Below are 230,686 nucleotides of genomic sequence, written 5' to 3' on the forward strand. Positions count from 1 at the left end.
TAGTAACATCAATAGTAGGCGTTAAGGTTAAGCCGCTATTATTTTGAGCTGATACGGTAGTATCCCACGCATTAACGGTATATTCATTTTTATTCGGTGTTTGATCAACTTTCGTATTTTTGCCACTTTTTACTGCCGTAGTCGCAAATTGAATGGCTTCGTGAATAGTATTTTTACCTGTTCCACCAATATTAGTGAATGTAATGTTACCGTCTTGATTCATTTTAGCATTGCCGCCAAAATTAGTTACAACAGAATTTCCAACATTACCTAATGCGTGTTGGGTAAGATATAACTGCGAACCATTAATTGCATCTGTACTGTCTTTAGCTATTCGACCTGCCGCCACATTAATAATTTTACGCTCTTTGTCTTTTGAACCTACACTTACCGTTGCTAATGGATTGTTACCAGCAAAGTCTGAATAAGTAATACCATTTACTGTTGCAGGTATAGCAGCAAGTGGGGCTTCTGTAGTGGAATATGAACCCAATGCTAGAGCCTCTTTGTGCATAGCTTGTGAATATGCCCCAATCGCCACTGCATTTTCTGTTTCAGATGCTGAAGCTGCTTGCGTATATTTCTCTTTCAGAACTGCTAATTCTGCTGCTAAGGTAGTTGATTTCGCTTTAAGATCATTATAGGTGCTTGCTGAAGGTGAAGTATGAGCTAATACGCGTTCATTGCTATAATATTCATCTAGCTTAGTGAAATAATCTAGTGTCGCTTCCTCTAACTCTAGGCTACTTCCTACAAAAGCATCATGCCCTAATGCTAATGCTCCTTCAGCCATTGTTAAAGCATTAGAACCCATTGCCATAGAATAAGCTGAAATCGCACGGCTATTCGCTCCCACAGCAATAGACTGATCATCATCTGCTTTTGCATCACTACCCATTGCCATACTTAAGTTACCATAAGCACCAGCTTTAGCCCCAGTTGCAATTGAAGATAATCCACTTGCTACGCTATAAGAACCTGTTGCTATCGCATCTTTTTTACCTGCATACGAATGTAATCCTGTACCAATAGTGCCATACGCCACCGCATTAGAAAGCGTACCTAAAGCAGTAGAATATGCACCTGATGCCACTGATGATGTACCAACAGCAGTACCAAAAGCACCATTTGCGTGAGCATTATTCCCTAATGCTGATGAATTTGTACCCACTGCTTTAGCAATAGTCCCTAATGCTGTCGCTCCCCAATTGGTTGCTTTTGCTTGATTACCGATAGCATTCGCAGATTCTACAGTTGTTTCTGCTTGATAACCTATTGCAACCGTACGCCAACCATCACTTTTAGCCTCTAAACCGACTGCAACAGATTCGCTGCCTACCGCATTACTTTTCTTACCAATAGCAATAGAAGATAGTTTCTCTGCGGTTGAATCTAAACCTATTGCGATAGCATTTTCCCCTTTCGCTTTAGCATTCACACCTGCTGCTAACGCATTTTTTGCACTTGCCCCACCTTTTGCATCAACTGTTCCTTTATTTGTTGTTGCATCACCTGCTGATTGAGTGGCATCGCCTGTATTAACGTGGAAGTAATTCTCTGGTTGAACAACGGCATCATTACTATTAATAACTTCGAGTTTTCCTTCTTTATTAATCTGAATAGTTTTATTATCTGTATTGATAGACAATGCATAAGCACGAGTCATATTGGTATCATCAATAGCAGGCGTTAAGGTTAAACCACCATTATTTTGAGCTGATACAGTAGTATCCCACGCATTAACAGTATATTCATTTTTATTCGGTGTTTGATCAACTTTCGTATTTTTGCCACTTTTTACTGCCGTAGTTGCAAATTGAATAGCTTCGTGAATAGTGTCTTTACCTGTTCCACCAATATTAGTAAATGTAATGTTACCGTCTTGATTCATTTTAGCATTGCCGCCCAAATTAGTTACAACAGAATTTCCAACATTACCTAATGCGTTTTGAGTAAAATATAACTGCGAACCATTAATTGCATCTGTTGATTTTTCTGCAATTAAACCTGCTGCTACATTTTGAATACGGCGTTCTTTGCCAACATTTCCTACTGATAAAACTGAAATAGGTTTAGCACCTGCAAAACTTTTATAAGTAATATTTGAAACTTGTCCTGATGCATAAGAGGTTGTTCCTGCAGAGGCTTGGGTTAGCGTATCTGTTGTAACTGAATTCGTACCAAGTGCAACCGAACTTCCAATCGTAGCATTAGCATTTGTGCCAAAAGCTAACGCATCATTTGCACTTGCATTTGCACCAACACCAATGGCAACTGCCTGACTTTCTGATGCTTTTGTGTTATACCCCAAAGCAACTGACCTAGTTCCATTTGCATTAGCACTCGTGCTTAGAGCTAAAGCACTGTCTGCACTAGCATTGGTATTTGTGCCTAAAGCTAACGCATTGCTCGCACTAGCATTGGCATTTGTTCCTACCGCAAGTGAGCTGCCTGCCAAGGATTTTGTATTAACGCCAATAGCATAACTGTTATAAGCTAAAGCATTAGCACCACTCCCTAAAGCAACTGAATGCTGCCCACTTGCATTAGCGTTAGAACTAAGTGCAACACTTGAAGAACCCATTGCTTTTGCAAAATAACCTTGAGCAATTGAGCCATCCCCGCTCGCTTCACTAGCATATCCTAATGCCATTGCAGCAGAACCTCCCGATTTGCTGTCTCTACCAATGGCAATAGCACCCTTATTTGTTGCCTTAGAGAGTACCCCTAATGCAAGGGAGTTCATGCTATTTGAAAGAGCATCCCACCCCATAGCAATAGAATAATGGTCTTCAGCTTTAGCCGCTTTACCTACTGCCACAGAATGAGTACCTGATGCGTTTGCCTCTAATCCAACTGCTACTGCATAATATCCAGCATTGGATTTTGCCCCTATCGCTTGTCCATTCAAACTTGTGGCTTTTGTGCCAATTGCCATAGTGTAAACACCTGTCGTATTAGCATCTACACCAATAGCTACAGCAGAATCACCGTGGCTATAAGCACCATCACCAATAGCAATTGCACCCGAAACTCTAGTTAATGCACCTTTACCAATTGCAACAGCCCCACGAGCCATACCGCCAGAATTAAGATTATGGGCTTCGGCATTTGGACCAATTGCAATCGACTTTTCTACTGCTGAAGCAGGATTAGCCTTAGAACTGCCAATTGCAACACTAGTTGAGTTATTATTAGTAGTACCATCATCATTTATCTTATAAGCCATTGCATTATTTAGGCTAAATAGCCCTAATAGCAATGCAGATAAAGTAAATACTTTGCTTTTATCCGAATATGCTGCTATTTTTTTACGCTTAGGTTTAGATGAAGAAGATATAGAGAAGTGTGTTTTAGCCAATTCAGAACAAACAATAAAAGTTTGAAGATAACTATTCCATTTTACTTTGAATATTCTATTCATTATTAAGCCTCAAATTTTGATAATCCAACAACATTATATCCTTACTCCTATTCGCTTAAAATTAATTATGCGTAAATATATGTAAGAAATGTTGTTTATTTATTTATTTATTTATTTATTTATTTATTTATTTATTTATTTATTTATTTATTTATTTATTTATTTATTTATTTATTTGTTAATGATATGTTAAAAATATAATAATACTAGATTTTCTTATATGCCAAACAAATAAAAATAAACCAACATATTGCAATAAATACCAAACTACCGCCTAAAAATCCGATATAGGACAAACCTAATTGATTTATTACAACACTTCCTATTAATGCTCCAGTTCCAATTCCCATATTGTAAGTTCCTGAAAATATAGCAGTCGCAACATCAGTAGCATCAGGTGCGAGTTCGATCACTTTCATTTGTAACGCAATACTCATACCTGTAATACCGATACCCCATATAAATACTAGGGCAAACATTGAAATAGTAGAATGACTTAATGGCAATAAACAAAGCTGACTTAGCATAATAATGCTAATGCCACTTAAAATAAATTTATTCGGGGCTTTACCGTATAGTTTACCAAATAAGAAACTGGCTGTAATACCGGCTACACCAAACACTAATAAAATCAATGTGGTCGTTTTCGGGCTGATTGCACTGATTTGAACCATAAATGGCTCAATATAGCTATAAGCCGTAAAATGCCCGGAAACAATCAGTATAACTAGCAAGAAAATGCCAACCAGAAATGGACGTTTAAATAAAATCGGCAAACTTTTTATTGAGCCTGCATTTTTACTTGGTAAATAAGGCAACAATCGCCAGAGCATTATTACCACAATAAAAGCAATAACCCCAATGATGCTAAAAGTCGCCCGCCAACCTAAGGCTTGCCCGATCATTCGTCCAAGTGGTAATCCTAAAATCATTGCAAGTGAACTGCCTAGAGCTAACATAGCCAAAGCTTGTCTTTTCTTATCTTTTGGAGCAACTCGAACAACCAATGAGGCGGTAATCGACCAAAAAATCGCGTGAGACACCGCAATAATAATACGTGAAATTAATAACACCCAGAAATTCCACGCAACAACCGACAAAATATGGCTAAGAATAAAGAGGCTAAAAAGCAGGATAAGTAATTTTTTTCTTTCCATTTTTGCTGTCAGCAACATCAATGGCAAAGATAATCCAAATACCACCCAAGCATATACCGTAATCATAATACCTGTACTAGAGGTTTCCATTTGAAAACTCGCAGCGATATCTGACAGCAAGGCAATAGGGATAAATTCTGTTGTAATAACAATAAATGCCGCAAAGGCGAGGGTAAATACTCTTAGGAAAGATAATTTCCGTTGAGCTTTTCGAGCAAGTTTCATATACAAAAATCCGAGAAAAGTAAAAACCCAAAAGCTGAAAGAGCTTTTGGGTGTATGAAAAATAAGAATCGCTTTCTAAGTTTTACTTAGCGAAACCTTTTAAGCCCACTACGTGAACATACTCTTGGTTATTAGCGATCTTACGCACCAATTTATAAGTTGTACCACGTTCAGGGCTGATGTTTTCAGGTGCGGCAATTAATAACTGCATATCCAAACGCTCACACAATTCAAAGAGTGTGTTGATGGAAGTTGCATCTAAACGAGCGGCCTCATCTAAGAAGAGCAAGCGAGCCGGCAGAATATCTTTCGCACGCATACGGCGAGCTTCTTCTTCCCAGCTTTGCACCACCATTAAGAGAATCGACATACCTGTACCGATTGCCTCACCGGTAGATAACGCACTACTTTCAGCACGCATCCAGCCGTCTGCACCACGGAAAGTTTCCACTTCTAAATCGAGGTAGTTGCGGTAATCCAACAACTCTTCGCCAATAGTTTGCGGTGTACGCTGCCCCATTTCGATATGCGGATTCACACGTTTATAAAGCATTGCCAGCGCCTCTGAGAAGCTGAGTTTTTGGCTGTCAAACAAGTCTTTATGCTCTTCACGATTATTAGATAACGCATTAAGTAAAATAGCGTACGTATCACGAATATTCACTACCAAACGTACCCCCTTCACCTGACCGAAAGCGATATTTTGTAGCCCTTGGTTCAGTTGAAGAATCCGATTTTGCTCACGTTGAATCGTTTTGCGTAAAATATTCGCCACTGATTCCGCACTGATCGCTAATTTTTTCTCACGACCGGTTAGCTCATTCGTTAAGCGAGAAAGCTCGATTTCCATCTGCTCAATTGCATCAATCGGATCATCTGTTTTGATAATATCCTGACGAATACGCTCACGCAGATGTTGGTAAACCGCAATAAAGAACGCCACTTTATTTTCCGGCTTACGGCTATCTTCCGAAGCTCGCAAGCTATCACGCAAGTATTCATTATCCGCCACCGCTGTACGCAATGCACCTAAGGCTTTATCGGAAATAGAACGTAACTCTTCCGCTGATTGATAAGCTAATTCACGGCGATTGAGGCGTTTTTCCACATCACTGTTGCGAGATAAACGCTGAACAATACACCAACTCGCTTTTGCCTGTACCACTAATTCACGTTGTGCTTTATAGTCACGCTCGGCTTTGCGTAATGTGCGGTTGAGGTTGTCCATTTCAGCCTCAATCACTGCGATTTGTTTATCCAAATAGCCTTTGCGGGAACGTTGTTGGCTTAGGCGTTGTTGCAATTCATCACGGCGAGATCTTGCACGCTCTTCCGCCCCGCTGTCGCCACGCACACCTAAATCATCAATTTCACGAATTAACTCTTGTAGCATTTGGTTTTTCGCATCATACGAGCTACGCAAGCCGGTAAGAACTTGGTTGTATTGCGATAACTGAGCTTGAGCTTGGCGTAGCTGATCACGAGCCTGTTCACGTTCACGTTGAGCATTTTCCAAACGTTGGCGAAGTTGCTCAGTTAATGCAGAGCCTTCTGTGCCAACCGTTTCTTCATAGCTAAAGTGTAAACGGCGATTTATCACATCCGCTAAGCTAAACACTTTTTGTTGTAACACTTTTTGCTCTGCTATCGAACGGCTGTAATCTGCCTCAAGTTGCTCAAATAGAGCCGGGTCGCTCTTAAGGGCTGCGGCAATTGGCTCTAATTGGGTTAAGGCTGAACCGAATTGGCGAATAAAGATCTCTTCTTCTTCTGCCGTTTCTAACTGTTCACGACAAGCTTCCGCTCTTTCAGTTAAGGTTTCGTCCGCTAACAGTGATGCAAGCGGTAGAATTTTATTTAAAATTTGCAACTGAGCTTTTACGCTCTCTAGCTGATGGCGAAGTTGCTGTTCGTTCCCGCTGGATTGTGCCAATTCACGCTCAATTTCCGCACGTTCAGCAGTAATCTCTTGCATTACCGTTTCTGGGTTGTCTTGGAACGCTAAATTCAAATGTGTGCCAACAAATTGGCTTAAATGTTGATGTAAACGCTGACATTTTTGTACATCAAAAGCACGCTCAGCGTGTTTTTCGGCAATCGCATCACGCTCAGTTTTTAAGGTTTCTAAATGTTTTTCACGAGCGGCACGACCAAATAACGGTACTTCAGGGAATTTCGAGTAACGCCATTGACGCTCTGAAACTTTAACCACCACTCCTTCGCTTAACTCTTCGGCACTGAATACCGCATCGTCAAAGGCAGATGGGTCGCCTTCAATTAAATAGAGATCGCTCGGGCAATCATCTAATTTATCTAATTGAGCTTTTACCACCTCTAAATCACGTACCACAATAGCGTGGCGAGCCTCGCCATATAAGGCGGAGAAATAAGGTGCATCTTCAATCGACACATCATCATATAATTCAGACAGCAACACACCGCCAAAACGCTCAGCTAATTGGTTTAAGCGGGCATCTTCCGAGCCATCCGGTTGGCTTAAACGGGTAATTTTTGCCTCTAAACGCTGCTCTTTACGGGCTAATTCATCACGCTCAAGGGTTGCCTCACGCTCTTTGCTCAGCATATTTTGCATAAACTGCATTACGGCTTGGCTGGCTTCAAATTTCTCACCACACTGTTCTTCCAAACGAGCCAATGCCGATTGTGCCGTGTGCCACGCCGGGGCATTTTTCGCTAATTGCTGATATTGTTGGTTCAGTTGTTCACGCTGTTGGCGTTGGGTTGAACGTTGCTCAACGAAATCAGATAATTCCGCCTCTAAATCTTCTAAACGTGCTTGTTGCTCTTCAAAATATTGCTCAAGCTCTTCGCCTGAATTTAAAGAAAGTTGAGCTTTTTGGTTAAATTCCGCCAACAAACGTTCGGCATTTTGTTGTTGATGTAAGCGATGCTCTAATTCATTGAGTTTTTGGCGTAATGCCACCGCTTGTTGAGCTTGCATTTTTTGCTCAGGGAAAGCGGAAAGCAGCGAACGAGCCTCTTCCCACGCTTGCGAGCGGTCAATTTCCCCTGAAATTTTGCAAACTAATTCAAAGGCTTTCTCAAACTGGGTTTTCGCCATATCCGATACGGCTAAACGCTGTTCAAGATCGAATACTTTATCGGTCAGATCCTCTGCTTGAGCTTCAAATTCGGCGTGATAATCTTCAATGTTATTTAAGTCCAAATTTGCCAAGCCGGTTAATTGTTTCGCTTTTTCTAACGCATTAATCGCTTGTTGATATTGCAACGCTCGGGTTTGTTGAGCATCTAAGGCTTGTTGGTAATCCGCCATTTGCGAACGAAGTTCTTCAACGTGCTCGTCAGCCTGATCAGCTCTCGCCTGAGCGTTTTCCGCCAAATCAGCAATTTCTTCCAATGCCTCTTGTTGTTCTTCCAGCTTGATATTCAGCTCTTCCACTTCATCTTGATAGCGTTCGATTTTTTCTTGATGGCGTAGTGCGTTCATCACTAAATTAAGATGATCGTTCGCACTATTATATTCCGCCTCTAACGCATTTTCGGTTTCAGAGATGTCTGCGGTTTCACGGCTAAATTCCACAAAGCGTTGCTGCTCAAGCAAAATTTTTGATTTTGCTGCATACCACTCTTTACGTTGCTCTAACGCTTGTAACACATTACCACGGCGTTCGTTGGCATTACGCATATAATCTGCCGATACATAATTGGTCGATTCGGTAATCAAGCGTTTGAACATATCACGATCAGATTGGGTCACTTTGATCGCCTCTAACGTCATACGGTTTTCACGCAAAGCCGATTCCATATCTTGGAACGCTTGGCGAACGCCTGTATTTTCCGGCAATAAGTAATCACGCAGCGATTTGGTAATCACGCTGGAAATACCGCCGTAAAGTGATGCCTCAATTAATTTATAGAATTTACTGCGATCAGCCGCTGAACGTAAACGTTTTGGAATCACGCCTAAGTCGAACATAAAGCTGTGGTAATCGGTAATGGAGTGATATTGCTTAAATTGAACCTCTGTGCCTTCAAATTTATCTTTTAATTCATTTAACGGCAGCACACGGGCTTTTTCACCTAGTTGTTCGGTTAAAAGGCTGATAATGCTTTGATCTGCAGGAATGTTTTGCACCGAGAACGAGCGGATATCCACTTTTTTATCACGCCCCACAATTTGCTGTAAACGCACGCCGGTAATAATTCGCTGACCACGAGAGTTCAGTGATTCCAACACTGCATAACAGACACCGGCTTTTAATTTACCATATAAACCTTTATCACGAGAGCCTGAGGTTGAGCCGGCTTCAGTGGTATTACGGAAGTTAAGTAAGGTTAAATCCGGAATCAATGCGGTAACAAAACCCGCCATTGTAGTGGATTTACCCGCACCGTTACCGCCCGAAAGCGTAGTAACTAATTCGTCTAAATCAAAAGTACGGGCAAAAAAACCGTTCCAGTTAATTAAAGTTAAAGACTGGAATTTACCGCGTTTTACACCTTCGTGGCGAGGCATAACAGGTGCAAGAGTAGCTGCTTGTTCCATTGGGTTTTCGTCTAATAATTCAATGTTTTCCATTCTTGATTATTCCTCATCAGCCACGTCTGTATCATCTAAATCATTTGCAAGATTTTCATCTAATTCAACCGCTTGTTCGGCAAGTAATGCTGGCGTGGTTGCCTCACCATCACGAATTAAGCGTAATTGTGCCTCGCGTGGATCATCGCCGGTACGCACATCGGCACCAAAGCGGAACACTGCTTCTGCAATCACAAATTTTTTGCTGTTTTGCTCGCCAATGCGGGTAATAATGCCGATTCGAGATAAGCGGCGTAAAGCACCACCCACTTTTTCCATTAATTTGGCACGGTCTAAATCTGAGCCTGTCGAACGTGGGTTCACCGCTTTTAATAATTTGCTCTCGTCTGCCAAATTCAGCAATTCTTCATACACATCGTCGTAGCTGAAAATACCTTGCTGAGCCAAGCGTTCAGGGCTTAAATAGAGATAACACAACACTTTACCGACCAACATTTCCATTTCAGACATTGCCGCACGGTTAATGAGCGTTGATGCCTTCGGACGTAAATAGAAAAAGCCTTCCGGCGCACGAATTAATTCCACATGGTAACGGCGGTAAAACTCTTCCAGCTCCGTTTGGAAATCCATCAAAAAGGCATATTCATCAAGGGATTCTGTGTTGATGTGACGACCGGCACGCAGTTGGCTGTCAAGCTGTGGGAAAATGGGGTTGGCAATCGCTACCGCCAATTTCGGGGAAATAACATCTTGGATATTGTCTGTCATTTTGTGTTCTCTTTGCTAAATTTTCTCTAAAAACGACCGCTTGTTACTGATTGTATTGGGCTATTTGTTATATTGATCGATCACATTTGCCTGTACTTCGGCACCACGATCATTAATGGCTTGCCACTGCGGATAAACGGCTTGGTTGTCTTGGCTTGCCATACCGAGTTTTACCGCCTGATCCACAATAATTCTTGCTACATCAAAATGGCGGGATTCTGGGAACATTGCGAGCTGATCACGCAAAATTGCCCCTAAATCAATCGGCTTGCCTTCCGCACGATAAGGCGCAAGATGAGCTTGCATCGTAGCAATAATTTGTTCTTGCACATCAGACAGCGATTCATATTCCAATTCACTTGGCAATTCGCCAACTGATTCTGCCTCATTGAGCATCGCTTCATCATCACGCAGATCTAATAAAGGCTCTGCTTTTGCGGTATAAAGCAACCAAGGAGAATTATAGTAATCTTGAATAGATTGGCGTAAACGCTGACCGAATACACGGTTTTTATCCATATCTATGGCGGTACGGATAAATTTATGAACGTGGCGGTCGTAGCCAATCCAAAGATCTATCGCCTGTTGTCCCCAACTGATAATGCGGTCTAATTTATTCTGTAAATTGACAATAAGCTGGTCGATAAAATCCAAATCATCACGGGCAATTAAACAGCTTTGAATACGTAATAATTGGGCTTGTAATTTATCGCCGGCAGCATTTAACGTATCTTGCAATTCACGCAAATTGCCTGAGGTTTCATCTAACAACTGCTCACAGCTCATAATCGCCTCGTGCCAGTTTTGGCGTAACAATTCCGCAATTCGCTCACGAATTTGGTGCTGGTTTTCATCCATAATACGTTGGGAAAGATCGATGCTGTCAAAAATTTCCGCCACCGAATATTTCAACGGTGCAAACACATTATTCCGCCAAAAACGTTCATCTTTAGCTTCTGCCGTCCCCTCTTCCGCAGCAACCGAGGCTCGTTGGATTTCATCGGCGACAATTGAAAGTTGAATGGAAAGACGTAAATTGGAAAATTCACGCTGACGAACGTAATAATCAGAAATCCCCACTCCAAGCGGTGTGACACGATAAATCGCCAATCCTTCGGTAAATTCGCTGGTAAAACGGTTTAATAAACGCTGCCTTACTAAGTCGTTAATCGCATTATTGGCACGTTGGGTAAAGGTGGAATCCGACTGCTCAAACGCATTAGACACATAACGAAAAAGATCGATAAGATCACTTTCTAATAATTCACCATCGGTCTGTTCTTGATTGTAAATAGAAATCGCAAGTAAGAAAGCGAGGCGGTCGGAAGAGAGTGAAAGAGAAAATTCACGATCCTTCGTCCACGAAATGAGTTCTGGAATAGTCTGTGCCAATTCGTTCTGCATACGGCTTAATCTGTTATTTGTTTATAAAAATGGTGACTATTGTAACTGAATGGAGGCAAAATGGGAATGTGTAAAATACAAGCCTTGGTTTTAGCTAGTTTTTTATAAACTACTGACTAACTGATGAATTTTAAACATTCTCTTATTTACTAATTATTATAGAATATTCAATTTTCTTTTATTACAGCGTAAAATTATCTATCGCTATTTTAAAGTATTTTAACCTCAAAACTATGTACAAAAACCTCTCTCTACTTTCGCCAAATACCTCCTTTGACTTTGAGCTAGCTGTCGGATTGACTCAATGCGAAAAAGGAAATTATCTTGATTCTGTTGTCAATAAACAAGGTATGAATGGCTATATGTTACAGCTGACAACTTTTGGTAGTGGCACAATTTTTGACGGAAAAAATACGTTTAATGTGAATCGAGGACAACTTCTTCTCTTTTCTCCAAATGTGATTCAAAATTACCAACGTCATTCTGAGTCCCTATATTGGCACTATAAATGGATCTATTTTTTACCAAATCCTAAATGGAATAAATGGTTAAATTGGTCTAATAAAGAAGCAGGAATTGGTCGGATAAAAATTAATGACAATCGATATTTCCAAGAAATCAGCCAGCTTTTTTCTAAAATTGAGCTTGAATTAAAATCTAGCCACTTTTTTAAAGAAGATGTGGCGACAACTCTATTGGAGTATTTATTGATGAAGTGTATTTCCGCAGAGAAAATTGAGGTTATACCAGCCATTGATCAACGTATTCTTAATGTTTGTAATTTAATCTTGTCTAATTTATCCCGGAATGACAGTGTAGAATACATAGCAGAAAAGGTATTTTTATCTCCCTCTCGACTATCTCACTTATTTAAAGCATCTCTAGGCATTAATTTAGTTCAATGGAGAGAACTACAGCGTATTGCAGAATCAAAAAAACTATTATATTTCTCTAACGTTTCAATATTAAATATCGCTAAATCATTGGGCTATGAAGACCCGTTGTATTTTTCTAAAATCTTCAAAAAGCACACCGGATTATCCCCTTCTGAATTTAGAACTATCGAAAGACGTAAAGATAACGAAGTGTGATCTAGATCTCACTTCGCTTTTCGTAGCAGAATTTTCCATATCAATAACAAAAATTTACCTGTTCTCTCCTCCACTTAAAGCATAAGATTAAGACAGCTTTAATAGTGCTGTTTCTATTAAAGTAAAGATAACCTGCTATTGGAGCAGGTGTACAACGTAATGACTTCTTAATTTATGAGGGAAGAACAATGAAAAAACCAACATTAAAACACGCATTATTTTCCGGAATCTTAGCATTAAGCTGCTATAGTTCAGCTCTGGCGAATGATATGGTCAATATTTCTAAAATTGATGGTATGCCTTGGTTTAACCGTATGGCTGAAGGCGTCGTTCAAGCAGGTAAAGACAATAACATTAACGCCTACCAAGTTGGTCCGTCAAATACGGATGCTCCACAGCAAGTGAAATTAATTGAAGACTTAATTGCCAAAAAAGTGAGTGCAATCTCTATCGTTCCAAATGATGCAAATGCCTTAGAACCGGTGCTGAAAAAAGCAAAACAAAATGGCATTGTCGTTTTAACAAATGAATCTGTAGGTCAACCAAGTGCAGATTGGGATATTGAAATTATTGATAATGCTCAGTTTGCGGCAGATTATGTTGAAGAAGTTGCCAAAGCAATGGGCGGTAAAGGCGGATATGTGATTTATGTAGGTGGTTTAACCGTACCTCAACATAATTTATGGGCAGATTTATTTGTGAAATACCAAAAAGAACATTATCCAGATATGTTTGAAGTTACCAGTAGAATGCCGGTTGCAGAAAATATCAATGATGCTCGCCGTACAACGATTGACTTAGTAAAAGCTCACTCTGATTTAAAAGCAGTAGTATCTTTCGGTTCTCAAGGTCCTATTGGTGCAGGTTTAGCTGTCAAAGAAAAACGCTTGAAAAATAAATTGAATGTTTTCGGTATGATGATCCCATCTCAAGCTGCTAATTTAATTAAAAGTGGTGATATTACAATGGGAATCACTTATGACCCAGCTAATGCAGGTTATGCCCTTGCCGCTATTGCAGCAAAAGTGTTAAAAGGTGAAAAAATTGAAGACGGCTTAGAAATCCCTAATGTTGGTAAAGCTAAAGTGGATGCAGAGAAAAAATTACTCCAATTCCACAATGTACTTAAAGTGACTAAAGATAATATCGACAACTTATATTAATCTACGATAAATATGGGTTCTTTATGAACCCATATTTCTCTGAGGAGGCATTATGGCATTTATTTCCATGCAGAATATCAGTAAGACATTCCACGGTATAAAGGCATTAAATCAAGTAAACCTCTCTTTAGACTATGGAGAAGCTCTCTGCCTTGCCGGTCAAAACGGTTGTGGAAAATCCACGCTAATCAAAATCCTATCAGGTGTTTATCAACCTGATAAAGGAGCTAAAATCCAAATCGGTGCGACCACATATTCTAAATTAACTCCCCAAGAATCTATTGAAAAAGGGATTCAAGTTATCTATCAAGATCTGGCTCTATTTCCTAATTTAACAGTCGCAGAAAATATAGCGATAAATTTACACCGCAAGTTTAGCTGGGTAAGTCAGGAAGAGATTCAAAAGGTCGCTTTAAATGCGGTTCAGAGTATTAATGCTGATTTAGATCTTAATGCAGTTTTAGAAGATTTACCCATTGCACAGCAACAATTAGTTGCTATATGTCGTGCATTGGCACAAAACGCTCGCCTATTGATTATGGATGAGCCAACAGCATCTCTTACGGCGAAAGAAGTACAAGATCTGCTAAAAGTTGTACTAAAGTTAAAAAGTAAAGGCATTAGTATTATTTTTGTCAGTCATAAATTACAAGAAGTAATGAGTGTCTCTGATACCGTTTTAGTACTTAAAAATGGCAATATAGTTGGTCAATATCCTATCAGTGAAATGGATGAGAAACGTTTAGGATTCTTAATGACCGGATTAGAAATCGAATACAAGCGGTTAGATTTGCCCGATTTTTCGCAAAGAAAAACAGTACTAGAAGTACGTAACTTAACATTACCTCGTCAATATGAAAATATAAATTTTGCATTACGAGAAGGGGAAATTATTGCTTTAACCGGTTTACTGGGTTCAGGACGTACGGAATTATGCCTTAGCTTATTCGGGATTACTCAGCCTAAATCCGGCGAAATATTATTAAATGGAAAAAAAGTCATTTTTAAAACAAATCGTGATGCTATCAAAAATGGGATTGCTTATGTGTCAGAAGATAGAATGACAACCGGATTAATTATGGCAGAGTCCATTCATCACAATATCATATCTACTATTTTTCATAAGATCTGTGGTGGACTTAATATTATTAAATCTTCAACGGCGTATCAACATAGTCAAGAGCTCATTGACTCACTAAAAATTAAAGTAGCTGATTCAGATTTGCCAGTAAATACCCTTTCAGGGGGTAATGCTCAACGGGTTTCCATTGCTAAATGGTTAGCGATTGATCCTAAAATTATTATTTTAGATGCCCCAACTATTGGCGTAGATATTGCTAATAAAGAAGGTATATTCAATATCATTAAATCATTAGCACAGAAAGGTATTGCAGTTATTTTTGTTACCGATGAAGTAGAAGAGGCATATTACAACAGTCATAGGGTTCTTGTAATGAAAAAAGGCAAGATATTGGACAAAATTCTACCTATTAATGCAACAGAAAAATTGATTGCGGAGGTCATCTATGAAAATCACTAATAATTATATCCTTTCTGCAACTATATTCGCTTTAGTCGTTTTGCTTACACTTTTTACCAATGACTTTGCGACCATAGAAAACATCTATGATGTGGTCAATAATTACTCAATGCTAATGATTTTAGCTTGTGGGTTATTTGTTGTCCTTATTTCAGGAGGTATTGATATTTCTTTTCCTGCCATAACTATTATTTCGCAATATGTTATGGTAACAATAATAGGAAAATATGATATTGGCTTTTTAGGTGTGTTCGCTATCTCATCTTTCATTGGGATTCTGTTAGGTTTTGTTAATGCCCTGTTTGTTAATAAGCTGAGTGTACCTTCCATTATTATTACAATTTCAACATTGAATATCTTTTATGGGGGGCTACTCTATTTCACGAAAGGAGTATGGTTATACGACTATCCTGAATGGTTTATACAAGAACGCCTATTTTTCAAACAAACCTCTCAAGATGGATTTGAGTTCGGTATCTCATTCCAAGCAATTATGGCTATTTCATCTGTATTATTGACGTGGTTAATTACCCGTAAATTAACTATCGGTAGAAAAATTTATGCACTTGGTGGGAATCAAGATGCTACATCTCGAATTGGGTTTAATATTCTATCTCTGCATTTATTTGCTTATGGTTATATGGGGTTTATGGCTGGAATAGCAGGAGTTGTACAATCTTATACCGTACAATCCGTTGCTCCTGATTCGCTACTCGGTTATGAGTTAACCGTACTTGCAGCTGTCGTTTTAGGTGGAGCTAGCTTATCTGGAGGTAAAGGAACATTATTAGGAACAGTTATGGGAGTAATGCTGCTAGCAATCATTCAAAATGGCTTAAATTTAATGAATGTTTCTTCTTATTGGCAAACAATCATTACCGGTATCATTATTATATTAAGTATTAGTGCTACTGCATTAGGGCAATTTAAAAAACAAGGAGTATAACGATGAAAAGAAAAATTGATCATACTATTTTTTATCTATTGGCTCTTTTTGCTATTGCTGTGATTGCTTTTAGTCTTTTAATTCCGGATATCTTTTGGTCTATCAGTAATTTTCAGTCAATGGCATCTCAAATTCCCGTCTTAGGAATTTTAACGCTTGCAATGGCATTACCGATGCTAACAGGTGGAATAAATCTTTCTATTATTGCCAGTATGAATGCTTGCTCACTCATTATCGCTTATTTTATTACTCAGTACACCGGTATTTCTTGGCTATTTATGTCGATTATATTGAGCCTCTTCTGTGCATTAGTGATCGGTTTGCTCAATGGAACACTTATCGCCATTATTCGAGTTTCTCCGATTCTCGCTACATTAGGGACAATGACATTAATCAATGGTATTAATATATTAGTAACAAATGGATCTACAATTGCAAACTTCTCTGACAGTATTTTAAATATTAGTGCATCTACATTTTTATGGATTCCTACTCCTATTTTAATATTCTTATCGCTTGCAGGGGGGATATGGTTCTTCCTAGAAAAAACATCTATTGGCAAGGCAATCTATTTCATTGGTAATAATGAAAAAGCGACCTATTACTCAGGTATTAATACGAAAAAAGTACTCATTTGGGTCTATATAATCTCATCTGTACTTTGTGTATTCGCTGCTATTTTAATGATGTCAAAACTTAATTCAGCCAAAGCCTCTTACGGCGATTCTTACTTACTAATCTCTATTCTTGCTACTGTACTAGGCGGAATAAATCCAGATGGTGGTAAAGGGAAATTAATAGGTATTATGTTAGCTCTTGTCTTACTTCAAGTCATTGAAAGTGGCTTAAATATGCTTGGTATTAGTAGTTACATCACAATGATCTTGTGGGGCAGTTTATTGTTACTATTTATCTTCTTACAAAAAAATCATATTTTCCTATTAAAACGTTAACAGGAGTAAATTATGCAAAATGAGAAACAACTAATTGAACAAGGCAATATAGTCATTGGTATTGAATTAGGCTCAACCCGTATAAAAGCGGTATTAATTAGTACCGAAGGAACAATACTCGCTACCGGAGGAGCCGACTGGGAAAACAGACTGATTGATGGCATTTGGACATATCATCAAGATGAAGTTTGGGAGAAACTCCAAGCAGCATATAGTGATTTAGCTAAAACCGTAAAAGAAAAATACCATGCAATTATTCGTTCAGCGAAAGGGTTAGGCATTAGTGCAATGATGCATGGTTATTTGCCTTTTGATAAACAAGGAAAACAGCTCGTTCCATTTAGAACTTGGCGAAATAATATTACCTTAGAAGCATCTGAAAAATTAACAGAGCTTTTCCAATATCCGATTTCCCAGCGTTGGAGTATTGCTCATTTGTATCAAGCCCTATTAAACAATGAACCACATTTAAAGGAGGTTGATCATATCACGACATTATCTGGTTATGTTCACTGGCAACTCACTGGAGAAAAAGTCTTGGGAATTGGCGATGCTTCAGGAATGTTTCCGATTGATACAGATTCTCACTCCTACAACAAAAAGATGCTTGCCCAATTTGCACAATACATTTCTCAATTTAATATGCCTTGGCAGCTGAATACAATCTTACCAAAAGTGTTGGTTGCCGGTGAATCAGCAGGCAGATTAACTGAACAAGGTGCAAAATTACTTGATCCAAGTGGTAATTTACAAGCAGGAATCCCGCTATGTCCTCCTGAGGGAGATGCGGGTACAGGTATGATTGCAACTAATTGTATTAAAGAAAAAACGGGAAATATTTCAGCAGGAACGTCTGCATTTGCAATGATTGTGCTAGAAAAAATGCTGTCAAAAGTTTATCCAGAATTAGATATCGTGACTACACCAGCAGGAAAATTAGTCGCAATGGCACACGCCAATAACTGTACATCTGATATTAATGCTTGGGTTAATTTATTCGGGGAGTGTTTGGATACATTTGGAATCCATGTGTGTACAGAAGAATTATATGAAATACTGTTCTTACATTCGCTACAAGGTGATGCCGATTGCGGTGGGCTACTTTCCTATGGTTTTCACTCTGGGGAACATAATGTCGGTTTATCTGAAGGTTGCCCTATGTTCCTACACCCAACGAAAGCCAATTTTAACTTAGCTAATTTTATGAGAGCCCACCTTTACACTGCTTTTGGGGCGATGAAATTGGGGATGGATATTCTCATTAACCAAGAAAAAGTAGAAATTTCCCGTATATTAGGACACGGTGGTATTTTTAAAACAGAGGGAGTTGCACAGAAAATTCTAGCTTCAGCACTCAATATACCACTTGCAACAGCCAGCACAGCATCAAACGGAGGAGCTTGGGGGATTGCATTGTTGGCTAATTTCTTAACATACTCTGACAAACAAACATTAGAGCAATATTTGGATAAGTGTATATTCAATACCACTCAACTCAATCTCATTCAACCTGATAAAACGATGAGCGAAGGATATGAACAGTTTATGCAACGATATAAAAGAGGGATTTCTGTAGTGGAGAAAGCACTCTATCTAAATATACCTTAGTATTTACCCCAAATATAAAAACCGTTTGAATAAACTATCCAAACGGTTTTTTATTTATACAAGCTATTGCAAATTTTCTCAAAAAAACAACCGCTTGTTGCTTAATCGACAATTTCCACAGTGGAATTTGTGCTTAAACCTCGCACTAATTGCGATCCTTTTCTTGCACGTTCACCGCGGTAGTTGTCGATATCGCTTGGTTTGAGCGTAATTTTGCGTTTGCCGGAAACAAACACGAGAGATTGTGTAGGCTTGATAACCAATAAACGAGCCAAATATTCATCACCTGATTTTGCCGCTGCTGCGGAAATATTGATGATTTTATTGCCTTTACCTTTCGATAATTCAGGTAATTCGCTAACAGGGAACACCAACATTCTGCCGACATTACTCATCGCTACAAGCGATAAATTTTCATCGTTTTCCAATAATTGCGGCGGCAGCACTTTTGCATTTTCTGTTAAAGAAATGACCGCTTTCCCTGCTTTGTTGCGAGAAACCAGATCTTCAAAAGTACAGATAAAGCCGTAGCCCGAATCCGATGCCATTAGCACTTTGGTGTCTGAATTTGCCATTAGCACTTGCTGAATGGTTGCCCCTTCAGGTAAGGTGATTTTGCCTGTCAGTGGTTCACCCTGTGAACGTGCCGATGGTAATGAAGTCGGATCTAACGCATAAGCTCGCCCTGTGCTGTCTAAAAAAACCACCGGTTGATTACTTCTGCCTCGAGCGTGGGCGAGATAACCATCTCCTGCACGGTAGCTTAAGCCTTCCACCTCAATATCGTGTCCTTTGGCACAACGTACCCAGCCTTTTTCCGAGAGGATCACCGTTACATCTTCAGTTGGGGTTAAATCACTTTCGGCAATTGCTTTCGATTCCGCACGCTCCACTAATGGCGAACGACGAGGGCTGGCGAAGGTTTTCGCATCTGCCTGAATCTCTTTTTTGATTAAGCTGTTTAAACGGCGTTCCGAGCCTAAAATCAGTTGCAGTTCATCACGCTCTTTTTCAAGCTCTGATTTTTCCGCTTGTAATTGGTGTTCTTCCAATTTTGCCAAATGGCGTAAGCGGAGGTTTAAAATCGCTTCGGCTTGAATATCGGTTAAATTAAAGCGTGCCATTAATTCCGCTTTCGGTTCATCTTCGTTACGGATAATCTCAATCACCTCATCAATATTCAAAAAAGCGATCATCAAACCGTCTAAAATATGCAAACGGCTTAAAATTTTATCCAAACGATAATTTAAGCGACGAGTTACCGTTGTGCGGCGGAATGTGAGCCATTCGGTTAAAATCGTCAGTAAATTTTTTACTGCCGGTTTGCCGTCTAAGCCAATCATATTCATATTGACTCGATAACTTTTTTCCAAATCGGTCGTCGCAAAAAGATGACCCATTAAGGAATCAAAATCAATGCGATTTGAGCGTGGCACAATTACCAAACGGATTGGGTTTTCGTGATCAGATTCATCACGAATATCGTCCACCATCGGCAGTTTTTTATTTCGCATTTGGGTGGCAATTTGCTCAATAATCTTTGATGGCGAGGCTTGGTGTGGTAAAGCGGAAATCACAATTTCGCCCTCTTCTTTTTTCCACACTGCACGCATTTTAATCGAACCACGACCTTGCTCATACATTTTCGCAATTTCTGCTTTTGGCGTGATAATTTCCGCCTCAGTCGGGTAATCCGGTCCTTGTACCACAGTCAGAATGTCGTCTAATGTGGCTTTCGGATTATCCAATAGCATTACGCTTGCATCAGCAAGTTCGTTGATATTATGTGGCGGAATATCCGTTGCCATTCCCACCGCAATCCCCATCGTGCCGTTGAGCAAAATATGTGGCAAACGGGCGGGTAAATACTTTGGCTCTTCAATCGAACCATCAAAATTCGGCTGATAATCAACTGTTCCTTGCCCCAATTCGCCTAACAATACTTCAGCAATTTTTGAGAGCTTAGATTCGGTATAACGCATTGCGGCGAAGGATTTTGGGTCATCCGGTGCCCCCCAGTTCCCTTGTCCATCAACCAATGGATAGCGGTAAGAGAACGGCTGAGCCATTAACACCATTGCTTCATAACAAGCACTGTCGCCGTGTGGGTGGAATTTACCTAACACATCCCCCACCGTTCTAGCGGATTTTTTATATTTTGCCGAGGCGTTTAAGCCTAATTCCGACATTGCATAGATGATACGGCGTTGCACAGGTTTTAAGCCATCACCGATAAACGGCAATGCCCTGTCCATAATTACATACATTGAATAATTGAGGTAAGCATCTTCGGTAAAACGCTTAATCGGCATCTGTTCAATGCCTTCGTAATTGATTTCAGTCGTCATTTCTGATTTATTCTTATTGGAAAAATGAGCGTTATTTTCTACGATTTAACGATTTTAGTCTAGCTTGAAACGCAAGCGGTCATTTTTGTTTATCATTTTGCAAAAAATCATCAAAAAATAACCGCTTGCATAAGCAAAAAATAGGCGATTTTTTATGAAAACTTCTGTACAATAGACAAGTTTTATTTTTTATATTGAGAGGCGGCTATCAAAAATTCTTTTGGTGTTTGAGAGTTTTTTTGCTAGTCGCAATTTAGAAAAATAAAACGAAAATAATAGTAAATTCTTAAAAAGGAAAACAGAATGACTCCAATTGTTAAACAATTTAAATACGGTCAGCATACCGTAACATTAGAAACAGGTGCTATCGCACGTCAAGCAACCGCAGCCGTAATGGCAAGTATGGACGACACTACAGTATTCGTGACTGTAGTGGCTAAAAAAGATGTGAAAGAAGGTCAAGATTTCTTCCCATTAACAGTGGATTACCAAGAGCGTACTTACGCGGCAGGTCGCATCCCGGGTGGTTTCTTCAAACGTGAAGGTCGTCCATCTGAAGGCGAAACTTTAGTTGCTCGTTTAATCGACCGCCCTGTTCGTCCACTATTCCCAGAAGGTTTCTTCAATGAAATCCAAGTGATTGCAACTGTGGTTTCGGTAAACCCACAAATCAGCCCGGACTTAGTGGCAATGATTGGTGCATCAGCAGCATTATCATTATCAGGAGTGCCGTTCAACGGTCCTATCGGTGCAGCTCGTGTCGGTTTCATTAACGATCAATTCGTGTTAAACCCAACCACATCAGAACAAAAAATCAGCCGTTTAGATTTAGTGGTTGCAGGTACAGATAAAGCCGTATTAATGGTGGAATCTGAAGCGGACATTTTAACTGAAGAGCAAATGCTTTCAGCGGTAGTATTCGGTCATCAGCAACAACAAGTAGTGATTGAGAACATCAAAGAATTCGTAAAAGAAGCTGGCAAACCACGTTGGGATTGGGTTGCTCCACAACCAAATACTGATTTAATCAATAAAGTGAAAGCCTTAGCAGAAAGCCGCATTGGCGATGCTTATCGCATTACTGAAAAACAAGCACGTTACGAGCAAATTGATGCAATTAAAGCGGAAGTAATAGCTCAATTAACGGCTGAGGATGAAACAGTGAGCGAAGGTGCTATCGTTGATATTATTACTTCATTAGAAAGTTCTGTAGTGCGTAGCCGTATTATTGCAGGCGAACCACGTATTGATGGTCGTACGGTAGATACTGTGCGTGCGTTAGATATTTGTACAGGCGTATTACCTCGTACTCACGGTTCTGCAATCTTCACTCGTGGCGAAACTCAAGCATTAGCGGTTGCAACGCTTGGTACAGAACGCGATGCTCAAATCATCGATGAATTAACGGGTGAAAAATCAGACCGTTTCTTATTCCACTACAACTTCCCTCCATTCTCTGTGGGTGAAACAGGTCGTATCGGTTCACCAAAACGCCGTGAAATCGGGCACGGTCGTTTAGCAAAACGTGGTGTGTTAGCGGTAATGCCAACCGCTGAAGAGTTCCCGTATGTAGTACGTGTAGTTTCTGAAATCACTGAATCAAACGGTTCATCTTCAATGGCATCTGTTTGTGGTGCATCTCTTGCGTTAATGGATGCTGGCGTGCCAATTAAAGCAGCTGTTGCAGGTATCGCAATGGGCTTAGTGAAAGAAGATGATAAATTCGTGGTTCTTTCAGATATCTTAGGTGATGAAGACCACTTAGGCGATATGGACTTCAAAGTAGCCGGTACTCGCAATGGTGTTACGGCACTACAAATGGATATTAAAATTGAAGGTATCACACCGGAAATTATGCAAATTGCGTTAAACCAAGCAAAAGGTGCTCGTATGCACATTTTAAGCGTAATGGAACAAGCAATTCCTGCTCCACGCTCAGATATTTCTGACTACGCTCCACGTATTCACACGATGAAGATCGATCCGAAGAAAATCAAAGATGTAATTGGTAAAGGTGGTGCAACTATCCGTGCATTAACTGAAGAAACCAATACTTCAATTGATATTGATGATGACGGTACAGTGAAAATTGCCGCAACTGACGGCAACGCAGCGAAAGCAGTAATGGCTCGTATCGAAGAAATTGTAGCAGAAGTGGAAGTAAACCAAATCTACAACGGTAAAGTAACCCGTGTTGTTGATTTCGGTGCATTTGTGTCAATTTTAGGCGGTAAAGAGGGCTTAGTTCACATTTCACAAATTACTAACGAGCGTGTAGAGCGTGTAGCGGATTACCTGCAAGTTGGTCAAGAAGTACAAGTGAAGGTGGTAGAGATCGACCGTCAAGGTCGCATCCGCTTAACAATGAAAGATCTTAACAGCACAAATTCAGAAGTGAATGCAGAAGAAACTGTATCTGAAGAGGTTGTAGCAACAGAACAAGAAAATATCTAGTTCTGGATTATAAAGGCGAATAACGGATACAATACTATCCGTTATTCAGTTTTTTAGTGTTCCTTAATAAGGATAGGCAGTGATGGTACAACTGTTTAAGTTGTTTCGAATCCGTTTCTTTTTACTTAATTTAGTTTCTGTTCTCGTGCTAACAGGTTGCACTGGTCGTTATTCTGATTTAGTCTCAATAAAGAACTTAGCATTAGCAGAACTTAATCCCCAACTTCGTTTTGAACAAGAAGCAATGATGGTAAGGCTCAGCCAAGTATTGGAAGAAGCTCCATTAACGCCCTCTGAACAAGCAGACCTCTATTTTGAAAGAGGGGTTATTTACGATAGTTTGGGATTGTGGTCTCTAGCCCGTTATGATTTTGCTCAAGCGATTTCGATTAATCAACGAATGGCAGCAGCTTATAACTATATGGGATTATACCTTCTACTTGAAGGCGATTACGACAGCTCAATTGATGCCTTTAATGCCGTATTAGAGTTAGATAACGAATATAGTTATACTTATCTAAATCGTGGTTTGGCATTCTATTATAGTGGTCGTTATTCTGAAGCTCAGCGTGATTTATTACGTTTTTACGAAGAAGATAAAAAAGACCCTTATCGCGTGTTATGGCTCTATTTTAATGAGCTGGAACTTACGCCAACAGAGGCTAAAAATAATTTACAAAAAAGAGCTAATGCCCTTTCTCCCGATTATTGGGGAACAAATATTGTAAATTATTTTTTAGGCAAGCTAAATTTAGCTCAACTTCGTGCTATAATGGATAGTGAAGCTAAAGAAAATAGCTCGCAATATGCGGAAATACTAACAGAAACGTATTTCTATTTAGCAAAACAACAACTCAAATTAGATCATAAAGATGAGGCAATCAGCCTTTTCCGCCTTGCTTTAGCAAATCAAGTGTTTAACTTCGTTGAGTATCGTTTTGCCCTGTTTGAACTATCACAAATTCGTGGTATGACTCAAACATCTCCCATTGTTGAATAGGGAAATAGGACAGACAAGCGGTTAATTTTGCAAAAAAACTTACAAAAATAACCGCTTATACTCAGGGGATTTTTAGAGCATTACGCTTTGTTATTTCGTTTCTTCCTAATCTCAACAATATAATTTTTTTATTGAATGCGGCAACAGGAAATAGCCTTTATTTTCTGTTCTCTGCCATTCCCAACTAAATGGTTTTTTATGACAACTGAATCTTTAACCTTTGCCGACTTAGGCTTACCTCAATCTATTCTTGATGCTGTGAACGATATGGGCTTTGTAAACCCTTCACCAATCCAACAAGAATGTATCCCTCATTTATTAGCCGGTCGAGATGTGCTTGGAATGGCACAAACCGGAAGTGGAAAAACAGCAGCGTTCTCTTTACCTCTATTAGCTCAAATCGATCCAACACAACGCCATCCACAAATGTTAGTGATGGCACCTACTCGTGAATTGGCAATCCAAGTGGCTGATGCCTGTGAACAATTTGCGAAAAATCTCAAAGGTACTCGTGTAGTTACTATTTATGGTGGACAACGTTACGACATTCAACTTCGAGCATTAAAACAAGGCTCACAAGTCGTTGTAGGAACGCCAGGGCGTATTCTTGATCATATTCGTCGTGGCACATTGGATTTATCTGAATTGAAATTTATCGTATTAGACGAAGCGGATGAAATGCTCCGTATGGGCTTTATTGACGATGTTGAAACCATAATGGCTGAATTACCGGAAGATCATCAAACTGCCCTATTCTCAGCTACAATGCCGGAACCGATTCGTCGTATTACCCGCCGCTTTATGAAAGATCCGCAAGAGGTCAAAATTAAAGCGACTGAACGCTCTGCTCCGGATATCGAGCAAAGTTACTGGTTAGTAAACGGTTTCCGCAAAAATGATGCGTTATTACGTTTCTTAGAAGTGGAAGAGTTTGATGCGGCAATTATCTTTACCCGTACCAAAACAGGCACTATCGACATTACCGAATTATGTGAACGTAACGGCTACCGTACCGCTGCCTTAAACGGCGATATGACTCAACAAGCCCGTGAGCAAACTTTAGAAAAACTTCGTTCAGGTCGTTTAGACATTTTAGTTGCAACTGATGTTGCTGCTCGTGGTATTGATATTGAACGCATTAGTTTAGTTATCAACTACGATATTCCACTTGAAGAAGAATCTTACGTTCACCGTATCGGTCGTACCGGTCGTGCCGGTCGTTCAGGTCGTGCATTATTATTTGTTGAGCCTCGTGAACGTCGTTTATTACGCAACATTGAAAACCTAATCAAAAAACCGATTAATGAAGTGGCAATTCCAAACCACGAAGTATTAATGGAAAAACGCCGTGAGAAATTCAAAGCCCGTATTTCTAAACAATTAGAACATCACGATTTAGAAAAATATCGTGAGTTACTGGAAGATTTATTCACAGCAGACCAAGATCACGAAGAACTAGCAGCAGCAATGATGATGTTATTGCAAGAAAAACAAAAACTCATTCTTCCACCGGACCCTGTCGTTCGTGCCGCTCGCTCAGAACGTGGACGTGATCGTAATGACAGAAACGACCGTAGAACTGGTCGTGAGGAACGTCAAGGTAGCGGTATGGCAATGGATTTATATCGTATCGAACTTGGTCGTGAAGATGGAGTGGAAGTACGCCATATCGTAGGTGCGATTGCAAATGAAGGCGATATCAGCAGCCGTTATATCGGGCATATCAAGTTACACGATACCTACTCGACTATTGAATTACCACAAGGTATGCCAAAAAATTTAGTGCAACACTTTGCTAGTAAAGCTCGTGTGTTAAGTAAACCAATGCAAATGAGCTTATTAGGACCGGCAAACAGTGCAAGCAATGCTAGCCCGTTTGATGGTGGTCGTGGCAAAGGTGAGCGTCGTGATCGCAATGATAGAGGCGGTCGCCGTGATGGCGGTTTTAGTAAAGACCGTAAAGGTGGCTTTAAAGAAAAACGCTTTAGCGAAAAGCGTGGTCGCCGTGATTAATTAACAAAATGCCCTAGTCAATAGGGCATTTTTCATATTACACTATTTTACAAGCGGTCTTTTTTCTATATTTTTTGCAACTATGTTTATAAAACCTAATCAAATTTCTTGTTCAACAGAAATTTCCGAACAAGATATTGCCTTTATGCAATACGCTTTAGATTTAGCTGATTTAGCTGAAGCAAAAGGCGAAATACCAGTAGGGGCGGTATTAGTCGATAAAAATCAAAATATCATTGGAAAAGGTTGGAATCAAACGATTCAATTATCTGATCCCTCCGCTCACGCTGAAATGCAAGCTATCCGCCAAGCAGGGCAAATGATTGGTAATTATCGACTATTGGATTGTACGCTCTATGTAACACTTGAACCCTGTCCAATGTGTGCAGGAGCGATTTTACATAGCAGAATTGGTCGGTTGGTGTTTGGTGCAAGTGATTATAAAACAGGTGCAGTAGGCTCACGTTATCATCTATTTGAAGATTATAAAATGAACCATTTTTTAGAAATACAAGGCAACGTGCTAGGGAAGGAATGTAGCCAAAAGATAAGCGATTTTTTTAAGAGAAGGCGAGAAGAAAAAAAGCATAATCATAAGTAAAAAGGCATAGTAAAAAATGTGCTATGCCCTCTAAATGTACTATTGACCAACTGATGCTAAAATTCTATCTGCAAATTTACCGATACTAATACCAAAATTATTCGATTTGTTCCAATCCATTAAGGTACGGAAATTACTAGACACCAAAAATGCTCTGCCTGCCTCTTTATCCGGGCGGATTAACCAGACTTTTTTACCATTTAAGCGAGCCATTTTTGCCACTTCTTGATCATTAGGGTACGCAAGATACACACCTAATGACTGCCATTCAGCTAAGGTTCTTGCCTTATTGGCTTCAATGCCTGAAAAACTTAAATCCATTGGAGCAGATAAATTCACTTCCACTCCCCAAGGTAATTGGTCATCCCAGCCAACAGTTGAAAGATAATTTGCAATAGAAGCAAAAGCATCGGCTTCATTCTCCCAAATATCTTTTTTGCCATCATTGTTGCCATCAGCCGCATAGGTTAAATAGGAAGTTGGCATAAATTGGGTTTGTCCCATTGCACCAGCCCAAGATCCAAGCAATTCGTAGCGTTTAATCGTACCATCATTAAGCATTTTCATTGCATTTACAAACTCTTGTGTGAAGAGCTTTTCACGGCGACCTTCAAAAGCAAGAGTAGCTAATACCGAAAGCACATCAAAATCGCCTTGATTACGCCCGAAGCTGCTCTCCATTCCCCAAAGTGCCAGAATATACTCTTTTTGTACACCATATTTTTGGCTTGCACGAGTTAAATCTGCATTATATTCATACCAACGTTCAATCGCTTGATTTACTTTGGTTTGATTTAATACTTTATTCAAGTAATTCGTTACGCCATTTGGATTTGGAGGTGGGGGCGGTAAATTTGGATCACGTTTACGAGCCGCTTGCTGCTGGTCTAACTGAACTGCTCTCGCATTATAATTAATAAATTTCTGCTCATTTAATGTTTTTGCAGAAACGCCTGCACCTGCTGCTTTCTGCTTTAAGAAATGCACATAGTCATTAAAATTGCTGACTGAACGTGATTTCGTGTATTTTTCATCTAAGTCTAAACGTGAATACTGCTTGGAATTATCACTTGAGCACCCAGCAAGGGCTAAGGTAATAATTGCTAAGGGTAAAGTAAAAAGTGTCGATTTCATCTGCTATTCTGTTAAGTTAATCATTCGGTTAGGACGAATTACATTATCACAAGTAACCTCTGCCACACCTAAAAATTGTGCATTATCGGAATATAGACGCACCAAACCATAAATTTGATTAGGATTGTCAAACCTAACTCTTTGACCAAAACCAACAGCTTTAGTTTGTTGTTCAGTTAAATTTATTTTAATGAGGTTTGATACCGCTGTATCCATTGGTAATAAATGGCAATCCAACTCTGCAAGCGGTTGATTTTCCGCTAACTTTTGCAAATCTGCATAGCTTATCATTTTATCAATCGGATAATTCGCTACAGAGGTTCGACGTAGCATAGTAACGTGAGCCCCACAACCAAGCACTTCGCCTAGATCATCAATAAGGGTACGAATGTAAGTGCCTTTTGAGCAGTGCACTTCTAACGTTAAAAACGGTGCATTGTACTCAATAAAATTCAGCTCAAAAATCGTAATCGGGCGTGCTTCACGCTCAATAGTAATCCCTGCTCTTGCATATTCATAAAGCGGTTTCCCGTTATGTTTTAAGGCAGAAAACATTGTCGGCACTTGCAGAATATCGCCTCTAAATTGCCCTAAAGTTGCTAAAATATCCGATTTTGTTACATTTACTTCTCTGGTTTCAACGATTTCCCCTTCTGCATCGGAAGTATCTGCTCTTTCGCCTAATTTAGCGGTAACAAGATAACGTTTATCAGAGTCTAATAAAAACTGAGAAAACTTAGTTGCTTCGCCTAAACAAATCGGCAGCATACCTGTTGCCAAAGGATCTAACGCCCCGGTATGCCCCGCTTTGTTGGCTTGGAAAATCCGTTTTACCTTTTGCAGAACATCGTTTGACGACATTCCCTGCGGTTTATCTAATAAAAAAACGCCGTGAATATCACGACCACGCTTACGAGGTCTAGACACAATTAGTCCTCTTTATGCTTTTCTTCATCATTTTTGATCACATTAGACACAAGGTTAGACATACGCATACCTTCTACTAATGATTCATCATAGATAAAACGTAATTCAGGCACGATACGCAAACGCATTGCTTTCCCTAATAGCGTGCGAATATAAGGGCTGGCTTTTTCTAAGCCCTTCATTCCTTGTACAATCGCTTCACGATCATTATCAAATAAGAAGGTAACAAAGATTTTTGCATAAGCTAAATCTCTGGACACTTCTACATCTGAAACTGTTACCATACCGATACGAGGGTCTTTCACTTCGCGTTGTAAAATAACTGCAACCTCTTTTTGTAACTCTTGGGCTACGCGGTCGCTACGTTTAAATTCTCTGGACATTTTCTATTTCCTATAATAGCGGAAAGGCACCCGTGCCAACACGCGTGCCGTTATTATGTAAGCGGTCAATTTTTACAAATTTTTTGCAAAATCAGACCGCTTGTTGATGATTAGATCGAACGCTTAATCTCAACGATTTCAAATACTTCGATTTGGTCGCCGACTTTTACATCGTTGTAGTTTTTCACGCCGATACCACATTCCATACCGTTACGGACTTCACTTACGTCATCTTTGAAACGACGGAGAGATTCTAGCTCACCTTCAAAGATTACTACGTTATCACGTAAAACACGGATTGGGTTGTTACGTTTAACCACACCTTCCGTTACCATACAACCTGCGATAGCACCAAATTTCGGGTGGCGGAACACATCACGCACTTCTGCCAAGCCGATGATTTCTTGTTTGAACTCAGGCTGTAACATACCGCTCATTGCCGCTTTCACATCATTTAATAATTCATAAATAATTGAGTAGTAACGTAAGTCGATGTTTTCCGATTCAATCACACGACGAGCTGAAGCATCTGCACGAACGTTAAAGCCGACCATAATCGCATTTGAGGCTGCGGCTAAAGTTGCATCCGTTTCGGTAATACCACCCACGCCTGAACCGACAATTTTCACTTTCACCTCTGCGGTTGAAAGATCCATTAACGACTGGCTAATAGCTTCTACCGAGCCTTGAACGTCTGCTTTTACGATAATGTTCAATTCTGCCACATCGCCTGCGGTCATATTGCTGAACATATTTTCTAATTTCGCTTTTTGCTGACGAGCTAATTTCACATCACGGAATTTACCTTGACGGTAAAGTGCAACTTCACGGGCTTTTTTCTCATCACGCACAACTGTCGCTTCATCACCTGCTGCAGGTACGCCTGAAAGACCTAATACCTCAACCGGAATTGATGGACCGGCACTTTCAATGTCTTTACCGTTTTCATCACGCATTGCACGAACACGACCGTATTCAAAGCCACAAAGTACGATATCGCCTTTGTTTAATGTACCTGATTGAACTAAAATGGTTGCAACCGGACCACGACCTTTATCTAAGTATGACTCGATTACTACACCACTTGCCATACCTTCTTTCACAGCGGTCAATTCTAACACTTCAGATTGAAGTAAGATTGCTTCTAAAAGCTCATCAATCCCCATTCCTTTCTTCGCAGAAACAGGCACGAATTGTACATCACCACCAAATTTTTCAGAGATCACTTCGTGTTGTAATAATTCTTGCTCAACACGATCCGGGTTTGCTTCCGGTTTATCAATTTTGTTTACAGCAACTACAATCGGTGCACCCGCTGCTTTAGCGTGCTGGATAGCTTCGATAGTTTGAGGCATCACACCGTCATCAGCCGCAACTACAAGCACTACGATATCGGTCGCTTTTGCACCACGTGCACGCATTGAGGTAAATGCTGCGTGTCCCGGGGTATCTAAGAAGGTGATCATTTTACCGTCATCAGTTTCAACGTGATAAGCACCGATGTGCTGGGTAATACCACCCGCTTCGCCTGCGGCAACTTTTGCTTTACGAATATAGTCAAGTAATGAGGTTTTACCGTGGTCAACGTGTCCCATAATGGTTACAACAGGTGCACGAGTTACTTTTTCTGCGTTAGTATCACGATCTTCTAAAACCGCTTCTTCTAACTCATTTTCTTTACGCAGAATTACTTTATGCCCCAGTTCTTCCGCCACTAATTGAGCGGTTTCTTGGTCAATAACTTGGTTAATTGTAACCATTTCTCCCATTTTCATCATCATTTTGATGATTTCCGTCGCTTTTACTGCCATTTTATTAGCAAGTTCCGCAACAGTAATGGTTTCACCAATCACAACATCCGCTTTTACAACCTGCACAGGCTTGGTAAAGGCTTGCTGTAATGCTGCACCTTTCTTACCGTGTTTACCTTTGCCTTTCACTTCTTTTTGGTTACGGCGATCTGCACTGCGTTCGTTTTTATCATCTTCACGACCGCCTTTTTTCGCTTTTGCCACACTCGCTTTACCACGCCCACGGCTGGCTTCGCTACGACGGTCGTTATCACGATCTGCTTCACGTGCGTAAGAAGAAGTAAAACGATCATCATCAAAGTCTTCATTGCTACTATTGTCGTTTGATTCTTCGAGTTCAATTTCTGCTAAACGACGAGCATTTTCCGCAGCACGTTTCGCTTCCATTTCTGCTTTTTGCTGAGCTAACTCTTCTTGCTTACGGCGTAATTCTGCTTCTTCTTTACGCTTCGCTTCTTTTTCCGGATCGACGGCTTTTTCTTGCTTAACTTGAGTTTGTGCTTTTGGTTTTTCTTCTTTTGCTTTGCTATTTGGCATTACAGGAGCAGAAGGTGTTTTACTAGCGGTCGATTCTGCTGATTTTTTTGCAGCCTCTTCTTTAGCTGCTTTTTCTTTTGCCTCAGCTTCTGCTTTTTCACGAGCTAACTTTTCAGCGGCTTCTTTTTCAGCTTTTGCCTTTGCAGCAGCTGCTTCTTTTGCGGCTTTCTCTTGTAATGCTTTCGCATCAATTTTTGGTTTTTTCTCTTTTACTTCAACCGCTTTTACTTTACCGCTTGTAGTTGTAGCATTCACTTTACTCGCTTTGCGGGCACCGCCAAGCGAAAGTGTTTTTTTCTCTTCAGTCATCTTTTTTATCCTCTTTGCTTAGCTTAGTTGAACCAACAAATTTGACGAGCTGCCATAATTAACTCGCCTGCTTTCTCTTCTGAGAGCTCTTCAATATCAGCTAAATCATCAACACCTTGCTCTGCAAGTTCTTCAAGCGTTGTAATTTGTTTTTCCGCTAATTTGAATGCAATATGACGATCCATACCTTCGAGCGTTAATAATTTATCTTCAATTTGAGCTGATTTTAATAATTGCTCTTCTTCTAACGCTTTTTTGGTAATCGCATTTTTAGCTCGAGATTGAAGCTCTTCGACTAAATCTTCGTCTTCTAAGCCATCAATTGCCATTAAGGTATCAACCGGTACATACGCGATTGCTTCTAATGAAGTAAAACCTTCTTCAATTAATACTTGAGCAAATTCTTCATCAATTTCCAATGCTGAAGTTAATAAATCAATTACTTTACCGTCTTCTTCTGCACTCTTTTGCGTTAATTCTTCGTTTGTCATTACATTTAACGCCCAGCCTGTTAATTGGGTTGCTAAGCGTACGTTTTGACCATTACGACCAATTGCTTGAGCTAAATTTTTTGATTCAACTGCAATATCCATTGAGTGAGCTTCATCGTTAATTACAATAGAACTTACATCAGCCGGTGCCATTGCATTAATCACGAACTGGGCTGGGTTTTCATCCCAAAGCACGATATCAACACGCTCGCCACCGAGTTCATTACTAATAGCTTGAACGCGAGCACCACGCATACCTACGCAAGCACCTACCGGGTCAATACGTTTATCGTGTGTTTTCACTGCAATTTTTGCACGAGAACCTGCATCACGAGCTGAACCTTTGATCTCAATCACACCTTCCCCAATTTCAGGCACTTCAAGCTTAAATAACTCTTCAAGCATCACAGGTTTTGCACGGGTAACAAACAGTTGAGGACCTTTTGACTCAGGTTTGATCTCATATAATACACCACGCACACGGTCGCCCGGACGGAAGTTTTCACGAGGGAGCATATCTTCACGTACAATCACCGCTTCGCCTTTAATGTCTTCCGTTTTACCGGCTAATTCAAGGAAAATATTATCACGAGTTACTTTTTTCACGGTTGCAATAATAATTTTGCCTAAATCTGAGCGGAATTCGTCAATAATTTTAGTTTTTTCAGCTTCACGGATTTTCGTTTTCACTACTTGACCGAAAGTTTGAATTGCTACACGACCAAATTCGATCGATTCCACTTCATCTTCAATAAAATCGCCTAGTTGTACATTTGGATCTTCAAATTGTGCAGCTTCTAAGCTGATTTCACGCGTCATATTACTCACGTTTTCCACAACTGCCCAACGGCGGAAAGTTTGGAAATCGCCGGTTTTGCGATCAACGACTACACGCACATCAATGTCTAAATCACGGCTTTTCTTCGTTGCAATGGTTAAAGCCGTTTCTAATGCTTCAAAAATCGCTTCTTTTGGTAATTGCTTTTCGTTTGATACTGCTTCTGCAGCTAATAAAATCTCTTTACTCATTTTGTCAGTTTGCCTTCATCTTAAAAATTAAAAACGGGAACTAAATTTGCTTTTTGAATGTTGCCAAATGCGAATTGACGGTCTTCGTTATCTACGGTTAGGGTAATAAAATCGCCTTCAACTGCTTTGATTTGACCTTGCCATTTACGGCGGTCGAACATTGGAATACGCAAATGAATAACTACATCACGCCCAATGAAACGTTCATAATGAGCAATCGTGAATAGCGGTCTATCTAAACCCGGCGAAGAAACTTCTAAGTTATATTTATCTGCAATCGGGTCTTCCACATCAAAAATCGCACTGACTTGACGGCTCACATCGCTACAATCATCAATGGTTACACCGCCCTCTTTATCAATATATAAGCGAACTGTTAAAAAACGTCCCGCACGTTGGCATTCAATGCCGACTAATTCAAAGCCTAATGCTTCAATAGAATCCAGCACAAGCTCTTCTAATTTTTGTTCTAAGGTTGCCAAATCAATCTCCAAATATAAAAAAAGCCGGATAAACCAGCTTTGATACGTTAATTTCTGTACCAATTTCCGTAAAAAAACCCCAGACGGGAAACCGTGGGGCTTTAAGCGGTTTGTTTTTTTATGATGCAGCGACAACAAGCGGTCTTTTTTTGCTAATTTTTTGCAAAATTAATTAAAACACCATATAAAACAAAACTCACAACTTTAACCAAAGCTGTGAGCTTAAAACTGGTTGCGGGGGCTGGATTTGAACCAACGACCTTCGGGTTATGAGCCCGACGAGCTACCAAGCTGCTCCACCCCGCGTCTGATGGGGCTTATTATAGGCTTTTAATGTAAAAATGCAAGCATTTTTTAATATTTTCGCCCTAATTCCTCTTGATAGAACATTTTTAGCTCATTTTTTGATTTTTCACCCACATTACCATACAACATCTGGTAATAGTAGTCATAAGCCAACACATTCTGCACATAGCCTCTCGTTTCATAAAATGGAATACTGGCAATGAATTCATCCATTTCTAAAGTGCCGTTACTGCGTTTGAGCCACTGCTCTACCCGCCCTGCTCCTGCATTATACGCCGATGAAATCAAAATACGGTTATTTGGATATTTTTCATTAAGCTCCATTAAATGCGTTGTGCCAAGCATAATGTTGTTGAATGGTCTAAAAAGATCTCGCTCTCCCCTAAACTGCAAACCATTATCTTTCGCTGTTTTTTCCGCTGTTGTTGGCAGCATCTGCATTATCCCTCTTGCATTGGTGTGTGATTGAGCTTGTGGATTCCAAGCACTCTCTTGGCGTGCAATAGCTTGTGCAAATGATTTACTGATTTTCTTATCTTGTAAATTCAGCTCAAACCAATCGGAATACGCATTCGGCAGACGTAAATCGATATTATCAAAGGCTTTTATCTGGATTGTACCTTCCACCGCTAAATCATACCAATTTTGCTCTTTTGCATATTGAATAATAGCAAGTTGAGTTTTAACAGGCGAACTCTCTCCCGTTTCAGTTTTCACATTATTGATTAAATTAATCCAAACACGCTTAGCCTGATCAATTTGCCCAAGCTCACGCAATTCCTGAATACGCTCAAATTGCTTTTCATACAATTCACGTTGTGCCTGCGTTAAATCCGCCACTTCAATAATAGGGAATTGGTAAGCCATACCTAATTGTTGTGCCGCCAGCATTGGGTAAAAGCCACGCTCTTTGGCAAGTTCTTCAAATATCGTTTTACGCTTAGCTTCATTCTTTTCAATTTTAGCCGACCAGTAACGCCACTCTGCCTTATTTTTAGCTTCACTTGAAAGAGAAGCTAACCATTCATTTAAATCTGAGCGTTGCCAAATTGCCATACGCAATCTGCGTTCTAACAGATTATCAGCTCCTAAGCCTTTAATCTGCTCATCACGCCAGAATTGGAACGTTGGTTCTTCATTATCGAAATGTCGGCTAATAAAAGCGGTTTTTAACGCTTTAAATTCATCTTCACTAAATTGATATTTCTCAGCCCATACTTGATATTGCTCGAATGTCGGATTATCTAGTTTCTCTGGCTGATTGCGGATATATTTCGGCAATAACTCAATAATAATAGCTTTATTTTCTGATTTAAATGCAGAATCAAGCGGTTGATTTTCAATAAAATTTTGCAAATCTTTCGGATTAGCCGATACTTTCTCAACTGAACTTAACCACGTTTTCAGATTTTCATCAGTTGCATTAAGTGCTAGATTAGCAATTTCCGCATTTGCATTTTGTTTGACTAATTCGACCACTTTCAAACGTACTTTTTCATCTGTTTTTAAGCCTTGATCTCGCCAAAAACTTTCTAAATTCGCACAGTCAGACGTTAATTTAGGATTAGCCAGCCAGAAATCATCAAATTCTTTCACTAATGCCGATAATTCTGCATTTTCTACTTTTTGCTCAACCATTGGATTGATTTGGGCTTTACTCGCCGCTATTTCATAATGAGCAGAAAACACACGGCATTGTTCCGCTAATTGTGTTGGCTTCACACTCTTTGCGTACTCTACTAATTCTTCAAATTTCTGCTCACGATAGAGCTGCTCAAACAGAAAATTCTGCAACTGCCGTTGATATAAAGATTCTGGATATTTTGCTACAAAGGCTTTAACTTCTTGCTCTGTTGCTTGCTTCAATGTCATTTTAGCATTCAGCAGCTTCCATTCGGCTTCCATTTCTAACGGATAGCCCGATAAAGTCGCCAATAAACGTTGGATAACTTGCTCTGTTGCAGGCGATAAATTTTTCTGACTGACTGCCACATCGACCAAATAGTTAATTTGCTGGAAATTTTCTCTCTGCTTTAAACGTAAATTTTCTGCGTGCTGTAACTCTTTCTGATAAATAACCAACCAATCATTTTTTAATTGTTTTAATTCTGTTTCAGTGTAACTTTTTAATGGCTCTTTCTCGGCACCTGCCGCAAATGTATATTGGCTTGCTAAAAATACAGCAAGCAATGTTTTCTTCCACATAGTTTTCTCCTTAGTCGTTAGCTTTTGGCAGAAAAAGGGCAATAAAGTTCAACTGGATTATTCTAAGAAAATATTGAATTAAAGTAAAAATGATGAGTTTCAATGGAGGCGTGTCCCGGAGTCGAACCGAGCTACATGGATTTGCAATCCAGTGCATAACCGCTTTGCTAACACGCCGTAAGATTTGAAAATTGGAGCGGGAAACGAGGCTCGAACTCGCGACCCCGACCTTGGCAAGGTCGTGCTCTACCAACTGAGCTATTCCCGCACTTGAGGTTTCACAACACTGCGTTGTGGAATGAGGTGCATTTTACGGATTTATGATTTTATGTCAATGACAAAATGAAACTTCTACTGCTGAATGCTGAAAAAAACTTCACTCGACTTGATTAGAGCCTTAAAAATAATCAAGCGGTTGATTTTTGCAAAAAATTTACAAAAATCAACCGCTTGCTAGTGGTTATAAATTAGCGTTTTTTCGCTTTTGCGTTTGGTAAGTCTGTGATAGAACCTTCAAACACTTCTGCCGCTAATCCAACAGATTCGTGCAAGGTTGGGTGAGCGTGAATGGTTAATGCAATATCTTCTGCATCACAGCCCATTTCAATTGCCAAGCCGATTTCGCCTAATAATTCGCCACCATTACTACCTACAATCGCACCACCTAATAAGCGGTGAGTGTCTTTATCGAAAATTAACTTTGTCATACCTTCTGAACATTCAGAAGCAATCGCACGACCTGAAGCAGCCCAAGGGAATTTAGCAACTTCGTAGTTTAAGCCTTCTTGTTTACACTCTTTCTCAGTTTTACCAACCCAAGCAACTTCCGGCTCAGTGTAAGCGATTGATGGAATCACTTTCGGATCGAAGTAGTGTTTTTGTCCGGCAATTACTTCTGCTGCAACGTGTCCTTCGTGAACACCTTTATGAGCTAACATCGGCTGACCAACAATATCACCGATTGCGAAGATATGTGGAACGTTAGTACGAAGTTGTTTATCTACAGGAATAAAGCCTCGTTCATCAACATGTACGCCTGCTTTGCCTGCATCAATTAATTTGCCGTTTGGCACACGACCGATAGCAACTAGTACAGCATCGTAACGTTTAGTGTCGTTACACGCTTTGCCTTCCATTGAAACATAGATACCGTCATCTTTTGCTTCAACCGCAGTTACTTTAGTTTCAAGCATTAGCTTGAATTTTTTCTCGATCTGTTTGGTATAGATTGCCACAATGTCTTTGTCCGCTGCTGGAATCACTTGGTCGAACATTTCAACCACTTCCACTTCTGAACCTAAAGCATTGTAAACCGTCCCCATCTCTAAACCGATGATACCACCACCCATAATTAAAAGTTTTTTAGGAACTTCTTTTAATTTTAGGGCATCTGTTGAATCCCAAACACGCGGATCTTCGTGTGGAATAAATGGTAATTGAATTGGGCGTGAACCTGCTGCGATAATTGCATTATCAAAGGTAACAGTTGTTGGATTACCATCACGATCACGAGCTACTAATGTGTTCGGACCTGTAAATGTCGCTTCGCCTTCAACCACTTGTACTTTACGAGCTTTCGCCATACCGGCTAGTCCACCCGTTAATTTTGATACAACAGCTTCTTTACCTGCACGAACTTGGTCTAAATCAATAGTCGGCTCACCAAATGTTACACCATTATGCACTGCGTGTTTGGCTTCTTCGATTACTTTTGCAACGTGTAGTAATGCTTTAGACGGAATACAGCCTACGTTTAAACATACACCACCTAAAGTTGAATAACGTTCAACGATTACCGTTTCTAAACCTAAGTCTGCACAGCGGAATGCTGCTGAATAACCCGCCGGACCTGCACCAAGTACCACGACTTGTGTTTTAATTTCTTTGCTCATATTTGCCTCAATTTGTTATACAAGCGGTCGATTTCGCAAAATTTTTTACAAAAACAACCGCTTGTTAAAATTACATTACTAAACGACGAATATCTGCTAATACGCCATTGATATAGCTTAAGAATCTTGCACCATCAGCACCATCAATTACACGGTGGTCAAATGATAATGACAATGGAAGCATTAAACGTGGCTCAAATTCTTTGCCGTTCCAAATCGGTTGCATTTCAGATTTAGACACGCCTAAAATTGCCACTTCCGGTGCATTCACGATCGGGGTGAAGTGTGTAGTACCGATACCACCTAAACTTGAAATAGTAAAACAACCGCCTTGCATATCTGACGCAGTTAATTTACCTTCGCGTGCTTTTTTCGATACTTCCATTAATTCACGAGAAAGTTCGATAATGCCTTTTTTGTTTACATTTTTAAATACCGGAACAACTAAGCCGTTTGGTGTATCTACCGCAACACCGATGTTGATATATTTTTTCAATGTTAAACGTTGTGCATCTTCAGAAATTGAGCTGTTGAAACGAGGGAACGCTTCTAACGCACTTGCTACCGCTTTCATAATGAATACCACAGGCGTGATTTTCACATCCAACTTACGTTTTTCAGCTTCTTTATTTTGTTCTTTACGGAAGTTTTCTAATTCTGTGATGTCTGTACGATCGAAGTGCGTAACGTGTGGAATCATTACCCAGTTACGATGTAAGTTTGCACCAGAGATCTTATTGATACGGCTTAATTCAACTTCTTCAACTTCACCAAACTTACTGAAATCAACTTTCGGCCACGGTAATAAGCCTAAACCGGCACCGTTTGCTGCACCTGTTGCCGCAGCAGCTGTTCCACCTTGTTTTTCAAATACTTGAACTGCCGTTTTAACGTATGCTTGAATATCTTCTTTAACGATACGACCTTTACGACCTGTACCTTTTACTTTATCTAAGTTTACACCAAACTCACGAGCTAAACGGCGAATTACAGGTGTTGCGTGTGCATAACCTGCCGCTGAAACCACTTGTTCTTGATTTAAACCAGATTGGTTTTGACCTGTGGCAACTGCATCAGCTTTCGCTGGAGCGGCTACTTGTGGAGCAGGATCTGAAGCCACTTGAGTAGCTGCTGGTGCAGGTGCTGCACCTGCTACTTCAAATTTCATAATTAATGAACCGGTTGAAACTTTATCACCTGATTTCACTAAAATTTCTTTTACAACACCTGCAAATGGAGCCGGTACTTCCATTGATGCTTTATCGCCTTCAACAGTAATTAAAGATTGCTCTTCTGATACAGAATCTCCTACTTTAACCATAATTTCAGTTACGTTTACTTCATCGCCACCAATATCCGGTACATTCACATCTTTAATTGCAGATGCTGATGCTTGAGCCGGTGCAGCAGCTTCTGCAACCGGAGCTGCTTGTGCTGGTGCAGATGATGCTGTTTCAAACTTCATAATTAATTTGCCTGTTGAAACTTTATCGCCTACATTGATAAAAATTTCTTTTACCACGCCGGCAACCGGAGCAGGAACTTCCATTGACGCTTTATCGCCTTCAACGTTAATGATTGATTGATCAACTTCAACGCTATCACCTACTTTAACCATAATTTCGGTTACGTTTACTTCATCTGAGCCAATGTCCGGTACATTAACTTCAACAACTGCTGAGGTTACCGGTGCAACAGGGGCCGCTTCTGCTTTTGGAACTTCAACCGCTGGTGCAGCATCAGCTGATTCCAATACTAACATTGGGGAACCGGTTGAAACTTTATCACCTACTTTTACTAATACTTCTTTTACCACACCTGCTTCCGGTGCCGGTACTTCCATAGATGCTTTATCGCCTTCTACGTTAATGATTGATTGGTCTACCGAAATAGTATCGCCAACTTTTACCATCACTTCAGTAACACTTACTTCATCTGAACCGATATCTGGTACATTAATTTGTTTTGACATTTTAAAATCCTTCTTTTGTAAACAGATAAACTGATTTTATCCTTACAAATTTAGGGTGGGTTTCCCCACCCCATTTTGCAAAATTTTCGTTAAATTTTACCGCTTGTATTACGCATATAATGGGTTAATACGATCCACATTTAAGCCAAATTTAGCAATAGCATCAGCAACAACTTTAGTTTCCACTGTGCCTTCTTTCGCTAATTGAGCAAGTGCTGCAACTACTACATAACGCTCATCAACTTCAAAGTGTTCACGTAAGTTTGCACGGCTGTCTGAACGACCAAAACCATCTGTACCTAACACGTGATAGTGTTTGCTTGGTACATACGCACGAATTTGTTCAGCGTATAGTTTCATATAGTCAGTTGCTGCAACTGTTGGTAAATCAGCTAACACTTGTGCTACATAAGGAACACGTTGTTCCTCTGTTGGATGTAATAGATTCCAACGTGCAGCATCCGCACCATCACGACCTAACTCATTGAATGATGGAGCTGAGAATACATCTGCGGTTACACCATAGTCATTTGCAAGAATTTGAGCCGCTAAGCGAACATGACGCATAATTGCACCTGAGCTTAATAATTGAACACGACCTTTACCTTTGCCTTCAACCGTTTCAAATTTATATAAACCTTTACGGATACCTTCTTCTGCACCTGCTGGCATTGCCGGTTGGTCTGTAATTTCGTTTAATGTTGTGATGTAGTAGAAAACATCTTCTTGAGCTTCACCATACATACGGCGGATACCATCTTGAACGATTACCGCCACTTCAAATGCAAATGCCGGGTCATAAGTTACACAGTTCGGAATTACACCTGCTTGGATATGGCTATGACCATCTTCGTGCTGTAAACCTTCACCATTTAAGGTTGTACGACCTGATGTACCACCGATCATAAAACCACGAGCTAATTGGTCACCTGCTAACCACATCATATCACCCACACGTTGGAAGCCAAACATTGAGTAATAGATGAAGAATGGGATCATCGGCAAGTTGCTTACCGAGTAAGAAGTCGCTGCAGCTACCCAAGATGCGGTTGCACCTAATTCGTTGATACCTTCTTGTAATACTTGACCATCTTTTGCTTCACGGTAGTAAGCTACTAAATCACGGTCTGATGGCACATAGTTTTGACCAAATGGATTGTAAATACCGATTTGACGGAATAAACCTTCCATACCGAAAGTACGAGCTTCGTCCGCAATAATTGGTACGATTTGCTGACCGATATTTTTATCTTTTAATAGGGTATTTAACACTCGAGAGAATGCCATCGTAGTTGAAATACCACGCGGTTGCTCATCTAATAATGCTTGGAATTCCGATAATTTAGGCACTTTGAATTCAACAGTGAATTTCGGTTTACGCACCGGTACATAACCGTTTAAATCTTTACGTTTACCGTGTAAGTAGTTGTATTCTTCTGAACCCTCAGCAAATTTGATGTAGTCTAAGTTTTCAACTTGCTCATCAGTTAATGGCAATTCAAAGTAATCACGGAAGCCTTTTAAGCTCTCTAATGACATTTTCTTAGATTGGTGAGCAGTATTTTTACTTTCTGCTTCAGGAATACGGTAGCCTTTTACTTGTTGAGCTAAGATCACAACCGGCTTGTCTGATTTTTGTGCTTTCGCATACGCTGCGTAAAGTTTTTCAGAATCGTGTGCACCACGACGTAATGCCCAGATTTCATCATCTGTCATATCTGCAACTAATGCCGCAGTTTCCGGGTAACGACCAAAGAAATGCTCACGTATATAGGCACCGCTTTTTGATTTAAATGTTAAATAATCACCATCTAACACTTCCATCATTAATTGGCTTAGTTTACCTGAAGTATCTTTTGCGAATAATTTATCCCACTCACTACCCCATAATACTTTAATCACTTCCCAGCCGGCACCAGTAAATACGCCCTCTAATTCTTGAACGATTTTACCGTTACCGTTTACCGGACCATCTAAACGTTGTAAGTTACAGCTAACGGTGAAGATTAAGTTATTTAATTTTTCACGACCTGCGAAAGATAATGCACCTTTAGATTCGATTTCATCCATTTCGCCATCACCTAAGAACGCATATACTTTTTGATCTGCGGTATCTTTTAAGCCACGATGTTCTAAATATTTTAAGAAACGTGCTTGGTAGATAGCATTAACAGGACCTAAACCCATTGATACGGTTGAGAATTGCCAGAATTCAGGCATTAATTTAGGATGAGGGTAAGAAGATAAGCCGTCAACAAAAGCTTCTTGACGGAAGTTATCCATTTGTTCTTCAGTAATGCGACCTTCTAAGAACGCACGAGCATACATACCAGGAGCAGCGTGTCCTTGGAAGAAGATTAAATCACCGCCATTTTTCTCAGTCGGGGCTTTGAAAAAGTGGTTGAAACAAACTTCATACATTGTAGCCGCTGATTGGAATGTTGAGATGTGTCCACCTAAGTCAAGATCTTTTTTCTGGCTACGAAGTACTGTTGCAATCGCGTTCCAACGTACCGCAGAACGAATACGACGCTCGATTTTATGATCACCCGGATAAGCTGGTTGCTCAGAAACAGGAATCGTGTTTACATAATCTGTCGTTGTACCTGTTGGCAATGAAACACCGCCAGCACGAGCTTGGCTAATAACTTGTTCAACAATAAATTGAGCACGCTCTAGACCTTCTTCACGAATTAATGAATCGAGTGATGCTAACCAATCTTGAGTTTCGATTGGATCTACGTCATTTCTCAAGTTCTCTGACATAGTATTCTTCCTTATTAAATTAATGATTGAAGTATAAATAACAAAATTTTAACAAATTTTGCTTGTTTGATGGTTTTTAGACCAATTTTGATCGAAAAAATTCATCTTAAATCGCTACTTTGAATTTCTTCTTAGCTGAAACTTAAGACTAAAAACCACAAGTAAACTAATTATCTATTTGATTTTAAACGTTTTTTACAGAAAATTATAAAATTTGTTTAAATTTTGTAGATAAATTTGTAGTGCAAGATAGCAAAAATCGCTGGTTTTGTCTAATTTTCAAGGGGAAGGCTTTCTTCTCCATTTATGAAAATAAAGTAACATCACATTCTATTTTTGCTTTAAGCGAACCTTAGCAACCTCTTGAATAAGTGATGGACCTTGATAAATCATCGCAGAGTAAACTTGAAGTAAACTCGCACCGGCATCAATTTTCTCCTGCCCACTTTCTAGTGAATGAATGCCTCCGCTTCCAATGATAGGTACACGCCCGTTTAATTCTGTAGATAATCTTGCAATCAATTTAGTACTTAATTGATGCAGTGGCTTACCACTTAATCCACCTTGCTGCTCAGAGTGCGTTAGACCAACCACACTTTCACGAGAAAGCGTGGTATTGCCTGCAATTACGCCATCAATTTGATGTCGAACCAGACTATCTGCAACAGACGCAATTTCTTCATCGGTTAAATCAGGGGCAATTTTTAATACAAGTGGTCGATATTTACCAATTTTTTGCGAAAGTAATACTTGTTCTTGCTTAAGGTTATACAGTAAATCATCTAAGGCTTCGCCATATTGCAAACTACGCAAATTTTTAGTGTTTGGCGATGAGATATTAACCGTTACATAATCCGCATATTCATACACTTTGCGTAAGCAAATCAAATAATCATCTAAGCTACGCTCAATCGGCGTGATCGAATTTTTACCGATATTAATTCCTAGAATGCCGTCATATTTTGCTTTTTTCACATTTTCAATTAAAGCATCTACACCTTTGTTATTAAAGCCGTTACGGTTAATAATGCCTTCAGCTTCTAAAACTCGAAATTGCCTTGGTTTAGGGTTTCCGTCTTGTGCAACAGGCGTAACCGTCCCCACTTCAATAAAGCCAAACCCTAATTTACCAAAGCCATCAATGGCTTCACCATTTTTATCTGCTCCTGCCGCTAAACCAATCGGATTTTTAAAATGTAGTCCCATTACTATTATTGGGTTAGAGGGGATGGAGAACGGCGAAAAAGGTAGCTTTCCTACTAATCCTAATGCTTGAATGGAAAATTGATGTGCATTTTCAGCATCAAGCAAAAATAAAAATTGACGTATAAGAGAATACATACAGATATTTTCCCTAATTATAAACAGTTATAAAAAAGCCCAATCATAGGATTGGGCATTCGGGTAATAAAATCATTAAGCATCAAACATTGCAGAGATAGACTCTTCATTGCTGATACGGCGGATTGCTTCGGCAAGCATTCCTGATAAAGTTAAAACTCGTACTTTGTTAAGAGCTTTGATTTCATTGCTTAACGGAATTGTATCTGTTACCACAATTTCATCTAATGCCGGGTTTGCTAAGTTTTGAGCAGCAGAACCTGAGAACACCGCGTGCGTTGCATAAGCAAATACACGACGAGCACCACGCTCTTTTAATGCTTCAGCTGCTTTAGCTAATGTGCCACCAGTATCGATCATATCATCAACTAAGATACAATCACGCTCAGCCACATCACCAATAATGTGCATTACTTGAGATACATTCGCTTTCGGGCGACGTTTATCAATAATTGCCATATCCGTATCATTAAGCAATTTAGCTACCGCTCTTGCACGCACTACTCCACCGATATCCGGAGAAACCACAATCGGGTTCACTAAATCGGTTTTCTTCAAAATATCTTCGATTAACACCGGTGAGCCAAATACGTTATCCACCGGCACATCGAAGAATCCTTGAATTTGCTCTGCGTGTAAATCACAAGTTAATACTCTATCAACACCCACGCTTGATAAGAAGTCTGCTACCACTTTTGCTGTAATAGGTACACGAGCTGAACGCACACGTCTATCTTGGCGAGCATAGCCAAAGTATGGGATAACTGCTGTAATACGACCGGCAGAAGCACGACGTAAAGCGTCCACCATCACAATCAATTCCATAAGATTATCATTGGTTGGTGCACAAGTTGATTGCACAATGAAAATATCGCCTCCACGCACATTTTCATTGATTTGCACTTGAATTTCACCATCGCTAAAACGACCAACAGTTGCATTACCTAACGAGGTATAAAGATGTTTTGCAATACGATTAGCGAGTTCCGGCGTTGCGTTGCCCGCAAACAGTTTAATATCTGTCATTGAGTGATCCTTTGGTTATTGGTGGTTAGTTTGGAGTAATTTTTGATGTAATGGCGAAATATTTTGTCCTCTCGCCACAAAGCCAAATGTCTCTTCCGGCTTATGTGCAAAAACCTGCTCGGCTTCTGCTTTTGTATCAAATTCGGCGAAAATACAAGCACCAGTGCCTGTCAGCCTAAACGGTGCATATTGTAACAATTCTTGCATAAGATCTTCAACCGCAGAATACCTTTCTCGCACAACTTTTTCGCAATCGTTTGCCCATTTTGAAGATAATAATTCTGATAAAGTGCGTTTTGGCGTATTTCTAGGTAAGTTTGGATCGTTAAAAACCACTGCCGTTGAAATGGAAACTTCAGGCTTTAATACCACATACCATTTTTCTTCCGGCTCACAAGGCGTTAAAACTTCTCCAACCCCTTCGGCAAAAGCGGCAATACCTCTGACGAAGATCGGCACATCAGCCCCTAAACTTAGCCCTAATTTCGCCAACTGCTCAAGTGAAAGCCCTGTTTGCCATAAATGATTTAAGCCCACCAACACTGTAGCGGCATTTGATGAACCGCCACCCACACCGCCGCCCATCGGCAAATTTTTAGTAATGCCAATTTTCGCCCCTTTGTTGCAAGCGGTCGTTTTTTGCAAAAGTTTTGCAGCTCGGTAAATTAAGTTATCTCCAACCGCTACACCTTCAACTTGATTTATTAGCTCAATTTCAGGGTTATTGGTGATTTCAATCTCAATTTCATCGCCAAAGTCTAAAAATTGAAATAGCGTTTGCAACTCGTGATAGCCATCTGCCCGTTTATTGGTAATATACAAAAACAGGTTCAATTTCGCCGGACTAGGTAAAATCACTTTTTCCATCAATAAGCCCATCTTTCAATACGGATTTTCAACGTCTGCGTACCGTTTTCAAGCACAATTAATTTCGGCAAATTTGGCACACGATCTTCGTGATATTCCACATAACTTGCTTTCCAAATCGTGCCATTCAGCGGATAACTAAATTGTGAAAGCTGACGTTTTTCATTCACAATATAATTCCCTTCTTTTTCAGGCTGACCTTTTACCCAATAGGCAAATTGGTCGATTGGGAACGACACTCCGATAATCTCTTGCATTAGGGCATCAATATCACGATCTGAACGGCTATTACCTTCGCTATCTGAAACCGTTAAGCCTCTCTTATTACGCTCTAATTTGAGGGATTTCGTCGAAAGGTTAGAAGAAAGCTCTAAACCAAAATGTGTTGGCGTATTATATTGCCAGTTAAAATGAGAAGAAAAACGCTCTTCCGGTGAAATATAGCCAAATTGACCTGTCGCTTTATAGCCCTGAATTTTGGCTAATTGAGCTAAATGTTGCTGCCATTGCGGATCGTTATGTGGAATTTCCACCGTTGGTTTTTGCACCTCGGTAGGTGCATTTAATACTGAGTTACAGCCTGTTAAAACCAGCAAGGTAGTAAAGGATAAAAGTGTTGTCAGTTTTTTCATAGTATTCTCTATATGCTATAGGGCGGAAATATTTCGCCCCTATAAATCATAATGTTTGGAATGATTTTGCAAACTTTCAGTCAAAATCAACCGCTTGTTATGCCCCAAATTGTAGGCTATGAAGTTGTTTATAAGCCCCACCTTGAGCGAGAAGTTCTGTATGACTTCCTCGTTCAATAATATTTCCGTGATCGACCACCAAAATTTCATCGGCTTTTTCAATGGTTGATAAGCGATGAGCAATGACAAGCACGGTACGATCTTTTTGCAATACTTCTAGTGCCGACTGAATGGCTCTTTCAGATTCAGTATCAAGAGCAGACGTAGCCTCATCAAGTACAAGTACAGGCGAATTTCTGAGTAAGGCACGGGCGATCGCTAAACGTTGGCGTTGCCCACCCGATAGGCTTGCTCCGTTTTCACCAATTATGGTATCTAAACCATTATCAAGTTTTTCAATAAATTCCATTGCGTGAGCGGCTTTTGCCGCAGCAATGATTTCTTCTCGGCTATATTTATCGGTTGCCGCATAAGCAATGTTATTGGCAATCGTATCGTTAAATAAGTGAACTTGCTGTGAAACTACAGAGCATTGTTCACGCAGGTTCTTTAAGGTGTAATCTTGAATATTAATGCCGTCTAACAAAATTTCACCGTCATCAATATCATAAAAACGGGTGAGCAAATTGGCTATGGTTGATTTACCCGAACCGGAACGCCCCACCAATGCCACAGTTTTGCCTTTAGGAATCTCAAACGAAATGTTGTTTAATGCTTTTTCATCTTTACCCACATAAGTAAAACTGACATCTTTAAATTCAACATTACCTTCTGCTTTTTCTACTCGAACAGAACCGTTATCTTTCTCGGTTTTTAAATCTAAAAACTCAAATAATGTTTGGCAAGCAGCCATACCACGTTGGAATTGCGAGTTTACATTAGTTAATGATTTTAATGGGCGTAGCATTGCCATCATAGACGAAAACACAACCGTAAATGAACCTGCGGTAAGATTTTCGCTCATCACTTCAGGAAAAGTTGCTACATAAAGTACGGCAGATAATGCAAAAGAAGCTATAAGCTGTACCACACCATCAGAAATACCATCAGCAGAAACCACTTTCATTCCTTTGCGACGCATATCATTACTTACACGCTCAAAACGATCTTTTTCTACTTTATGTCCGCCAAAGGAAAGTACCTCTTTATGCCCTTTTAACATTTGTTCGGTGGTGATTGTCAGCTCGCCCATTGAGTTTTGAATGTTACGGCTTAATTTACGAAAATATTTTGAAACGAATCCAATCAGCACACCAATAATCGGAGCCATAATAAATAGCACAATTGAGAGTTGCCAACTGGTATAGATCATCACTACAAATAGAGAGATCAAATACGCCCCTTCACGCACAATGGTAACTAGCGAATGAGAAGCTGAACTTGCCACCATTTCGGTATCGTACGTTACACGTGAAAGCAAACGCCCGGTCGGGTTATTATCAAAATAACTAACGGGCATATACATTAAATGTTGGAAAATTTGACGGCGTAAGTTCATTACCACTTTACCCGAAACCCACGCTAAACAGTAACTGGCAATATAATTGGTAATTCCCCGAACTAAAATAAATACCACAACAAGGATTGCCATTAATTTAAGAAAACCGTGATTTGCCTGGCCAAAACCTTCATCTAAAAGTGGTTTAAGCAAATAAATTAACCCCGAGTCTACTAAGGCATTGAGCACTAAAGCAATAGCACCCGCGATCAAGCCTGCTCTAAAAGGGCTAATTGTCGGCCATAAACGTTTAAAGGTTTTAAACGTGGAAAGATCTTTTTCTAAATTAACTTGTTCTTGCATAATTCTTTCTTTTTATTGAAAAATCGGGCTATTGTACATTGATTTCAGAGACTAACCAAATTAAACGCTATTCTGCCTAATATATAATCTATCTTAGTAGAAAAACATTACCGCCATTTTAAATACTAGAGGGGCTAAAATAGAAGATAGTACCCCACAAGCAACTAATGCGATAGAACTATAACTCCCTGCTTTCATACTATGTTCTAAGCACCGACCTGTGCCTAATGCGTGTGAGGCTGCCCCCATACTTAATCCTATTGCCATAATATTTCGTACTTTGATAAAACGTAACAACATAAAACCTAAAATAGAACCCACTAAGCCTGCGATCATCACCCCAACCGCCGCAATACCCACATTACCATCAATTTCATTAGTGATGATGATCGCCATTGGCATTGAAACTGATTTAGGTAACACCGCAGCCAAAATATCTTGACTCGCACCAAACAGAAGAGCAAATCCAACACCGGTCAGCATCGTAACAAGCGTACTAAATAGTAAAACAACCATAATTTGCCGCCATTTTTTACGGATCTGAGGTAACTGTTCATAAAACGGGCAAGCAAGTGCAACTACTGAAACACCCAGTAAATTATTTAAAGGTGCATTGCCTTTGTAATAGTCGTGATAAGGAATATTAAAAATGACAATAACGCCAATAATTAATGTCAGAGCAATCAAGAATGGATTAAGCAGATTGATAGCAAGTTTTTGACTGATTTTTATCCCAACGATAAAAATCACCAATGTCAAAATAGAATAGAGATAAATCATTTAGTTTCTACCTCGATGAAATAGCCATTGAGCAAATAATCCGATAATCACAATAGAAACTAAAGAACTTAACGCGGTAGATAAGACAAAAGTGTTAAAATTTTCACTAAACAGATCCAAATGTTCAATTAATTCAGCACAAATCGGCAAGAAAAATAAAGTCATATAGCGAGTTAGCGGTCTAGCACTTGGCATAACCCATTCTACCTTAACAATCCCTATTACCAAACAACCAAATAAAATTAGCATACCTAAAATACTGTCCGGAATGCCTATGGGGAAAAGAAAGGCAATGAGCTTGCCTAAATATAGCATTACAAATAGCAATGCTAACGATGCTAAAATCTTAAACACTTTTGATAACATATAACCTCCAAACAAGCGGTACTTTTTTATCCATAATTTGCAAAACTTTGTAAGAATTCGACCGCTTGCATATTATATTACACTTTTAAAAATTGAATAACCGACTCCAAATCTCTTGTTCTTTTTGAGGGCGGTAAACTTTTCAAAAACGTTTGCCCATAATTACGCATTACCAGACGAGAATCGCAGATGATTACCACCCCTCTGTCTGTAACATCTCGAATTAAACGCCCAACGCCTTGTTTGAGTGTAATCACTGCTTCCGGAATTTGAATATCATTGAAAGGATCGCCCCCTTGTAATTTACAATCTTCCATTCGGGCTTTGAGTAAAGGTTCATCAGGTGAAGTAAACGGCAATTTATCAATAATCACAAGGGAAAGATCATCACCTCTCACGTCAATGCCCTCCCAGAAACTTTGGGTCGCCACCAGCACTGAATTTTCTTCTTTCACAAATTGTTCCAATAAACGACTTTTGCCGGTTTCCCCTTGTAGCAGCACATTAAGCGAACTATGTTCTCTTAAAAAATCCGCCAAACCTCGCATCATATAATAGGAAGTACAAAGCAAAAAGCAACGCCCTTTGTTCGCTTCAATCACGGGTTTTAATAACTGCCCTAATGCACTTAAGGTATGAGATTTATTGGTATCAGGTAAATAACGAGGTACACAAAGTAAGGACTGATTTTGGTAATCAAAAGGACTTTGTAATACCAACTGTTCCGCATTTTCAATGCCTAATCGTTGGCAGAAATGGGCAAATGTCCCCCCTACTTCAAGGGTTGCAGAGGTAAACACCCAACCAATTTGCTGATTTTTCAATTGCTCGCCAAACTTATCCGCCACCGTCAGTGGCGTGATATGCAAACCAAAAGAACGCCCATTTGCTTCATACCAATAGCAGTAGCCTGTTACTGTTGTATCCATCAATTTTTTAAGACGAACTTTCACTTCCGCCAATCGTTCAAAAATTTTGTCTAAGGTTTCAGAACGCCCTAGTGATTTCTTCACAACCTCACTTAAAAATTCAATGTTTTCGGCAACTTTTACCAATCCATCAACCACTTTTTTATCCCGAAACAGATCTCGCAAATTGCCTCTAATCTGCCCTTCTCCGCCCATTAATAAACGGAAATCTTGCACAACTTTCATCAGATGATCGGAAGCTTTCCCCAACTGTGCCACATCTTTTAATTCCGTACGGTAAACAATGTTGGTATCTTTACAAATATCAAATAATTGGCGAGAAGAGAGAGATTGCCCGAAGTATTGACTGGCAATGTCCGGCAGTTGGTGGGCTTCGTCGAAGATCACCAATTCTGCTTCAGGGATCAGCTCCCCAAACCCGGTTTCTTTTACCGCCATATCAGCACAAAACAGGTGATGATTGACCACAACCACATCTGCATCCATCGCTTTACGGCGAGCCTGCACCACATAGCAATCTTTAAAATTCGGGCAATCTGAGCCTAAACAACTCTCTGTTGTACTCACTAACTGCGGTAAAATCGGGCTATCTTCCGCAATGGTAATACATTCGCTCAAATCCCCTGTTTTGGTGGAATTTTGCCATTTACTGACTTTTTTCAAATCCGCCAACACCGACTTATCGCCTAATACCCCCATTGCGGTAACTTGCTCTAAGCGTTCTAAGCAGAGATAGTTTGCTCTGCCTTTAAGTAAGGCAACTTTGCCTTTATATTTAAGGGCTTTTTGAATGGTGGGAAGATCTCGGTTAAATAGTTGATCTTGTAGATTTTTTGAGCCTGTAGAAACAATGGTTTTCTTACCTGAAAGCAGTGCAGGCACTAAATAAGCAAAGGTTTTACCCGTTCCTGTTCCTGCTTCCACTACCACAGGTGTTGCAAATTTTACCGCTTTTCCGACCGCTTGTGCCATTTCAAGCTGGGCTTTGCGAGGGCGAAAGCCGTTGATATTTTGGCTAAGTAAGCCATCATCGCTAAAAGCGTGGAGAATTTTATCGTCGTATTTTGTCATTGAAAATAAGTAAGCGGTTGAATTTGCAAAATATTTTACAAAAACAACCGCTTGTAGAATAGTAATTTATTTAATTTCCTAACAGTAGCCCATCATCGCTAAGTTGTTCGTGGCGATTTTGTTGGAACAGTCGTAATAAATCCGGCACGTCCATTTGTTTACGTTGTTCGCCCGAAACATCAAAAGCCACTTGCCCTTGATGAAGCATTACAGTTCTATCGCCATAATCTAAGGCTTGTCGCATTGAGTGCGTTACCATTAGCGTAGTTAATTTTTGCTCTCGAACAATTTTATTCGTTAGCTCCATCACAAAATCAGTGGTTTTAGGGTCAAGAGCTGCGGTGTGTTCATCGAGTAATAAAATATTAGAAGGCTGAAGCGATGCCATTAAAAGGCTAACAGCTTGGCGTTGTCCACCCGATAATCGCCCCATTTGGTCGGTGAGACGATTTTCCAAACCTAAACCAAGCAGCGAAAGTTTGTCTCTGAATAGCTCTCTCATTTGGCGTTTAATCGCAAAGCCCAAGCCTCGTCTGCCACCACGCTGATACGCTAACGCCATATTTTCCTCAATCGTCAAACTTTCACAAGTGCCAGCCATTGGATCTTGGAATACTCGAGCAACTTGATTTGCTCTCTGCCACGTTGTGGCGTTATTGACTTTATTGCCTTGAATAATAATTTCACCACTATCAACGAAACAATCACCACTAATCGCATTAAGCATTGTAGATTTGCCTGCTCCGTTACTGCCAATCACAGACACAAATTCGCCTTGCTCTACTTTAAGTGATAATCCTCGTAATACAGGATTTTCAATTGCAGTGCCTTTATTGAAGGTAATGAATAAGTTATTTAATTCGATCATTTTAACCTCTCTTACCTGCCAATATCTGCTTAATTCTCGGCACTGCCAACACAATCACAACCAATAACGCTGTAATTAAGTTAAGATCTTGCGGACCAAAACCAATGCCGTTTAAAGTATCATTATTTAACGCAAGAGCGATAAAGAAACGGTAAAGCACCGAACCGATAATAACGGCAAAAGTAAGCCAGATAATCCGTTTGACCGAGAAAATTGCCTCGCCGATAATCACCGCAGCCAAACCGATAACAATAGTGCCGACACCGATAGAAATATCCACCCCACCGTTGCTCTGCACATATAACGCTCCCCCCAATGCAATTAAAGCATTGGAAATCGCCATTCCTAAAATCGTCATTTTGTTTACCGCAATGCCCTGTGCTTTTGCCATACGATTATTTGTACCGGTGGCTCGCACCGCTAAACCGATTTGGGTCGCGAAGAAAAGGTCAAACAAACATTTCACAATCACGACTACCAGCAATGCCATTACAAGGCGAACTAAAGCTAATTGTAGATCGCTGTCGATTGGCATTACATCATAAATTGTTGTTTCGCCAAGAATTGCAATGTTCGGCATTCCCATAATGCGTAAATTAATGGAATAGAGGGCGATCATCATCAAGATACTGGCAAGCAATTTCTCAATTTTAAAACCGATATGTAAACTTGCCGTAATCATACCAGCAATTGCCCCTGCTAAAGTGCCATACAGTGTTGCCAACCAAGGATCAACTTGATTTAAAATGCTAATCACACACACTGCCCCACCTAAAGGGAAACTGCCGTCTGCGGTTAAATCAGGGAAATCAAGAATTTTGTAGGAAATTAATACACCTAGTGCGACAAGGGCATAAATTAAACCAAGTTCTAACGCACCAATCCAAGTGATATTCGTTAAAAAGGAACTTAAAAAATGAATAATAGCGTCCATTTGTAATGTTATTATGATTAATTGTTCGAGAAATGCACTACTATAGTAGTACAGATTTTGGAGGCATTCTACGCTATTTTTAAGAGAAAAGCAGCTAATTATTTGCTTTTGCAAATTTTCAATCAAAATGAACCGCTTGTTATCGCTCAGAATTCTCTCTTTTATTGAGTTATCTCAAAATTCATTTATGAGAGAGGTGTAAAATATACAGAAAATTTTGTTGTATTAGGTGAACTATGTTAAATAAATGGTTTTTAGCAAAAAATACCTTTCTCGCGGTCAAACCTTTTAGTGCGTTAAAAGATGCTTTCAAAGCAGGTTATACTCAAAAACATCTCGTGCGAGATATTATCTCCGGCTTAACTGTTGGTGTTATTGCCATTCCGCTTTCTATGGCATTAGCCATTGCTAGTGGCGTACCACCCCAGCACGGTTTATATACGGCAATTGTAGCGGGTATTGTGATCGCTTTAACAGGTGGCTCTCGCTTTAATATTTCAGGTCCAACAGCTGCTTTTGTCGTGATTTTATACCCCGTAACGCAACAATTTGGATTGAGCGGATTATTGATGGCAACAATGCTTTCAGGCATTATATTAGTGTTAATGGCGTTACTCCGACTAGGTCGTTTAATTGAATACATTCCATTGCCCGTAACGCTTGGTTTTACCTGTGGGATCGGTATTGTGATCGCCACACTGCAAATTAAAGATTTCTTAGGCTTAACGATTGAGAAAATGCCAGAGCATTATCTCGGTAAAATCGAAACCATTTTCTCAGCTCTTCCAACTATCAATTGGGCTGATACTTTAGTTGGCTGTGCTACACTTTTAATCTTAACCCGTTGGCATAAATTACGCTTACCTATTCCAGGACATCTACCTGCTGTATTCATCGGCACATTACTGTCGCTACTGCTTATCCATCTCGGGCAAAACGTGGCTACCATCGGCTCTGCATTCCAATATACGCTACCAGACGGTACGATGGGCTATGGTATTCCAAGCGTTTTACCGGAATTTATCTTACCTTGGAATATTCCTAACTCTGAAGGTAATCTTATTAATTGGAACTTAACTACTATTCAAGCTCTACTTCCGGCTGCTTTTTCTATGGCTATGCTTGGAGCGATAGAGTCGCTATTATGTGCAGTTGTTTGCGATAATATGACAGATACCAAACACCATTCCAACAATGAGTTATTAGCACAAGGGTTAGGTAACATTGCCTCGCCATTTTTAGGAGGAATTACAGCAACTGCGGCAATTGCCCGCTCAGCAGCCAATGTGCGTTCTGGTGCCGTATCACCTATCTCTAGCGTAATTCACGCCTTACTCGTGCTTTTTGCCTTGCTCTTTTTCGCTGAAGCCCTCTCTTATTTACCCCTTTCCTCAATGGCAGCATTATTGCTTGTTGTGGCTTGGAATATGGCGGATCTACCACAAATCATTCAATTAAGTCGCCGTTCAGGTAAAAATGAAATTGCGGTACTACTCACTTGTATTACCTTAACCGTACTGTTTGATATGGTAATTGCGATCACTGTAGGCGTATTACTGGCAAGTCTGCTCTTTATTCGTACCATTGCGGAAATGACAAAATCTTTTGAGATAGCTCACCCAAGTGATTTAGAAGATGTGCTAGTTTACCGCATTAGTGGACCACTCTTTTTTGCCGCAGCAGATAATCTCTTCGCTGATTTACACGATAAAACAGTACACACTGATCGTGAAATCAAACATATTATTTTACAATGCGATGCGGTAACTGTACTTGACACCGGGGGCATTCACGCTTTAACTCGTTTTGTTCAACATATGTTGCCACATCAAAATTTACATCTCTGTAATGTGCAATTTCAACCGATGAGAATGCTGGTTCGATCACAAAAAACGGTAAATGAAATTCAACAGATTCATTTTAGCAGTGATTTAGAAACGGCTTTTGAGAAGGTTAGAACAGAATTAACACAAAGTTAAATAGTAAAACACAAGCGGTCATATTTTTCCAACATTTTGCAAATGCAAAAAATTTTCAAAATATGACCGCTTGATTTCTACTTACTTAATTTTTCTTTGATAAGTTTATCAAAATCGCTCTCAAAGGTTTTATCTTGGATTACGCGATATTTCTCAAACTCTGTTTCAGCATATAGCTTTGCCTCATCAAAACTAATTTTTCCTTTACCATCTAATAGAGGTAAATCATCTGCGTTTAAAAATATATCTAATCGTTTTGCCCAATCTTCCATTGTCATTGGAATTTGACGCCTTGCTCTACGCTCTGCCAAATCCAAAAATGCGTTCACAATCGAACCTAAATCTTTTAACTCATCATTATTCAAATAATTTTTGGCTATAGAAACATCGCTTTTTAAAATTTTACCCTCAGGCGATTTTGCCCAAGTAGTTAATCCCATATTAGGTTTGAGACTATCTGCTCGTTCCATAATTAATTCGGCAGCTGTATGCTGATGAATGGCATAGTGCAACTTGTTTTGCACCGTTGCAAAAAAAGATTTTGTTGTGGAAGCATTTTTATTGTAATCTACCGATGTTGCATAAATATCAGTAATTTTCTGATAAAAACGGCGTTCAGAAAGGCGGATCTCTCGAATTTCTTCTAATAATCGTTCAAAATAATCCTCTCCTAAAAAAGTCCCATTTTCCATTCTCTCTCGATCTAACACATATCCTTTTTGCGAAAACTCTCGCAAAATTTGAGTTGCCCATTGGCGGAATTGTGTCGCACGAATAGAATTAACCCGATAACCAACAGAGATTACTGCATCAAGATTGTAATGCTTAGTATTGTAATTTTTACCATCTGAGGCAGTTATTCGGAATTTCCGAATAACTGAAAGTTCATTGAGTTCTTCACTCTCAAAAATATGCTTTAAATGTTCATTAATAGTTGGTACTGAGACCTCGAATAATTCAGCTATACGCTTTTGAGTGAGCCAGATCTCATTATCTTCATATCGAACTTCTATATTTTGCTCGCCAGTTTGATTGGTAAAAATCAAAAACTCAGCGGTACTATTACGGATAAGTTTAGTCATTATTTTTCCTCATAAAACTTACGTAAATTCTACTGTTTAGTATGTTCTTGTCTAACAGAAACGTTAAAATTTTCGACGCAGTTCACAAAATTTATAGATGATATCAATAACAAGCGGTCATATTTCTCCAATATTTTGCAAATGCAAAAAATTTTCAAAATATGACCGCTTGTAATCTTTATTTAAATTAGCCTTTTGCCAAGATCTCTTTCAAGAATCTTGCGGTGTGAGAGCGTTTATCTTTAGCGACTTGTTCCGGTGTACCTGTAGCAATAATCTCACCGCCGCCGCTGCCGCCTTCAGGACCGAGATCAACAATCCAGTCTGCGGTTTTAATCACATCTAAATTATGTTCGATTACCACAATGGTATTGCCCTGATCACGCAAACGATGTAACACGCCAAGTAGTTGTTTAATATCGGCAAAATGTAAGCCTGTAGTCGGTTCGTCTAAAATATACAGCGTTTTGCCAGTGTCTCGTTTGGAAAGCTCGGTAGCTAACTTCACTCGCTGAGCCTCACCACCTGAAAGTGTGGTAGAGGATTGCCCGAGTCGGATATAAGATAAACCTACGTCCATCAAGGTTTGTAGCTTACGGGCAATCATCGGCACAGGTGCGAAAAACTCTCTTGCCTCTTCCACTGTCATATCCAATACTTGGTGAATGGTTTTGCCTTTGTAACGAATTTCCAACGTTTCACGGTTGTAGCGTTTGCCTTTACAGTGATCGCACGGCACATAAACATCGGGTAAGAAATGCATTTCCACCTTAATCACACCATCACCTTGACAGGCTTCACAGCGACCACCACGCACATTGAAACTAAAACGCCCTACATTATAACCTCTTGCCCGTGCCTCTTGCGTACCTGCAAATAATTCACGAATTGGGGTAAAAAGCCCGGTGTAAGTAGCTGGATTTGAGCGAGGGGTTCGTCCAATCGGGCTTTGATCGATGTCGATCACTTTATCAAAATGAGCTAAACCATCAATAGATTCATAAGGGGCAACATCACTATTTTCTGCACGATTTAACGCATTTTGTGCCAGAGGGAATAAGGTATCGTTAATCAACGTCGATTTACCTGACCCAGATACCCCCGTGATACAAGTAAATAGACCCACTGGAATTTCTAACTTCACTTTCTTCAAATTATTACCACTTGCCCCTGATAATATGAGCAATTTTGAACCATCATAGGGTACTCTTTTTGATGGAATTTCAATTTTCTGCTTACCTGAAAGGAATTGCCCGGTAATGGATTCATCAATTTGCATAATTTCTTCAGCTGTGCCTTGTGCAATAACTTGTCCGCCGTGCACCCCTGCACCCGGTCCGATATCAACAATATGGTCTGCCGCACGAATTGCATCTTCATCGTGCTCAACCACAATCACGGTGTTGCCTAAGTTACGCAAATGGATAAGCGTATTAAGCAAGCGTTCGTTATCTCGTTGGTGTAAGCCGATAGAAGGCTCATCTAATACATACATCACGCCCACTAATCCTGCACCGATTTGACTGGCAAGGCGGATACGCTGAGCCTCCCCCCCTGAAAGGGTTTCAGCCGAGCGAGAAAGTGAGAGATAATTTAAGCCCACGTTCACCAAAAACTGTAAACGCTCACGAATTTCTTTTAAGATTTTTTCCGCAATTTTCTCTTTTTGCCCGGAGAGTTTGATCTCCTCAAAGAAAGCTAACGCTTCGCCAATGCTTTTTTCTGAAACCATCGGTAAGTTAGTTTTATCCAGGAAAACATAACGAGCTTCACGACGCAAACGAGATCCTTCACACTCCAAACAAGGGCGGGTGTTGATATATTTCGCTAATTCATCTCGCACAGAGTTAGATTCTGTTTCTTTATAACGGCGAGCCATATTATTTAACACGCCTTCAAACGCGTGTTTACGCTTGACTTTATCGCCTCTGTCATTGACATAAACAAACTCAATCTCTTCTTTTGTGCCGTTTAAAATAAGATTTTGGTGTTTTTTCGATAACTGTCCAAATGGCGTTTCTAAATCAAACCCGTAATGTTCTGCAACCGCTTTAAGTAATCCGAAATAGTAAAAACTACGGCGATCCCAACCTTTAATTGCCCCGGCAGCTAATGAAACATCATAATTTTGCACTACTTTCTTTTCATCAAAAAATTGCTCAACACCTAAACCATCACAACTTGGACAAGCTCCAGCCGGGTTATTGAATGAAAATAAACGAGGTTCTAACTCTTGCAATGAATAGCCACAATGTGGACAAGCAAAACTTGATGAAAAGACAATTTCTTCCGTATTTGGGTCGTCCATATCAGCAATAATGGCTGTTGATCCTGATAAATCTAATGCCGTTTCAAAAGATTCTGCTAAACGGGTTGCCAGATCGGCTCGTACTTTAAAACGATCCACTACTACTTCAATGGTGTGCTTTTTCTGAAGCTCTAACGCCGGAGGATCAGATAAATCGCAAATTTCACCGTCAATTCTTGCTCTCAAGTAACCACTAGCGGTCAAATTTTCCAATAATTTTACGTGTTCGCCTTTGCGATCTTTCACCACCGGGGCAAGCAGCATCAGACGTTTTCCTTCAGGCTCTTCCATTACTCTATCCACCATTTGTGAAATGGTTTGAGCGGCTAATGGCACATCGTGATCAGGGCAGCGAGGTTCACCTACTCGGGCAAATAATAAACGCAAATAGTCGTGAATTTCCGTTACCGTTCCTACCGTAGAACGTGGGTTATGAGAAGTTGATTTCTGCTCAATCGAAATTGCTGGTGAAAGCCCTTCAATATGATCCACATCGGGCTTTTCCATTAAAGCAAGGAATTGGCGAGCATAGGCAGAAAGCGATTCTACATAACGACGTTGCCCTTCAGCGTAAAGAGTATCAAAGGCTAAAGAAGATTTACCTGAGCCGGAAAGCCCTGTGATGACAATAAATTTATCTCTCGGTAAGATTAAATTGATGTTTTTTAAGTTGTGGGTTCTTGCTCCACGAATATCAATATGTTGCATATTTCCTATATCCAATTATGTCCAGCACTATTTTCTAAATTTTCGAGCATTATCGCATATTTTAATAAAACTGTACAAAATATCAGTTTTTCTGTGTTCAATAAGCTAATTTTCGGGTAGAATACTCCACAATTTTGTATAAAAGCAGAGAAAGAGGATTTTATGGCTGGTATCAACAAAGTAATTATCGTAGGTAACTTAGGTAACGACCCGGAAATGCGTACAATGCCAAACGGCGAAGCAGTTGCAAATATTAGTGTTGCAACATCAGAAAGCTGGACAGATAAAAACACCGGTGAACGTCGTGAAGTAACAGAATGGCATCGTATTGTGTTCTATCGTCGTCAAGCGGAAGTTTGTGGTCAATACTTACGTAAAGGTTCACAAGTTTATGTGGAAGGTCGCCTACGTACTCGTAAATGGCAAGACCAAAACGGGCAAGATCGTTACACCACAGAAATTCAAGGCGATGTATTACAAATGCTAGGCAATCGTCAAGGTAACGATATGGGTGCTCAGCAAGGCGGTTGGGGTAATTCAGCACCTGCGGGTAATAGCTATAATCAAGGTAATAGCAATTATGGCTATAACCAAACTTCAAGCTCTGCACCACAGCAATCTAAACCCGCTCCACAAGCTGAGCCTGCAATGAATAACTTTGATGATGATATTCCGTTCTGAGATACGTATATATCTGAATTCATAAATCTATACAAATACTATTAAAAAGTATTACACCTTAAAAGGAACAATTGATGGGACTGTTCTAACTATAAAATTAGAACAGTCCTTGATTTAACTATAAAGTGTATCTTAGTGACTAGTTTTCATATCGAATTTATAAGATATGAAACCATATAATGTCCATCCAATAAAGGTAACAATAGAGCCATATAGCATTGGTTGTTCTCCTGCCGCATAAAGTGCATATAAACTATACAATGAACCAATAAATGCAATAAAAGTTGTAATTCTTGCTTTATTTTCAGGTACTTTCTCTACTTTTTGTAAGACCATTAATGCTGCCATTGATAATAAATATGGAATGACATTTGTTACTACAGCTAAATCTACTAAAATATTAAACTGCTTATTTAAAGAAGGGCTAATAGTCATAAGGGTTAAACCACTTTGAATTACTGTAATTATTACCATACCTATAATAGGTGCTTCTTTAGTTGTAACCTTTTTAAATACTGAAGGGAAGTATCCTTCTTCTGCAGAACTTTTAAATACTTGTGCTATCGTAAATTGCCACCCTAATAAAGAACCAAAACAAGACATTACCATTAGCCCCATTACTACTTTACCAGCTGTCTCATTAAACATATGAGCAAATGCTAAGCCAAATGGGGCTGTAGAGTTTGCTAAATCTAAATTAGGAACAATACCAGCAATCACATTAGTTGAAATAATATAAATAACCGCAGCACCTAATGTTCCACCTAAAACAGCAATCGGCACATTTTTCTCTGGATTTTCGACAACATCGGTATTTGCACACGCAGATTCTAGACCTAAAAAAGCCCATAAAGTCATAGAGATAGATACCCCAATAGCTTCAAAAGTTGGTACATTATGAGGATTCCAAGAACTGATATAAAGATCAGGCTTAAACCATTTCCAACCAATAATGCAAAGTCCAACAACAGGAATAATAACCCCCCAAATAGTGAATGAGCTAATATTCCCAGTAATTCTTGCACCGCCAAAATTCAAGATAGTAGCTAACCATAGCGTGATACCTGTCCACGTCGCAATAGAAATAGGAGATAGGGAAGTTTCAAATAATTCTGAACCATACCCAACAGCAGAAATGGCAATTGCCGTGTTAGCAATTAGTAATGATACACCATAAGAATAGTTGGCTAAGAAATTTCCTGCTTTACCAAAGGAGTATTCTGCATAGCCTCCCATTCCTCCTGATCTTTTACTAAACATACCGCATTGTGCAAAAGCATATGCTAAGGCGGTTGAACCTACTGCAGTAACTAGCCAAGAAACAATGGAAATTGTCCCTATTTCAGCTAATTTGGTCGGTAGCATAATAATACCTGAGCCCATCATATTTACCATAGTAATAATAGTGAGTTGAATAACTCCTATTTTATTTGTATTTGTACTCATAAGTAGTTTCTCCATCATTTCTAAAAAGTGCAATATAGATTTATTGCACTTTTAACAAAGATATTATTGTTCAATTAATACATAGCCATAAGCTCGTGTGCGTCCATCAGAATCTTTCTGTAGATAAACTCCCTGAATTTCTGGTGCAAAACCAGGTAACACATTAATACCTTCTTCTAATGCTAAGAAGTATTTTTGAGCAGTTTCATTCCATTTTTCACCTGGAACGACACAAATAACGCCTGGAGGGTAAGGTAATGCACCTTCTGCGGCGACACGACCAATAATATCGGTCAATGGAACAAGTTCTACATTATTTCGTACCAACTCAATGTTAGCATCTTTAGGATTCATCACATATGGTGGCAATGTCGCTTTTCTAAATAGATTACGTTGTAATGTTTTCACATCACGATCAACATACAAGTCGTGCATTTCTTGGCAAAGCTGACGTATGGTGTAGCCGTTATAACGTTCAGCATTATTGGCATAAACGGTTGGTAACACGTCTTTTAACAATGAATTTTGTGTAATGTGTTTTTCAAATGAAGTTATTTGTGCTACAAGTGTCTGCATCTTTGTAAGGGTTTCTGCAGGGGTAAGTAAGAATAATATTGAGTTCAAATCACATTTTTCTGGAATGATGCCGTTTTCGCGTAGATAGTTAGCCAAAATAGTGGCTGGAATACCAAATTCCTCATATTCACCTGTTTGAATATCAATTCCTGGTGTTGTTAGCATAAATTTGCAGGGATCAACAAAATATTGATTTTCTGTGTAACCTTCAAATTTGTGCCAAGAATCATCAGAATGGAATTTGAAGAATTCAAGATCTTGTGCAATTTCATCAGTAGAATAATCTTGCCATTTCTTCCCATTTACATATGGTGGAATAAATGGCTTAATTAATTCACAAGAATTCAGCACTAACTTACGAGCTTCAATACCGTTTTTAACGCAATCTAGCCATAAACGACGTCCAGCTGAACTACCTTGAATTTTGGCATTCACATCTAATGTTGCAAATAACGGATAGAATGGGCTGGTTGAAGCATGTAGCATAAAAGCATTATTAAAACGCTTGTGGTTACAATAGCGAGACTGACCTTTAATATGCTTATCTTTTTTATGAATTTGTGATGCTTGAGAAAAACCAGCCTGTTGTTTATGCACGGATTGAGTCACAATAATACCGGGATCATCCTCATTCAATTCTAATAATAAAGGAGAACACTCTTTCATCATTGGAATAAATTGTTCATACCCAACCCAAGCTGAATCAAATAAGATATAATCACAAAGATGACCAATTTTATCGACAACTTGACGTGCGTTATAGATAGTTCCATCATATGTCCCAAGCTGAATAACAGCTAAACGAAATGGGCGCTGTTGATTTAACTTCTCAGGAGCAATTTCTTTGACTAAAGATTTCAGATAATCATCATCAAAACAATGACTATCAATTCCACCAATAAAACCAAATGGATTACGGGCAGTTTCAAGATAAATTGGTGTTGCACCAGCTTGAATTAATGCACCGTGATGAATAGATTTATGATTATTACGGTCAAATAAAACGAGATCACCTGGAGAAAGTAATGCATTAGTAACAACTTTATTGGCAGAGGATGTTCCATTTAAAACAAAGTAAGTTTTGTCAGCATTAAACATCTGTGCGGCGTGTTTTTGTGCATCGCAAGCAGCTCCTTCATGAATTAATAAATCGCCAAGTTTTACATCCGCATTACAGATATCTGAACGGAAAATATTCTCACCATAGAAATCATAGAGAAAGCGACCCGCTGGATGTTTACGGAAATATTGCCCACCTTGATGCCCTGGACAATCGAAAGCAGTATTCCCCATTTCAACATACTCACTTAGCATTTTGAAGAACGGCGGTAACATTTTTTCTTCATAAAGATGTACTGCAGTTTCAATTTGGCGACTGTACAAATTAATATCATAATTATTAAGATCTTGTATATGATAAACCTTATCAAAATATTGAGGATCTAATATTTTGCCTGATTCCACCACAATAAATACTGGAATATTGAATTCTTTTGCCAGAATTTTATCAATGTATTGGTGAACATCTTCCGTACTTAATACTATAGCACCAACATCTGTGAAATCAGTTTTATCAATAGCAACTAACTCTCTTGTTGTATGAAAATAAGGTTGAACTAATGAACTATATGCAATTTTTAAATGTAACATAATTAACTCCATTATTTAGTATATAAAAAACCACTCATTACTTTTTCTTAATAACGAGACGTACTCTACCGATACTATTTTGACGAGCATTCAATAAACAAAATATAAAATGCTTACAAAATAATATTGATATAGAATTAGATATTTTTTAAATGAATAGATATCCTTCCTTTTAAAAAAAGGAATAAGATAATATTTATTTAAAGTAAGAATGAATAACCGTCTTTTGATAGACAGATTAATCCTGTTTGATTGGATTCGTTGAATTGAGAGATTGGAAATAAGAGAAATGGAAGCAAGAACGACAAGCAGGCATCATAATGTGTCTAGTTCTTCTAATATGAGCCATAAGGCTTTTACCTTTATCTGGGAAGTATTCTATATGGTATTTGTGTAACATAATACACCTCTTATTAAATACATCTTTATTTAAAACTTCATCATAACTGATGAAACCTAGCTTATTAGCTGAGATAGAATTTACAACTATGTATACAATAAATCAATGTAAAAAAACTTAAAAAATAGACATAAATCAAAAAAAACACCAATTAAATTAAAATATATACCCTATTTATCATTAAATAGTCCCCTATAATAAAAAACACCAGCACTATTTAGCTGACCCCATATAGTAAAAGTGGTAAAATTTATAAAGAACATTATTTATACGTTATTCACATTTAAAAGAGCTATATTATGAATTTATTTGAAGCAATTTTAATTTTGATTGCACTTATTATCATAAGTGCAATCATCTCTTCTGCCGAGATTTCGCTGGCTGGTGCAAGAAAACTTAAACTTCAGCAACTGGCAAATGAAGGAAACACAAAAGCAAGCCAAGTGTTGAAATTACAGGAACAGCCTGGGCGTTTTATTACAGTTGTGCAAATCGGCTTAAATATGGTGGCGATTTTAGGCGGGGTAATTGGCGAGAGCATTGTTAATCCTTTTGTCTATTCTCTCCTTTCTCAATATAGCCAAGCAGAATGGGTTGAAAGTGCAAGCTCTTGGTTAGCTTTTATTTTTGTAACGGTGGCTTTTATTTTATTTGCCGATCTTATTCCTAAACGACTAGCAATGGCAAATCCGGAAAAAATCGCCTTGCGAACAATAGGGATAATGACCGTTTCAATCATTATATTTAAACCTTTAGTTTGGTTGTTTGACACTATTGCAAATGCGATTTTCAAACTGTTTAGAGTACCAACTATTCGAGAAGATAATATGACCTCTGAGGATATTTTCGCAATAGTTGATGCCGGAGCTCAAGCCGGTATTGTAAAAGAACAAGAGCAATACTTGATTGAAAATATCTTTGAAATGCAACAACGTACTGTTACCTCCACAATGACAACACGTGAAAATATTGTTTTCTTGGAACAAACTTTCAATAGAGATCAAGTGCTTGAAACTGTAAAAGCAAATTCTCACTCTAAGCTATTAATTTGTGATAAATCCATCGATAAAATTTTAGGCTATGTTGAAACCCATAATATTTTAACGCTTTATCTACAAGAGAAGCAGGTAAAACTAACTGATTCAACTGTATTACGTAAATCACTGTTTATTCCGGACACGCTTTCTTTATACGAAGTTTTAGAACTCTTTAAATCAACCGGTGAAGATTTCGCCGTTATTGTGAATGAATATGCGTTAGTAGTGGGTATTGTTACGCTAAATGATGTGATGAGCATTGTAATGGGTGAGCTAGTTTCTAACGAAGAGGAGCAAATTGTTCAGCGTAATGAACATTCTTGGTTAATTGATGGAGCAACACCACTAGAAGATGTAATGCGTGCTTTAGATATTGCCGAGTTTCCGAATGCAGAGAACTACGAAACTATTGCGGGCTTTATGATGTATATTTTACGCAAAATTCCAAAGAAAACTGATTTTGTGTTATGGGATAAATATAAATTTGAAATTATTGATACCGATAACTTCAAAATCGACCAAGTGATGGTTTCGATCCAAAATGATGTGATATAGCGAATTAATGGGCGGGTGCAAGAACTCGCCCTATACTTAAGTTTAAGCAATTTGCAAATTTTTAGTCAAATTCAACCGCTTGTAATTCTCCTCACTTCCTTTCTTCATACTGTAATGGATACAAATTCAATTTATCCATTAATTTGCGGTCATAATCTTCTTCCGGATTTTCTGTGGTGAGCAATTTATCGCCATAAAAAATAGAGTTCGCTCCAGCCATAAAGCAAAGGGCTTGCATTGCTTCCGGCATTGCGGTTCTTCCTGCAGAAAGTCGAACAAAACTATGTGGCATTGTGATTCTTGCTACAGCAATTGTGCGAACAAATTCCGTCCAATCTAATTCTTCTGCATTAGCTAAAGGTGTGCCTTCTACTTTAATAAGTTGGTTGATTGGCACGCTTTCAGGCTGGGGGTCAAGATTAGCAAGACTGGCAATTAAGCCGGCACGTTCAGGGCGGGTTTCATTCATTCCTACAATCCCTCCACAGCAGACTTTCAGCCCAGCATTACGCACTTTGCCAAGAGTGTCCATTCTGTCCTCGTGATTTCGTGTGTGGATAATTTGATTATAGCGTTCAGGATCAGTATCTAAATTATGATTGTAATAATCCAATCCTGCTTCTTTTAATTCTTCCGCCATTCCTTCTTCAAGCATTCCAAATGTACCACAGGTTTCTAGCCCTAATGCTTTCACTGCCCCAACAATTTCAGATACCACTTTAATATCTTTTGGCTTTGGTCCTCGCCAAGCAGCCCCCATACAAAAACGGCTTGCTCCTCTTTCTTTAGCAATTTTGGCTTTTTCAATAATGGTGTCAATATCCAGCATTGTCTGCTTTTCCAGCCCCGTATCATAGCGAGCAGATTGTGGACAATATTCGCAATCTTCCGGGCAACCACCTGTTTTAATGGAAAGTAAAGTCGAAAGCTGAATAGCATTTGAATCAAAATTTTCCCGATGAATTTGGGCTGCTTTAAATACTAAATCCATAAACGGCATATCAAAAAGTTCTTCCACTTGGCATTTTCGCCAATATTGAGCGGTTGGATGTGGTGTAAGTTCATCTTTTGCTTTGAGTCTTAGCTGGAATGTTGTCATTTATTCTCCTTTTATACAAAAGGACTAAACCTTGCAAAAGGTTTAGTCCTTGAAATATTTAATTATTTTAAATCACAGCTTACAATTTTGGACCTGCCGCAATTAATGCTTTACCTTCATCATTAGTTGCATATTTTTCGAAGTTTTTCACAAATCTACCGGCTAAGTCTTCTGCTTTAGCTTGCCATTGTGCTTTGTCTTCGTAAGTATTGCGAGGGTCTAAAATATTGGTATCAACACCCGGTAATGCTGTTGGAATAGCTAAATCAAAGATTGGTAAGCTACCCATTTCAGCGTTATCGATTGAGCCGTCTAAAATCGCATCAATGATACCGCGAGTATCTTTAATTGAGATACGTTTACCTGTGCCGTTCCAACCGGTGTTCACTAAGTATGCTTCTGCACCGGCTGCTTCCATACGTTTCACTAACACTTCAGCATATTGTGTTGGATGTAGAGATAAGAACGCCGCACCGAAACAAGCTGAGAATGTTGGGGTTGGCTCGGTAATACCACGCTCTGTACCGGCTAATTTCGCAGTAAAGCCTGATAAGAAGTAGTATTTTGTTTGCTCTGGTGTAAGTTTAGATACCGGAGGCAACACACCGAACGCATCAGCAGTTAAGAAAATCACTTTTTTCGCGTGCCCTGCTTTTGATGGCACTGCAATATTATCAATGTGATAAATCGGATAGCTTACACGTGTATTTTCAGTTTTTGATTTATCATCAAAATCAATAGTACCATCTTCACGCACAACCACGTTTTCTAATAACGCATCACGACGGATTGCTCGGTAAATATCCGGCTCATTTTCGATAGAAAGGTTGATAGTTTTCGCATAGCAACCACCTTCGTAGTTAAATACGCCGTTTTCGTCCCAACCGTGTTCGTCATCACCGATTAATTTACGTTTTGGATCGGTTGATAATGTGGTTTTACCTGTTCCTGATAAACCAAAGAATACGGCAACATCACCTTCTTCACCCACGTTTGCAGAACAGTGCATTGATGCAACACCTTTAAGTGGTAAGAAGTAGTTCATCATTGAAAATAAACCTTTCTTCATCTCACCGCCGTACCAAGTACCGCCAATGATTTGTACACCTTCTGTGATATTAAATGCCACAAAGTTTTCAGAATTTAAACCTTGCTCTTTCCAATTCGGGTTAGTTACTTGAGAACCATTCATTACCACGAAATCAGGTTTGAAATCTTTCAACTCTTCTTCTGTTGGGCGAATAAACATATTTTTCACGAAGTGTGCTTGCCAAGCCACTTGCGTAATAATACGCACATTGATACGATGTTCTGGGCTTGCACCACAGAATGCATCAATAATGAACAAGCGTTTGTTTGAAAGCTCATCAGTTACTAAACCTTTTAGGCTTTGCCACGTTGATTGGTTCATCGGCTTATTATCATTTTTAGCCGCATCAGATGTCCACCAAACAGTATCTTTTGTTTTTTCATCTAAAACGATGTATTTGTCTTTTGGCGAACGACCGGTAAAAATACCTGTATCAACAGCTACTGCACCTAAGTTTGTTAAAACACCTTTTTCATAACCTTGAAGATCTGATTTCATTTCTTCTTCAAACAGTTGCTCATAGCTAGGGTTACGAACGATTTCTTTAACATTTGTAATACCTAAGTCTGCAAGTTCTTGTTCAATACGATTTAACATAGTAATTACCTCATAATAGTTATAAAATTCAACTATGCCTATTATACTCAAATGAAATAAAAAAAATGTTACATACTTCAAATTTTTGAAATTTTTCTCCTAAATTTAACAAAATTTCTATATTTTTTTGTTTTACATCAAATTTTAAAATGGATTCAGGCTTGTCAAACCAGAAATTTTGCTACAAGCGGTAAGAAATTTAGGATTTTTTGCAAATTCAAGGTAAAATCTGACCGCTTGTACTTATCATTTAAAACAAAGAGAAAATAAATGCGTTTATTGATTATTTTTTTTGCCTTCCTACTCTGCTTTTTCCAATATAGTTTTTGGTTTGGCAAAAATGGGTGGACAGATTACCAAGAGCTTCAAGAGGAAGTTTCTGCTTTAAAAGAAGAGAATGAGAGATTAACCGCTCGCAATAAACTGATTGAAGCAGAAATCTATGACTTAAAAAATGGGGTAGATGCACTTGAAGAGCGTGCCAGACTTGAACGTGAAATGGTAAAAGAGAACGAAATGTTCTACCGTATCGTGCCAAAAAATAAATAAAAACATTTATGAAAAGAAAAATTTTTGCGGTTATTCCTGCTTCAGGCGTAGGCAGCCGAATGCAGGCAGACAAACCAAAACAGTATTTAACATTAAAAGGGAAAACCATCTTAGAACATACGGTTTCCCTTTTTCTTGAACACCCCAAAATTGCCAAAGTGATTGTGGCGGTAGCAAAAGATGATCCTTTCTATACCGAAATTGCATTACTCAAATCGCCCCAAATCCAAATTGTGTTTGGTGGTGAAACACGAGCAGATTCCGTATTCAATGCGTTAAACGCCATTGAAGATGAAAATACTTGGGCGTTAGTTCACGATGCTGCTCGCCCTTGCCTCAAGCGGTCGGATTTAGATAAACTTTTGCAAATTGAAGATGAGCAAGGGGGCATTTTAGCCACCCCGGCTATTGATACAATGAAGCGAGCCAACGGCTCGCAAATTTTGCATACAGAAGATCGTTCAACTTTATGGCACGCGTTAACGCCACAATTTTTTCCTGCTAAGAAGCTAAAAACTGCGTTAGAAACAGCCTTTAGTAAAAAGCAAATTGTAACCGATGAAGCCTCTGCTATGGAGCTAAGCGGTTATCAACCACAGCTTGTTGCCGGCAGAAGCGATAATATCAAAATTACCCGTCCGGAAGATCTAGCCTTAGCAGAGTTTTACCTCACTCATCATTTGGAGAAATAATATATGATTCGTATTGGACACGGTTTTGACGTTCACGCCTTTGGCGAAAACCGACCGCTCATTATTGCAGGCGTTGAAGTGCCTTACCACACAGGTTTTATTGCTCATAGCGATGGCGATGTTGCCCTTCACGCTCTAACCGATGCCCTATTAGGTGCGGTAGCACTCGGCGATATTGGCAAACTTTTCCCGGATACCGATATGCAATATAAAAATGCTGATAGTCGAGGTTTATTAATTGAAGCCTATCGACAAGTGCAAGAACAAGGATATAAAGTAGGTAATGTTGATGTAACTATTATCGCCCAAGCACCGAAAATGCGTCCGCATATCGATAAAATGCGTCAAACCATTGCTGATGATTTGAAATGCGATATTTCCCAAGTAAACGTGAAAGCCACCACCACTGAAAAATTAGGTTTTACCGGCAGAAGCGAAGGTATTGCTTGTGAAGCGGTGGCATTATTAGTGAAAAGCTAAAACATAAAAGAAAGCGGGTTAAACCCGCTTTCTTTATTCTTGTTCGTAAAGTTTTAAGCTATCTAAAATTTGGGAAGAAAAGTTAATTTCTTTTTTCAACTGTTCAAATTCAGGTGTGCCTTTAATCTTCATAAAGTAATCCAAAAATTGATATTTAAACGCTCGCTGAATGTTTTTAATATTGGCATCATATTGAAAAAGCATATAAGGGTTATAACCATCTAAATAAATGGTTTTTCGCATTGGTTTTAAAGTTTGAAAACCCTCAATAAAGGTTTCCGTCATCTTAACAATCTCGCTTTCAGATTTATTCTCTTGTTTTAAGAATTTCTCTAATGCTAATTCGATTTTAATTTTCGCACTAGAAGCTTTTCTAACAAATAATTGTTGAGGGCTTAAAATCGCTTTTCGTTCACCATTCACTACTTCATATTTGGTTTTACCGTCATTAGGAAACGCAGGTCCTTTCACGGTAATCTTCCCAAATTCAGGGTCAATGAAAGTGTCGCCAATTTTGGCTTGAACAGAAAAAGTAATTGTAGTCAGTAAAATCGTGAATAGTGTTTTCATTTTGTTATCCCTCATTATTTATCCGATATAGAAAAGGCATTGCCGACTAGTAGCATCGAGAGGCTAAAGAAGAATTCAGAGAATAACTTGCAGAACTCAGGGTGAGTGAATTTTTGCCCCTCTTCGTTACCGGTTAATGCACTCCATAAGTTAGGTTCTTGAGTAATAAAATAGGCAATAACCGCAATCATAATGGGCAAAGAAATCCAAAAAGATGTCTTAAATGCAGCCCAAAAAGGTTTCGTTCTCGGATATTTTTTATATAACTCTATGTTTAAAACAAAGCTAAAGAGTAATAACCCATACGCAATCCAATACTGAATTTTATGCTCTTGGCAAATATTGATACCTATACCTCCCCCAATCAAAGCAATTAGAGCGAGTAATATATAGGCAGCATAGAAATATTTTTTATTCATAAAGACCTCATTTAAGTTGAAATAAAATTCACATTCTACATTGTTTTTTTTTTCGTCAATATGAGATGATTATTTAAACAAATCTAGTGGAGGATAAAAAATGCAAAAAACAGTGGGGTTAATCTGCGTGATTGGGCTATATATGCTGAATGTTCGCAATGAATATATGTGGTGGTTAGTTTAGGGTAACAAGCGGTGGTTTTTACGGTAACTTTTGCAAAAAATTGCCAGAAAATAACCGCTTGTAAAATTCTGCCTTGTCTTATTTTTAAATTTATCTATAATAGAAAGCCTTACGCAATGAGCGTAATTCAATGGGGCGTTATTGGTTCCTCGCAATGGTGTTCAGCTTACTTGATCAGGTTCGGAAGAAAGCAGTCTGGGTTGAAATTTCTGTGTGCCGAGGGTCGCTGGTAACGCCCCACCCTTTTATCTAAACTCCCTATCAGGAGAAAGCTATGCTCCAGATCACGCCTATTCCGGCATTAAGCGATAACTACATTTGGGCAATTCGTAAAGAGCAAGATGCAATTATTGTTGATCCATCAGAACATCAGCCTGTATTAGACTTTATTGCAAAAAATTCGCTAAATTTAACCGCTATCTTACTTACCCATAATCATCACGACCATACTGATGGTGTGGCTGGTATTATAGAAAAATATCCAAATACTCCTATCTATGGTCCGCAAGAAGTTGCTGAGTTTGCAAATGTGATTGTTTCGCCAGAACAACATATTAAACTGTTTGATTACAATGTGAGAATTATTGAAAGTGCAGGACATACCGCAGGGCATATTAGTTATTTGTTTGGTTATGATTATCTGTTTTGCGGCGATGCGTTATTTTCCGGCGGTTGCGGACGTGTTTTCACCGGTGATTATCAAGCCCAATTTGATGCGTTACAACGCTTTAAAACTCTGCCTAACTCGGTTCAAGCCTATCCAGCCCACGAATACACGAAGAGTAATCTAAAATTTGCTGAAGCCGTGTTACCTGCAAGTTGCACTCTCGCAGAATATCAAGAACAGGTTGATATTTTACGTTCGCAAAATAAGCCGACTTTGCCTACCACCATTGGGCTTGAAATGCAGGTAAATCCGTTTATGCAAGCGGTCGATTTAGCCGAATTTATTGCACTTCGGAAGAAAAAAGATAATTTCTAACCATTATGGGAGCATTATGCTGATTTCAGTACAAAAGAAAAACTGCTCCCCTCGCCTTCTTTGCTGGTAATGTTGAGTGTTGAGGCGTGTTGCTCTAATGCGTGCTTTACTATTGCCAGCCCTAAACCGCTGCCCCCTGTTTTCTTACTTCGGGATTCATCAACTCGATAAAAACGTTCGGTTAAATGTGGCAAGTGAATTTCAGGAATGCCAATTCCATCATCTTTTACTTCAAATTTCATACCTTGTTCGCACGGTTTCCAACTGATCTTTATATGACAAGCGTGCCCTGAATGTTTAATGGCATTATAAATTAAATTAGACACCACACTATGAAGCTGATGCTCATTACCTAATATTTCTACCTTTGGTTGAATATCAAAGGTAATTTTGTGCGAGTAAGTATTTAAAATTTCCGCATCTTTTTTGAGTGAAAGAATCATTGCAGACATATCAAACAGTTGATGATCTTTATTTGATGAGGTTTCAATTTTCGCTAACATATTCAGCTGCTGTAATAAATTCGTCATTCTCAAGCTCTGTTCTTGCATTGCCTTTATCGCTTTTTCTTGTAGCAAACTTTTCGTAGGCTGATCGGCTAGTATCTCTAAATAACCTTGCAATACCGTTAGCGGTGTTCTTAATTCGTGGTTAATATTACTTAAAAATGTTTGTCTGGAACGTAGTAGTTTTATCATTTCGGTAATATCACGCCCAATAATCAGCAAGGTTTCAGGATCATACTGATGAATGTGAATTTCAATATAACGCTCGTTATAAGTCAGTAATACAAGCGGTCGGCTTTTCTTAGGCTGAGCAAAATAGTGCTTAAATTGTTTGTAAAAAATCACATTGAGGATGTTTTTTTGTGTTTTTTTATGCCAGTAGAAATCAAACATTTTTTGTGCAGCGTTATTACACCAAACCAGCTCGCCATCTGCTTGTGCAATCATAATTGCATCAGGTAAATATTGAATATTTTTATTTAATTTAGACAGCAGGCGTAAATTCTCAAACTTCTCTTTTTTATTTTTATTCCGATAATAAGCTATCGTTTGGGAAAAGTTTTCTAAATTAATCAATTCTAGTTCTTTCTTACTTTTTGGATTTAGGGTCTGAAGTAAACGATGTTCTGTGATGTGGTGCCATACCAATAAGCCAACAAAAATGACAATCAGCCAAGAGCTGAAATCTAAGCCAAATAAACTAAATATAAACGCAATCAAAGCAGATAAAATCAATTCCGCTAAAAAGTTAAGTAATTTTTTCATCACTCACCTTGAATATGCTGTGAAAAACGATAGCCACTTCCTCTTACCGTTTGCACATAGCTATCGCATTGGTAAGGTTCAAGGCTGCGGCGTAAGCGGCGGATATAGCTATCCACCGTTCTATCTTCTACTTCTAAATCATCACCCCAAATTCGATTTAATAATTGCTCACGAGAGTACACTTTTTCCGGGTGTGTCATAAAAAAATGGAGTAATTTGAATTCAGTATGGCTTAAGTGGACTTGTTCAGATAGATAAGAAACTCGTTGAGCATTTTCGTCCAACGTTAAATCGCCTATCTGAATAATTTGTGTGGTTTGTTCGTAAATTCTTCGCCAAACAGCTTCAATTCTAGCTAGTAACACCTTGGGAGAAAAGGGTTTGATAACATAATCATCTGCCCCAGCATTTAAACAAGTAATACAATCTTCTTCTGCACTACGAGCAGTAAGCATAATTACAGGAATTTGAGCGGTTTCTTCGTTCTTTTTCATATATTCAATAAGTTGAACCCCAGAACGTCCCGGTAACATCCAATCTAATAAAACCAATTGTGGTTTTTCTGCAAGTTTTTTCACTGCACTTTGGTAATCTTCTGCTTCAATGACATTATATTGATGTTGCATTAGAAAAAGACTAATCATCTCACGAATGCCACGTTCATCTTCTACCACTAAAATGCTTCTGCTCATTATCCATACTCCAATAGAAGAAATGCAGTGAAATTGATATTAACACTGCATTTAACTGAATTAGCTAACCCATTTTGCCCTGAATATAATCTGCAGTACGTGGAATTTTCGGCTGGCTAAAAATTTGTGCCGTTTCGCCAAATTCCACTAGCTCACCCAAGTACATAAATGCAGTGTAATCAGAACAACGTGCGGCTTGTTGCATATTATGCGTTACCATTGCCACAGTATAATCTTGCTTGAGTTCAGTAATCAAGGCTTCAATTTTCATTGTAGAAATTGGGTCTAATGCCGAACAAGGCTCATCTAACAATAAGACATCTGGTTTGATGGCAATGGCTCTGGCAATACATAAACGTTGCTGTTGTCCGCCTGATAAGCTATCACCACTTTGATGCAACTTATTTTTCACCTCATTCCATAAAGCGGCTTTGGTTAAAGCCCACTCTACTCGCTCATTCATCTCTTGTTTGGATAGCTTCTCAAATAAGCGGATACCAAAGGCAATGTTGTCATAAATTGACATTGGGAACGGTGTCGGTTTTTGGAATACCATACCCACTTTTGCACGAATAATGGAAATATCCGTATCGGTAGTTAATAGATTTTCACCGTCTAAATTGATCTCCCCTTCTGCTCTTTGGTTCGGGTAAAGCTCAAACATACGATTGAATGTTCTCAATAACGTGGATTTACCACAGCCGGAAGGTCCGATAAATGCAGTTACTTTATTTTTCGCAATATTTAAGTTGATATTTTTTAAAGCGTGAAAATCGCCATAATAAAAGTTAAGATTTTTTACTGAAATTTTTGGTTCTACGTTCATTTCTAAACACCTTAATTATTTCTGTTTTGGTTGTAAGAAAACACGGGTTAAAACATTGATACATAACACGAATAGCGTAATTAAAATCGCACCTGCCCACGCAAGATTATTCCAATCTGTAAACGGACTTGCCGCATATTGGTAAATCACAACAGGTAAGTTCGCCATTGGTGCGTTCATATCCCAAGACATAAATTGGTTCGACAATGCGGTAAACAGTAATGGAGCTGTTTCACCTGCGATACGGGCAACCGCTAGTAATACACCTGTTAAGATCCCTGATTTTGCGGCACGGTAACAGATCATCACAATCACTCGCCATTGTGGGCAACCTAATGCAATTGCAGCTTCACGCAAGTTGTTTGGAATCAGGTTAAGCATACTGTCTGTGGTTCTCACCACAATTGGAATAACCAATAATGCTAAGGCTAAAGAGCCTGCCCAACCTGAAAAATGTCCTACTTTTGAAACATAAAGCGTATATACAAACAAGCCGATAATAATTGACGGAGCAGAGAGCAAAATATCATTTAGAAAACGAGTTACTTTGGCAAAACGGCTATAGTTACCATATTCCGCTAAATAAGTGCCGGCTAAAATGCCAATTGGCGTGCCGATAAGCGTACCAGTTCCCACAATAAGCAATGAGCCTAAAATCGCATTGCTTAAACCACCCTGCTCATTTGGTGCTGGGGTAATTTGTGTGAAAAGTTCTAATGAAAGCCCCGAAATACCTCGACTAATCAGCGAATATAAAATCCAACAAAGCCAAAACAAACCAAAAGCAACCGCCAAATAGGCTAAACTTAGCATTATGCTGTTACAACATTTACGTCTGTAAAAACGAGCGTTCTGTAGATTTTTCATTATTTTCCTTCCTTACGCTGCATTCTTAAAATCATTAAGCGAGAAATAGACAGTACAATCGTTGTAATTAAGAAAAGGACTAAACCTAACTCAATTAATGCTGATTTTTGTAAGCCAGATGCTTCGTTAAATTCATTCGCAATGGCTGACGCAATAGAAACCGAAGGAAAAAATAATGAATTTGGTATTTGGAAAGCATTACCGATAACGAAAGTAACTGCCATTGTTTCGCCTAATGCACGCCCAAAACCTAACATAATGCTGCCGATAAGCCCTGTTTTGGTATAAGGTAGCACCACGTTCCATAGCACTTCCCAACGGGTTGAGCCTAATCCGTAGGCACTTTCTTTTAACATTGGTGGCACAATGGCAAATACATCACGCATCATTGAGGCAATGAACGGAATAATCATAATAGCAAGCACTAAACCAGCGGTAAATAAACCAATCCCAAAGGGTGCACCTGAAAATAAATATTCAAGTAAAGGCAGATCACCAAACCATTCGATCATCGTCGGTTGAATATGCTCTTGGAATAAAGGCACGAACACAAATAAGCCCCACATACCATAAATGATGGAAGGAATAGCGGCTAACATTTCAACGGCAGTTCCAATTGGGCGTTTTAGCCATTGTGGCGAAAGTTCGTTGATAAACACCGCAATGCCAAATGAAATCGGTACTGCAATGATTAAGGCTAAACAGGAAGTAATTAATGTCCCCACAATCGGCATTAATGCTCCGTACTGATTCTGTACAGGATCCCATTCGCTATCCCATAAAAAGCTTACGCCAAATTTTTTGATACTTTGCCAGCTTTCTACGAATAACGAAATCATAATTGCAGCAAGCAACAGAAATACTAACCACGCAAAACAAGCGGTCATATTTCTAAAAAATATTTCAAATCGATTTTGATTTAAAAATGGGTTCATCTTAGACATAATTATTTTTCTATATGAAAGCGGTAAAATAGGCGACCACTCCTAACAAGCGGTCGCTTTTTTCATTATTTTTGCAATTCAATATTCCATTTATTTTGAATGCTTTTTACAACACCTTCAGGAATTGGAACATAATCTAACTCAGTAGCGGCATCTTGCCCTTTAGCAAACGCCCAATCAAAGAACTTCACGACATTTTGCGTTGCTTCAGGCTTACCCTCTTTCTTGTGAATTAAGATGAAACTTGCCGCCGTAATAGGCCAAGATTTTTCACCCGCTTCATTGGTCAAAATTACGCCCATACCTTCTGCTTCATTCCATTTCGCATTACTTGCCGCTGCCATAAAACTTTCCTTGTTCGGCTGAACAAATTCACCTGATTGGTTTTGTAACGCTGTCCACGCAAGTTGGTTTTGTTTTGCATACGCATATTCCACATAACCGATAGAATATTTCATTTGGCGAACATAGGCTGCAATGCCTTCATTTCCTTTACCACCGTGCCCTTTCGGCCATTTCACGGCTTTTCCTTCGCCAACAGTTGATTTCCATTCACTTGAAACTTTAGAAAGATAGTTAGTAAAACCAAAGGTTGTACCAGAGCCGTCTGAACGATGGATAACAAGAATATCTTTATCAGGGAGATTTAAATTTGGATTTAATTTTTGGATAGCGGCATCATTCCATTTAGCAACTTTGCCGAGATAGATTTGAGCCAGTAAGTCGCCGGAAAGTTTTAATTCACCCTCTTTAATGCCTGGTAAATTCACAACCGGCACTGTACCGCCGATAATTGCCGGGAATTGTAATAATTGATGTTGTTGTAATAATTCTGCTTTCATTGGGTCATCAGATGCACCAAAATCAACGGTTTTTGCAATAATTTGTTGCTGACCGCCACCTGAACCGATGGATTGATAATTTACTTTATTGCCTGTCTCTTTTTCATATAAAGCCGCCCATTTCGCATAAATCGGATAAGGGAAAGATGCCCCTGCTCCTGTAATAGTGTGAGCGTGAGAAACCGCCGCTACTGATGCAAAAAGAGTACCTAATAACACTATTTTTTTAGTCTTACGCATTAGCATAGTAATTCTCCTTACGTTAGATTGCTGTTGCGTGAGTAAGTGTAAAAAAGAATTATGACAGTTTGATGACAATGCTTGATTTTTTTCATTTTTTTAGAAAAACCTGTGCAAATATCGCTTGTCAATTCCACTCTTGCCTATCCTATGATATAGTTACTACCATTTTTATCTTATTTATTATTTTAGTGAGTGAATCCGTGAACTTTGATCCTCAAAATATGCCCAAACACGTTGCCATTATTATGGACGGCAATGGTCGCTGGACTAAGCAGAAAGGAAAATTACGCATTTTCGGGCATCAAAACGGTGTGAAAGCGGTTCGTTCTGCGGTAAGTTTTGCAGCCAAATATCAGATTAAGGTGCTAACACTTTATGCTTTTAGTAGTGAGAATTGGAGCAGACCGGAAACTGAAGTGTCCGCTTTAATGACACTTTTTATGAAAGCCTTAGATTCTGAAGTCAAAAAATTGCATAAAAATAATATCCGTTTGAATATTATTGGTGATAAATCTGCCTTTAGTGAAAGCTTGCAAAAACGTATTGCAGAATCAGAAAAATTAACTGAAAACAATACTGGGCTAATTTTAAATATTGCAGCAAATTACGGTGGCTATTGGGATATTGTGCAAGCTACACAAAAATTAGCATTACAAGTAAAAGAGAACCAGCTTGATATTGCACAAATTACCCCTGAGTTATTTCAGCAACATTTAGTAACAGAAGCTCAACCGCAGGTGGATTTACTCATTAGAACAAGTGGCGAACAACGGATCAGCAACTTTTTATTATGGCAAATTGCCTATGCGGAACTCTTCTTCAGCCCTGTTTTATGGCCTGATTTCAACGAAGACTCTTTTAGTGAAGCAATTTTAGCTTATCAACAGCGTGAACGCCGATTTGGTGGTTGTTAATACAATTTACAAGGAAACACAATGCTTAAAGAACGTGTACTTTCAGCAATTATTATGATTATTGCCGTATTGGCAGCTATTTTCTGGCTTTCTCCATTGCCATTAACTATCGCATTATCTGCAATTATTGTTGCGGCAATGTGGGAATGGGCTCAATTTGCAGGTTTTAAACGCCCTGTACCTCGTGCGATTGTGGCTATGGTTACTATCTGTTTATTGCTTTTTGCAGTAGTTGCTAATACCGATTATATCCGAGCAACACGTTTTATTACTGATGAAACCACGCCTATTCTCTTTATTGGTTGCATTTGGTGGCTAATTGCTCTTGTATTAGTAGTTACTTATCCAAATTCTGCCAAACTATGGGAAAAGTCGGTTGTAGCTAAATTCTTATTTGGTTTTGCTACCTTAATTCCTTTTTTAATTGGTGTATTAGCATTACGCTTCCATAATTACCATATCGATCCGTATCAAGGTACTTATTTATTCCTCTATGTTTGCTTATTAGTGTGGGGGGCAGACTCCGGTGCTTATTTCTTTGGTAGAGCATTTGGTAAAAGAAAACTTGCACCGAAAGTTTCTCCGGGGAAATCGTGGGAAGGTGTTTTGGGTGGTTTATTAACGTCAGGCGTGATTGCTTTTGCATTCTTACAACTTACACCTGTGAATGTATTCGGCAGAGAATTAGCCACCACACCATTTATTATAGTTTCTATTGCAACGGTAGCAATTTCTGTACTAGGCGATTTAGTTGAAAGTATGTTCAAACGCCAAGCCGGTATTAAAGACAGCAGTAATCTTATTCCGGGACACGGCGGTATTTTAGATCGTATTGATAGCTTAACAGCGGCAATTCCGTTTTTCACAACGTTCTTCTTTTTTGTACTATAAGCTATGACTTCAACTATTGCCTTTTTTGTTCTAATCTGCGTACTGGTATTCGTACACGAATACGGGCATTTCTGGGCTGCACGTAAATGTGGCGTGAAAGTAACCCGTTTTTCTATCGGTTTTGGTAAAGTGTTATTTAGAAAAACCGATAAGCACGGCACAGAATTTGCTTTCTCATTAATTCCCCTCGGTGGCTATGTACAAATGTGGAATGGCGAGCAAGGCGTTGATGCCAGACCAGAACAATCATTAGCGACGAAGTCTGTTTTACAGCGTGCTTTTATTATTTTTGCAGGTCCTGCCGCAAACTTTATCTTTGCTATACTCGCTTATTGGGTAGTATTTGTTTCAGGTATTCCTACTATTAAGCCTGTAATTGGTGAGGTTTTACCTAATACGATTGCAGCACAAGCTCAATTACCTGCTGAATTAGAAATTACAAAAATAGGTAATCAAAATATTCACGATTGGGAAAGTGCTTCGCTTGCATTAGTGGGTGCAGTTGGCAATAAAAATGTACAACTAGAAGGACAACTAATTGATACTCAAGCTACTCAACGCTATGAGTTAGATCTTTCCGGCTGGAATATTGATAGTGCCAAAGAGAATCCATTAACGGTATTAGGTATTCGTCCTAAAAGTACGAAAGTAATGCCTGAAATCAAAGAAGTTGTTGAAAACTCGCCTGCTGAAAAAGTGGGATTGACTTCGGGGGATAGAATTCTCAAGATTAATCAACAACCTTTTGACTGGGCTACTCTTGTGGAAAATGTCCAAACGGGCAATTTAATTGAACTTCAAATTGAACAAAAGGGGCAAATTAAGACACTAAGTCTTCAGCCCGAAAAGCGAGATGACCGCTACATTATCGGCATTGTGCCAACATACGAAAGGCTTGCAGATAAATATCGCACCGAATTAAAATATGATATTCTTACCGCATTTTATAAAAGTCTTGAAAAAGTATGGTCTTTAATTCAAACCATACTACAATTTATTGGTAATCTAATTACCGGTGATTTATCAATTAAAAATTTAGGCGGTCCTATCTCAATGGCAAAAGGAGCTGGGGCAACGGCTGAAATTGGCTTGATTTATTATTTAAGTTTTATGGCATTAATCAGTGTCAATTTAGGCGTAATGAATCTGTTTCCAATTTTACCGTTAGATGGCGGACAACTGGTTTTATTAGCTGTTGAAGCTGTTCGAGGCAAAGCATTATCTGAAAAAATACAGATGCTATTTCAACAAATCGGCATTGCATTTGTACTAGGGTTAATGGTGTTTGCCTTTATCAATGACGTTATTCATTTTTAACAAGCGGTTTATTTTTCTAATAATTTTGCAAATTAATGCAATACAATCATAGGATAATTTCAATGAAAAAATTATTACTTTCTTCTCTTTTAATTGCAAATGGTGTCATTGCTGCACCTTTCGTCGTTAAAGATATTCGTGTTGAAGGCGTTCAGCCAACAACAGGTGCAGCTATTATTTCATCTATTCCTGTTAGAGTGGGTCAAACTGCAACAGATACAGATGTTTCCAATGTAGTTCGCCACTTATTCAATCAGCAACGTTTTGCAGATGTGCGTGCAACACGAGAAGGCAATACCCTTGTTATTAAACTAGCGGAAAAACCGATTATCGGTAAAGTAGAACTTGAAGGCAATAAGGCTATCCCCAAAGACGCGTTGGAACAAAACTTAAAAGCAAACTTAATTGCTCAAGGCGAAATTTTTAATGCTGAAAAATTAGAAGCCTTTAAAGAAAGTCTTGTTGAACATTACCGCTCTACAGGTCGTTATTTAGCTAAAATCGATACCGTTGTAACCAATAATACCGAAGGTGGTGTAAATGTTAAATTAGTGATTGATGAAGGCGATGTAACAAAGGCGAAAACCATTAAATTTGAAGGTAATAACGCATTCTCTGATAAAAAATTATTAGAAAATTTAGATATTCAGCCCGATGTATCTTGGTGGAATATTTTTGAAAGTAGCAAATTTGAACAAACGGCTTACCAAAAAGATTTAGAAACATTGAGAGACTTCTATTTAAATCGTGGTTATGCCAAATTTGCGATTGAAGATACCGATGTGCAATTCAATGATGATAAAACTGAAGTGAACCTCACATACAAATTAAACGAAGGTTCACAATACAATATCAGTGAAATGCGTATTATCGGCAATACTGCCAATATGGATAATAAATTAAATCCATTATTAAAAGATTTTAAAGCAGGTCAAACCTTCCGTAAATCAGATCTCACCCAAATTGAAGAAGAAATTAAAAACATCTTAGGTGATGCCGGCTACGGCTCTGCTAAAGTAGATATTCATCCTCAATTTAATGATGCAGATAATAGCGTTAAAATCAGCTTTGTCGTTGATGCCGGTCGTCGAATTTATGTGCGTAAAATTCGCTTCGAAGGCAATGATGTTACCGCAGACTCAACTCTCCGCCGTGAAATGCGTCAGCAAGAGGGTGCTTGGTTATCAACTAATAAAGCATCATTAGGTAAAGCTCGCTTAGAAAGAACCGGGTTCTATGAAAGTGTTGAGATGTCTATGCAAAATGTAGAAAACACTTCAGACCAAGTTGATGTAGTGTATAAAATTAAAGAGCGTAATACAGGTAGTATTAACTTTGGTATCGGTTACGGTACAGAAAGTGGTATCAGCTACCAAGCAGGTATCAAACAAGATAACTTCTTAGGTATGGGTTCAACTATCAGCTTAAACGGTAATCGTAACGATTATGGTACAAGTATCAACTTAGGCTATACCGAGCCGTACTTCACTAAAGATGGGGTAAGTTTAGGCGGTAATGTATTCTATGAAGATTACGATAACTCGAAAAATGATAACGTCGCTTCATATAAACGCCAAACTTATGGTATTAACGGTACGCTTGGCTTCCCGGTGAATGAAAATAACTCATACTATTTAGGTTTGGGCTATACGCACGATAAAATCAAAAATGCGTCTCGTGAATATACCCGTGAAAAATATGTGAAATCAATGAACTTTAAGTTTGATCCTAACTCAAGCTACTATGACAAAATTAAAGCAGATGATTTCGATTTTTCATTAGGCTGGAACTATAACAGCTTAAATAGAGGTTATTTCCCGACAGAAGGAACTACAGCGAATATCGGTGGTAAAATCACTATTCCAGGTTCTGATAATAAATATTATCGTGTAAGTGCAGACTTTAGAAACTATTTCCCATTAAATCGTGAACATAAATGGGTTATCTCAACTAAAGCGAGCGTTGCTTATACTAACGGTTTGGGTGGAAAAGAAGTACCATTCTACCAACTTTACACCGCTGGTGGTATTGGTACATTAAGAGGTTTCTCTTACGGTGCAATCGGTCCACAAGCTATTTACTACAATGCTAAATCAGGCAAATTTGATAATGTAAATAATGATATTATCGGTGGTAATGCTTTAGTGGCTACAAGTTTGGAGCTAATTACACCAACACCATTTGTGAGCGAAAAATACCAACACAATGTAAGAACTTCTATCTTTGTTGATGCAGCAACAGCTTGGAATACTAAATGGAAACAATCAGAATACCCAACATTACCTAATCACGGTGATTTCAAACGTTTCCGTGCTTCGGCAGGTGTTGCATTCCAATGGATGTCGCCAATTGGTCCATTGTCATTCTCTTATGCGAAACCAATTCGTAAGTACGATAATGATGAAATCGAGCAATTCCAATTTAATATCGGCAGCTCATTCTAATTCACTACAAGCGGTCAAAAATGACATAAATTTTGCAAATTGACCGCTTAATTCAACCGTTTCTTTAAAAAGGAAAAACAATGAAAAAATTATTTAAAATGACAGGTTTAACTATTGCTTTAGCAACTGCAACAAATATGGCTACCGCAGCGGATACCATTGGTTTTGTTGATCCAACTTACGTTTTACAAAACCACCCTGTTTTATTAGACGCAACGGCAAAATTCGATAAATTCGTGAAGGAAAGCCAAGAAAAATTTGCAGATGAAGACAAAAAATTAGCTGAAGAAAATAAAGCATTAACGGCTGAACGTAACAAAATCAATACCGATGCTCAAAAATTACAAGATGAGCAAAAAACTGTTGAAGCTTCTATTAAGAAAAAAGTAGCTGCTTTAGAGAAAGAAGCTCCTCGCTTACGTTCAAAAGATATCCAAGCTCGTCAAAATGCAATTCAAAAAGAAGCAGATGCTTTCCAAAAGAAAGTAGAAGCCATTCAAAAACGTGAAGCGGATTTTGCTAAAAAAGCAGAAGCATTCCAAAAACGTGCTGACGACTTCCAGAAAAAAATTGAGCAAGCTAATAAAGAAAATGGCGGTATTAACCCTCAAGAAGTTCAAAAACAAGCAGTAGATGAAGTTAATGTAACTATTAAAGAAATTGCAAAATCAAAAGGTTATACTTTAATACTCCAACCTCAAGTTGCACTTTATGCGGAAGATGAAAGCAAAGACATTACTGAAGCAGTGCTTGATGCAATTGTAAAAAAACACCCTGATATCAAAATAGAAAAACCGGCAGAAGCTCAACCGGCTGTAGAGAAAGCACCGGAAGCGAAAGCTGAAGAAACTAAACCAGAAGAAGCGAAAAAATAATGGCAAATTTCCGTTTAATTGATTTAGCGGAGCATATCGGCGGTACTCTTAGGGGTAACGCCGATTTGGCTATTCAAAGCATAGCCGCTTTAGATAAAGCAAACAGCTCTCAAATTACCTTTATCTCAAATGCAAAATATCGGGAAAATTTAACCGCTTGTAACGCAGGTGCAATCATTGTTAGCCCCGCAGATGTTGAATTTTGCCGTGAAGATCAAAATTTAATTATTGTAGCGAATCCTTATGTAGCTTACGCATTACTGGCACAATATATGGACTCTACCCCAAAAGCGGCAACAGGCATTCACCCAAATGCGGTCATTTCGCCTGAAGCCAAATTAGGTAATAATGTGTCTATTGGGGCAAATGCCGTGATTGAAAGCGGTGTAGAGCTAGGCGATGATGCGATAATCGGTGCAGGCTGCTTCGTCGGTAAAAATAGTAAAATTGGTGCAAGAACCCAACTCTGGGCAAATGTGTCGGTTTACCATAATGTACAAATCGGTTCTGATTGTTTAATCCAATCTTCAGCCGTGATTGGTAGCGATGGCTTCGGTTATGCTAACGATAAAGGTCAATGGATTAAAATCCCACAAACCGGTGGTGTGATTATCGGTAATCGTGTGGAAATCGGCTCTTGCACTTGTATTGACAGAGGTGCGTTAGATCCGACTGTAATCGAAGATAATGTGATTATTGATAACCTCTGCCAAATCGCCCATAATGTTCACATTGGTTTTGGTACTGCCGTTGCTGGCGGTGTAATTATGGCTGGCAGTCTAAAAGTCGGTCGTTTCTGCCAAATTGGAGGAGCGAGCGTTATTAACGGTCATATGGAAATCTGTGATGGTGCTATCATTACTGGTATGGGAATGGTGATGCGACCAATTACAGAAAAAGGCATTTATTCATCAGGTATTCCGCTACAGACGAATAAAGAGTGGCGTAAAACTGCTGCATTAGTGATGAATATTGATGAAATGAATAAACGTTTAAAATCACTCGAAAAACGTTTTAATGATTAATTATTAGAGGTCTAAAGTGTCAGAAACTACAACTGAAAATCGTGAGTCTAAAATTATTGAAGTTACCGAAATTATGGGTATGTTACCGCATAGATACCCTTTTCTTTTAGTTGATCGTGTAACAGACTATGAAGCAGGCAAATGGCTAAAAGCGATTAAAAATGTAACTTTTAATGAACCGTGTTTTACAGGTCATTTCCCAAATGCTCCGATTTTTCCCGGTGTATTAATTCTTGAAGCGATGGCTCAAGCAACAGGCGTATTAGCAGTTGCAACTTATGGTAAGTTAAATGAAGATGAGCTTTATTACTTTGCTGCGATTGATAATGCTCGCTTTAAACGTCCTGTAGTACCCGGCGATCAGCTTCAACTTGAAGTGGAATTTTTAAAAGAAGTGCGAGGCATCACTAAATTCACAGGTAAAGCATACGTTGATGGAAAATTAGTGTGTGAAGCGGACTTAATGTGTGCACGCCGTAAATAATTTAATCTAGCTAAAATTAAAGGAGCTAACTATGCGTCTAATTGATTCAACCGCTCAAATCAGCCCACTTGCTATTATTGAAGAGGGTGCACAAATTGGTGCTCGTGTTGAAATCGGACCATTTACGGTGATTGGTAAAGATGTAAAAATCGGTGCAAGAACAAAAATCCATTCACACGTTGTAATTAATGGTTTAACTGAAATTGGCGAGGACAACCATATTTTCCAATTTGCCAGTATTGGGGAAATCAACCAAGATTTAAAATACCAAGGCGAGCCGACTAAAGTCATCATTGGTAATCGTAACCGTATTCGTGAAAGCGTAACCATTCATCGTGGTACAGTACAAGGCGGTGGTGTAACTAAAATCGGCGATGATAATTTATTTATGATCAACACCCATATTGCTCACGACTGCTCTATTGGTAATCGCTGCATTATTGCTAACAATGGTACACTTGCAGGACACGTTACATTAGACGATTTCGTGATTGTAGGTGGAATGTCTGCAATTCATCAGTTTGTGGTCATTGGCTCACACGTTATGTTAGGCGGCGGCTCAATGGTTAGCCAAGATGTTCCTCCTTATGTAATGGCACAAGGTAACCACGCTCGTCCGTTTGGTATTAACCTTGAAGGCTTAAAACGTCGTGGTTTTGATAAAGCAACGTTACACGCAATCCGCAAAGTATATAAACTAATCTATACTAGTGGGAAAACATTAGAAGAGAGTTTGGCAGAAATTGAACAACTGGCAGCAAACGAACCGGCTGTTGCTATTTTCAAAGAATTCTTCAAACGCTCAACGCGTGGTATTATTCGCTAAATAATAAAATAAACCCCGAAAATTACATTTCGGGGTTTATTTTTATTCAACCGTAGAGCCTTTTAGCAACTTCCGTAACCAAGTTCGGTTTGGACTTAAATTATGCCAAATATCTTCGCTTATCGGCACTGGCTCATTAGCAATCAAACTTGCTAATAGCTCCCCCAATAATGGAGCGGTAGTCAAACCGCGAGAAGCTAACCCATTCACCATATATAAATTTGCAAAAATTTCCGCATTTTCGACCGCTTGTTTGCGTCTTAGCTGATTGTATAAATTGGCATACTGCTCTTTTTGGCGAGTAAAATGATGAATTGCACCCACCATTGGAATGCGATCTCGAAATGCCGCTCTAATACCAACTTTTGCCAGATTTTGCGAATAATCAATGCCATTTGTCCACTCACAAGCGGTTAAATTTTGCTGAAGTTTTGCAATATTCTCTAAATGTTCTGTTTCGCTAAAACGGGTTTCTGCATTATCTCGAATATGGCTTGCCCCAATACAATGCGTCCCTGATTTCGCCATTGGCGTTAAATAGCCATCATAGCAAACCACACATTTTAGTTTTTGCAGTTGCATTGTAGTAGGAATTTGGCTCACTTGCCCCCGTACAGGGTAAAGTGGAATGCCATTAGCTTGGCTAAATTCATTCAATGTATAACCATTTGCCAGCACAACGGCTTGGTGTTGAAAAACGTCTCCAGCTGTCTGCCATTGCCATTTTCCGTTTGAAAATAGCAAATTCTCCACTTTGTGATTAAGCACTATTTTCAGCCCTTTTGCTTCAAGCCACGCAAAGCCATTTCTCACAAACTGTACTGGCGAAAGCCAACCACCTTGTGGAATAAAAGCCCCACCGCTTGGTACATTTAAGCCTAATTTCTCGCTTAATTCATCAGCAGAACACAATTTAAATAGCGTTTCGTCATCAGTTTGTTCCGCCATTTTGGCAAGTTTTTTCGCTGTTTTATCATTATAGGCATAAAGTGCCACACCATTTAGATTATGCTCAAATTCTACTTCCGCTTTAAGCTGTGCTAATCTTTGCAACGCATAGTCAAAACTGTGAATATAAAACCGCACATTTCGTTCATCGTCATCACTCAATTGTGGATAAATCGCTCCCTGCAAATTACCGGAGGCATTCATCGCTACATTTTCGTCTTTGCAATAAAGCGTAACTTGCTTGCCTTTTTCTAGTAGTGATAACGCCACAAATAAACTTGCCACACCGCCACCAATAATCGCAATATCTTCTACACTTTCATTTTTGGCATAAAAATAAGGATAATTAGACACTTGAATTAAGCTTTCAAGCGGTTTTTCTCCCCACAGCATTTCTCGTTTTTTGCCGAAACCTTTGCGTTTTTTTACATCAAAACCTGCTGCTTGCAAGCCTCGTCTGACACGACTTGAAGCCGTGAAAGTTGCAAAACTGCCGCCATTCGTAGTTAAACGGAACATTTGCTGGTATAAATGGTCATTCCACATCTCAGGGTTTTTATCGGGCGAGAAACCATCTAAAAACCAAGAATCGACTGTACTATTATAAAGATCACCTAACTGAGGTAAATTCTCTGCAATATCACCAAACCATAAATCCAAATAAATATTTTTAAAGTGATAACGCTGACAGCCTTTCTGACGTGGCAACCAGCAAGCGATCAAATTTTCAGATAAGTTTGCAAATTGTGGGTAATGTTGATGAATTTCGCTGAGCTGGCTTGAAGTGAGAGGGAATTTCTCAAATGAAATAAAATAAAGCCGTTTGAGTTTGCTTTGTGGAAATTCCGCTTGAAATTGCTGGAATTTATCAGCAACCGCTAAAAAATTTAAACCTGTACCAAAGCCTGTTTCCGCAATCACAAAAACATCTTTTGTGTGAGATTGCCATTTTTCCCAAAGTTGATTACCTTCTTGGAAAACATAATAACTTTCCGCTAAACCATCTTGGCTGGAAAAATAAATATCATCAAATTGCTCTGAAACAGGCGTATTTGCAGCATTAAAAGAAAGTGAGGCAAAAGTAAGCTTAGACATCATATCCCTCAAAACAAAACACGGAAAACCAAGAGATTTTCCGTGCCTTAATAATGAATAAATATTAGAAAATATTGTAGGCTAAAAAGACAATCATACCAAGTGCGAAAGCCACTGTTAGCATTGAATAACCCAAAGTACCCATATATAAATCCTCATTGTTAGTTATTGTTAAAATATCGGTTTTATTTTAACACAATTTAATGAGTTGTGTCGCTATGCGTGAATAATTTTCGTAAAACAAGCGGTCAATTTTTCCAAATCTTTTACGCCTTTGGCACTTTCAACACCTGAGTTTAAATCCACGCCTAAACAACCTTGAGCTAAGGCAGTTTCAATATTTTCCGCATTAATACCGCCCGCTAATAATGATTTCTGCTTCAACGTTTCTGGAATTAACGCCCAGTTAAAAGTTTTGCCTGTACCGCCTTGCTGGTTCGCCACTTTGCTGTCTAACACATAACGAGCAACTTGTGGATTATTCTCAAACTCTACATTTTCCGCTTCAATATCCACTGATAATGCTTTCCAAATTTGGGTTTGATCGCCAAGTTTTTCAGCCAACTCTGCAATATATCCATCATCTTCAGAGCCGTGTAATTGCACCGCAAATAACTCCAACTGTTTTGCAATTTTCTCCACAAATTCGACCGCTTGATCTTGGAATACGCCCACATAACGAAGTGGTGCATTTACCACTAATTCCTGTGCTTGGCGAAGCGAAAGCTGGCGTGGCGAGCCTTCGGCAAAAATTAAACCACCATACAATGCCCCTAGCTTATACACTGCTTTTACATCTTGCACTCGAGTTAAACCGCACACTTTATTTTCGCCGAAAACCACTGCACGCACCGCATTATTTAGATCCGCATTCCCCATCAGACTACTGCCGATCAAAAAAGCGTTAACATAAGGCTTAATTCGTTTAACCTGATTGTGATCATTAATACCTGACTCAGAGACTAAACAAACATCAACAGGAATGTGGTCTTGATATTTTTCCACCAAACGTACAATACGGTTCATATCAATCGTGAGCGTGTGCAGATCTCGGTTATTCACGCCAATCACTTTCGCCCCTAACGCTAATGCACGCTCAAATTCTGCTTCGGTGCTGGTTTCAGTCAGCACCCCCATTCCTAGCTCGTGAGCTAAATTTGAGAGTTCACGATAAGTTTTATCATCAACTACCGATAACATCAGCAAAATCGCATCAGCGTTATAAAAACGGGCAAGATAAACTTGATAAGGCGAAATCATAAAATCTTTACACAAAATCGGCTGTGTAGTCTGACGTTTAACTTGGTCGATATAGCGAAAATCGCCTTGAAAATATTGCTCATCAGTCAAAACAGAAATCACACTGGCATAGTTTTTATAAACTGCCGAAATACTGTCTAAATCAAACTCTGCTCGAATTAATCCTTTTGATGGCGAAGCTTTTTTACACTCTAAAATATACGCAGGCTCTTGGTGAGAACCTTTTGCCAATTGAGCATAAAAATCACGCTCACTTTTCACGATTTTGTGCTGAAATTCGCTTAATGGGAAATCTTGTTGCTTTTGCTCCACCCAAATCGCTTTATCTTGTACGATTTTTTGTAAAATAGTCGGCTGATTAGTTGAATCGGTATTTTGCATATAAATTCCTAGAGAGAAATAAGTTTGAGTGGTAGAATCTGTGCTTATTTTTACCTGAAAAAGACGAATTTCACAAGCGAAACTGAAATGAAAGATCAAGTTAAACAACATTTATCAGATTTAGAAATTGCCCTGCGTGTTAATCAACTGTGGGAAGCTACTCCGCCAAGCCCTGAGGCACTTGCCAATGAGCAACCGTTTTGTGTTGAAACGCTCACACCAACTCAATGGCTACAATGGATTTTTATTCCAAGAATGCGAGCTATTTTAGAAGCTACCGCCGATTTACCTCGCAATTTTGCCATTACACCTTATTTGGAAGAAGCGTTAAAAAATGAAGCATATTTGCAGGCAATTTGTGAGCCTGTATTGAAATTAGAAACGTTGTTGAAAGATTAATTTCTATTAATCGCCCTCAAAATAATATGACCTTAGACATTTTATACCAAGACGATGAACTTATTGCCATTAACAAACCTGCCGGAATGTTAGTGCATCGCTCTTGGCTAGATAAGCACGAAACAGTGTTTGCGATGCAAACCTTGCGGGATCAAATCGGGCAACACGTTTTCCCAATTCATCGTTTAGACCGCCCGACCTCCGGCGTACTGCTGTTTGCCCTTAACAGCGAAACGGCACGTTTAATGAGTGAACAATTTGAACAACATCAAATCCAAAAAAGCTATTTAGCGGTTGTACGAGGTTATTTGCAAGGTGAGGCTCGGATTGATTATCCGCTGAAAGTGATTTTAGATAAAATCGCCGATAAATTTTCGCAAGAAAAAGAGGCTCAACAGGCAATTACCGATTACAAAGGGTTGGCAACGGTGGAAATGCCTTATGCGGTTGGTAAACACCAAACCGCACGTTATAGTTTGGTGGAACTTTTTCCACAAACCGGGCGGAAGCACCAACTTCGTCGCCATTTGAAACATCTTTTCCACCCGATTATAGGGGATAGTAAATATGGCGATCTACACCAAAATCGAGCCTTAAACGAAAAATCAGGCGTGAGCCGTTTAATGTTACACGCCCATAAATTACAATTTCAACACCCCAAAAATTTGCAAAAAATTGAGATAATTGCACCGCTTGATGAACAATGGCGACAACTCTTTACATTTTTTGACTGGAACTTTACGCAATACTATTAGACAAAGACGAGGAAGATATGGATAATTCACTTCTATCACTCACACACGAACAGCAACAAGCTGCCGTGGAAGAAATTCAAAAACTGATGGCAGAAGGTATAAGTGCCGGAGAAGCCATTCAAATTATTGCTAATCAATTAAGAGAAAAGCACCAAAAATCGGAGAAAATGAACAATGAATAAATTATTCACAGTACTTACCTTAGCGATGGTATCTCACTATAGTTTTGCAGCAGCAGAAAAGCCTGTTACTAAACCATTAGACGGGAAACCTGCTGTCGCAATACAGATTTTTGATGTAAGTGGTAAAGTTGCCAAACCAATTCAAGGCAACAAACTCAATATTGCTAAAAAACAAAATAGACTATGTTGGAACAGCATTAATGTGCCTGTAGAAGGTAAAGTGATGATTGCAGAAGCAATTTATGCTCCGGCAAAATCAAAAGCTATTGCTGAAGGTTCTCAGGTTCAAGCCTCTCCAGATGGCACGAGTAATACTATTATTACCAATTTAAATAATGTAACCGAAAAATATGTGAGTCGTTGTTGGGACTTTGACAAAACCGATCCCATCGGAAAATACAAAATGGACGTTCAAATTAACGACCAAGTTTTCAAAGGCTTAGAATTTGAAATTGTAAAATAAACAAAAACCACAGAGTAATCTGTGGTTTTTTACTATATGCTTTTCAAGATTGCTAAATTCGCCATTAAATAATCTTGGCTTTTCACAAACGCTTTCGAGTCTTCCCAGGTTTCTAACTTCTGATTTACGCATTGATTAAATCGTTCCAACACAGCTTTATTTTCATTTCCTACACGAATAAAATCAGCTAGTTTTTGCTCAAGTTGATAACTATTTTCTTGACGCATTGCTTTTGCAATATCTTGTTCAAATTTGACCGCTTGTCCAACCAAATAGCCACGCTGAGCTTTACTTAAACCACTTAGCCACATTCCATCTGCTTTTGGCATTGCTTCAACTAAGTTAAATAAATCGCTTAAATTGCCTTGTTTTATTTCAAATTCCAACTCAGAAATAGCCTCTTCGCCATATCGGTTTTTAATTAAGCCTTGATCTAATGCTACTTCAATTTCAGACGTTCCAACCTTAAATAACCAAATTTGGCGAGTGAAATCCGTGCTAAAAATAGTTTGCAGACTATTAGCAATTTGCTCTGCATTCTCAAACGGCAAATTAAATTTTTCAACTAACGCAAGAAAATCAGGCTGATTAGTTGGAAGAGATAAATTATATTCAGGGCGAATATGTAATCCACCTACAATTTCGCCTTTGGTTTTAAGCGTAATCTCAAATTGATGGTTTTGCGAGCGAACTCGTAGTCCCATCTTCTGTGAAGCAAAAAACTGCTCTGGAGTATCATAATAGCTATTACCTAGCGTTTGGGATTTCTGCTCAAGCAATTCAAATGCTTTCACACTATTTAACCAATTTTCAATTAACGAAATGTTATGCGGTTCGAGCATTATTTTCAGCTCAATTTCTGCCTGATTTTTGTTTTCCATTTCACACTACTCTGCAACGTTGTATAATCAAGCGGTTATTTTATCAATAAATTTTGCAAAATGTTTTCTAAAATTCAGCATAAACTCAATAACTTTGTCCAACGTGGGCTAGACAACCATTTACGCCTAGCGGTTACAGGCTTAAGCCGTAGCGGGAAAACTGCCTTTATTACCAGCCTTGTGGATCAGCTTTTACATATCAACAAAGCAGGTAATACGCATTTGAATTTATTTGCTCCGGCTCGTAACGGGCAAATTCTGTCCGTTAAGCGAGTCGAACAGGGTGATTTAACCATTCCTCGTTTTGAATATGACAAAAACCGCCAATGCTTTGAAGCTAATCCGCCTCGTTGGTCAAATTCCACGACGGGAATTAGTGAAATTCGCCTTGCGATTCGCTACCAACGCCAACATTCATTACTCCGTCATATCAAAGAAACCGGTACGCTGTATTTGGATATTTTTGATTACCCGGGCGAATGGTTGTTAGATCTACCACTGCTCTCTCTTTCTTATAAAGAGTGGTCGCAAACCCAACAAGCCGTGCATAAAGATGAACGAGCAACACTGGGGGAGACGTGGTTACAAGCGGTCAAAAAAGTCGATCTTTTTGCAAAAGCCGATGAAAACTTACTGGCAGATTTGAGCCAGCAATACACCGATTATTTACTCGCGTGTAAAGCACAGGGAATGCAATATATTCAGCCGGGTAGATTTGTATTGCCGACCGAAAATACTAAAGGTGCACCGGTTTTTCAATTCTTCCCGCTATTAGATTTAAGTGAATCAGATTGGGAAAAGTTGGAGCAAAGCGATAAAAATAGCTTTTTCCACACATTGAAAAAACGTTATGAACATTACCAGAAAAAGATTGTGAAGCCGTTTTATGAGGATTATTTCTCCCAATTCGACCGCCAAGTGATTTTGGCTGATTGCCTCACCCCATTAAACTATGGCTACAATGAATTTATGGAAATGAAATTAGGGCTACAACAGCTTTTCAAACATTTCCATTACGGTAATCGTTCACTGTTTAGCCGCTTATTTTCCTCGAACATCGACAAATTATTGTTTATTGCGACAAAGGCAGACCATATCACCGGTGATCAAGTACCAAACTTAGAAAGCCTAATGCGGCAACTTGTACAAGAAGGTGGCAGACACGCCGAATTTGACGGCATCGAAACAGGCTATTTAGCCATTTCTGCCATTCAAGCAACCGATGCGGTAAAAGTAACTCAAAACGATAAAACCATCAGAGCCATTCGGGGGATTCGCTCAAGCGATAAAAAACAAGTTACACTCTACCCCGGCACCGTGCCGAACCGCTTGCCGGATAAGAATTATTGGCAATTTAACCGTTTTGAGTTCGACCAATTTGAACCGAAACAAATTGACTATGACCAACCTATCCCACATTTACGAATGGATTCCGTGTTGCAATTTTTATTAGCGGATAGGTTTGAGTAATCAAGCGGTGCTTTTTTATCAATTTCTTGCAAATTTTTCCAAAAATTTAACCGCTTGCAAAGATTTTCGTTGTTCACTGTTTAGCTCGTTTAAGGTAGAATTTAAAGAATTTTTATAACACTTTTAAAATTATGGCAAAAAAACCAAAAGTTGCATCAAATACGATTGCATTAAATAAACGTGCCAGACACGAATACTTTATTGAAGAGGAAATCGAAGCAGGGCTTGAATTACAAGGCTGGGAAGTGAAAGCGATACGTGCAGGGAAAGTGAATATCGGCGACAGTTATGTGATTTTCCGTAACGGCGAGGCATTTTTATTTGGGGCGATGATTACCCCATTAAATATGGCATCGACCCACATTGTGTCAGATCCAACCCGTACCCGTAAACTACTCTTGAATAAACGTGAACTGGATTCGCTATTCGGCAAAGTAAACCGTGAAGGTTTTACCATTGTAGCAACCGCAATGTACTGGAAAAGTGCGTGGGTGAAAGTCAAAATCGGCTTGGCAAAAGGGAAAAAACTGCACGATAAGCGTGAAGATATTAAAGATCGTGAATGGCAGGTAGCGAAACAACGCATTATGAAAAATGCAAATCGTGGCTAACCGATACAAAATTCAAAAAATAAACGGACGCACGCAGTGCATCCCTACAAACAAAATAGGAAATTAATATGATCGACCAAAATCTACTTCGTACCAATCTTGATGAAATCGCACAAGCACTTAAAATTAAACGTAATTTCATTTTAGATGTAGAACGTGTAAAAACCCTTGAAGAACAACGCAAAACCTTGCAAGTAAAAACCGAAACTTTGCAAGCAGAACGCAACACTCGCTCGAAAAATATCGGAGCAGCAAAAGCTCGTGGTGAAGATATTTCTGCATTATTAGCCGAAGTGGATTCAATGGGCAATGAGCTGGATAACGCCAAAGTAGAATTAGATAAAGTACAAAACGAAATTCGTGATTTACTTTTATCTGTACCAAACTTACCGGCAGAAGAAGTGCCATTAGGTAAAGACGACAGTGAAAACTTAGAAGTTTCTCGTTGGGGCGAACCTCGTCAATTTGATTTTGAAGTGAAAGATCACGTTGCTTTAGGTGAAAACTTAGGCGGCTTAGACTTTGCGGCAGGTGTGAAATTAACCGCAAGCCGTTTTGTGGTGATGAAAGGCAAATTAGCCCGTTTACACCGTGCATTATCACAATTTATGTTAGATCTTCACACCGAACAGCACGGCTATGTGGAAACCAACGTACCGTTTTTAGTGAACCACGACACCCTTTACGGCACAGGTCAGCTACCGAAATTCGGCGAAGATTTATTCCACACCCAACCTTTGATGGGACAAGATCCAAACGAAGTACAACGCCCATTTGGTTTAATTCCAACAGCGGAAGTGCCAGTAACAAACCTTGTCCGTGATGAAATTATTGATGAAGAGTCTTTACCATTACGATATACCGCTCACACCCCTTGTTTCCGTGCAGAAGCGGGGTCTTACGGACGTGATACTCGTGGTTTAATCCGTATGCACCAATTTGAAAAGGTGGAAATGGTGCAAATCGTTGCCCCTGAAAAATCAATGGAAGCCTTAGAAGAGTTAACCGGACACGCAGAAAAAGTATTACAACTTTTAGGCTTACCGTACCGTAAAGTGCTACTCTGCACCGGCGATATGGGCTTTGGTTCAGCGAAAACTTACGATTTAGAAGTGTGGCTACCGGCTCAAAATACTTACCGTGAAATCTCATCTTGCTCAAATATGTGGGATTTCCAAGCCCGCCGTATGTCAGCTCGTTGCAAAGCAAAAAGCGACAAGAAAACCCGCTTAGTTCACACCCTAAACGGTTCAGGTTTAGCGGTTGGTCGTACACTTGTAGCCGTACTTGAAAACTACCAAAATGCTGATGGTTCAATCACTGTACCTGAGGTGTTAAGACCTTATATGGGTGGTTTGGAAGTGATTACGGCTTAACAGCTAATCTGTAGAAGAAAAAACCAACCTTAGCGATGAGGTTGGTTTCGTTTTAATAAATCTTATCCCTAATCTCTTTTTCAGGATAATTCATAAAAATTTCAGCAATTATTCGGCGATTTTGAACTGTATCTAAACGGATAGGATTTTTCATTCTACCTAAACGAAATGCAATAATTGTTACATTCTTCGGTTCATCTAGTTTATCTAACTGATAAAATACCATTATTTCTCGCTGATAAACCGCTCGCTTTCTAAAACGTAAATCCTGACGAAATGCAACGCCTGATTTTGGATAAATCTGTAAACCATTGATGATATTAGTTTGAGTATGCTCAGAAAATAAACCATAGAATATGAACTCTAATAGGTTATTTTTAAAATCAATACTAATCATCTAATTGCTCCCAAGCTGTTGCATCCCCTTTTGATAGACGTTCAGCTATCTGAGTATAAACGTGTTTGGGTACATCTCTTTTTACTTGGTATGGAGCCGATTGCTCTTCTAATAGATGCTCTTCTATCATTTTAATTTCTTCTGCTGTCCACTCCTCATCTTCTTTATGAACAACAAAATCAGTCTTAACAATCACAATAGACATCACTAACTCCTTTGCACTACTGGTTATATATTCGGTATTTTGCCTGTTCTAAATTCCGCTGTCTAGCTTTTATTCAGCAACATACTTGCAAATTTTTCACCAAATTCCACCGCTTGCCATTCAAAAAAGCCCTGTTTTGCGGTATCATCACAGCAATTTTTTAACTAATTCAAAGCAAGGTTAGATTTTATGCAACAACAATACAACCCAAGTGAAATTGAACCGAAGGTTCAGCACTATTGGGCAGAAAACAAAGTTTTTAAAGCAGTCAAAGACGTTACCAAAGAGAAATATTACTGCCTTTCAATGTTACCTTATCCATCAGGTAAGTTACATATGGGGCACGTGCGTAACTACACTATTGGCGATGTGGTTTCTCGCTATCAACGTATGATCGGCAAAAACGTACTTCAACCAATGGGTTGGGACGCTTTCGGCTTGCCGGCGGAAGGGGCTGCGGTGAAAAACAACACCGCTCCGGCTAAGTGGACGTACGAAAATATCGAATATATGAAAGGTCAGCTTAAAATGCTGGGATTCTCTTACGATTGGGATCGTGAAGTAACCACCTGTCGCCCTGAATACTACAAATGGGAACAATGGTTCTTTACCGAGCTTTATAAAAAAGGTTTGGTCTATAAAAAAACCTCAACCGTAAACTGGTGTCCGAACGATGAAACCGTGCTTGCGAACGAGCAAGTTCACGAGGGTTGCTGCTGGCGTTGTGATACTCCTGTGGAACAACGTGAAATCCCACAATGGTTTATCAAAATTACCGATTATGCTGAAGAGTTATTAACGCAGTTAGATAATCTCCCACAATGGCCGGATCAAGTAAAAACAATGCAACGCAACTGGATTGGTCGTTCTGAAGGGGTGGAAATCACTTTCAAAATCGCTGGTTCAAACGCAACCTTGCCTGTTTACACCACTCGCCCGGACACTTTCTTTGGCGTGAGCTATGTGGCAGTAGCAGCGGCTCACCCATTAGCAGAGTTAGCAGCAGAAAATAATCCTGAATTAGCGGAATTTATCCGTGATGCGAAAAACACCAAAGTCGCAGAAGCTGAGCTTGCCACAATGGAGAAAAAAGGAATGGCGACAGGCTTGTTCGCTATTCACCCATTAACAGGCAAAGAAGTGCCGGTTTGGGTCGCTAACTTTGTGTTAATGCACTACGGAACAGGTGCAGTAATGGCTGTGCCGGCTCACGATGAGCGTGATTTTGAATTTGCTCAAAAATACGATTTGCAAATTAATCAAGTAATTCAACCGCTTGATGGCTCAGAATGGGATTTCTCAAAAGCGGCTTACACCGAACACGGTAAATTAATCAATTCAGCCGAGTTTGACGGTTTAGAGTTTGATGCGGCATTTAATGCGATTGCAGATAAATTAGAATCGATGGATGTGGGCAAACGCCAAGTCAACTTCCGTTTGCGTGACTGGGGCGTTTCCCGCCAACGTTATTGGGGAGCACCAATTCCAATGATGACAACCGAAGAAGGCGAAGTTGCCACCGTTCCACTGCAAGATTTACCAGTGATTCTGCCTGAAGATGTAGTGATGGACGGCGTAAAAAGCCCGATCAAAGCTGATCCGGAATGGGCAAAAACCACTTACAACGGCAAGCCTGCATTGCGTGAAACCGATACCTTCGACACCTTTATGGAATCTTCTTGGTACTACGCACGCTACACTTGCCCGCAATATTCTGAGGGTATGTTAGATTCTGACGAGGCAAACTACTGGTTGCCGGTGGATCAATATATCGGCGGTATCGAGCACGCTACAATGCACTTGCTCTACTTCCGTTTCTTCCATAAATTATTGCGTGATGCGGGTATTCTAAATTCAGACGAGCCGGCAACTAAACTTTTATGTCAAGGTATGGTGCTTGCCGATGCGTTCTACTACACCAGCCCAACGAACGAGCGTATTTGGGTCAGCCCTACGCAAGTAACGCTTGAGCGTGATGAAAAAGGTCGCATTATTAAAGCAACCGATCCTGAAGGTCGTGAACTGGTTCACAGCGGTATGACCAAAATGTCGAAATCGAAAAATAACGGTATCGACCCACAAGAAATGGTGGAGAAATACGGTGCAGACACGGTTCGCTTGTTTATGATGTTCGCCTCGCCGGCAGAAATGACCCTTGAATGGCAAGAATCCGGCGTGGAAGGGGCTAAGCGTTTCTTAGGTCGCGTATGGAATTTAGTGTATGAATATGCACAAAATCCGGCAACTGCTGCATTAGATGTGGATGCATTAAACAAAGCACAAAAAGAGCTACGCCGTGATGTGCATAAAACTATTGCAAAAGTGTCTGACGATATTGGCCGCCGCCAAACATTCAACACAGCGATTGCAGCGGTAATGGAATTAATGAACAAACTCACCAAAGCTCCGCTTGAGTCTGAGCAAGATAAAGCGGTAATGGCTGAAGCCTTAAGTGCAGTTGTGCGTATGCTCTACCCAATCACGCCACATATCTGTTTTGAATTATGGCAAGCTCTCTGCAACGAGCAAAGCATCGACTTCGCTCCTTGGGTACAAGCAGATGAATCTGCGATGGTAGAAGATGAGAAACTTGTTGTGGTGCAAGTAAACGGTAAAGTGCGTGGCAAGATTACCGTTTCTGCAACTGCAACCGAAGATGAAGTCAAAGCAATCGCAAAAGCCGATCCAAACGTTGCTAAATTCTTAGATGGTCAGCAGATTATCAAAGAAATCTACATTCCATTTAAAATGTTGAGTTTTGTGGTGAAAGGCTAAACCATTCTCTTTCCCCTTGTGGGACAAACGCTTGCGTTTGAACGTTGGCTTTGCCAACGGCACCAAAGGAGTGAACGTAGCGAATATTGAGACCGAAAAATGCACCGTTTAGGTGTATTTTTCAGAGAGAGGGGCGAATCACAAGCGGTCATTTTTACTGACATTTCTGCCAAATATCCCCTCTCCCTACTTTTTCTTCTGAACGAAGAAAAATCTATCCCTCTCCCACAAAGGGAGAGGGAAACAAACAAGGAAATCTAGTTATGATTAAAAAACTCTCCCTCGTTGCTGTTTTTGCTCTGACAGCCTGCGGTTGGCATTTCAAAAATAATGAAGTATTGCCTGAATCACTCAGAACACTCACTTTTGAAAGTGCAGACCAACATAGTGATATGTCTCGCATTTTGCGTAATGAGCTACAATTAAGTGATGTAAAATTAGTACCAAGCTCGGCAAATGTATCAAAACTTCGTTTAGTCTCTACCTCAACAGATAGCAAAGTGGTTTCTGTATTCAAACAAGCTCGTGAAGCAGAAAAAATCTTAACACTAAACGTAGATGCTATTGCCGACATTCCAAATAAAGGGCAATATCCGTTAGAAGTATCTGTTCACCGCACTTTCTTTGATGACTCTCGTGCAGCCCTTGCTAAATCTGCGGAACAAGAGATGATTATGAAAGATATGTATGAGCAGGCTTCTCGTCAGCTTATTATTAAAATGGCAACATTGAAAAAAGAACTTTCAAAATAATCATTATAGGGGCGAAATTGCCTTCGCCCATTGTTTATCTGTATGCAAAAAATTTTCCCGGAAACACTCCAACTCTCTTTAAACAAAGGATTACAGCCCTTTTATTTATTAATAGGGAACGATTTACTGTTAGTTAATGAATCCAAAGATTTGATTATTCAATTTGCTCGTTCAAACGGCTTTGATGAAAAGAAAGAGATTGAAATTAAGAATGACACAAACTGGGAAACTCTTTTTGAAGCAACTCAAGAGATGGGGTTATTTTTTACACGCCAAATTCTTATTCTCAATTTTCCTGAATCGCCAACGGCTACACAATTAAAAAAACTTGCTGAGCTTTGTGCTTTAATTCATTCTGATCTACTCTTTATTTTACATTTGCCAAAATTTTCCAAAACGATGGAAAAGCAGGCTTGGTTTAGTCAAATTGAAGCTCAATTAGTGCAAATTAATTGCCAAACACCAGAAATCAGCAAGCTACCACAATGGTTAAGTAATCGAGCCAAAGAGATGAATTTACAGATTGAAGCTGAAGCAAATCAGCTACTCTGCTATAGCTACGAGGGCAACTTACTTGCATTAAAACAAGCATTACAACTACTACAGCTTCAATGCAATGATGGCAAAATTACCCTTAATAAAGTCAAAGAAATAGTGGAACATTCCGCTCAATTTACTCCATTCCAATGGATTGATGCCCTTTTTGAAGGGAAAATCGGAAGAGCTCAACGCATTTTACATCACTTGCAAAATGAAGAAGTACAAGCGGTTGTTTTATTACGCATTGTGCAAAAAGAGCTACTGATTTTGCTTGAAATTACCCACTCTCCAACACCAGTATTAAGTGAGCAAGCTCTCTTTAATGGTAATTTACGAACAGAATTTGACCGCTTGAAGATCTGGCAAAATCGCAGACCATTCTACAGCCAAGTGGTACAACGTTTAACCTATAAAAAACTTTACGCCTTAATCCAACAACTTGCTGAATTAGAGCGTAAAATAAAACAAGAATTTAGCGATGATATTTGGCTAGAGCTAGAGCGTTTCTCTGCTCAATTTGCATAACTAATATTTCTCCAAATCTTCACTGAAAAGCTCCGCCTCTTCACTCGCTATGGCGTGCTTTTCCGCCGCCCAATCGCCTAAATCAATGATCTGACAACGCTCACTACAAAACGGGCGGTATTTACTTTCCTTATTCCAAACTACTTCTTTTTCACAAGTTGGACAATTTACGATGGTTTCTGGCATTCTTTCTCCTTTTTTGCTAATACCAAGTATTTATGATATAACGCTTGAACCTGTTCTTTAATTAAAGGTAATCCTAGCTCAAGCGGGAGGTTATTTTCAATCACATCATCAGCGTAACTTAATCTTTCCTCACGGCTTACTTGAGCCTCCATTATATTTTTAATGGTTTCAGTTTTGCTTTTATCTCGCCTTGTGGCTCGTTCTAACTGAATTTCCGGGCTAACATCAATCACTAATACCCTATCGCAAAACTCGGTTAATTTATTTTCAATTAACAGAGGAACAACCCAAATCACATAACAAGCAGTCGATTCTTGCAATTTTTTTACCATTTCTGCCCGAATAGCTGGGTGAAGTAAATTATTCAGCCAGTTTTTTTCGGTTTCATTGTTAAATACAATTTGACGTAGCTTAGCTCGATCCAGCTCTTTTTCAGCGTTAAGAATATCTTCCCCGAAATGCTCTACTATTTGAGCCAACAGAGGCGTTCCTTTTTCTACCACTTGGCGAGCAACAATATCTGCATCAATAATTTCTACACCAAGCTCGGCAAATAAATCCGAAACTGTTGTTTTCCCACTACCGATTCCGCCTGTTAAGCCGACAACGTAAGTCATAAAAATTCCTCAAAATTAAAGTTTCTCAATTCTAGTAATTAATCCCCCTGCTTTCAAGCGTTACAACAATGCTCATCGCCAAACTCATAAACGGAATAAATGCCAACTTTTCTAAGTTTTGCTTTTTTATCCACCAATAAGCAAAATAGTAAAAAATACCTAGCAAACAGGCAATTAATATCAGCAATAACATTTTTTCTACATCAAATAAGGGAGATAAAGCTAGCAATAACAACATATCACCAGAGCCAAATGTTTCTTTTTTAAAAATAAGAGAGGAGAAAAGAGCTATGAATAGGCAAAGTAAAAAGGTAAATAGTAAAGTCTCATTATGGAAATTATTTAATCCTTTCCATAAAACAAGTAGAAAAATAAGCCCGATATAGCGAGTATCTGTCAGGTAATAGCAAATATCTAAAAGGGAGAGAAAACAAAGTAGAATAAAAATTACGCCAATAGTCGGATTTTCCGAACAATACATAATAAGTGGAAAAAGCAGAAAAAAGAGGTTTGCCCATTTTGTTTGCTGAGGTTTTAACGCAGATTGTGCAATAAATTCCTGCTCGCTTAACTTAAGCTGATTGATTGAAATCATTTCTTGATAAATTTGCTGGTTTATTCGTGTCGCAAATCTTGGGATTTCCGCTTTAAACCAAAATGCGGATAAAATGGAAAGTAAAAGCCACATAAATTACTCCACTAAACTTCCCATATCAAAAATCGGTAAGTATAGCCCGACAATAATCGTGCCGACAATCACGCCCATTAGTAACATCAGCATTGGTTCTAATAGCTGGGAGAGAATATCAATTTGATAATCCAGTTTTTGTTGGTATATCTCGCTAATATGCTCACACATTTTAGCAACATTGCCGCTCCGCTCGCCTATTTCGATCATTTGTGGCATATCTAAGCCAAATACATTTGGGTTAATGCCTTGCGAAAATTTATAACCCTGCTGCAAAAGATTAAGCATAAACTCAACCTCTTTTTGTAATATAGGGTCATCGCTTTTTTCGGATAAAAATGATTTTAATGCGACATCTAACGGAATATGAGCATTCAACATTAATGCAATATTTTGGCTAAAAAAGACTATTCGTGCTTGTTCTATAATTTGCCTAAAAATAGGGAGTTTAGATAATAACCTAAGTTTCAATTTCGTCCCCCAATTCCCTCTTTTTGCAAAAAATAAGAAAAAAATGACCGCTAGTAATAATAAAGTGAATAAAAGGTTTTTCTGCTCAATCAAACATCGAGAAAGAGAAAATAAAATGTCGGTAATCAGTGGTAAAGATTGTGCTTTTGTACCATAAAGCTCGGCAAATTGTGGCACGATAAATACTAAAAGCCCGATAGAAAGAGATAGCGAGATAAACAGTACAATTGCAGGGTAAAACAGGATTTTCTTGACTTTTTTAGCCAGTTTATCTGATTTAACTCTGCTCTGTGCTAAGTTGGTTAAAATCAAACCAAGTTTTCCGCTCTGCTCGCCCATTTTAATTAGTTGAATTTCTTGGTTAGCGATAAATTTATTGAGCCGTTCTAATGATTGTGAAAAAGCATAACCACTTTCAATGAGTTGAATAAGCTCGCTTAGCCATAGATGAAGCTTAATATTTCGACAGTTTTGTAAAATCATTACTAAGGCTTGCTTTAACGGAACGGCAGAATTCACTAACAATGCCAGTTGGGATAAAAATTGGCTGATTTCCTCTTTTTTCGGATTTTGCGAAAAAACAAAGTTTCGGCTAACTCGAATTTGCTCATAACCTTTTGCAAGTAATGTGCTTTCAAGCTCTTCTCGGCTTGAAGATAATAGCCTGCCTTTACGCTTTTGTTGGAAACGATCCACCGCTTTCCAATGAAATTCATAAATTTTAGCCATTTCCTAACACCCTCAAAATTTCTGCCTGATTGGTTTTTCCTTCCGCTAATTTTTCTTTCGCACTTTCAGCTAAGGTTTCAAAATCCAAACAAGCGGTCGTTTTTTCAAAATTTTTTGCAGATCGGCTGAATAGTTGATACACCCCAATTCTTCCTTTGTAGCCTTGATAGCAATTTTCGCAACCGATGCCACCACATTTTGTGCAAGTTCGCCTTAATAAACGTTGAGCTACCACAAGCAACAACGCATTTTTCAGCTCGTATTCTTTTATCCCGAGTTGCAATAATCGCTCTATCGCAGAAGGAGCATCATTGGTATGTAATGTTGAAAGCACTAAATGCCCTGTTTGAGCTGCTCTCAAGGCAATTTCCGCACTCTCTTCATCACGAATTTCCCCAAGCATAATGATGTCGGGGTCTTGACGGAGAAAGGTTCTCAACAGTTGGCTGAAATCAAGATTAATGCCCCTGTTTACTTGGGTTTGAATAATACCTTCTATCTCAATTTCAATCGGATCTTCTGCCGTTAATATATGCTTTTCGCTAGTATTGAGATGGCTTAATGCACTATATAAAGTGATACTTTTTCCGCTCCCTGTTGGACCTGTTACTAAAATTAATCCTTGAGGTTGGTTAAGTGCATTGAGTAATTTTTCTTTTTGGTTTTGGTTAAAGCCTAGCTCCAGAAAATCCAAATTCGTTGGTTTGTTCTTTTGAAGCCGAAGGACAACTTTTTCACCCAAATGGGTAGGTAAAGTTGAAACTCGGAAATCTAAGGTTTCCGCTAAAATTGTTTTGAAGTGAAATTGCCCATCTTGTGGTAAACGGGTTTCACTAATATCTAATTTAGCCAATAATTTAATGCGAGAAATCAGTCTACTCGATAAACTTTGTGGGAGTGTTTTATAAATATGCAGCACGCCATCAATTCTCAGCCGAATGAGTAATTTCTCTTTTTGCGGTTCAAGATGAATATCTGAAGCATTATTTTTTAAACAAAATTTAAACAGATTATCTAAAATTTGGATAATCGGATCATTTCTGTCTATTTGCTCCGAATGTGCTAATGAATACGCTACATTATCCTCATAAATTTCACTCTGAAAGCTACTCTGTTCGGGTGAAAGGGAATTGAGCAGAAACTTCAATTCATCGGAGGAAATCAAAACAGGCTCAATCTGTTTATGGTAGATAAAGGCAAAAATCTCACAAGCACTGATATTTTGCATATCGTCTACCGCCAACCATAATTGAGATTGTGTTTCTTGCAGTGGCACAGCCAAATATCGCAATAAAATCTGTTTTTCATTGCAATTTTTCTGCCACTGCTCGCTCGAAATTTCAATCATTTCTTGGTTGGCTAAATCGGTAACAGTATACTCCATTTTGATTTCCTCAAGATAAATTAGTCGTTTGATGCAGCTGATGCGGTATTACAAAAGCCTGCAGGGAATAAGCTTGTATCGCTCCCTTTACAGCTTGTAGACCAACTAATAGTAGTATTATTTTTTGGAATTGAAGGAGTTAATGTATAGCTATATCCATCAAGCGAGCCTTTCCCTGTTACAGTAATCACGCCTTTATTCACAGTAATCGAATTAAGATATTTGGTTTCATTAATACTCGTTTTATTGGCTTGAATACCATTTGTACCACCGGAGCAATTATCCAGCCCATTACTATTATAAATACACAGCTCAACATCTGATTTATAAGAAGCCGAAGCCCGCAACAGCTCCGATAACGCCGCTTTTTGCGTATAAGAGTTGTAGGACGGAATTGCAATGGTTGCAAGAATGGCAATAATAGCAATCACGATCATCAACTCAATTAAGGTAAACGCCTTGTGTAATTGACGAGTGTAAAGCGGTCGAAAATGTACAATTTTTTGCATATAAATTCCTTATGAATAAAACGCCAAAACAGCTTGGCGATGAAAGTGTGCAAACTTTTTACCATTTTTGCGATAAACAAATTTCAATTTTTCGATGCAGATCGAAAAAATAAAATTTCCATCTGTTTATCCATACAGTTTTTTGCTAGAATTCTATAAATTTGAGGATTGAGGATAAAAAATGGCAAAAGCACCAAAAACCGCCTATGTTTGTAATGATTGCGGTGCAGAATATTCCCGTTGGATGGGGCAATGCAAAGAATGTAAGGCTTGGAATACGATTAGCGAAGTACGATTAATTTCGAGTAAAGAAGCTGCAAAATCTGACCGCTTCAGTGGCTATGCTGGCGAAACCTCAGGCAAAGTACAGGTACTTTCCGATATTAGCCTACAAGAAGTACCTCGTTTTAGCAGTGGCTTTAATGAGTTGGATCGTGTGCTAGGTGGTGGTGTTGTGCCGGGTTCAGCTATTCTGATTGGCGGACACCCCGGTGCTGGGAAAAGTACATTATTGCTACAAGTAATGTGCGGATTGGCTCAACATATCCCAACTCTCTATGTAACAGGGGAAGAATCATTACAACAAGTTGCAATGCGTGCTAATCGTTTGGGTTTACCTACGCAAAATCTAAAAATGCTCTCTGAAACTTCTGTAGAGCATATTTGCAATATTGCCGACCAAGAAAAGCCGAAAATTATGGTGATCGACTCTATACAAGTAATGCACTTGTCAGATATTCAATCTTCTCCCGGCAGTGTTTCACAGGTTCGAGAATGTGCCTCGTTTTTAACTCGTTATGCCAAAACCCGCCAAGTGGCAATTATTATGGTTGGGCACGTTACCAAAGATGGTACTCTTGCCGGTCCAAAAGTATTAGAACACGCTATTGATGCCTCATTATTACTGGAAGGTGAATCTGACTCTCGTTTTAGAACCTTACGTAGCCAAAAAAACCGCTTTGGTGCGGTCAATGAATTAGGCGTATTTGCAATGACAGAGCTGGGCTTGAAAGAAGTTAAAAACCCTTCTGCCATTTTCTTGAGCCGTAGCGAAGAGCAAACACCGGGTAGCTCGGTAATGGTGCTTTGGGAAGGGACACGTCCATTACTGGTTGAAATTCAAGCGTTGGTGGATCACTCGATGCTGGCTAACCCTCGCCGTGTAGCAGTCGGTTTAGATCATAACCGTTTATCGCTATTACTTGCCGTTTTGCATCGACACGGCGGATTACAAATGTCGGATCAAGATGTTTTTGTGAACGTGGTTGGTGGCGTAAAAGTAACAGAAACCAGTGCCGATCTCGCCTTGATCTTAGCGTTAATTTCAAGTTTCCGAAATCGCCCTTTGCCGCAAGATTTGGTTGTGTTTGGTGAAGTAGGATTAGCTGGCGAAATCCGCCCTGTTACCAGCGGACAAGAACGTATCAGCGAAGCCGCTAAACACGGCTTTAGGCGAGCGATTATTCCACACGGAAACGCTCCCAAAAAAGCGATTAAAGATATGGAGGTATTTACCGTGAAAAAACTCAGCGATGCGTTGGATATTCTTGGCAATCTATAAAATAACAATACCGCTTAAAGCTAGGCTATAAGCGGTCTTTTTTCACTAAAATTTTACGCCTGTGCGACTTCGGATTTATTACCTTTAAAAATATAATACAAATTAATACAAACCACCAAAGCATTTAAACCTGTTACCGGAATTGAGCCAATCAGCAAACCATAAACCACAAAACAGGCACAACCTAATGAATTGACTAAGCGAAGTTTAATCACATCTTTTAATAAAAACGAACTAGCAACTAATACCATTGCAACATAGCCTAAAATTTCAACATAGTTCATTGAAGTCTCCTCAAATTAAAATAAACACCTATATTCTAAAATGTCTGCGATTATTTGTATCTAAGGCTAAAAATAGCAAAGGTTTGCGTTCATATTTTTCTTTTTGATTGATGATTAATTAACCATTATTTTCGTGTTAGTGGCATAGAATATGCAAAAATACCGCTTGAGATCATCACTACAAGCGGTATTCTTTTACTCAAAATTTGCAAACTGATAAATCTATTTCATCATAGCCATCCATTTATCAACGAATGTATTAAGGAATAATTACCGGAGCCCATACAAATCCGAAAGCCAGCCCAACAAGTACACCCACTAGTGCAGGAAGCATAAATGGATGATCTACCACATACTTACCTGCACGGGTTGAACCGGTTGTGTCTAACTCCATTGCGGCTAATGACGTTGGATAGGTCGGTAAAATAAAGATACCGGTAATGGCAATAAAAGAGGCTAGAATTGACCAATTTGGAATTCCTAGACTTACTGCAAGTGGAATAATCAACGCTGAAGTTGAACCTTGTGAATAAAGTAATGCACAGGTAAAGAAAAGCACGACTGCCAGTAACATTGGGTACTGTGTCAAAATATCACCGATAGAGCCTTTAATTTCAGCCAAATGAGCATCAACAAAGGTCATACCTAGCGTTACAATACCGATAATCACCGCAATCGAAGTCATCCCTGAACGGAAAATGGAACTCGTGACAATCAAATCTGGTTTGATTCTACCTGCCAACATCATTAAGCAAGAGGATGCGAGCATCATAACGATAATAATATCGCGAGTACTCATTGATTTGCCACTTTCATATACCGGTTTTAGGCCGGGTACTGCTGCAAATAATACCACTAATACTGTTGCAGCTAAGAAAATACCGATTGATAATTTTGCCCCTTTACGTGCTGTAAACTGGCTACTTGAATTATTAGATGGGCTAACCAACCCTGCTTTTAAACGTTCTAAATAGACAGTATCATCTTGTAATTCAACCCCTTGTTTAGATGCTACAAAAGCAGCCACTATTGAGGCAATAAAAGAAGCAGGTAAACAAACCGCTATCACTTGAAAAAAGGTCACACTATTGTTTTCCATAACTGCTATCATTGCCGCCATCGCAGCACTCAACGGTGATCCCACAATCGCTAATTGAGAAGATACTACTGCTCCAGCTAAAGCTCGTGATGGGCGAATCCCACTCTCTTTTGCCACTTCTGCAATAACAGGTAACGTGGAGAATACAATAAAGCCTGTTCCCGCCATAATTGTCATTAACCACGTAATCATCGGTGCAATAAAATTGATATATTTCGGGTTTTTACGCATCAACACTTCAGCATAACACACCAGTAGATCCATACCACCCACCGCTTGTAGCACGGCAGCAGCAATGACTACTGTCATAATTATCAACATTACATCAACCGGAATCGATCCCATTGGCAAACCAAAACCTAAGGTTAAAATAGCTAAACCTAAACCGCCATATAAACCAATACCTAAACCGCCGGAGCGAAGTCCTAAATAGATAGCAGCAAGTACCACAAAAATTTCTGCATAAATCATCTTAATCTCCTTAAAAATCAGTGGGCTTGATACCAATCAATCGCTGATCGAACCAGCGTTAAAGTGGAATCAATATAGCGTTCAGACTCTTGCTCAATCTCTCTTGCCAAAATAATCGGTACTTCGGTACAACCTAAAATAATGACTTCAGCACCGAGCTGAATTAACTCATTACGCTGTTTTATCATCAATTCCGTAGCTTTATCTGTTTCGCCGGACTTCAACAAATAGATGCTTTCCATCACCTCTTTTTGCCCTAATTCTGTTGGGCGAATAAAAGTTAAGCTCTGAGCTTCAATCCTCTTTTGATAAAGTCCTGTCGCTAAAGTCGCATCAGTTGCCAATAAACCAACCCGCTGCTTCCCTCTCTTAACAACTTCATTAATCGTACTGTCAATCATACTTAGCATCTCTACTCGGCTTTTCTTTTTCAAATGTTCAAACCAGTAATGAGCCGTATTACAAGCAATAATAATGCAAGTAGCACCTGCATTTTCTAGCCCTTTGATATACTTCTCCATCACGAAAGCAGGATCTTCACCATTTGCCAAAATACAACGGGTTCTATCCGGAATATCGGGAATAGAGGAAATTAACAAAGGGATATGAGCTTGATCACAATCAGCAGGCGTTAAACGGATAAATTTTTGAAACATATCCGCTGTTGCTGCTGGTCCCATTCCCCCCAAAATACCAATCACATTTCTTGCCATAAATATCTCCTTATAAGACTGAATAACTGTAAAGAGTTATACAAACAAGCTATGTGAAAAAGAAATGCAATAAACCGAACCAATATGCAAAAAATGCAACACCATATTTTATCAATGGAAAAAATGCTTTAAAATCAATAAAATATTGTTATTTTAATAATAACCTTAATGCATTTGGTCGAACTCAAATGCAAAATTTGCATTAGGTGATGTATGAAAAATATAGAAACAAAATGGTTGGAAGATTTTTTGACTTTAGAGGAATGCCGTCATTTTTCACAAGCAGCAGAAAAACGGAATTTATCACAGTCTGCATTTAGTCGGCGGATTTTGTCGTTAGAAGAAGTGGTAGGAGTAAAATTATTTGATCGCACGGCTATTCCATTGCAGCTCACCGAACAAGGAAAATTATTCCATTCCCAAACACGTAATTTATTACAGCAATTACGCGATAATCTTGATGAGTTACTAGGACATAATTGCAATTTACCGAACATAAAATTTGCGGCAGCCCATTCATTATCACTATCGATTATGCCTAAATTAATTAAACAACTCTCTCAAACCAATGAGAATTTTATTTATTCTGTTGAGGCTATTGATGTAGATCAAACCGTAAATACCCTTATTGAAGGAAAGAGTGATTTTATTTTTTCATTCTACGATGAGAAATTAATGCACCCACCTTTTATGTCATTAGAAATTTTACAATCTCAACTCTATCCTATTTCCCCAACAGATATTACAGGGGAAGCATTATTTAATTTAAAAGATCAAAATATCCCCCTATTAAATTATACGCCAAACTCCTATATGGGACGTTTAGTTAACCGGAAATTAGCCCAAACACCGCAATTGAATACTAAAACAAAATTTATTTCATCAATGTCTGAATTACTTAAAAATATGTTACTGAACCAACAAGGGATCGCTTGGTTGCCTGAATATGCAATTAGTGAAGAGTTACAAAATAAAAAAGCGATAATATTAAATAATAGTGAATTGGTTATTCCAATTAAAGGGTATATTTATCGAATGGATACACGGTTAAATAATGCTGCGGAACGTTTTTGGAATAACTTGCAGCATATTCAATTATTAAAGGGATAATTAATAAAAGGGGTGTGATACTCTCCCCTTTTATCTTAATGTCGTTCCAATCGCATAAAACGACAACAGTATGAATTATTTTCATCAATTTCTGACCATTTTTCTTCCACAAGTTGCCAATGTTCTTCATCAAATTCGAAGAAGGTATCGCCCTCAATTTCTGCCTGAATTTCGGTTAAATAAAGCGTATCTGCCGTTGGTAAGGCTTGTTTAAATAACTCTCCGCCACCGATAATCATAATTTCATCGCTATTTGCAAAACTTTTGGCTAATTCGACCGCTTGTTCCAATGATGTTGCCGAATAAGCCCCTTCCACCTCAAAACCTGAACGAGAAAGAATAATGTTCGGGCGTTTTGGTAGTAGTCTGCCGATGGATTCATAGGTTTTTCGCCCCATAATCACTGGTTTTCCTACTGTATTTTGGCGAAACCACGCCAAATCTACAGGTAAATGCCACGGCATTTGGTTATCTTTACCGATGACTTTATTTTGGGTGCGGGCAACAATTACGCTAATTTTCATTTTCTATCCTTTTATGCAATTTGGTTTGATTTTATATCAAATTAAGCGTGATTTTACACCTTAAAAGTGATAATTTTATTCGTATAATTTTTAAATAAAGTGAATCAGTTATGTCAAAAACTATCGTCATTAAATTTGGAACGAGTACCCTCACTCACGGCACAAAAAGTTTAAGCCGCCCTTATATGCTGGAATTAGTGAAGCAAATTGCCGAACTTCATAAAAATCATCGGGTCATTGTTGTAACCTCTGGTGCAGCTGCAGCAGGGCGTGATTACTTAGGGCACCCTGAACTACCGAAAACTTTAGCCTCAAAGCAAATGCTTGCGGCAGTTGGGCAAAGCCAGCTTATTCGTGTGTGGGAAAACTTATTTGATATTTATAATATTCACATCGGGCAAATGCTATTAACTCGAGCGGATCTCGATGACCGTGAGCGTTTTTTAAATGCTCGTGATACACTTGATGCTCTACTCGCTCAAAAAATTATCCCTGTCATCAATGAAAACGATGCGGTCGCTACTGAAGAATTTAAAGTAGGCGATAACGATAATCTCTCGGCTCTTGTGGCAATTCTCGCACAAGCAGATCAGCTCTATTTATTGACTGATCAAAAAGGGTTATTCAGTGCCGATCCTCGTTCAAACCCAGATGCTAAATTACTCTCGGTAGTTGAAAAAATCACCCCTGAAATCCGCCAAATTGCAGGCGGCAGTTCAACCGGCTTAGGCACGGGTGGAATGAGTACCAAGATTACCGCTGCTGATATTGCCACCCGTTCAGGCGTAGAAACTATCATCGCTTCTGGCTCTCGCCCAAATGTGTTGGTGGATTTAGCCAATGGTGAAAACATCGGTAGTAAATTTTTAGTGCAATCTGACCGCTTGGAAGGTAGAAAACGCTGGCTGTTTGCCGCTCCACAAGTAGGGGAAATTGTGGTGGATCTGGGAGCAGAACAAGCATTGCTCGCACATAAATCACTGTTGCCTGTGGGCGTTTCTGAAATCAAAGGCGAATTTACTCGAGGTGAGGTGATCAAAATCTTCAACCAAGACGGGAAAGCAATTGCTCTCGGCATCGCTCGCTATAGCAGTGAAGCACTACTTCGGATTAAAGGCAAAAAATCGAAAGAGATTGAATCGCTACTGGGCTATGAATTTGGCTCGGTTGCCGTTCACAGTGATGAAATGGTGGTGTATTAATGGAACTTGGAATTGATATTTTAGCTATTTTATTTGGTGTTGCTATACTTGCCGGCTTTATTGATGCAATTGCCGGCGGCGGTGGTTTACTCACTATTCCGGCATTGATGGCGGCAGGGCTGCCACCGGCAATGGCTTTAGGTACAAATAAATTACAAGCCTGTGGTGGATCATTTTCCTCCTCATTTTATTTTATCCGTAAAAAAGCAGTTAATATAAAACAGATGTGGCTGATTATTTTATGTACATTTATCGGCTCAACCTCTGGCACTATTTTTGTACAGCATATTGATGTGGAGTACTTAAAAAAATTATTACCATTTTTAATTTTAATTATTGGTATCTATTTTTTATTTAGCCCAAGTATTGGTGACGAAGATCGTAAACAACGAGTGAACCTGACTACTTTCTCGTTTACCGCTGCCGTTATATTCGGTTTTTATGATGGTATGTTTGGACCAGCTGCTGGTTCTTTTATGACTCTTGGCTGTATCCTATTACTCGGCTTTAACTTATCAAAATCGGTCGCGCACGCTAAAATTATGAACTTTACCTCTAACTTTGCCTCACTTATTTTCTTTACAATTGGTGGTGCTGTTATCTGGAAAGTCGGTTTAATTATGATGGTAGGGCAATTTATTGGTGGCACACTCGGTGCTAAAATGGTAATGACAAAAGGCAAAAAATTAATTCGCCCAATGTTGGTAACAATGTCATTTATTATGGTTGCCAAAATGCTCTATGAACAAGGAATTTTTAATTAACAATGAATAAAGCAAAACGTGTTGAAATTTTAACTCGCTTACGAAACGAAAATCCGCACCCGACAACGGAGCTGAACTACAGTAATCCGTTTGAATTATTGATTGCGGTTATCCTTTCTGCACAAGCAACAGATAAAGGAGTAAACAAAGCAACCGATAAATTATTTCTTGTTGCCAATACGCCACAAGCAATTTTAGATTTAGGTGTAGATGGGTTAAAAGAGTATATTAAAACGATCGGATTATTTAACAGCAAAGCGGAAAATATTATCAAAACCTGCCGAGATCTGATTGAAAAACATAACGGTGAAGTGCCGGAAGATCGTGATGCTCTCGAAGCTCTTGCCGGTGTGGGTAGAAAAACCGCCAATGTAGTGATGAATACCGCTTTCGGACACCCTACCATTGCGGTAGATACGCATATTTTCCGTGTGTCTAATCGTACCAATTTTGCTCCCGGTAAAAATGTAGTACAGGTTGAAGAAAAGCTACTTAAAGTTGTGCCCGATGAATTTAAAGTGGATGTTCACCATTGGTTGATTTTACACGGTCGCTACACTTGTGTTGCCCGTAAACCTCGTTGTGGCTCGTGCATTATTGAAGATTTATGCGAGTTTAAAGAAAAAACGGATATGTAAGCGGTCATATTTTTAGAGAGTTTTGCAAATGGATATCTATTTAGTTGGCGGTGCGGTGCGAGATCAGCTTCTCGGCTTACCTGTGAAAGACCGAGATTTTTTAGTGGTGGGAGCAACTTCAGAGCAATTATTAGCACAAGGCTTTCAACAAGTGGGGGCTGATTTTCCTGTTTTCCTCCACCCTGAAACTAAAGAAGAGTATGCTTTAGCCCGCCAAGAACGCAAACAAGGCAAAGGCTACAATGGTTTCATCTGTGATTTCTCGCCAACTGTTACACTTGAACAAGACTTAATCCGCCGAGATTTAACCATTAATGCCATTGCACAAGATAAAACAGGGAAGATTTTTGACCCTTATGGTGGTGTTCAAGACTTAGAGAACAGAATTTTACGCCATATCTCCCCTGCTTTTAGTGAAGATCCTCTGCGTGTATTACGTGTTGCCCGCTTTGCTGCTCGTTTCTACACTTTGGGCTTTACCATTGCAGATGAAACCTTAGCTCTAATGAGAGAACTCTCCAGTAGCGGTGAGCTAGAAAGCCTTACCGCTGAGCGGATATGGCTTGAGACAGAGAAAGCCTTTACAGAAGCAAGTCCCCAAGTTTATTTCAACGTTCTACGCCAAGTTGGGGCGTTAAAAGTGCTTTTCCCAGAAATCGATAAACTCTTTGGCGTGCCACAACCTCCTCAACATCACCCAGAAATCGATTCTGGCATACATACGTTAATGGTATTAGAACAGGCTAAGCGATTTGCAAAAAATGCGGAAAATCCGACCGCTTTACTCTTCTCTGCCCTATGCCACGACTTAGGAAAAGGAATAACCTCTTCAGATATTCTCCCGCATCATTACGGACACGAGGTAAAAGGCATTCAACTCACTCGAAATTTAGCCAATCGACTCAAAATTCCAACAGAGGTTAAAGATTTTGCTCTTTTAGTAACCGAATACCATACCCATTGCCACAAAATAGCAGAACTCCGTCCTGAAACCGTTATTAAACTCTTTAATGCTTTAGATGTTTGGCGAAAACCAAAACGATTTTTTGATTTTCTGCTCGCTTGTGAGGCTGACGCAAAAGGGCGATTAGGCTTTGAAAACCGAGATTACCCACAAGCCGAACTGGCAAAAAGTTATTATCACGCGGCAATGGAAGTAGATGTTCAACAAGTTATTCAAGAGGGCTTTGAAAAACAAGCTATTCGAGAAGAGTTAAATAAGCGTAGAGCTTATGCTATCAAAAGATGTAGAAGAATTTAAATAAATTTTAAGTTGAATTTTTATGTTGAAATATTGCATAAAAATTCACTTTGTTATATTTTAGAACTATCTCTTGCATTCAAACAATCGCTAAACTACAATTAGCCGCCTACTTCTAGTATAGGTTAATGGCGACTTATAAGTACCAACCCAAATTCAGTTTAGGAGTAAACTATGTACAAAAAAGCTATTCTTGTTCTTGCCGATGGCTCAGTCTTTTATGGCAGATCTATTGGTTCTGATGGTCATTCAATCGGCGAAGTGGTTTTCAATACCTCTATGACTGGTTATCAAGAAATTTTAACTGATCCTTCATATACACAACAAATTGTAACTTTAACTTATCCACATATTGGTAATACTGGTGTCAATAATGAAGATACAGAATCACATAAACCTTGTGCCTCTGGTCTGATCATCCGTGATCTCCCTCTGTTACATAGCAATTTCCGTTCTTCCATTTCCCTTTCCGATTATTTAATTCAACATAATATTGTCGCTATTGCCGAGATTGATACTCGCCGTTTAACCCGTATCCTGCGTGAAAAGGGAGCTCAAGCCGGTTGTATTTTTGTAGGTGAACACAATGAAGAAAATGTAGCAAAAGCCCTTGAATTAGCACAGAGCTTTGGTTCTATGGCTGGAAAAGATCTGGCACAAAATGTAACCTGTTCAGAACTTTACCAATGGACACAAGGCGAATGGCAACTAGGCAAAGGCTATGTACCACAAGGCAATACCCGATTTCATATCGTAGCCTATGACTACGGAGCGAAATATAATATTTTACGAATGCTTGCTGAACGAGGCTGCCGTATTACCGTAGTACCAGCTAAAACTTCTGCTGAAGCAGTACTTGCTCTTAACCCTGATGGTGTATTTCTGTCTAATGGACCGGGCGATCCTGAGCCTTGTGATTATGCGATTACTGCGATACGTAAACTTCTCGAGACTAAAAAACCTATTTTTGGTATCTGTTTAGGACATCAGCTACTCGGCTTAGCCGCAGGTGGAAAAACAAAAAAAATGGCATTCGGACATCACGGTGCGAACCACCCTGTGCAAGATCTTGATAGCCAGAAAGTATTAATTACCAGCCAAAATCACGGCTTTGAAGTTGATGAAGCAAGTTTGCCAAGCAATGTACGAGTAACTCATCGCTCCTTATTTGATGGCTCGGTACAAGGCATTGAACTAACAGACCGACCGGCATTTTCGTTTCAAGGACACCCTGAGGCGAGTCCAGGTCCAAATGATGTCGCCTACTTGTTCGATAAATTTATTGAGGATATGCGAAAAGCTCAATAGAACAGAGCTAAGACTTGCCATCTTAACAAGCGGGTGAATTTTATTGGAAATTTGCAAAATTTCTCTAGATTTTGACCACTTGTAAATTAGGCACTTACGCCCAATCGTACACCTAGTTTAATATCGGACACCAAGCTCCGATCTACAAAAGAGAAAAATAAAATGCCAAAAAGAACAGATATAAACACAATCCTAATTATTGGTGCAGGACCTATCGTTATAGGGCAAGCCTGTGAATTTGATTACTCAGGGGCTCAGGCTTGCAAAGCTTTGCGTGAAGAAGGCTATAAAGTCATCTTAGTAAACTCCAATCCGGCTACAATTATGACTGATCCAAATATGGCTGATGTTACATACATCGAGCCAATTGAGTGGCAAACAGTTGCAAAAATCATTGAGAAAGAACGACCTGATGCTATCCTCCCCACGATGGGAGGACAAACGGCATTGAATTGTGCTCTAGCACTCTCCCAACACGGTGTATTGAAGCAATATAATGTAGAGCTTATCGGTGCAACTGAAGATGCAATTGATAAAGCTGAAGATCGCGGACGTTTTAAAGAGGCGATGACCAAAATCGGTTTAAATACACCAAAATCTTTTGTCTGCCATAGCTTTGAAGAAGCTCTTATTGCTCAAGAAGAAGTCGGTTTTCCAACCCTTATTCGCCCATCTTTTACAATGGGGGGATCAGGTGGTGGAATAGCCTACAACCGTGATGAATTTATGGCGATCTGCGAACGAGGATTTGAAGCCTCTCCCACTCACGAGCTATTAATTGAGCAGTCTGTACTAGGCTGGAAAGAATATGAGATGGAAGTAGTGCGAGATAAAGCAGATAACTGCATTATTATCTGTTCAATTGAAAATTTCGATCCAATGGGTGTACATACTGGCGACTCAATTACTGTTGCACCGGCTCAAACATTGACTGATAAAGAATATCAAATTATGAGAAATGCTTCTCTTGCCGTATTACGTGAAATTGGTGTAGATACCGGTGGCTCAAATGTGCAATTTGCAATCAATCCTGAAAATGGGGAAATGATTGTAATTGAGATGAATCCACGTGTGAGCCGTTCTTCTGCTCTTGCTTCAAAAGCAACTGGTTTCCCAATCGCCAAAGTTGCGGCAAAATTGGCTGTTGGCTATACATTGAATGAGCTACGTAATGATATTACTGGAGGATTAATTCCAGCCTCATTTGAGCCAACATTGGACTATGTTGTAACTAAAATTCCACGTTTTGCCTTTGAAAAATTTGCCAATGCAGATGATCGTTTGACTACCCAAATGAAGTCAGTCGGTGAAGTAATGGCAATGGGTAGAACTTTCCAAGAGAGTTTACAAAAAGCATTACGAGGTTTAGAAACAGGAATTTGTGGTTTTAACTTACTTTCTGAAGAACCTGAGACTATCCGCCGTGAACTTTCTGCTCCTGGTCCAAACCGTATTCTCTATGTTGCCGATGCATTCGGAGCTGGGTTTTCATTAGAAGAAGTTCACCACTATTCTAAAATTGACCCTTGGTTCTTGGTACAAATTCAGGATCTCGTCCAAGAAGAACTTGCATTGGAGAAAAAAGCATTTAGTGAGTTAGATGCCATAGAAATCCGCCGTTTAAAACGTAAAGGCTTTTCAGATAAACGAATTTCACAGTTAACTAAGGTGAGTGAAAAAGTAGTAAGAGATTATCGTCACATCAATGGTATTTTACCCGTATATAAACGAGTTGATACCTGTGCTGCAGAATTTGCATCTGATACCGCTTATCTCTACTCTACTTATGAAGAAGAATGCGAAGCTAAGTCGAGTAACCGCAAAAAAGTGATGATTTTAGGAGGGGGACCAAATCGTATCGGACAAGGAATTGAGTTCGACTACTGCTGTGTTCACGCCTCACTTGCTTTAAGAGAGGCTGGCTTTGAGACTATTATGGTGAATTGTAACCCAGAAACTGTTTCAACGGATTTTGATACCTCTGATCGCCTCTACTTTGAGCCACTAACACTTGAAGATGTATTAGAAGTGATTAGAGTTGAGCAACCGTGGGGGGTAATTGTTCACTATGGCGGACAAACACCTCTCAAGCTTGCGAATGCATTACACGAGAACGGGGTAAATATTATCGGTACTTCTGCCGATAGTATTGATGTAGCAGAAGATCGCGAACGCTTCCAGCAAATTCTATACTCACTTAACTTAAAACAACCAGCTAACCGTACCGCTCGCAATGTGTTTGAAGCAGTCCAATTAGCAAATGAAGTTGGCTATCCACTGGTGGTCCGCCCATCTTATGTGCTTGGTGGGAGAGCAATGCAGATTGTATATAATGATGATGAGCTAAACAAATATATGCGTGAAGCAGTATCTGTCTCTGATGATAGCCCAATTCTGCTAGATCATTTCTTAAATAATGCTATTGAGGTTGATGTGGACTGTATTTGTGATGGTGAGAATGTCCTCATTGGTGGAATTATGCAACACGTTGAACAAGCCGGGATTCATAGTGGCGATAGTGCCTGTTCATTACCTGCCTACTCGCTAAGCGGTGAAATTCTTGATGAAATTCGCAAACAGACTCGTGCAATGGCATTTGCATTAGGTGTAAAAGGATTAATGAATGTACAATTTGCAGTACAAAATGATATTATTTATGTACTAGAGGTGAACCCACGTGCCAGCCGAACCGTACCTTTTGTAAGTAAAGCGACAGGGCAACCATTAGCAAAAATCGCTACTCGAGTGATGGCAGGAGAAACCTTAGCTGAATTGAAAGCATTGGAAGAAATCGTTCCAAACAAGTTCTTTGTCAAAGAAGCAGTATTCCCATTCATAAAATTCCCTGGCGTCGATACCATTTTAGGACCAGAAATGCGTTCTACCGGTGAAGTTATGGGAATTGGAAAAACTTTCGCTGAAGCATTCTTTAAAGCTCAATTAGGAGCAGGTGAGAGGATTCCAAAAGTCGGTAAAATATTTATTTCTGTAATAGAGCAAGACAAACCAGGTGTAATTGCTATTGCTAAACGTTTCCAAGAAGAAGGTTATGGTTTATGTGCAACTTCCGGTACAGCAAAATTTTTGGGTGAACACGGAATTGCTGTTCAAACCGTAAATAAAGTTCGAGAGGGACGACCACATATTGTTGATGCAATCAAAAATGGAGAAATTGCATTAGTTATTAATACAGTTAATGGCGATCCAGAAGTCATCATTGATAGTCACTCGATTCGCCGTACTGCATTGCAGCAACGTATACCAATTTATACTACTATTGCAGCAGCACAGGCTATTGCTGAAGGGATCAAACATATTCAGCAATTTGATGTTTACTCTGTACAAGAGCTCCATTCTTTGTAAAAGAATCATATTAAAACTTAAGGGTAGCCTAAATTAATTGGCTACCCTTATAATTTTAAAGGGCTGTATTATCTCAGCCTTAAATGTTAAATAGAGGCATAATGGACAAAAGTGTTGGCTCTCCTTAATTTTGTCCATTATGCTAAATAAAATCCCTCTTTAAAATATAAAGAGGGAATGAATTATTTACTCGTACTCTTCTAACCAAATCGTTAAAATTGCTTCAAGAATATGTTCGTTTGATGCTTCCGGATCATCATCAAAATCTTCCATTTCGCAAATCCATTTGTGCATATCGGTAAAACGTACGGTGGTTGGATCTAAATCCGGATTCATATCATACAGATTTTCTGCGATCATTCGGGTATCTGTCCATTTCATTAGTGTGCCGCCTCATTTGCGTGATTTAAGTTATATTTTGGAATTTCAACAACTAAGTCTTCTTCGCCCACAATGCATTGACAACTTAAGCGGCTGTCCATTTCCAAGCCCCAAGCCTTGTCTAACATATCTTCTTCTTGATCTGTTGTGTCGTTTAAAGAGTCAAAGCCCTCACGAATCACAACGTGGCAAGTGGTACAAGCACAAGAACAGTCGCAAGCGTGATGAATTTCAACACCGGCATCGTGTGCAACTTCTAATAAATTATCCCCAGCTTTAGCTTCAACAACCATACCTTCTGGGCAGAACTCTTCGTGTGGAAGAAATACAATTTTTGGCATCTTAATTTTCCTTTAATTAATCCCATTCAATATTATCTATATGCTCACCAATGAAGTTTAAAATTTCGTCTTCATTTTCAACCAAATAGACGATAATATTTTTCAATTCTCTCGCTTTTTCTTTGCTTTTCTCCGAAAGCGGATAAGTTACATAATAACATTCGGCTTCCGGATCTTCCTCTAATAACTCTAATAGGCTTGGTCGATAAATACTAAGATAAGCTCTTAAAAATGCCGCCCAATTATAGCCGTTCATATAAGCGACTTCATATTCAGCATTAATCCGCTCGCCCAATTCAAAAATACGGTTATCTTCTAAATCAAATTCCACCGCAACAATTCTAAACTGCTCTGAGAGTTCGGTTTTTACATAATTAGACATAAAAGCTCCTTATGCAAGATCGTCCATTTTTTTCCCTGCCAACGCTTTTTGAATAGATAGATTCATACGACGTGCGGCAAATTCTTGCGTAGCTAAATCTAAATCTTTAATTCCTTGTTGAATTGCTAGGCGATCTGTACCTGATTTTAACTCAATTAAACGAGCTAATTCTGCTTCAATCGCTTTAAATTCTTCAATGCTTAGCACTTCCGAACCGTCTTCTTTCAATGCCACTACGACACTATCAATCACACGGTCTGCTTCTACCCTTTGTTCAACAAGCTGACGGGCTTCCATATCTTCTTTCGCATTTGTCATAGAAGATTTAATCATCTGAGTAACTTCTTCATCAGTTAAGCCGTAAGATGGTTTAATTTGAATAGATGCTTGAACCTTCGTCGATTTTTCCATTGCCGTTACATTCAATAAACCGTCTGCATCCACTTGATAAGTTACGCGAACTTGTGCCACACCGGCTGCCATTGGCGGAATTCCACGTAATGAAATCTTACCTAATGAACGGCAATCTTCTACCAACTCACGCTCCCCTTGTAGCACGTGGATAGTCATTGCAGTTTGACCATCTTTCGCTGTAGTAAACTCTTGGGCTCTTGCGACAGGAATAGTGGTATTGCGTGGAATAATTTTCTCCACCAAGCCGCCCATTGTTTCAATGCCAAGCGATAACGGTACAACATCTAGCAATAACATATCAGCATCTGGTTTGTTGCCAACTAAAATATCCGCTTGCACTGCTGCACCAATTGCCACTACTTTGTCCGGGTCGATAGAAGTTAAAGGTGGTTTACCAAAAAATTCGCCCACGCTTTCACGCACAAAAGGCACTCGGGTTGAACCGCCAACCATCACTACTTGCAATACTTCATCAGCTTCTACACCAGCATCTTTCAATGCTCGGCGACAAGTCATTAATGAGCGTTTTACAAGCGGTTGAATTAGCTCATTAAATTGCAAACGGCTGACTGTGCCTGTCCAATTTGCAAATTTCACCTCAAATTCGACCGCTTGTGAAAGAGCAACTTTTGCTTGAGTCGCTAAGGTTAATAATTCACGCTGTTCGCTTGCAGTTTGGGGTTTATAATTAGCTTGTTCGGAAATCCAATCAGCTAATAAATGGTCGAAGTCATCACCACCGAGTGCGGTATCACCTGCAGTTGCCAGTACTTCAAATACGCCTTTGCGTAAACGTAAAATAGATAAATCGAAAGTACCGCCACCTAAATCATAAACGGCAATCACACCTTCCTGTCCGCTATCTAAACCGTAAGCAATTGCCGCCGCCGTTGGTTCATTTAATAAACGTAATACGTTCAAACCAGCTAAACGTGCTGCATCTTTGGTGCTTTGGCGTTGTGCATCATCAAAATAAGCAGGAACAGTAATGACTACGCCCGATAATTCTCCGCCTAAACGTTTTTCTGCGAATTGTGCTAAGTGGCTTAAAATATCTGCTGAAACTTCAATCGGGCTTTTATTCCCTTGTGCCGTTTGAATGAGCGGCAAGCCATTCTCGCTCGCATTAAATTGATAAGGTAAATTAGTATAACGTTGCTCAACATCAGCAAGCGAACGCCCAATTAAACGCTTAGCGGAAATAACCGTATTTTGTGGATCAAGTGCTGCTTTTGCAAAAGCCTCAACACCGACTGTTTTTTCAGTTTCGCTGTAATGCACGACCGATGGCACTAATGCTCTTTCTTGTTCATCTAACAGCACTTGCACTTGTCCACTACGAACAGTCGCAACCAATGAATTTGTTGTGCCTAAATCAATTCCTACTGCTAATCTATGTTGATGTGGTGCAGCGGTTTGACCCGGTTCAGAAATTTGTAATAATGCCATTATATTTTTATCTCTCTAAATTCTATTACTCTTTCCCCTTGTGGGAGAGAGTTAAAACTAAGCCACCGAATAACCCATATTTTCAGGGGCAAAGATGCTTTGGTAGTGGCGTTCAATCGGCACCGCAATTTTGCTGTTTAAATCTAAAATTTGATGACCTTGCAATTTTTCCACATCGGCTTGCCAATTTTCCCAGCGAAATGCCTTGTAAAAAGCATTTAAATCGCCCGCTAACGCCCAGCCTAAAAATTCAGAATAGCCGAAATTTAAATTTTCCCATTTATGCGTTTTCGGGTGATGGTAATACACTTTGCCGATATCAGCCCCAACTCCACCTGCATTAATGGCAAAATAACCACCAATCGCATCATCCGCAATCAGCAAATGGCTTGGTTGCTCACCCGATTGCTTAAAAGTTTTACCGAAGTTCCAATCAAATAAACCTCGCGGCAATTTTTCATTGCCCGAGCCTAAAATGCGTAACCAACCGTGATCAATTAAAACACCACCTGTTTCATAAAGCATTGCTCCAAGTGGGGAACGAGTGGAAAGCTGCATTCCGACTAGTGCTGAGCCGGCATCTTCAGGATAACTTACCAAAATCTGGTAATGGTTTTTAGCTTGGGCAAACCAGTCTCTTAAAATTAGCCAAGCGGATTGTTTATCTAATAATTCTTCTAAACTTTTCATTTGCAAAATCCTAATAAAATTAGACCGCTTATATTTACATTTCAAACAACTTTTCTTCTACTTTCTCAATTTGAATAATTAATTTTTTGAAATATCGTAATTTATCGGTTAGGGCATTGGCTTTTTGCCATTGTTCTGCATTTAATGCCGTTTCAAGCTGTTGAAGTACTGTTTTTTGTTCTATTTTAATCTGTTTTAAAAAAGCGGTTAGTTCAGTTTCATCTTTACGATGTTCAATGGTTTCGAGTTTTTCGTGCCATTCAAGCTGTTGCATTAAGAAATCCACATCTCGCATACTTTTTTCTTCGAGATTTTTAGCTTCACCTGTATGGATTGCAATAATAGATTCTGCTCGTAAAATCGGATCTTTAAGAACATTTAGTGCATCATTCACATCTGCCGATTTTTGTACTGCTTCAAGTTGTTCTGCACTAGAACGGCTGGCAAAATTATCCGGATGAAGCTGTTTTTGTAAAGCAAGATAACGCTCCGAAAGCTGGGCGTTATCAAGTTGGAATTGAACAGGCAGTTCAAAAAGTGTAAATGGGTTACTCATTTGTTCTCCTTACACACTAAAGCTTTCGCCACAACCACATTCATTTTTTACATTTGGGTTGGTATATTTAAAGCCTTCGTTTAAGCCTTCTTTTACAAAGTCTAATTGCGTGCCGTTAAGGTAAGTGAGACTTTTTTCGTCCACAATCACTTTTACCCCGTGTTGCTCAAATACGTTATCGTCTTCATTTAATACATCAACAAATTCCAGTACATAGGCTAAGCCCGAACAACCCGACGTTTTTACGCCAAGCCTTAAGCCTATACCTTTGCCTCTGTTTTCTAAGAATGTACGAACTCGGTTTGCGGCGGCTTCTGTTAAGGTAATACTCATAGGTGTCCTTATGTGAATGGATTAAATCAAGATAGAAATAGCAAATGCAAGCGGTAAAATTTTGCAAATTTTTTGCAAAAATCGACCGCTTGCATTTATTGTATCATATTACTTCGCTTGTTTTTCTTTATAGTCTGCGATCGCTGCTTTAATCGCATCTTCTGCAAGAATTGAGCAGTGAACTTTTACCGGTGGTAATTCTAGCTCTTCTGCGATGTCGCTGTTTTTAATTGCACCTGCTTCATCTAAAGATTTACTTTTTACCCACTCGGTAATTAACGAGCTTGATGCGATTGCAGAACCGCAACCGTATGCTTTAAAACGTGCATCTTCAATGATACCTTGCTCGTTTACTTTAATTTGTAAACGTAAAATATCACCACACGCAGGTGCACCTACCATACCTGTACCTACATCTGATGCTTCTTTATCAAATGTACCCACGTTACGTGGATTTTCGTAATGATCGATTACTTTCTCGCTATATGCCATTTTTGTATTCCTTCCAATTTAATTTATTAATTAATGATGGTTCCACTCGATTTTGCTTAGATCCACACCTTCTTTGAACATTTCCCAAAGTGGAGAAAGTTCACGTAATTTCACAATCGCTTTTTTCACGATTTCGATAGTGTGATCGATTTCTTCTTCCGTTGTCCAACGACCTAATGTGAAACGAATTGAGCTGTGAGCTAACTCATCATCACGACCAATGGCACGCAACACATAAGAAGGCTCTAAACTTGCAGAAGTACAAGCTGAACCTGATGATACTGCGATATCACGTAATGACATCATCAAAGACTCACCTTCAACAAAGTTAAAGCTGATGTTTAAGTTTGAACCTACACGTTTGCCTTCTTCCATTGAGCCGTTTACATACACTTCTTCGATATCTTTGAAGCCGTTGTATAAGCGATCACGCAATAAGGTTAAACGAGCCATTTCGCTTGCCATTTCCTCTTTCGCAATACGGTATGCTTCGCCCATACCTACGATTTGGTGAACAGGTAATGTGCCTGAACGCATACCACGCTCGTGCCCACCACCGTGAATGATCGCTTCTAAGCGAACACGTGGTTTACGGCAAACATATAAACCGCCGATACCTTTTGGTCCGTATAATTTATGGCTTGAGAAAGACATTAAATCAACATTTAAGTCTTGTACATTCACTTCAATTTTACCAACAGACTGTGTTGCATCTACGTGGAAAATGATTTTTTTCGCACGGCAGATTGCACCGATCTCTTTAATTGGTTGAATTACGCCCATTTCGTTATTTACGTGCATTACTGACACTAAAATGGTATCCGGACGAATTGCAGCTTCAAATTTTGCTAAATCTAATAAACCATCTTCTTCAGGATCTAAATAAGTTACTTCAAAACCTTCACGCTCTAACTGACGGCAAGTATCTAATACCGCTTTGTGTTCAGTTTTAACTGTGATGATGTGTTTACCTTTTGTTTGATAGAAGTGTGCAGCACCTTTAATTGCAAGGTTGTCGGACTCAGTTGCACCAGACGTGAAAACGATTTCACGGCTGTCTGCACCGATTAAGTCAGCAATTTGATTACGAGCTACATCAACCGCTTCTTCCGCTTCCCAACCGAATTTGTGAGAGCGAGAAGCTGGGTTACCAAAGATACCGTCTTTGGTCATATATTCCATCATTTTTTTCGCAACACGTTCGTCCATTGGCGTGGTTGCTGCATAGTCCAAATAAATTGGTAATTTCATTGTTACTCCTAGTTAAAACAACTCACAAGCGGTTGTTTTTATTAAAAATTTTGCAATTAGTGATGATGAGGATGTTCGTGACAATGTTCTTTTTCACAATCGTGATCAGCGTGTTCCTCGGCTAAATCCGCCACTGAAATTGTCCCTAAGAACTGCTCAATTTGATCTTCTAATCGCTCCCACAAAGAATGCGTTAAACATTGAGAATCTTTACGGCAATTACCGCTACCCTTACATTTAGTAACGTCAATATTTTCATTAACCGCAGAAATAATCATTCCTACGCTAATTTCTTCCGGTTTTTTACCTAATTGATAACCACCACCCGGACCTCGAACGCTCTGCACAATACCATCACGGCGAAGTTGAGCAAAAAGTTGCTCTAAGTATGAAAGCGAAATTGCTTGGCGGTCTGAAATATCAGCTAAACTCACCGGCTCTAATTTACCGTGTAAGGCAATATCTATAATAGCTGTTACTGCATAACGCCCTTTTGAGGTAAGTTTCATAAAATATCCTCGTAATTTTATCCAGAAAACCTCTGGAGCAATGTGTAAATTTTGATATAACCCACCAATTTAGTCAATCATTTAAGCACTAATCGGTGTGAAAGGTTTTATATATTAAAAAAACGTAAAAATAATGGATCTATTATACGAAAAAATAGCCCAAAATACCAAAAAATAAACTTATTTATAAACAATATAATTTCATTACTCTCACATTTAACTGATCGGAACAGTTGAAATTTTGCAAAAATTGATTGATAGCATACGTCTTGCTCTCTAAAATCAGTTCGTTATATTTTTAACAATCGTAATTTATTATTAAAATTAACTATTTTTCATATTATTTAAGAGACTTATTATGAAAATTTTTTCAAAAACATTACTTGCATCATTAGTTACACTTTGTTCAGCAGGCACTGCTCACGCAGCCGCATTCCAATTAGCTGAAGTTTCAACATCCGGTTTAGGTAGAGCTTACGCAGGTGATGCGGCTGTAGCGGATAATGCTTCTGTCGTTGCAACTAACCCTGCCTTAATGACATTATTCAAACAAACCGAAATTTCTGCAGGTGGTATTTTAGTTGATGCTGATGTGAATATTGAAGGAAAAATCAACGCCACAGGCACAGATGCTTCACATAAAAATATTATTCCTACTGCTATTGTCCCAAATGCTTATATCGTTTCACCTATCAATGATCGCCTTTCTCTTGGTGGTGGTGTAAATGTAAACTACGGCTTAAAATCTAAATTTGATCCTAACTATTCAGCCGGCTTCTTAGGTGGTCGCACCTCATTAAGTGCTGTGAATGTAAATTTCAGTGCTGCTTATGATTTAGGTTATGGTTTTGTATTAGGTGCAGGTCTGAATGCGGTACACGCAAAAGCAGAATTAGAACGTTTCTTAGGTGCCGGTGCAGCTCGTTTCTCTCAAGCTAAGCAAGTATTACAAGCACAAAAAAGTGTCATTGATACTAGAATTAATCAGCTAAAAGCTCTTGAAGATGCGATTGCCTCAGGTAAAAGCAATCCTATTGTTGAAGGTCAAAAAGCGGCTCTATTAGCCGGCATCAATGGTTTATTACAATCTCGAGGTTTAAACCAAACAATTACTAATTCAGCTCAATTAGAACGCTTAGTAGCTGGTATTCAAAACACTAATGCAAGCACAACAATCCACAAACTCAAAGGCGATAAATGGGCTTTAGGCTGGAATGTTGGTTTAGTGTATAACATTAATGAAGGAAACCGTTTAGGTTTTGCTTACCACTCTGAAATTGATCTTAAATTCAAAGGTAAATATTCTAATACTATTCCTGTTGCAAATCCTCCTGCAATCAATACTGTTACTGGTGGAGCAGAAATTGATGGTTCACTAAGACTACGTTTACCGGCATTCTGGGAAATTTCAGGTTATCATAAACTTACCGATAAACTTGCAGCACAATATAGCTATAAACGCACTGACTGGAGCAAATTCAAAAGCTTAGATGCTTATGATATGCAAGGTAATCGCCTATTGCACAAAACAGAGAACTTCAACGATTCACAACGTTTAGCATTAGGTTTATCCTATGATGTGAATGAAATGCTAACATTGCGTACAGGTGTCGCATTTGATGAAAGTGCAAGTGTAACTCACCCATCAATTTCAATTCCAGATACAGATCGTGCTTGGTATTCTGTAGGTGCTACAGTGCGTTTCACACCAAACCTATCTGCTGATGTAGGTTACTCACATCTTCGTGGTAGTAACTTAACTTTCTCTGAAGATGGTTTAGCTACATTCAAGAGCAAAGCTCGTGCAAACCTTTACGGTTTAAACGTAAACTATAAATTCTAATTTAATGAATTAATGTTAAAAGAGGTGTAAACTAAATTACACCTCTTTTTTATTGAATTTAAAATGAAATCTCAAATTTACTACGATTATTACCAAAGCCCAGTAGGTAGATTACTTTTACTCGCCCAAAACGAAGGGTTAATTTATATTGAATTTGAACAAGAGCAACGCACAACTTCTGTTGAACCATTTACCAAAGCAAGCTCTACAAGCGGTTCAATTTTAGAAATTTTTTGCAAAACAAAAGAGATTTTAGACCGCTATTTCGCAGGGGAAAAAATTCCCTTTCAGCAGTTAGATTTTCTTGCTCCACAAGGTACGGAATTTCAACAGTCTGTTTGGAAAATTTTGCGTGAAATTCCTCACGGCGAAACCACAACCTATGGTGAAATTGCCAAAAAATTAGGCAAACCAAGTGCTATGCGTGCGGTAGGCGGAGCGGTTGGGCGAAACCCAATTTCGATTTTAGTGCCTTGTCATCGGGTGTTAGGTAAAAATCAAACATTGACAGGGTTTGGTGGTGGCTTACCAAATAAACGTTTTCTGCTGGCATTAGAAGGAATAGCCTATCAAGATAAAGGCATTGAATTTGTGAAGCCGAAAATAAAGAAATGGTAGCGTAGGACGCACTTAGTGCGTCTCTACGTATTCCTTAGCTAATTGTAAATCAGTCTGCCATTTTGAACTAATGATTTCTGCCCATTTCTCAATATTTTGCTCCCACTGCTCGCCATTATCAGACTGGGCAAGTTGAGCAATTTGTTGTAGTTGATGTAACCCAACCGATGCCAATGCTCCTTTGATTTTGTGAGCTTCGTCCGCCGTTAATTTACGGCTTTCAGCAGAATTTGTGATTTGCCAATCAGTTAAATAACGCTGTAAATTTTCCAAATAAGTTGGCATTAAATCAGCAAATAAATCCATATTGCTAAGAACATTTGCTTTCCCCATTACCTTAACCAATTCATTGAGCATTGCGATGTTATAAGATAAATTGTCAGAATCATTAGCTACAAGCGGTTGTTTTTCTTCATTTTTTTGCAAAAAGTCATTATCAAAATAGTGATTTAGGCAATTCAATAAGGCTTCTAAAGAGAGAGGCTTACGAAGTACATCGTCCATACCTTGTGCTTGATAATCTTTTTGATTTTGAATGACATTCGCCGTTAAAGCGATAAGTAGCGGTAAATAATCAATTTCCTCGTTTTCATAACGGTTTCTTAATGTTTGTGCAATATCAAAACCTGTAGTATCAGGCAATTGAATGTCTAATAAAATTAAGTCGTAGCTATTTTGCTCAAAGCATTTAAATGCTTCTTCTCCTGTCATTGCAACATCAACTTCGCAGCCCACTTTTTCTAACATTGCTTGAGCAACCACTACATTTATCTCAATGTCTTCAACTAAAAGCACCTTTAATCCGTGCTTTTGAATATCTAGTTCAGGCTTGGTTTCCGTACTTTCTGCGTGAATAGTTAGGGTAAAGGTTGAACCTTGATTTTCTTGGCTTTTTACCATTAAATCTCCGCCCATCAGTTTTGCAATACGTTTTGAAACCGATAGACCAATGCCACTCCCTTGTGCTTTTTTCTCTTTCGAATTTTCAGCTTGGTAGAACATATCGAAAATTTTGCGTTGATCTTTTTCAGGAATACCAATGCCTGAGTCCGCCACACTAAAACTAAATTGCTCTTTCTCTAATTGGCAAATTTCCAGCAAAATTTGACCGCTTGTTGGGGTAAATTTCACGGCATTGCTGATTAAATTCCATAAAATTTGGCTTAGACGGGCGTAGTCCGTATAAATATATTTAGGTAAATTCGGTGGATATTTTAATTTAAAATCAATATTTTTATTTCCCGCCATAAAGTTGCCGAAATTGGCGATATCTTGAATTAACTGCTCAAATTCAACCTCTTTTCTAAACAACTCAATGCGGCTACTGTCAATTTTTTCTAAATCGATAATATCACCAAAAATATGTGCCAATGCCGTTGCACTCATATTGATGGTTTTGAGATATTCTTGCTGCTTTTCGCTTTGTTGTTCATCAAGCAAAATTTGGCTTAAGCCAATAATTCCATTCAGCGGCGTGCGTAATTCGTGGCTAATCGTTGCCATTAAGATCGTTTTATCACGGTTGTTTTTCTCTAATTTAGCGTGGAGATAAGCATCTTGCTCTCGAAGCTCTTCCAGATCTTTTACTGCTTTTTCTAAGCGTAAACGAGAACGCTCCAACTTTTCGACTAAAAGTGTAAAAAAGTAGAGTACAAAAGGAGCAGAAATTAAGCCAAATGCGATGGAACGTAAGATATCCACCACAACTACTCTGCCTATAAATAGATAGGTTAATCCACTTTGAATTAAAATTGCGGAAACGGCGACCACAAAAAAACCGAGTAAAGAGGCTCTTAATCGCCCTAATCTTAATACCCAATTTACATATTTTTGACTAAATTTTTTAACTTGCATAATCTTCAATCCATAAAAAAGCAGATCTTTCGATCTGCTTATTCTACTCTATTTTTTATGGTTTGCCTTTGACGATTTCATCAACCCATTGGAATAGCTCTTCTAAGTCATAATCGCCTGAATGTGGCACACCCCACGGGGTTTCATAGTTCACGTTTTTACCTGCCATTTGTAGTTTAATCGCTAGAATAGCTGAAATGGCGAGAGAGGTATCACGATCCGCCGTACCCACTCGAATTCGCCAATACTCTGCCGCATTTGGATTATCCAAATAATACATTGGGTTCATTCGTTTCACTATTTGCGGATCGGCTAAGTTGATGCTCTGATTTGATGAACGTTCTGCACTATAAAGCGTGAAATGGCGATTGTTTTCCGTATATGTACCAAATAAATTATTTTCGCCAGAAGTCGCATTCAACGCATCAAACGCAGGTGGTGATTTCATTCGTTTATCTGAAAACACATAGCCGAACCAATCTACATTACTTACTTTTCCACCTTCAAAAGATAACCAGCTAATTTTTTGAAAGGATTTTTGTTCCTCACTATTTTCCGCTAATTGACTATAGGCTTTATTGGCGGAATCTTTAATCACATTTGCTAAATAATCTTTAAAAGAGCCATTGCCTTTTGGATCAAGACTTAAAGCATTTCCCTTCTCATCGACCAAATGCAAGCTGTTTAAATACGTTGGGAAACGTTCCGCTAGTTCATTAGATAGCTTAATTTCTGCCTCACTCAATGTACCTTCAATTTTCGGCTTAGGTTTTGAGCGGTCATTAAACTCTGCTGAATTTAATTTACTCATATCAATACGGCTAAATTCGTTTACACCGTTAAATTGCCACTCATACGCTATATCTGCATTTTCAAGATTAGTAATAGGTGCATAAGCTGAAACAGCAAAGATTTTATCACTCGCTTTTAATGCTCCAATTTCATTGAAATAAGGCTCATAATCAAAATGATCGGCTGAAGCCCCTAACAAGGCAGATAACGCCCCTCCCGCACTGGTACCGTTTGCGATAATTTTATTGGCATCACCCGGCATTTTTTCATTATTAGCGTGTAAATATCGCACTGCTGATTTTAAATCAATAATGGCAGCCGGAGCTTTGCCAATAAATTTTCCGTCTTTTTGTAACGTACGCCCACGAGCTCCAACACTTGCCACCACATAGCCTTTTGAAAGAGCTACCAAAATCGCACTTGGAGAATCATTACGCCCTTTTTTATCATAGCTTGCGGCTTTTGCCGGCATATAACCACCTATCGAATTTGGTAAGAAAATCGGTGCAGTATTCATTTTATAACCATTGATCTCACCTTCATTATAATAAGCTTCGGGCACATAAAAATTGAGTGTTTGATATTCAGGATCAACAGGATTGTTTACATAAACAATTCGCTCAAAAGAACGGAATTGGATTTCCTCACCATTTACTTCTGCTTCAACAGAACGAGCGTTTTGATCGTTAAACGTTAAATCGTAACCTGAACCGGTTTTGTTAAACAAAGGAATAGGCTCTTCTACAGGTTTTTCAGGCATTGTCGCAAAAGACCGGGTAGTTAATGCCATTACAGCAATCATTGTAGATAAAATATTTAGTTTCATTTTTATTCTCTAAATTGAAATCGGGGCTATAAATGTCTAATCAATTAGCAAATTATTCTTTATGCTATGACAAAAAATACCCCAAAATTATCCATATATTAATTCAATACGGCTCAACCCGGTATTTATCCCATTTGCATAACGTTTAGGAATAAATCCTTCTATATAGCCATCTTCAGCAATCACTTCATACTGACAAATAAGCCTTTCATCTTGAATCTGAGGTGATGAATCAAAAGTATGAGAAATAACAATGCTAGAATGTAACTTCCAAACTACTTTATTGCCTTTTTTAAGTTTTGGAGTTGCAGCACGGAAAATAGAGCCACCTTCATTACAGCCAATATGAGTTAAGCTAAAATCAAAACCTACCTCTGAAATAGGATTTGCATTCATAAATCCAAAAATCCTATCACTTGCATATAGATCTTGCTGTACATAGCCCCAAACTTTTTCTCTTAAAAAATACTGATCGGTAAATCGACTTGTATCACCATACTTTCTAACATAGTCATACATTTTCTCTGTTACATTCGGAATACTACCGGCAATGGATCCCCAGAGCCCAGCTAAAATTAATTCTGTATGAGAGCCTGAATCTCGAATCGTATGAAAACGGCAACCGCTTGCAATCCATTCTGCAACAGTCGTCGCCTCCCTTTTAGAGATAACGGAATCTGCATCTCTAAATATAATATAACCTACACTCTCATCGTCCATTGCCAAAAAACGCCACATTGTTTTAGGCAAAGATTTTTCTTCACCTTGCACATAAATAATTTCACTATGAGGACTTGTTAATCGTTGAATTGCTTCTTCAGGTACTGTTTCATCTACATAAAAACGACAGATCCAATTAGGATAAACTTCATTAACTAGTTGTACATTTAAAACTACGGTTTCGATATATGCAGAACTTGCACCAAATAGAGAGAAGCTAATAATTTTTTTCTTTTTCTCTATATCAGATTGAATTGCAGGTAAGGCAGGTAAAATCGGATTATTTACTTTATGTTGAGCGTGTCTTAGTTCTAAAGCTGCTCTACCATAAGGGGCTGCATTTTTCCAATCGAAAAGAGCACCATAGGCGTGGGATAGCACATCAAAATTATTGATCTCGCTTGGTTCAAGTTCAACTGCTTGTAGTGCATAGCTAACAGCATCTTGCCAGCGTTCAAGTTTAATACACATAGTTGATGCTGCCGATAAGAAAAAATCAGTGTCATAGCCAAGCAGCAAAGCCTGTTTAGCAATATCAAGAGCTTTTTCATAATTTCCAGTTTTTTGATAAAGCAAAATTTCTTGTCTAAACTGTGTCGCTTGAATATGTATTTCCATTTTTATCTCGCTTATATAACTATTTTGTTAGTTAATCTTAATAAGATCACTCTCTTTTATCAAATTATATACATTAAAAGAGAGTGATGCCCGAATTATATTAGTTATTTTTGGTACAAATCATCTCCAATAAAATAAACAAATAATCGCCACAATCGCAATCGCTACGCCTAAATAGTTCACTTTATGGATTTTCTCTTTAAAGAAAAATGCTCCCACGAATGTGCCTAAACAGATAACCCCTAGGTTCATCCCGGTGAAAACTAAGGTTGGATCATCTTTCATCGCTTGGTGGGCTTGAATATAGAACAAAATGTTGCCGAAATTCAATATACCTAATAACAAGCCTGTTAATACACTTGGAACGTGCCATTGAGTGCGTTTTAGCAGTAAGTAGATAAACATAAAACAGCCCGCTCCAATAAAGGCAATGGCTAGAGTAACGGGGAATGCCGAGCCGGATTTGGCGATCTGTTTGAATAAAATATCATTTACGCCATAACCTACCCAAACAAGGAAAAGACTGATAATCGCAATTTTGCCGCCTTTTTCCATTCCTTGATTACCTTTCCACAGTAAGCAGCCTAATGCAACAAAAGCTAATAATAGAGCCATTAATTTATTATTGGTAACTTGTTCGCCAAAAATGGTGAACGCCGCCAAAATCGGTAGGAATAATGACAAACGCTGTGCCGCATCAGTGCGGATAATCCCTGCAAATTCCAATGCTTTTGCTTGCACTAAGAAAATAGTTGGCAACGTGATGCTTAAAATTACAAAAATATAAGCAGACGGATTGGTTGCCATAATTTCAGTGATAGATTGCCCTTGAAAATCGGGCTTAAGCAATAGAAACGTCATTGTCGTTGTTACGATATAGTTTACTGCAATGCTTTGATCGATTCGAATACCTTTTTGGCGAGCGTATTTAATTAATACCCCTACCGTAACACTACATAAAATAGCAAAAATAAGTTGCAACACTTTTTGTTTTCTCCTTTTAAAAATGAAGGCTGTATTCTATAAATATGTTCAAATTTTCGCTAGTAGCAAGCGGTTAAATTTTGCTGAAAATTTGCAAAAAATTAGAGAGTTCCGACCGCTTGTAAGAGAAAAGTGCTAAAATGATTTCAAACAAGCTGTATAAGATTAAATAAATATGGAAAAGCTCTTTGATATTAACGAGCAAGGTTTTAGCATTCGTTGTAAGCTCTTTTATGAAAAAGAGCTTCATAATATTGAAAATGTGGTGCTCATTTTGCACGGTTTTGGTTCATCAAAAGATTTAAAATCGAACACCAAATTTGGCGAGCGTTTAACCTCAAAATATAAAGGCTATGCGGCGATCGCTTTTGATTTCCCTTGCCACGGAGCCGATGCCCGCAAAAAACTTTCCGTTGCCGAATGCCAAACCTATTTGCAAATTGTGATCGATTACGCCAAAAACACGCTGAATGCGAAAAATATCTATGCTTACGGCACGAGCTTTGGCGGATATTTAACGTTGAAATATATTAATGAACAGGGTACTCCGTTCCAAAAAATTGCTTTGCGAGCTCCTGCAGTACAAATTCATCATTCATTGATGAGCCGAATGAGCGAAGAAGAACGCCAGAAACTAGCAAAAGGTAAGGAAATTTTGTGGGGCTTCGACCGCCAAATGAAAATCAGCCAAGCCTTCTTTGACGAACTGGCTGGAGGCGATATTTTCCAAAATGATTATTTGGAAGTTGCCGATCAAATTTTTATTTTGCACGGCACGGAAGATGAAATGGTGCCATTAAGCGTTTCACAGCAATTTGCCGATAATAATGTGATTGAACTGCTCCCTATTGAAGGGGCAGATCACGCCTTTTCTAACCCGAAATTAATGGACGTTGCTATCGGCAAAATTGTCGATTTTTTTGCTCCCTAACTTAATCTTTCGCAAACTTCACTAAAGTTGGATTGACGATACGTTGATAATCTGTCGTATTCAGAATAATAGAACGTTCTAACGTGCCGGCATTAAAGGCTAATTCATCGTAACGCTCAAATAAGCTTGGCTCAGCTACCAATAACAAATCGGAATGGAAACTAAACGGAGGAATTGCTCCAAATACACAGTCGGTTAATTCTGCCACTTCCGCCGGGCTGGCAAGTGAGGCTCGAAGCCCTCCAAGATGCTCGGCAATTTTGCTTAAATCCGCTTGGTAATCCGCCGGCAATATTGCTAATACTGCCTGTTTTATGCCATTTCCTTTTACTTTGCAGACTAACGCCTTTGCTCCTTGCCCTATTTCTGTACCACGAATTTTTGCCACTTCTTCTGATTTCCCCGCAGAAGAATGTTCCACTATCCGATAGCGGGCTTGATGTGAATCTAATAATGCCGTAATTTGTTGAAAAGTTTGTTCTGACATTGGTTCTCCTTACAAAACAATAACTAGCGGTCTTTTTCTACTCAAAATTTGCAATTATCCTCATTTTAACGCCCAAACATCTTTTCCGGGTTTTCCGGCTGCTCAACTAAAATTAAAATCGCAGCATCTCCGCCCCACTCTTTTGGTGCTTGATGTAACGCCATAATTTTCGGGTGTTGTACAAGCCAACGAGGAATTTGGTCTTTCAGCGTGCGAGTGCCAAAGCCTGTCATAATACTGGCACAAAACACGTTTTCTCTCTCACAAGCCAAAATTAAAGCTGCCAACTCTTTTTTCGCTTTTTCTCTAGTTAAACCGTGCAAATCCAAAAACAGCTCCGGCTGAAAATCGCCCCGTCTGAGTTGCTTTAAAATGTAAGGATCAACATCTTCACGCAAATATTTCACTTTTTCATTTTCTTCTTTGAGCAAAGGCTCATATTCATCAGAAAAATAGAACTCAATATCCGCTTTTTCTTTTAACTCTCGTAATTCCTGTAGTTTTTTACGAGGTTCTGATTTGGGTACATAAGTATTTTGTGTTATTTTTTTCGTGCCTTTAGCCGCTTCTCTAAATAATGCAAATTCGTCTTCTAACATATTCTCTGACATAATCTTTTCCTTCTCTATAATTTTTACATTCTAACACAAAGCAAAATATGGTATAAAACAGCAATTCTATAATTATGCAAAAGGCACTAAAAATGTTTAAATATAATATCGAACTTCTTGATGAAATTGCAGCCCTGCCCGTTGTGAATGATTTAGCCACCATTCAAGATATGATGCGTTGGGCGTATAGCTATTTCAATGCTTCCGATCTTTACTACGGGCACGGTTATGACAACGCGTGGGACGAAGCCCAACAATTAGTATTAGCCGGGCTTTATCTGCCTTTTGATGTGCCGGAAGCACTTTACTCTTCCCGATTAACACGAGCGGAAAAAGAACGTGTCATTCACTTAATTTGCGAGCGTTTAGGCTCTCGTAGACCTGTGGCATATTTAACTCATTCGGCTTGGTTCTGTGGAAGTGAATATTATGTGGACGAGCGTGTCATTGTGCCACGTTCCCCAATCGGTGAGCTTATCAAAAAAGGCTTTAAAGGCATTATCAAAAATGAGCCACACCGCATTTTAGATATGTGTACAGGCAGTGGTTGCATTGCGATTGCTTGTGCAGAGCGTTTTCCAGATGCGGAAGTGGATGCAGTCGATCTTTCACTCGATGCGTTAGATGTGGCTCAAATTAATATTGAGCGTCATCAAGTATCACATCGTGTATTCCCGATCAGCTCAGATTTATTTAACGATATTCCGCAAGATAAATATGATTTGATTGTAACTAATCCGCCTTATGTTGATGCAGAAGATTTAGGCGATATGCCGGAAGAATTTCACCACGAACCCGAATTAGCATTAGGTTCGGGAGCAGACGGTTTGGATTTAACCAAACGCATTTTGGCACAGGCGGCAGATTACTTAAATGATAACGGCGTGTTAGTGTGCGAAGTGGGAAATAGTATGGTACATTTAATCGAACAATTCCCAAGCGTACCGTTTAACTGGTTGGAGTTTGAAAATGGCGGATTGGGTGTGTTTAGTTTGACGAAAGAAGAGTTAGTAAAATATCATCATTTATTTGCTTAAATCTGCCTCCCCTCTCTCTGATAAATCATTCTGAACGAATGATTTATCTGTCTCTCTCCCACAAGGGGAGAGAGCAGACATACTTCTATTTTAACGCCTTTTGTAATCGTCCTTGATTTTGAGCTAATAAGCTTTCCGCTTCCTGCTTATCTAAATTACCTAAAATCATCATAATCGCTAATTTTGCGTTATTTTCAGCTAATTTTAATGTATTTTCAGCTACATATCTTTCACATTCGGTTGCTTGCATTACAATACGGATTGCTCGAGCTTTAAGCTTTTCATTGGTGGCTTGCACGTCCACCATTAAATTTTGGTAGCATTTGCCAATTAAGATCATTGAGGCAGTTGTCAGCATATTCAATACTAACTTTTGTGCCGTGCCTGATTTCATACGGCTTGAGCCAGTCAGCACTTCTGCCCCTACAACCGTATCAATCGCAATATCCGCAATTTGTGCCATCGCCGAATGAGGGTTGCTGGCAATCGAAACTGTTGTTGCTCCTAGAGAATTAGCATATTCCATTGCCCCTAGCACATACGGCGTTCTGCCACTTGCTGCAATACCGACTAATACATCTTTTTGCGAAAAATTGACCGCTTGTAAATCAACTTTTCCCTGCTCACGGTTATCTTCCGCCCCTTCAATCGGGAAACGTAAAGCCTTCTCACCACCGGCAATTAAGCCCACGACCATTTCAGGTTTGACACCATAGGTTGGAGGACATTCTGAAGCATCTAGTACACCTAAACGCCCGCTCGTTCCGGCTCCCACATAAACTAATCGTCCACCTTGCTGAAAGGCAACCACGATTTTTTCTACTACTAAAGCAATTTGCGGCAAGCATTTTTCTACTGCAATAGGCACTTGCTTGTCTTCATTATTGATAATCTGCACAATCTCTAATGCAGAAAGTTCATCAATATTCATTGAGTTTGGATTACGCTGCTCTGTGATCATCTGCCCTAAGGCATTGAGTAAATTCTTTTCTGTCATTTTTCTCGTTATTCCGCCGGGTAAATCACCCCTAAACTTGCCGATTTTTTCGCCCCTGTTACACTTGGCATATTACTTGGTAAACTATGCATTCGTTGATAAGCCAGCCAAGCAAATGCAGCGGCTTCGACATAATCAATATCTAAACCAAACTCGGTTGTGGTTGCCACACGCCAATTTGGCAGAAGTGCAGATAATCTTTCCATTAACAATGAGTTTCTTGCTCCGCCACCACATACCAACAACAGGCAAGGCAATTCAGTTTCAAGTGGAATTAATTCGTTAGCGATACTTTTTGCAGTAAATTCTGCAAGCGTACGTTGCACATCTTCAGACTTACAAGCGGTGAAATTTTGCAATTTTTTTGCAAGCCACGTTAAATTGAATAACTCTCTCCCTGTGCTTTTGGGGGGAACTTTACTGAAAAACGGTTCATTCAATAATTCAACTAATAAGTCAGGAATAATCTGACCCGATTTCGCCCACTCGCCGTTTTTGTCGTATCTTTTGCCTTGATGTTGATCAATCCAACTATCCATTAAGGTATTACCAGCTCCCACATCATAACCAATAGTTGGGCTATTCGGTTTTAGCACTGAAATGTTACTAATACCACCAATGTTTAGTACCACCGTTAAACGATTAGCATCACTAAAAATTGCCTGATGAAAAGCCGGCACAAGTGGTGCACCCTGCCCTCCAACTGCCATATCTTTACGACGAAAATCGGCAATAGTGGTGATGCCTGTTTTGGCTGCCACTAAATTCATATCACCAATTTGTATTGTAAATGGATAAACGGAATCCGGAGAATGCCAAACCGTTTGCCCGTGGCAACCAATGGCTTGAATATGTTCTGCTGTTAGCTGATTTTTCGCTAAAAATGCATTAATGGTTTGTGCATAAAGCAAGCCTAAACGGTGGTCGATTTCCCCCAGCTTTTGGAGATTGGTTTCACCCGTTTTAAGCAACGCAGAAATATCCGAACGTAATTCCTCCGGCATTGGAAAGAAATCACAAGCGGTCATTTTGGGCGGACTTTTTGCAAAATCCATTAAAGCAATATCTACGCCATCAAGGCTCGTGCCGGACATAACGCCGATATAATAATTTTTACTCATTATCTATTCATTGCTCCCTTATCCCGTCTGAGCTGCCTGAGCGACTTTGAATTTGTAGGAAAAATTTAGTGTTTGAGCTTGCAACGCAAGCGAGTTTTAGATTTTTTCGTTAAGCAAATTCAAACAAAGCGAAGAAAGCAGCGAAGTTCGGGTCGCCTTTCTTTGGTTACTTTCTTTGGCGAAGCAAAGAAAGTAACAAACGATTTATTGACGTGCCATCCGTAAATTTTCCGGCACTTCCTCAAAATTCGATCTAAACGGATTAATATCCAACCCACCTCGTCTGGTGTAGCGTGCGTAAACAGTCAATTTTTCAGGCTGAGCGAATTGCATTAGGTCGCAGAAAATCCGTTCCACACATTGTTCGTGGAACTCGTTATGTTCACGGAATGAGACCAAATAACGTAATAATTTTTCACGGTTTAGCTTTTTGCCCTTGTAGTGAATTTGTACACTTCCCCAGTCTGGCTGGGAAGTAATTAAGCAGTTAGATTTGAGCAAATGGCTCACTAAAGTTTCTTCTACTACATCATCTTCTGTGATGTTTTCTAAATAGTGGGTTGAAAATGCGTAGCTGTCGATTTGAATATCTTGTTCATCAATGCATTCGCCTTCAAAGTCCACAATCGGCTGTTTCGTATAATGCGATAGTTTGTAAATTTTTACCGAAACTTGACCGCTTGCACAATTTTCTAGATCTCGTTGGATCGTCTGTTCAACTTCTTCAATTGAGCTAAATTTAGTTTGGTTAAAGCTGTTTAAATAGAGCTTGAAACTTTTTGATTCAATTAAATTTTCGCTTTTGAAATCAATAGCAACATCAGCAATCGCCACCTGTGGCAAACCGTTTTTGTTAAGCCACGAGAGTTCGTAACACGTCCACACATCAGCCCCTTGAGTAAACGGCTGAGATTGTGTAATCGCCAACCCATCACGGTTTAATTTGCGAGGGACGGGTTGTAAAAGCGAAGCGTCATATTCGCTTTTATATTCGGTTTTCTGCCCAAGTTTTAGGGCATCAAGAGATTTATCGTTGTAGTTCATTTTATTTCTTATTTAATGTATCTAACTAAATCCACTAGGCTGTCTAGCACCAAATCTGCTTTTGCTTCACCTTCTGCGGTAACGGCTTTGCCTGTTCTTACCAATACTTTGGTTTTCACGCCGGCATTTTCCGCTGCTAGTAAGTCTTCCAATTTATCGCCCACCATATAAGATTGGCTAGGATCGATATTCAGATCTTTAATTGCTTGCTCAAACATTCCTGCTTTTGGCTTGCGACAATCGCAATCTTCACGGTATTCGCCTTTTCCCTCCGGATGGTGTGGGCAGTAGTAAATGCCGTCTAGCACCACGCCGTAATCTTCATCGAGCGACCAATCCATCCACTCAGTGAGCTGCATAAATTGTTCTTCGCTGAAATAACCCCGAGCAATGCCGGATTGATTGGTAACCAGCACGAGCAAATAGCCTTTATCTTGAAGCTGCTTTAACGCTTTGCCAACACCGTCAATGAACTGGAAATCATCAATTTTATGCACATAGCCGTGATCGATATTAATTGTGCCATCACGATCAAGAAAAATTGCTTTTTTAGCCATCAATTTGATCCTTTAATAAAATCGACCACCATTTGATGATGTTCGCTTGTTTTGAATTTATCAAAAACCTGCTCAATCACGCCTTGTTCATTCACTAAAAAACTGATGCGATGAATGCCATCATAGGTTTTGCCTAAAAACTTTTTCTCGCCCCATACGCCGAAAGCCTCTGCCACTTGGTGGTCTGGATCGGAAAGCAACGTAAAATTAAGCTCTTTTTTCTCGACAAATTGAGCCAGTTTTTTCGGTAAATCAGGGCTAATTCCAAGCACGACTACGTTGAGTTCATCAAGTTCTGATTTGCTATCACGCAACCCACACGCCTGTGTAGTACAACCCGGAGTGAGGGCTTTGGGGTAGAAATAAACTAACACTTTTTTGCCTGTAAATTGGGAAAGTGAAACCGCTTCATCAACCTGATTTTGAAGGGTAAATTGAGGAGCTTTATCGCCAACTTTTAAGATATTCATTTGTAATTTTTCCATAAAAAATAACCGCTTGTATTCTACTACAAGCGGTCGATTCTGGGTATTTTTTTGCAAATTATTCTAAAAACCCTTCCAGCAATTCATTTAAGAAGAGTTTGCCGTGTTGAGTTATTTGCCAATGGGTTGGAGTTTCAGAAATATAATTTTGGTTTAACGCCCAATCCATTGTTGGTCGGACGATTTCCCGATCTAATCCTGTAAACCATTCAAACTCTTGTTTTGGCGTGGCTTCAAGCAATCTAAAGCGGTTCATAAAAAACTCAAATGGGCGATCTTCTAGCTCAATCAAATCTTGGCTATAACGATACTCTCCTCGCATATAGCCTTTCGGGTGTTTGGTTTTGCTAAAGCGGTAAATTTCGCCTGTCGGGTAAGAAATTTTACCGTGAGCCCCGCAGCCTATTGCCAAATAATCGCCAAATCGCCAATAATTTAAATTGTGTCGGCACTGAAAACCTTTTTTTGCATAGGCGGAAGTTTCGTATTGCTCATAGCCTGCCGCCGTTAAAAGTTGATGACCTTGCTCAAAAATATCCCATAATTCATCATCATCGGGCAAGGTAGGTTTGCGGTAGTAAAACATCGTATTTGGCTCAATAGTGAGTTGATACCACGATAAATGTGGTGGGTTAAGCAAAATTCCCGTTTCCAAATCAGCTAAAGCCTGCTTTACCGATTGATTCGGCAAACCGTGCATTAAATCAATATTGAAACTTTGTAAGCCTGATTTTGCAGAATTTTGGGCGAAAATGACCGCTTGTTTTGCCTCTGGGCTATCGTGAATACGCCCAAGCTTGAGCAGTTTTTCCGGCTCAAAACTTTGAATACCCATTGAAATGCGGGTAACGCCACCTTGTGCGTAACCTAAAAATCGCTCTGCTTCGGCTGTTCCCGGATTAGCTTCCAACGTAATTTCAATATTCGGCTCAAAAGGAATTCGCTTTTCTACTTCTTTGAGTAAATAAGCAATGCCTTCTGCCGAAAACAGGCTTGGCGTACCGCCGCCAATAAAAATGGAGTGTAATTTACGATCACCGATTGCTGCTTGGTAAGCGGTTAAATCTTGAGATAAATCTGCAAGTAGGTGGTCGATATACTCTTGTTCAGGAATAATCCCCTTTTGAGCGTGTGAGTTAAAATCACAATAGGGGCATTTTTGCACACACCAAGGGATATGGATATAAAGGCTTAAAGGAGGTAAAATCAGTTGCACTGTGAATATTTCGTATCGTTTTTAAAAGTGTTAGATGATAACGAAAAGCAGGCAAGCTGGGAAGCAAAGATTTTTTCGTGAACTAGATCACAAATTCAAAAATTACCGCTTTACCACTTTGTTGTTAATGATATGATGGTTTCGTTTCAAAAAATTAATATGTTTTGATAAATTCACTTCATATTAAAAACCAACTATCCAATATAGCGACCTTAAGGAGCTTACTATGACAAAACATTTTGAACACAACGAATCTCGTCGTGGTTTTATGAAATTGATGGCTGGTGTGGGTGCAGGTTTTGCATTCAGTAGTACATTAGGCACATTCTCAGCACCGGCAGCAGCGGCAACAGCTCCTGCAAAAGGCTCTGTGATTGAAGCGGGTATTTCTTACTCTCTTTCCACAGGGTTCGATCCCTTGCGTACCACCGGTGCAACACCAATGGCGGCAAACCTGCATATTTTTGAAGGACTCGTGGACTTACACCCAGCCACTCGCGAGCCATACTTAGGTTTAGCAGCAAAAATGCCAGAAAAATTAGACGATGTAACCTACCGTGTAACACTGCGTGATGGTGCGGTATTCCACGATGGTAAACCGGTTACAAGTGCGGATGTTGTTTTCTCTTTTGAGCGTGTATTAAACCCGGAGAACAAATCTCTATTCGCAGGTTTCGTACCATTTATTGAAAGTGTGAAAGCAGTTGATGACAAAGTAATTGAATTCAAACTTAAATACCCGTTTGCGCTATTTACCGAACGTTTAACTATCATCAGAATTGTACCGAAACACGTTGTTGAAGCTGTAGGCGAAAGTGCATTTGATGCTACCCCGGTAGGTTCAGGTCCATATAAATTCGTGTCTGCGGTAAAAGATGACAAGATCGTCTTTGAAGCAAACACCGCTTATAACGGTATTTACCCACCAAAAGCAGAGAAAATGATTTGGTCACTCTTATCAGATGATGCAGCTCGCGTAACTGCACAAGAGTCTAAACGTGTTCAAGCTATTGAATCTGTGCCATATCTTGATATTCAACGCTTAAAATCAAAAAGACAATCTGTTGAATCTGTTCAGTCATTCGGCTTACTATTCTTAATGTTTAACTGTGCTGAAGCTCCATTTAACAATGTTAAAGTGCGTCAAGCATTCCACTATGCATTAGATACACAAAAAATGATTGATGTGGTGTTCTTAGGAAATGCTCGTGCAGCAACATCTTACTTACAAGAAACTCACCCTGACTATGTGAAAGCATCAACTCAGTATGATTTCGATAAAGAAAAAGCAGCGGCATTACTCAAAGAAGCCGGTGTAGATAAACTAGAGTTTGAGTTACTGGCAACAGATACTTCTTGGGTTAAAGAATGTGCACCATTAATTCTTGAATCTTGGAATGCAATTCCGGGTGTGAAAGTAACTTTACGCCACTTACAATCTAGTGCGTTATACGGTGAATTTATCGCATCAGGTAACTTCAAAGTTGTTGTAGCACCGGGCGACCCTTCTGTATTCGGTAACGACGTTGACTTATTATTAAGTTGGTTCTATCGTGGTGACGGTTGGGCGAAAAACCGCTATCGTTGGTCTGATACACCAGAGTACGCAGAAGTGCAAAAACTCTTGGATGCTGCAGTTGCTGCGAAATCTCATAGTGATGCAAAAGCTGAATGGTCTAAAGTGTTCAACATTATCGCTGAACAAGTTCCGCTCTACCCACTAATCCATCGTAAATTACCAACTGCGTGGGATGATAAAGCATTAACTGACTTCCAACCATTACCAACTACAGGTATGTCATTCTTAGGTGTTGGACGCAAATAAGCCTTGATACACGGCTAAACAAGCGGTCGGTTTTTAGGAAAATTTTGCAAAAAATCGACTGAAACCGACCGCTTGCAACTTTCGATTTATTCCCAAGTTTTCCGTGTTTTCTATATAGCATAGAGTGCGTTTTACGCACTATTACAAATCAACCAAGTGTATTCGCACTCGACCTTCCACTAATGTTTTATAGTCGGAGATAAAAATGGAAATTGTACTTCGCCTGTTATTCCGCCGTTTATTGGCATTGCCTATTATGATACTCGGGGTAACAGCATTAGTTTTTATTATTTTGCAATTCACGCCGGGTGATGCCGCAACAGTTGCATTAGGTGATGCAGCCAGTGATGAGGCTAAACATTTATGGCGTGAGCAACGTGGGTTAAATGATCCATTATTGGTTCAATACTTCCGTTTTCTCGGAAACCTTCTCGTATTAGATTTAGGGGTAACTACGCCACCTGAATTACCGATTTCATCAATGATTGCTAAAGCCTTCCCAATTACATTGCAATTAACTTTTATCGGGGTAATTTTAGCAGCAATCATCTCATTCACATTAGGGGTATTTGCAGCACTTCATCGTGATCGCTTAGCAGACCAAATTATTCGTCTGTTCTCGGTTGCTGCGGTTGCAACGCCTTCTTTCTGGCTCGGTATTTTATTAATTCAATACTTCTCACTTGAACTGGATTGGTTACCGTCCGGTGGTTATGTGCCATTTAGTGAAAGTCCGAAAGAGTGGGCTATCTCAATGATTCTGCCATCACTTGCATTGGCTATTCCGGTTTGTGCATCACTTATCCGTGTAGTACGTACAGCAATGGTTGAAGAAATGGACAAAGACTATGTACGTACAGCAATTGGTAACGGCGTACCATATTCAACTGTTATTCGCCGTAATGTATTGCGTAATGCGTTAATTACACCGGTAACAGTTCTCGGCTTACGTGTCGGTTACTTACTCGGTGGTGCGGTCGTTATCGAACAGATTTTCGACTTACCGGGAATGGGTAAATTAATTTTCAACGGTATTACCAATGTAGACTTAAACTTAGTGCAAGGCGTGGTACTAACCATTGCATTAACTTTCGTATTAGTGAACATCATCGTTGATATTCTTTATCTGATTATTAACCCTAAAATTCGGAGTCTATAATGTTTCGTCAAGGATTAGCAGACAGACTTGCTTCTGGAGGGGCAAGATTCAAAGCATTATCAACCGCCTCCAAAATTGCCTTAATCTTCTTGATTTTTATGGCTCTTGTGGCAATTTTCGCACCATTGGTTGCACCTTATGATCCACTACAAACCCTACGCCCTGTGCAAGCTCCGGGTTCAGAATATTGGTTCGGTACAGACCGTTTAGGACGTGATATTTTCTCTCGAATCGTTTACGGAGCTAGAACCTCACTCTTTATCGGCTTAGGTGCGGTAGCTTGTGCGATTGTATTTGGTAGTATTTTAGGTGCAACAGCTGCAACGGCTGATAAATTCGGTAACGAAGTGATTATGCGTCTGATGGATATTCTAATGGCATTCCCGGGCATTGCACTTGCTGCTGTATTATTAGCTACTTTCGGTAACTCTTCACCGATTATTATCTTAACAATTGCGATTGTTTACACACCACAGTTAGCTCGTGTGGTACGTGCAAACGTAGTTTCACAATGGGAAGAAGACTATGTGCGTGCTGAGCGTGTAATTGGTGGTAGCCGTACTTATATCTTATTAAAACACGTTGTGCGTAATACCGCAGCACCTGTTTTAGTGTTCGCAACAGTAATGGTTGCTGATGCAATTATTCTTGAAGCATCACTTTCTTTCTTAGGTGCAGGGGTTCAGCCGCCACATCCTTCTTGGGGTAATATCTTATCTGAAGGTCGTAATTTAGTATTAAGCGGCTTCTGGTGGGCAACTACCTTCTCAGGTTTATGCGTACTCTTAACGGTATTATCGTTAAATATTCTTTCTGAAGGTTTAACTGATGCGTTAGCCAATCCAAAAACCAAGAAAAGTCCAACAGCTGCAAAAAGCGATGTGTCAAAACCGCTTTCAACAGACGTTCAAGAAGCAATGGCAGAAAGCTTGGCATTAAAACGTTATTTATTACAATTAAACCAAGCAGAAACCGTACGTACTGACCGTATGCAACTTAACCCAAATGCAAAACCGATTTTGCAAGTGAAAAACTTATCTATCCGTTTCCCGAACCGTTATGGTGAAACACCATTGGTAGATAACATCAGCTTTACCGTACACGAAGGCGAAACAATGGGCTTAGTAGGTGAATCTGGTTGTGGTAAATCAATTTCTGCTTTCTCAATTATGGGCTTATTACCAAAAACAGCCAAAATCACCGGGGAAATTTTGTTTACTGACCGTGCGGGCAATCAACACGATTTATTAAAAACTGACAAGTTGAACGATCTTCGTGGTCACGAAATCTCGATGATTTATCAAGATGCATTAAGTGCCTTAAACCCATCAATGCGTATTCGTGAGCAAATGGAGCAGTTGATCAGTCGTGGCGGTAAACAATCGGCAGAGACATTACTCAAATGGGTACATCTTGATCCTGAAAAAACACTCAACCGTTACCCACACGAGCTTTCAGGTGGTCAGCGTCAGCGTGTGTTAATTGCAATGGCATTGGCTCGTGAACCAAAACTATTAATTGCGGATGAACCAACCACTGCATTAGACGTAACCGTTCAAGCAGAAGTAATTAAATTGCTTAACGAATTGCGTGAAAAACTCGGCTTTGCAATGGTGTTTGTGAGCCACGATTTAGCCTTAGTTGCTCAAATTGCTCACCACATCACGGTTATGTATGCAGGTCAAGTAGTAGAAGCATCGCCAACCAGCGACTTGCTAATGCACCCAACGCACGAATATACACGAGGCTTATTAGGTTCAGTACTTTCAACCGAATGCCGTGCGGAACGCTTATATCAAATTCCGGGCAGTGTGCCTTCTCCGTTTGACTTTGCAGACGGCGACCGTTTCGCCAGCCGCTCATTGCGTCCTGATGCGAATCCGAAACAACAGTTGAAACTTGTTCCAACTGGAGAACACCCACAACACGTTTGGGCATCTCACTTAGAAGAAAATCAGGGAGCTAAACTATGAGTATGAAACCCATTAAAGAACAGCCAATTATTGAGCTGAGAGATATTGTTGTCGAGTTTCGCTCCCGCGATGGAACACTATTCAACCCGAAAAAATTCCGTGCGGTAAATGGCGTGAGTTTAGATATTCACGCTGGTGAAACAGTCGGCATTGTAGGGCAATCCGGTTGTGGTAAATCAACATTGGCAAGCGTCATTATCGGCTTACAAAAACCAACTTCAGGTACGGTAAAATTCAACGGCTTACAGATGAAATATGGCAGTGCTGAAGCCCGTAAGCAGTTTGGTCGCCAAGTATCGGTTATCTTCCAAGATCCGGCAACCGCCCTTAACCCTCGTATGCGTGTACTGGATATCTTGAAAGATCCGATGGATATCCACAATGTATTAGAGCCAAACGAGCGTGAAAAAAGAGTTTACGAACTCTTAAACCGTGTAGGTTTACCTCGCTCTGCTGCCTTAGTTGAGCCAACTCGTTTATCAGGTGGTCAAAAGCAACGTGTGGCGATCGCTCGTGCATTGGCTCTTAATCCAAATTTGATAGTAGCAGATGAGCCGACTTCCGCACTGGATGTATCTGTTCGAGCTCAAGTTCTGAACTTACTTGCCGATCTGAAAAAAGAGTTAAACCTTGCAATGGTGTTTATCTCTCACGATTTGCAAACTGTTCGTCAAGTGTCTGACCGCATTGTGGTAATGAATGGCGGAAAAATCATCGAGCAAGGCGAAGCCTCACAAGTCTTCGATAGCCCACAAGATGAATACACCCGCATTCTGTTAGACGCAGCTCCATCATTATTGTAATTGTACTTTTAGTCCTACAAGCGGTAAAATTTGCTGAAAATTTTACCGCTTGTTTTTTTATTTCTATGATCAAAATTACCCAAACAATAGATACTGATTTACTCATTGTCGGCTCTGGCATTGCCGGGCTTTCTGCGGCTGTTGAAGCAAAGAGCAAAGGCTTAAATCCGTTGCTGATTAGCAAATCCACAATTGGTTCCGGTGCAAGTTATTTTCCGCTAAAAGCCACATTAGGTATTCAAGTAACCGACGATGAAGCCGACCACGCTCTTTTTAGAGAAGATATTGAACATATCGGCAAGGGCAAAATCAATCCCAATGTCGTACAGACTTATATTGAAGATTCGCCGAAAGCCATTGAGTTATTAGACCGAATTGGTTTTAAGCCTTGGAGGCGGAACGACAACCGCCCGGCTTGCTTTGCTAAATATGCTCGCCCGATTTATTTAATTAAAGATTGGCGAGAGGCTGCCATACGAGCAAAACAAATTTTACAAGAGCAGCAGATTCCTTTCTATGAAAATGCCACCCTTTTACATATCGTAACAGACGATAATCAAGTACAAGGGGCGGTATTTTCTCTGGTTACAAGCGGTCAAATTTCTTATATTTTTTGCAAAACCAATCATATTATTTTAGCCGCAGGCGGGATTGCCGGACTTTATAAAGATAACCTCTACCCTGCTGATGTAATAGGCTCACTTCATTCTGTTGCCAAGCAAGCCGGGGCAACTTTAGTCAATCTTGCTTTTATCCAGTTCATTCCTGCTTTTGTTGAGCCCAAATATAAAGTCTTATTTGGCGAACATACGTTGAAATATGTAACAGAAATTACCGATTCGCAAGGCAATAATTTATTCCCTCATTTAAGCCAAACACAATTTAGTAAAATGATGTTGGAACGTAGTCATTATGCTCCCTTCAGTTTGGATTTTGAGTGCGTGGAATTTGACTTAGTGATGATGAAGCATTTGCTGGAAAATCCAAATGAAAAAGGTATTTATCTCAAATACAGCCCAAAACTCTATGCAGATACAGAAGAATTTTACACCGTTTATTTGAATTGGCTGAAAAATGAAGTGGGAATTGATTTAGTCAAAGATAGAATTGCGATTAAACCTTTTGCTCACAGCTGCAACGGTGGCATTCAAATCAACCAATGGGGTGAAAGTTCGGTGAAAGGCTTATTTGCAATCGGCGAAATTGCTCATTGTATTGAAGGAGCAAACCGTATGGGCGGAAATTCAGTTGGCGGCGGTTTGGTATTTGCCAAACGTGCGGTAGCGGAAATTTCTCGCTCACTAGAACAAGCTAATTTACAAAAAAATGCCGAAATTTCACCGCTTGTAATGGCAGAAAAAGCATTAAATCAGCTTGCTAACTCAAATGCTAATCTCGAACTAACCGCCAGTGAAGTGCTTTACTCTATTCGAGAGAAAATGGCATTATATGCTAATGTTTACCGCACTCGAAGTAACCTTCAACATCTGCTTGATGAATTAAATCGTTTGGAACAACAATTTGACCCAATCCATCACGCTCAGTATCAAGGCATTGAAGTTTACAATGCACTAAAAACCGCTCAATTAGTGGTAAATAATATGCTCAATGAGAAGAGTTTGGGGGCACACTACTTAGATGCACAAAATTAGTCTATAATAATTCACTTTTCATAAAAAATAATAAATTAGGAGTATAAATGAATAACTACCTACTTAAATTAAAACCGATGACAGCGATCATACTTTCGCTTTTAACGGTCTTTATCTTAGGTTTTACAATGATTGGGCTTGGTTGGGTGCCACAAATTTCGATTTTAGCGGTTATTGTCATTCTGTTACTTTTCGGATTGCTCAATAAAATTCCGTTTAAAAATATGCAAGAAGGTATGGCAAATGGGCTGATGTCCGGTATCGGTGCAGTTTACTTGTTCTTTTTTATCGGATTATTAGTTTCCGCATTGATGATGTCGGGTGCGATTCCTACTTTAATGTATTATGGTTTAAGTGTGATTTCGCCTGAATTATTTTACATCTCTGCTTTTGCCTTAAGTTCTGTGGTAGGTATCGCCTTAGGCAGTAGTTTAACTACGACTGCAACTATCGGCGTTGCTTTTATCGGTATGGCTTCAGCATTTGGGGCTAACCCTGCTATTGTAGCCGGTGCGGTTGTTTCAGGTGCATTTTTTGGCGACAAAACGTCTCCACTATCAGACACTACAACTATTGCAGCTTCTGTTGTAGGAATTGATATGTTCGCTCATATCCGCAATATGCTTTATACCACTATTCCGGCGTGGATTTTAACAGCTCTTATCCTTTGGTTTTTAACTGAGCCGGCTGATGCTCAAAATTTAGCAAATATTGAGAGTTTAAAAACTAATTTACAAGAAACAGGATTAATACACGGCTACTCTTTGTTACCTTTTGTTACCTTAATTTTAATGGCAATTAAGCGTGTTAATTCCATTTATATTATTGTTACTACAGTAATGCTCTCCCTGGTTATTACCTATGTTCACAGTTCACCAACCCTTGAACAACTAGGCAATTATTTCTTTACCGGCTATAAACCCGTTGAAGGTGTAGATTTAGGCGAAGTAGCATCATTAGTTTCTCGTGGAGGAATTAATAGTATGTTCTTTACCATTACTATTGTGCTATTAGCCTTAAGTTTAGGCGGTTTATTGCAAATTCTAGGTATTTTACCTGCCCTGCTAAAAGGTATTAGTGGCTTCTTAACCAACACCGGACGTGTTACTTTTGTGGTGGCAAGTACCGCAGTTGGTATTAACGTCTTGATCGGCGAGCAATATTTAAGTTTATTATTATCAGGAAATACCTTCCGTTCAACTTACGAGCGTTTAGGTTTAGATCTTAAAAATTTATCTCGCACTATTGAAGATGCAGGTACGGTAATCAACCCATTAGTGCCTTGGAGTGTGTGTGGTGTGTTTATCAGCAGCGTACTCAATGTACCGGTGTTAGACTATTTACCTTATGCGTTCTTCTGTTATATCTGTTTAATCCTCACCTTAATTTTTGGATTTACAGGGGTAACTATTAGTAAAAAAGCAAACTAAAATGTAAAACTAAGCGATAAAAAATGCCTACAAATTTGTAGGCATTTTTTCTAATTAGAATTGGAGAACCGCTTGTTTTGCTAATTCTCTGGAGAGCTTATCAATATGCAATACATCTGCAATTTCTTTCATTTGGATTGGCGCAATATTTTCCACCACTGTTCGATTTACATTTACAATATCGGTAAAGCGGATTTGCCCATTTAAAAACGCCTCAACGGCAACTTCATTTGCCGCATTCATCGCCGTAGTTGCATATTGCCCTTCGGCAAAAGCCTCAATCGCTAATTTTAAGTTCGGATAACGAGCAAAATCAGGCTCAATAAAAGTCAGCTCTTTTAATTTAAAGAAATCAAGTGGCGACACACCTGCATTAATTCGGTTTGGATATGCCATAGTGTGTGCAATCGGCGTACACATATCAGGATTTCCCATTTGAGCAATAACCGAACCATCAATATACCGTACCATTGAGTGAATGATTGATTGTGGGTGAATAATAATTTCCATCTCGTCTGCCGTTGCATTAAACAGCCAACGAGCTTCAATGTACTCCAAACCTTTATTCATCATTGTGGCAGAATCGACCGAGATCTTTTTCCCCATCGACCAATTTGGGTGAGCAACGGCTTGAGCAGGTGTAATCGCATCAAATTCATTTAATGGCTTAGTACGGAACGGACCGCCCGATCCTGTTAAAATAATTTTGCTTACGCCTAACTCTGCAAGCGGGCAAAAGCCCACTTTCTCTTGAGCTTCAGGCGGTAGCGATTGGAAAATCGCATTATGTTCACTATCTACAGGGAGTAATTTCGCACCGGATTTGCGAGCTTCATCAATAAAAATCTGCCCGCAAGTAACAAGAGATTCTTTGTTCGCCAGTAGCACTCTCTTGCCTGCTTTCACCGCAGAAAGCGTTGGTAATAAGCCTGCCGCCCCCACAATTGCTGCCATTACCATATCCACATCAGCGTGAGCACAAAGATCACAAATCGCTTTCTGCCCTGCTAATACTTCGGTTTTTATACCTAAATTTGCTAACGCTGTTTTCAATTCTTGAGCTGCTTTTTCATCGTCCATTGCAGCAAAAATCGGCTTGTATTGTTGGCATTGCTCGGTCATTAACGAAACATTTTTTCCGCCGACTAAGGCAAAAATTTCGTACTGTTCTTTATTATGCTCAACTACCGATAATGTGCTTTTACCAATAGAACCTGTTGAGCCTAAAATCACTAATTTTTTCATTACGTTTCTCTGTATTTAATAGGGATTTTTCACCCCTACATTTTAATTATATGGATTACCAATTATACGGTTGCAAAATTTTTATAAAAAACGACCGCTTGTATTTAGCTTGAAAGTCGTTTTGCCTCAATCACATCATCTAATTGCGATACTCTGGCTAATAATTTATTTAAAATCGCAACATTATTGAGCTGAATTTCCATATCAATAGTTGCAAGGCTTCGTTTGACATCCGTTCGGCTCGAAACGCCTAACACGTTTACTTTTTCATTCGCCATAATCGCACTCACATCTCGTAATAAACCGTTACGGTCATTTGCAATCACACGAATAGTCAAACTCAAGCCTGAAACATAACCTTCACCCCAATCAGCTTCCACCACACGTTCCGGATTTGCATTCAACAATTCGTGTAATTGCTCACAATCCGCACGATGAATAGAAATACCCCGTCCTTGCGTGATATAGCCTAAAATTTCATCTCCCGGAATCGGCTGGCAACAACGAGCAATGGAATGCATCAAATTCCCCACCCCTTCAACAACCACATAACCTTTACTTGGTTTTGGCTGGTTGTTGTTTTTATTAACCTGTTTTAGTACCGCCTCATCTTCTTGTTCAGCCGTTGGTTTAATTAATTTTGATTGCAAATAGTGCATTAATTGATGCAGACGAATATCGCCGCCACCAATACCTGCGTATAAATCATCAAATTGTTTTAAATTATAGCGAGGCAGTGCGTATTCCTCGATTTGTCTGAGCGTGAAGCCAAATTTCTCCATTTCAGCTTCAAGAGCTTCTTTACCAATCGGAATATTCTTTTCACGATCTAATTTCTTAAACCACGCAATAATTTTTGAACGAGCTTTGCTGGTATTAACGAAACCTGCATTTGGATTGAGCCAATCTCTGCTTGGGTTTGGCTCTTTTTGCGTGATAATTTCAACCTGATCGCCCATCTGTAAATGGTAAGTAAAGGGCACAATTCGCCCGGCTACTTTTGCACCAATACAACGATGCCCTATTTCACTATGAATTGCGTAAGCAAAATCCAGCGGTGTTGCTTTTTGTGGTAGATCGATTACCTCGCCTCTTGGCGTAAAGACATAAACACGGTCATCAAAAATTTGTGTCCGCATTTCTGCCACCATATCACCAGAATCGGCAAGATCGTTTTGCCACTCAAGCAATTTTCGTAGCCACACAATTTTTTCTTCGTAGCCTGAACGCCCTGCGGTTGCTCCTTCTTTGTATTTCCAGTGAGCCGCCACGCCAAGCTCCGCATCATCGTGCATTTTTTGGGTGCGAATTTGCACCTCAATGGTTTTATCGCCTTCACCTAATACAACGGTATGTAATGATTGATAGCCGTTAGGTTTTGGGTTAGCAATATAATCATCAAAATGTTCCGGCAAGTGGGTATATTTAGTATGAATAATGCCCAATGCCGTGTAGCAATCTTCTAAAGTTGGCACAATCACGCGTACGGCTCGCACATCAAAAAGCTGATTAAATCTCAGACGCTTTTTCTGCATTTTTTTCCAAATGCTGTAGATATGTTTCGGACGACCATAAATCTGCACATTATCAATTTCACCCGCTAAACAAGCGGTCAAATTTGCTACAAAATTTGCAATATAGCGTTCACGATCCACACGGCGTTCACCTAAATCAAACTTCGCTATTTGAGTGTAAGAGACAGGGTGTAAAATGCGGAAGCAGTAATCTTCCAGCTCCCATTTAAGTTGCCCTATGCCTAAGCGGTTGGCAAGTGGAGCATAAACGTGGGAGCATTCTTTGGCAGCTAATACCGTATCTTCCTCCGTGTGATGGCTGCCATCACGCAAATAAGCAATTCGTTCGGCAAGTTTGATAACTACACAACGGAAATCATCTACCATTGCCAGCAACATACGGCGGATATTATCAATTTGTAAATCAGATACATTGTGAGCAGAGAGCTGGCGGATATTTTCCATTTCCAGCACGCCTTTCACTAGGTTTTTGATATGATTATTGAAATCTTCTTTTAATTGAACAAGATCAATAATGTTATGCTTCACAAGCGGAAATAAAAGTGCTGCAACCAGACTGTCATCGTCCATATTTAAGCCGTGTAACACTTCTACCATCTCAATGCCATACCACATCAAACTGTAATCGGCATCGAGCTTTTCTTGAGCGTAATCCCAAGCGTGTTGAATGCGTTCACTCGTTACAGGAGACATATTCAGACTCGCACACCAGCTTGCTAATTCAAAATTATTTGGATCAAGTTGGTGGGAATAACGAATTGCTACCATAAAGCCTCCTTGTAAATTTTCGTCAAAATCAGACCGCTTGTTATCGCTTGATATGGAGTGTAATTATACGTCTAATTTCAGAAAAAATTTACCCTTTTTATAAAAATTTAGCATATAGCTTACCACTTAAATTACTCCTTAAGAGGTATCAACCTTGTGATAAATCAAACCTATCAACACAATCATTTGCACGACATCTCTCTCTTGATTAAAATGACTGCGTTTTTATTTTTAAATTTTATCTTTTCTGTGGGAAACAATGACAATTTTAGCTTTAGGGATTAATCATAAAACCGCTTCTGTGGGTTTAAGAGAGAAAGTCGCATTTGTTGATGACAAACGTGATCTCGCTCTTACTCAAATTCAAGAAAGCGGATTAGCCGAAAGCGTTGTTATTCTTTCTACCTGTAACCGCACCGAACTCTATTTCCACCAGCCTAATATTTCTCCTCGTGAAGAGAGCGAGGAAAATATTCAGTGGCGAGAACAATGCTTCCAATGGTTTGCTCAAATTCATCATCTTGATGAAAATGAACTACGTGAATGCCTCTATTTCAAACAAAATTTAGAAGCGGCTAACCATTTAATGAAAGTGGCAAGCGGTTTAGATTCTCTCATTTTAGGTGAGCCTCAAATTTTAGGACAGGTAAAACAAGCTTATCAATATAGCGAAGATTTTTACCAACAACATCGCAAAACGATGTCTACAAAGCTCTCTCGCTTATTCCAACGTACCTTTGCAACGGCAAAACGCGTGCGTTCTGAAACCGAAATTGGTAGCCAAGCAGTTTCTGTTGCCTACGCTGCTTGTGGTTTAGCTCGCCAAATTTTCGATAATTTCGGCAAATTACGCTTCTTGCTTGTTGGTGCGGGCGAAACCATTGAATTAGTAGCTCGTTATTTAATTCAACACGGTGCGAAAAATATTATGGTAGCAAACCGTACTCATATTCGAGCAGAAATGTTGGCAGAAAAATTAAATGCCCCGATGCAAATTCTCTCACTGAGTGCATTGCAATTAGGCTTAAACCAAGCGGATGTAGTCATTAGTTCCACCGGTAGCCCTGATATGCTAATTACAAAAGAGATGGTTGAATTTGCTCAGAAACAACGTCAATTTGACCCACTGTTGCTCATTGATATTGCTGTTCCTCGTGATATTGATGAAAAAGCCGGCGAATTAGATGGGGTTTATTCTTATAGTGTGGATGATTTACAAAATATCATTCAACGCAATATGGCTCAGCGAGAAGAAGCGGCGAAACAAGCGGCTGAAATCGTCAAAGAAGAGAGCAAAGCCTTCTTTGAGTGGTTAAAGCAGCAGCAGTCAAGTGATCTTATCAAACGCTATCGCCAAGATGCGGAACAAATCCGCCAAGAGTTATTAGAGAAAGCTCTCCAAGCAATAAATCAAGGGCAAGATAGCCAACGTGTTTTGAGTGAATTAAGTTACAAACTAACAAACCAACTGCTCCACGCTCCAACCCAAGCCTTGCAATCTATGGCAAAAAGTGGAAATTCAACGGGCTTGCAAAGTTTTTCTAAAGCTCTCAGGTTGGAGGAATAATTTACCTATAAGTTAAATTTCGGACGCACGCTGTGCGTCCCCACGCCAATCTATATTTCTTATCCTTTCTTCTGATTTTAACTTTCCTCAAATTTCCGCTATAATAAGCCAATTTTTGCAACACATTGCAAATCACTGAATTTAGAGGATAAAAAATGACTCCTGTTGTTGCCCTAGTTGGCAGACCAAATGTAGGTAAATCTACCTTATTTAACCGCTTAACCCGTACCCGAGATGCGTTAGTAGCAGACTTTCCAGGCTTAACCCGCGATCGTAAATACGGACACGCCAATATTGCGGGCTATGATTTTATCGTGATCGACACAGGCGGTATTGATGGCACAGAAGAAGGTGTGGAAGAAAAAATGGCAGAACAATCGCTACTCGCGATTGAAGAAGCTGATGTAGTGCTTTTCTTAGTCGATGCCCGTGCCGGCTTATTGCCTGCGGATATTGGCATCGCACAATATTTACGCCAACGTGAAAAAACCACTGTGGTGGTTGCTAATAAAACAGACGGTATTGATGCTGACTCTCACTGTGCAGAGTTTTATCAGCTCGGTTTAGGCGAAGTAGAACAAATCGCTGCCGCTCAAGGGCGTGGCGTAACACAACTTATCGAGCAAGTGCTTGCTCCACTTGGCGAACAGCTAAATGCAGATCAAGCGGTCGAAAACGATGAAAGTTTTGCAAATGATGAAGCAGCTGACGAATGGGATACTGATTTCGACTTCGACAATGAAGAAGATACCGCATTATTAGATGAAGCATTGGAAGAAGATGCTGAAGAGTCCATTGAAGATAAAAACATCAAAATTGCGATTGTCGGCAGACCAAACGTAGGCAAATCAACCCTCACTAACCGTATCTTAGGCGAAGAACGTGTTGTCGTCTACGATATGCCCGGCACGACCCGTGATTCTATCTACATTCCAATGGAGCGTGATGGTCAGCAATATACTATTATCGACACCGCCGGCGTGCGTAAACGTGGCAAGGTCAATTTAGCGGTTGAAAAATTCTCAGTCATCAAAACCTTACAAGCCATTCAAGATGCCAATGTGGTGCTTTTAACCATTGATGCTCGTGAAGGGATTTCTGATCAGGATTTATCGCTACTCGGCTTTATTTTAAATGCAGGTCGTTCACTTGTAATTGTAGTAAACAAATGGGACGGCTTATCGCAAGATATTAAAGATCAAGTGAAATCAGAATTAGATCGCCGTTTAGATTTTATCGACTTTGCCCGTGTGCACTTTATTTCTGCATTACACGGCTCCGGTGTGGGTAATTTGTTTGACTCGGTGAAAGAGGCTTACGCTTGTGCCACCCAAAAAACGTCCACCTCAATGCTGACCCGTATTTTGCGTATGGCAGCAGATGAACACCAACCTCCATTGGTAAACGGTCGCCGAGTGAAATTAAAATATGCTCACCCGGGTGGTTATAATCCGCCGATTATTGTAATTCACGGCAATCAGGTAGAAAAATTAGCGGATTCTTACAAACGCTATTTAAGCAATTACTTCCGTAAGAGTTTGAAAATTATCGGCTCGCCAATTCGCATTTTATTCCAAGAAGGGAATAACCCATTTGCGGGCAAGAAAAATAAACTGACGCCAAACCAACTGCGTAAACGTAAACGTTTGATGAAGTTTATTAAGAAAAGTAAGAAATAAATTATGCTCTCTCGCCCTTTGGGAGAGAGACCGAAAAATGTTTCGTACAGAAACATTTTTCAGAGAGAGGCAAGCGGTTATTTTTTATGAAAATTTTGCACTTTCCTCTCCCTGAAATTTACTTCTGCACGAAGTAAATTTCTGTCCCTCTCCCACAAGGGGCGAGGGTGAAATATCAAAGGATTTCTATATGATGATGCAATACTCTCCAAAATTTAATAATGCTAAAGTTCTAGTACTAGGCGATGTAATGTTAGATCGTTACTGGTTTGGTGCGACAAATCGTATTTCGCCGGAAGCACCTGTGCCAGTCGTTAAGGTGCAAGATATTGAAGAGCGTGCAGGTGGTGCTGCAAACGTAGCAATGAATATTGCGAGCCTTGGTGTGCCAGTTGCCCTTCACGGTTTAATTGGTCAAGATGATGCCGGGCGTGCTTTAGATACGTTACTTAATTCACATAATATCCAAAATCATTGTGTCGCAATTGATTCACACCCAACTATTACGAAATTGCGGATTTTATCTCGTCATCAGCAATTATTACGCTTAGATTTTGAGGAAGGTTTTCAAAATGTTGATTCAACTGCCCTACTTGCAAAACTTTCGCAAGAAATTACCGCTTACGGAGCGTTAATCTTATCGGATTACGGTAAGGGCACGCTTGAATCAGTGCAGCAGATGATCCAAATTGCACGCAAGGCTAATGTACCTGTGTTAATTGATCCGAAAGGAACAGATTTCGAGCGTTATCGTGGTGCAACCTTACTTACCCCAAATATGTCGGAGTTTGAAGCCGTTGTTGGGCATTGTAAAGATGATGATGAAATCGTGGCTAAAGGCTTGAAAATGATTGCTGATTTTGAGCTTTCTGCCTTGCTAGTTACTCGCTCAGAAAAAGGAATGACATTACTTCGTCCAAATCAAGAGCCTTATCACTTACCAACTCAAGCAAAAGAAGTTTATGATGTAACTGGTGCGGGAGATACCGTAATTAGCGTATTAGCTACAGCGATTGCTGATGGTAGAGCTTACGAAGAAGCTTGTTATTTAGCCAATGCAGCAGCTGGTGTTGTGGTTGGCAAACTTGGCACATCAACCGTTAGTCCTGTTGAATTAGAAAATGCCATTCATCAACGAGCCACGACAGGCTTTGGTGTAGTCTCCGAAGAAGAGCTAAAAGCTATTGTGTTAGAGGCAAAAAAACGTGGTGAGAAAATCGTAATGACAAACGGTTGTTTTGATATTCTCCACCCGGGGCACGTTTCTTATTTAGAAAATGCACGCAAATTAGGCGACCGCTTAATTGTGGCAGTGAATACCGATAATTCGGTTAAACGCTTGAAAGGCGAAGCTCGCCCAATTAATGATTTAGATGCTCGTATGGCTGTATTAGCCGGCTTAGCGTCTGTGGATTGGGTAGTGCCTTTTGATGAAGATACACCGCAACGTTTAATTGGTGAAATCTTGCCTGATTTATTAGTAAAAGGTGGCGATTATAAACCTGAAGAAATCGCAGGTAGCCAAGAAGTATGGGCAAACGGTGGAGATGTTCGGGTGCTAAACTTTGAAAACGGTTGTTCTACAACGAATGTGATTAAGAAAATTCAATCATTATAGTGTTATGGAAAAAATCATTATTGATACAGAGCAATTTCAGCGGATTATTTCTCGTATTTCCCATCAAATTATTGAAAAGCACGGGGATTTACAAGATGTCGTAATTGTTGGCATTAAACGTCGTGGTGCTGAAATTGCAGAACTTATTCAAAAGCGAATTGAAGAGTTAGCACAAATCCAATTGCCGAATATGGCATTGGATATTACGTTCTATCGTGATGATTTGGATTTAATCTATCAAGATCCTGTATTTACCGGAGCAGAAAATCAACTCAATCTTAACAATAAAAAAGTGATTTTGGTTGATGATGTACTGTTTACGGGTAGAACTATTCGTGCCGCCTTAGATGCATTGCTTGATTTTGGCAGAGCTGCCAGAATTGAATTGGTTATTTTAGTAGATCGTGGTCATCGAGAATTGCCAATTCGAGCTGATTATGTAGGAAAAAATATCCCTACTGCAAAAAATGAGCAAATTCAGGTAAAAACCTTCTCTTATGACGGCATCAATCAAGTGGTCTTAGTTCCTGCAACGGATAAAGAAAGTACTTAATTTAAGTGAACCTTTTCGATAAACTTATCTCTAAGGAAAAGATTACTTATTATCTCCATTAGGATTGTTATAAAAATGAAATTAGTAAAATCATTGTTTGCTGTTGCGATTGCAACAATAAGTCTTACCCAAACTGCTCACGCTTTTGAAGAACGTGTAGTTGCGTTAGTAAATGATACCCCTGTAATGCAAAGCCAAGTTCAGCGTATGCTTGGCAAGAAAAAAGTAACTGAAGCCTCTCATCGTGCAGCCGTCGATCAAGTCATTGACGATATGCTTGTACAACAAGCAATGAAAGAGGCTAATGTGAAAATCAGCCCGGCAGCAGTAAACCAAGCGGTTGAAAATGTGGCTATCCAGAATGGTATTACCTACGGTCAATTATTAGATGCGTTAGATTATCAAGGTATTACTTTAGAACAATTTAAACGCAATATTGCTCAACAAATGGCAATGGAGCAGGTTCGCCATATCAGCATTGGAAAAACCATTCAAGTTGCTCCTCAACAAGTTCAAGCATTAGCAAACGAATTAATGGCGAAAGATAAAGCAGTGGGTAAATTAAAAACGGTAGTTGGCAAAGAACATCGTGTGAGCCATATTTTGTTAAAAACAAACCCAATTTTAAACGATGCTCAAGCCAAAGCGAAATTAAATAGCTTAATTGCCGATATTAACTCTGGCAAAACAACTTTTGAAGAAGCAGCAAAAGCGAATTCTATGGATTATGCATCAGGTGCAGACGGTGGTGATTTAGGCTTTAACTTCTTAGAGATCTACGATCCTGCCTTTGCAAAAGTAGCCTCTAAGATGAAAACAAATCAAATTTCTGCACCATTTAAATCACAATTTGGTTGGCATACTTTAAAAGTAACCGATATTCGTGATGGCGACAGAACTGAAGATGCTTACCACCAACGAGCTTATCAGCAACTTGTTAATAAACAAGCAGAAGAAGCCTCGAAAGATTGGATTAAAGCATTAAGAAAAACCGCAAATATCCAATACGTTGGTCAATAATTAAAAAATAACAAGAACCTCGCCTAGCGGGGTTCTTTTCTTATTTCAAAAGGGATAATAATGAGTTCACAAAATTCAAAAAAACATTTAGGTCATACCGCTCGTAAACGTTTCGGGCAAAACTTTTTACACGATATGAATGTCATTCACGGCATTGTGTCGGCAATTAACCCGAAAAAAGACGAATTTTTATTAGAAATTGGTCCGGGTTTAGCGGCATTAACAGAACCCGTTGCAGAATTAGTTGATAAACTCACTGTAGTGGAAATTGACCGTGATTTGGCTGAACGTTTACGCCACCACCCTTTCTTAAATCAAAAATTGACAGTTATTGAGCAAGATGCATTACGTTTTAATTTCCGTGAATATTTTGAAAGCCTAAATTTAGGAAAAGATTCTGTTCGTGTGTTCGGTAACTTGCCTTACAACATCTCTACGCCATTAATTTTCCACTTATTAACGTTCCACGATCTGATTAAAGATATGCACTTTATGCTGCAAAAAGAAGTAGTAAAACGTTTATGTGCCGCACCAAACAGCAAGGCATACGGCAGATTAACCATTATGGCTCAATATTACTGTCAAGTAATTCCTGTGCTTGAAGTACCGCCGACGGCATTTAAACCTGCACCGAAAGTGGATTCAGCCGTTGTACGCTTAATGCCTTACAATCAACTGCCGTATCCTGCTAAAGATGTTTATTGGCTCAACCGTGTAACCACACAAGCCTTTAACCAACGTCGCAAAACATTACGCAATGCCCTCTCTACTCTCTTTAGTGCAGAACAGTTAGAAGCATTAGGCATTGATTTAACTGCTCGTGCAGAGAATCTCACCATTGCCGACTATGTTCGTTTGGCTAACTGGTTATATGAAAATCCACCGGCTATTGATACATCAGAAGAATTAGTTGATGAAGATTATTAAAAAGTAAAACAACAAGCGGTCATATTGAGTAAAAAATTTACAAAATATGACCGCTTGTATTTTATATGGCAATTTAAAAACTATTTCGTACCGAAAATTTTATCACCGGCATCACCTAAGCCTGGAATGATATATCCTTTTTCGTTTAAGTGGCTATCAATTGATGCAGTGTAGAGTTCCACATCAGGGTGTGCTTCTTCCAGCACTTTAATCCCTTCTGGGGCAGCAACTAATACTAATACTTTGATGTGTTTACAGCCTGCTTTTTTCAGTAGATCAATAGTTGCAACCATTGAACCGCCCGTTGCTAACATTGGGTCTGTAATAATAGCTAAACGTTCAGCTACATCATTCGCTAATTTTGAAAAATATGGAACAGGTTTTAGCGTTTCTTCATCACGGTAAATCCCAACCACACTGATTCTGGCACTTGGAATATGTTCCAACACACCGTCCATCATCCCCAAACCCGCACGCAAAATTGGCACAACAGTAACTTTTTTGCCTTTAATTCGCTCGACAGGAATTGTATTACCGCTCCAGCCATTAATTTCGACTGTTTCCATTTCTAAATCTTTGGTTGCTTCGTAAGTTAAAAGACTGCCAATTTCGTTGGCTAACTCACGGAAATCTTTTGTGCTGATTTCCGCCTCACGCATTAAACCTAATTTATGTTTTACCAGTGGGTGTTTTACTTCAACAATTTTCATTGTAAGCTCCTTAATTAAATAATTTAAGTGTTATTAACCGTTGATTTTGCTAATTCTTCATCTCTTAATACACGGCGAAGAATTTTACCAACATTACTTTTTGGTAGTTCATCTCTAAACTCAATATCACGTGGAATTTTATAACCCGTTAGGAATTGGCGACAGTAACTACGAAGTTCATCACGGGTTAAACTTTCATCTTTTTTCGTTACAAAAATTTTAATACTTTCGCCAGAAGCTTCACTCGGTATACCAATAGCAACGACTTCATTCACTTTAGGATTTTGTGAAATCACCTCTTCAATTTCGGTTGGATAAACGTTAAAACCGGATACAATGATCATATCTTTTTTGCGATCGACAATGCGTAAATTGAGATCTTCACCCATTACGACAATATCGCCTGTTGCCATCCAACCGTCTTTTAATACTTGAGCAGTATCTTCAGGACGATTCCAATAACCTTGCATTACTTGAGGACCTTTAACCAATAGCTCTCCTCTTTCACCAAGTGGGAGTTCGTTACCTTCATCATCTACAATGCGGATATCCGTATTGGGTACAGGCACGCCAATTGAGCCTGAATATTCCACAGAATCACTTCGTGTTGCAGAAATAAGTGGTGAACATTCTGTCATTCCGTAACCTTCAATAATGTGGCACCCTGTCAAATCGTGCCAACGTTTTGCTACATTAGACTGAATAGCCGCTCCTCCACCCACACTGAGTTTCAAATTTGAGAAATCCACCTCTTTAAATGCTTCATTATTGAGTAAGGCGTTAAATAATGTATTCACACCCGTAATAATTGATACTCTATATTTTTTCAGCTCTTTAATGAAACTAGGAATATCACGAGGGTTAGTAATTAATAAGCCTGTAATACCTAGTTCAAGGAATAATAAGCAGTTTAAAGATAACGCAAGAACGTGATAAAGCGGTAAAGGCACTGTACCAATTAAGTTTGGCGAATTTTTCAATAAAGGATCAACAATCCATTTTGCCTGCATCATATTTGCAATTAAGTTTTGATGCGTTAGCATTGCCCCTTTCGCTACGCCTGTTGTACCGCCCGTGTATTGTAAAAAGGCAAGATCGCTACTTACAATATTCGGTTTGACATATTGTCTTTGTTTGCCAATACTTAATGCTTCCCTAAAGCTGACAGCGTGAGGTAACTTATATTTAGGCACTAATTTTTTAATATATTTAACGACGAAATTAACTAAAGTACGTTTACCAAATGAGAGCTGGTCTCCCATTCTGGTTAAAATAACGTGTTTAATATTTGTGTTGAACACCACCTTTTCTAAGGTAGCCGCAAAGTTGGAGACAATCACAATCGCCTTTGCTCCGCTATCGTTAAGCTGATGCTCTAATTCACGCGGTGTATAAAGCGGATTAACGTTTACTACTATCAATCCGGCACGCAATGCTCCGAATAATGCAATCGGATATTGCAATAAATTCGGCATCATTAATGCAATACGATCGCCTTTTTGTAAACGTAATTCATTTTGCAAATAAGCAGCGAAAGAACGGCTACGTTCTTCTAATTTGCGAAAAGTCAGAATTTGCCCCATATTAATATAAGCTGGAATATCCGGGTGACGCTTTATTGCCGCTTCAAACATCTCAACCAGCGATTCATATTGATTCGTTTCAATTGTTTTTGGCGAATAGGGAGGGTAATTCTTAAACCATATTTTTTCCATTCTAGTCTCCTAAACCTTGCCTAAAAAAATAGGCGAAAAATTTACTTGCTGACTGCGTTTATCAATAAATTTTTTTACAGCCCAGAAACTGATTCCTGTAAAAAGCAACATTACAAACAAAACAATAAGTTCATTTGCAAAAAATTGTGAAAATCCGACCGCTGTTATAATTAAAATAAATAGCGGAATGCCATAAATTAGAAAGACACTTTTTAATAATGTATTTTCAGCTAAACCTAACTGAATTTTATCACCCACATTTAACGGTTCATCAACCGCGATGCGAAAACGTGGTGCTATTTTTTCACCAGCTAACGCTGATAATGCTTTTGTACCACAAGCGACCTTTGCCGCACAACCGCCACAGCCACTTTTTGCATAGCATTGCACAATAGCAACACCATTACGATATTCTACAACGGTCGCTTCTTCTACTATCATTGAGAAGCTCCTTCTCTAAATTGAATGTTTGCCAAAATGTGCTTAGCCGCTTCTAACGGCACATCGCCAATAATCACAATGTCTTTATCATTGATTGTCTGATTTAAAACGGTTAATTTGCCTTGCTGCCCGGCATAGTCATCAAAATTGACACCTTGACTCGGCATTACATAAATCGTAAAACTCAATAAACCATCGCTATATAAACGGCTATCCACATATTCACTGTCAAACTGATAAGCTGCTCCGCTTACTGTTTGGTTCTTAACCAATCGAAAACCTGTCGGTAACTCGTTCACATCCCAGTTATAAGGCGATTTTATCTCTTCTTTTTGAGTAGAGGTTAATGTTGGTAGCATTAAAACATCAATTGCATTAGCAATCATCGCAATTTCTTGAGATTGGTAAAGCTGTAACACTCGAAATTCTTCTAACACTACATTATCTTCATTTTGCAGCTGGCTTTTTAGCAACAAATTAGTCTCTTCATCAATCCAAAGCGTGTAAGAATAGCGGAAATTATCTTTTGGCAAAATACGAATAACTTTCGCTATTCTATCCGAAATACGATCTTTACCCGCATCTAAGAATACATAGCCGTTTAAGTGATGATAATCAGCGTAAATGACATTGGGAAGGTTATCTAAAATATAGGAACTGTTTAAACTAAAAGGACGGAAGTTGTATCCTAAATAACTAACATTGCTATCTTTCAGGATAATTTCTTCTCGATTGTGATCTAGATTTAATAATTGAGCATACTCTTTATCATTAACAAAGGCGTGGCGTAACCGAAAAGATTCTATGCCTGTATTTTGCTGAAGAATATAGAGTAATTCGTAATTTGATTTTTTATGAGCTTCAGTCATTGAGGATAAATACAGCAAAGGCGTTTTAATTCCTGTATCTGCCAACGCAAAAGCAGAACAAGCGAAAATAGCTATGAACATCAAAAAATATTTTTTTATCTTAATAAACATATTTATTCTCAAAACCAAATTAAACTGATTTATTCTATCAAAAATTTTAAATCATTTCGCTATTTGTGAGTAATTTCTTGTTTTTTCGCTACATTTACATACAAAAAACCACATAATTATCAATTAATTATGTGGTTTCTTACTTACCTTAATCTATCTTATCTATTTTGCTGTTCTACTTGATTTGAAGAAGTTTTAGCCTTCTGTTTTTCTTCTTCTGATAAAGTTACACCTTGTACTGTATTTGTACGACGTTGTAGCTCGTGATTTTCTAGTAACGCATTGATTTTACGTTGCTGAAGCTCTAATTGCTCAGCAGTTGGCTGATCTTTCGCCGGTGCATTATAACTTACCGCTTCAACAGAATTACTGAAAGGTAAAGTTTGCAATACAGGCTGAGTTTGAGCCACTTCATTATTAGCGTTAAATGAATTTACACCAAATACAGCAACTAAACAGACTGAAGCAGCAACACCTGCTTGTAAGAGTGGAGTACCCCAACGTTTAAGTTTAAGTAATAAACCTTTTGGTTTTTCCACATTTGCTTGAGATTCAATTTCTTCATTTTCAAGCAATGCTTCCATTTTCGCAGAAAAATCCGCACCTAAGATGATTTCATCACCTTGCATCACATTACGAATGGTGTGATAACTAGCCCATTTTTGCTGTAATTCAGGGCTATTGGTTAAGGTTTCTACAAACTCTTTATCAACATCTTGCCCGTCCATATAAGCAGAAAGGTACTCGTGTTGAGTAATGCGTTGTTGCATAATCGACTCCAATGATTTTTGAGATTTTTTAAAACTATTTATTTGATTTACTGTATAAGTGGATTAATTTTTGCATCAATTGCTTCCCTTGCACGGAAAATACGTGAACGTACTGTTCCTACAGGGCACTCCATCACTTCTGCAATTTCTTCGTAACTTAAACCTTCTAATTCTCTTAAACGAATTGCAGTTTTAAGCTCATCAGGTAAATTTTCAATCGTATCAAATACGACTTTCTTTAATTCTTCGGATAGCACCAAATTTTCAGGTGTATCACTTTCACGAAGCTGAGTACCAACATCATAGCTTTCGGCATCTTCGGCTAAAATATCTTCTTTCGGAGGTCTTCTGCCTAATGAAGTTAAATGATTTTTTGCAGTATTAACCGCAATACGGTAAAGCCAAGTGTAAAAAGCACTTTCCCCACGAAATGATTCTAAGGAACGATAGGCTTTAATAAAAGATTCTTGCACAATGTCTGGAATATCATCTCTTGCAACATAGCGAGTAAGCAAACCGGCTACCCTGTTTTGATAACGTACTACAAGTAAATTAAATGCTTTTTTATCACCTTTTTGTGCTTTTTCGACTAATTCTTGGTCGGTGATTTGTTCGCTCAACTGCGGACTCTCCTAATAAATGTGTCATTTCCATTGCACACTTCTTTAGTGTGTGCTTTTTTCTAAAAGTTCCAACTAATACGGAAAATTTTCTGATCTTTTTGATTTTTTGATAAAAACAAATAACAAGCGGTCGGATTTTAGCGAAATTTTACAAAAATTTCAAAAAATCCGACCGCTTGTATCACCTTTGAAAAGGACAAATTGCAATTTACTCTACTTTATTACTTCTTATTTCTTTGCTTTTAAATCCGCTACTTTTTGTGAACGGTAAATCGCATTGATGGCGTGAATTAACGCTCTTGCCGAGCTTTCTACAATATCTGTCGCCAAGCCCACACCGTGGAATTTTCTGCCTTCATATTCAACCACGATATCCACCTGCCCTAAAGCTTCTGCTCCTTCGCCTTTTGCGGTTAAGTTATAGTGCGACATTTTAAGCTCCATACCCACAATGTTCATAATTGCATTGTAAGTTGCTTCAACCGGACCATTACCACCTTGCGAAGTTGCACTTTGACGAACACCGTCTAGTTCTACCTGCACAAATGCAGATGCCGGCAAACCGCTAATCAGCTGAGTCGTAATCACATCCAGTTTTAATCTGTTTTCTTCGCCTTGTTGCATATCAATAAAAGCAAGAGCTTCTAAATCATAATCAAAAACTTGTCCTTTTTTATCAGCAAGCTCTAGGAAAGCTTCATAGAGTTTATCTAAATCATAATCCGCTTCAGTATAGCCCATATCCGCCATATGTCCTTTTACCGCTGCACGACCTGAACGAGCGGTTAAATTTAACTTCTCTTTCTTCAAGCCAATGGTTTCCGGAGACATAATTTCGTAGGTATTTTTGTTTTTCAGCATACCGTCTTGGTGAATACCTGATGAGTGAGCGAACGCATTGCTGCCCACAATCGCTTTGTTCGGCTGAATCGGCATATTGCAAAGCTGGCTCACCATTTGGCTGACACGGTGAATTTCTTGGGTATTGATGCGAGTATCTACGCCCATAAACTCTTGGCGGGTTTTAATCGCCATTACCACTTCTTCCAATGCCGTATTCCCTGCACGCTCACCAATACCGTTAATGGTACATTCGATCTGTCTTGCCCCATTTTGGATTGCGGTTAAAGAGTTCGCTGTTGCCATTCCTAAATCGTTATGACAATGTACAGAAACGATTGCTTTATCGATATTCGGCACACGGTTCATCACTTGGTGGATAATATTTCCATACTCATTCGGCAAGCAGAAACCAACCGTATCCGGAATATTCACGGTGGTCGCCCCTGCGTTGATTGCAGCTTCTACAATACGGCAGATGTTATCAATCCCTGTACGACCTGCATCTTCACACGAAAACTCGACATCATCGGTATAGCCACGAGCACGTTTTACTGCTGCCACTGCCATTTCCACTACATCATCAAATGAACGCTTTAATTTTGCTTCAACGTGCAATGCCGAGCTAGCAATAAAGGTGTGAATACGGAAAGCTTCTGCAACTTTTAAGGCTTCATAAGCAGCATCAATATCTTTTGGTATAGCTCGAGAAAGTGCCGCCACACGGCTGTTTTTGATATGACGAGCAATCGTTTGTACCGATTCAAAATCCCCTGATGATGAAACAGGGAAACCTACTTCCATAACATCCACACCTAAACGCTCCAACGCGAGTGCAATTTGTAATTTTTCTTTTACCGTTAAACTCGCTTTTAGAGATTGTTCGCCATCACGTAAGGTGGTGTCAAAAATAATAATGTTATTGTTGCTCATAATAAAACCTTCATTTTATTGGGATAAAAAAAGCCCGCATTTTAAGTGCGGGCAAGAATGTGGATAGTCCATTTACTTTTTCCAACCAATCTTTATCCTCGCACAGAATACGATAACAGAGATAATCGGAGTAAGGTAAATTTTTCCATATGTTGTGTTGTGTGTTTATGTTTGCATTGTTATTCGTTAATGGGTGTATATTAGCTTTATCTAAGGTAATGTCAATAGCATTTTTCACTTTACGCAACCGTTTAACCGCAATTAAGAAGCCATCAAATTAGAATATTATTTTGCCATTAACAATATATTTGGTTTAAAACTCCAAATGAGAAAAACAAAATAATACAATACATCAATTTTAATGATATTTAGAATTTTAAAATTTCTATAAAAATAATTTTAAATTTATTTTTACCTTTGAAGTTTCAACTCAAATTTGATAGCCTCTTGCATTATTTTACTGCTGAGGATACACAATGACCCTACCATTTCGTGCCATTATTTCCGATCTCGACGGCACTCTGTTAAATGCACATCATAAAATTGGCGATTTTACAATTGATACATTAGAAAAATTATCACAAAAAGGCGTAGATATCTTTTTTGCCACAGGCAGAAATTACCCCGATGTTTCCCATATCATCAGCAAAGTAGATGCTAAAAATGCAATGCTGGTTACCTCAAATGGAGCAAGAGCCAATAATTTAGACGGCGAAAAAATTGTCAGTCATTATTTGCCGGAAGATATCGCCTTTGAGTTAATGAATATTAACTTTGACGATAAAAATGTTTGCCTAAACAGCTATCAAGGCGATGAATGGTTTATCAATAAAGAGATTCCACAGCTAAAACACTTCCACCAAGAATCCGGTTTTGGCTATCAAGTGGCAGATTTTTCTAACCATCACGGCAGAGAAACAGAGAAAGTCTTTTTTATCGGTAAAACAGTTGAAGCCTTAATTCCGATTGAAAATTACATTCGAGAAACCTATGGCGACCGTGTGCAAATGACCTATTCCGCCCTACTCTGCCTTGAAATAATGGCAAAGGGCGTTTGCAAAGCGAATGCCTTGGAAGAGTTAGTGAAATTACGAGGCTACAAATTACAAGATTGCATTGCCTTTGGCGACGGTATGAATGATATAGAAATGTTGAACTTAGCGGGCAAAGGTTGTCTAATGGCAAATGCCGATCCTCGCCTAAAATTGGCATTACCGAGTAATGAAGTGATTGGATACAATAAAGATGAAGCGGTTGCCAGTTATATTCGAGCCACATTTGGTATCATCTAATTGCAAAATTTTTTCAAAAAACAACCGCTTGTAGCACAACATATCACAAAGGAAGAGTATGAAACGTAAAACATTAGCCACACTTGTGCTAATTGCCGCTGTCGGGATAGGTGGATATTTTTACTACAATCAGCAAAATGATGAACAACAAATTCACTATATTACTGGGGCGGTTAGCCGTGCCGAAATCAATAAAAATGTACTTGCCACAGGGTCAGTACGAGCGAGCAAACGTACGGAAGTTGGGGCTCAAGTTTCGGGTAAAATCCAAAAACTCTATGTCGAACTCGGGCAAACTGTTAAACAAGGCGATTTGATTGCAGACATTGACTCAAGCAACCAAAGCAACACGTTAAGCACTGCTCAAGCTCAACTCGCATCATACAAAGCACAGCTTACCTCTGCACAAGTTGCTCTTGAAGTCGCTCAATCAAATTACAGCCGATTAACTAAATTATATCGAGCCAATAGTGCAGCGTTGTCAGACGTCGAAACAGCTAAAAATACACTTGCTTCAGCTAAAGCGACAGTTGATAACATCAAAGCACAATTAAAATCCGCAGAAATCTCGGTCAATAATGCTCAAACCAATTTAAATTACACTCAAATCATCTCGCCAATGGATGGTGTGATTGTATCTGTGCCTGTTTCTGTCGGACAAACGGTGAATTCTAATCAAACTTCACCTACCATTGTGCAAGTGGCGGATTTATCTAAAATGCTGATTAAACTTGAAATTTCAGAAGGCGATATTGCTCAAGTAAAAGTTGGACAACAAGTCAAATTTTCTACTCTTGCTGAACCTAATCGAGAGTATTTAGCAACCATTGATTCTGTTGATCCTGCACTCACAACACTTACCGACAACAACTATACAGAAAAATCAGGCAATACTGAGGCGGTTTATTACTATGCCAATGTGTCGATTGATAATTCCGATAATAGTTTACGCATTGGAATGACAACCCAAGCTCAAATTACCATTGATAAACGAGAGCAGGTTTTAGTTGTTCCCACTAACGTAATTAAAAAACGTGGAAAAGAAAATTATGTGTTAGTGCTAGAGAATGGGCTGTCGGTTGAGAAACCGATACAAATCGGCATTTCTGATACGCAAAATACCGAAATTGTAACAGGATTAAATGAAGGCGATCAGGTTATTGTTACGCAAAGAGCAGATGGAGAAAAAATAAGTACAACAAGAGGACCAAGAATTCTCTAAATCCTTTCTAAATAACAAGCGGTTAAATTTCCTTCATATTTTGCAAAAAATAAGAAAAATTTAACCGCTTGCCTGTTTCTATATTAAAACGAATGTTTATTTCTCATTATCGTTTTTCATCTTCGCAAAAATCATCGCCAAGATAGGACCTGAAATATTGTGCCAGAAGCTAAATACCGCACTCGGCACAGCAATCACAGGATTTGCTTTAAAGTGTAATGCGGCAAGTGCTGCCCCTAAACCTGAGTTCTGCATACCCACTTCAATTGCTACTGCTTTGCTATCTGCAATAGGCAGTTTAAATAAGCGGCTCGCTAAATAACCGATTAAATAACCTAAACCGTTGTGTAAGGCGACCACTGCAAAAATTAATAAACCGGATTCAATAATGCGATCACGACTTACTGAAACCACCGCCGTTACAATTAATACAATCGCAATCACTGAAATTAACGGCATTGTTTGGCTGAACTGTTCTACTTTCTGCTTGAAGATAGTACGAATAACGACGCCAACAAAAATAGGCAACAACACCATTTGTAGCACAGAAATAAACATCGCCGTTGCATTAATTTCTAACCACTGGCTGGCAAATAAGTAGAAAATAGCAGGAGTTAAAACAGGTGCTAATAAGGTTGAAATGGTTGTGCAAGCCACCGATAAAGCCGTGTTACCACGAGCTAAATAAGTCATCACATTTGACGATGTTCCACCCGGACAACAGCCAACTAAAATTACACCAATGGCTAAATCAGGCGGTAAATTAAATGCTTTTGCCAATCCATAAGCAACACTTGGCATTACCACGAATTGAGCGATAACACCGATAATCACTGATTTTGGATTTTTTGTAACTTCAGCAAAATCTTTGAATGTTAAGGTTAAACCCATTCCAAGCATTACGATACCTAAAAGATATGGAATCCAAGGAACAAATTGTTTAAAAGTTTCAGGGAATTGTGCCGCAATGAAAGCGAAAACCACCACCCAAATAGCGAAAGTTTTGCTAACAAATTGCGTAAATTTTAATAATGTTTGCATATTGCCTCTATATTGTTATAAAAAGGTTAATAGCCTAACTTAGTTTTCAGTAAAAGTGAATAGCGGTCATAAAAACTATAGTAATGAATGCCTCTTTTTAGGTATAATAATTTCGTTTATCAACAAAAAATTTAAGGATATCTTTATGAAAAACTTAAAACTTTCCGCAATGAGCCTCACCGCTTTATTTGTTCTAACCGCTTGTACTCACACTCACTCAAATAGTGATGAACATCATCAAATGGTGTTGCAAGAGCAAGCAACCTTAGGCATAAATTGGGTACAACAATCCGGTGAATACCAAGCTTTAGCTCATCAAGCATTTAACACGGCAAAAGTTGCTTTTGATCAGGCAAAAGTGAAAAAAGGCAAGAAAAAAGCTGTTGTTGTTGATTTAGATGAAACAATGATGGATAACAGCCCATACGCCGGCTGGCAAGTAAAAAATCATAAGCCTTTTGATGGCGAAAGCTGGACACGCTGGGTAAATGCCCGTCAAACCGGAGCTATTGCCGGTGCCGTTGAATTTAACAACTATGTAAACAGCCATAAAGGCACGGTATTTTATGTTTCAAACCGTAAAGATGACGGCGAAAAAGCAGGCACTATCGATGATATGAACAAACTCGGCTTTAATGGCGTGAGTGAAAAAACGTTATTCTTGAAAAAAGATAAATCTAACAAAACTCCTCGTTTTGAAGAAATCGAAAAACAAGGTTATGAGATCGTGCTTTATGTGGGCGATAACCTAAACGATTTCGGTGATGCAACTTACCGCAAATCAAACGCAGAACGCCGTGCATTTGTAGCTGAAAATAGTAAATTATTCGGTAAAAAATTTATTGTATTACCAAACCCGAACTACGGCGACTGGGAAGGTGGTTTAGATAAAAATTACTACAAAGGTAATGCAGAAAGCCGTGTAAAAATCCGCCACAATGCAATCAATGCGTGGGACGGTAAATAATCCGCTCAACTATTTGTAAAAAATCCCTAAATAACGACCGCTTGTAAATCTTTTATCCGATTACAAGCGGTCATTTTTCTATAAAACTTTGCAAAAGTTTGTTAGGATAACCACGCTTTCAACTCATACTAAAACAATAAGGAACGAACAATGACAGCAATGAAAATTACACTTTCCCAACAAGCTGCCCCTGAAATTTGGGGAAAAAATGCTCTACTTTCTGTTAATGATGCAGGCTTTATCGTTCACAACCCAAAAAATGATTTAGCCACCGTTCAAAAAGCCGCTCGTAAAATTAAAAATCAAGGTATTTTGAATGTGGCATTAGCTGGCGATGGCTGGAATTTAGAAGAATGTTGGGCGTTCCATCAAGGTTTCAATTCAGTTAAAAATCAAGGCTCTGTGGAATACCCTAATTTAGGCGAACAACAAGCGGAATTTGATAACCGAGTAAAATGTGCTACTTTCGTGCGTGAGTTAATTAACGAGCCGTCTGAGAGCTTAACCCCTGAAAAATTGGCTCAACAAGCGGGTGAATTTATCCAAAATATTGCAAAACCAAACACAGTTTCTTATGAAATCATTCGTGGCAAAGCGTTAAAAGAAAAAGACTATCACGGCATTTGGACGGTGGGTAAAGGCTCAAACAATCCCCCTGCTTTATTAAAATTAGACTTTAATCCAACAGGTGATGAAAATACCCCTGTGCTTGCCTGCTTAGTCGGTAAAGGAATTACCTTCGACACCGGCGGCTACAGTTTAAAACCAAGTGATGGAATGAGCACAATGCGTACCGATATGGGCGGAGCGGCACTCTTAACAGGCTCACTTGCTTTTGCGATTTCTCGTGGTTTAAACAAACGTGTAAAACTTTATCTCTGCTGTGCAGAAAATATGGTCAGCCACAATGCATTCAAACTGGGCGATATCATTACTTACCGCAACGGCGTTACTGTTGAAGTGCTCAATACTGATGCGGAAGGGCGTTTGGTGTTAGCCGATGGTTTAATTGATGCCTCAAAACAAAATCCACAATTTATTATTGATGCGGCAACGCTCACCGGAGCAGCAAAAGTGGCGGTGGGGAACGACTACCATTCCGTGCTTTCAATGGATGATAACCTAACAAACGCTCTATTCAGCTCGGCAAAAGATGAAAACGAACCATTCTGGCGTTTACCGTTTGAAGAACTCCACCGAGGGCAAATTTCTTCTTCATTCGCTGATATTGCTAATATCGGTTCTGTACCCGTTGGGGCAGGTGCAAGTACGGCAACCGCATTTTTATCTTACTTTGTAGAAAACTACCAGCAAAACTGGTTACATATTGATGCTTCTGCTACATTCCGCAAAACCGCAAGCGATTTATGGGCTGCGGGTGCAACAGGGCTTGGTATCAAAACAATCGCAAATTTGTTACTCTCAAAATAACAAGCTTCGTAGGGCAAATTGCAATTTGCCCTACTAACAATTGAATAATTATGGCTAAATCAAATTACATTACCCGCTCAGGCTGGCAAGCCTTAGATCAAGAGCTGAAATTTTTATGGAAGGAAGAACGCCCAAAAGTTACGCAAGCGGTTTCTGATGCAGCGGCACTAGGCGACCGCAGCGAAAATGCGGAATATATTTACGGTAAACGTCGCTTGCGTGAAATCGACCGCCGTGTGCGTTTTCTCTCTAAACGGCTAGAGGTGTTACAAATTGTCGATTATCACCCGAAACAAGAAGGCAAAGTCTTTTTTGGTGCTTGGATTGAGCTCGAAAATGAAGAAGGTGAGGCGAAACAATATCGCATTGTTGGTTGTGATGAATTTGACCCGGCAAAAAACTGGATTTCGATAGACTCTCCGGTCGCCCGTGCGTTAATCGGCAAACAGGTGGACGATGAAATTCGGGTAGAAACACCTATGGGAAAAGTGTTGCTTTATATTAACAAGATTTGGTATGAGCAAGCGGGCTAATCATTTGTAGGGGCAAATTGCAATTTGCCCCTACTCTATCTACCCAAACAACCTATCCATTTCTTCAATTAGCAATTTGCTTGGTTTGTCAAAATAAACACCGCTTGCACTCTCTCCATTCATAGCCCGTAAGAAAAGATACGCAACGCCCCCAAAATCACGTTCATAATCGTAATTTTCACTTAGACGAACAGTTAGATAACGGTGCACGGCAAGAGTATAAAGCAAATATTGTAAATCATAACGCTGTCTGCCCATTTCTCGCTGAATATTTTCTGTGGAATAATTTTGTGGCAAATAACCTAAGAAATTCGATTTGTAGTCAATAAGATAGAATTTTCCATTCATCTGCACAATACAATCCACAAAGCCACGCACAAAGCCTTCTAATTGCGGTAATTGCAGTTCAGGCAAATTTTTTGCTAAAGGGCTATGTTGTTTTAATAACGCATTTAATTGGTGCAAAGCTTTATCATTTTTTAAGCGTAAATAGAATTGCCATTCATTTAACCGTTTAGTTTCATCGATCTCTTTTAAACAGAAATTTGCTTCCGGCAGAGGAGTAGCAAGAATACGCTCAAACCAGCCTAATGTTGGCTCGAGCCATTCTTCACTTAAACCTAATTGTTCACACACTTTCGCCACACTTTCTTTATCAATTTGTTCGCCAAATCGGCAATGCTCAAAAAAACTGTGCAACACAGTACCAACTTTAATGCCGTGCGGAAATTGGAATGGTGAAAAAGCATCAGTTTCCATCGTGTAATCCGGCTCAATGAGGTCAATATGGACATCTTTGTCTTGGGCTAAATCTATCACTCTTTCTGCTTTACCTTCACTAAAACGCTCGTGTTGTGCATAAAGTGAAGTAAAGCTCGTAATCTGCCCCACTACCCGAATATTGCCACTAAAGGTTTTGGCTTGATAACTTTCCTCCGTTTTACCACTTTCCCAACGGCTAAAAGGTAAATGCTCTGCTACTTCAATAATATCGGCTGAAATCTGCTTTTTCTCAAAATAGTCTGCCACACTCACTTCATCTTTCGGTAATTCACCTTCTGCCAATAAATAATGTAACGGGCTCCAGCCTGAAATCATTTTTGGTAACACTAAATTGAGCTGAGATTCCGCACGGGTTAATGCAACATAAAACAGACGGAGATCTTCCGCATAGGCTTCATTTTGAATTTGCTCTTTCGCCTCTTCTTCACCTAAATACCAATCCAGATCACCTTTTTGATTACGATACAAGCCTAAATTAACCTTAGTATCGCCCTCGCTTTTTTCCGCTGCAAACGGCAACCAAACAATCGGATATTGCAATCCTTTCGAGCCGTGAATGGTAACAATTTTAATCAGCTCTTCTTCACTTTCAAGGCGAAGTTGCTGTTCATCATTAAAATCGGGTGAGCTAATTTGCTTTTCATACCAACGCACCAGTTCCGCTTCAGATTCCAACGCCTGCGATGTTTCTTGCAGAATTTCGGTTAAATGGAGCAAATCTGTAATCAAACGATCCGCATTTGGCAAGCCTTTTAATCGTTCAATAATACCTTGCTCCAAATAGATTTTATGCAACATCGGCAAAATGCCTTGCTCTTTCCAAATGGTGCTGTATTCCACAAACTGATTGACCTTTAAATCCCACAACATTTCATTTTCTTTGTAGCGATAAATTTCTACTGCACTTAGCCCCCAAAGGGTTGAACCTAAAGCGGATAATAATGCTTTATAATTGTAAGGGTTAAGCCCGGCTTGCAAAATCCAACAAAGTTCAGTTGCAATTTCAGAACCAAATACAGAAGCCGATTCCGCTAAATAAACGGATTTAATATTTCTCTTGGCTAGGGCTTTTTTAATGCGTTTTGCTTGTGAGCCTTTTCGCACTAGAATGGTAATATCCTTTGGCTCAAAAGGGCTGAACTCGCCATTTTTCTCAATCCCGAATTTCCCCTCATTCATTGCCTTAAGTTGTTGATGGATTTGGTATGCACAAATTTCTGCTCTCTCATCGAGATTGGTTTTATCTCTGGTGTAGCAAACAAAATGCCCTTGCTCACTCATTAGCTTACCTTTGCGACCGTCTGCTTCAACAGGGTGAAAACCGATGTCATCATAAAGAAATGGCGATTTATCCTTATTTGCAAAATAAAACAAATTATTGACCGCTTGCACTACTTCAGGCAAAGAACGCCAGTTTTTGCCAAGCGTAAATTGCTCGTCAGCCTGCTTTGCCGCTCTCAAATAAGTGAAAATATCCGCCCCACGAAATTTGTAGATCGACTGTTTCGGATCACCGATCATAATAAAGCCGTTATCGCTCTGCCCTTCCATAAAAATTTGGCTGAAAATTTCATATTGGGTTAGATCGGTATCTTGGAACTCATCGATCATCGCAAAGGGGTAAATAGAGCGAATTTTTTGGGCTAACGCTTTACCTGTTTGCGGATTTTTCAACGCTTGATTAAGCATTGTGAGTAAATCATCAAAACCACGCTCCGGGTGCGATTGCTTATATTCTGCCAGCTTGGTTTTTAAGCTTATTAAAAATTGATAGAGTAAAATCGCTTTTAAGCTATTTTCAAACTGCTGCTGATAAGCGGTCAAAAAATCCTGATTTTTTGCAAGTTGAGGTAAATCCATTGGCTCACAACTTTTCTTCGTGCCTGCGGCTATTTTCTCCGTAGTAAACAGATAGAACTCGTCTGGCAAATCACGATTTGACGAATTTACCCATTGGTTCATCACAATAACACCCGTTTCAAAAGTAGCAGAGCGATACCAACTACCGTGTAACGTCGTTTTATTTTTGAGATCGTGCCTAATGGCTTCCACTAACGCTTCACCATTGGCTTTCCAGTAAGATTTCACTTCATCAATAAATCGATTATATTGTGCCAACTGTTCCGTAAAATCTTGAGCTAGAAACGCTTTCGGCTTGGGCAACTCACTTGCTAAATAATTTCTTACCGCACTTAACGCTCTTTCCGGTGTAGTTAATTCAGCTGAAATAATTTCACTTTCTTTTACCCCTTGCGGATAAAACTGCTCTCGCCATACATCTTCGCTTAATTTTTTCAGTAAATCAGATTGGTTCGGCTGTAAATCAAGATCAAATCGCACGCCCGATTCAAAGGCAAATTGCACCAACATTTTTTGACAGAAGCTGTGAATGGTAAAAACACTGGCAGTATCAATTTCACGTTCGGCAATGCTCAAACGTAATAATGCTTCGTGAATGTGATTGATATGCGGATAGAGGTGCTCTAAAAATTCGAGATTATTAGCATAAGATTTATTTTCTGTTTTCTCCCCATTCACTTTATCTTTTAAAAAATCGGCACATTGCTGAATATTTTTTCGGATACGATTTTTCAGCTCCTCCGTTGCTGCTTTGGTAAAAGTTACCACTAAAATTTGCTCAACAGTTAAAGGCATAACACCTACGCCTAGCAATAAACGTAAGTAAATATTGGCAATGGTAAACGTCTTCCCCGTACCGGCAGAGGCTTCAATTAAGACAGATTTATTTAAGGGTAATTTAATAGGATTTAGATTTTGCATAACGTAAAAGTAGGAAAACGACAAATAATAAGATTTTATCTATAAAGAAAAAGAATGGCTAGTGTGAACCAAATTTACTCTTTTTTATTCTATCTCGGAGAAAAATTTCATTTATTATGTGATCAAGCTCACAAATCTAAATAAAAGTTTGAATTTTTTTCGTTTTTGTGTACACATAAAATCCCCCTCTTTCCATCTCCTAAAAAAATATATATAAATCAATAAGTTAATTTTCACCTTGAAAACTTCACTCCAAAAGAATTATTGAAAATGTGATCTAGCCCTCATTTTTAAATGGAGTAAAATTTCACTAAAAATTCATAACTTATTGATTTTTAATCATTTTATAAAAGTTCCCCAAAACCCTCAAAATTTGACGAAAAAAATTTATTTATGTAAATTTCGCCACAACAAGGGAACACTTTGTGTTACACGATTTTTAACGTTGCTAGGTAACTAGCTTGTTGAAACTCTAACTACTAACTACTATAAGGAAAACATTATGAAAAAAACACTTCTTGCATTAGCAGTTGCAGCAATGGCTGCCAGTGGGGCAAACGCAACCGTTATTTACGATAAAGACGGTGCTAAAGTTGATCTATACGGTCGTGTTGCATTAGAAGTTATTAAAGCTGAAAATAAACGCACTGATGTTGCAGATAAAGGTTCGCGTTTGGGTGTGCGTGCATTCCAAGAAATTGGTAATGGTTATGAAGCTTTAGCATCTGCTGAACTACGTTTTTCTAAAACCGGTTTTGGTGACGACATCCGTGCACAACGTGTATTCGGGGGTATTCGCCATAACGATATCGGTTCTTTAACTTTCGGTAAACAATTAGTATTAGGTGACCACATTCCTAAAGCTAACTATACGAAAGAAATGGGTGGTAACGTATTCTTAGATTCTCACGGTAAAGCATTACACTTTATGTCTGCAAAATTTAACGGCGTACGCTTCGCAGCAGACTACTATGTAGGTCATTCAGATAAAGCTAAAATAGATGAAGGTCAAGGTTTCCAATTCGGTTTATTCTATGACGGTAAATTAGGCGATGCAAACGTACGCTTCGGTTCAGGTTACGGTGAAGTAACTGCAGCTAAAGCAGGTGTAGCTAACCCACCAGTATGTGAAGGATATGTAGCAGTAACTGATAAAGATGGAAATGCAGTAACCCCAGTAAAAAGAGTATGTTTAAAAGAAACTGTTACTTACGGCAAAGAAGAAGAATTCAAACGTAAATTTGCAGGTGTAGGCTTTGATATCAATTACGGCAACTTTACAGCAGGTATCGACTGGGCTTATGGTAAATCAAAAAATGAATTCTTTAAATTCCAAACATTTGGTTCAAAAACGTTTGAAAAAATCAGCCGCTTTGATGTGGGTGTGAAATATGCGGTAACTCCACAAAATAGCATCTACGGTGGTGTATTATTCGGTACAGGTCAAAATGCTGGTCAAGCTAAAGCGAAAAACTTAGGCTGGAAACTAGGTGTTGACCATAACTTCAACAGCTCTACATTCGTATATCTTGAAGGTGGTAAAGGCAGAACCAAACAAGCTGGCGAAACTATCGAGAAAGATAGCCGTATTGCTGCAGGTGTTCGTATCAATTTCTAATCTCCAAAATTCACCTTAGTTTAATTAGCCACTCGAAAGAGTGGCTTTTTTATCGCCTAGAATCAATACATCAATACAACTGAGTGTTAATTTATTTAATCCTTTCTAACTTTTCAATTAATTGAGCTTCAGGTATAGATTGAATTTTTTGTATTTGCCAAAGTAATAATCCCCCCGCCAAACTTAAGCCAATGCAAAACACAAGCCAAAACCCCTGTGCAGCCATTGGTTGTACAATCCAATCGGTTCTTGCCAAAATATAACCAAGTGGCATACTCACCACCCAATAACAGAAAATAGTTACATATAAAATAGGTTGAGTGTGTTTGTAACCACGTAAAATACCATTTGCTACTGCTTGAATGGCATCGGGAATTTGGTAAACCGCTGCGAAAATCAGTAAATGTGCTGTAATTGCAATAGATACAGGATTACTAGTAAAGGCAAGTGGAATAACATTTTTCAGCAAAATAATAATGATAGCTGCAATAATCGCTAAGATAGCGGCGGTAATAAGTGAGTGATAGCTTAGCACCTTCGCTCTTTCTACATTTTTTTCGCCTAACGTTTGCCCAATCATAATCGTGGTTGCAATTCCAAATGACATCGGGATCATAAAAAACAGCGAACTGGTTTGCAAAGCTGCTTGATGGCTTGCAACGACTTGCGAGCCAAGTGGTGAAAGAAAGAGAGCGGAGGTTGAGAACAACATCACTTCGGTGAAAATTGCAAAAGCAATCGGCAAACCTAATTTGCAAAGTTTTAGTAAAATTTGACCGCTTGGTGCTTCAAGCCATTTTTCAAATAATTTAATGTCTTTTTGTGCCGGGTTATGGTAGCAATAGTGCAGCATTAAAAAGAACATAATCCAGTTTATAATCGCCGTTGCTACTCCACAGCCTACCGCCCCCATTTCAGGTAAACCCAATTTACCAAAAATGAAAATATAGTTAAGCGGAATATTAAGCAATAAGCCGAAAAAGGTAATTCGCATTGCAGGTTTTGGGTTAGATAGTCCATCGTTCATACAACGTAAAGCTACGCCAAGTAAAGCAGGAATTAGCCCTACTGCCATTACCGCTAAATATTGCTGTGATTTGATTGAAAACTCAGTGGGTGTTTCCATTAAATCTAAAATCAGATGGCTGTTTAGAAAAATAGTCATCAGTGGAATAGACATTACAAATACAATCCAATAACCTTGTCGTACTTGGTTTGCAATTAAATGGCGATTACCTGAACCGTTTAAGTACGAAACGGTAGGTGTAATGGCATTTAAAAGCCCTAACACAAATAGGAAGAGCGGAAAGTAAATAGAATTACTGACTGCAATTGCAGAAACATCATCATCGCTTACCAAGCCAGCCATCACAATATCAGCTAAGCCCATTCCGGAGGCGGAAAGCTGGGAAATAAAAATCGGCAGCGATAATTTAAATAATTTACGGGCATTTTCCGGATATTCTTGCCATCTTAAATTCATAGTAACCTCTTAAAATCTAGGCGGACTTATTATTCTACCTTAGAAAGCGGTCGTTTTTTTCAAAATTTTTGCAACTTTTTACAACCAAAGAAAAAGCCTCCGGAAATTGCTCTCCAGAGGCTTAATAATCAATCAGCAATTATTTTGCTGCTTTTAACTCTTGGTAGTATTTTTCGTAAAGTTCAATAGCATCACCTACGTCATCTTGCCATTGAGATTTTTGTAACACTTCAGCTGATGGATAAATTGCTGGATCTTCTGTAATCTCTTTTGGTAACGTTTTTAATGCCTCAACGTTTGAAGTTGGATAACCAATCGCTAATGTTAATTTCTCAGCTACTTTTGCACTTAATAAGTAGTTAATTAATTTATGTGCATTTTCTTTATTTTTTGCACTTGCTGGAATTGCTAAAGTATCTACCCAAAGTACCGGTCCTTCTTGTGGGAATACCATATCAACAGGTGCATTTTCTTTCTTCGCAATACGAACAGAACCATTCCATAATTGACCTACAGAAACCTCACCTGAAATAAATGAGTTAGCCGGATTGTCTGAAGTAAATGAAAGTACGTTTGGACGTAATTTTTTCAATTCTTCATAAGCTGCTTTGATCTCTTCTGGATCTGTAGTATTTGGATTTTTACCTAATTTTAATAATGCGATATTGAACACTTCACGAGCATCATCTAATAATTGGATTTTATTAGCAAATTCAGGTTTCCATAAATCGCCCCAAGAGGTGAAAGCATCGCCTTTATAATCAGCAGTATTAAACGCAATACCCGGTGCTCCTAATAATTGCGGTAATGAGTATTTATTACCCTGGTCATAAGGTTTATTTAACCAGTCTGGGTTTAATTCTTTAATAACCGGTAGTTGAGCGTGATCTAACTCCGCCAACATCCCTTCTTTTGCCATTTTAGAAACAAAGTAGTTTGATGGAGCGATAACATCATAACCGCCATCTTTACCTTGTAATTTTAATTTAGCGTACATTGTTTCGTTAGATTCAAGACTTGAAACTTCTACTTTAATGCCCGTTTCTTTGGTAAATTCATCTAACAAGCCTTCAGGTACATATTCAGTCCAAGTATAAAGGTGAACTGTTTGATTTGTTGCTTGAGGTTTCGCTTCCGCAGCCGCTTTTGGTTCTGCTGCTTTTTCTTCATTACACGCTGTTAATGCAACTGTTGCTAAACCTGCTGCAAATAAACCCGCTAATTTTTTCATTTAAGTTTCTCCGTTAAAAGAAAGTGAGTAAAAAATATAGCCTTGCCTAAGGGCGTTAAAGACTAGCGAATTTTAAGCCACCCCCTAGATTTTGCAAGCCTTTTCTTATTAAAAATGTAATTTTTGGCAAAAAACTTTATGATGAGCTTGAAATCCCTTAATTTATCGCTATATTAAGGAAGATTTATAATTTCCAAATTAGGCTTTAAGAGGATTAAAGATGACCACTCAAAATGAAAACTTACAAGACGAAGTAAAACAAGAAGAAATTCAACCTGAAGTTGTAAATGAAGAAGCTCAGCAAGAAGAAAATGCCCCTCAAGAAGATCCTTTAGCTCTTGCTCAAGCTCGAATTACTGAATTAGAAACTTATATTGCAGAAGCCGATAAGCGTGAACAGGATATTCAACTTCGTGCACAGGCAGAAATTCAAAATATTCGTCGCCGTACCGAACAAGATGTGGAAAAAGCTCACAAATTTGCATTAGAAAAATTTTCTAAAGAGCTATTAAATGTAGTTGATAACCTAGAACGTGGTTTAGATGCTTTAGATAAAGCAGTTACCGATGAAACAACCCAAGCCTTAGTAGACGGAGTTGAAATGACCCATAAAGAGTTTATCAATACATTGGCGAAATTCGGCGTAGTGGCAATGGGCGAAGTGGGTGAAGCCTTTAATCCGGAACTCCACGAAGCCATTTCTATGCAACCGGCAGAAGGCATTGAAACAAACCATATCAGCACCGTATTGCAAAAAGGTTACACCTTACACGGTCGTGTAATCCGCCCTGCAATGGTAATGGTTGCTGCTTAATCCCAATTTTTCGACGCAGATCGCAAAATTAGCCAAAATGTCCTTTTGTAGCTGTGCTAAATTTAGCCTGTCATTCAATAGCAAAAGGAGCTAAAAGTGGAAACAACGATGAGCCTACGATTTGACAAATTACGCTTTGTGAAAAAGCTACAAGAAGCGAACCAATCTCCGGAAATTGCAGAAGCTTTTGCCGATGCTCTTGATGATGCATTGGAACAAAGCCAATCGGCATTAGCTACCAAGCAAGATCTTAAAGAGCTAAAAGCAGAAATTCGAACTGAAATTTCTCAGCTTGAAGTAAGATTAACATCATCAATGTATAAAATGGCAGGTTTTATTTTGGCTGGCGTCGGCGTTCTTATGGGGCTGATGAAATTCATCAACTAACCAACTCTAATTCTCCCTTATCTCTCTGAGATAAGGGATTTTACATTTTTAAATAACTATGACATTACAATTTAACTCTGTTGCCCTACTGTTAGTTGTACTAATTGTACTGGGCTTAGTCAGCCAAAACAATGCCGTTACAATTTCCGCCGCAGTATTGCTGATTATGCAACAAACGCTACTCTCTAAATATATTCCTTTTATCGATCAATATGGTTTAAAAATCGGGATCATTATTTTAACTATTGGTGTACTTAGCCCTCTGGTTTCAGGGCGAATTATGCTCCCTGAACTCAATCAGTTATTGAACTGGAAAATGCTGGTGTCTATTATTGCCGGTGTACTGGTGGCGTGGCTTGGAGGACGCGGCGTGGGCTTGATGGGCAATCAACCTGTTTTAGTAACAGGCTTACTCATCGGCACAATTATTGGCGTTGCATTATTTAAGGGAGTCCCCGTTGGTCCACTCATCGCGGCAGGCATTTTATCGTTGATTATTGGGAAAGTATAGCAGGAAGTGATGAAAAAGAATTTGCGAAAAAATGAAGAAAATCAACCGCTTGTAAAACTGGAAAATATCACAACGAGCGATTTTCGTCGCCTACTCGGCAGATTAAAAGGAGCAGAAAATATTAAAAATGAAGCTAACAAGCGGTCAGTTTTAGACGAAATTTTGCAAGATCTAACTGCTTGCCAAGCTCGCTTTTTTATCCGCCAAACCCACGCCCAAAATCTAAAAATTGACTATCCGGATCTGCCTGTTTCCGCTCGCCGTGAGGAAATTTTAAAGCTGATTGCTGAAAATCAAGTGGTCGTAATTGCTGGTGAAACCGGTTCGGGTAAAACCACCCAATTACCGAAAATGTGTTTGGAACTCGGACGAGGCGTAAAAGGATTAATCGGACATACTCAACCCCGCAGAATTGCAGCTCGATCTGTGGCAACCCGTATTGCTGAAGAGCTGAAATCAGAGCTGGGGGAGACTGTCGGTTACAAAGTCCGTTTTAACGATCAAGTAAGTGAAAACAGCTTAGTTAAACTGATGACAGACGGTATTTTGCTTGCCGAAATTCAAAATGATCGTTACTTAAATCAATACGATACGCTGATTATCGACGAAGCCCACGAACGTTCGCTGAACAACGATTTCATCTTGGGCTATTTAAAACAAATTCTGCATAAACGCCCTGATCTGAAAGTAATCATTACCTCAGCCACCATTGATGTAGAACGCTTTTCCAAACATTTTAACAATGCCCCTATTATTGAAGTGTCTGGGCGAACTTTCCCTGTTGAAGTTCGCTACCGACCAATTGTAGAAGAAGAGGAGCAAGACCAATTACAAGGTATTTTAAATGCCGTTGATGAGCTACAATCTGAAGGAAGAGGCGATATTCTGATTTTTATGAATGGCGAACGGGAAATCCGTGATACCGCCGAAGCTCTACAAAAGCAGGAGCTTCGCCATACCGAAATTCTGCCACTTTACGCTCGCTTGTCAGCTACGGAGCAACAACGAATTTTCCAGCCGAGTGGTGGGTTAAACCGCATTATTTTAGCCACTAATGTAGCGGAAACCTCACTGACAATCCCGAATATTAAATATGTAATCGACACCGGCACGGCTCGTATTTCCCGCTATAGCTATCGTACCAAAGTACAACGCTTACCGATTGAACCGATTTCCCAAGCTTCTGCTAATCAGCGGAAAGGGCGTTGTGGGCGTATTTCGGAAGGGATCTGCATCCGTCTCTACTCAGAAGAGGATTTCAACGCTCGTCCGCAATTTACCGATCCGGAAATTTTACGAACCAACCTCGCGTCTGTAATTTTGCAAATGACCTCGCTCGGGCTGAGTGATATTGCATCTTTCCCATTTGTCGATGCACCTGATAGCCGTCAAATTCAAGATGGGATTAGGTTGTTGGAAGAGTTGCAAGCAATTATTCCTAACCGAAACGGAGCTCGCCTGTCTACACATAAATTGACACTAATCGGTAAACAGCTCGCTCAACTACCTGTCGATCCTCGTTTAGGCAGAATGATTATTGAGGCATCGAAAAACGGTTCATTGCACGAAGTAATGATGATCGTTTCCGCTCTCTCTATCCAAGATCCGAGAGAACGCCCACAGGAGAAACAGCAGTCCGCAGACGATAAACATCGCCGCTTTGCCGATAAAGAGAGCGATTTCTTGGCATTTGTAAACCTTTGGCATTTCATTCAAACGCAACAAAAAGAGTTATCGAAAAATCAATTCCGCAATCTCTGCCGTAAGGATTATTTAAACTATAATCGTGTGCGGGAATGGCAGGATATTTACCACCAACTCCGTCTAGCCGTGCGTGAAATGGGGCTAAAAATTAACAGTGAAGCTGCCACTTATCAGCCGATTCATACTGCCCTTCTCACAGGGCTACTCTCGCATATCGGTTTGAAAGATAATGAGAAAATGCACTATTTAGGGGCAAGAAATGCTCACTTCTTCATTTTCCCGAATTCCGTGCTTTTCAAAAAGCAGCCGAAATGGGTAATGGCAGCAGAACTGGTAGAAACCACCAAACTTTGGGGACGAATGGTTGCTCGCATTGAGCCGGAATGGATTGAACCATTGGCAGTACATTTAACCAAATCCAGTTACAGCGAGCCACACTGGGCGAAGTCCAAAGGAGCGGTGATGGCATCTGAAAAAGTGTCGCTATTTGGCATTCCAATTGTAACAAATCGCCCTGTTAATTATGGCTCGATTGACCCAAGCGTCAGCCGTGAAATTTTTATCCGCTCAGCACTGGTGGAAGGTGAATGGCATAATAATTACAAATTTTTTAAAGAAAATAACCGCTTGATCCGCGAAGTAGAGGCAATGGAGCATAAATCCCGCCGCCGTGATATTTTAGTGGACGAGCAGGTATTATTCGAGTTTTATGATCAACGAATAGGTACAGAGGTGGTGTCCGCCAAACACTTTGATACTTGGTGGAAAAAGGCTTCGAAAAGCGATCCTGAGCTACTGAACTTTGAAAAATCGTTCTTGATTAACGATAATGCTAACTTGGCGAGCGAGCTGGATTTCCCGAATTTCTGGTATCAAGATAATCTTAAATTAAAACTCAGCTATCAATTTGAAGTGGGTAAAGATCACGATGGCGTAACGGTGCATATTCCATTGCCATTACTCAACCAAGTCGAGCCTGATGGTTTCGACTGGCAAATTCCGGGGCTTCGCCACGAGTTAATTGTTTCTTTGATCAAAAGTCTACCAAAGTCATTACGCCGCAACTTTGTGCCTGCTCCTAACTATGCTGATGCCTTTTTAGGGCGGGTTGAGCCGTTTAAAAAACCATTATTGGAAAGTTTAAGCTATGAACTTCGTCGAATGACCGGCGTGTTAGTTGAGGCTGAACAGTGGGACATCAGCCAGCTACCGCCGCATTTGCGAATGACCTTCCGTGTGGTAGACGACAAAGGCAAAAAATTACAAGAGAGCGAGAATTTAGACGAGCTGAAATTTGCTCTCAAAAATGAAGTACAGAATACGCTTTCAAATATCGCTGATGACGGCATTGAGCAAAGCGGTGTGCATATTTGGAATTTTGCCGAGTTACCGCAATTCTACGAACAGAAGAAAGCCCATTTCAGTGTGAAAGCCTACCCTGCGATTGTCGATGAACAGAGTGCAGTAGGCGTGAAACTATTTGAAACGGAATTTGAACAGGCTCGGGCAATGCAGGCTGGGTTACGCCGTTTATTGTTGCTCAATGTGCCTTCACCAATCAAATATCTACACGAAAAACTACCAAATAAAGCTAAGCTCGGCTTATATTTTGCTCCATTCGGCAAAGTGATAGAACTGATTGACGACTGTATCGCCTGTGCAGTGGATAAGTTGATTGGGGAATTCGGCGGTTTTGTATGGACTGAGGAGAAATTCAACGAACTGCACGAATATGTACGAGCAAATCTTAATGATACCACTGTTGATATTGCAAAACAGGTTGAAAAATGTTTAACGTTGGCGTATGAGCTGAATAAACGCCTAAAAGGCAAATTGGATTTCACAATGGCATTTGCGTTAAGTGATATTAAAGCCCAAATTGATGGATTGATTTATCCGGAATTTGTAACCAAAACCGGCTATCAAAGATTAAGCGATTTACACCGCTATTTAACCGCCATTGAACGCCGTTTAGATAAACTGGTAGTTGATAGCAATACTGACCGAGCCAAAATGTTACGCATCGAACAAGTCCAAGAAGTCTATAAGCAACTTTTAAGCAAACTGCCAAAATCTAAGCCAATGCCTGATGAAGTGCAGGAAATTCGATATATGATCGAGGAACTACGGGTCAGCCTATTTGCTCAACAGCTTGGTACAAAGTATCCGATTTCTGATAAGAGAATTTTAAATACAATTAATGATCTAAAAAAATAACTATCAGCCTTACTATTTGCTAGAAGGAGGAATATGCAAATTGCATATTCCTCCTTTTTATATTCTAAAAGAAAGCAAGCTTGCTACATTTAATCTATTATTTTCAATAAAAACAAAAAATATGCTAAATAATTAATACAATATTTTTGATCCTTATCAATAATATATGATAATTATTTGCAATAATATTTTATAGGTCTAAAATACCCTTCCTAAAATTAAGGAGATAATAAAATGCTTAAAACAAAACCCTATTTTCATAAAAGTTTGATTGCTATCAGTTTATCTAGTTTTTTATCTGTGGCTTATGCACAGCAGCAACAAATAAATAATCCTCATTCTCTTGTTAATTTATCTGAGCAAATAAGTGCAAAATATAGTGGGAAAAACGTCAAGTTAGGGGTATTAGACGGTGGATTTATAGTTAAGCACCCATTTTCCGGTAAAAGAATTACGCCATTAAAATTCCAATTAACCACACCAGAAGGCGAATTGCGCACCTATGATCCAACTTACCCTCAGCTTGAAGTTACTAAAACGGAAAAAGAGGGGCAACCAGCACTACAAATAGGGTACGAAGTGCACGGTGCAAGTGTTACTGGCGTGATATCAGCAAAATCAGATGAAAAACTTGGATTTAAAGGGGGTATTGCTAAAGATGCCGATGTTTACATTTCTACCAATACACGTAAACGAAGTCTAGAAGAACTTTTGGCAGAAGCTAAAAAAGAGCAAGAAGGTGAAGAGCAGGACGAAAAAGAACCTAGTTTAAGTGAATTAGCCGAATCTGACTTATTAATTGGTACTGATAAAGATATGGTCTTTGAACGTTCAGAATGGGCAACTGCATTAAATAAACTTATTGATAAAAAACTTTTTGCTATTAACAACAGCTGGAATATTGATCCTGTTAGTGATGATATCAAGGTAATTGATAAATTTTATCAATCCATAAAAAAATCTACAGATCACCCTCTAATTCAAGCATTAATGAATGCAAAAGAGAAAGATGCACTGCTTGTGTTCGCAACAGGTAATGAAAAGAAAAAACAACCTGGTGTAATGGCGATGATGCCACGCTATTTCCCGGAATTAGAACGTATATATCTTGCAGTTGCTGCTGTTGATAATAAGAAAAAAATTACTGAATATTCTAATCACTGTGGTGTGAGTAAAAACTGGTGTTTGACTGCACCGGGAGATTTGCACGTCCTAAATGCAACACCTGATGAAAATAAAAAACCAATATATAGCCTTCTAGCATCTAACGGCACATCTATTGCTGCTCCCGTTGTTACAGGAGCGTTAGCAATAGTGAAGGAAAGATTTGATTATCTGACACCTTCACAAATTCGTGATACTGTACTCACTACAGCAACCGACTTAGGTGAAAAAGGTGTTGATAGTGTATATGGTTGGGGGCTTCTAAATGTAGAAAACGCACTTAGTGGACCTATGCAATTTTTAAGTGATGAAGCAGTTAATGTTTCCCGAGATGATCGTTGGACAAATAATTTCTCTAGCCGATTTAAATTTACAAAAACAGGAAATAAATCCTTAAGTCTTGATGGTAATAATACATTTACAGATCTTTCTGTTGAAAAAGGTGAGCTAGACTTAAATGGTAAAACAACCGCGAATAAAATCACTAATAATGCAACTTTAGGTGTAAATCATACCACTATCAAACAAAGTTATACTTCATCTAATGATAGCCAATTAACTGTTTTAGGAAAGATTGGGGGAATTGCTCAAGGGCAAGCAACGGTTCAATTAGCAGGTTCTCTTAAAATTGATGATCGGTTAACAGAAATAGCAAAGGCGAGAGACATTTCTGCTAATGTACTACAACTAAAAGACAACTCTTCTTATCAAGGAGGTTTTGATCATCTGTCTGAAAATACGAATTTAACTGCTCGCGGTTTAAGGCAGGATCTTTATTTTAATAACAAAGGCATTGTTGCAAAAGTAAACAGCAATAAGCCAATTACAGATAAATATGCCGATGCAAACGGGCAGACAGGATTACATTTGCTAAATAATTTAAGAAATAGCCCGCTTGCTTATCGTCGCGGTTTTTATAATGATTGGCTTCAAGGTGCATTAGAACATAATAAGTTAGATGATCTTCATTATGCTGTATCTAACCATATTTACGCTGAAAGCATTGAGCTACTGCGTAGCCAAAATGCAAAAGGTTTAGAACAAGCTCAACATAATCTTTTTATAGCGTATCATTCTCCGCTAAAAACCAATGTATGGACAGGACACCTACAGCAAAAACAGTCATCCAATGATAAGAATAATACGGAGATCAAGCAACATCAGTCCCTATTAGGTGTAAGCCATAAATTAAATGATAAAGCATTATTAACCGTACAGTTCTCCCAACAAAAAGATAAGCTAAATAAACTATATGCAGAAGCAGAATTGAAGCAAACTACACTAAATCTTGGCTTACGTTATGATTTAGCAGATCGTTGGTTCAGTGAAACAGCGATACAATTTGGGCGTCAAAAATATCGACAAACTCGCCAATTTAAAAATGAGCAGTTAGGAAAAGCAGATAATAGAGGTTCAAGTGTTGGTGGAGAAATTCGACTTGGTTATCAATTTATACCAAATCAATGGATTATTGAACCAAGCCTTGGGTTACAATTGACACAAACTAAAATGAACAACTTGAATGAAACTGGTGTATTAGCCTCTCGTACAAAATCTATTCGCTACAATGACGTGAATGTTGTACCAAGTGTAAAATTACAACGCAAATTCCAATTTGATAATGGGAGTATTTCTCCATATATTAGCTTAAGTTATCTCCATCGGTTAAATGGGAAAGCCACCAATATTAATAGCCAAATTGCAGACTATACTCTTCATAGCCAAGCGAAGATTAAACGTTCAAACTACTTAAATAGTGAAATTGGAGCGAAATTACAATATAAAAATTGGTTTGCCTCCGCTAATTTGAGTTATGATCGTTTTAAATCTACTCACAATTTAGGCTGGAAAGCATACATCGGATTAAATTTCTAAATCTCACTTAAAATATTTGGCATATCACAGTATATGCCAAATATTTCTTCCTGAATTTATCTAAAACTCTAGAAAACAATAACACTTAATTGTATTATATGGAAAGCACTTTTAACACCCCAACATTTATTGAATTATTTCCAAACGAGAAAAGATTTACAAAGCTATTAAGAGAATATTTACGTTATCATCTGCATAAAATATGGTGTTCTTCTCAATGCTATGAGTTAAATAACTATCTTACTAATAATCCTTTATGGGCGGAATTATTCAAACAAAATTTATATCGCTTTAATACGTTACTCGAAACCTATTGTGATAAGAAATTCAATAAGAAAGAACGATTAAATGCAATTATCACTCACTTTAATTGTGCAGAAAAACTATTTGGAGCTGCTTATTGTAATCAGTTAGTAAAAGATAGAGAAATATGTTTAATTAAACTAAGTGATGAATTAAGCCTCTACCTAAGTATTAACCAAATAGATCCACAAGAAGGTTTTTTCTCACTCAATATTCAAAACAACGAAAAAGAACATATTTATGATGCCTCTTTTACCCTTTTAAGTAAAAATCAGTTATTGATTTCATCTATTCAAGGACCCAATACTGAACTCTCTCAGTTATTAATTAAATCTGCAACTAAACAATTATATGGTGTTCGTCCAATGTTTATGTTAGTAAATATATTTAAGCTAATAGCTCAATATTTTAATTTAGAACTTTTAGGTATTCATCATAAAAACCAAGCAAAATATCGTTGGAATGATCACTCTAAATTATTATTTAATTACAATCTATTTTGGCAAGAAAATGGAGGGACATTAAATTCTAATAATTATTGGCGATTACCTATCATACTTGAGAAAAAAGAACTAAGCACAATTCCGAGTAAAAAACGCTCTATGTATAAAAAACGCTATGAACTATTTGAAAAGATAGAACAAGAACTGAAAGAGCTATGGTAAACAAATAAAATATGACATAATTTTCAATAAAATTATCCTACTTGTTTTTATAAGAATAAAACCTTGAATAAATTCAAGGTTTTATTTTAAAAGAGCAAAAATAATATAAAAAATAACCGCTTGTATTAAATTATTCTACCATTTTAGTTACATACAACGTAATCCCATCAACACGTTGAACCTGTACTTTATCACCTAAATTAAGCCCTATTCCCATCACTCGCCAAGTGGTATCGCCAAACTTACCTCTAGCAACGCCATTTTCCAGTATTTCAACAATTATACCTTGCATACCAATCATTGATTGCTCTCTTGAATTGAGCGATGTAGATTTATCATCTTGTTTATCTTTAGTATGTTGATATTTCCACCAAATCAAGCTAAAGACAATGGCTAGAATCGCGAAGCCACTAATTTGAATACTCACAGATAAATCAGGCAATAGCCAAACCAGCATTGCCAGCAAAATGGCAGAAAATCCCCACCACATAATCAATACGCCTGGAATAATTAATTCTAAAGCAAGTAACACAAAGCCTAAAATTAACCAACTACTCCAGTTAAATAGCCAATCCATATTTTCTCCTTGCTAAAAGCAGAACTACTTACTGCTATTCTTAGTGCCTTTTAATAATTCAGCAATACCTGCAACAGAACCGATTAAATTGCCCGCTTCAAGAGGCATTAACACCACTTTACTGTTTTCTGCCGAACCAATATCTTTTAATGCTTCAGTGTATTTTTGAGCAATGAAATAATTAATTGCGGTGGTATCGCCTTTTGCAATAGCCTCAGATACCATTTGAGTTGCTTTTGCCTCCGCTTCTGCTGCACGTTCACGAGCTTCCGCTTGTAAGAATGCTTCTTGACGCTCCCCTTCGGCTTTTAAAATACGAGATTGCTTTTCACCTTCTGCACGTAGAATTTCAGCTTGTCGGATACCTTCTGCTTCTAAAATGTCTGCACGTTTATTGCGTTCAGCTTTCATTTGAGCATTCATCGCAGCTACTAATTCTTTTGGTGGGCGAACATCACGAATTTCAATTCTAGTTACTTTTACCCCCCAAATATTGGTTGCTTCATCAACAATCGAGAGCAAGCGACTATTAATGACATCACGTTGTGAAAGCATATCATCTAAATCCATCGAACCTAACACAGTACGCATATTTGTCATTGTTAAATTTACAATCGCCTGTTCTAAATTATTCACTTCATAAGCTGCCCGGCGAGCGTCAATGGTTTGAACAAAGCAGACTGCATCAATAGACACACTGGCATTATCACGAGAAATAACTTCTTGCGATGGAATATCTAATACCTGTTCCATCATATTGATTTTTCGTCCAACTCTATCAATAAAAGGTAAAACAATATTTAGTCCCGGAGTGAGGGTTTTGGTGTAACGCCCGAAACGTTCAATTGTCCAATGATAACCTTGTGGCACAATTTTGATAGTTGAACTTAATACTACCAGCACCAATATTGCAAATGCAGCACCTAAAATCGGTAAATCAAATTCCATCTTTTTCTCCTTTAAATAAACAATTAAATTTCGATAGGTAGTTGCCAATTAATTGGGGATATTTCTTTTGAAATCAAGTAATTATTTGCTTTTGAGAAATGTTTACAGCCAAAAAATCCACGATAAGCCGACAATGGCGATGGGTGCGGAGAAGCTAACACACAATGTCGATTACGATCGATAAACTGCCCTTTTCTCTGAGCGTGGCTACCCCAAAGTAAAAACACCAAATTCTCTCGATGTTCATTTAATTGTGCGATAACTTTATCGGTAAAAATCTCCCAGCCAATTTGTGAATGTGAGCCTGCTCTACCTTGCTCAACAGTTAAACTCGTGTTTAACATAAAAACGCCTTGTTTTGCCCAATCAATTAAATAACCGTGATGCGGAATCTGAAATCCTTCAATATCTTCGGATAATTCCTTATACATATTCAACAAAGATGGGGGAGGAGCAACAGGAGGTTTAACTGAAAAGGCTAACCCGTGTGCTTGATTTGGTCCGTGATAAGGATCTTGTCCTAGAATCACCACCTTCACATTGCTAAATTCTGTTAAAGCAAAAGCACTAAATACCTCATTTTGTGGCGGATATATTACTTTGCCTGATAACCGCTCATTATGTACATATTGCAAAATCTGTTGAAAATAATCTTTTTGCTTTTCTTCGCCTAAGGCTTCTGTCCAAGTTTTCATAAAAACACCCAATTGTGATTAAATTTCATTCAAATAGAATACTGTAAGCTAAAAATGGTTAAATTTTTATCGCTTTTTATCTAAAAACAGGTACAATAATTTCAAATAAATTTGAATATTTAAACTTTTTTCGTAATTTTCAATTTCACTCTTTATAGGAGAACTTAAAATGATTAAAGGTGTACAAATCACTGAGTCAGCAAACAGCAACTTATTAAACTCTTTTTGGTTATTAGATGAAGCTAAAAATGAAGCTCGTTGCTTAGCAGCTAAAGCGGGTTACCAAGAAGATCAAATCGTTGCAATCAGCGAATTGGGCGACATTGCATACCGCGAAGTACCAGTAAATGTTGCTCCAACTATCAAAGTGGAAGGTGGCCAGCACTTAAACGTGAATGTTTTACGCCGTGAAACATTAGAAGATGCAATCAAAAACCCGGAGAAATATCCACAATTAACCATTCGTGTTTCAGGTTATGCCGTGCGTTTCAACTCATTAACCCCTGAACAACAACGTGATGTTATTACTCGTACTTTTACTGAAAGTCTATAATAACAGTTTTTAATGCGAAGAAGCACCCATATTGATCTGACCCCAAAAAGTTAGACTCATTTAATTCAAGGACTGAGTTCTGTATTCCACAGAGCTGAGTCCTTTTAGTTTCACTTGAATACGCTCATTGTTGTAGTAATGAATGTAGTCGTGAATCGTCTGCTCAAGCTCGGCAAAGGTATCAAACCGCTTGCCAAAATAACATTCCGTTTTGAGCCGTCCGAAAAAACTTTCCATTGCCCCATTATCCAAGCAGTTTCCTTTTCTTGACATACTTGGCGTAATGCCGTTTTTTCGACAAATTTCCCTAAAACCTGCCATCTGGTATTGCCAACCTTGGTCAGAATGCAGTATCGGTTTTGCACCGTTAAGCTTTGCTATCGCCTGCGTCATCATTTGGCTAATCTGCTCAAAATTGGGGCTCTCTGCTAAATCATAGGCGATAATTTCACCATTGAACAAATCCTTGATTGGCGATAAATAGAGCTTGCCTTCCGCACATTTAAATTCCGTGATATCGGTAGCCCATTTCTCATTTGGCTTGCTGGTTTGGAAATTGCGTCCCAACAGATTGTCCGCAATTTTACCAACTTCCCCTTGATACGAACGGTATTTTCTGCGTTTGCATTTTCCCTTCAAACCCAATTTTTGCATTATCGCTTGGACTTTTTTGTGGTTAATCGTCCAAATTTTTCTCAGCATTAACGTGATACGGCGATAACCGTAATTCCCCTTATTTTCGTGATAAATCTCAGCAATTTTTTGCTCAATCATAGCATTTTTATCCACTTTATCGGCAAGATGATAAAAATAAGTGCTGCGTTTTAAACCGATAAGTGGCAATAGCATTTCAAGCGGAAAGTGATTTCGCAACCTTTTTACGAGACCTGCCTTTTCCGCATTTTTTCTTGGTTGAGTTCCTGCAACTTTTTTAGGATGGCGTTCTCCGCTTCCAATTCTAAAATGCGATAACGCAAGCGTTCTTCTTCGGTTTGGGGTGGCGGTGGCATTTTCGGGTATTTCGGTTTCATTGTCGGACGACCTTTGAGTTTGGGAAATAAACCGTTTATACCCTGTTTATCAAAAGCTTGCAACCATTGACTGATGATACCTGAATTGGCAATCCCAAAATGAAAGCAAGCGTTTCTTGCAGAAAATTGTCCGTTTTTGACCGCTTGTACAACGGATAATTTAAATTCGGGTGAGTAAATCCGCTTTTTACCTAAAACAGCTAACCCATTGTTTCCATTATAATTATATTGGTGAATCCAACGCTCTAATGTTGTTTTGGCAAGCTGAAAATGCTGACGGGTGAGAGATCGATTTTTCCCGTTTTGAAGATAAAATTCGATCACTTGTTGTTTGAAAGATGGGTTGTATTTAGTCATAAAAAATCTGCACCTTAATCAGTTGGTGGTTTAGTCCAACTTTTGGGGGGCAGATCAAAGAATCTCTTTAATCGCATATTAACGAATTTTATTCAATTTATAATTGTTTGTGCTTTTTACCGTATTACCGTTCGGATCGCAAAGTTCAACATATTGGTCGGAAACTTGGAATGCCAAATTACCGGAAGCGTGCTCTAAACGGATAACGTTTGATTTGTTGGCTTCCCAAGTGTATGTGCCGTTATCACGGTAAGAATACTCTTTTTTATCTTTGAAATAGATAGTATCGTATTGATAAGTTCTATCTGCGTTTAGAGTCAGCTGTGCTTGAATTTTTTCGCAGTCAGCACAAGGAAATACACCTGCATAAGTACCTGTTACGCTTTTTTGTGGTAACAATGAACACGCACCTAGCATAGTTGCGGTAAATCCAATGAGTGCGATTTTTTTCATATTCTTTTCCTCTTTTTAAATTTTAACGCTCGGATTTACTCTAAATTCAAGCTGGGTTATTTCAGGTAAATCGGTTTGTATCTGTGCTAACAGAGCAGTTTGTTGTAACAATAAACCTTGCCTCACGGTTGCACTTTTTACATTAATAATGAGTTGATTATCAACTAAATTTGCCACTCGGTAAAGCCCACGATAAGATTCCGGCAAGATTTTCTGAATTTTTTGGTTTAAATCATTCACAAAATTTGCCTTTTCGACAATTCGACTTAAAGTGGAGTTCTGTAAAATTTCGTTAATCTTTTTAGGTGCTGAATTTTTCATCTATTATTTACTTTATCTCTATTTTTATACTTGATTTTACGTTACTTGACCCAATTATTTGATAACTCTGATTAAATTTAGCGTATAATCACTTAAATTTTTATTTAATCTTAACTTAATGAGCTTATTTTTTAAACATTTTCATAGGGCGCCTTTTTGGTCGCAACTTTTTTTCGGAATGGTTGCGATGCTTGCGTTACCTGAAATTCAGGCGGTTAATCCAAATGAAAGTGAGCAAGAAGCAGTTATCAATCAATCTTTTCTTCAGTATGCTCAAGCTACGAATGAGCTAGAGCAACAATCACTTTTTATCGCAGAATTGAACTACGATATTGTGGAAATTAAACCACAAGCGGTCAATTTTTGCGAATTTTTTACTAAATCTTACCGCTTGGATAAACAAAATATTTATCCAATCCGAGCAGGACCTTACGCCTAACTATAAATTTAACGTTTAAAATCAAATAATTAACAATGTTTATATTTAGGAAAATACAATGATTTCAAAATTACTTACCTCTATTTTTGGCTCAAGCAATGACCGTACGCTAAAACGTTTAAGAAAACGAGTGGTGCAAATTAATAAACTTGAGCCGACATTTGAACAGCTATCTGACGAAGAATTAAAAGCCAAAACGGCTGAATTTAGACTCCGTTTAGCAGATGGGGCAACCTTAGACAGTTTATTGCCTGAAGCCTTTGCAACGGTTCGAGAAGCGAGTAAACGTGTGTTAGGTATGCGTCCGTTTGATGTACAGCTTATTGGCGGTATGGTTTTAACAGGGCGTAATATTGCCGAAATGCGTACCGGTGAAGGGAAAACATTAACTGCAACTCTGCCTTGCTATTTAAATGCTTTAACCGGTAAAGGGGTTCATGTTGTAACCGTGAATGATTACCTTGCTCGCCGTGATGCGGAAACTAACCGTCCATTATTTGAATTTTTAGGCTTAACCGTAGGCGTGAACATTCCTGGTTTACCGCCGGAGGTTAAACGTGCGGCATACCAAGCGGATATTACCTATTCAACCAATAGTGAATTAGGTTTTGATTACTTGCGTGATAATTTAGCTCACGATAGAAATGAGCGTTTTCAACGTGAATTACATTACGCATTAGTGGATGAGGTGGACTCTATCTTAATTGATGAAGCTCGTACGCCATTAATTATTTCAGGACCAGCGGAAGATGCGACTCAAATTTATCAAGCAGTAGATCAAATTATTCCGCATTTGATCGCACAAGATAAAGAAGATACCGAAGAATACACGGGCGAAGGAGATTTTACCCTAGATCTGAAAAACAAACAGGCTCATTTAACTGAGCGTGGTATGGTGAAAGTAGAGGACTTCCTTACTCAAATGGGCTTGATGGAAGAAGGGGAGAGCTTATATCACCCGGCTCGTATTTCGCTTTTACATCACGTTAGTGCGGCGTTGCGTGCTCATAAATTGTTTGAACGCAATGTGGACTACATTGTAAAAGATGGAGAAATTGTCATCATTGACGAGCACACCGGGCGAACAATGGCAGGTCGTCGCTGGTCTGATGGTCTACATCAAGCGATTGAAGCAAAAGAGCGTGTGAATATTCAAGGCGAAAACCAAACCGTTGCTTCTATTACTTACCAAAACTATTTCCGTCTATACGAAAAATTAGCAGGTATGACAGGTACGGCAGATACCGAAGCTTTTGAATTCCAACAAATTTACGGCTTAAATACCGTTGTTGTGCCAACAAACAGACCGGTTATCCGTGTAGATCGCACTGACTTAATGTTCAAAAGTGAAGCAGAAAAATTTGCGGCGATTATTACTGAAATTAAAGATTGTATGGAACGCCAGCAACCTGTGTTAGTGGGGACAGCATCGGTAGAAAAATCGGAGTTATTATCGGCAGAATTAACCAAAGCGGGTATTCCTCACAATGTATTAAATGCAAAATTCCACGCCCAAGAAGCAGAAATTGTGGCGGAAGCAGGTGCACCGGGTGCAGTAACTATTGCAACGAATATGGCTGGTCGCGGTACAGATATCGTGCTTGGCGGTAACTGGAGAGTGGAAATTGCCAAACTTGAAAATCCAACTCAAGAACAAATTGATGAAATTAAATCAGCGTGGCAAGAGCGTTACAACACGGTAATGCAAGCAGGTGGTTTGCACATTATTGGTACAGAACGCCACGAGTCTCGCCGTATTGACAACCAGTTGCGTGGTCGTTCCGGTCGTCAAGGCGACCCGGGTTCATCACGTTTCTACTTATCATTAGATGACTCGTTGATGCGAATTTACCTCAATGAAGGTAAATTGAATATGATGCGTAAAGCCTTTACTGAAGAAGGCGAAGCGATGGAATCTAAACTATTAACCAAAGTAATTGCATCGGCACAAGCAAAAGTAGAAGCTCATAACTTTGACGGTCGTAAAAACCTTTTACAATATGACGATGTGGCGAACGAGCAGCGTAAAGTGATTTATGAACAACGTAATCACTTATTAGATACTGATGATATTTCATCAATGATTGAAACTATTCGCCAAGATGTATTTGATAGCACCATCAGTGAGTACATTCCGCCTCAATCTATTGAAGAAATGTGGAACGTGCCGGGCTTGGAAGAGCGTTTACGTCGCGAGTTTGGCTTAGATTTACCGATTTCTCATTGGTTAGAAACCGAAAAAGATCTACACGAAGAAACCTTGCGTGAGCGTATTCTCAATATTGCTATTGAAGAATATAAAGCGAAAGAAGAGAAAGTTGGTGCTGAAGTAATGCGTAATTTTGAAAAAGGTGTAATGCTACAAAATCTTGATGAATTATGGAAAGAGCATCTTTCTTCTATGGACTACTTACGCAAAGGCATTCACTTGCGTGGCTATGCTCAGAAAGATCCGAAGCAAGAGTACAAAAAAGAGTCTTTTGCAATGTTTACCAATATGCTTAACACCTTAAAATTAAATGTGATTAGCATTTTAAGCCGTATTCAAGTGCGTAGCCAAGAAGAGGTGGAAGAGGCTCAACGTTTGCAAGCAGAAATGGAAGCTAAAGCGGCGGAGCAATCACCAATCGATGAGCCAGCACAGCAAGTTGATCTTGAAAGTTTAAGTGATGAAGAGTTAGCAAACTTAAACATTGGTCGTAATGATCCTTGCCCTTGTGGTTCAGGCAAAAAATATAAACATTGTCACGGCAATAAAGCGAGATACGCATAATGATACAAGCGGTTATTTTTAGACAGAAATTTGCAAATTATCGTCTAAATCTGACCGCTTGAGTTTATAGAAAGAGTAGAGGAAATCTATGTCAAAACCGATTATTCAAGTATCAGCCGGTATTATCCGCAACGAATTTGGGCAAATTTATTTGACCCAACGCTTAGAAGGGCAAGACTTCGCTCAATCATTAGAATTTCCGGGCGGTAAGGTTGATGCCAGTGAGACTCCTGAAGAAGCCCTTAAACGTGAGTTAGAAGAAGAAATCGGTATTCAAGTGCTAAGTGCTTTTCCCTATGAAAGTTTCAGCTTTGAATATCCAAACAAGATTATTCAGTTTTTCTTCTACTTAGTGGAAGAATGGGTAAATGAACCCTTTGGTCGAGAAGGGCAAGAGGGCTTTTGGATCGCACAATCTGATTTAGATGAAGGGGCTTTCCCACCGGCTAATGCACAATTGATTAAACGTCTAAAAGCAGAAATAGAAAATCAAGAATAGTAGTTGTTTAATCTGCCATTCTTTCTTTTAAAGAAATAATCTTTTTTCATAACGCACATTTATTCCTTATCTTTATTTGGATAGAATAAAAGTTCCTTAACTAAAATTTAACAAATCGACAATTCAAGCGAGGAACTTTTATGAAAAAAATCGTTATGTTAGCAGCTGCTATTACTGCTGTATCTGCAAATGCGGCAACTTATAAAATTGACCCATATCACGCAAATGCAAGATTTAGCATTGACCATTTTGGTACAAGTAGCAACGTGGGCGGTTTCTACAATTTAACAGGCGAATTACAGCTTGATGTAGAAAAAAGCACTGGCTCAATTGATGTAACTATTCCGGTAAGCAGTTTACAAGCAAGTAGCCAAGATTTTACCAATCACTTAAAATCGGCTGATTTATTCCACGTTGAAAAATTCCCGGAAATGCGTTTTGTTTCAACCAAATTCCATTTTGCCGATAAAAAAGTAACGGAAGTAGAAGGTAATTTAACCTTATTAGGCAAAACTCATCCGGTAACCTTAAAAGCGACAAAATTCAACTGCTATCAAAGCCCAATGTTAAAAGCTGAAGTATGTGGCGGCGATTTCGTAACCACTATCGACAGAAGCCAATGGGGTATGAACTACCTTGTTGATGTGGGTATGACAAAAGACGTTGAAATTGCAATTCAAATTGAAGCAGCGAAGCAGTAACTATTAAGCGAATCCGCACTTATGTGCGGATTTTTTTATGGTTTTCGTTCTCTTTATTTGACTGAAATTCCACCACCAAGCGGTGAAGTTTGCAAAATTTTTTACAAATTTCACCGCTTGCCCTTGAAAGTATGAAATCCGCCTTTATATTGTTAGACGTTACGCTTTTTTGCGTAGAATTATCAATCATCAATTTATAAGAGGAACAGAATATGGCACTTCGTCCATTACACGATAAAGTTATTTTAAAACGTGAAGAAGTTGAAACAAAATCGGCAGGTGGTATTGTTTTAACCGGTTCGGCAGCAACAAAATCAACCCGTGGTAAAGTAATTGCAGTAGGTACAGGTCGAATTTTAGAGAACGGTTCGGTTCAACCCTTAGCGGTTAAAGTAGGTGATGTCGTTATCTTCAATGAAGGCTACGGCGTGAAAACCGAGAAAATTGATGGCGAAGAAGTGTTAATTTTAGCAGAACACGATATTTTAGCGATTGTAGAATAAATTCATTGTAATGTAGGCGTGTATTACATACGCCTACACACATCAAAAAAAGGAAAAGAAAAATGGCAGCGAAAGACGTTAAATTTGGTAATGATGCACGCGTAAAAATGTTAAAAGGCGTGAATATTTTAGCTGATGCAGTAAAAGTAACTTTAGGTCCGAAAGGTCGTAATGTGGTATTAGACCGTGCATACGGTGCTCCAACAATTACTAAAGATGGTGTATCGGTTGCTCGTGAAATCGAATTAGAAGATAAATTTGAAAATATGGGTGCTCAAATGGTGAAAGAGGTTGCCTCTAAAGCCAATGATGCCGCCGGTGATGGTACAACAACTGCAACGGTATTAGCTCAAGCGATCGTAAATGAAGGCTTGAAAGCGGTTGCAGCCGGTATGAACCCAATGGATTTAAAACGTGGTATCGATAAAGCAGTTGCCGCAGTTGTTGAAGAATTAAAAGTGATTTCAAAACCGTGTGAAACTTCCAAAGAGATCGAGCAAGTGGGAACAATTTCTGCAAACTCAGATTCAACTGTCGGTCAATTAATTGCTCAAGCAATGGAAAAAGTGGGCAAAGAGGGCGTAATTACTGTTGAAGACGGCACAGGTTTAGAAGATGCGTTAGATGTGGTTGAAGGTATGCAGTTTGATCGCGGCTACTTATCACCATATTTCATCAATAAACCTGAAGCTGGCACAGTAGAGTTGGAGAATCCGTACATTCTTTTAGTGGATAAAAAAGTGTCTAACATCCGTGAATTATTACCGGTGTTAGAGGGTGTTGCGAAAGCGGGCAAACCGTTAGTGATTATTGCAGAAGATATCGAAGGTGAAGCGTTGGCTACTTTAGTGGTGAACACAATGCGTGGTATCGTGAAAGTGGCTGCGGTGAAAGCACCAGGATTTGGCGATCGCCGTAAAGCGATGTTACAAGATATTGCGATCTTAACTGCAGGTACTGTGATTTCGGAAGAGATCGGTATGGAGCTTGAAAAAGCAACTTTAGAAGAGTTAGGTCAAGCAAAACGTGTGGTGATCTCTAAAGATAACACAACGATTATTGACGGCATTGGTGATGAAACTCAAATTAAAGGTCGTGTAGCACAAATTCGTCAGCAAATCGAAGATTCAACGTCAGATTACGACAAAGAAAAACTGCAAGAGCGTGTGGCGAAATTAGCAGGCGGTGTTGCTGTGATTAAAGTTGGTGCAGCAACAGAAGTGGCAATGAAAGAGAAGAAAGATCGTGTTGATGATGCCTTACACGCAACTCGTGCAGCGGTGGAAGAGGGTATCGTCCCAGGCGGCGGCGTGGCATTAGTGCGTGCGGCAACCAAAGTAGCGGTAACCTTAAAAGGCGACAATGAGGAACAAAATGTGGGTATCAAACTTGCCCTTCGTGCGATGGAAGCACCTTTACGCCAAATCGTAGCAAATGCCGGTGAAGAGTCTTCAGTGGTTGCTCGCAACGTGAAAGATGGTTCGGGTAACTATGGTTATAATGCAGGTACAGAGCAGTATGGCGATATGTTAGAAATGGGTATTTTAGATCCAACTAAAGTAACCCGTTCAGCATTACAATTTGCGGCTTCTATTGCAGGTTTAATGATCACGACAGAATGTATGATCACAGACTTACCAAAAGAAGAAAAATTAGATCCAGCTGCAATGGGCGGTATGGGTGGAATGGGCGGAATGATGTAATCGTTTATTCTTAATGAATAAAAGCTACTGAAAACTGATCTGACCCCAAAAAGTTAGACTCATTTAATTCAAGGACTGAGTTCTGTATTCCACAGGGCTGAGTCCTTTTAGTTTCACTTGAATATGCTCATTGTTGTAGTAATGAATGTAATCGTGAATAGCTTTCTTCAGTTCGGCAAAGGTTTCAAATCGCTTGCCAAAATAGCATTCTGTTTTCAAACGTCCAAAAAAACTTTCCATTGCCCCATTATCCAAGCAGTTTCCTTTTCTTGACATACTTTGCCTAATGCCGTTTTTTCGACAAATTTCCCTAAAACTTGCCATCTGATATTGCCGACCTTGGTCAGAATGCAGTATCGGTTTTGCACCGTTAAGCTTTGCTATCGCCTGCGTCATCATTCGGCTAATCTGCTCAAAATGAGGGCTTTCTGCTAAATCATAGGCGATAATTTCACCATTGAACAAATCCTTGATTGGCGATAAATAGAGCTTGCCTTCTGCACATTTAAATTCCGTGATATCAGTAACCCATTTCTCATTGGGCTTGGTGGTTTGGAAATTTCGTCCCAACAGATTATCCGCAATCTTACCCACTTACCATTGATACGAGCGGTATTGTAATGCCTTTACGAGATTTGCCTTTTCCGCATTTTTTGTTGGTTGTACTCCTGCAACTTTTTTAGTAAAGCTACCTCCGCTTCCAATTCTAAAATGCGATAACGCAAGCGTTCTTCTTCGGTTTGGGGTGGCGGTGGCATTTTCGGGTATTTCGGTTTCATTGTCGGACGACCTTTGAGTTTGGGAAATAAACCGTTTATACCCTGTTTATCAAAAGCTTGCAACCATTGACTGATGATACCTGAATTGGCAATCCCAAAATGAAAGCAAGCGTTTCTTGCAGAAAATTGTCCGTTTTTGACCGCTTGTACAACGGATAATTTAAATTCGGGTGAGTAAATCCGCTTTTTACCTAAAACAGCTAACCCATTGTTTCCATTATAATTATATTGGTGAATCCAACGCTCTAATGTTGTTTTGGCAAGCTGAAAATGCTGACGGGTGAGAGATCGATTTTTCCCGTTTTGAAGATAAAATTCGATCACTTGTTGTTTGAAAGATAGGTTGTATTTAGTCATAAAAAATCTGCACCTTATCAGTTGGTTATTTAGTCCAACTTTTGGGGGGCAGATCATATTGGATGCTTTTTTATTACTTACTAGCGAATAACAAGCGGTCAAAATACTGTTTAAATTTACAAAAAATTTAAATAAAGTATTGACACTGTTTTTTTACACAGTAAAATAACCTGTATAAAAAGACAGATAGAGGATCTCACAATGGCTTCATTAAAACAAATTTCAACACAAACGGTATCTCATCAACCGATTCCGCTTTATCGGGATTTTAACAGTAGTCGTTCTGTAAAACTTGATCTTAATTCACTTTGCATTAAACGCCCAACGGATACGTTTTTCATTCACGTTAAAAACCCTAACTTAATTGCGTGGGGAATTGAACTTGATGATCTGCTGATTGTAGAAAATACCGACCACTATTTAGTGAATGACTTATTGGTGCTAGAAAAGAATGGTGAATACAAATTCTATCAATTCTTTAGTGAGCTTGAAAATGCACAAGGCGTGAATGAAAAAATTCTATTTTCATTAGATGTAAGCGAACCAAACTTAAGAATTACTGATTGGAATGAAGTCAAAATTTCCGGCGTGATTACAAACGTAGTACATCAAATGCGTACTCGTGGAACATTTACACAAAGTAAGCAACGAGTAGCATAATAGAAATAAAAAATAAGGGCACTAGTCCCCTTATTCATTCTTTAAATTACTCGGCGAGATTGAGTGTAAGTTCTTGACCAATAACGTTCTGATAATGAGCTGGTAGTTACACCTTGACTTGAACTTGCGTGAACAAATTTACCGTTACCGATATAAACACCTACGTGGTTATTTTTACGGAAGAAAACTAAATCGCCCGGGCGTAAATCTGATTTTGAAATAGAGCGTCCAATATAGCGTTGTTCTGCAGTTGAGCGAGGCATATCTCTATTAAATGCTTTCTCCATCACTTCACGCACGAAAGCAGAACAGTCAATACCGGCTTTAGTTGTACCGCCCATTCGATAGCGTGTACCAACCCAGTTGCGATAAACACTATTAATACGATTACTGCTACTCGCAGTTTGTTCTGCACGTGGAGAATGTTGAGGGCGATTTGTTGAGATCGAAGATTTAGATAATCTTTCTGCTTTACTTGCAATGATTTGATTAGGTGTTGCTGGTTTTGTACTTAAACTCGCAACAGCAATGGAAGAATAACTACCAAAAACAGCCAAAATGGAAGTAATGAATAACGGTTTTAGTGTTACTACAAAAAGATTTTTTTTCATAATTAATATCTCGTCTCGCCAGAACAATTACAGCGGTTTATTCCTTAAATTACGATCTTTAGAAGATCAAAAAACATACAAAACAAAAGTCTGGATCGCTCCAGACCAACATCTCGGACCAGTATAACCTATTTTAGTTCCAATGTGCGAAGGAATTTTATTTCATCTGCCCAAATTTCAGGCAATATTGTTTCTAAAATAAGCGGAATGCGGTCAAAATTTGAACTCTGCATAATAAATGTAAAAACTTCTGTACCAATTGTGCCTTCTCTTAGCGTATGGTGTCTATCTACACGGCTACCTAATGGCGTTTTTGAACCATTTAAGTGCATCCCTTTTAAATAATGGAAACCAACCGTTTGATTAAAGTCATTAAATACTGCTTCGCTTTTTTCATAGGAGCTAATATCGTAACCAGCCGAGAATAAATGACAAGTATCCAAACATACGCCAACTCGATTTTTATCTTCTACTTGCTCAATAATTTTTGCTAAATGGTCAAAATGCCAACCTAAATTAGAGCCTTGTCCTGCCGTATTTTCAATAACTGCTATCACATTTGGCACTGTTTCAACTGCCATATTGATAGATTCTGCAATTCGAGACAAACAATCTTGTTCAGAAATTTTCTTTAAGTGCGATCCAGGGTGGAAATTCAACAATTTCAAGCCAAGCTGATTAGCCCTACTCATCTCATCAATAAATGCAGTGCGAGATTTTGCTAACGCTTCTGCTTCTGGGTTACCTAAATTAATTAAATAACTATCGTGTGGCAAAATTTGCTCTGCTGAAAAATGATGTGCTGCACAAAATCGCTTAAATTTTTCAATAGTATCGCCTTTTAATGGCGGAGCTTGCCATTGACGTTGATTTTTAGTAAACAACGCAAAAGCATTCGCTCCAATTTCTACCGAACGCAGAACCGCATTTTCCACACCACCCGAAGCACTCACGTGAGCCCCAATATATTTCATTCTGTCCTCTCTGATGTTCTGTTATACTAACACTACTTTTATTTACCTATTTCACATTATATGAGCGAAACAACTATTAACGATTTTTCACTGCTTTGCCGTCTATTTGGCAATTTATTTTACCGTAACCCAACAGATCCGATTCTAGCCGGTACATTTAATTGGCTTGCACAAGGCGGATTACGACAACATTGGGCATTAAGCACAGATGCACAAAGCGAGAATGCGTTGAATATTTTGCAAAAGAGTGCTAACCCTACGCAATTAAAAGCAAGCTATCAAGCACTTTTTGCAGAAAATGGGGCTATTGCTACAACAATTTCTACCTATGGTTTATCTGTTGAGGATTTTGTAACATTCCGCCAAGAGCGAGCAATGCCCGCATTAGAGAATGCAGATCACGTTGCATTATTACTTTTAACCGCCTCGTGGATTGAAGACAATCTTGACTCTACACTTGCACAAAAAACACTATTTGAGCGTTTTTTGCTCCCTTGTGCCAGTCAATTTTTAGGTAAAGTAGAAGCCTTTGATAGTGGTTTTTATAAAGCTCTGGCTCAATTAACCCGTGATGCCTTAAGTGCTATGGCTGATGAGCTTGAAGAAAGCGAGCAAGAAGCAGTAGAATAAACAACCAATTCAACTAAGTGAATTTGGATATGAGGACTTGGATATGAAAATAGCAAAATTAGGTTTAACCCTTTCGCTTTCATTCATTTTAACTGCCTGTGCCTTAACGCCTGAACAACAAGCGGAACGCCGAGCGAAACAAGTAAGAGCGGAACAAGATTTGCAAGTACAACTGGCAAAACAATGCGATGTTGAAGCCGCAGAATTAATGCACCAACAATTTAATCCGCCGCTTAGTCAAACAGAAAAAGAAGAAGCTGAATTTAAAAAGCGTTATGCAGAAAAAGTTAATGACCCAATGTTTCAAGCCTGTTATAAAATGGCGTGGCAAAACTACAAATCTCAGTTAGAACTGGAAGAAATGCGTTGGAATTACGAGAGAGAAATGTATTGGGGCGGTTGGGATAGCTGGCGTTATTGCTATTATTGTTGGTAATAAATACAAGCGGTCATTTTTCTTCGATTTTTTGTAAAAAACTTGAGAAAAATAACCGCTTGTTAAAGCCAAATTCTTATTTTGCGTTTTGCTTCGCCCAATCTAAGAAACGTTTTTGGGTTTCTTTATCCGCTTTTTGGAATAAAAGTTGTAATTCAGCGTCTGAGACTTTATTTGTATCGACAATAATTTGTCCTTTTGCCTCAAACGGTGCTGTCGCAAATTTTTCAACAGACGCAACATTCTTAGCTAAATTATATTTACTCAAGTTTTCTTCCACACGCGTACTCGCTAAAAAACCTTCGCCTTTTAAGAAATCTTGCTTGTGAGCAATCACTTTTCCTGAATCGGTTTTAATCGTTACCGTTTGGTTTTCTTTAAATTTATGCAGATCTAATTTTGATTTTAATCTCGGAGTTTCTAATTTGGCATTTTCCGCTGCACCTTGAAAGGTCAAGATCATTTGATCGGAATTAAAGTAATCGCCATCAATTGTTCCACCAACTTCCACAACAACTTGATGAGTTTTATTTTCACTGATTTGCACAGAAGTTGTTCCTTTTTTTACTCGCTGTCCATCAAAAGCTAAAATTTCTACCATTGATGAGGAACTTAATGTACCGGCAACGCTTAGAGAACTTACAACTAACGCTGCCGCCGTTAATACCATTTTGGTTAATTTCATTTAAAACCCCTAAAATAATTTACGAAACAAAAAGATTTTGCTTATCCTATGCTAATTTGAATGAAAATAGCAATGTTTTATTTGATTTGTTACCGAATTTGCTTATTATAAGCGTAATTTATTTAACTGGAACAAACTATGAGTGATGAGCAGCAAAATATAAATACAACTGAAAAATCGGAGAAAAAATCCATTTTACACTCTCTATTTAGTGGGCTTTTTCAAAATGAGCCTAAAAACCGTGAAGATTTGGTTGAGGTCATTCGAGATTCTGTTGAGAATGAACTGATTGATAGCGACACCAGAGAAATGCTTGAAGGGGTAATGGAAATCTCTGAATTACGGGTTCGGGATATTATGATTCCTCGTTCACAAATTGTATTTATTGATGCTAATGAACCGCTAGAAATTTTTATTGATGTGATTGTGGAATCCGCCCACTCACGTTTTCCTGTTATTCGTGGCGAGAAAGATACCATTGAAGGCATTCTGCATTCAAAAGATTTGCTCAAATATTTACGTTCTGATTCTGAGCCATTTAATCTGCAAGAAATTCTACGCCCAGCCGTAATTGTGCCGGAAAGTAAGCGATTAGACAGAATGTTAAAAGAATTCCGTTCCGAGCGTTTTCATATGGCAGTCGTAGTTGATGAATTTGGGGCTGTATCCGGTTTAGTTACTATTGAAGATATTCTTGAACAAATTGTTGGGGATATTGATGATGAGTTCGATGAAGAAGAAGTGAAGCCGATTCGCCAACTTTCGAGACATACTTATGCTGTGTTACCACTTACTGATATTAAAAAATTCAATGAGTTTTTTGCAACCAACTTCAATGATGAAGAGGTTGATACCATTGGTGGGCTGATAATGAAAGCATTTGGTTACTTCCCAAAACGTGGCGAACAAATTGAACTGGAAGGCATTGGTTTTAAAGTAACTTCTGCTAATAGTCGCCAGTTAATTCAACTGCGAGTAACGCTTTCTGATGAACAATTAGAAAAAATGGAACAACACTCGCAAAGCGAAGAAGAATAAATTTTTTAATTATCTAAAAGGCACATTTAGGCGTGCCTCTCTTATTTAGTGAGAACTATGAATTTTGCAAAAAATCCACCAATTATAACCGCTTGTATTGCTACTCTACTGCTAGGTGCAGTTGGCACTTTCGCCTACTCTCCGTTTGATATTTGGGTTCTCGCCTTTATCTCCTGTGCAGGCTTAATTTGGGCGGCAACACTTGAGCAGAGAAAAACCGCATTGTGGGCAACATTCGCTTGGTCTATAGGCTATTTCTGCACAGGCGTGAACTGGGTATCGGTCAGTATGACCCAATTCGGCGGAGTGCCTGTAGTCGTTAGTTATATCGCTGTTTTTCTACTTGCTTGTTATTTAGCCATTTATAACTTGCTCTTTAGCGTTCTCTCACGCAAATTCAGGCTGAATAATCCGTTTGCTCTTGCAGCAATTTTCACATTTAGCGAATATTTGCGTGGCGTGGTATTTACAGGTTTCCCTTGGCTACAATTTGGTTATAGCTTAATTGATAGTCCTTTTGCCGGTATCGCTCCAATTTTTGGGGTAGAAGGATTAACTTTCTTTGTAGTAGTAGCGAGTGGCTATTTAGTCAAACTGCTGAAGCAAGAAAGCAAACCACTCAAATCACTCGCCTTACTAGCGGTCATTTTTTCGTTAAGTTTTGTAACTCGCTTCCTTAACTTTGTGCAAATTGATGAAGAAAAACAACCGCTTGTAGTAAGCCTTGTACAAGGAAATATTGAGCAGAAAATGAAATGGGATCCTCAGCATTTCAATTTTAGTGTAAAAACCTACGAGCAACTCATTCTGCCTTATTTAGGTAAAACCGATGTAATTATTTTGCCTGAATCTGCAATCCCAGCTCTTGAAAATCAAATTGGCGGCATTTTAGGTGCTTTAGATAATCTCTCTCGCCAAACCGGTAGTGAGATTATTATCGGCACGCTCTATGAAAATGAGAAAGCGGAATTGTTTAATAGCACCGTGCTGTTAGGGCAAGACAAGCCTTACGATTTACACGCCAGCAAGCGTTATAACAAACACCATCTAGTGCCATTTGGTGAATATGTGCCCTTTGGCTCGGTATTGGATTGGATGCGAGAAGTCTTTATTCTACCTATTAATCTTTCTCAAGGCAGCTTTATTCAAAGCCCAATGATGGCAAAAAACAACCGTTTTAATCTGGCAATTTGCTATGAAATTATTTTTGGCGATCAGGTGCAACAAAACCAAAAAAGCCAAAATGCGGATTATCTCTTAACCATTACTAATGATGCGTGGTTTGGCTCAAGTATTGGTCCGTGGCAACATTTCCAAATGGCAAGAATGCGAGCGTTAGAACTTGGCAAACCACTTGTACGAGCAGCAAATACCGGGATCACTGCTATTGTGGATGCAAATGGAAAAGTTATTCAGCAACTGCCTCAATTTACCACAGAGGTGCTGACCGCTACCCTCAAGCCAACCAAAGGCGATACGCCTTTCAAACAATTGGGCTCTTGGCTGATTTATGGATTGAGTTTAATCTGTTTAATCATTAGCTTCTTGATTAGAAGAAGATAAAAAAATCCCCTTAGCATTTTCGTTCTAAGGGGATTTTTTAATTTGTTAGCCTAACATTTTTAATAGGTTAGCCATTTCGATCGCAACCATCGCACACTCTTCGCCTTTATTACCGGCTTTAGTGCCTGAACGCTCAATCGCCTGCTCTAAGTTTTCTACGGTTAAAATACCGTTGATAATCGGCACACCGGTTTCTAATGCAGAACTACTAATGCCTTTTGCTGATTCATTTACCACCACATCATAATGGCTGGTTGCTCCACGCACCACCGCACCTAAACAGATAATCGCATCATATTTCCCACTTTGTGCCATTTTTTTTGCTGCAATTGAGATTTCTAATGCACCCGGTACCCAAACAGTATCAATATTTTCTGCTTCCACTCCGTGACGAAGCAATTTATCAGTTGCACCGTTGAGCAGTTGATCAATAAAGATTTTATGCCAGTTCGTTGCCACAATACCGAATTTTAAACCTGTCGCAATATAATTACCTTGAAATGTTGCCATTTTTTGTTTTCCTTCTTTAAAAATAAATTTGATATTTCAATTAAGAACTACAAGCGGTCATTTTTTACTAAATGTTTGCAAATTACCCTTGTACCAGAGAATTTCATTAAAAATTAAACATATGTCGCATTTTGTGCTGTTTAACTTTGAGGTATTCCAAATCGTGTTCGTTTGGCTCAACCATAATTGGCTCACGAGCGACCACATTTAAACCTTGTTCAATAAGTCCTTCAATTTTTGCAGGATTATTAGTGAGCAAACGAATAGACTTCACACCAAGCTTTTCAAACATTTGAGCCGCAATGTAATATTCACGCTCATCATCTTTAAAGCCTAGTGCAAGATTGGCTTCCACAGTATCCATTCCTCTGTCTTGCAATTCATAAGCACGTAGTTTGTTGATTAAGCCAATGCCTCGCCCTTCTTGGCGTAAATAAAGTACGACACCTCTGCCCTCTGCTTCAACTTGGCTCATTGCCGCAGCAAATTGTTGCCCACAATCGCAACGTTGAGAACCAAACGCATCACCAGTTAAACATTCTGAATGAATACGGCATAACACATTTTCGCCATCGCCAATCTCGCCTTTTACCAGTGCAACGTGCTCTTTGCCAGATAAAGTTTCAACAAAGCTATGTGCTTTAAATTCACCATATTTAGTCGGCATATTCACAACCGATACTACATCAACCAGGCTATCGTGTTTTCTACGATACTCTTGCAGCTGCTGAATGGTAATAAACGGAATATTATGCTCTTTCGCAAAAGCTTGAAGTTCAGGCATTTGCATCATCGTGCCGTCTTCTGCCATAATTTCACAGCAAAGTCCTGCCGGTTTTAAACCTGCAAGACGAGCCAAATCCACCGTAGCTTCAGTATGACCGTTACGCACCAGCACACCACCGTCTTTAGCGACTAAGGGAAAAACGTGCCCCGGGCGGCGGAAATCTTCTGCTTTTGCGTTCTCATCTAATATTTTCATACAAGTGAGAGAACGCTCAAAAGCCGAAATGCCAGTGCCCGTCTCAATATGATCGACAGAAACGGTAAACGCTGTTTGATGATTATCTTTATTTACGACCACCATCGGGTGAAAATCCAATCGCTCCGCAATGTCGGTAGAAATAGGCGTACAAATTAAACCTTTGCCATATTTCGCCATAAAATTGATATTTTCCGGTGTAGCAAATTCTGCTGCACAGATGAAATCGCCCTCGTTTTCACGATCCGCATCATCACTGACTAAAATAATTTTACCTGCGGCAATCGCTTGAATAGCTTCTTCTACAGTTGAAAATTTAAACATTATTTATCCTTTTAAAATCCTGCATTTTTTAGAAAATCGACCGTAAGTTTACTCGGTGGGTTTTCAGGTTCTTTTTTCAATAAAAACTGTTCGATATATTTACCGACAATATCGTTTTCTAAATTCACAAGGCTACCGATTTTTTTCGAGCCTAAATTTGTTTCTTTGATCGTATGCGGAATAATCGATACACGAAATGATTCGTCATTCACATCAACTACGGTTAAGCTAATGCCATCAATAGTAATTGAGCCTTTCTCAATGATATAACGCAACAGTTTCGGCGAAGCATTGATACGATACCAAGTGGCATTATCCGCAGGAGTAATTTCGGCAACGGTGCCTGTTCCGTCAATATGACCTGACACAATATGCCCTCCGAAACGTCCATTTGCCGCCATTGCTCTCTCTAAATTAACCGGACTGTTTAGGCTCAATTCGCCAAGTGAAGTGCGTTTTAGGGTTTCCGACATCACATCTGCGGTAAATTGCTCTTTCGTAAAAGAAGTTACCGTTAAACAAACACCATTTACCGCAATGCTATCGCCTAATTGCACATCAGTAAGCACTTTTTTAGCTTTGACAGTAACAACCGCAAATTCGCCTTGCTTTTTGAGTTGTGCGATTTGACCGACTTCTTCGATAATACCTGTGAACATTTTTATTCCTTACTTAACAACATAATCCAACAAAATATCGTCGCCAATCAACTCTGTGGACTTCAATTCTAATTTTACTGCTTCGGCTAAATTGCTAACGCCTTCGCCACCAATCGGGGTTTTAGCCTCTTTACCACCAATCAATTTCGGGGCAATATAACAATGCACTCGGTTTACACAACCTGATTTTAATGCACTGAAATTCAGATTTGAGCCACCCTCAATTAACAAACTGTCAATTTGCATTTCGCCTAGTTTTTGCAAAAGATCGAGCAAATCTACCCGCTTGTTATCCGCTTTTGTTACAACAATGTCCACACCAAGTTGTTGATAGGCTTCGTGGGCTTTCGTGTCATCATTTAATGTTGCAATAACGGTGCGATATTCTTTTGCTGTTTGCACTAATTTGCAATCTAGTGGCGTTCTTAACTGACTATCACAAACAATTCTCACAGGTTGCTTGGCATTTGGCATTCGGCTATTGAGCATCGGATCATCAGCCAATACTGTTTCAACACCGACCATAATTGAGCTGTATTGATGGCGGGTTTCTTGTACTTTTGCCCGAGCTTGTTCGCCCGTAATCCATTTTGATTCACCTGTACTTGTGGCTATTTTCCCGTCCGCCGTCATCGCATATTTCAGTAACACATAAGGGCGTTTGGTTTGAATGTAGTGAAAGAAAATCGGGTTAAGCTCATCGCACTCTGCTCGCATAAAATCTTCAACCACTTCCACACCGGCCGCTCGAAGCTGTTTCGCCCCTTTGCCCGACACCAGCGGATTAGGATCTCGTGAGCCAATAAACACTTTTTTGATGCCTCGCTCGATTAATAAATCGGAGCAAGGCGGCGTTCGCCCATAATGGCAACAAGGCTCAAGGGTAACGTAAGCAGTAGCTCCTACCAAATCCTGCTCGGAGCGTAAAATCGCATTACGTTCAGCGTGCCATTCTCCGTATTTTTCGTGGTAACCTTCAGCGATAATTTCGCCATCTTTTACAATTACACAACCTACTAAAGGGTTCGGATTTGTCCAACCTTTTGCTTTCTTGGCAAGTTCAATGGCATAAGCCATATATTGAGCATCTTTCATACAAATTTTTGATAAATTGAGGGCGTGATGAAAAGATTATTTTCAATACAAGCGGTGAAATTTTAGGAAAATTTTGCAATTCCGGTTGTGATTAAAAATAATGAAGCCTTGAAATCTTACGATCTCAAGGCTTGCAAAAAAGGAATGAAAAACAACCGCTTGCACAGTGCTTTCAATATGATAACCTCTTCTTCCATCCAGACTATAACTGTCGGTACCGGAGTTTCACCGGTTCCTGCCAAACCTTTTTCGTTTCGCTCGCGGACTTTACCGCCGATCGGGAATTTCACCCTGCCCTGAAGATTAAAATTGGTGAGAATTCTGCTCGCATTCTAAGTTTATGTCAAGCAAGAAATTGAGCAAATTGCTCTGGTTTTAACGATTGATTAAATCGTCATCATCTACTGTTTAAGCCTATTGAGTTTTTTTAATATAAATCAAATTTTCCCTTGTTTTTCCCAAATTCGTCCTCATAATGGGATAACGATATTTTAGATAGAGAGAGCAAATTTATGGCACCAAGAAAAAAGAAAGCAATTGAATTACCACTACTTCCATTGCGTGATGTGGTGGTGTTCCCATATATGGTTATGCCGTTATTTGTAGGTCGTGAAAAATCAATTCAAGCCCTACGTTCGGCGATGGATTCAAACAAACAACTGTTTTTAGTTACTCAACAAGACCCGAATAAAGAAGAACCAAGCAAAGACGATATGTATTCTGTTGGCGTAACGGCTAACATCATTCAAATGTTAAACTTGCCGGATGGCACGGTAAAAGTGCTGGTTGAAGGTCAATTTCGTGCAAAAATTGAGCAAATTCACGATGATGAAAACGGCTTCTGGGCGGCAATTCAGCCTATTTATTCTGAATATGATGAAGAAAATGAAGAATTAAAAACTATTGCTAAAACAACTTTAACCGAATTTGAAAATTACGTTAAAAATAATAAGAAAATTCCAGCGGAAATTATTCCTAAACTGCAAAAAATTACGCTTGAAGATCGCTTAGCAGATACGATTGCCTCTAACTTAATTGCTCCGGTAAAGAAAAAACAGGAACTGTTAGAGCAACCGAATCTCATTGCTCGTTTTGAAGCCTTATTAATTGCGATGGCAACGGAAATGGATACCCTTGAAACAGAAACTCGTATCCGTAACCGTGTGAAGCAACAAATGGAGAAAAACCAGCGTGATTACTATCTCAATGAGCAAATCAAAGCCATTCAGAAAGAATTAGGCAATGGTGATGATGTTGAGCAAAGTGAGTTAGATAAGCTCAAAGAGAAAATTGATGCATCTAAATTACCAACAGATGTAAAAGAGAAATTGGATAATGAATTTAAAAAGCTAAAAGCAATGCCGCAAAGCTCGTCAGAAGCAACGGTTGTGCGTACTTATATCGACTGGATTTTACAAATGCCTTGGCATAAAAAATCGGCGGTAAAGAAAGATTTAGCTAAAGCACAGGAAATTCTGGATAAAGACCATTATGGTTTAGAACGAGTGAAAGATCGTATTGTGGAATATCTTGCGGTACAAAGCCGTTTAAATAAATTGAAAGGTCCAATCCTCTGCTTAGTTGGTCCTCCGGGTGTTGGTAAAACCTCACTAGGACAATCTATTGCCAATGCAACAGGACGTAAATATGTACGTATGGCGTTAGGTGGTGTACGTGATGAGGCGGAAATTCGTGGTCATCGTCGTACTTACATTGGATCAATGCCGGGTTCTCTAATGATGAAAATGGCGAAAGTTGGCGTTCGTAACCCACTGTTTTTATTAGATGAAATCGACAAAATGGCACAAGATATGCGTGGCGATCCAGCCTCAGCGTTGCTTGAAGTATTAGACCCGGAGCAAAATAAAGCCTTTAACGACCACTATTTAGAAGTAGATTACGATTTATCTGATGTAATGTTTGTGGCAACCTCAAACTCAATGAACATTCCACCGGCATTGCTAGATCGTATGGAAGTCATTCGTCTTTCAGGCTATACCGAAGATGAAAAAATGCACATTGCTCGCGATCATTTACTAGCTAAACAGCAAGAAAATAATGGATTACAAGAAGGCGAACTCACAGTGGAAGATGGTGCAATTTTAAGCATTATCCGCTACTACACCCGTGAAGCCGGTGTGCGTGGGCTTGAACGAGAAATTGCTAAAATCTGCCGTAAAGCCGTAAAAGCTTTAGTGCTAGATAAAAAATTGAAATCGATCACGGTTTCTGAGAGCAATATTGAAGACTATTTAGGTGTAAAACGCTTTGACTACGGCAAAATGGATAGCCAAAACCGCATTGGGGAAGTAACAGGTTTGGCGTGGACAGAAGTGGGCGGCGATTTATTAACCATTGAAACTGCCTCTGTGGCGGGTAAGGGTAAATTCTCTTACACGGGTTCATTAGGCGATGTGATGAAAGAATCTATCCAAGCGGCAATGGTTGTAGTTCGCTCTCGTGCAGATAAATTGGGTATTGCGGCAGACTTCCACGAAAAACGTGATATCCACGTTCACGTACCCGATGGAGCAACACCAAAAGATGGTCCAAGTGCCGGTATTGCAATGTGTACCGCATTAATTTCAAGCTTAACAGGCAACCCTGTTCGTAAAGAAGTCGCAATGACAGGCGAAATCAGCCTACGTGGAAAAGTATTGCCAATCGGCGGCTTAAAAGAGAAACTGCTAGCCGCTCATCGTGGTGGTATTACAACGGTTATTATTCCAAAAGAGAATGAAAAAGACTTGGAGGAAATTCCGGAAAATGCCAAAGCAGCATTAAATATTCACGCCGTAGAGACGATTGATGAAGTGCTTGCAATTGCTCTTGAAAACCCACCGATGGGAATTGAAGCATTGCCAAAAGCAGAAATTAAGGTGAAAAAACCACGTGCAAAAGCAACGGTTCAATAATAGTAATAAAGGTGCAGTAATGCACCTTTATTTTTTGGATACAAGCGGTCTAATTTTTTATTCATTTTGCAAATTCCTATAAAAATAGGACCGCTTGTTGTTATGCTGTTTTAGACAATAACGCCCAAAATGCGTTGATAATCGGTTCTTGTAACCGCCTTTGCTGAACACAAACACCCAGCTCAAATGGCGTAATCGGCGAAGGTAAATTTAAATATGAAACTTGGTTATTCATTGGGCTATGTTTGATAACCACATCAGGCAATAACGCCACACCAAAACCAAGTGCAACCATTGGTAATATTGCCTCGTGCCCTGTTACTGTAGCATAAATTCTCGGCTCTTTGATTTTCTGCTCTTTAAACCAACGGTCAATACGCTTTCTCACAGGTCCATTCACCGGCAAAATAAAAGGCACATTTTTCCAATCTATCGGCGATTGTTGTAAAATCTGTGTTGCTTGGCAGGCAACGCGAGGAGCAATAATTGAAAGCTCTATATCATCAATGTAGTGAAAAATAATATTATTCGGTAGCAGCTCCGGCTTGCCTGCGATGGCAATATCCGCAGTAAGCGATTGCACTTCGTGCAGGGCTTGTGCCGGGTCTCCTGTGGTTAGCTTAATATCTACCTTTGGATACTTCTGTCTAAAACGGGATAAGATCGGTGGTAAATGGCTATAAGAGGCTGTTACAGAACAAAACACTTTCAACTCGCCTTCTAACTCGCCTTGCGTAGGCGAAATTTGACTTTGAAGTTGCTGCCATTGTACCCAACCTTGCTGAGCAAATTCTAAGAACTTTTCCCCTGCTTCGGTAAGATGAACCTGTCTATTATCCCGCAAAAATAACGGCTGCCCCACCTCTTCTTCCATACGCTGAATATGGCGAGTAAGGGTTGAAGCCGTCATATAATTTTTTTCCGCACTACGAATAAAACTTCGAGTTTGGACAATATCTAGGAACAGTTTTAGGCTTTGGAATTCCATTATTTAAGACCTCTTAACTTCCTTAAAAAATATATAACTTGGTATTTAATTGCTTTTTTCCTGTCCCCTAATTTCCATAACCTTTTTGCAAATCGTCTAAAATTTCTTGTGCTGTTAGGTTTTTCATAATTAATCTTTCCCCAAGGAGAGTTTTTAATATATTCATTATATAATCTTATTTTACCTGCCTCATGCCAAGGCTTAATATCACCTACAAAATGTATAATAGCTAGGTTAGTATTTTTATTATCTAATTTGTCCGGATGAACATTCCATTCAATCCAATTATATTTTTGCTCTAATAATACGATTTTATTATAGAGTAGGATATTTAGTACATCTTGATCAGGATAATCAAATAAATCACTTGAAACCTTCAATAAAAACTCATTAAAAATATTATTTTCATTCCAAAGTTTAATATTAAACAATAATACCCCAGAGTTAAAATACTTATACTTAGCATCTAACCCCTTAACAGATAATCTATTTAGATTAATTAAATCCATCAAGTTATCTTCACTTGCAGCTAAAATGTAGTTATCAATATTTATTTTAAACAAATAAGATATATCATTAACACATAAAGTATCTATATCCAAATATAAGACATTATCAAGATGAGAAAGCACCATTGGAATAGATACTCGATAATATATTGCTGTAGAAAAATGCCCACAAACAGGTAAATTATCAAAATAAGAAGAATTTAGATAGTATAGTGTAATATTACATTTATAACTTGACAGTAGTTTTAGCATCTGAATATCACAATCACTAATATTTGTAACAAACAAATGAAAATTTATATATGCTTCAGCGTTGTTTCTTAATATGGAAAAAATAGATATCCTCATATATTGAGCATAATTTTCATCAGAGCAATAAGCAATATTCCAGGCCGTCTCTTTAGAATGATTTTTAACTATATACTCTACTTTATCTACAATTTGTGAATTAAGCATTTTTATCCAATCCAATTATAATTTAATCATAAATAAAATTATTTTATATAATCAATAATCTTAATCAATCTATCAATATGTTCTTCTAATGTAGGATTATACTTAAGAAGACTATTAGGATTATCTATTCTAAATTTATTTTTAAATGAAAAGTTAATAGTATCATCTAAACTTTTAGAGTTATTTCTATCGAACAAATATCCAAAATTACCTTTCAACACTTCTGAGCAAGCCATATTTTCTGAAAATACTATTGGTGTTCCTGAAAAAATTGATTCTAAGCCAACCAAACCAAAAGGTTCATAGCTTGATGCCATAATTGTAAAATCTGTAGCTTGATATAATTCAGGCATATCTTTCCTAAAGCCTAGAGAAATAATATTTCTTTCCTCTTTCACTGGCGTGCCCGCTACAACTAATTTAATAGGTAAATCGCTATGTTTAAAATACTTAGCAAGTAGATCGAATCCTTTTCGTTTATGTCCTGTTGATGGAAACAAATAGATAACTTCATTATCATTAAAGCCAAATTTTTTACGTAGCTCAGCTCGTCTATCAACATTAACAATATTAAACTTTTTAATATCAAGAGGTGGGTAAATAACCTCTATTTTACTCTCAGGAATATGATAGAATTTAATTAACTCTTTCTTCATTAAATTAGAATGAGCAATAATAATTTTAGAACCATCTAACGCTTTTTTCTCTGTTATTATTTTAATACGATCAGATAAGGTAGGTGATGTATTCGTACTATTTAAATAACCTATATGCTGTCCTCCACAAAATAGAACATCAGCTTTCGTATATGCCATAGAAAGAATTATTTCGTTTTCTCTTTTCTTTCTTTGAATGAAGTGAGAAAAAAGCAGTGTCTTAAATGGTTTTGGAATTAAGCTCAAATTAACTCTAAATGGATTGATTTTCTTATACTCAGATATATTTTTATCAATCATCATAGCATAAACTCTAGGAGATATACCCATACAATAAAAACCATTAACCAAATCAAGAATATAACGCTCTGTACCGCCACCATTTCTAAACTTATTAATTGCGATTGATATATTATTTTTCATATTTAACTCTACTATTCTTCAAATTCATATCATATCTAAACTTATATATATTATCCTTCAACTTGTAATACTCTCTCATTAGTTTCGTAGCTAGAGAACGTTTAGGCTTTTTCATATCAATATTACTTCCCATATTAGAATCAGGTCTAACACAAGCAGGAACTACAGCAAGATAATCTACTCTATTTTCCCAATACCTATCCATTGTAATATCAACATTATAAATCCATTCTTTACTTTGATTTAGAAATTTCACCGCAGCACTCGGAGTTAAAAAATATCCAGTCGCATTTCCCCAACCACTAAAGAATCTTAATACTTGATATTTTGAATTTATATCAAACATTACCTCACCTATATTTTTTCTAATGCTCGGTGATGGGGGAGTTAACCAACAAAACTCAATATTATGATCACTTCCTAAATATTTATATATGTCAAAAAAATCAGTTTGGATATTTGCATCATCTTCTAAAATGATAATAGGCTCACCCAAATCTAGACATTTTTTCCAAAGTAAATAATGACTAGCCCAACAACCAAGTTGAGATAAAGTCATAGGATTTCCTTTACGCTTAAAACGTTCGTGTTCATTATAAAGATTAAATAATGGGGAATCAGGGTTTTCTTTTCCATTTATTGCTTGGAAAAATTGATACTCGACCTCGGGAAAGGACTTAAATTGCTCAATAATAAATTCTCGTCTTTCGTGAGATTTTTCTAAATTAATAACAAAAATAGGAATTTTTTTCATTATTACACCTTTCTTATTACATTAATTATTCACAAAACCACGTTTATATTTTCTATGGCTTTGAATATTCTTTTCTGCATCTTTTCTATCCCAAACTTGTAGCTCCCAAGGATAATAAAAGTTACTTGAATTTTTGAAATAGATATGAATACCGATATATTCTTCTTTATCTCGTAAATACCAATTTTTCAATCCGTATTTTTCCTTCCAGATATCTAGATTATCCATTACTTGCTGAATAGTTATACTATCAACTACTATTCTAACACCAAATATGTCATTTAAAATGCTATTTACAGGATAACCTTCGCTACGCTGATTAAAACGTTCAATTTTGTAAAGAATATATTCTGAAGTTTTCACTCGATAAAAATAAGAGGTATCATATAAATCAGCACGATATAAATAATCATTGATAGATTCGTGTAAATTTAATCGGTAAGCCAGAATATGTTCAACAGGTACTTTAGAGAGAGTATGTTTGAGGTTGACCTTTTCAATTTTACCGGTTTCAAAGTAATCTTGTGAGAAAGCTAGATGAACTTTATTAATTTCATCAATCAGTTTTTCAATTTTACTTAACATACGAAATGAATACCCATTTTATATAAACAAAACCCCACATAACAGTGGGGTTTGCAATAATTAATAAATTATTTTGAGCTTGGAATGCTGAAACGTTTGTTAAAGCGTTCAACACGACCACCAGTATCAACAACACGTTGTTTACCGGTGTAGAACGGGTGGCAGTTACCACATACATCTAAGTTTAAATCTTTACCTACTGTTGAGCGGGTTTTAACTACATTACCACAAGAGCAAGTTGCAGTAATTTCTTTATATTCTGGGTGAATACCTTGTTTCATTGGAGAACCTCTAACGAGACCATATCGCCACTTGCCGAGCCTTCCGTTTTGGGGCTGTGCCGAACAAGTACCATATGTGATTAATAAAATGTTGAGTATAACTCAACGCCAAAAAGAGTGCGTATTTTAGAGAAATTTCCAGCCAAGATCAACTATTAATCGTTGCTATTTTATAAACTATCCGACAGAACGATATCGAAAGTAATCTATTAAATCTCTACAGATTATGTGAGCTAGATCACACTTTTCATTTACTTTTTTGAGATTTTATAAAAAAATAGTGTAAAATCGAACTCCATCCCTTTCTTTTATATAACATTCTTCGACTAGGAGTAACACAATGGCAGAACGTAAAGTGCTAGCAAATGCAATTCGTTTTTTAAGTATGGACGCTGTGCAAAAAGCTAATTCAGGGCACCCGGGAGCCCCTATGGGTATGGCTGATATTGCAGAGGTTTTATGGCGTGATTTTTTAAAGCACAACCCAACCAATCCAAAATGGGCTGATCGCGACCGCTTTGTTCTGTCAAATGGGCACGGCTCAATGTTAATTTATAGCTTGTTACATTTAACAGGCTACGATCTTTCTATCGAAGATTTAAAACAATTCCGTCAATTACACTCTAAAACTCCGGGACACCCTGAATATGGTTATGCACCGGGCGTTGAGACCACAACAGGTCCTTTAGGTCAAGGCATTACTAACGCTGTAGGTATGGCAATTGCAGAAAAAACACTTGCCGCACAATTTAACCGTGAAGGTCATAACATTGTTGATCACTACACCTATGCATTTTTAGGTGATGGTTGCTTAATGGAAGGTATTTCTCACGAAGCTTGCTCGTTAGCTGGTACATTAGGTTTAGGTAAATTAATTGCGTTCTATGATGACAACAATATTTCTATCGATGGGCACGTTGATGGTTGGTTTACTGATGATACAGCACAACGCTTTGAAGCTTACGGTTGGCAAGTAATTCGCAATGTTGATGGACACGATGCAGAACAAATCAAATTTGCGATTGAAAATGCACAAGCTGAAACTGAACGCCCTACCCTAATCATCTGTAAAACAATTATCGGTTACGGCTCACCAAATAAATCAGCTTCTCACGATTGCCATGGTGCACCATTAGGTAATGATGAAATCACCTTAACTCGCCAAGCTCTTAACTGGGAATATGCACCATTTAAAATTCCAGCGGAAATCTATTCAGAGTGGGATGCAAAAGCGAAAGGCACACTTGCAGAAAAAGATTGGAATGCAAAATTTGCCGCTTATGAAGCTGCTTACCCTGAATTAGCAGCAGAATTTAAACGCCGTATGGCAGGTGATTTACCGGCAAACTGGGAAGCAAAAAGCAAAGCATTTATTGAGAAGCTGCAAGCAAACCCAGCAAATATTGCAAGCCGTAAAGCATCTCAAAATGCGATTGAAGCCTATGCACCAACATTACCTGAATTTTTAGGTGGTTCAGCAGACCTCGCAGGTTCTAACTTAACCTTATGGTCCGGCTCAAAACCAATCCGAGCAGATCACAATGTAGATGGTAACTACATCAACTACGGTGTACGTGAGTTTGGTATGTCTGCGATTATGAACGGTATTGCCCTACACGGTGGATTTATTCCTTACGGTGCAACATTCTTAATGTTCTATGAATACGCTCACAATGCTGTGCGTATGGCGGCATTAATGAAACAACGTGTATTATACGTTTATACTCACGACTCAATTGGTTTAGGTGAAGATGGTCCTACACACCAACCGGTAGAACAAACTGCTTCATTACGTCTAATTCCAAACTTAGAAACTTGGAGACCGGCAGACCAAGTAGAATCTGCAATCGCGTGGAAAGCTGCTGTTGAACGTAAAGATGGTCCTTCAGCATTGATCTTTACTCGCCAAAACCTTGCACAACAAGAGCGTACTGCAGAACAATTAGCAAATGTAGCTCGTGGTGGCTATATCTTGCGTGATTGCTGTGAAAAAGGTACTTGCCCGGATTTAATCCTAATCGCAACAGGCTCTGAAGTTGATTTAGCAATGAAAGCCGCGGATGTATTAGATGGCGAAGGTGTGAAAGTTCGCGTTGTTTCAATGCCAAGCACCAATGTGTTTGACAAACAAGATGAAGCATACCGTGAGTCTGTATTACCACGTTCAGTAACAAAACGTGTTGCAATTGAAGCCCAAATTGCAGACTTCTGGTATAAATACGTTGGCTTTGAAGGTCGAGTTGTAGGAATGAATAGTTTCGGTGAATCAGCACCGGCGGACCAATTATTCAAACTCTTTGGCTTTACTGTTGAAAACGTAGTTGCAAAAGCGAAAGAGATCTTATAATCCTTACATCGTATAAAAGCGGGATAAATTCCTGCTTTTTTGTACTTGTTATAGGCAAACAAGCGGTCAATTTTTGATAATTTTTTGCATAAATGGCTAATGTGCCGATAATTTGCAAAATATTTATAAAATTTGACCGCTTGTTTATTAAAACTAAGGATTAATTCTTAATAATTCTATACGATATAACACAGGCTTTTTAGCTTTGCTTCCCTCTTCTTGGTAGCCTAAATGTTTAGGAATATTAAATTCATAAACTGAGCCTACCGGCATCAGCATCAAACTTTGTTGAAGTCCCAGAAACATATCTCGCACAGGTAAAATTACAGGAACATTATTCAGAGTGCCTTCAAATAACTCGCCTTTCTCGTTATAAGATTTAAAACGAATTTCCACATCATCATTGATGCTCGGCTTTTTGCCATTGCTTGCTTTAATCACTTTATATTGCAAGCCTTGTTCCGTAGTTTGATAACTTTGATTAGCCAAAACGGCAGCAGGTAAACTCACTCCGCCAATTAATAATGCTAAACTAAAAGTATAAAATGATTTCATCATTTTCATCAGATTCCTCTCTTGTGATAAAAAAGCATTTAGTTGCCAGTTGTAGATTAGACAACAATTTTTTGTTTTTGATCATTTAATTCAAATTTTTAATTAAATCTATTTGCTATTTCTACCCATTTTAGGCATATTTAGACTTAATTAAATTTATGTTTAGCATAGGAAATTTTTATGAATCAGCCATATTCAAGCATACACCACAATATTCAAATGTTAGGGGAATTTTTAGGCGAAACTATTCGTGATGCACAAGGCGACTATATTCTTGATTTAATTGAGAGTATTCGCGTTTTATCCAGAAACTCACGTTCCGGTGATGAAACTGCCCGTAATCAATTATTAGATAAATTAGCCAACATTTCTAACAATGATGTTCTGCCTGTTGCTCGTGCATTTAGCCATTTTTTAAACTTAACGAATATTGCCGAACAGCATCAAACTATTTCTCGCCACCATACGAATACATCATTGGGTAGTCGTTCTCTAGATTCACTTTTTCTTCGTTTAAAATCACAAAATATTCCTGTTGAAAAAGTGATTAAAACGGTTGAAAGCCTAATAATTGATTTAGTGCTAACAGCTCATCCTACGGAAGTAACTCGCCGTTCACTTGGACACAAACACGTTGAAATCAATAAATGTTTAGATCTTTTAGAACATAATGACTTAACTGAAGCAGAAAGTTATAAAATCAAACGCCGTTTAATGCAGCTGATAGCTTTAGCTTGGCACACCAATGAAATTAGAACTCAACGTCCAACACCTGTTGATGAAGCCAAAGGCGGTATGGCAGTCATTGAAAACAGCTTGTGGACTGCTGTGCCTGAGTTCTGCCGCCAACTCAATTTCTATTTAGAAAAACACTTTGGAGTACAATATCCTGTTAGCCTTGCTCCTGTTCGTTTTTCTTCTTGGATGGGTGGCGATCGTGATGGTAATCCGTTTGTAACCGCTGAAACCACTCGCCGTGTATTAAGAATGAATCGTTGGAAAGCGGCTGAGTTATTCTTAGAAGATATTAAACAGCTCACCGAAGAGCTCTCTATTACACAATGTACACCAGACTTTCGTGCAAAATATGGCGAGCATTTAGAGCCTTATCGTGTGGTACTGAAAGCATTACGCCAGAAATTGGCTAATACCGAAATTTACTATGCAGAACTCTTAGAAGATAAAATCTCAACTATTGATGAAACTGAAATTTTAACTTCAGATGAGCAACTCTGGCAGCCTCTATTTGACTGTTATGAATCCTTACAAGCTTGTGGTATGCGAATTATCGCAAATGGTGCATTACTTGATTGCTTACGCCGAGTCAGATGCTTTGGTTTAGGATTATCACGCTTAGATATTCGCCAAGAAAGCACTCGCCACGAAATGGCGATTGCAGAAATCACTCGCTATATCGGCTTAGGTGATTACTCGCATTGGACAGAAGATGATAAAC

The 230,686-nt window shown here is 38.9% G+C and carries 197 protein-coding genes, 3 tRNA genes, 1 other RNA gene, 1 pseudogene and 1 riboswitch (2 of these 203 cut by a window edge); of the genes and pseudogenes, 87 read left to right on the plus strand and 115 right to left on the minus strand.

From position 1 onward, the window contains the following. From X781_RS11815 to mukF, 5 genes are all read right to left on the minus strand, one after another. Positions 1–3,424: the 5' portion of a YadA-like family protein gene (locus tag X781_RS11815; RefSeq protein ID WP_025236119.1), read on the minus strand. Its footprint begins 1,241 nt before the window's first position; the window shows 3,424 of its 4,665 coding nt (coding positions 1–3,424); its start codon is at positions 3,422–3,424; its stop codon lies off the left edge, out of view. 206 nt (positions 3,425–3,630) lie between these two features. Next, a complete protein-coding gene (locus X781_RS06700; protein WP_025236120.1) occupies positions 3,631–4,806 on the minus strand; it encodes a sugar transporter in 1,176 nt (391 codons plus the stop codon). Positions 4,807–4,888: 82 nt separating this feature from the next. After that, positions 4,889–9,334, minus strand: coding sequence for a chromosome partition protein MukB (gene mukB / locus X781_RS06705; protein ID WP_235068814.1), 4,446 nt, complete (start codon positions 9,332–9,334; stop codon positions 4,889–4,891). A gap of 39 nt (positions 9,335–9,373) precedes the next feature. Continuing rightward, positions 9,374–10,096, minus strand: coding sequence for a chromosome partition protein MukE (mukE, locus tag X781_RS06710; protein ID WP_025236122.1), 723 nt, complete (start codon positions 10,094–10,096; stop codon positions 9,374–9,376). Positions 10,097–10,156: 60 nt separating this feature from the next. After that, entirely contained in the window at positions 10,157–11,500 is a 1,344-nt protein-coding gene (gene mukF / locus X781_RS06715; RefSeq protein ID WP_025236123.1) for a chromosome partition protein MukF, read from the minus strand. Between the two features lie 233 nt (positions 11,501–11,733). On the opposite strand from mukF, the gene araC reads away from it, so the two are divergent. The 6 genes from araC (at position 11,734) to X781_RS06745 (ending at position 18,801) form a co-directional block, all read left to right on the plus strand. Then, positions 11,734–12,591: an arabinose operon transcriptional regulator AraC gene (gene araC / locus X781_RS06720; RefSeq protein WP_025236124.1), complete on the plus strand. Its 858-nt coding sequence runs from the start codon at positions 11,734–11,736 to the stop codon at positions 12,589–12,591. A gap of 188 nt (positions 12,592–12,779) precedes the next feature. Next, on the plus strand, positions 12,780–13,754 hold the full coding sequence (locus X781_RS06725; protein WP_025236125.1) for a substrate-binding domain-containing protein: 975 nt from the start codon (positions 12,780–12,782) through the stop codon (positions 13,752–13,754). Positions 13,755–13,806: 52 nt separating this feature from the next. Further along, the gene (locus tag X781_RS06730) at positions 13,807–15,294 is read left to right on the plus strand and encodes a sugar ABC transporter ATP-binding protein (RefSeq protein ID WP_038643962.1); all 1,488 of its coding nucleotides are present in this window, start codon (positions 13,807–13,809) and stop codon (positions 15,292–15,294) included. After that, positions 15,281–16,240: an ABC transporter permease gene (locus X781_RS06735; protein WP_025236127.1), complete on the plus strand. Its 960-nt coding sequence runs from the start codon at positions 15,281–15,283 to the stop codon at positions 16,238–16,240. The genes X781_RS06730 and X781_RS06735 overlap by 14 nt, the downstream gene beginning before the upstream one ends. Positions 16,241–16,359: 119 nt before the next feature. Further along, positions 16,360–17,193 carry an ABC transporter permease gene (locus tag X781_RS06740; RefSeq protein ID WP_235068736.1) on the plus strand — a complete coding sequence of 278 codons (834 nt, stop codon included), beginning with the start codon at positions 16,360–16,362 and terminating at the stop codon, positions 17,191–17,193. Between the two features lie 12 nt (positions 17,194–17,205). Next, positions 17,206–18,801, plus strand: coding sequence for an FGGY-family carbohydrate kinase (locus X781_RS06745; protein ID WP_025236129.1), 1,596 nt, complete (start codon positions 17,206–17,208; stop codon positions 18,799–18,801). 101 nt (positions 18,802–18,902) lie between these two features. Here the strand turns inward: X781_RS06745 and parC are convergent, their stop codons facing one another. After that, the gene (gene parC, locus X781_RS06750) at positions 18,903–21,149 is read right to left on the minus strand and encodes a DNA topoisomerase IV subunit A (RefSeq protein ID WP_025236130.1); all 2,247 of its coding nucleotides are present in this window, start codon (positions 21,147–21,149) and stop codon (positions 18,903–18,905) included. Positions 21,150–21,452: 303 nt separating this feature from the next. On the opposite strand from parC, the gene pnp reads away from it, so the two are divergent. From pnp to tadA, 4 genes are all read left to right on the plus strand, one after another. After that, positions 21,453–23,603, plus strand: coding sequence for a polyribonucleotide nucleotidyltransferase (pnp, locus tag X781_RS06755; RefSeq protein WP_025236131.1), 2,151 nt, complete (start codon positions 21,453–21,455; stop codon positions 23,601–23,603). An 82-nt stretch (positions 23,604–23,685) separates the two neighbouring features. Beyond that, on the plus strand, positions 23,686–24,603 hold the full coding sequence (gene nlpI, locus X781_RS06760; protein ID WP_025236132.1) for a lipoprotein NlpI: 918 nt from the start codon (positions 23,686–23,688) through the stop codon (positions 24,601–24,603). A 198-nt stretch (positions 24,604–24,801) separates the two neighbouring features. Beyond that, a complete protein-coding gene (locus X781_RS06765; RefSeq protein WP_025236133.1) occupies positions 24,802–26,616 on the plus strand; it encodes a DEAD/DEAH box helicase in 1,815 nt (604 codons plus the stop codon). Between the two features lie 82 nt (positions 26,617–26,698). Next, the gene (tadA, locus tag X781_RS06770; protein ID WP_051411627.1) at positions 26,699–27,217 is read left to right on the plus strand and encodes a tRNA adenosine(34) deaminase TadA; all 519 of its coding nucleotides are present in this window, start codon (positions 26,699–26,701) and stop codon (positions 27,215–27,217) included. Positions 27,218–27,256: 39 nt separating this feature from the next. Here tadA and X781_RS06775 read toward each other — a convergent pair whose 3' ends face one another. The 23 genes from X781_RS06775 to X781_RS06885 form a co-directional block, all read right to left on the minus strand. Further along, positions 27,257–28,351: a lytic murein transglycosylase gene (locus tag X781_RS06775; protein ID WP_025236134.1), complete on the minus strand. Its 1,095-nt coding sequence runs from the start codon at positions 28,349–28,351 to the stop codon at positions 27,257–27,259. A 3-nt stretch (positions 28,352–28,354) separates the two neighbouring features. After that, the gene (gene truB, locus X781_RS06780; RefSeq protein WP_025236135.1) at positions 28,355–29,278 is read right to left on the minus strand and encodes a tRNA pseudouridine(55) synthase TruB; all 924 of its coding nucleotides are present in this window, start codon (positions 29,276–29,278) and stop codon (positions 28,355–28,357) included. 2 nt (positions 29,279–29,280) lie between these two features. Continuing rightward, entirely contained in the window at positions 29,281–29,661 is a 381-nt protein-coding gene (gene rbfA, locus X781_RS06785) for a 30S ribosome-binding factor RbfA (RefSeq protein WP_025236136.1), read from the minus strand. Positions 29,662–29,771: 110 nt separating this feature from the next. Next, a complete protein-coding gene (gene infB / locus X781_RS06790; RefSeq protein WP_025236137.1) occupies positions 29,772–32,318 on the minus strand; it encodes a translation initiation factor IF-2 in 2,547 nt (848 codons plus the stop codon). Between the two features lie 23 nt (positions 32,319–32,341). Then, complete coding sequence (gene nusA / locus X781_RS06795; protein WP_025236138.1) at positions 32,342–33,838, minus strand: transcription termination factor NusA; 1,497 nt, start codon at positions 33,836–33,838, stop codon at positions 32,342–32,344. Positions 33,839–33,858: 20 nt separating this feature from the next. Beyond that, entirely contained in the window at positions 33,859–34,320 is a 462-nt protein-coding gene (rimP, locus tag X781_RS06800; protein WP_025236139.1) for a ribosome maturation factor RimP, read from the minus strand. 229 nt (positions 34,321–34,549) lie between these two features. After that, positions 34,550–34,626, minus strand: a tRNA-Met gene (locus X781_RS06805). 48 nt (positions 34,627–34,674) lie between these two features. After that, positions 34,675–36,831 (minus strand): transglycosylase SLT domain-containing protein, encoded by a 2,157-nt coding sequence (locus X781_RS06810; RefSeq protein WP_025236140.1) that lies wholly within the window; start codon positions 36,829–36,831, stop codon positions 34,675–34,677. A 103-nt stretch (positions 36,832–36,934) separates the two neighbouring features. Next, positions 36,935–37,008 (minus strand) — tRNA-Cys (locus X781_RS06815). Positions 37,009–37,023: 15 nt separating this feature from the next. Next, a tRNA-Gly gene (locus X781_RS06820) sits at positions 37,024–37,099 on the minus strand. A gap of 199 nt (positions 37,100–37,298) precedes the next feature. Further along, positions 37,299–38,723, minus strand: coding sequence for a dihydrolipoyl dehydrogenase (lpdA, locus tag X781_RS06825; protein WP_025236141.1), 1,425 nt, complete (start codon positions 38,721–38,723; stop codon positions 37,299–37,301). A gap of 70 nt (positions 38,724–38,793) precedes the next feature. Beyond that, positions 38,794–40,695, minus strand: a complete 1,902-nt coding sequence (gene aceF, locus X781_RS06830) for a pyruvate dehydrogenase complex dihydrolipoyllysine-residue acetyltransferase (protein ID WP_025236142.1) — start codon at positions 40,693–40,695, stop codon at positions 38,794–38,796. 108 nt (positions 40,696–40,803) lie between these two features. Continuing rightward, positions 40,804–43,461: a pyruvate dehydrogenase (acetyl-transferring), homodimeric type gene (gene aceE / locus X781_RS06835; RefSeq protein ID WP_025236143.1), complete on the minus strand. Its 2,658-nt coding sequence runs from the start codon at positions 43,459–43,461 to the stop codon at positions 40,804–40,806. 330 nt (positions 43,462–43,791) lie between these two features. Next, positions 43,792–44,802, minus strand: coding sequence for a quinone-dependent dihydroorotate dehydrogenase (gene pyrD, locus X781_RS06840; RefSeq protein WP_025236144.1), 1,011 nt, complete (start codon positions 44,800–44,802; stop codon positions 43,792–43,794). Between the two features lie 75 nt (positions 44,803–44,877). Continuing rightward, a complete protein-coding gene (locus X781_RS06845; RefSeq protein WP_025236145.1) occupies positions 44,878–45,828 on the minus strand; it encodes a ribose-phosphate pyrophosphokinase in 951 nt (316 codons plus the stop codon). Positions 45,829–45,843: 15 nt separating this feature from the next. Further along, positions 45,844–46,698, minus strand: coding sequence for a 4-(cytidine 5'-diphospho)-2-C-methyl-D-erythritol kinase (gene ispE / locus X781_RS06850; protein WP_025236146.1), 855 nt, complete (start codon positions 46,696–46,698; stop codon positions 45,844–45,846). Then, positions 46,695–47,327, minus strand: a complete 633-nt coding sequence (gene lolB / locus X781_RS06855) for a lipoprotein insertase outer membrane protein LolB (protein WP_025236147.1) — start codon at positions 47,325–47,327, stop codon at positions 46,695–46,697. Before lolB ends, ispE begins: the two co-directional genes overlap by 4 nt. Before the next feature lie 97 nt (positions 47,328–47,424). Next, the gene (gene msbA / locus X781_RS06860) at positions 47,425–49,188 is read right to left on the minus strand and encodes a lipid A ABC transporter ATP-binding protein/permease MsbA (protein WP_025236148.1); all 1,764 of its coding nucleotides are present in this window, start codon (positions 49,186–49,188) and stop codon (positions 47,425–47,427) included. Positions 49,189–49,281: 93 nt separating this feature from the next. Beyond that, positions 49,282–49,968: an LrgB family protein gene (locus X781_RS06865; RefSeq protein WP_025236149.1), complete on the minus strand. Its 687-nt coding sequence runs from the start codon at positions 49,966–49,968 to the stop codon at positions 49,282–49,284. After that, positions 49,969–50,334 (minus strand): CidA/LrgA family protein, encoded by a 366-nt coding sequence (locus tag X781_RS06870; RefSeq protein WP_025236150.1) that lies wholly within the window; start codon positions 50,332–50,334, stop codon positions 49,969–49,971. Between the two features lie 77 nt (positions 50,335–50,411). Continuing rightward, positions 50,412–52,334, minus strand: a complete 1,923-nt coding sequence (locus X781_RS06875) for an ATP-dependent DNA helicase (RefSeq protein ID WP_025236151.1) — start codon at positions 52,332–52,334, stop codon at positions 50,412–50,414. A gap of 70 nt (positions 52,335–52,404) precedes the next feature. Beyond that, complete coding sequence (locus X781_RS06880) at positions 52,405–53,202, minus strand: ABC transporter ATP-binding protein (protein WP_025236152.1); 798 nt, start codon at positions 53,200–53,202, stop codon at positions 52,405–52,407. Between the two features lies 1 nt (position 53,203). Further along, complete coding sequence (locus tag X781_RS06885) at positions 53,204–54,136, minus strand: ABC transporter permease (protein WP_025236153.1); 933 nt, start codon at positions 54,134–54,136, stop codon at positions 53,204–53,206. Between the two features lie 236 nt (positions 54,137–54,372). Between X781_RS06885 and dauA the strand changes: the two genes are divergently transcribed. Then, a complete protein-coding gene (gene dauA, locus X781_RS06890; protein ID WP_025236154.1) occupies positions 54,373–56,115 on the plus strand; it encodes a C4-dicarboxylic acid transporter DauA in 1,743 nt (580 codons plus the stop codon). A gap of 77 nt (positions 56,116–56,192) precedes the next feature. On the opposite strand, the gene X781_RS06895 is transcribed toward dauA, so the two are convergent. Then, positions 56,193–57,197 (minus strand): virulence RhuM family protein, encoded by a 1,005-nt coding sequence (locus X781_RS06895; protein ID WP_025236155.1) that lies wholly within the window; start codon positions 57,195–57,197, stop codon positions 56,193–56,195. Positions 57,198–57,384: 187 nt separating this feature from the next. Beyond that, on the minus strand, positions 57,385–60,213 hold the full coding sequence (uvrA, locus tag X781_RS06900; protein WP_025236156.1) for an excinuclease ABC subunit UvrA: 2,829 nt from the start codon (positions 60,211–60,213) through the stop codon (positions 57,385–57,387). Positions 60,214–60,375: 162 nt separating this feature from the next. On the opposite strand from uvrA, the gene X781_RS06905 reads away from it, so the two are divergent. Beyond that, entirely contained in the window at positions 60,376–60,894 is a 519-nt protein-coding gene (locus X781_RS06905; RefSeq protein ID WP_025236157.1) for a single-stranded DNA-binding protein, read from the plus strand. Between the two features lie 132 nt (positions 60,895–61,026). Here the strand turns inward: X781_RS06905 and potE are convergent, their stop codons facing one another. The 3 genes from potE to speFL form a co-directional block, all read right to left on the minus strand. After that, complete coding sequence (gene potE, locus X781_RS06910; protein ID WP_025236158.1) at positions 61,027–62,340, minus strand: putrescine-ornithine antiporter; 1,314 nt, start codon at positions 62,338–62,340, stop codon at positions 61,027–61,029. 63 nt (positions 62,341–62,403) lie between these two features. Next, entirely contained in the window at positions 62,404–64,566 is a 2,163-nt protein-coding gene (speF, locus tag X781_RS06915) for an ornithine decarboxylase SpeF (protein WP_025236159.1), read from the minus strand. 238 nt (positions 64,567–64,804) lie between these two features. Next, complete coding sequence (gene speFL, locus X781_RS12670; RefSeq protein WP_144084206.1) at positions 64,805–64,966, minus strand: leader peptide SpeFL; 162 nt, start codon at positions 64,964–64,966, stop codon at positions 64,805–64,807. Positions 64,967–65,265: 299 nt separating this feature from the next. On the opposite strand from speFL, the gene X781_RS06920 reads away from it, so the two are divergent. Further along, on the plus strand, positions 65,266–66,558 hold the full coding sequence (locus X781_RS06920) for a hemolysin family protein (protein WP_025236160.1): 1,293 nt from the start codon (positions 65,266–65,268) through the stop codon (positions 66,556–66,558). Positions 66,559–66,649: 91 nt separating this feature from the next. Here the strand turns inward: X781_RS06920 and bioB are convergent, their stop codons facing one another. Continuing rightward, complete coding sequence (bioB, locus tag X781_RS06925; RefSeq protein ID WP_025236161.1) at positions 66,650–67,657, minus strand: biotin synthase BioB; 1,008 nt, start codon at positions 67,655–67,657, stop codon at positions 66,650–66,652. A 79-nt stretch (positions 67,658–67,736) separates the two neighbouring features. After that, the gene (gene pckA, locus X781_RS06930; protein WP_038643968.1) at positions 67,737–69,344 is read right to left on the minus strand and encodes a phosphoenolpyruvate carboxykinase (ATP); all 1,608 of its coding nucleotides are present in this window, start codon (positions 69,342–69,344) and stop codon (positions 67,737–67,739) included. Positions 69,345–69,614: 270 nt separating this feature from the next. Between pckA and ftsB the strand changes: the two genes are divergently transcribed. The 3 genes from ftsB to ispF are packed head-to-tail and all read left to right on the plus strand — an operon-like array spanning position 69,615 to position 71,065. Then, positions 69,615–69,893 carry a cell division protein FtsB gene (gene ftsB / locus X781_RS06935; RefSeq protein ID WP_025236163.1) on the plus strand — a complete coding sequence of 93 codons (279 nt, stop codon included), beginning with the start codon at positions 69,615–69,617 and terminating at the stop codon, positions 69,891–69,893. Positions 69,894–69,901: 8 nt separating this feature from the next. Next, positions 69,902–70,585: a 2-C-methyl-D-erythritol 4-phosphate cytidylyltransferase gene (gene ispD, locus X781_RS06940; RefSeq protein WP_025236164.1), complete on the plus strand. Its 684-nt coding sequence runs from the start codon at positions 69,902–69,904 to the stop codon at positions 70,583–70,585. Between the two features lie 3 nt (positions 70,586–70,588). Further along, the gene (ispF, locus tag X781_RS06945; protein WP_025236165.1) at positions 70,589–71,065 is read left to right on the plus strand and encodes a 2-C-methyl-D-erythritol 2,4-cyclodiphosphate synthase; all 477 of its coding nucleotides are present in this window, start codon (positions 70,589–70,591) and stop codon (positions 71,063–71,065) included. 33 nt (positions 71,066–71,098) lie between these two features. Here the strand turns inward: ispF and X781_RS06950 are convergent, their stop codons facing one another. Together X781_RS06950 and X781_RS06955 are read right to left on the minus strand one after the other, a co-directional pair. Continuing rightward, positions 71,099–71,635 (minus strand): hypothetical protein, encoded by a 537-nt coding sequence (locus tag X781_RS06950; protein ID WP_025236166.1) that lies wholly within the window; start codon positions 71,633–71,635, stop codon positions 71,099–71,101. Positions 71,636–71,649: 14 nt separating this feature from the next. Beyond that, the gene (locus X781_RS06955; protein ID WP_025236167.1) at positions 71,650–72,054 is read right to left on the minus strand and encodes a hypothetical protein; all 405 of its coding nucleotides are present in this window, start codon (positions 72,052–72,054) and stop codon (positions 71,650–71,652) included. A 322-nt stretch (positions 72,055–72,376) separates the two neighbouring features. On the opposite strand from X781_RS06955, the gene ffs reads away from it, so the two are divergent. After that, an RNA gene (gene ffs, locus X781_RS11885) (signal recognition particle sRNA small type) lies at positions 72,377–72,474 on the plus strand. Between the two features lie 38 nt (positions 72,475–72,512). Continuing rightward, the gene (gloB, locus tag X781_RS06960; protein WP_025236168.1) at positions 72,513–73,220 is read left to right on the plus strand and encodes a hydroxyacylglutathione hydrolase; all 708 of its coding nucleotides are present in this window, start codon (positions 72,513–72,515) and stop codon (positions 73,218–73,220) included. Positions 73,221–73,234: 14 nt separating this feature from the next. Here the strand turns inward: gloB and phoR are convergent, their stop codons facing one another. From phoR to pstS, 6 genes are all read right to left on the minus strand, one after another. After that, positions 73,235–74,491: a phosphate regulon sensor histidine kinase PhoR gene (gene phoR, locus X781_RS06965; protein WP_025236169.1), complete on the minus strand. Its 1,257-nt coding sequence runs from the start codon at positions 74,489–74,491 to the stop codon at positions 73,235–73,237. Then, a complete protein-coding gene (gene phoB / locus X781_RS06970; protein WP_025236170.1) occupies positions 74,491–75,183 on the minus strand; it encodes a phosphate regulon transcriptional regulator PhoB in 693 nt (230 codons plus the stop codon). Before phoB ends, phoR begins: the two co-directional genes overlap by 1 nt. A 64-nt stretch (positions 75,184–75,247) precedes the next feature. After that, positions 75,248–76,009: a phosphate ABC transporter ATP-binding protein PstB gene (gene pstB, locus X781_RS06975; RefSeq protein ID WP_025236171.1), complete on the minus strand. Its 762-nt coding sequence runs from the start codon at positions 76,007–76,009 to the stop codon at positions 75,248–75,250. 15 nt (positions 76,010–76,024) lie between these two features. Beyond that, positions 76,025–76,876 (minus strand): phosphate ABC transporter permease PstA, encoded by an 852-nt coding sequence (pstA, locus tag X781_RS06980; RefSeq protein ID WP_025236172.1) that lies wholly within the window; start codon positions 76,874–76,876, stop codon positions 76,025–76,027. After that, positions 76,876–77,820 carry a phosphate ABC transporter permease subunit PstC gene (gene pstC, locus X781_RS06985; RefSeq protein WP_025236173.1) on the minus strand — a complete coding sequence of 315 codons (945 nt, stop codon included), beginning with the start codon at positions 77,818–77,820 and terminating at the stop codon, positions 76,876–76,878. The genes pstA and pstC overlap by 1 nt, the downstream gene beginning before the upstream one ends. A 65-nt stretch (positions 77,821–77,885) precedes the next feature. Then, positions 77,886–78,908: a phosphate ABC transporter substrate-binding protein PstS gene (gene pstS / locus X781_RS06990; RefSeq protein ID WP_025236174.1), complete on the minus strand. Its 1,023-nt coding sequence runs from the start codon at positions 78,906–78,908 to the stop codon at positions 77,886–77,888. A 218-nt stretch (positions 78,909–79,126) separates the two neighbouring features. Between pstS and uppS the strand changes: the two genes are divergently transcribed. The 8 genes from uppS to lpxA all read left to right on the plus strand — a co-directional run bounded on the left by uppS (position 79,127) and on the right by lpxA (position 87,681). Beyond that, the gene (gene uppS / locus X781_RS06995; RefSeq protein WP_235068817.1) at positions 79,127–79,819 is read left to right on the plus strand and encodes a polyprenyl diphosphate synthase; all 693 of its coding nucleotides are present in this window, start codon (positions 79,127–79,129) and stop codon (positions 79,817–79,819) included. 21 nt (positions 79,820–79,840) lie between these two features. Then, positions 79,841–80,710 carry a phosphatidate cytidylyltransferase gene (locus X781_RS07000; protein WP_025236176.1) on the plus strand — a complete coding sequence of 290 codons (870 nt, stop codon included), beginning with the start codon at positions 79,841–79,843 and terminating at the stop codon, positions 80,708–80,710. A 3-nt stretch (positions 80,711–80,713) separates the two neighbouring features. Continuing rightward, on the plus strand, positions 80,714–82,027 hold the full coding sequence (rseP, locus tag X781_RS07005) for an RIP metalloprotease RseP (RefSeq protein ID WP_025236177.1): 1,314 nt from the start codon (positions 80,714–80,716) through the stop codon (positions 82,025–82,027). A 62-nt stretch (positions 82,028–82,089) separates the two neighbouring features. After that, a complete protein-coding gene (gene bamA / locus X781_RS07010; RefSeq protein ID WP_025236178.1) occupies positions 82,090–84,471 on the plus strand; it encodes an outer membrane protein assembly factor BamA in 2,382 nt (793 codons plus the stop codon). An 80-nt stretch (positions 84,472–84,551) separates the two neighbouring features. Beyond that, positions 84,552–85,346 carry an OmpH family outer membrane protein gene (locus X781_RS07015; RefSeq protein WP_025236179.1) on the plus strand — a complete coding sequence of 265 codons (795 nt, stop codon included), beginning with the start codon at positions 84,552–84,554 and terminating at the stop codon, positions 85,344–85,346. Next, a complete protein-coding gene (gene lpxD / locus X781_RS07020) occupies positions 85,346–86,371 on the plus strand; it encodes a UDP-3-O-(3-hydroxymyristoyl)glucosamine N-acyltransferase (RefSeq protein WP_025236180.1) in 1,026 nt (341 codons plus the stop codon). Before X781_RS07015 ends, lpxD begins: the two co-directional genes overlap by 1 nt. A 73-nt stretch (positions 86,372–86,444) precedes the next feature. Beyond that, positions 86,445–86,855, plus strand: a complete 411-nt coding sequence (fabZ, locus tag X781_RS07025) for a 3-hydroxyacyl-ACP dehydratase FabZ (protein WP_051411644.1) — start codon at positions 86,445–86,447, stop codon at positions 86,853–86,855. 31 nt (positions 86,856–86,886) lie between these two features. Next, positions 86,887–87,681 carry an acyl-ACP--UDP-N-acetylglucosamine O-acyltransferase gene (gene lpxA / locus X781_RS07030; RefSeq protein ID WP_025236182.1) on the plus strand — a complete coding sequence of 265 codons (795 nt, stop codon included), beginning with the start codon at positions 86,887–86,889 and terminating at the stop codon, positions 87,679–87,681. A gap of 42 nt (positions 87,682–87,723) precedes the next feature. On the opposite strand, the gene mnmC is transcribed toward lpxA, so the two are convergent. Both mnmC and trpCF read right to left on the minus strand, forming a co-directional pair. Then, positions 87,724–89,724: a bifunctional tRNA (5-methylaminomethyl-2-thiouridine)(34)-methyltransferase MnmD/FAD-dependent 5-carboxymethylaminomethyl-2-thiouridine(34) oxidoreductase MnmC gene (gene mnmC, locus X781_RS07035; RefSeq protein WP_025236183.1), complete on the minus strand. Its 2,001-nt coding sequence runs from the start codon at positions 89,722–89,724 to the stop codon at positions 87,724–87,726. Between the two features lie 216 nt (positions 89,725–89,940). Then, positions 89,941–91,365 carry a bifunctional indole-3-glycerol-phosphate synthase TrpC/phosphoribosylanthranilate isomerase TrpF gene (trpCF, locus tag X781_RS07040; RefSeq protein WP_038643971.1) on the minus strand — a complete coding sequence of 475 codons (1,425 nt, stop codon included), beginning with the start codon at positions 91,363–91,365 and terminating at the stop codon, positions 89,941–89,943. An 87-nt stretch (positions 91,366–91,452) separates the two neighbouring features. Here trpCF and X781_RS07045 point away from each other — a divergent pair, with 87 nt between their 5' ends. The 4 genes from X781_RS07045 to X781_RS07055 are packed head-to-tail and all read left to right on the plus strand — an operon-like array spanning position 91,453 to position 93,164. Continuing rightward, positions 91,453–91,764, plus strand: coding sequence for a YqcC family protein (locus X781_RS07045; RefSeq protein ID WP_025236185.1), 312 nt, complete (start codon positions 91,453–91,455; stop codon positions 91,762–91,764). A 26-nt stretch (positions 91,765–91,790) separates the two neighbouring features. Continuing rightward, positions 91,791–92,519 (plus strand): tRNA pseudouridine(65) synthase TruC, encoded by a 729-nt coding sequence (truC, locus tag X781_RS07050; protein ID WP_025236186.1) that lies wholly within the window; start codon positions 91,791–91,793, stop codon positions 92,517–92,519. Between the two features lie 17 nt (positions 92,520–92,536). Beyond that, positions 92,537–92,701: a YoaH family protein gene (locus X781_RS12025; protein ID WP_081732107.1), complete on the plus strand. Its 165-nt coding sequence runs from the start codon at positions 92,537–92,539 to the stop codon at positions 92,699–92,701. Beyond that, positions 92,694–93,164 (plus strand): hypothetical protein, encoded by a 471-nt coding sequence (locus X781_RS07055; RefSeq protein ID WP_025236187.1) that lies wholly within the window; start codon positions 92,694–92,696, stop codon positions 93,162–93,164. Before X781_RS12025 ends, X781_RS07055 begins: the two co-directional genes overlap by 8 nt. A 32-nt stretch (positions 93,165–93,196) precedes the next feature. Here the strand turns inward: X781_RS07055 and X781_RS07060 are convergent, their stop codons facing one another. Continuing rightward, positions 93,197–94,045: a CYTH domain-containing protein gene (locus X781_RS07060; RefSeq protein ID WP_025236188.1), complete on the minus strand. Its 849-nt coding sequence runs from the start codon at positions 94,043–94,045 to the stop codon at positions 93,197–93,199. Between the two features lie 60 nt (positions 94,046–94,105). On the opposite strand from X781_RS07060, the gene X781_RS07065 reads away from it, so the two are divergent. From X781_RS07065 to serS, 3 genes are all read left to right on the plus strand, one after another. Next, positions 94,106–95,515, plus strand: a complete 1,410-nt coding sequence (locus tag X781_RS07065; protein WP_025236189.1) for a YcjX family protein — start codon at positions 94,106–94,108, stop codon at positions 95,513–95,515. A gap of 131 nt (positions 95,516–95,646) precedes the next feature. Continuing rightward, the gene (gene smpB, locus X781_RS07070) at positions 95,647–96,126 is read left to right on the plus strand and encodes an SsrA-binding protein SmpB (RefSeq protein WP_025236190.1); all 480 of its coding nucleotides are present in this window, start codon (positions 95,647–95,649) and stop codon (positions 96,124–96,126) included. A gap of 68 nt (positions 96,127–96,194) precedes the next feature. Continuing rightward, complete coding sequence (serS, locus tag X781_RS07075; RefSeq protein WP_025236191.1) at positions 96,195–97,502, plus strand: serine--tRNA ligase; 1,308 nt, start codon at positions 96,195–96,197, stop codon at positions 97,500–97,502. Between the two features lie 52 nt (positions 97,503–97,554). Here the strand turns inward: serS and X781_RS07080 are convergent, their stop codons facing one another. Next, complete coding sequence (locus X781_RS07080) at positions 97,555–97,899, minus strand: hypothetical protein (protein ID WP_025236192.1); 345 nt, start codon at positions 97,897–97,899, stop codon at positions 97,555–97,557. Beyond that, a complete protein-coding gene (locus tag X781_RS07085; RefSeq protein WP_025236193.1) occupies positions 97,892–98,104 on the minus strand; it encodes a hypothetical protein in 213 nt (70 codons plus the stop codon). Before X781_RS07085 ends, X781_RS07080 begins: the two co-directional genes overlap by 8 nt. Positions 98,105–98,293: 189 nt before the next feature. On the opposite strand from X781_RS07085, the gene leuS reads away from it, so the two are divergent. The 3 genes from leuS to holA all read left to right on the plus strand — a co-directional run bounded on the left by leuS (position 98,294) and on the right by holA (position 102,696). Continuing rightward, the gene (gene leuS / locus X781_RS07090) at positions 98,294–100,879 is read left to right on the plus strand and encodes a leucine--tRNA ligase (protein WP_025236194.1); all 2,586 of its coding nucleotides are present in this window, start codon (positions 98,294–98,296) and stop codon (positions 100,877–100,879) included. A gap of 263 nt (positions 100,880–101,142) precedes the next feature. Beyond that, positions 101,143–101,631: an LPS-assembly lipoprotein LptE gene (locus X781_RS07095; protein ID WP_025236195.1), complete on the plus strand. Its 489-nt coding sequence runs from the start codon at positions 101,143–101,145 to the stop codon at positions 101,629–101,631. A gap of 42 nt (positions 101,632–101,673) precedes the next feature. Continuing rightward, the gene (gene holA, locus X781_RS07100; RefSeq protein WP_025236196.1) at positions 101,674–102,696 is read left to right on the plus strand and encodes a DNA polymerase III subunit delta; all 1,023 of its coding nucleotides are present in this window, start codon (positions 101,674–101,676) and stop codon (positions 102,694–102,696) included. On the opposite strand, the gene yacG is transcribed toward holA, so the two are convergent. From yacG to ppdD, 6 genes are read right to left on the minus strand one after another with little or no spacing between them, the layout of a single operon-like run. Further along, the gene (yacG, locus tag X781_RS07105) at positions 102,697–102,882 is read right to left on the minus strand and encodes a DNA gyrase inhibitor YacG (RefSeq protein ID WP_025236197.1); all 186 of its coding nucleotides are present in this window, start codon (positions 102,880–102,882) and stop codon (positions 102,697–102,699) included. After that, entirely contained in the window at positions 102,864–103,499 is a 636-nt protein-coding gene (gene coaE / locus X781_RS07110; RefSeq protein ID WP_025236198.1) for a dephospho-CoA kinase, read from the minus strand. The genes yacG and coaE overlap by 19 nt, the downstream gene beginning before the upstream one ends. A 31-nt stretch (positions 103,500–103,530) precedes the next feature. Further along, entirely contained in the window at positions 103,531–104,187 is a 657-nt protein-coding gene (locus tag X781_RS07115) for a prepilin peptidase (RefSeq protein ID WP_025236199.1), read from the minus strand. Positions 104,188–104,190: 3 nt separating this feature from the next. After that, entirely contained in the window at positions 104,191–105,387 is a 1,197-nt protein-coding gene (locus X781_RS07120) for a type II secretion system F family protein (protein WP_025236200.1), read from the minus strand. Then, entirely contained in the window at positions 105,380–106,771 is a 1,392-nt protein-coding gene (locus X781_RS07125; RefSeq protein ID WP_025236201.1) for a GspE/PulE family protein, read from the minus strand. Before X781_RS07125 ends, X781_RS07120 begins: the two co-directional genes overlap by 8 nt. Positions 106,772–106,791: 20 nt before the next feature. Beyond that, the gene (gene ppdD / locus X781_RS07130) at positions 106,792–107,280 is read right to left on the minus strand and encodes a prepilin peptidase-dependent pilin (protein WP_025236202.1); all 489 of its coding nucleotides are present in this window, start codon (positions 107,278–107,280) and stop codon (positions 106,792–106,794) included. Positions 107,281–107,461: 181 nt separating this feature from the next. Between ppdD and radA the strand changes: the two genes are divergently transcribed. Next, entirely contained in the window at positions 107,462–108,841 is a 1,380-nt protein-coding gene (gene radA / locus X781_RS07135; protein ID WP_025236203.1) for a DNA repair protein RadA, read from the plus strand. A gap of 53 nt (positions 108,842–108,894) precedes the next feature. Here radA and X781_RS07140 read toward each other — a convergent pair whose 3' ends face one another. The 3 genes from X781_RS07140 to X781_RS07150 form a co-directional block, all read right to left on the minus strand. After that, the gene (locus X781_RS07140) at positions 108,895–109,125 is read right to left on the minus strand and encodes a YgjV family protein (protein WP_025236204.1); all 231 of its coding nucleotides are present in this window, start codon (positions 109,123–109,125) and stop codon (positions 108,895–108,897) included. Positions 109,126–109,384: 259 nt separating this feature from the next. Next, positions 109,385–110,695 (minus strand): anaerobic C4-dicarboxylate transporter, encoded by a 1,311-nt coding sequence (locus X781_RS07145; RefSeq protein ID WP_025236205.1) that lies wholly within the window; start codon positions 110,693–110,695, stop codon positions 109,385–109,387. Positions 110,696–110,712: 17 nt separating this feature from the next. After that, positions 110,713–111,408 carry an aspartate/glutamate racemase family protein gene (locus X781_RS07150; RefSeq protein WP_025236206.1) on the minus strand — a complete coding sequence of 232 codons (696 nt, stop codon included), beginning with the start codon at positions 111,406–111,408 and terminating at the stop codon, positions 110,713–110,715. Positions 111,409–111,621: 213 nt separating this feature from the next. Between X781_RS07150 and hypT the strand changes: the two genes are divergently transcribed. After that, positions 111,622–112,518: a hypochlorite stress DNA-binding transcriptional regulator HypT gene (hypT, locus tag X781_RS07155; RefSeq protein WP_038643974.1), complete on the plus strand. Its 897-nt coding sequence runs from the start codon at positions 111,622–111,624 to the stop codon at positions 112,516–112,518. A 35-nt stretch (positions 112,519–112,553) separates the two neighbouring features. Here hypT and folA read toward each other — a convergent pair whose 3' ends face one another. Further along, entirely contained in the window at positions 112,554–113,042 is a 489-nt protein-coding gene (folA, locus tag X781_RS07160) for a type 3 dihydrofolate reductase (protein ID WP_025236207.1), read from the minus strand. 110 nt (positions 113,043–113,152) lie between these two features. Here folA and proB point away from each other — a divergent pair, with 110 nt between their 5' ends. From proB to carB, 6 genes are all read left to right on the plus strand, one after another. Continuing rightward, on the plus strand, positions 113,153–114,244 hold the full coding sequence (gene proB, locus X781_RS07165; protein ID WP_025236208.1) for a glutamate 5-kinase: 1,092 nt from the start codon (positions 113,153–113,155) through the stop codon (positions 114,242–114,244). Next, a complete protein-coding gene (locus tag X781_RS07170; protein WP_025236209.1) occupies positions 114,244–115,008 on the plus strand; it encodes a TSUP family transporter in 765 nt (254 codons plus the stop codon). Before proB ends, X781_RS07170 begins: the two co-directional genes overlap by 1 nt. Positions 115,009–115,010: 2 nt before the next feature. Continuing rightward, complete coding sequence (nth, locus tag X781_RS07175) at positions 115,011–115,646, plus strand: endonuclease III (protein WP_025236210.1); 636 nt, start codon at positions 115,011–115,013, stop codon at positions 115,644–115,646. Positions 115,647–115,674: 28 nt separating this feature from the next. Continuing rightward, positions 115,675–116,907 (plus strand): multifunctional CCA addition/repair protein, encoded by a 1,233-nt coding sequence (locus X781_RS07180; RefSeq protein WP_025236211.1) that lies wholly within the window; start codon positions 115,675–115,677, stop codon positions 116,905–116,907. Between the two features lie 174 nt (positions 116,908–117,081). Continuing rightward, positions 117,082–118,215: a glutamine-hydrolyzing carbamoyl-phosphate synthase small subunit gene (gene carA, locus X781_RS07185; protein WP_025236212.1), complete on the plus strand. Its 1,134-nt coding sequence runs from the start codon at positions 117,082–117,084 to the stop codon at positions 118,213–118,215. Positions 118,216–118,377: 162 nt separating this feature from the next. Further along, the gene (gene carB, locus X781_RS07190) at positions 118,378–121,578 is read left to right on the plus strand and encodes a carbamoyl-phosphate synthase large subunit (RefSeq protein WP_025236213.1); all 3,201 of its coding nucleotides are present in this window, start codon (positions 118,378–118,380) and stop codon (positions 121,576–121,578) included. Between the two features lie 186 nt (positions 121,579–121,764). On the opposite strand, the gene iscX is transcribed toward carB, so the two are convergent. From iscX to iscR, 10 genes are all read right to left on the minus strand, one after another. Continuing rightward, the gene (gene iscX, locus X781_RS07195) at positions 121,765–121,959 is read right to left on the minus strand and encodes a Fe-S cluster assembly protein IscX (protein WP_006248391.1); all 195 of its coding nucleotides are present in this window, start codon (positions 121,957–121,959) and stop codon (positions 121,765–121,767) included. Continuing rightward, complete coding sequence (fdx, locus tag X781_RS07200) at positions 121,959–122,300, minus strand: ISC system 2Fe-2S type ferredoxin (protein WP_025217569.1); 342 nt, start codon at positions 122,298–122,300, stop codon at positions 121,959–121,961. The genes iscX and fdx overlap by 1 nt, the downstream gene beginning before the upstream one ends. A 16-nt stretch (positions 122,301–122,316) precedes the next feature. After that, positions 122,317–122,682 (minus strand): Imm51 family immunity protein, encoded by a 366-nt coding sequence (locus X781_RS07205; RefSeq protein WP_025236214.1) that lies wholly within the window; start codon positions 122,680–122,682, stop codon positions 122,317–122,319. A 9-nt stretch (positions 122,683–122,691) separates the two neighbouring features. Beyond that, positions 122,692–124,545, minus strand: a complete 1,854-nt coding sequence (hscA, locus tag X781_RS07210; protein ID WP_025236215.1) for a Fe-S protein assembly chaperone HscA — start codon at positions 124,543–124,545, stop codon at positions 122,692–122,694. A 57-nt stretch (positions 124,546–124,602) separates the two neighbouring features. Beyond that, positions 124,603–125,235 carry a DUF2625 family protein gene (locus X781_RS07215; protein ID WP_025236216.1) on the minus strand — a complete coding sequence of 211 codons (633 nt, stop codon included), beginning with the start codon at positions 125,233–125,235 and terminating at the stop codon, positions 124,603–124,605. Positions 125,236–125,269: 34 nt separating this feature from the next. Next, on the minus strand, positions 125,270–125,791 hold the full coding sequence (gene hscB, locus X781_RS07220; protein WP_025236217.1) for a Fe-S protein assembly co-chaperone HscB: 522 nt from the start codon (positions 125,789–125,791) through the stop codon (positions 125,270–125,272). 9 nt (positions 125,792–125,800) lie between these two features. Beyond that, the gene (iscA, locus tag X781_RS07225) at positions 125,801–126,124 is read right to left on the minus strand and encodes an iron-sulfur cluster assembly protein IscA (protein WP_025236218.1); all 324 of its coding nucleotides are present in this window, start codon (positions 126,122–126,124) and stop codon (positions 125,801–125,803) included. Positions 126,125–126,232: 108 nt separating this feature from the next. Continuing rightward, positions 126,233–126,616 carry a Fe-S cluster assembly scaffold IscU gene (iscU, locus tag X781_RS07230; RefSeq protein WP_025236219.1) on the minus strand — a complete coding sequence of 128 codons (384 nt, stop codon included), beginning with the start codon at positions 126,614–126,616 and terminating at the stop codon, positions 126,233–126,235. 30 nt (positions 126,617–126,646) lie between these two features. Then, on the minus strand, positions 126,647–127,867 hold the full coding sequence (locus X781_RS07235; RefSeq protein ID WP_025236220.1) for an IscS subfamily cysteine desulfurase: 1,221 nt from the start codon (positions 127,865–127,867) through the stop codon (positions 126,647–126,649). Between the two features lie 56 nt (positions 127,868–127,923). After that, positions 127,924–128,376: a Fe-S cluster assembly transcriptional regulator IscR gene (gene iscR, locus X781_RS07240; RefSeq protein ID WP_025236221.1), complete on the minus strand. Its 453-nt coding sequence runs from the start codon at positions 128,374–128,376 to the stop codon at positions 127,924–127,926. 358 nt (positions 128,377–128,734) lie between these two features. On the opposite strand from iscR, the gene X781_RS07245 reads away from it, so the two are divergent. Beyond that, a complete protein-coding gene (locus tag X781_RS07245) occupies positions 128,735–130,219 on the plus strand; it encodes an outer membrane protein transport protein (protein WP_025236222.1) in 1,485 nt (494 codons plus the stop codon). 63 nt (positions 130,220–130,282) lie between these two features. Beyond that, positions 130,283–130,837, plus strand: coding sequence for a methylated-DNA--[protein]-cysteine S-methyltransferase (locus X781_RS07250; protein ID WP_025236223.1), 555 nt, complete (start codon positions 130,283–130,285; stop codon positions 130,835–130,837). Between the two features lie 12 nt (positions 130,838–130,849). Here the strand turns inward: X781_RS07250 and X781_RS07255 are convergent, their stop codons facing one another. From X781_RS07255 to X781_RS07270, 4 genes are all read right to left on the minus strand, one after another. Then, a complete protein-coding gene (locus tag X781_RS07255; protein WP_025236224.1) occupies positions 130,850–132,691 on the minus strand; it encodes an ATP-binding protein in 1,842 nt (613 codons plus the stop codon). 55 nt (positions 132,692–132,746) lie between these two features. Continuing rightward, positions 132,747–134,273 (minus strand): subtype B tannase, encoded by a 1,527-nt coding sequence (locus tag X781_RS12410; RefSeq protein ID WP_235068819.1) that lies wholly within the window; start codon positions 134,271–134,273, stop codon positions 132,747–132,749. A 123-nt stretch (positions 134,274–134,396) separates the two neighbouring features. Then, positions 134,397–135,647: a tetratricopeptide repeat protein gene (locus X781_RS07265; RefSeq protein ID WP_025236226.1), complete on the minus strand. Its 1,251-nt coding sequence runs from the start codon at positions 135,645–135,647 to the stop codon at positions 134,397–134,399. 120 nt (positions 135,648–135,767) lie between these two features. After that, entirely contained in the window at positions 135,768–136,631 is an 864-nt protein-coding gene (locus tag X781_RS07270) for a membrane protein (RefSeq protein ID WP_025236227.1), read from the minus strand. Between the two features lie 175 nt (positions 136,632–136,806). Here X781_RS07270 and X781_RS07275 point away from each other — a divergent pair, with 175 nt between their 5' ends. Beyond that, entirely contained in the window at positions 136,807–137,562 is a 756-nt protein-coding gene (locus X781_RS07275) for an alpha/beta hydrolase (protein ID WP_025236228.1), read from the plus strand. 1 nt (position 137,563) lies between these two features. Here X781_RS07275 and X781_RS07280 read toward each other — a convergent pair whose 3' ends face one another. After that, the gene (locus X781_RS07280) at positions 137,564–138,049 is read right to left on the minus strand and encodes a YbaK/prolyl-tRNA synthetase associated domain-containing protein (protein ID WP_025236229.1); all 486 of its coding nucleotides are present in this window, start codon (positions 138,047–138,049) and stop codon (positions 137,564–137,566) included. Positions 138,050–138,114: 65 nt separating this feature from the next. After that, positions 138,115–138,648 carry an endonuclease SmrB gene (gene smrB, locus X781_RS07285; protein ID WP_025236230.1) on the minus strand — a complete coding sequence of 178 codons (534 nt, stop codon included), beginning with the start codon at positions 138,646–138,648 and terminating at the stop codon, positions 138,115–138,117. 104 nt (positions 138,649–138,752) lie between these two features. Here smrB and prmB point away from each other — a divergent pair, with 104 nt between their 5' ends. Continuing rightward, positions 138,753–139,697, plus strand: coding sequence for a 50S ribosomal protein L3 N(5)-glutamine methyltransferase (gene prmB, locus X781_RS07290; protein WP_025236231.1), 945 nt, complete (start codon positions 138,753–138,755; stop codon positions 139,695–139,697). Between the two features lie 85 nt (positions 139,698–139,782). On the opposite strand, the gene murQ is transcribed toward prmB, so the two are convergent. The 6 genes from murQ to hemW form a co-directional block, all read right to left on the minus strand. Next, on the minus strand, positions 139,783–140,694 hold the full coding sequence (gene murQ, locus X781_RS07295) for an N-acetylmuramic acid 6-phosphate etherase (RefSeq protein ID WP_025236232.1): 912 nt from the start codon (positions 140,692–140,694) through the stop codon (positions 139,783–139,785). 8 nt (positions 140,695–140,702) lie between these two features. Continuing rightward, entirely contained in the window at positions 140,703–141,815 is a 1,113-nt protein-coding gene (locus tag X781_RS07300) for an anhydro-N-acetylmuramic acid kinase (RefSeq protein ID WP_025236233.1), read from the minus strand. 204 nt (positions 141,816–142,019) lie between these two features. After that, positions 142,020–142,859, minus strand: coding sequence for an NADPH-dependent 7-cyano-7-deazaguanine reductase QueF (queF, locus tag X781_RS07305; RefSeq protein ID WP_025236234.1), 840 nt, complete (start codon positions 142,857–142,859; stop codon positions 142,020–142,022). A gap of 8 nt (positions 142,860–142,867) precedes the next feature. Then, positions 142,868–143,416: a D-glycero-beta-D-manno-heptose 1,7-bisphosphate 7-phosphatase gene (gmhB, locus tag X781_RS07310; RefSeq protein WP_025236235.1), complete on the minus strand. Its 549-nt coding sequence runs from the start codon at positions 143,414–143,416 to the stop codon at positions 142,868–142,870. Continuing rightward, positions 143,416–143,886, minus strand: a complete 471-nt coding sequence (bcp, locus tag X781_RS07315; protein WP_025236236.1) for a thioredoxin-dependent thiol peroxidase — start codon at positions 143,884–143,886, stop codon at positions 143,416–143,418. Before bcp ends, gmhB begins: the two co-directional genes overlap by 1 nt. Positions 143,887–143,959: 73 nt before the next feature. Then, complete coding sequence (gene hemW / locus X781_RS07320; protein WP_025236237.1) at positions 143,960–145,117, minus strand: radical SAM family heme chaperone HemW; 1,158 nt, start codon at positions 145,115–145,117, stop codon at positions 143,960–143,962. A 226-nt stretch (positions 145,118–145,343) separates the two neighbouring features. Between hemW and X781_RS07325 the strand changes: the two genes are divergently transcribed. From X781_RS07325 to nhaC, 6 genes are all read left to right on the plus strand, one after another. Then, positions 145,344–146,942, plus strand: coding sequence for an ABC transporter substrate-binding protein (locus tag X781_RS07325; RefSeq protein ID WP_025236238.1), 1,599 nt, complete (start codon positions 145,344–145,346; stop codon positions 146,940–146,942). 205 nt (positions 146,943–147,147) lie between these two features. Further along, positions 147,148–148,101, plus strand: a complete 954-nt coding sequence (locus X781_RS07330) for an ABC transporter permease (RefSeq protein ID WP_025236239.1) — start codon at positions 147,148–147,150, stop codon at positions 148,099–148,101. After that, on the plus strand, positions 148,101–150,074 hold the full coding sequence (locus X781_RS07335) for a dipeptide/oligopeptide/nickel ABC transporter permease/ATP-binding protein (protein ID WP_025236240.1): 1,974 nt from the start codon (positions 148,101–148,103) through the stop codon (positions 150,072–150,074). The genes X781_RS07330 and X781_RS07335 overlap by 1 nt, the downstream gene beginning before the upstream one ends. Then, the gene (locus tag X781_RS07340; RefSeq protein ID WP_025236241.1) at positions 150,071–150,877 is read left to right on the plus strand and encodes an ABC transporter ATP-binding protein; all 807 of its coding nucleotides are present in this window, start codon (positions 150,071–150,073) and stop codon (positions 150,875–150,877) included. The genes X781_RS07335 and X781_RS07340 overlap by 4 nt, the downstream gene beginning before the upstream one ends. Before the next feature lie 59 nt (positions 150,878–150,936). Then, a complete protein-coding gene (locus X781_RS07345) occupies positions 150,937–152,529 on the plus strand; it encodes an FAD-binding protein (protein WP_200865332.1) in 1,593 nt (530 codons plus the stop codon). A gap of 47 nt (positions 152,530–152,576) precedes the next feature. Beyond that, on the plus strand, positions 152,577–153,959 hold the full coding sequence (gene nhaC, locus X781_RS07350) for a Na+/H+ antiporter NhaC (protein WP_025236243.1): 1,383 nt from the start codon (positions 152,577–152,579) through the stop codon (positions 153,957–153,959). A gap of 54 nt (positions 153,960–154,013) precedes the next feature. Here nhaC and ispC read toward each other — a convergent pair whose 3' ends face one another. Continuing rightward, entirely contained in the window at positions 154,014–155,204 is a 1,191-nt protein-coding gene (ispC, locus tag X781_RS07355) for a 1-deoxy-D-xylulose-5-phosphate reductoisomerase (protein WP_025236244.1), read from the minus strand. Between the two features lie 104 nt (positions 155,205–155,308). After that, positions 155,309–157,507: a GTP diphosphokinase gene (relA, locus tag X781_RS07360; protein ID WP_025236245.1), complete on the minus strand. Its 2,199-nt coding sequence runs from the start codon at positions 157,505–157,507 to the stop codon at positions 155,309–155,311. A gap of 259 nt (positions 157,508–157,766) precedes the next feature. Between relA and hemA the strand changes: the two genes are divergently transcribed. The 6 genes from hemA (at position 157,767) to rsmA (ending at position 164,871) form a co-directional block, all read left to right on the plus strand. After that, positions 157,767–159,074, plus strand: a complete 1,308-nt coding sequence (gene hemA, locus X781_RS07365) for a glutamyl-tRNA reductase (RefSeq protein WP_025236246.1) — start codon at positions 157,767–157,769, stop codon at positions 159,072–159,074. A 155-nt stretch (positions 159,075–159,229) separates the two neighbouring features. Then, positions 159,230–160,753, plus strand: coding sequence for a ribosome biogenesis GTPase Der (gene der / locus X781_RS07370; RefSeq protein ID WP_025236247.1), 1,524 nt, complete (start codon positions 159,230–159,232; stop codon positions 160,751–160,753). A 190-nt stretch (positions 160,754–160,943) separates the two neighbouring features. Beyond that, the gene (gene hldE, locus X781_RS07375) at positions 160,944–162,371 is read left to right on the plus strand and encodes a bifunctional D-glycero-beta-D-manno-heptose-7-phosphate kinase/D-glycero-beta-D-manno-heptose 1-phosphate adenylyltransferase HldE (RefSeq protein ID WP_025236248.1); all 1,428 of its coding nucleotides are present in this window, start codon (positions 160,944–160,946) and stop codon (positions 162,369–162,371) included. A 4-nt stretch (positions 162,372–162,375) separates the two neighbouring features. After that, positions 162,376–162,924 (plus strand): bifunctional pyr operon transcriptional regulator/uracil phosphoribosyltransferase PyrR, encoded by a 549-nt coding sequence (pyrR, locus tag X781_RS07380; protein ID WP_025236249.1) that lies wholly within the window; start codon positions 162,376–162,378, stop codon positions 162,922–162,924. A 75-nt stretch (positions 162,925–162,999) separates the two neighbouring features. Continuing rightward, positions 163,000–163,944, plus strand: a complete 945-nt coding sequence (locus tag X781_RS07385) for a peptidylprolyl isomerase (RefSeq protein ID WP_025236250.1) — start codon at positions 163,000–163,002, stop codon at positions 163,942–163,944. Between the two features lie 60 nt (positions 163,945–164,004). Further along, on the plus strand, positions 164,005–164,871 hold the full coding sequence (gene rsmA / locus X781_RS07390; protein WP_025236251.1) for a 16S rRNA (adenine(1518)-N(6)/adenine(1519)-N(6))-dimethyltransferase RsmA: 867 nt from the start codon (positions 164,005–164,007) through the stop codon (positions 164,869–164,871). Between the two features lie 80 nt (positions 164,872–164,951). Here the strand turns inward: rsmA and upp are convergent, their stop codons facing one another. From upp to leuA, 7 genes are all read right to left on the minus strand, one after another. Further along, positions 164,952–165,581, minus strand: a complete 630-nt coding sequence (gene upp / locus X781_RS07395) for a uracil phosphoribosyltransferase (RefSeq protein ID WP_025236252.1) — start codon at positions 165,579–165,581, stop codon at positions 164,952–164,954. Positions 165,582–165,604: 23 nt separating this feature from the next. After that, positions 165,605–167,296 (minus strand): long-chain-fatty-acid--CoA ligase FadD, encoded by a 1,692-nt coding sequence (gene fadD / locus X781_RS07400; protein ID WP_025236253.1) that lies wholly within the window; start codon positions 167,294–167,296, stop codon positions 165,605–165,607. Between the two features lie 9 nt (positions 167,297–167,305). Then, positions 167,306–167,737, minus strand: a complete 432-nt coding sequence (locus X781_RS07405) for a SoxR reducing system RseC family protein (protein WP_025236254.1) — start codon at positions 167,735–167,737, stop codon at positions 167,306–167,308. Further along, on the minus strand, positions 167,734–168,687 hold the full coding sequence (locus tag X781_RS07410; protein ID WP_235068737.1) for a MucB/RseB C-terminal domain-containing protein: 954 nt from the start codon (positions 168,685–168,687) through the stop codon (positions 167,734–167,736). Before X781_RS07410 ends, X781_RS07405 begins: the two co-directional genes overlap by 4 nt. A 188-nt stretch (positions 168,688–168,875) precedes the next feature. Further along, positions 168,876–169,487: a sigma-E factor negative regulatory protein gene (locus X781_RS07415; protein WP_081732109.1), complete on the minus strand. Its 612-nt coding sequence runs from the start codon at positions 169,485–169,487 to the stop codon at positions 168,876–168,878. Positions 169,488–169,534: 47 nt separating this feature from the next. Further along, positions 169,535–170,107, minus strand: a complete 573-nt coding sequence (gene rpoE / locus X781_RS07420) for an RNA polymerase sigma factor RpoE (protein ID WP_025236257.1) — start codon at positions 170,105–170,107, stop codon at positions 169,535–169,537. Between the two features lie 231 nt (positions 170,108–170,338). Then, positions 170,339–171,883, minus strand: a complete 1,545-nt coding sequence (gene leuA, locus X781_RS07425; protein ID WP_025236258.1) for a 2-isopropylmalate synthase — start codon at positions 171,881–171,883, stop codon at positions 170,339–170,341. A gap of 476 nt (positions 171,884–172,359) precedes the next feature. On the opposite strand from leuA, the gene X781_RS07430 reads away from it, so the two are divergent. Further along, positions 172,360–173,175, plus strand: coding sequence for a Cof-type HAD-IIB family hydrolase (locus tag X781_RS07430; protein ID WP_025236259.1), 816 nt, complete (start codon positions 172,360–172,362; stop codon positions 173,173–173,175). Positions 173,176–173,233: 58 nt separating this feature from the next. Beyond that, positions 173,234–174,397, plus strand: coding sequence for an efflux RND transporter periplasmic adaptor subunit (locus X781_RS07435; RefSeq protein WP_025236260.1), 1,164 nt, complete (start codon positions 173,234–173,236; stop codon positions 174,395–174,397). A 96-nt stretch (positions 174,398–174,493) separates the two neighbouring features. On the opposite strand, the gene X781_RS07440 is transcribed toward X781_RS07435, so the two are convergent. Beyond that, on the minus strand, positions 174,494–175,438 hold the full coding sequence (locus X781_RS07440) for a bile acid:sodium symporter family protein (protein WP_025236261.1): 945 nt from the start codon (positions 175,436–175,438) through the stop codon (positions 174,494–174,496). Positions 175,439–175,583: 145 nt separating this feature from the next. Here X781_RS07440 and X781_RS07445 point away from each other — a divergent pair, with 145 nt between their 5' ends. The 3 genes from X781_RS07445 to greB all read left to right on the plus strand — a co-directional run bounded on the left by X781_RS07445 (position 175,584) and on the right by greB (position 178,369). Continuing rightward, positions 175,584–176,405, plus strand: coding sequence for a 5'-nucleotidase, lipoprotein e(P4) family (locus X781_RS07445; protein ID WP_025236262.1), 822 nt, complete (start codon positions 175,584–175,586; stop codon positions 176,403–176,405). Between the two features lie 150 nt (positions 176,406–176,555). Continuing rightward, positions 176,556–177,836, plus strand: coding sequence for an aminopeptidase PepB (gene pepB / locus X781_RS07450; protein WP_025236263.1), 1,281 nt, complete (start codon positions 176,556–176,558; stop codon positions 177,834–177,836). Between the two features lie 50 nt (positions 177,837–177,886). Further along, on the plus strand, positions 177,887–178,369 hold the full coding sequence (gene greB / locus X781_RS07455; RefSeq protein ID WP_025236264.1) for a transcription elongation factor GreB: 483 nt from the start codon (positions 177,887–177,889) through the stop codon (positions 178,367–178,369). Positions 178,370–178,408: 39 nt separating this feature from the next. Here greB and recB read toward each other — a convergent pair whose 3' ends face one another. Next, the gene (recB, locus tag X781_RS07460; protein ID WP_025236265.1) at positions 178,409–181,933 is read right to left on the minus strand and encodes an exodeoxyribonuclease V subunit beta; all 3,525 of its coding nucleotides are present in this window, start codon (positions 181,931–181,933) and stop codon (positions 178,409–178,411) included. 502 nt (positions 181,934–182,435) lie between these two features. Here recB and X781_RS07465 point away from each other — a divergent pair. Beyond that, positions 182,436–183,551: a porin gene (locus tag X781_RS07465; RefSeq protein ID WP_025236266.1), complete on the plus strand. Its 1,116-nt coding sequence runs from the start codon at positions 182,436–182,438 to the stop codon at positions 183,549–183,551. A gap of 91 nt (positions 183,552–183,642) precedes the next feature. Here X781_RS07465 and X781_RS07470 read toward each other — a convergent pair whose 3' ends face one another. Both X781_RS07470 and X781_RS07475 read right to left on the minus strand, forming a co-directional pair. Beyond that, positions 183,643–185,034 (minus strand): MATE family efflux transporter, encoded by a 1,392-nt coding sequence (locus tag X781_RS07470; protein ID WP_025236267.1) that lies wholly within the window; start codon positions 185,032–185,034, stop codon positions 183,643–183,645. A 139-nt stretch (positions 185,035–185,173) separates the two neighbouring features. Beyond that, the gene (locus tag X781_RS07475; RefSeq protein ID WP_025236268.1) at positions 185,174–186,265 is read right to left on the minus strand and encodes an extracellular solute-binding protein; all 1,092 of its coding nucleotides are present in this window, start codon (positions 186,263–186,265) and stop codon (positions 185,174–185,176) included. Between the two features lie 220 nt (positions 186,266–186,485). Between X781_RS07475 and grpE the strand changes: the two genes are divergently transcribed. From grpE to X781_RS07505, 6 genes are all read left to right on the plus strand, one after another. Then, positions 186,486–187,079, plus strand: coding sequence for a nucleotide exchange factor GrpE (gene grpE, locus X781_RS07480; protein WP_025236269.1), 594 nt, complete (start codon positions 186,486–186,488; stop codon positions 187,077–187,079). A 96-nt stretch (positions 187,080–187,175) separates the two neighbouring features. Then, complete coding sequence (locus X781_RS07485; RefSeq protein ID WP_025236270.1) at positions 187,176–187,466, plus strand: hypothetical protein; 291 nt, start codon at positions 187,176–187,178, stop codon at positions 187,464–187,466. Positions 187,467–187,524: 58 nt separating this feature from the next. Further along, positions 187,525–187,977, plus strand: a complete 453-nt coding sequence (locus X781_RS07490) for a DUF441 domain-containing protein (protein ID WP_025217050.1) — start codon at positions 187,525–187,527, stop codon at positions 187,975–187,977. Between the two features lie 9 nt (positions 187,978–187,986). Then, positions 187,987–191,898, plus strand: coding sequence for an ATP-dependent RNA helicase HrpA (gene hrpA / locus X781_RS07495; protein WP_025236271.1), 3,912 nt, complete (start codon positions 187,987–187,989; stop codon positions 191,896–191,898). A gap of 234 nt (positions 191,899–192,132) precedes the next feature. Continuing rightward, a complete protein-coding gene (locus tag X781_RS07500; RefSeq protein WP_025236272.1) occupies positions 192,133–194,937 on the plus strand; it encodes a S8 family peptidase in 2,805 nt (934 codons plus the stop codon). A gap of 98 nt (positions 194,938–195,035) precedes the next feature. Then, a complete protein-coding gene (locus X781_RS07505) occupies positions 195,036–195,905 on the plus strand; it encodes a VirK/YbjX family protein (RefSeq protein WP_025236273.1) in 870 nt (289 codons plus the stop codon). A gap of 130 nt (positions 195,906–196,035) precedes the next feature. On the opposite strand, the gene X781_RS07510 is transcribed toward X781_RS07505, so the two are convergent. Genes X781_RS07510 through ung form a run of 3 tightly spaced genes read right to left on the minus strand, consistent with a single transcriptional unit; the run spans position 196,036 to position 198,125 of the window. Continuing rightward, on the minus strand, positions 196,036–196,482 hold the full coding sequence (locus tag X781_RS07510) for an NfeD family protein (RefSeq protein WP_025236274.1): 447 nt from the start codon (positions 196,480–196,482) through the stop codon (positions 196,036–196,038). 24 nt (positions 196,483–196,506) lie between these two features. Next, positions 196,507–197,430, minus strand: a complete 924-nt coding sequence (locus tag X781_RS07515; protein WP_025236275.1) for an SPFH domain-containing protein — start codon at positions 197,428–197,430, stop codon at positions 196,507–196,509. A gap of 23 nt (positions 197,431–197,453) precedes the next feature. Next, complete coding sequence (gene ung / locus X781_RS07520; RefSeq protein ID WP_025236276.1) at positions 197,454–198,125, minus strand: uracil-DNA glycosylase; 672 nt, start codon at positions 198,123–198,125, stop codon at positions 197,454–197,456. Positions 198,126–198,294: 169 nt separating this feature from the next. Between ung and grcA the strand changes: the two genes are divergently transcribed. Further along, positions 198,295–198,678 carry an autonomous glycyl radical cofactor GrcA gene (gene grcA, locus X781_RS07525; RefSeq protein WP_025236277.1) on the plus strand — a complete coding sequence of 128 codons (384 nt, stop codon included), beginning with the start codon at positions 198,295–198,297 and terminating at the stop codon, positions 198,676–198,678. Positions 198,679–198,738: 60 nt separating this feature from the next. Here the strand turns inward: grcA and X781_RS12040 are convergent. From X781_RS12040 to X781_RS07545, 3 genes are all read right to left on the minus strand, one after another. Further along, positions 198,739–200,066 (minus strand): IS3 family transposase gene (locus X781_RS12040; RefSeq protein ID WP_144084207.1). Its coding sequence is split into 2 segments (ribosomal slippage): positions 198,739–199,613 and positions 199,613–200,066, totalling 1,329 coding nucleotides; the frame shifts between segments, so codons are not numbered across the junction. A 78-nt stretch (positions 200,067–200,144) separates the two neighbouring features. Then, complete coding sequence (locus X781_RS07540; RefSeq protein ID WP_025236280.1) at positions 200,145–200,519, minus strand: copper resistance protein NlpE; 375 nt, start codon at positions 200,517–200,519, stop codon at positions 200,145–200,147. A 15-nt stretch (positions 200,520–200,534) separates the two neighbouring features. Continuing rightward, entirely contained in the window at positions 200,535–200,840 is a 306-nt protein-coding gene (locus X781_RS07545) for a DciA family protein (RefSeq protein WP_025236281.1), read from the minus strand. Between the two features lie 118 nt (positions 200,841–200,958). Here X781_RS07545 and secM point away from each other — a divergent pair, with 118 nt between their 5' ends. From secM to groL, 6 genes are all read left to right on the plus strand, one after another. After that, complete coding sequence (secM, locus tag X781_RS07550; protein ID WP_025236282.1) at positions 200,959–201,279, plus strand: secA translation cis-regulator SecM; 321 nt, start codon at positions 200,959–200,961, stop codon at positions 201,277–201,279. Between the two features lie 58 nt (positions 201,280–201,337). Then, the gene (secA, locus tag X781_RS07555) at positions 201,338–204,052 is read left to right on the plus strand and encodes a preprotein translocase subunit SecA (RefSeq protein WP_025236283.1); all 2,715 of its coding nucleotides are present in this window, start codon (positions 201,338–201,340) and stop codon (positions 204,050–204,052) included. 88 nt (positions 204,053–204,140) lie between these two features. Further along, entirely contained in the window at positions 204,141–204,551 is a 411-nt protein-coding gene (gene mutT, locus X781_RS07560) for an 8-oxo-dGTP diphosphatase MutT (protein ID WP_025236284.1), read from the plus strand. A gap of 140 nt (positions 204,552–204,691) precedes the next feature. Beyond that, positions 204,692–205,252: a YceI family protein gene (locus X781_RS07565; RefSeq protein WP_025236285.1), complete on the plus strand. Its 561-nt coding sequence runs from the start codon at positions 204,692–204,694 to the stop codon at positions 205,250–205,252. Positions 205,253–205,464: 212 nt separating this feature from the next. Beyond that, positions 205,465–205,755 (plus strand): co-chaperone GroES, encoded by a 291-nt coding sequence (locus tag X781_RS07570; RefSeq protein ID WP_025236286.1) that lies wholly within the window; start codon positions 205,465–205,467, stop codon positions 205,753–205,755. 62 nt (positions 205,756–205,817) lie between these two features. Further along, complete coding sequence (groL, locus tag X781_RS07575; protein WP_025236287.1) at positions 205,818–207,458, plus strand: chaperonin GroEL; 1,641 nt, start codon at positions 205,818–205,820, stop codon at positions 207,456–207,458. Positions 207,459–207,521: 63 nt separating this feature from the next. Here groL and X781_RS12045 read toward each other — a convergent pair. Beyond that, positions 207,522–208,594 (minus strand): annotated as a pseudogene (locus X781_RS12045) (IS3 family transposase). Positions 208,595–208,795: 201 nt separating this feature from the next. Here X781_RS12045 and X781_RS07590 point away from each other — a divergent pair. Beyond that, entirely contained in the window at positions 208,796–209,254 is a 459-nt protein-coding gene (locus tag X781_RS07590) for a LexA family protein (protein WP_025236290.1), read from the plus strand. Positions 209,255–209,295: 41 nt separating this feature from the next. Here the strand turns inward: X781_RS07590 and X781_RS07595 are convergent, their stop codons facing one another. Beyond that, positions 209,296–209,865, minus strand: coding sequence for a C40 family peptidase (locus X781_RS07595; protein WP_025236291.1), 570 nt, complete (start codon positions 209,863–209,865; stop codon positions 209,296–209,298). A gap of 128 nt (positions 209,866–209,993) precedes the next feature. Continuing rightward, positions 209,994–210,839 carry a deoxyribonuclease IV gene (gene nfo / locus X781_RS07600; RefSeq protein WP_025236292.1) on the minus strand — a complete coding sequence of 282 codons (846 nt, stop codon included), beginning with the start codon at positions 210,837–210,839 and terminating at the stop codon, positions 209,994–209,996. A 60-nt stretch (positions 210,840–210,899) separates the two neighbouring features. Here nfo and X781_RS07605 point away from each other — a divergent pair, with 60 nt between their 5' ends. Both X781_RS07605 and X781_RS07610 read left to right on the plus strand, forming a co-directional pair. Continuing rightward, positions 210,900–211,469 carry a TorD/DmsD family molecular chaperone gene (locus X781_RS07605; RefSeq protein ID WP_025236293.1) on the plus strand — a complete coding sequence of 190 codons (570 nt, stop codon included), beginning with the start codon at positions 210,900–210,902 and terminating at the stop codon, positions 211,467–211,469. 43 nt (positions 211,470–211,512) lie between these two features. Next, complete coding sequence (locus X781_RS07610) at positions 211,513–211,905, plus strand: hypothetical protein (RefSeq protein ID WP_025236294.1); 393 nt, start codon at positions 211,513–211,515, stop codon at positions 211,903–211,905. Between the two features lie 76 nt (positions 211,906–211,981). Here X781_RS07610 and X781_RS07615 read toward each other — a convergent pair whose 3' ends face one another. Beyond that, positions 211,982–212,590, minus strand: a complete 609-nt coding sequence (locus X781_RS07615) for a DUF2057 family protein (RefSeq protein ID WP_025236295.1) — start codon at positions 212,588–212,590, stop codon at positions 211,982–211,984. 138 nt (positions 212,591–212,728) lie between these two features. Here X781_RS07615 and corC point away from each other — a divergent pair, with 138 nt between their 5' ends. Both corC and lnt read left to right on the plus strand, forming a co-directional pair. Next, a complete protein-coding gene (gene corC / locus X781_RS07620; protein ID WP_025236296.1) occupies positions 212,729–213,628 on the plus strand; it encodes a CNNM family magnesium/cobalt transport protein CorC in 900 nt (299 codons plus the stop codon). 57 nt (positions 213,629–213,685) lie between these two features. Next, positions 213,686–215,191 carry an apolipoprotein N-acyltransferase gene (lnt, locus tag X781_RS07625; RefSeq protein ID WP_025236297.1) on the plus strand — a complete coding sequence of 502 codons (1,506 nt, stop codon included), beginning with the start codon at positions 213,686–213,688 and terminating at the stop codon, positions 215,189–215,191. A 45-nt stretch (positions 215,192–215,236) separates the two neighbouring features. Here lnt and ribH read toward each other — a convergent pair whose 3' ends face one another. From ribH to ribD, 4 genes are all read right to left on the minus strand, one after another. Next, on the minus strand, positions 215,237–215,701 hold the full coding sequence (gene ribH, locus X781_RS07630; RefSeq protein WP_025236298.1) for a 6,7-dimethyl-8-ribityllumazine synthase: 465 nt from the start codon (positions 215,699–215,701) through the stop codon (positions 215,237–215,239). Between the two features lie 106 nt (positions 215,702–215,807). Further along, positions 215,808–217,007: a bifunctional 3,4-dihydroxy-2-butanone-4-phosphate synthase/GTP cyclohydrolase II gene (locus X781_RS07635; protein WP_025236299.1), complete on the minus strand. Its 1,200-nt coding sequence runs from the start codon at positions 217,005–217,007 to the stop codon at positions 215,808–215,810. Between the two features lie 11 nt (positions 217,008–217,018). Beyond that, the gene (gene ribE, locus X781_RS07640; RefSeq protein WP_025236300.1) at positions 217,019–217,666 is read right to left on the minus strand and encodes a riboflavin synthase; all 648 of its coding nucleotides are present in this window, start codon (positions 217,664–217,666) and stop codon (positions 217,019–217,021) included. A gap of 9 nt (positions 217,667–217,675) precedes the next feature. Continuing rightward, positions 217,676–218,761, minus strand: a complete 1,086-nt coding sequence (gene ribD, locus X781_RS07645; RefSeq protein WP_025236301.1) for a bifunctional diaminohydroxyphosphoribosylaminopyrimidine deaminase/5-amino-6-(5-phosphoribosylamino)uracil reductase RibD — start codon at positions 218,759–218,761, stop codon at positions 217,676–217,678. Between the two features lie 181 nt (positions 218,762–218,942). Then, positions 218,943–219,069, minus strand: a riboswitch (FMN riboswitch). Positions 219,070–219,273: 204 nt separating this feature from the next. On the opposite strand from ribD, the gene lon reads away from it, so the two are divergent. Then, the gene (gene lon / locus X781_RS07650; protein ID WP_025236302.1) at positions 219,274–221,676 is read left to right on the plus strand and encodes an endopeptidase La; all 2,403 of its coding nucleotides are present in this window, start codon (positions 219,274–219,276) and stop codon (positions 221,674–221,676) included. A 100-nt stretch (positions 221,677–221,776) separates the two neighbouring features. Here the strand turns inward: lon and ilvY are convergent, their stop codons facing one another. The 6 genes from ilvY to rpmE all read right to left on the minus strand — a co-directional run bounded on the left by ilvY (position 221,777) and on the right by rpmE (position 226,328). Beyond that, positions 221,777–222,664, minus strand: a complete 888-nt coding sequence (gene ilvY, locus X781_RS07655) for an HTH-type transcriptional activator IlvY (protein ID WP_025236303.1) — start codon at positions 222,662–222,664, stop codon at positions 221,777–221,779. Beyond that, on the minus strand, positions 222,664–223,629 hold the full coding sequence (locus X781_RS07660) for a glycosyltransferase family 8 protein (RefSeq protein ID WP_025236304.1): 966 nt from the start codon (positions 223,627–223,629) through the stop codon (positions 222,664–222,666). Before X781_RS07660 ends, ilvY begins: the two co-directional genes overlap by 1 nt. A gap of 38 nt (positions 223,630–223,667) precedes the next feature. Continuing rightward, complete coding sequence (locus tag X781_RS07665) at positions 223,668–224,708, minus strand: glycosyltransferase family 4 protein (protein ID WP_025236305.1); 1,041 nt, start codon at positions 224,706–224,708, stop codon at positions 223,668–223,670. Next, positions 224,698–225,462 (minus strand): glycosyltransferase family 25 protein, encoded by a 765-nt coding sequence (locus X781_RS07670; RefSeq protein ID WP_025236306.1) that lies wholly within the window; start codon positions 225,460–225,462, stop codon positions 224,698–224,700. Before X781_RS07670 ends, X781_RS07665 begins: the two co-directional genes overlap by 11 nt. Positions 225,463–225,483: 21 nt before the next feature. After that, complete coding sequence (locus X781_RS07675) at positions 225,484–226,047, minus strand: GTP pyrophosphokinase (protein ID WP_025236307.1); 564 nt, start codon at positions 226,045–226,047, stop codon at positions 225,484–225,486. A 68-nt stretch (positions 226,048–226,115) separates the two neighbouring features. Then, the gene (gene rpmE, locus X781_RS07680) at positions 226,116–226,328 is read right to left on the minus strand and encodes a 50S ribosomal protein L31 (protein WP_006249284.1); all 213 of its coding nucleotides are present in this window, start codon (positions 226,326–226,328) and stop codon (positions 226,116–226,118) included. Between the two features lie 340 nt (positions 226,329–226,668). Here rpmE and tkt point away from each other — a divergent pair, with 340 nt between their 5' ends. Continuing rightward, positions 226,669–228,675 carry a transketolase gene (gene tkt, locus X781_RS07685; RefSeq protein ID WP_025236308.1) on the plus strand — a complete coding sequence of 669 codons (2,007 nt, stop codon included), beginning with the start codon at positions 226,669–226,671 and terminating at the stop codon, positions 228,673–228,675. A gap of 153 nt (positions 228,676–228,828) precedes the next feature. Here tkt and X781_RS07690 read toward each other — a convergent pair whose 3' ends face one another. Then, a complete protein-coding gene (locus X781_RS07690; RefSeq protein WP_235068738.1) occupies positions 228,829–229,233 on the minus strand; it encodes an FKBP-type peptidyl-prolyl cis-trans isomerase in 405 nt (134 codons plus the stop codon). Positions 229,234–229,410: 177 nt separating this feature from the next. On the opposite strand from X781_RS07690, the gene ppc reads away from it, so the two are divergent. Beyond that, on the plus strand, positions 229,411–230,686 hold the beginning of the coding sequence (gene ppc, locus X781_RS07695) for a phosphoenolpyruvate carboxylase (RefSeq protein ID WP_025236310.1). 1,364 nt of this gene lie beyond the right edge of the window; 1,276 of the gene's 2,640 nt are visible here — the first part of the coding sequence; its start codon is at positions 229,411–229,413; its stop codon lies off the right edge, out of view.

Origin of the sequence: Mannheimia sp. USDA-ARS-USMARC-1261, from assembly GCF_000521605.1 — a bacterium.
In the GTDB taxonomy this organism is placed as follows: Bacteria; Pseudomonadota; Gammaproteobacteria; order Enterobacterales; family Pasteurellaceae; genus Mannheimia; species Mannheimia indoligenes.

Excerpts from the sequence above, each read along its gene's own strand:
- X781_RS06700 (WP_025236120.1), bottom strand. The coding sequence starts at position 4,806 with ATGAAACTTGCTCGAAAAGCTCAACGGAAATTATCTTTCCTAAGAGTA.
- mukB (WP_235068814.1), bottom strand. The coding sequence starts at position 9,334 with ATGGAACAAGCAGCTACTCTTGCACCTGTTATGCCTCGCCACGAAGGT.
- mukE (WP_025236122.1), bottom strand. The coding sequence starts at position 10,096 with ATGACAGACAATATCCAAGATGTTATTTCCCCGAAATTGGCGGTAGCG.
- mukF (WP_025236123.1), bottom strand. The coding sequence starts at position 11,500 with ATGCAGAACGAATTGGCACAGACTATTCCAGAACTCATTTCGTGGACG.
- araC (WP_025236124.1), top strand. The coding sequence starts at position 11,734 with ATGTACAAAAACCTCTCTCTACTTTCGCCAAATACCTCCTTTGACTTT.
- X781_RS06725 (WP_025236125.1), top strand. The coding sequence starts at position 12,780 with ATGAAAAAACCAACATTAAAACACGCATTATTTTCCGGAATCTTAGCA.
- X781_RS06730 (WP_038643962.1), top strand. The coding sequence starts at position 13,807 with ATGGCATTTATTTCCATGCAGAATATCAGTAAGACATTCCACGGTATA.
- X781_RS06735 (WP_025236127.1), top strand. The coding sequence starts at position 15,281 with ATGAAAATCACTAATAATTATATCCTTTCTGCAACTATATTCGCTTTA.
- X781_RS06740 (WP_235068736.1), top strand. The coding sequence starts at position 16,360 with ATGGCATCTCAAATTCCCGTCTTAGGAATTTTAACGCTTGCAATGGCA.
- X781_RS06745 (WP_025236129.1), top strand. The coding sequence starts at position 17,206 with ATGCAAAATGAGAAACAACTAATTGAACAAGGCAATATAGTCATTGGT.
- parC (WP_025236130.1), bottom strand. The coding sequence starts at position 21,149 with ATGACGACTGAAATCAATTACGAAGGCATTGAACAGATGCCGATTAAG.
- pnp (WP_025236131.1), top strand. The coding sequence starts at position 21,453 with ATGACTCCAATTGTTAAACAATTTAAATACGGTCAGCATACCGTAACA.
- nlpI (WP_025236132.1), top strand. The coding sequence starts at position 23,686 with ATGGTACAACTGTTTAAGTTGTTTCGAATCCGTTTCTTTTTACTTAAT.
- X781_RS06765 (WP_025236133.1), top strand. The coding sequence starts at position 24,802 with ATGACAACTGAATCTTTAACCTTTGCCGACTTAGGCTTACCTCAATCT.
- tadA (WP_051411627.1), top strand. The coding sequence starts at position 26,699 with ATGTTTATAAAACCTAATCAAATTTCTTGTTCAACAGAAATTTCCGAA.
- X781_RS06775 (WP_025236134.1), bottom strand. The coding sequence starts at position 28,351 with ATGAAATCGACACTTTTTACTTTACCCTTAGCAATTATTACCTTAGCC.
- rbfA (WP_025236136.1), bottom strand. The coding sequence starts at position 29,661 with ATGTCCAGAGAATTTAAACGTAGCGACCGCGTAGCCCAAGAGTTACAA.
- infB (WP_025236137.1), bottom strand. The coding sequence starts at position 32,318 with ATGACTGAAGAGAAAAAAACACTTTCGCTTGGCGGTGCCCGCAAAGCG.
- nusA (WP_025236138.1), bottom strand. The coding sequence starts at position 33,838 with ATGAGTAAAGAGATTTTATTAGCTGCAGAAGCAGTATCAAACGAAAAG.
- X781_RS06810 (WP_025236140.1), bottom strand. The coding sequence starts at position 36,831 with ATGTGGAAGAAAACATTGCTTGCTGTATTTTTAGCAAGCCAATATACA.
- lpdA (WP_025236141.1), bottom strand. The coding sequence starts at position 38,723 with ATGAGCAAAGAAATTAAAACACAAGTCGTGGTACTTGGTGCAGGTCCG.
- aceF (WP_025236142.1), bottom strand. The coding sequence starts at position 40,695 with ATGTCAAAACAAATTAATGTACCAGATATCGGTTCAGATGAAGTAAGT.
- aceE (WP_025236143.1), bottom strand. The coding sequence starts at position 43,461 with ATGTCAGAGAACTTGAGAAATGACGTAGATCCAATCGAAACTCAAGAT.
- pyrD (WP_025236144.1), bottom strand. The coding sequence starts at position 44,802 with ATGTATTCTCTTATACGTCAATTTTTATTTTTGCTTGATGCTGAAAAT.
- X781_RS06845 (WP_025236145.1), bottom strand. The coding sequence starts at position 45,828 with ATGACAGATATTAAACTGTTTGCGGGCAACGCAACGCCGGAACTCGCT.
- lolB (WP_025236147.1), bottom strand. The coding sequence starts at position 47,327 with ATGAAAAAACTGACAACACTTTTATCCTTTACTACCTTGCTGGTTTTA.
- msbA (WP_025236148.1), bottom strand. The coding sequence starts at position 49,188 with ATGCAAGAACAAGTTAATTTAGAAAAAGATCTTTCCACGTTTAAAACC.
- X781_RS06865 (WP_025236149.1), bottom strand. The coding sequence starts at position 49,968 with ATGATTTATCTCTATTCTATTTTGACATTGGTGATTTTTATCGTTGGG.
- X781_RS06870 (WP_025236150.1), bottom strand. The coding sequence starts at position 50,334 with ATGTTATCAAAAGTGTTTAAGATTTTAGCATCGTTAGCATTGCTATTT.
- X781_RS06875 (WP_025236151.1), bottom strand. The coding sequence starts at position 52,334 with ATGACAAAATACGACGATAAAATTCTCCACGCTTTTAGCGATGATGGC.
- X781_RS06880 (WP_025236152.1), bottom strand. The coding sequence starts at position 53,202 with ATGATCGAATTAAATAACTTATTCATTACCTTCAATAAAGGCACTGCA.
- X781_RS06885 (WP_025236153.1), bottom strand. The coding sequence starts at position 54,136 with ATGGACGCTATTATTCATTTTTTAAGTTCCTTTTTAACGAATATCACT.
- dauA (WP_025236154.1), top strand. The coding sequence starts at position 54,373 with ATGTTAAATAAATGGTTTTTAGCAAAAAATACCTTTCTCGCGGTCAAA.
- X781_RS06895 (WP_025236155.1), bottom strand. The coding sequence starts at position 57,197 with ATGACTAAACTTATCCGTAATAGTACCGCTGAGTTTTTGATTTTTACC.
- uvrA (WP_025236156.1), bottom strand. The coding sequence starts at position 60,213 with ATGCAACATATTGATATTCGTGGAGCAAGAACCCACAACTTAAAAAAC.
- X781_RS06905 (WP_025236157.1), top strand. The coding sequence starts at position 60,376 with ATGGCTGGTATCAACAAAGTAATTATCGTAGGTAACTTAGGTAACGAC.
- potE (WP_025236158.1), bottom strand. The coding sequence starts at position 62,340 with ATGAGTACAAATACAAATAAAATAGGAGTTATTCAACTCACTATTATT.
- speF (WP_025236159.1), bottom strand. The coding sequence starts at position 64,566 with ATGTTACATTTAAAAATTGCATATAGTTCATTAGTTCAACCTTATTTT.
- speFL (WP_144084206.1), bottom strand. The coding sequence starts at position 64,966 with ATGTTACACAAATACCATATAGAATACTTCCCAGATAAAGGTAAAAGC.
- X781_RS06920 (WP_025236160.1), top strand. The coding sequence starts at position 65,266 with ATGAATTTATTTGAAGCAATTTTAATTTTGATTGCACTTATTATCATA.
- bioB (WP_025236161.1), bottom strand. The coding sequence starts at position 67,657 with ATGACAACATTCCAGCTAAGACTCAAAGCAAAAGATGAACTTACACCA.
- pckA (WP_038643968.1), bottom strand. The coding sequence starts at position 69,344 with ATGTTAAATCGTATTGAACAAGAACTTGCAGACTTAGGTATTACAAAT.
- ftsB (WP_025236163.1), top strand. The coding sequence starts at position 69,615 with ATGCGTTTATTGATTATTTTTTTTGCCTTCCTACTCTGCTTTTTCCAA.
- ispD (WP_025236164.1), top strand. The coding sequence starts at position 69,902 with ATGAAAAGAAAAATTTTTGCGGTTATTCCTGCTTCAGGCGTAGGCAGC.
- ispF (WP_025236165.1), top strand. The coding sequence starts at position 70,589 with ATGATTCGTATTGGACACGGTTTTGACGTTCACGCCTTTGGCGAAAAC.
- X781_RS06950 (WP_025236166.1), bottom strand. The coding sequence starts at position 71,635 with ATGAAAACACTATTCACGATTTTACTGACTACAATTACTTTTTCTGTT.
- X781_RS06955 (WP_025236167.1), bottom strand. The coding sequence starts at position 72,054 with ATGAATAAAAAATATTTCTATGCTGCCTATATATTACTCGCTCTAATT.
- gloB (WP_025236168.1), top strand. The coding sequence starts at position 72,513 with ATGCTCCAGATCACGCCTATTCCGGCATTAAGCGATAACTACATTTGG.
- phoR (WP_025236169.1), bottom strand. The coding sequence starts at position 74,491 with ATGAAAAAATTACTTAACTTTTTAGCGGAATTGATTTTATCTGCTTTG.
- phoB (WP_025236170.1), bottom strand. The coding sequence starts at position 75,183 with ATGAGCAGAAGCATTTTAGTGGTAGAAGATGAACGTGGCATTCGTGAG.
- pstB (WP_025236171.1), bottom strand. The coding sequence starts at position 76,009 with ATGAACGTAGAACCAAAAATTTCAGTAAAAAATCTTAACTTTTATTAT.
- pstA (WP_025236172.1), bottom strand. The coding sequence starts at position 76,876 with ATGAAAAATCTACAGAACGCTCGTTTTTACAGACGTAAATGTTGTAAC.
- pstC (WP_025236173.1), bottom strand. The coding sequence starts at position 77,820 with ATGTCTAAGATGAACCCATTTTTAAATCAAAATCGATTTGAAATATTT.
- pstS (WP_025236174.1), bottom strand. The coding sequence starts at position 78,908 with ATGCTAATGCGTAAGACTAAAAAAATAGTGTTATTAGGTACTCTTTTT.
- uppS (WP_235068817.1), top strand. The coding sequence starts at position 79,127 with ATGCCCAAACACGTTGCCATTATTATGGACGGCAATGGTCGCTGGACT.
- X781_RS07000 (WP_025236176.1), top strand. The coding sequence starts at position 79,841 with ATGCTTAAAGAACGTGTACTTTCAGCAATTATTATGATTATTGCCGTA.
- rseP (WP_025236177.1), top strand. The coding sequence starts at position 80,714 with ATGACTTCAACTATTGCCTTTTTTGTTCTAATCTGCGTACTGGTATTC.
- bamA (WP_025236178.1), top strand. The coding sequence starts at position 82,090 with ATGAAAAAATTATTACTTTCTTCTCTTTTAATTGCAAATGGTGTCATT.
- X781_RS07015 (WP_025236179.1), top strand. The coding sequence starts at position 84,552 with ATGAAAAAATTATTTAAAATGACAGGTTTAACTATTGCTTTAGCAACT.
- lpxD (WP_025236180.1), top strand. The coding sequence starts at position 85,346 with ATGGCAAATTTCCGTTTAATTGATTTAGCGGAGCATATCGGCGGTACT.
- fabZ (WP_051411644.1), top strand. The coding sequence starts at position 86,445 with ATGGGTATGTTACCGCATAGATACCCTTTTCTTTTAGTTGATCGTGTA.
- lpxA (WP_025236182.1), top strand. The coding sequence starts at position 86,887 with ATGCGTCTAATTGATTCAACCGCTCAAATCAGCCCACTTGCTATTATT.
- mnmC (WP_025236183.1), bottom strand. The coding sequence starts at position 89,724 with ATGTCTAAGCTTACTTTTGCCTCACTTTCTTTTAATGCTGCAAATACG.
- trpCF (WP_038643971.1), bottom strand. The coding sequence starts at position 91,365 with ATGCAAAATACCGATTCAACTAATCAGCCGACTATTTTACAAAAAATC.
- X781_RS07045 (WP_025236185.1), top strand. The coding sequence starts at position 91,453 with ATGAAAGATCAAGTTAAACAACATTTATCAGATTTAGAAATTGCCCTG.
- truC (WP_025236186.1), top strand. The coding sequence starts at position 91,791 with ATGACCTTAGACATTTTATACCAAGACGATGAACTTATTGCCATTAAC.
- X781_RS12025 (WP_081732107.1), top strand. The coding sequence starts at position 92,537 with ATGGATAATTCACTTCTATCACTCACACACGAACAGCAACAAGCTGCC.
- X781_RS07055 (WP_025236187.1), top strand. The coding sequence starts at position 92,694 with ATGAATAAATTATTCACAGTACTTACCTTAGCGATGGTATCTCACTAT.
- X781_RS07060 (WP_025236188.1), bottom strand. The coding sequence starts at position 94,045 with ATGGAAAACAAAAATCAGGCAGAAATTGAGCTGAAAATAATGCTCGAA.
- X781_RS07065 (WP_025236189.1), top strand. The coding sequence starts at position 94,106 with ATGTTTTCTAAAATTCAGCATAAACTCAATAACTTTGTCCAACGTGGG.
- smpB (WP_025236190.1), top strand. The coding sequence starts at position 95,647 with ATGGCAAAAAAACCAAAAGTTGCATCAAATACGATTGCATTAAATAAA.
- serS (WP_025236191.1), top strand. The coding sequence starts at position 96,195 with ATGATCGACCAAAATCTACTTCGTACCAATCTTGATGAAATCGCACAA.
- X781_RS07080 (WP_025236192.1), bottom strand. The coding sequence starts at position 97,899 with ATGATTAGTATTGATTTTAAAAATAACCTATTAGAGTTCATATTCTAT.
- X781_RS07085 (WP_025236193.1), bottom strand. The coding sequence starts at position 98,104 with ATGTCTATTGTGATTGTTAAGACTGATTTTGTTGTTCATAAAGAAGAT.
- leuS (WP_025236194.1), top strand. The coding sequence starts at position 98,294 with ATGCAACAACAATACAACCCAAGTGAAATTGAACCGAAGGTTCAGCAC.
- X781_RS07095 (WP_025236195.1), top strand. The coding sequence starts at position 101,143 with ATGATTAAAAAACTCTCCCTCGTTGCTGTTTTTGCTCTGACAGCCTGC.
- holA (WP_025236196.1), top strand. The coding sequence starts at position 101,674 with ATGCAAAAAATTTTCCCGGAAACACTCCAACTCTCTTTAAACAAAGGA.
- yacG (WP_025236197.1), bottom strand. The coding sequence starts at position 102,882 with ATGCCAGAAACCATCGTAAATTGTCCAACTTGTGAAAAAGAAGTAGTT.
- coaE (WP_025236198.1), bottom strand. The coding sequence starts at position 103,499 with ATGACTTACGTTGTCGGCTTAACAGGCGGAATCGGTAGTGGGAAAACA.
- X781_RS07115 (WP_025236199.1), bottom strand. The coding sequence starts at position 104,187 with ATGTGGCTTTTACTTTCCATTTTATCCGCATTTTGGTTTAAAGCGGAA.
- X781_RS07120 (WP_025236200.1), bottom strand. The coding sequence starts at position 105,387 with ATGGCTAAAATTTATGAATTTCATTGGAAAGCGGTGGATCGTTTCCAA.
- X781_RS07125 (WP_025236201.1), bottom strand. The coding sequence starts at position 106,771 with ATGGAGTATACTGTTACCGATTTAGCCAACCAAGAAATGATTGAAATT.
- ppdD (WP_025236202.1), bottom strand. The coding sequence starts at position 107,280 with ATGCAAAAAATTGTACATTTTCGACCGCTTTACACTCGTCAATTACAC.
- radA (WP_025236203.1), top strand. The coding sequence starts at position 107,462 with ATGGCAAAAGCACCAAAAACCGCCTATGTTTGTAATGATTGCGGTGCA.
- X781_RS07140 (WP_025236204.1), bottom strand. The coding sequence starts at position 109,125 with ATGAACTATGTTGAAATTTTAGGCTATGTTGCAATGGTATTAGTTGCT.
- X781_RS07145 (WP_025236205.1), bottom strand. The coding sequence starts at position 110,695 with ATGATTTATGCAGAAATTTTTGTGGTACTTGCTGCTATCTATTTAGGA.
- X781_RS07150 (WP_025236206.1), bottom strand. The coding sequence starts at position 111,408 with ATGGCAAGAAATGTGATTGGTATTTTGGGGGGAATGGGACCAGCAGCA.
- hypT (WP_038643974.1), top strand. The coding sequence starts at position 111,622 with ATGAAAAATATAGAAACAAAATGGTTGGAAGATTTTTTGACTTTAGAG.
- folA (WP_025236207.1), bottom strand. The coding sequence starts at position 113,042 with ATGAAAATTAGCGTAATTGTTGCCCGCACCCAAAATAAAGTCATCGGT.
- proB (WP_025236208.1), top strand. The coding sequence starts at position 113,153 with ATGTCAAAAACTATCGTCATTAAATTTGGAACGAGTACCCTCACTCAC.
- X781_RS07170 (WP_025236209.1), top strand. The coding sequence starts at position 114,244 with ATGGAACTTGGAATTGATATTTTAGCTATTTTATTTGGTGTTGCTATA.
- nth (WP_025236210.1), top strand. The coding sequence starts at position 115,011 with ATGAATAAAGCAAAACGTGTTGAAATTTTAACTCGCTTACGAAACGAA.
- X781_RS07180 (WP_025236211.1), top strand. The coding sequence starts at position 115,675 with ATGGATATCTATTTAGTTGGCGGTGCGGTGCGAGATCAGCTTCTCGGC.
- carA (WP_025236212.1), top strand. The coding sequence starts at position 117,082 with ATGTACAAAAAAGCTATTCTTGTTCTTGCCGATGGCTCAGTCTTTTAT.
- carB (WP_025236213.1), top strand. The coding sequence starts at position 118,378 with ATGCCAAAAAGAACAGATATAAACACAATCCTAATTATTGGTGCAGGA.
- iscX (WP_006248391.1), bottom strand. The coding sequence starts at position 121,959 with ATGAAATGGACAGATACCCGAATGATCGCAGAAAATCTGTATGATATG.
- fdx (WP_025217569.1), bottom strand. The coding sequence starts at position 122,300 with ATGCCAAAAATTGTATTTCTTCCACACGAAGAGTTCTGCCCAGAAGGT.
- X781_RS07205 (WP_025236214.1), bottom strand. The coding sequence starts at position 122,682 with ATGTCTAATTATGTAAAAACCGAACTCTCAGAGCAGTTTAGAATTGTT.
- hscA (WP_025236215.1), bottom strand. The coding sequence starts at position 124,545 with ATGGCATTATTACAAATTTCTGAACCGGGTCAAACCGCTGCACCACAT.
- X781_RS07215 (WP_025236216.1), bottom strand. The coding sequence starts at position 125,235 with ATGAAAAGTTTAGAAGAATTATTAGATAAACAATCCGCTTGGCTAATT.
- hscB (WP_025236217.1), bottom strand. The coding sequence starts at position 125,791 with ATGAGTAACCCATTTACACTTTTTGAACTGCCTGTTCAATTCCAACTT.
- iscA (WP_025236218.1), bottom strand. The coding sequence starts at position 126,124 with ATGAGTATTACCTTAACAGAAGCCGCCGCAAACCGAGTTCGTACATTC.
- iscU (WP_025236219.1), bottom strand. The coding sequence starts at position 126,616 with ATGGCATATAGCGAGAAAGTAATCGATCATTACGAAAATCCACGTAAC.
- X781_RS07235 (WP_025236220.1), bottom strand. The coding sequence starts at position 127,867 with ATGAAATTACCAATTTATTTGGACTATGCAGCAACCACGCCAATGGAC.
- iscR (WP_025236221.1), bottom strand. The coding sequence starts at position 128,376 with ATGAAACTTACCTCAAAAGGGCGTTATGCAGTAACAGCTATTATAGAT.
- X781_RS07245 (WP_025236222.1), top strand. The coding sequence starts at position 128,735 with ATGAAAATTTTTTCAAAAACATTACTTGCATCATTAGTTACACTTTGT.
- X781_RS07250 (WP_025236223.1), top strand. The coding sequence starts at position 130,283 with ATGAAATCTCAAATTTACTACGATTATTACCAAAGCCCAGTAGGTAGA.
- X781_RS07255 (WP_025236224.1), bottom strand. The coding sequence starts at position 132,691 with ATGCAAGTTAAAAAATTTAGTCAAAAATATGTAAATTGGGTATTAAGA.
- X781_RS12410 (WP_235068819.1), bottom strand. The coding sequence starts at position 134,273 with ATGGCATTAACTACCCGGTCTTTTGCGACAATGCCTGAAAAACCTGTA.
- X781_RS07265 (WP_025236226.1), bottom strand. The coding sequence starts at position 135,647 with ATGGAAATACATATTCAAGCGACACAGTTTAGACAAGAAATTTTGCTT.
- X781_RS07275 (WP_025236228.1), top strand. The coding sequence starts at position 136,807 with ATGGAAAAGCTCTTTGATATTAACGAGCAAGGTTTTAGCATTCGTTGT.
- X781_RS07280 (WP_025236229.1), bottom strand. The coding sequence starts at position 138,049 with ATGTCAGAACAAACTTTTCAACAAATTACGGCATTATTAGATTCACAT.
- smrB (WP_025236230.1), bottom strand. The coding sequence starts at position 138,648 with ATGTTAGAAGACGAATTTGCATTATTTAGAGAAGCGGCTAAAGGCACG.
- prmB (WP_025236231.1), top strand. The coding sequence starts at position 138,753 with ATGTTTAAATATAATATCGAACTTCTTGATGAAATTGCAGCCCTGCCC.
- murQ (WP_025236232.1), bottom strand. The coding sequence starts at position 140,694 with ATGACAGAAAAGAATTTACTCAATGCCTTAGGGCAGATGATCACAGAG.
- X781_RS07300 (WP_025236233.1), bottom strand. The coding sequence starts at position 141,815 with ATGAGTAAAAATTATTATATCGGCGTTATGTCCGGCACGAGCCTTGAT.
- queF (WP_025236234.1), bottom strand. The coding sequence starts at position 142,859 with ATGAACTACAACGATAAATCTCTTGATGCCCTAAAACTTGGGCAGAAA.
- gmhB (WP_025236235.1), bottom strand. The coding sequence starts at position 143,416 with ATGGCTAAAAAAGCAATTTTTCTTGATCGTGATGGCACAATTAATATC.
- bcp (WP_025236236.1), bottom strand. The coding sequence starts at position 143,886 with ATGAATATCTTAAAAGTTGGCGATAAAGCTCCTCAATTTACCCTTCAA.
- X781_RS07325 (WP_025236238.1), top strand. The coding sequence starts at position 145,344 with ATGACAAAACATTTTGAACACAACGAATCTCGTCGTGGTTTTATGAAA.
- X781_RS07330 (WP_025236239.1), top strand. The coding sequence starts at position 147,148 with ATGGAAATTGTACTTCGCCTGTTATTCCGCCGTTTATTGGCATTGCCT.
- X781_RS07335 (WP_025236240.1), top strand. The coding sequence starts at position 148,101 with ATGTTTCGTCAAGGATTAGCAGACAGACTTGCTTCTGGAGGGGCAAGA.
- X781_RS07340 (WP_025236241.1), top strand. The coding sequence starts at position 150,071 with ATGAGTATGAAACCCATTAAAGAACAGCCAATTATTGAGCTGAGAGAT.
- nhaC (WP_025236243.1), top strand. The coding sequence starts at position 152,577 with ATGAATAACTACCTACTTAAATTAAAACCGATGACAGCGATCATACTT.
- ispC (WP_025236244.1), bottom strand. The coding sequence starts at position 155,204 with ATGAAAAAATTAGTGATTTTAGGCTCAACAGGTTCTATTGGTAAAAGC.
- relA (WP_025236245.1), bottom strand. The coding sequence starts at position 157,507 with ATGGTAGCAATTCGTTATTCCCACCAACTTGATCCAAATAATTTTGAA.
- hemA (WP_025236246.1), top strand. The coding sequence starts at position 157,767 with ATGACAATTTTAGCTTTAGGGATTAATCATAAAACCGCTTCTGTGGGT.
- der (WP_025236247.1), top strand. The coding sequence starts at position 159,230 with ATGACTCCTGTTGTTGCCCTAGTTGGCAGACCAAATGTAGGTAAATCT.
- hldE (WP_025236248.1), top strand. The coding sequence starts at position 160,944 with ATGATGATGCAATACTCTCCAAAATTTAATAATGCTAAAGTTCTAGTA.
- pyrR (WP_025236249.1), top strand. The coding sequence starts at position 162,376 with ATGGAAAAAATCATTATTGATACAGAGCAATTTCAGCGGATTATTTCT.
- X781_RS07385 (WP_025236250.1), top strand. The coding sequence starts at position 163,000 with ATGAAATTAGTAAAATCATTGTTTGCTGTTGCGATTGCAACAATAAGT.
- rsmA (WP_025236251.1), top strand. The coding sequence starts at position 164,005 with ATGAGTTCACAAAATTCAAAAAAACATTTAGGTCATACCGCTCGTAAA.
- upp (WP_025236252.1), bottom strand. The coding sequence starts at position 165,581 with ATGAAAATTGTTGAAGTAAAACACCCACTGGTAAAACATAAATTAGGT.
- fadD (WP_025236253.1), bottom strand. The coding sequence starts at position 167,296 with ATGGAAAAAATATGGTTTAAGAATTACCCTCCCTATTCGCCAAAAACA.
- X781_RS07405 (WP_025236254.1), bottom strand. The coding sequence starts at position 167,737 with ATGATAGTAGAAGAAGCGACCGTTGTAGAATATCGTAATGGTGTTGCT.
- X781_RS07410 (WP_235068737.1), bottom strand. The coding sequence starts at position 168,687 with ATGTTCATAGCTATTTTCGCTTGTTCTGCTTTTGCGTTGGCAGATACA.
- X781_RS07415 (WP_081732109.1), bottom strand. The coding sequence starts at position 169,487 with ATGCAACAACGCATTACTCAACACGAGTACCTTTCTGCTTATATGGAC.
- leuA (WP_025236258.1), bottom strand. The coding sequence starts at position 171,883 with ATGAGCAACAATAACATTATTATTTTTGACACCACCTTACGTGATGGC.
- X781_RS07430 (WP_025236259.1), top strand. The coding sequence starts at position 172,360 with ATGACCCTACCATTTCGTGCCATTATTTCCGATCTCGACGGCACTCTG.
- X781_RS07435 (WP_025236260.1), top strand. The coding sequence starts at position 173,234 with ATGAAACGTAAAACATTAGCCACACTTGTGCTAATTGCCGCTGTCGGG.
- X781_RS07440 (WP_025236261.1), bottom strand. The coding sequence starts at position 175,438 with ATGCAAACATTATTAAAATTTACGCAATTTGTTAGCAAAACTTTCGCT.
- X781_RS07445 (WP_025236262.1), top strand. The coding sequence starts at position 175,584 with ATGAAAAACTTAAAACTTTCCGCAATGAGCCTCACCGCTTTATTTGTT.
- pepB (WP_025236263.1), top strand. The coding sequence starts at position 176,556 with ATGACAGCAATGAAAATTACACTTTCCCAACAAGCTGCCCCTGAAATT.
- greB (WP_025236264.1), top strand. The coding sequence starts at position 177,887 with ATGGCTAAATCAAATTACATTACCCGCTCAGGCTGGCAAGCCTTAGAT.
- recB (WP_025236265.1), bottom strand. The coding sequence starts at position 181,933 with ATGCAAAATCTAAATCCTATTAAATTACCCTTAAATAAATCTGTCTTA.
- X781_RS07465 (WP_025236266.1), top strand. The coding sequence starts at position 182,436 with ATGAAAAAAACACTTCTTGCATTAGCAGTTGCAGCAATGGCTGCCAGT.
- X781_RS07470 (WP_025236267.1), bottom strand. The coding sequence starts at position 185,034 with ATGAATTTAAGATGGCAAGAATATCCGGAAAATGCCCGTAAATTATTT.
- X781_RS07475 (WP_025236268.1), bottom strand. The coding sequence starts at position 186,265 with ATGAAAAAATTAGCGGGTTTATTTGCAGCAGGTTTAGCAACAGTTGCA.
- grpE (WP_025236269.1), top strand. The coding sequence starts at position 186,486 with ATGACCACTCAAAATGAAAACTTACAAGACGAAGTAAAACAAGAAGAA.
- X781_RS07490 (WP_025217050.1), top strand. The coding sequence starts at position 187,525 with ATGACATTACAATTTAACTCTGTTGCCCTACTGTTAGTTGTACTAATT.
- hrpA (WP_025236271.1), top strand. The coding sequence starts at position 187,987 with ATGAAAAAGAATTTGCGAAAAAATGAAGAAAATCAACCGCTTGTAAAA.
- X781_RS07500 (WP_025236272.1), top strand. The coding sequence starts at position 192,133 with ATGCTTAAAACAAAACCCTATTTTCATAAAAGTTTGATTGCTATCAGT.
- X781_RS07505 (WP_025236273.1), top strand. The coding sequence starts at position 195,036 with ATGGAAAGCACTTTTAACACCCCAACATTTATTGAATTATTTCCAAAC.
- X781_RS07510 (WP_025236274.1), bottom strand. The coding sequence starts at position 196,482 with ATGGATTGGCTATTTAACTGGAGTAGTTGGTTAATTTTAGGCTTTGTG.
- X781_RS07515 (WP_025236275.1), bottom strand. The coding sequence starts at position 197,430 with ATGGAATTTGATTTACCGATTTTAGGTGCTGCATTTGCAATATTGGTG.
- ung (WP_025236276.1), bottom strand. The coding sequence starts at position 198,125 with ATGAAAACTTGGACAGAAGCCTTAGGCGAAGAAAAGCAAAAAGATTAT.
- grcA (WP_025236277.1), top strand. The coding sequence starts at position 198,295 with ATGATTAAAGGTGTACAAATCACTGAGTCAGCAAACAGCAACTTATTA.
- X781_RS07540 (WP_025236280.1), bottom strand. The coding sequence starts at position 200,519 with ATGAAAAAAATCGCACTCATTGGATTTACCGCAACTATGCTAGGTGCG.
- X781_RS07545 (WP_025236281.1), bottom strand. The coding sequence starts at position 200,840 with ATGAAAAATTCAGCACCTAAAAAGATTAACGAAATTTTACAGAACTCC.
- secM (WP_025236282.1), top strand. The coding sequence starts at position 200,959 with ATGAGCTTATTTTTTAAACATTTTCATAGGGCGCCTTTTTGGTCGCAA.
- secA (WP_025236283.1), top strand. The coding sequence starts at position 201,338 with ATGATTTCAAAATTACTTACCTCTATTTTTGGCTCAAGCAATGACCGT.
- mutT (WP_025236284.1), top strand. The coding sequence starts at position 204,141 with ATGTCAAAACCGATTATTCAAGTATCAGCCGGTATTATCCGCAACGAA.
- X781_RS07565 (WP_025236285.1), top strand. The coding sequence starts at position 204,692 with ATGAAAAAAATCGTTATGTTAGCAGCTGCTATTACTGCTGTATCTGCA.
- X781_RS07570 (WP_025236286.1), top strand. The coding sequence starts at position 205,465 with ATGGCACTTCGTCCATTACACGATAAAGTTATTTTAAAACGTGAAGAA.
- groL (WP_025236287.1), top strand. The coding sequence starts at position 205,818 with ATGGCAGCGAAAGACGTTAAATTTGGTAATGATGCACGCGTAAAAATG.
- X781_RS07590 (WP_025236290.1), top strand. The coding sequence starts at position 208,796 with ATGGCTTCATTAAAACAAATTTCAACACAAACGGTATCTCATCAACCG.
- X781_RS07595 (WP_025236291.1), bottom strand. The coding sequence starts at position 209,865 with ATGAAAAAAAATCTTTTTGTAGTAACACTAAAACCGTTATTCATTACT.
- nfo (WP_025236292.1), bottom strand. The coding sequence starts at position 210,839 with ATGAAATATATTGGGGCTCACGTGAGTGCTTCGGGTGGTGTGGAAAAT.
- X781_RS07605 (WP_025236293.1), top strand. The coding sequence starts at position 210,900 with ATGAGCGAAACAACTATTAACGATTTTTCACTGCTTTGCCGTCTATTT.
- X781_RS07610 (WP_025236294.1), top strand. The coding sequence starts at position 211,513 with ATGAAAATAGCAAAATTAGGTTTAACCCTTTCGCTTTCATTCATTTTA.
- X781_RS07615 (WP_025236295.1), bottom strand. The coding sequence starts at position 212,590 with ATGAAATTAACCAAAATGGTATTAACGGCGGCAGCGTTAGTTGTAAGT.
- corC (WP_025236296.1), top strand. The coding sequence starts at position 212,729 with ATGAGTGATGAGCAGCAAAATATAAATACAACTGAAAAATCGGAGAAA.
- lnt (WP_025236297.1), top strand. The coding sequence starts at position 213,686 with ATGAATTTTGCAAAAAATCCACCAATTATAACCGCTTGTATTGCTACT.
- ribH (WP_025236298.1), bottom strand. The coding sequence starts at position 215,701 with ATGGCAACATTTCAAGGTAATTATATTGCGACAGGTTTAAAATTCGGT.
- X781_RS07635 (WP_025236299.1), bottom strand. The coding sequence starts at position 217,007 with ATGTTTAAATTTTCAACTGTAGAAGAAGCTATTCAAGCGATTGCCGCA.
- ribE (WP_025236300.1), bottom strand. The coding sequence starts at position 217,666 with ATGTTCACAGGTATTATCGAAGAAGTCGGTCAAATCGCACAACTCAAA.
- ribD (WP_025236301.1), bottom strand. The coding sequence starts at position 218,761 with ATGAAAGATGCTCAATATATGGCTTATGCCATTGAACTTGCCAAGAAA.
- lon (WP_025236302.1), top strand. The coding sequence starts at position 219,274 with ATGGCACCAAGAAAAAAGAAAGCAATTGAATTACCACTACTTCCATTG.
- ilvY (WP_025236303.1), bottom strand. The coding sequence starts at position 222,664 with ATGGAATTCCAAAGCCTAAAACTGTTCCTAGATATTGTCCAAACTCGA.
- X781_RS07660 (WP_025236304.1), bottom strand. The coding sequence starts at position 223,629 with ATGCTTAATTCACAAATTGTAGATAAAGTAGAGTATATAGTTAAAAAT.
- X781_RS07665 (WP_025236305.1), bottom strand. The coding sequence starts at position 224,708 with ATGAAAAATAATATATCAATCGCAATTAATAAGTTTAGAAATGGTGGC.
- X781_RS07670 (WP_025236306.1), bottom strand. The coding sequence starts at position 225,462 with ATGAAAAAAATTCCTATTTTTGTTATTAATTTAGAAAAATCTCACGAA.
- X781_RS07675 (WP_025236307.1), bottom strand. The coding sequence starts at position 226,047 with ATGTTAAGTAAAATTGAAAAACTGATTGATGAAATTAATAAAGTTCAT.
- rpmE (WP_006249284.1), bottom strand. The coding sequence starts at position 226,328 with ATGAAACAAGGTATTCACCCAGAATATAAAGAAATTACTGCAACTTGC.
- tkt (WP_025236308.1), top strand. The coding sequence starts at position 226,669 with ATGGCAGAACGTAAAGTGCTAGCAAATGCAATTCGTTTTTTAAGTATG.
- X781_RS07690 (WP_235068738.1), bottom strand. The coding sequence starts at position 229,233 with ATGATGAAATCATTTTATACTTTTAGTTTAGCATTATTAATTGGCGGA.